This window comes from Neorhizobium sp. CSC1952 (assembly GCF_030378245.1).
Taxonomy (GTDB): domain Bacteria; phylum Pseudomonadota; class Alphaproteobacteria; order Rhizobiales; family Rhizobiaceae; genus Neorhizobium; species Neorhizobium oryzae_A.
Genome location: NZ_CP128416.1, coordinates 4,420,851 through 4,643,762, shown reverse-complemented (window position 1 = coordinate 4,643,762; position 222,912 = coordinate 4,420,851). Strand labels below are relative to the sequence as shown.

Annotated in this window: 221 protein-coding genes, 7 tRNA genes and 2 pseudogenes (2 of these 230 running past the window's edge); 144 read left to right on the top strand and 86 right to left on the bottom strand. The window is 63.3% G+C overall.

The genetic code is table 11. From position 1 onward, the window contains the following. Nucleotides 1-272, bottom strand: partial view of an SDR family NAD(P)-dependent oxidoreductase gene (locus tag QTA58_RS22495; RefSeq protein WP_289670912.1) — the beginning only. 571 nt of this gene lie to the left of the window's left edge; the window shows 272 of its 843 coding nt (coding positions 1-272); it begins with the start codon at nucleotides 270-272; its stop codon lies beyond the left edge, outside the window. A 187-nt stretch (nucleotides 273-459) separates the two neighbouring features. Continuing rightward, a complete protein-coding gene (locus QTA58_RS22490; protein ID WP_289670911.1) occupies nucleotides 460-990 on the bottom strand; it encodes a dihydrofolate reductase family protein in 531 nt (176 codons plus the stop codon). Between the two features lie 45 nt (nucleotides 991-1,035). Between QTA58_RS22490 and QTA58_RS22485 the strand changes: the two genes are divergently transcribed. Then, on the top strand, nucleotides 1,036-1,590 hold the full coding sequence (locus QTA58_RS22485; protein WP_289670910.1) for a TetR/AcrR family transcriptional regulator: 555 nt from the start codon (nucleotides 1,036-1,038) through the stop codon (nucleotides 1,588-1,590). Between the two features lie 559 nt (nucleotides 1,591-2,149). Further along, on the top strand, nucleotides 2,150-3,250 hold the full coding sequence (locus tag QTA58_RS22480) for a 2-dehydropantoate 2-reductase N-terminal domain-containing protein (protein ID WP_289670909.1): 1,101 nt from the start codon (nucleotides 2,150-2,152) through the stop codon (nucleotides 3,248-3,250). Between the two features lie 244 nt (nucleotides 3,251-3,494). Here QTA58_RS22480 and QTA58_RS22475 read toward each other — a convergent pair whose 3' ends face one another. Next, complete coding sequence (locus QTA58_RS22475; protein WP_289670908.1) at nucleotides 3,495-3,932, bottom strand: VOC family protein; 438 nt, start codon at nucleotides 3,930-3,932, stop codon at nucleotides 3,495-3,497. A 146-nt stretch (nucleotides 3,933-4,078) separates the two neighbouring features. On the opposite strand from QTA58_RS22475, the gene QTA58_RS22470 reads away from it, so the two are divergent. Then, nucleotides 4,079-4,987, top strand: a complete 909-nt coding sequence (locus tag QTA58_RS22470) for a hypothetical protein (RefSeq protein WP_289670907.1) — start codon at nucleotides 4,079-4,081, stop codon at nucleotides 4,985-4,987. Nucleotides 4,988-5,009: 22 nt separating this feature from the next. Here the strand turns inward: QTA58_RS22470 and QTA58_RS22465 are convergent, their stop codons facing one another. The 9 genes from QTA58_RS22465 to QTA58_RS22420 all read right to left on the bottom strand — a co-directional run bounded on the left by QTA58_RS22465 (nucleotide 5,010) and on the right by QTA58_RS22420 (nucleotide 9,223). Next, nucleotides 5,010-5,246: a hypothetical protein gene (locus tag QTA58_RS22465; RefSeq protein WP_289670906.1), complete on the bottom strand. Its 237-nt coding sequence runs from the start codon at nucleotides 5,244-5,246 to the stop codon at nucleotides 5,010-5,012. Between the two features lie 84 nt (nucleotides 5,247-5,330). Then, nucleotides 5,331-5,846: a hypothetical protein gene (locus QTA58_RS22460; protein ID WP_289670905.1), complete on the bottom strand. Its 516-nt coding sequence runs from the start codon at nucleotides 5,844-5,846 to the stop codon at nucleotides 5,331-5,333. A 348-nt stretch (nucleotides 5,847-6,194) separates the two neighbouring features. Continuing rightward, nucleotides 6,195-6,512: a hypothetical protein gene (locus tag QTA58_RS22455; protein WP_289670904.1), complete on the bottom strand. Its 318-nt coding sequence runs from the start codon at nucleotides 6,510-6,512 to the stop codon at nucleotides 6,195-6,197. Further along, nucleotides 6,509-6,760: a hypothetical protein gene (locus tag QTA58_RS22450; RefSeq protein ID WP_289670903.1), complete on the bottom strand. Its 252-nt coding sequence runs from the start codon at nucleotides 6,758-6,760 to the stop codon at nucleotides 6,509-6,511. The genes QTA58_RS22455 and QTA58_RS22450 overlap by 4 nt, the downstream gene beginning before the upstream one ends. Next, the gene (locus QTA58_RS22445; protein WP_289670902.1) at nucleotides 6,757-6,951 is read right to left on the bottom strand and encodes a hypothetical protein; all 195 of its coding nucleotides are present in this window, start codon (nucleotides 6,949-6,951) and stop codon (nucleotides 6,757-6,759) included. Before QTA58_RS22445 ends, QTA58_RS22450 begins: the two co-directional genes overlap by 4 nt. Before the next feature lie 187 nt (nucleotides 6,952-7,138). Continuing rightward, nucleotides 7,139-7,819 carry an SOS response-associated peptidase gene (locus QTA58_RS22435; RefSeq protein WP_289670900.1) on the bottom strand — a complete coding sequence of 227 codons (681 nt, stop codon included), beginning with the start codon at nucleotides 7,817-7,819 and terminating at the stop codon, nucleotides 7,139-7,141. 9 nt (nucleotides 7,820-7,828) lie between these two features. Continuing rightward, complete coding sequence (locus QTA58_RS22430; RefSeq protein WP_289670899.1) at nucleotides 7,829-8,524, bottom strand: hypothetical protein; 696 nt, start codon at nucleotides 8,522-8,524, stop codon at nucleotides 7,829-7,831. An 8-nt stretch (nucleotides 8,525-8,532) separates the two neighbouring features. Then, nucleotides 8,533-8,751, bottom strand: coding sequence for a hypothetical protein (locus QTA58_RS22425; protein ID WP_289670898.1), 219 nt, complete (start codon nucleotides 8,749-8,751; stop codon nucleotides 8,533-8,535). A 10-nt stretch (nucleotides 8,752-8,761) separates the two neighbouring features. Further along, a complete protein-coding gene (locus QTA58_RS22420; RefSeq protein ID WP_289670897.1) occupies nucleotides 8,762-9,223 on the bottom strand; it encodes a hypothetical protein in 462 nt (153 codons plus the stop codon). A 171-nt stretch (nucleotides 9,224-9,394) separates the two neighbouring features. Here QTA58_RS22420 and ligD point away from each other — a divergent pair, with 171 nt between their 5' ends. Beyond that, on the top strand, nucleotides 9,395-10,441 hold the full coding sequence (ligD, locus tag QTA58_RS22415) for a non-homologous end-joining DNA ligase (protein WP_289670896.1): 1,047 nt from the start codon (nucleotides 9,395-9,397) through the stop codon (nucleotides 10,439-10,441). Nucleotides 10,442-10,480: 39 nt separating this feature from the next. Here ligD and QTA58_RS22410 read toward each other — a convergent pair whose 3' ends face one another. Further along, nucleotides 10,481-10,687 (bottom strand): CsbD family protein, encoded by a 207-nt coding sequence (locus tag QTA58_RS22410; RefSeq protein WP_289670895.1) that lies wholly within the window; start codon nucleotides 10,685-10,687, stop codon nucleotides 10,481-10,483. Nucleotides 10,688-10,758: 71 nt separating this feature from the next. After that, the gene (locus QTA58_RS22405; RefSeq protein ID WP_289670894.1) at nucleotides 10,759-10,914 is read right to left on the bottom strand and encodes a hypothetical protein; all 156 of its coding nucleotides are present in this window, start codon (nucleotides 10,912-10,914) and stop codon (nucleotides 10,759-10,761) included. Between the two features lie 242 nt (nucleotides 10,915-11,156). Here QTA58_RS22405 and QTA58_RS22400 point away from each other — a divergent pair. Beyond that, a tRNA-Cys gene (locus QTA58_RS22400) sits at nucleotides 11,157-11,230 on the top strand. A gap of 21 nt (nucleotides 11,231-11,251) precedes the next feature. Here the strand turns inward: QTA58_RS22400 and QTA58_RS22395 are convergent. Beyond that, nucleotides 11,252-12,178, bottom strand: a complete 927-nt coding sequence (locus QTA58_RS22395; RefSeq protein ID WP_289670893.1) for a lytic transglycosylase domain-containing protein — start codon at nucleotides 12,176-12,178, stop codon at nucleotides 11,252-11,254. A gap of 398 nt (nucleotides 12,179-12,576) precedes the next feature. Between QTA58_RS22395 and QTA58_RS22390 the strand changes: the two genes are divergently transcribed. From QTA58_RS22390 to exoR, 7 genes are all read left to right on the top strand, one after another. Beyond that, complete coding sequence (locus QTA58_RS22390) at nucleotides 12,577-12,870, top strand: hypothetical protein (protein ID WP_085424142.1); 294 nt, start codon at nucleotides 12,577-12,579, stop codon at nucleotides 12,868-12,870. A 238-nt stretch (nucleotides 12,871-13,108) separates the two neighbouring features. Next, nucleotides 13,109-13,306 carry a hypothetical protein gene (locus tag QTA58_RS22385; RefSeq protein WP_143531753.1) on the top strand — a complete coding sequence of 66 codons (198 nt, stop codon included), beginning with the start codon at nucleotides 13,109-13,111 and terminating at the stop codon, nucleotides 13,304-13,306. Between the two features lie 154 nt (nucleotides 13,307-13,460). Continuing rightward, nucleotides 13,461-14,114 carry a protein-L-isoaspartate O-methyltransferase gene (locus QTA58_RS22380; RefSeq protein WP_143531754.1) on the top strand — a complete coding sequence of 218 codons (654 nt, stop codon included), beginning with the start codon at nucleotides 13,461-13,463 and terminating at the stop codon, nucleotides 14,112-14,114. A gap of 248 nt (nucleotides 14,115-14,362) precedes the next feature. Further along, nucleotides 14,363-15,244: a DUF2497 domain-containing protein gene (locus QTA58_RS22375; protein ID WP_289673279.1), complete on the top strand. Its 882-nt coding sequence runs from the start codon at nucleotides 14,363-14,365 to the stop codon at nucleotides 15,242-15,244. Between the two features lie 246 nt (nucleotides 15,245-15,490). Continuing rightward, entirely contained in the window at nucleotides 15,491-18,322 is a 2,832-nt protein-coding gene (locus QTA58_RS22370) for a valine--tRNA ligase (RefSeq protein WP_289670892.1), read from the top strand. Between the two features lie 508 nt (nucleotides 18,323-18,830). Further along, nucleotides 18,831-19,823 (top strand): outer membrane protein transport protein, encoded by a 993-nt coding sequence (locus tag QTA58_RS22365; RefSeq protein ID WP_289670891.1) that lies wholly within the window; start codon nucleotides 18,831-18,833, stop codon nucleotides 19,821-19,823. Between the two features lie 543 nt (nucleotides 19,824-20,366). Continuing rightward, on the top strand, nucleotides 20,367-21,137 hold the full coding sequence (gene exoR, locus QTA58_RS22360; RefSeq protein WP_272937861.1) for an exopolysaccharide production regulator ExoR: 771 nt from the start codon (nucleotides 20,367-20,369) through the stop codon (nucleotides 21,135-21,137). A 9-nt stretch (nucleotides 21,138-21,146) separates the two neighbouring features. Here exoR and xth read toward each other — a convergent pair whose 3' ends face one another. Next, on the bottom strand, nucleotides 21,147-21,950 hold the full coding sequence (xth, locus tag QTA58_RS22355) for an exodeoxyribonuclease III (protein WP_085424148.1): 804 nt from the start codon (nucleotides 21,948-21,950) through the stop codon (nucleotides 21,147-21,149). 148 nt (nucleotides 21,951-22,098) lie between these two features. Further along, entirely contained in the window at nucleotides 22,099-22,428 is a 330-nt protein-coding gene (erpA, locus tag QTA58_RS22350) for an iron-sulfur cluster insertion protein ErpA (protein ID WP_289670890.1), read from the bottom strand. Nucleotides 22,429-22,602: 174 nt separating this feature from the next. Between erpA and QTA58_RS22345 the strand changes: the two genes are divergently transcribed. The 14 genes from QTA58_RS22345 to QTA58_RS22280 all read left to right on the top strand — a co-directional run bounded on the left by QTA58_RS22345 (nucleotide 22,603) and on the right by QTA58_RS22280 (nucleotide 38,935). After that, nucleotides 22,603-23,820, top strand: a complete 1,218-nt coding sequence (locus tag QTA58_RS22345) for a deoxyguanosinetriphosphate triphosphohydrolase (protein WP_289670889.1) — start codon at nucleotides 22,603-22,605, stop codon at nucleotides 23,818-23,820. A gap of 62 nt (nucleotides 23,821-23,882) precedes the next feature. Further along, nucleotides 23,883-25,640, top strand: coding sequence for an arginine--tRNA ligase (gene argS / locus QTA58_RS22340; protein ID WP_289670888.1), 1,758 nt, complete (start codon nucleotides 23,883-23,885; stop codon nucleotides 25,638-25,640). 65 nt (nucleotides 25,641-25,705) lie between these two features. After that, a complete protein-coding gene (locus QTA58_RS22335) occupies nucleotides 25,706-28,741 on the top strand; it encodes an SPOR domain-containing protein (protein ID WP_289670887.1) in 3,036 nt (1,011 codons plus the stop codon). An 80-nt stretch (nucleotides 28,742-28,821) separates the two neighbouring features. Further along, the gene (gene nagZ, locus QTA58_RS22330; RefSeq protein WP_289670886.1) at nucleotides 28,822-29,838 is read left to right on the top strand and encodes a beta-N-acetylhexosaminidase; all 1,017 of its coding nucleotides are present in this window, start codon (nucleotides 28,822-28,824) and stop codon (nucleotides 29,836-29,838) included. 26 nt (nucleotides 29,839-29,864) lie between these two features. Continuing rightward, nucleotides 29,865-30,728 (top strand): ScpA family protein, encoded by an 864-nt coding sequence (locus tag QTA58_RS22325; RefSeq protein ID WP_289670885.1) that lies wholly within the window; start codon nucleotides 29,865-29,867, stop codon nucleotides 30,726-30,728. Between the two features lie 20 nt (nucleotides 30,729-30,748). Further along, on the top strand, nucleotides 30,749-31,441 hold the full coding sequence (gene scpB, locus QTA58_RS22320) for an SMC-Scp complex subunit ScpB (RefSeq protein ID WP_234811336.1): 693 nt from the start codon (nucleotides 30,749-30,751) through the stop codon (nucleotides 31,439-31,441). Nucleotides 31,442-31,491: 50 nt separating this feature from the next. Continuing rightward, on the top strand, nucleotides 31,492-32,592 hold the full coding sequence (locus QTA58_RS22315) for an ABC transporter ATP-binding protein (RefSeq protein WP_289670884.1): 1,101 nt from the start codon (nucleotides 31,492-31,494) through the stop codon (nucleotides 32,590-32,592). Between the two features lie 39 nt (nucleotides 32,593-32,631). Continuing rightward, nucleotides 32,632-32,844: a twin-arginine translocase TatA/TatE family subunit gene (locus QTA58_RS22310; protein ID WP_085424155.1), complete on the top strand. Its 213-nt coding sequence runs from the start codon at nucleotides 32,632-32,634 to the stop codon at nucleotides 32,842-32,844. 32 nt (nucleotides 32,845-32,876) lie between these two features. Further along, nucleotides 32,877-33,581 carry a Sec-independent protein translocase protein TatB gene (gene tatB, locus QTA58_RS22305; protein WP_289670883.1) on the top strand — a complete coding sequence of 235 codons (705 nt, stop codon included), beginning with the start codon at nucleotides 32,877-32,879 and terminating at the stop codon, nucleotides 33,579-33,581. After that, nucleotides 33,578-34,402: a twin-arginine translocase subunit TatC gene (gene tatC / locus QTA58_RS22300; RefSeq protein ID WP_085424157.1), complete on the top strand. Its 825-nt coding sequence runs from the start codon at nucleotides 33,578-33,580 to the stop codon at nucleotides 34,400-34,402. Before tatB ends, tatC begins: the two co-directional genes overlap by 4 nt. Before the next feature lie 51 nt (nucleotides 34,403-34,453). Next, nucleotides 34,454-35,737 (top strand): serine--tRNA ligase, encoded by a 1,284-nt coding sequence (gene serS / locus QTA58_RS22295; protein ID WP_085424158.1) that lies wholly within the window; start codon nucleotides 34,454-34,456, stop codon nucleotides 35,735-35,737. After that, nucleotides 35,737-36,510 (top strand): 5'/3'-nucleotidase SurE, encoded by a 774-nt coding sequence (gene surE / locus QTA58_RS22290; protein WP_289670882.1) that lies wholly within the window; start codon nucleotides 35,737-35,739, stop codon nucleotides 36,508-36,510. The genes serS and surE overlap by 1 nt, the downstream gene beginning before the upstream one ends. Further along, nucleotides 36,507-37,160 carry a protein-L-isoaspartate(D-aspartate) O-methyltransferase gene (locus tag QTA58_RS22285; protein WP_289670880.1) on the top strand — a complete coding sequence of 218 codons (654 nt, stop codon included), beginning with the start codon at nucleotides 36,507-36,509 and terminating at the stop codon, nucleotides 37,158-37,160. Before surE ends, QTA58_RS22285 begins: the two co-directional genes overlap by 4 nt. Before the next feature lie 149 nt (nucleotides 37,161-37,309). Next, nucleotides 37,310-38,935, top strand: a complete 1,626-nt coding sequence (locus QTA58_RS22280; RefSeq protein ID WP_289670878.1) for a peptidoglycan DD-metalloendopeptidase family protein — start codon at nucleotides 37,310-37,312, stop codon at nucleotides 38,933-38,935. Between the two features lie 74 nt (nucleotides 38,936-39,009). Here QTA58_RS22280 and QTA58_RS22275 read toward each other — a convergent pair whose 3' ends face one another. After that, nucleotides 39,010-39,894 carry an ATP-binding protein gene (locus QTA58_RS22275; RefSeq protein WP_085424162.1) on the bottom strand — a complete coding sequence of 295 codons (885 nt, stop codon included), beginning with the start codon at nucleotides 39,892-39,894 and terminating at the stop codon, nucleotides 39,010-39,012. Between the two features lie 197 nt (nucleotides 39,895-40,091). Here QTA58_RS22275 and yajC point away from each other — a divergent pair, with 197 nt between their 5' ends. The 4 genes from yajC (at nucleotide 40,092) to QTA58_RS22255 (ending at nucleotide 42,342) form a co-directional block, all read left to right on the top strand. Then, on the top strand, nucleotides 40,092-40,439 hold the full coding sequence (gene yajC / locus QTA58_RS22270; protein ID WP_085424163.1) for a preprotein translocase subunit YajC: 348 nt from the start codon (nucleotides 40,092-40,094) through the stop codon (nucleotides 40,437-40,439). Between the two features lie 92 nt (nucleotides 40,440-40,531). Continuing rightward, nucleotides 40,532-40,918: an Mth938-like domain-containing protein gene (locus QTA58_RS22265; RefSeq protein WP_289670876.1), complete on the top strand. Its 387-nt coding sequence runs from the start codon at nucleotides 40,532-40,534 to the stop codon at nucleotides 40,916-40,918. A gap of 1 nt (nucleotide 40,919) precedes the next feature. Next, nucleotides 40,920-41,774, top strand: a complete 855-nt coding sequence (locus QTA58_RS22260; protein WP_289670874.1) for a phytoene/squalene synthase family protein — start codon at nucleotides 40,920-40,922, stop codon at nucleotides 41,772-41,774. Nucleotides 41,775-41,850: 76 nt separating this feature from the next. Continuing rightward, entirely contained in the window at nucleotides 41,851-42,342 is a 492-nt protein-coding gene (locus QTA58_RS22255; protein WP_085424166.1) for a hypothetical protein, read from the top strand. On the opposite strand, the gene trmFO is transcribed toward QTA58_RS22255, so the two are convergent. The 3 genes from trmFO to QTA58_RS22240 all read right to left on the bottom strand — a co-directional run bounded on the left by trmFO (nucleotide 42,320) and on the right by QTA58_RS22240 (nucleotide 44,459). Continuing rightward, nucleotides 42,320-43,729 carry a methylenetetrahydrofolate--tRNA-(uracil(54)-C(5))-methyltransferase (FADH(2)-oxidizing) TrmFO gene (trmFO, locus tag QTA58_RS22250; protein WP_289670872.1) on the bottom strand — a complete coding sequence of 470 codons (1,410 nt, stop codon included), beginning with the start codon at nucleotides 43,727-43,729 and terminating at the stop codon, nucleotides 42,320-42,322. The genes QTA58_RS22255 and trmFO overlap by 23 nt on opposite strands. A gap of 189 nt (nucleotides 43,730-43,918) precedes the next feature. Then, a complete protein-coding gene (locus QTA58_RS22245) occupies nucleotides 43,919-44,062 on the bottom strand; it encodes a DUF1127 domain-containing protein (RefSeq protein ID WP_085424168.1) in 144 nt (47 codons plus the stop codon). 250 nt (nucleotides 44,063-44,312) lie between these two features. Next, on the bottom strand, nucleotides 44,313-44,459 hold the full coding sequence (locus QTA58_RS22240; RefSeq protein WP_085424169.1) for a DUF1127 domain-containing protein: 147 nt from the start codon (nucleotides 44,457-44,459) through the stop codon (nucleotides 44,313-44,315). Between the two features lie 726 nt (nucleotides 44,460-45,185). Here QTA58_RS22240 and QTA58_RS22235 point away from each other — a divergent pair. From QTA58_RS22235 to QTA58_RS22215, 5 genes are all read left to right on the top strand, one after another. Then, nucleotides 45,186-45,270, top strand: a tRNA-Leu gene (locus QTA58_RS22235). Between the two features lie 148 nt (nucleotides 45,271-45,418). Further along, entirely contained in the window at nucleotides 45,419-46,912 is a 1,494-nt protein-coding gene (tig, locus tag QTA58_RS22230; RefSeq protein WP_289670870.1) for a trigger factor, read from the top strand. Between the two features lie 81 nt (nucleotides 46,913-46,993). Then, nucleotides 46,994-48,616, top strand: coding sequence for an ABC-F family ATP-binding cassette domain-containing protein (locus QTA58_RS22225; RefSeq protein WP_085424171.1), 1,623 nt, complete (start codon nucleotides 46,994-46,996; stop codon nucleotides 48,614-48,616). A 1,018-nt stretch (nucleotides 48,617-49,634) separates the two neighbouring features. Further along, on the top strand, nucleotides 49,635-51,113 hold the full coding sequence (locus tag QTA58_RS22220) for an FAD-dependent oxidoreductase (RefSeq protein ID WP_289670869.1): 1,479 nt from the start codon (nucleotides 49,635-49,637) through the stop codon (nucleotides 51,111-51,113). A gap of 217 nt (nucleotides 51,114-51,330) precedes the next feature. Beyond that, nucleotides 51,331-51,519, top strand: coding sequence for a hypothetical protein (locus QTA58_RS22215; RefSeq protein WP_085424172.1), 189 nt, complete (start codon nucleotides 51,331-51,333; stop codon nucleotides 51,517-51,519). A 127-nt stretch (nucleotides 51,520-51,646) separates the two neighbouring features. On the opposite strand, the gene QTA58_RS22210 is transcribed toward QTA58_RS22215, so the two are convergent. The 3 genes from QTA58_RS22210 to QTA58_RS22200 form a co-directional block, all read right to left on the bottom strand. Further along, complete coding sequence (locus QTA58_RS22210) at nucleotides 51,647-52,276, bottom strand: glutathione S-transferase family protein (RefSeq protein ID WP_289670868.1); 630 nt, start codon at nucleotides 52,274-52,276, stop codon at nucleotides 51,647-51,649. A 79-nt stretch (nucleotides 52,277-52,355) separates the two neighbouring features. Continuing rightward, nucleotides 52,356-52,802 (bottom strand): GNAT family N-acetyltransferase, encoded by a 447-nt coding sequence (locus QTA58_RS22205; RefSeq protein WP_289670867.1) that lies wholly within the window; start codon nucleotides 52,800-52,802, stop codon nucleotides 52,356-52,358. A gap of 69 nt (nucleotides 52,803-52,871) precedes the next feature. Continuing rightward, on the bottom strand, nucleotides 52,872-54,086 hold the full coding sequence (locus QTA58_RS22200; RefSeq protein WP_289670866.1) for an NADP-dependent isocitrate dehydrogenase: 1,215 nt from the start codon (nucleotides 54,084-54,086) through the stop codon (nucleotides 52,872-52,874). A gap of 248 nt (nucleotides 54,087-54,334) precedes the next feature. Between QTA58_RS22200 and QTA58_RS22195 the strand changes: the two genes are divergently transcribed. The 9 genes from QTA58_RS22195 (at nucleotide 54,335) to QTA58_RS22155 (ending at nucleotide 62,477) form a co-directional block, all read left to right on the top strand. Further along, nucleotides 54,335-54,865 carry a hypothetical protein gene (locus tag QTA58_RS22195; RefSeq protein WP_289670865.1) on the top strand — a complete coding sequence of 177 codons (531 nt, stop codon included), beginning with the start codon at nucleotides 54,335-54,337 and terminating at the stop codon, nucleotides 54,863-54,865. Between the two features lie 97 nt (nucleotides 54,866-54,962). Further along, nucleotides 54,963-56,951 carry an FUSC family protein gene (locus QTA58_RS22190; protein WP_289670864.1) on the top strand — a complete coding sequence of 663 codons (1,989 nt, stop codon included), beginning with the start codon at nucleotides 54,963-54,965 and terminating at the stop codon, nucleotides 56,949-56,951. A gap of 61 nt (nucleotides 56,952-57,012) precedes the next feature. Further along, entirely contained in the window at nucleotides 57,013-57,849 is an 837-nt protein-coding gene (locus QTA58_RS22185; RefSeq protein ID WP_289670863.1) for an RNA methyltransferase, read from the top strand. Continuing rightward, complete coding sequence (gene murI / locus QTA58_RS22180) at nucleotides 57,833-58,630, top strand: glutamate racemase (RefSeq protein ID WP_289670862.1); 798 nt, start codon at nucleotides 57,833-57,835, stop codon at nucleotides 58,628-58,630. Before QTA58_RS22185 ends, murI begins: the two co-directional genes overlap by 17 nt. 104 nt (nucleotides 58,631-58,734) lie before the next feature. Continuing rightward, complete coding sequence (locus QTA58_RS22175) at nucleotides 58,735-59,373, top strand: LysE family translocator (protein WP_289670861.1); 639 nt, start codon at nucleotides 58,735-58,737, stop codon at nucleotides 59,371-59,373. Nucleotides 59,374-59,397: 24 nt separating this feature from the next. Then, nucleotides 59,398-59,769, top strand: coding sequence for a GFA family protein (locus QTA58_RS22170; protein WP_085424180.1), 372 nt, complete (start codon nucleotides 59,398-59,400; stop codon nucleotides 59,767-59,769). 10 nt (nucleotides 59,770-59,779) lie between these two features. Next, entirely contained in the window at nucleotides 59,780-60,412 is a 633-nt protein-coding gene (locus QTA58_RS22165; protein WP_289670860.1) for a LysE family translocator, read from the top strand. 24 nt (nucleotides 60,413-60,436) lie between these two features. Next, on the top strand, nucleotides 60,437-60,844 hold the full coding sequence (locus QTA58_RS22160; RefSeq protein WP_289670859.1) for a VOC family protein: 408 nt from the start codon (nucleotides 60,437-60,439) through the stop codon (nucleotides 60,842-60,844). Nucleotides 60,845-60,962: 118 nt separating this feature from the next. Next, the gene (locus QTA58_RS22155) at nucleotides 60,963-62,477 is read left to right on the top strand and encodes an ATP-binding protein (protein ID WP_289673277.1); all 1,515 of its coding nucleotides are present in this window, start codon (nucleotides 60,963-60,965) and stop codon (nucleotides 62,475-62,477) included. Between the two features lie 38 nt (nucleotides 62,478-62,515). On the opposite strand, the gene QTA58_RS22150 is transcribed toward QTA58_RS22155, so the two are convergent. Beyond that, entirely contained in the window at nucleotides 62,516-63,493 is a 978-nt protein-coding gene (locus QTA58_RS22150) for a TerC family protein (protein ID WP_289670858.1), read from the bottom strand. Nucleotides 63,494-63,824: 331 nt separating this feature from the next. Here QTA58_RS22150 and rpsD point away from each other — a divergent pair, with 331 nt between their 5' ends. Continuing rightward, nucleotides 63,825-64,442 (top strand): 30S ribosomal protein S4, encoded by a 618-nt coding sequence (gene rpsD / locus QTA58_RS22145; RefSeq protein WP_085424184.1) that lies wholly within the window; start codon nucleotides 63,825-63,827, stop codon nucleotides 64,440-64,442. Nucleotides 64,443-64,500: 58 nt separating this feature from the next. Here the strand turns inward: rpsD and sthA are convergent, their stop codons facing one another. Continuing rightward, complete coding sequence (gene sthA / locus QTA58_RS22140; protein WP_289670857.1) at nucleotides 64,501-65,985, bottom strand: Si-specific NAD(P)(+) transhydrogenase; 1,485 nt, start codon at nucleotides 65,983-65,985, stop codon at nucleotides 64,501-64,503. 216 nt (nucleotides 65,986-66,201) lie between these two features. Between sthA and QTA58_RS22135 the strand changes: the two genes are divergently transcribed. From QTA58_RS22135 to QTA58_RS22105, 7 genes are all read left to right on the top strand, one after another. After that, nucleotides 66,202-66,981 (top strand): FadR/GntR family transcriptional regulator, encoded by a 780-nt coding sequence (locus QTA58_RS22135; protein WP_289670856.1) that lies wholly within the window; start codon nucleotides 66,202-66,204, stop codon nucleotides 66,979-66,981. Between the two features lie 59 nt (nucleotides 66,982-67,040). Continuing rightward, nucleotides 67,041-68,549 carry an ABC transporter substrate-binding protein gene (locus QTA58_RS22130; protein ID WP_289670855.1) on the top strand — a complete coding sequence of 503 codons (1,509 nt, stop codon included), beginning with the start codon at nucleotides 67,041-67,043 and terminating at the stop codon, nucleotides 68,547-68,549. Between the two features lie 83 nt (nucleotides 68,550-68,632). Beyond that, nucleotides 68,633-69,580: an ABC transporter permease gene (locus QTA58_RS22125; protein ID WP_085424187.1), complete on the top strand. Its 948-nt coding sequence runs from the start codon at nucleotides 68,633-68,635 to the stop codon at nucleotides 69,578-69,580. Further along, nucleotides 69,577-70,452: an ABC transporter permease gene (locus QTA58_RS22120; protein WP_289670854.1), complete on the top strand. Its 876-nt coding sequence runs from the start codon at nucleotides 69,577-69,579 to the stop codon at nucleotides 70,450-70,452. Before QTA58_RS22125 ends, QTA58_RS22120 begins: the two co-directional genes overlap by 4 nt. Nucleotides 70,453-70,492: 40 nt before the next feature. Then, nucleotides 70,493-72,277 (top strand): gamma-glutamyltransferase family protein, encoded by a 1,785-nt coding sequence (locus QTA58_RS22115; RefSeq protein WP_289670853.1) that lies wholly within the window; start codon nucleotides 70,493-70,495, stop codon nucleotides 72,275-72,277. A gap of 2 nt (nucleotides 72,278-72,279) precedes the next feature. Next, nucleotides 72,280-73,041 carry a DUF1028 domain-containing protein gene (locus tag QTA58_RS22110; RefSeq protein WP_289670852.1) on the top strand — a complete coding sequence of 254 codons (762 nt, stop codon included), beginning with the start codon at nucleotides 72,280-72,282 and terminating at the stop codon, nucleotides 73,039-73,041. 15 nt (nucleotides 73,042-73,056) lie between these two features. Further along, nucleotides 73,057-74,868 (top strand): ABC transporter ATP-binding protein, encoded by a 1,812-nt coding sequence (locus tag QTA58_RS22105; RefSeq protein WP_289670850.1) that lies wholly within the window; start codon nucleotides 73,057-73,059, stop codon nucleotides 74,866-74,868. Between the two features lie 179 nt (nucleotides 74,869-75,047). Here the strand turns inward: QTA58_RS22105 and radC are convergent, their stop codons facing one another. After that, complete coding sequence (gene radC, locus QTA58_RS22100; RefSeq protein ID WP_289670849.1) at nucleotides 75,048-75,851, bottom strand: DNA repair protein RadC; 804 nt, start codon at nucleotides 75,849-75,851, stop codon at nucleotides 75,048-75,050. Between the two features lies 1 nt (nucleotide 75,852). Then, a complete protein-coding gene (gene map, locus QTA58_RS22095; RefSeq protein ID WP_085424192.1) occupies nucleotides 75,853-76,689 on the bottom strand; it encodes a type I methionyl aminopeptidase in 837 nt (278 codons plus the stop codon). Between the two features lie 178 nt (nucleotides 76,690-76,867). Here map and QTA58_RS22090 point away from each other — a divergent pair, with 178 nt between their 5' ends. Together QTA58_RS22090 and QTA58_RS22085 are read left to right on the top strand one after the other, a co-directional pair. Further along, complete coding sequence (locus QTA58_RS22090) at nucleotides 76,868-77,116, top strand: type II toxin-antitoxin system Phd/YefM family antitoxin (protein ID WP_289670848.1); 249 nt, start codon at nucleotides 76,868-76,870, stop codon at nucleotides 77,114-77,116. Next, nucleotides 77,106-77,387: a type II toxin-antitoxin system RelE/ParE family toxin gene (locus QTA58_RS22085; protein ID WP_289670847.1), complete on the top strand. Its 282-nt coding sequence runs from the start codon at nucleotides 77,106-77,108 to the stop codon at nucleotides 77,385-77,387. The genes QTA58_RS22090 and QTA58_RS22085 overlap by 11 nt, the downstream gene beginning before the upstream one ends. Before the next feature lie 267 nt (nucleotides 77,388-77,654). Here QTA58_RS22085 and sfsA read toward each other — a convergent pair whose 3' ends face one another. Further along, on the bottom strand, nucleotides 77,655-78,362 hold the full coding sequence (gene sfsA / locus QTA58_RS22080) for a DNA/RNA nuclease SfsA (protein WP_289670846.1): 708 nt from the start codon (nucleotides 78,360-78,362) through the stop codon (nucleotides 77,655-77,657). 10 nt (nucleotides 78,363-78,372) lie between these two features. Next, on the bottom strand, nucleotides 78,373-80,220 hold the full coding sequence (phaC, locus tag QTA58_RS22075) for a class I poly(R)-hydroxyalkanoic acid synthase (RefSeq protein ID WP_289670845.1): 1,848 nt from the start codon (nucleotides 80,218-80,220) through the stop codon (nucleotides 78,373-78,375). Nucleotides 80,221-80,382: 162 nt separating this feature from the next. On the opposite strand from phaC, the gene QTA58_RS22070 reads away from it, so the two are divergent. The 5 genes from QTA58_RS22070 to recJ all read left to right on the top strand — a co-directional run bounded on the left by QTA58_RS22070 (nucleotide 80,383) and on the right by recJ (nucleotide 85,881). Next, nucleotides 80,383-80,754: a hypothetical protein gene (locus tag QTA58_RS22070; RefSeq protein ID WP_143531756.1), complete on the top strand. Its 372-nt coding sequence runs from the start codon at nucleotides 80,383-80,385 to the stop codon at nucleotides 80,752-80,754. Between the two features lie 115 nt (nucleotides 80,755-80,869). Continuing rightward, nucleotides 80,870-82,087 carry an LL-diaminopimelate aminotransferase gene (locus tag QTA58_RS22065; protein ID WP_085424196.1) on the top strand — a complete coding sequence of 406 codons (1,218 nt, stop codon included), beginning with the start codon at nucleotides 80,870-80,872 and terminating at the stop codon, nucleotides 82,085-82,087. Between the two features lie 62 nt (nucleotides 82,088-82,149). Then, complete coding sequence (locus tag QTA58_RS22060) at nucleotides 82,150-83,469, top strand: homoserine dehydrogenase (protein WP_289670842.1); 1,320 nt, start codon at nucleotides 82,150-82,152, stop codon at nucleotides 83,467-83,469. A gap of 272 nt (nucleotides 83,470-83,741) precedes the next feature. Next, nucleotides 83,742-83,960 carry a hypothetical protein gene (locus tag QTA58_RS22055; RefSeq protein WP_085424198.1) on the top strand — a complete coding sequence of 73 codons (219 nt, stop codon included), beginning with the start codon at nucleotides 83,742-83,744 and terminating at the stop codon, nucleotides 83,958-83,960. A gap of 100 nt (nucleotides 83,961-84,060) precedes the next feature. Further along, nucleotides 84,061-85,881, top strand: a complete 1,821-nt coding sequence (gene recJ / locus QTA58_RS22050; RefSeq protein ID WP_289673275.1) for a single-stranded-DNA-specific exonuclease RecJ — start codon at nucleotides 84,061-84,063, stop codon at nucleotides 85,879-85,881. Nucleotides 85,882-85,909: 28 nt separating this feature from the next. Here the strand turns inward: recJ and QTA58_RS22045 are convergent. From QTA58_RS22045 to gloA, 5 genes are all read right to left on the bottom strand, one after another. After that, a tRNA-Glu gene (locus QTA58_RS22045) sits at nucleotides 85,910-85,984 on the bottom strand. Nucleotides 85,985-86,041: 57 nt separating this feature from the next. Next, nucleotides 86,042-86,116: transfer RNA gene (locus QTA58_RS22040), tRNA-Glu, on the bottom strand. Nucleotides 86,117-86,267: 151 nt separating this feature from the next. Further along, nucleotides 86,268-86,342: transfer RNA gene (locus QTA58_RS22035), tRNA-Glu, on the bottom strand. 118 nt (nucleotides 86,343-86,460) lie between these two features. Further along, a complete protein-coding gene (locus QTA58_RS22030) occupies nucleotides 86,461-86,997 on the bottom strand; it encodes a hypothetical protein (RefSeq protein WP_289670841.1) in 537 nt (178 codons plus the stop codon). A 174-nt stretch (nucleotides 86,998-87,171) separates the two neighbouring features. Continuing rightward, nucleotides 87,172-87,612: a lactoylglutathione lyase gene (gene gloA, locus QTA58_RS22025; protein WP_085424201.1), complete on the bottom strand. Its 441-nt coding sequence runs from the start codon at nucleotides 87,610-87,612 to the stop codon at nucleotides 87,172-87,174. Between the two features lie 197 nt (nucleotides 87,613-87,809). Here gloA and QTA58_RS22020 point away from each other — a divergent pair, with 197 nt between their 5' ends. From QTA58_RS22020 to QTA58_RS21995, 6 genes are all read left to right on the top strand, one after another. Beyond that, nucleotides 87,810-88,388, top strand: a complete 579-nt coding sequence (locus QTA58_RS22020) for a cold-shock protein (protein ID WP_085424202.1) — start codon at nucleotides 87,810-87,812, stop codon at nucleotides 88,386-88,388. Next, nucleotides 88,388-88,867: a DUF192 domain-containing protein gene (locus tag QTA58_RS22015; protein ID WP_289670840.1), complete on the top strand. Its 480-nt coding sequence runs from the start codon at nucleotides 88,388-88,390 to the stop codon at nucleotides 88,865-88,867. The genes QTA58_RS22020 and QTA58_RS22015 overlap by 1 nt, the downstream gene beginning before the upstream one ends. A 95-nt stretch (nucleotides 88,868-88,962) precedes the next feature. Beyond that, nucleotides 88,963-89,039 (top strand) — tRNA-Pro (locus QTA58_RS22010). A gap of 52 nt (nucleotides 89,040-89,091) precedes the next feature. Then, nucleotides 89,092-89,397: an ETC complex I subunit gene (locus tag QTA58_RS22005; RefSeq protein ID WP_085424204.1), complete on the top strand. Its 306-nt coding sequence runs from the start codon at nucleotides 89,092-89,094 to the stop codon at nucleotides 89,395-89,397. A 49-nt stretch (nucleotides 89,398-89,446) separates the two neighbouring features. Continuing rightward, nucleotides 89,447-89,523 (top strand) — tRNA-Arg (locus QTA58_RS22000). 300 nt (nucleotides 89,524-89,823) lie between these two features. Continuing rightward, nucleotides 89,824-90,486, top strand: a complete 663-nt coding sequence (locus QTA58_RS21995) for a hypothetical protein (RefSeq protein WP_289670839.1) — start codon at nucleotides 89,824-89,826, stop codon at nucleotides 90,484-90,486. On the opposite strand, the pseudogene QTA58_RS21990 reads toward QTA58_RS21995, so the two are convergent. The 4 genes and pseudogenes from QTA58_RS21990 to QTA58_RS21975 form a co-directional block, all read right to left on the bottom strand. Further along, a pseudogene (locus tag QTA58_RS21990) lies at nucleotides 90,470-91,146 on the bottom strand (amino acid ABC transporter ATP-binding protein); the annotation flags it as partial. The gene QTA58_RS21995 and the pseudogene QTA58_RS21990 sit on opposite strands and share 17 nt — an antisense overlap. A 24-nt stretch (nucleotides 91,147-91,170) precedes the next feature. Continuing rightward, nucleotides 91,171-92,193, bottom strand: a pseudogene (locus tag QTA58_RS21985) (amino acid ABC transporter permease); the annotation flags it as partial. 6 nt (nucleotides 92,194-92,199) lie between these two features. After that, nucleotides 92,200-93,393, bottom strand: a complete 1,194-nt coding sequence (locus QTA58_RS21980; protein WP_289670838.1) for an amino acid ABC transporter permease — start codon at nucleotides 93,391-93,393, stop codon at nucleotides 92,200-92,202. A gap of 111 nt (nucleotides 93,394-93,504) precedes the next feature. Further along, nucleotides 93,505-94,527, bottom strand: a complete 1,023-nt coding sequence (locus QTA58_RS21975; RefSeq protein WP_289670837.1) for an amino acid ABC transporter substrate-binding protein — start codon at nucleotides 94,525-94,527, stop codon at nucleotides 93,505-93,507. Nucleotides 94,528-94,895: 368 nt separating this feature from the next. Here QTA58_RS21975 and QTA58_RS21970 point away from each other — a divergent pair, with 368 nt between their 5' ends. Next, nucleotides 94,896-96,086: a cystathionine beta-lyase gene (locus QTA58_RS21970; protein WP_289670835.1), complete on the top strand. Its 1,191-nt coding sequence runs from the start codon at nucleotides 94,896-94,898 to the stop codon at nucleotides 96,084-96,086. 13 nt (nucleotides 96,087-96,099) lie between these two features. Here QTA58_RS21970 and QTA58_RS21965 read toward each other — a convergent pair whose 3' ends face one another. Continuing rightward, nucleotides 96,100-97,263, bottom strand: coding sequence for an FAD-dependent monooxygenase (locus tag QTA58_RS21965; protein WP_289670833.1), 1,164 nt, complete (start codon nucleotides 97,261-97,263; stop codon nucleotides 96,100-96,102). A gap of 25 nt (nucleotides 97,264-97,288) precedes the next feature. Then, entirely contained in the window at nucleotides 97,289-97,534 is a 246-nt protein-coding gene (locus QTA58_RS21960) for a zinc-finger domain-containing protein (protein WP_289670832.1), read from the bottom strand. Between the two features lie 174 nt (nucleotides 97,535-97,708). Between QTA58_RS21960 and QTA58_RS21955 the strand changes: the two genes are divergently transcribed. From QTA58_RS21955 to QTA58_RS21920, 8 genes are all read left to right on the top strand, one after another. Then, on the top strand, nucleotides 97,709-98,497 hold the full coding sequence (locus QTA58_RS21955; RefSeq protein WP_289670830.1) for an alpha/beta hydrolase: 789 nt from the start codon (nucleotides 97,709-97,711) through the stop codon (nucleotides 98,495-98,497). Between the two features lie 100 nt (nucleotides 98,498-98,597). Continuing rightward, nucleotides 98,598-99,419 carry a serine O-acetyltransferase gene (cysE, locus tag QTA58_RS21950; protein WP_085424212.1) on the top strand — a complete coding sequence of 274 codons (822 nt, stop codon included), beginning with the start codon at nucleotides 98,598-98,600 and terminating at the stop codon, nucleotides 99,417-99,419. A gap of 117 nt (nucleotides 99,420-99,536) precedes the next feature. After that, nucleotides 99,537-99,740, top strand: a complete 204-nt coding sequence (locus tag QTA58_RS21945) for a DUF3126 family protein (RefSeq protein ID WP_085424213.1) — start codon at nucleotides 99,537-99,539, stop codon at nucleotides 99,738-99,740. A gap of 304 nt (nucleotides 99,741-100,044) precedes the next feature. Continuing rightward, a complete protein-coding gene (locus tag QTA58_RS21940; RefSeq protein WP_085424214.1) occupies nucleotides 100,045-100,395 on the top strand; it encodes a phasin family protein in 351 nt (116 codons plus the stop codon). Between the two features lie 257 nt (nucleotides 100,396-100,652). After that, nucleotides 100,653-101,006, top strand: coding sequence for an ATP-dependent Clp protease adapter ClpS (gene clpS / locus QTA58_RS21935; protein ID WP_085425081.1), 354 nt, complete (start codon nucleotides 100,653-100,655; stop codon nucleotides 101,004-101,006). 10 nt (nucleotides 101,007-101,016) lie between these two features. Continuing rightward, nucleotides 101,017-103,548 carry an ATP-dependent Clp protease ATP-binding subunit ClpA gene (gene clpA / locus QTA58_RS21930; RefSeq protein WP_289670828.1) on the top strand — a complete coding sequence of 844 codons (2,532 nt, stop codon included), beginning with the start codon at nucleotides 101,017-101,019 and terminating at the stop codon, nucleotides 103,546-103,548. 91 nt (nucleotides 103,549-103,639) lie between these two features. Beyond that, nucleotides 103,640-104,389 carry an AzlC family ABC transporter permease gene (locus QTA58_RS21925; RefSeq protein ID WP_289670827.1) on the top strand — a complete coding sequence of 250 codons (750 nt, stop codon included), beginning with the start codon at nucleotides 103,640-103,642 and terminating at the stop codon, nucleotides 104,387-104,389. Beyond that, nucleotides 104,386-104,724 (top strand): AzlD domain-containing protein, encoded by a 339-nt coding sequence (locus QTA58_RS21920; RefSeq protein WP_085424217.1) that lies wholly within the window; start codon nucleotides 104,386-104,388, stop codon nucleotides 104,722-104,724. The genes QTA58_RS21925 and QTA58_RS21920 overlap by 4 nt, the downstream gene beginning before the upstream one ends. Here QTA58_RS21920 and QTA58_RS21915 read toward each other — a convergent pair. Genes QTA58_RS21915 through QTA58_RS21900 form a run of 4 tightly spaced genes read right to left on the bottom strand, consistent with a single transcriptional unit; the run spans nucleotide 104,721 to nucleotide 107,591 of the window. Then, nucleotides 104,721-105,152, bottom strand: coding sequence for an HIT family protein (locus QTA58_RS21915; protein ID WP_289670824.1), 432 nt, complete (start codon nucleotides 105,150-105,152; stop codon nucleotides 104,721-104,723). The two genes, QTA58_RS21920 and QTA58_RS21915, sit on opposite strands and share 4 nt — an antisense overlap. 29 nt (nucleotides 105,153-105,181) lie before the next feature. Next, on the bottom strand, nucleotides 105,182-106,378 hold the full coding sequence (locus QTA58_RS21910; RefSeq protein WP_289670822.1) for a GNAT family N-acetyltransferase: 1,197 nt from the start codon (nucleotides 106,376-106,378) through the stop codon (nucleotides 105,182-105,184). A gap of 8 nt (nucleotides 106,379-106,386) precedes the next feature. Further along, nucleotides 106,387-107,124 carry a glycerophosphodiester phosphodiesterase gene (locus QTA58_RS21905; protein ID WP_289670821.1) on the bottom strand — a complete coding sequence of 246 codons (738 nt, stop codon included), beginning with the start codon at nucleotides 107,122-107,124 and terminating at the stop codon, nucleotides 106,387-106,389. Next, nucleotides 107,121-107,591 carry a RidA family protein gene (locus QTA58_RS21900; protein WP_085424221.1) on the bottom strand — a complete coding sequence of 157 codons (471 nt, stop codon included), beginning with the start codon at nucleotides 107,589-107,591 and terminating at the stop codon, nucleotides 107,121-107,123. The genes QTA58_RS21905 and QTA58_RS21900 overlap by 4 nt, the downstream gene beginning before the upstream one ends. Before the next feature lie 158 nt (nucleotides 107,592-107,749). On the opposite strand from QTA58_RS21900, the gene QTA58_RS21895 reads away from it, so the two are divergent. The 15 genes from QTA58_RS21895 (at nucleotide 107,750) to lpxB (ending at nucleotide 122,996) form a co-directional block, all read left to right on the top strand. Next, complete coding sequence (locus QTA58_RS21895; RefSeq protein ID WP_289673273.1) at nucleotides 107,750-108,547, top strand: cell envelope integrity EipB family protein; 798 nt, start codon at nucleotides 107,750-107,752, stop codon at nucleotides 108,545-108,547. 92 nt (nucleotides 108,548-108,639) lie between these two features. Then, nucleotides 108,640-109,572, top strand: coding sequence for a hypothetical protein (locus QTA58_RS21890; protein WP_289670819.1), 933 nt, complete (start codon nucleotides 108,640-108,642; stop codon nucleotides 109,570-109,572). 223 nt (nucleotides 109,573-109,795) lie between these two features. Continuing rightward, nucleotides 109,796-110,563, top strand: coding sequence for a 30S ribosomal protein S2 (gene rpsB / locus QTA58_RS21885; protein WP_085424224.1), 768 nt, complete (start codon nucleotides 109,796-109,798; stop codon nucleotides 110,561-110,563). A gap of 231 nt (nucleotides 110,564-110,794) precedes the next feature. Then, entirely contained in the window at nucleotides 110,795-111,721 is a 927-nt protein-coding gene (gene tsf / locus QTA58_RS21880; RefSeq protein WP_085424225.1) for a translation elongation factor Ts, read from the top strand. Between the two features lie 119 nt (nucleotides 111,722-111,840). Next, the gene (gene pyrH / locus QTA58_RS21875; protein WP_085424226.1) at nucleotides 111,841-112,563 is read left to right on the top strand and encodes a UMP kinase; all 723 of its coding nucleotides are present in this window, start codon (nucleotides 111,841-111,843) and stop codon (nucleotides 112,561-112,563) included. A gap of 46 nt (nucleotides 112,564-112,609) precedes the next feature. After that, nucleotides 112,610-113,170 carry a ribosome recycling factor gene (frr, locus tag QTA58_RS21870; RefSeq protein ID WP_085424227.1) on the top strand — a complete coding sequence of 187 codons (561 nt, stop codon included), beginning with the start codon at nucleotides 112,610-112,612 and terminating at the stop codon, nucleotides 113,168-113,170. 24 nt (nucleotides 113,171-113,194) lie between these two features. Beyond that, nucleotides 113,195-113,965, top strand: coding sequence for an isoprenyl transferase (locus tag QTA58_RS21865; protein WP_289673271.1), 771 nt, complete (start codon nucleotides 113,195-113,197; stop codon nucleotides 113,963-113,965). Continuing rightward, complete coding sequence (locus tag QTA58_RS21860) at nucleotides 113,965-114,798, top strand: phosphatidate cytidylyltransferase (RefSeq protein ID WP_085424228.1); 834 nt, start codon at nucleotides 113,965-113,967, stop codon at nucleotides 114,796-114,798. The genes QTA58_RS21865 and QTA58_RS21860 overlap by 1 nt, the downstream gene beginning before the upstream one ends. Nucleotides 114,799-114,837: 39 nt before the next feature. Continuing rightward, the gene (gene rseP / locus QTA58_RS21855) at nucleotides 114,838-115,959 is read left to right on the top strand and encodes an RIP metalloprotease RseP (protein WP_289670814.1); all 1,122 of its coding nucleotides are present in this window, start codon (nucleotides 114,838-114,840) and stop codon (nucleotides 115,957-115,959) included. 198 nt (nucleotides 115,960-116,157) lie between these two features. Beyond that, nucleotides 116,158-118,524, top strand: coding sequence for an outer membrane protein assembly factor BamA (gene bamA, locus QTA58_RS21850; protein WP_289673269.1), 2,367 nt, complete (start codon nucleotides 116,158-116,160; stop codon nucleotides 118,522-118,524). A 51-nt stretch (nucleotides 118,525-118,575) separates the two neighbouring features. Continuing rightward, on the top strand, nucleotides 118,576-119,643 hold the full coding sequence (gene lpxD, locus QTA58_RS21845) for a UDP-3-O-(3-hydroxymyristoyl)glucosamine N-acyltransferase (protein WP_289670813.1): 1,068 nt from the start codon (nucleotides 118,576-118,578) through the stop codon (nucleotides 119,641-119,643). Then, a complete protein-coding gene (gene fabZ, locus QTA58_RS21840) occupies nucleotides 119,636-120,100 on the top strand; it encodes a 3-hydroxyacyl-ACP dehydratase FabZ (protein WP_085424232.1) in 465 nt (154 codons plus the stop codon). Before lpxD ends, fabZ begins: the two co-directional genes overlap by 8 nt. Next, the gene (gene lpxA, locus QTA58_RS21835) at nucleotides 120,097-120,912 is read left to right on the top strand and encodes an acyl-ACP--UDP-N-acetylglucosamine O-acyltransferase (protein WP_289670812.1); all 816 of its coding nucleotides are present in this window, start codon (nucleotides 120,097-120,099) and stop codon (nucleotides 120,910-120,912) included. Before fabZ ends, lpxA begins: the two co-directional genes overlap by 4 nt. A 6-nt stretch (nucleotides 120,913-120,918) precedes the next feature. Then, on the top strand, nucleotides 120,919-121,821 hold the full coding sequence (locus QTA58_RS21830; RefSeq protein WP_289670811.1) for an LpxI family protein: 903 nt from the start codon (nucleotides 120,919-120,921) through the stop codon (nucleotides 121,819-121,821). Beyond that, complete coding sequence (gene lpxB / locus QTA58_RS21825; RefSeq protein ID WP_289670809.1) at nucleotides 121,818-122,996, top strand: lipid-A-disaccharide synthase; 1,179 nt, start codon at nucleotides 121,818-121,820, stop codon at nucleotides 122,994-122,996. The genes QTA58_RS21830 and lpxB overlap by 4 nt, the downstream gene beginning before the upstream one ends. A 230-nt stretch (nucleotides 122,997-123,226) precedes the next feature. Here the strand turns inward: lpxB and gltA are convergent, their stop codons facing one another. Continuing rightward, on the bottom strand, nucleotides 123,227-124,516 hold the full coding sequence (gltA, locus tag QTA58_RS21820; protein WP_085424236.1) for a citrate synthase: 1,290 nt from the start codon (nucleotides 124,514-124,516) through the stop codon (nucleotides 123,227-123,229). Between the two features lie 456 nt (nucleotides 124,517-124,972). On the opposite strand from gltA, the gene QTA58_RS21815 reads away from it, so the two are divergent. Further along, nucleotides 124,973-127,324, top strand: a complete 2,352-nt coding sequence (locus QTA58_RS21815) for a ComEC/Rec2 family competence protein (protein ID WP_289670807.1) — start codon at nucleotides 124,973-124,975, stop codon at nucleotides 127,322-127,324. Here QTA58_RS21815 and lexA read toward each other — a convergent pair. Further along, complete coding sequence (lexA, locus tag QTA58_RS21810; RefSeq protein WP_289670806.1) at nucleotides 127,305-128,027, bottom strand: transcriptional repressor LexA; 723 nt, start codon at nucleotides 128,025-128,027, stop codon at nucleotides 127,305-127,307. The genes QTA58_RS21815 and lexA overlap by 20 nt on opposite strands. Before the next feature lie 201 nt (nucleotides 128,028-128,228). On the opposite strand from lexA, the gene QTA58_RS21805 reads away from it, so the two are divergent. The 11 genes from QTA58_RS21805 to lipA all read left to right on the top strand — a co-directional run bounded on the left by QTA58_RS21805 (nucleotide 128,229) and on the right by lipA (nucleotide 139,706). Continuing rightward, a complete protein-coding gene (locus QTA58_RS21805; protein ID WP_289670805.1) occupies nucleotides 128,229-129,101 on the top strand; it encodes a VOC family protein in 873 nt (290 codons plus the stop codon). Nucleotides 129,102-129,105: 4 nt separating this feature from the next. Next, nucleotides 129,106-129,954 (top strand): 3-deoxy-8-phosphooctulonate synthase, encoded by an 849-nt coding sequence (kdsA, locus tag QTA58_RS21800; protein WP_289670804.1) that lies wholly within the window; start codon nucleotides 129,106-129,108, stop codon nucleotides 129,952-129,954. 118 nt (nucleotides 129,955-130,072) lie between these two features. Next, nucleotides 130,073-131,347 carry a phosphopyruvate hydratase gene (eno, locus tag QTA58_RS21795; protein ID WP_085424240.1) on the top strand — a complete coding sequence of 425 codons (1,275 nt, stop codon included), beginning with the start codon at nucleotides 130,073-130,075 and terminating at the stop codon, nucleotides 131,345-131,347. A 347-nt stretch (nucleotides 131,348-131,694) separates the two neighbouring features. Next, entirely contained in the window at nucleotides 131,695-132,012 is a 318-nt protein-coding gene (locus QTA58_RS21790; RefSeq protein WP_085424241.1) for a septum formation initiator family protein, read from the top strand. Nucleotides 132,013-132,206: 194 nt separating this feature from the next. After that, a complete protein-coding gene (pdhA, locus tag QTA58_RS21785) occupies nucleotides 132,207-133,277 on the top strand; it encodes a pyruvate dehydrogenase (acetyl-transferring) E1 component subunit alpha (protein ID WP_085424242.1) in 1,071 nt (356 codons plus the stop codon). A 17-nt stretch (nucleotides 133,278-133,294) separates the two neighbouring features. Continuing rightward, entirely contained in the window at nucleotides 133,295-134,716 is a 1,422-nt protein-coding gene (locus tag QTA58_RS21780) for a pyruvate dehydrogenase complex E1 component subunit beta (protein WP_289670801.1), read from the top strand. Between the two features lie 15 nt (nucleotides 134,717-134,731). After that, nucleotides 134,732-136,081 carry a pyruvate dehydrogenase complex dihydrolipoamide acetyltransferase gene (locus QTA58_RS21775; RefSeq protein WP_289670799.1) on the top strand — a complete coding sequence of 450 codons (1,350 nt, stop codon included), beginning with the start codon at nucleotides 134,732-134,734 and terminating at the stop codon, nucleotides 136,079-136,081. Between the two features lie 16 nt (nucleotides 136,082-136,097). Beyond that, nucleotides 136,098-136,736, top strand: coding sequence for an SGNH/GDSL hydrolase family protein (locus QTA58_RS21770; protein ID WP_289670797.1), 639 nt, complete (start codon nucleotides 136,098-136,100; stop codon nucleotides 136,734-136,736). 60 nt (nucleotides 136,737-136,796) lie between these two features. Next, complete coding sequence (gene lpdA / locus QTA58_RS21765) at nucleotides 136,797-138,242, top strand: dihydrolipoyl dehydrogenase (RefSeq protein WP_289670796.1); 1,446 nt, start codon at nucleotides 136,797-136,799, stop codon at nucleotides 138,240-138,242. Nucleotides 138,243-138,436: 194 nt separating this feature from the next. Then, nucleotides 138,437-138,682 carry a GlsB/YeaQ/YmgE family stress response membrane protein gene (locus tag QTA58_RS21760; RefSeq protein WP_085424247.1) on the top strand — a complete coding sequence of 82 codons (246 nt, stop codon included), beginning with the start codon at nucleotides 138,437-138,439 and terminating at the stop codon, nucleotides 138,680-138,682. A 49-nt stretch (nucleotides 138,683-138,731) separates the two neighbouring features. Beyond that, entirely contained in the window at nucleotides 138,732-139,706 is a 975-nt protein-coding gene (gene lipA, locus QTA58_RS21755; protein WP_085424248.1) for a lipoyl synthase, read from the top strand. A 21-nt stretch (nucleotides 139,707-139,727) separates the two neighbouring features. Here lipA and QTA58_RS21750 read toward each other — a convergent pair whose 3' ends face one another. Next, complete coding sequence (locus QTA58_RS21750; protein WP_085424249.1) at nucleotides 139,728-139,913, bottom strand: hypothetical protein; 186 nt, start codon at nucleotides 139,911-139,913, stop codon at nucleotides 139,728-139,730. Between the two features lie 293 nt (nucleotides 139,914-140,206). On the opposite strand from QTA58_RS21750, the gene QTA58_RS21745 reads away from it, so the two are divergent. Further along, nucleotides 140,207-140,797, top strand: a complete 591-nt coding sequence (locus QTA58_RS21745) for an AAA family ATPase (protein WP_289670795.1) — start codon at nucleotides 140,207-140,209, stop codon at nucleotides 140,795-140,797. Between the two features lie 9 nt (nucleotides 140,798-140,806). After that, nucleotides 140,807-141,262, top strand: a complete 456-nt coding sequence (locus tag QTA58_RS21740; RefSeq protein WP_289670794.1) for a type II toxin-antitoxin system RatA family toxin — start codon at nucleotides 140,807-140,809, stop codon at nucleotides 141,260-141,262. Here the strand turns inward: QTA58_RS21740 and QTA58_RS21735 are convergent. Both QTA58_RS21735 and QTA58_RS21730 read right to left on the bottom strand, forming a co-directional pair. Next, a complete protein-coding gene (locus QTA58_RS21735) occupies nucleotides 141,253-141,753 on the bottom strand; it encodes a CinA family protein (protein ID WP_289670792.1) in 501 nt (166 codons plus the stop codon). The genes QTA58_RS21740 and QTA58_RS21735 overlap by 10 nt on opposite strands. Continuing rightward, nucleotides 141,750-142,943: a bifunctional 2-C-methyl-D-erythritol 4-phosphate cytidylyltransferase/2-C-methyl-D-erythritol 2,4-cyclodiphosphate synthase gene (locus QTA58_RS21730; RefSeq protein WP_289670791.1), complete on the bottom strand. Its 1,194-nt coding sequence runs from the start codon at nucleotides 142,941-142,943 to the stop codon at nucleotides 141,750-141,752. Before QTA58_RS21730 ends, QTA58_RS21735 begins: the two co-directional genes overlap by 4 nt. A gap of 171 nt (nucleotides 142,944-143,114) precedes the next feature. Here QTA58_RS21730 and dusB point away from each other — a divergent pair, with 171 nt between their 5' ends. From dusB to QTA58_RS21680, 10 genes are all read left to right on the top strand, one after another. Then, nucleotides 143,115-144,134, top strand: coding sequence for a tRNA dihydrouridine synthase DusB (gene dusB, locus QTA58_RS21725; protein WP_085424254.1), 1,020 nt, complete (start codon nucleotides 143,115-143,117; stop codon nucleotides 144,132-144,134). Nucleotides 144,135-144,190: 56 nt separating this feature from the next. Continuing rightward, the gene (locus QTA58_RS21720) at nucleotides 144,191-145,291 is read left to right on the top strand and encodes a nitrogen regulation protein NR(II) (RefSeq protein WP_200814162.1); all 1,101 of its coding nucleotides are present in this window, start codon (nucleotides 144,191-144,193) and stop codon (nucleotides 145,289-145,291) included. Continuing rightward, complete coding sequence (gene ntrC / locus QTA58_RS21715) at nucleotides 145,288-146,739, top strand: nitrogen regulation protein NR(I) (protein WP_085424256.1); 1,452 nt, start codon at nucleotides 145,288-145,290, stop codon at nucleotides 146,737-146,739. Before QTA58_RS21720 ends, ntrC begins: the two co-directional genes overlap by 4 nt. A gap of 236 nt (nucleotides 146,740-146,975) precedes the next feature. Beyond that, the gene (locus QTA58_RS21710) at nucleotides 146,976-149,264 is read left to right on the top strand and encodes a PAS domain-containing sensor histidine kinase (RefSeq protein WP_085424257.1); all 2,289 of its coding nucleotides are present in this window, start codon (nucleotides 146,976-146,978) and stop codon (nucleotides 149,262-149,264) included. Further along, nucleotides 149,254-150,618 carry a sigma-54 dependent transcriptional regulator gene (locus QTA58_RS21705; protein WP_085424258.1) on the top strand — a complete coding sequence of 455 codons (1,365 nt, stop codon included), beginning with the start codon at nucleotides 149,254-149,256 and terminating at the stop codon, nucleotides 150,616-150,618. The genes QTA58_RS21710 and QTA58_RS21705 overlap by 11 nt, the downstream gene beginning before the upstream one ends. Before the next feature lie 35 nt (nucleotides 150,619-150,653). Next, nucleotides 150,654-152,030 carry a Trk system potassium transporter TrkA gene (gene trkA / locus QTA58_RS21700; protein ID WP_085424259.1) on the top strand — a complete coding sequence of 459 codons (1,377 nt, stop codon included), beginning with the start codon at nucleotides 150,654-150,656 and terminating at the stop codon, nucleotides 152,028-152,030. Between the two features lie 16 nt (nucleotides 152,031-152,046). Beyond that, nucleotides 152,047-152,910, top strand: a complete 864-nt coding sequence (locus QTA58_RS21695; protein ID WP_289670789.1) for a D-amino-acid transaminase — start codon at nucleotides 152,047-152,049, stop codon at nucleotides 152,908-152,910. A gap of 107 nt (nucleotides 152,911-153,017) precedes the next feature. Next, on the top strand, nucleotides 153,018-153,260 hold the full coding sequence (hfq, locus tag QTA58_RS21690; RefSeq protein WP_037155370.1) for an RNA chaperone Hfq: 243 nt from the start codon (nucleotides 153,018-153,020) through the stop codon (nucleotides 153,258-153,260). Between the two features lie 75 nt (nucleotides 153,261-153,335). Further along, entirely contained in the window at nucleotides 153,336-154,688 is a 1,353-nt protein-coding gene (gene hflX / locus QTA58_RS21685) for a GTPase HflX (RefSeq protein ID WP_289670788.1), read from the top strand. Nucleotides 154,689-155,059: 371 nt separating this feature from the next. After that, a complete protein-coding gene (locus tag QTA58_RS21680; protein WP_289670787.1) occupies nucleotides 155,060-156,079 on the top strand; it encodes an acyltransferase in 1,020 nt (339 codons plus the stop codon). 33 nt (nucleotides 156,080-156,112) lie between these two features. Here the strand turns inward: QTA58_RS21680 and mazG are convergent, their stop codons facing one another. Both mazG and QTA58_RS21670 read right to left on the bottom strand, forming a co-directional pair. Further along, nucleotides 156,113-156,952 carry a nucleoside triphosphate pyrophosphohydrolase gene (gene mazG, locus QTA58_RS21675; protein WP_085424263.1) on the bottom strand — a complete coding sequence of 280 codons (840 nt, stop codon included), beginning with the start codon at nucleotides 156,950-156,952 and terminating at the stop codon, nucleotides 156,113-156,115. An 18-nt stretch (nucleotides 156,953-156,970) separates the two neighbouring features. After that, nucleotides 156,971-157,558, bottom strand: a complete 588-nt coding sequence (locus QTA58_RS21670) for a nucleoside deaminase (RefSeq protein WP_289670786.1) — start codon at nucleotides 157,556-157,558, stop codon at nucleotides 156,971-156,973. A gap of 238 nt (nucleotides 157,559-157,796) precedes the next feature. Here QTA58_RS21670 and cysG point away from each other — a divergent pair, with 238 nt between their 5' ends. The 5 genes from cysG to QTA58_RS21645 all read left to right on the top strand — a co-directional run bounded on the left by cysG (nucleotide 157,797) and on the right by QTA58_RS21645 (nucleotide 162,722). Continuing rightward, nucleotides 157,797-159,239: a siroheme synthase CysG gene (gene cysG / locus QTA58_RS21665; protein ID WP_289670784.1), complete on the top strand. Its 1,443-nt coding sequence runs from the start codon at nucleotides 157,797-157,799 to the stop codon at nucleotides 159,237-159,239. Continuing rightward, a complete protein-coding gene (locus QTA58_RS21660) occupies nucleotides 159,236-159,550 on the top strand; it encodes a DUF2849 domain-containing protein (protein WP_085424265.1) in 315 nt (104 codons plus the stop codon). Before cysG ends, QTA58_RS21660 begins: the two co-directional genes overlap by 4 nt. 7 nt (nucleotides 159,551-159,557) lie before the next feature. Further along, on the top strand, nucleotides 159,558-161,231 hold the full coding sequence (locus tag QTA58_RS21655; RefSeq protein ID WP_289670782.1) for a nitrite/sulfite reductase: 1,674 nt from the start codon (nucleotides 159,558-159,560) through the stop codon (nucleotides 161,229-161,231). A 15-nt stretch (nucleotides 161,232-161,246) separates the two neighbouring features. Continuing rightward, entirely contained in the window at nucleotides 161,247-161,756 is a 510-nt protein-coding gene (locus QTA58_RS21650; RefSeq protein ID WP_289670781.1) for a DUF934 domain-containing protein, read from the top strand. Nucleotides 161,757-161,897: 141 nt separating this feature from the next. Continuing rightward, complete coding sequence (locus QTA58_RS21645) at nucleotides 161,898-162,722, top strand: ferredoxin--NADP reductase (RefSeq protein WP_085425085.1); 825 nt, start codon at nucleotides 161,898-161,900, stop codon at nucleotides 162,720-162,722. On the opposite strand, the gene QTA58_RS21640 is transcribed toward QTA58_RS21645, so the two are convergent. Together QTA58_RS21640 and QTA58_RS21635 are read right to left on the bottom strand one after the other, a co-directional pair. Further along, a complete protein-coding gene (locus QTA58_RS21640) occupies nucleotides 162,719-163,105 on the bottom strand; it encodes a hypothetical protein (protein WP_289670780.1) in 387 nt (128 codons plus the stop codon). The genes QTA58_RS21645 and QTA58_RS21640 overlap by 4 nt on opposite strands. A gap of 1,294 nt (nucleotides 163,106-164,399) precedes the next feature. Beyond that, on the bottom strand, nucleotides 164,400-164,603 hold the full coding sequence (locus tag QTA58_RS21635) for a hypothetical protein (RefSeq protein ID WP_085424269.1): 204 nt from the start codon (nucleotides 164,601-164,603) through the stop codon (nucleotides 164,400-164,402). Nucleotides 164,604-164,877: 274 nt separating this feature from the next. Between QTA58_RS21635 and QTA58_RS21630 the strand changes: the two genes are divergently transcribed. Further along, a complete protein-coding gene (locus QTA58_RS21630) occupies nucleotides 164,878-165,189 on the top strand; it encodes an antibiotic biosynthesis monooxygenase family protein (RefSeq protein WP_289670779.1) in 312 nt (103 codons plus the stop codon). 61 nt (nucleotides 165,190-165,250) lie between these two features. Here QTA58_RS21630 and uvrB read toward each other — a convergent pair whose 3' ends face one another. From uvrB to QTA58_RS21615, 3 genes are all read right to left on the bottom strand, one after another. Then, nucleotides 165,251-168,310, bottom strand: coding sequence for an excinuclease ABC subunit UvrB (uvrB, locus tag QTA58_RS21625; protein WP_289670778.1), 3,060 nt, complete (start codon nucleotides 168,308-168,310; stop codon nucleotides 165,251-165,253). A 138-nt stretch (nucleotides 168,311-168,448) separates the two neighbouring features. Further along, nucleotides 168,449-169,699, bottom strand: a complete 1,251-nt coding sequence (locus QTA58_RS21620) for a conjugal transfer protein (protein ID WP_289670777.1) — start codon at nucleotides 169,697-169,699, stop codon at nucleotides 168,449-168,451. A 55-nt stretch (nucleotides 169,700-169,754) separates the two neighbouring features. Then, on the bottom strand, nucleotides 169,755-170,582 hold the full coding sequence (locus QTA58_RS21615; RefSeq protein WP_289670776.1) for a hypothetical protein: 828 nt from the start codon (nucleotides 170,580-170,582) through the stop codon (nucleotides 169,755-169,757). Nucleotides 170,583-170,847: 265 nt separating this feature from the next. Between QTA58_RS21615 and QTA58_RS21610 the strand changes: the two genes are divergently transcribed. Both QTA58_RS21610 and QTA58_RS21605 read left to right on the top strand, forming a co-directional pair. Beyond that, nucleotides 170,848-172,317 carry a DUF1800 domain-containing protein gene (locus QTA58_RS21610; protein ID WP_289670774.1) on the top strand — a complete coding sequence of 490 codons (1,470 nt, stop codon included), beginning with the start codon at nucleotides 170,848-170,850 and terminating at the stop codon, nucleotides 172,315-172,317. 4 nt (nucleotides 172,318-172,321) lie between these two features. Further along, on the top strand, nucleotides 172,322-173,500 hold the full coding sequence (locus QTA58_RS21605) for a DUF1501 domain-containing protein (RefSeq protein WP_289670772.1): 1,179 nt from the start codon (nucleotides 172,322-172,324) through the stop codon (nucleotides 173,498-173,500). A gap of 26 nt (nucleotides 173,501-173,526) precedes the next feature. On the opposite strand, the gene QTA58_RS21600 is transcribed toward QTA58_RS21605, so the two are convergent. Continuing rightward, nucleotides 173,527-174,114: a hypothetical protein gene (locus QTA58_RS21600; protein WP_289670770.1), complete on the bottom strand. Its 588-nt coding sequence runs from the start codon at nucleotides 174,112-174,114 to the stop codon at nucleotides 173,527-173,529. Between the two features lie 4 nt (nucleotides 174,115-174,118). Further along, nucleotides 174,119-174,508 carry an acyl-CoA thioesterase gene (locus tag QTA58_RS21595; RefSeq protein ID WP_085424276.1) on the bottom strand — a complete coding sequence of 130 codons (390 nt, stop codon included), beginning with the start codon at nucleotides 174,506-174,508 and terminating at the stop codon, nucleotides 174,119-174,121. 485 nt (nucleotides 174,509-174,993) lie between these two features. On the opposite strand from QTA58_RS21595, the gene QTA58_RS21590 reads away from it, so the two are divergent. From QTA58_RS21590 to QTA58_RS21570, 5 genes are all read left to right on the top strand, one after another. After that, complete coding sequence (locus QTA58_RS21590; RefSeq protein WP_289670767.1) at nucleotides 174,994-176,832, top strand: methyl-accepting chemotaxis protein; 1,839 nt, start codon at nucleotides 174,994-174,996, stop codon at nucleotides 176,830-176,832. Nucleotides 176,833-177,041: 209 nt separating this feature from the next. Next, nucleotides 177,042-178,526 (top strand): extensin family protein, encoded by a 1,485-nt coding sequence (locus tag QTA58_RS21585; RefSeq protein WP_289670766.1) that lies wholly within the window; start codon nucleotides 177,042-177,044, stop codon nucleotides 178,524-178,526. Nucleotides 178,527-178,535: 9 nt separating this feature from the next. Next, on the top strand, nucleotides 178,536-178,871 hold the full coding sequence (locus QTA58_RS21580; protein ID WP_289670764.1) for an MmcQ/YjbR family DNA-binding protein: 336 nt from the start codon (nucleotides 178,536-178,538) through the stop codon (nucleotides 178,869-178,871). 458 nt (nucleotides 178,872-179,329) lie between these two features. After that, on the top strand, nucleotides 179,330-180,268 hold the full coding sequence (locus QTA58_RS21575; protein WP_289670763.1) for an ABC transporter ATP-binding protein: 939 nt from the start codon (nucleotides 179,330-179,332) through the stop codon (nucleotides 180,266-180,268). Beyond that, nucleotides 180,265-181,026, top strand: coding sequence for an ABC transporter permease (locus tag QTA58_RS21570; protein WP_085424280.1), 762 nt, complete (start codon nucleotides 180,265-180,267; stop codon nucleotides 181,024-181,026). Before QTA58_RS21575 ends, QTA58_RS21570 begins: the two co-directional genes overlap by 4 nt. A 21-nt stretch (nucleotides 181,027-181,047) precedes the next feature. Here the strand turns inward: QTA58_RS21570 and QTA58_RS21565 are convergent, their stop codons facing one another. Then, nucleotides 181,048-182,256 carry an MFS transporter gene (locus tag QTA58_RS21565; RefSeq protein WP_289670760.1) on the bottom strand — a complete coding sequence of 403 codons (1,209 nt, stop codon included), beginning with the start codon at nucleotides 182,254-182,256 and terminating at the stop codon, nucleotides 181,048-181,050. Nucleotides 182,257-182,330: 74 nt separating this feature from the next. Here QTA58_RS21565 and QTA58_RS21560 point away from each other — a divergent pair, with 74 nt between their 5' ends. Further along, nucleotides 182,331-183,314 (top strand): AraC family transcriptional regulator, encoded by a 984-nt coding sequence (locus QTA58_RS21560; protein ID WP_085424282.1) that lies wholly within the window; start codon nucleotides 182,331-182,333, stop codon nucleotides 183,312-183,314. Between the two features lie 3 nt (nucleotides 183,315-183,317). Here QTA58_RS21560 and QTA58_RS21555 read toward each other — a convergent pair whose 3' ends face one another. The 3 genes from QTA58_RS21555 to QTA58_RS21545 are packed head-to-tail and all read right to left on the bottom strand — an operon-like array spanning nucleotide 183,318 to nucleotide 185,048. Beyond that, nucleotides 183,318-184,022 (bottom strand): TIGR02281 family clan AA aspartic protease, encoded by a 705-nt coding sequence (locus QTA58_RS21555; RefSeq protein WP_085424283.1) that lies wholly within the window; start codon nucleotides 184,020-184,022, stop codon nucleotides 183,318-183,320. Continuing rightward, nucleotides 184,019-184,252 carry a DUF1289 domain-containing protein gene (locus QTA58_RS21550; RefSeq protein ID WP_289670759.1) on the bottom strand — a complete coding sequence of 78 codons (234 nt, stop codon included), beginning with the start codon at nucleotides 184,250-184,252 and terminating at the stop codon, nucleotides 184,019-184,021. Before QTA58_RS21550 ends, QTA58_RS21555 begins: the two co-directional genes overlap by 4 nt. 19 nt (nucleotides 184,253-184,271) lie before the next feature. After that, nucleotides 184,272-185,048, bottom strand: coding sequence for an adenosylcobinamide-GDP ribazoletransferase (locus QTA58_RS21545; RefSeq protein WP_289673267.1), 777 nt, complete (start codon nucleotides 185,046-185,048; stop codon nucleotides 184,272-184,274). 95 nt (nucleotides 185,049-185,143) lie between these two features. On the opposite strand from QTA58_RS21545, the gene cobT reads away from it, so the two are divergent. Further along, entirely contained in the window at nucleotides 185,144-186,175 is a 1,032-nt protein-coding gene (gene cobT, locus QTA58_RS21540) for a nicotinate-nucleotide--dimethylbenzimidazole phosphoribosyltransferase (protein WP_289670758.1), read from the top strand. Nucleotides 186,176-186,179: 4 nt separating this feature from the next. Beyond that, entirely contained in the window at nucleotides 186,180-186,572 is a 393-nt protein-coding gene (locus QTA58_RS21535) for a diacylglycerol kinase (RefSeq protein WP_289670756.1), read from the top strand. A 283-nt stretch (nucleotides 186,573-186,855) separates the two neighbouring features. Here QTA58_RS21535 and QTA58_RS21530 read toward each other — a convergent pair whose 3' ends face one another. Together QTA58_RS21530 and QTA58_RS21525 are read right to left on the bottom strand one after the other, a co-directional pair. Next, entirely contained in the window at nucleotides 186,856-187,086 is a 231-nt protein-coding gene (locus tag QTA58_RS21530; protein WP_085425088.1) for a hypothetical protein, read from the bottom strand. 58 nt (nucleotides 187,087-187,144) lie between these two features. Beyond that, entirely contained in the window at nucleotides 187,145-188,680 is a 1,536-nt protein-coding gene (locus tag QTA58_RS21525) for a HAMP domain-containing sensor histidine kinase (RefSeq protein ID WP_085424289.1), read from the bottom strand. Between the two features lie 120 nt (nucleotides 188,681-188,800). Here QTA58_RS21525 and QTA58_RS21520 point away from each other — a divergent pair, with 120 nt between their 5' ends. Genes QTA58_RS21520 through QTA58_RS21510 form a run of 3 tightly spaced genes read left to right on the top strand, consistent with a single transcriptional unit; the run spans nucleotide 188,801 to nucleotide 190,567 of the window. Further along, the gene (locus QTA58_RS21520; RefSeq protein ID WP_289670755.1) at nucleotides 188,801-189,367 is read left to right on the top strand and encodes a thermonuclease family protein; all 567 of its coding nucleotides are present in this window, start codon (nucleotides 188,801-188,803) and stop codon (nucleotides 189,365-189,367) included. Further along, nucleotides 189,364-190,029, top strand: coding sequence for a uracil-DNA glycosylase family protein (locus tag QTA58_RS21515; RefSeq protein WP_289670753.1), 666 nt, complete (start codon nucleotides 189,364-189,366; stop codon nucleotides 190,027-190,029). Before QTA58_RS21520 ends, QTA58_RS21515 begins: the two co-directional genes overlap by 4 nt. Nucleotides 190,030-190,078: 49 nt before the next feature. Then, on the top strand, nucleotides 190,079-190,567 hold the full coding sequence (locus QTA58_RS21510) for an Lrp/AsnC family transcriptional regulator (RefSeq protein ID WP_085424292.1): 489 nt from the start codon (nucleotides 190,079-190,081) through the stop codon (nucleotides 190,565-190,567). A gap of 223 nt (nucleotides 190,568-190,790) precedes the next feature. On the opposite strand, the gene QTA58_RS21505 is transcribed toward QTA58_RS21510, so the two are convergent. The 9 genes from QTA58_RS21505 to QTA58_RS21465 all read right to left on the bottom strand — a co-directional run bounded on the left by QTA58_RS21505 (nucleotide 190,791) and on the right by QTA58_RS21465 (nucleotide 197,447). Next, nucleotides 190,791-191,480 (bottom strand): DNA alkylation repair protein, encoded by a 690-nt coding sequence (locus QTA58_RS21505; protein ID WP_289670751.1) that lies wholly within the window; start codon nucleotides 191,478-191,480, stop codon nucleotides 190,791-190,793. Continuing rightward, the gene (locus QTA58_RS21500) at nucleotides 191,477-192,544 is read right to left on the bottom strand and encodes an NAD(P)-dependent oxidoreductase (protein WP_289673266.1); all 1,068 of its coding nucleotides are present in this window, start codon (nucleotides 192,542-192,544) and stop codon (nucleotides 191,477-191,479) included. The genes QTA58_RS21505 and QTA58_RS21500 overlap by 4 nt, the downstream gene beginning before the upstream one ends. 77 nt (nucleotides 192,545-192,621) lie before the next feature. Then, nucleotides 192,622-193,032, bottom strand: a complete 411-nt coding sequence (locus QTA58_RS21495) for a CopD family protein (protein WP_289670750.1) — start codon at nucleotides 193,030-193,032, stop codon at nucleotides 192,622-192,624. Nucleotides 193,033-193,035: 3 nt separating this feature from the next. Then, nucleotides 193,036-193,596, bottom strand: a complete 561-nt coding sequence (locus QTA58_RS21490; RefSeq protein WP_289670749.1) for a DinB family protein — start codon at nucleotides 193,594-193,596, stop codon at nucleotides 193,036-193,038. A 23-nt stretch (nucleotides 193,597-193,619) separates the two neighbouring features. Beyond that, the gene (locus QTA58_RS21485) at nucleotides 193,620-194,438 is read right to left on the bottom strand and encodes a class I SAM-dependent methyltransferase (RefSeq protein ID WP_289670747.1); all 819 of its coding nucleotides are present in this window, start codon (nucleotides 194,436-194,438) and stop codon (nucleotides 193,620-193,622) included. Between the two features lie 90 nt (nucleotides 194,439-194,528). Further along, entirely contained in the window at nucleotides 194,529-194,795 is a 267-nt protein-coding gene (locus QTA58_RS21480; RefSeq protein WP_143531760.1) for an usg protein, read from the bottom strand. A gap of 146 nt (nucleotides 194,796-194,941) precedes the next feature. Then, nucleotides 194,942-195,772 (bottom strand): ABC transporter permease, encoded by an 831-nt coding sequence (locus QTA58_RS21475; RefSeq protein WP_289670746.1) that lies wholly within the window; start codon nucleotides 195,770-195,772, stop codon nucleotides 194,942-194,944. Beyond that, complete coding sequence (locus QTA58_RS21470; RefSeq protein ID WP_289670744.1) at nucleotides 195,769-196,551, bottom strand: ABC transporter permease; 783 nt, start codon at nucleotides 196,549-196,551, stop codon at nucleotides 195,769-195,771. The genes QTA58_RS21475 and QTA58_RS21470 overlap by 4 nt, the downstream gene beginning before the upstream one ends. A gap of 116 nt (nucleotides 196,552-196,667) precedes the next feature. Beyond that, nucleotides 196,668-197,447 carry an ABC transporter substrate-binding protein gene (locus QTA58_RS21465; RefSeq protein WP_085424302.1) on the bottom strand — a complete coding sequence of 260 codons (780 nt, stop codon included), beginning with the start codon at nucleotides 197,445-197,447 and terminating at the stop codon, nucleotides 196,668-196,670. A 328-nt stretch (nucleotides 197,448-197,775) separates the two neighbouring features. Here QTA58_RS21465 and QTA58_RS21460 point away from each other — a divergent pair, with 328 nt between their 5' ends. Continuing rightward, nucleotides 197,776-200,073, top strand: coding sequence for an OmpA family protein (locus QTA58_RS21460; protein WP_289670742.1), 2,298 nt, complete (start codon nucleotides 197,776-197,778; stop codon nucleotides 200,071-200,073). A gap of 50 nt (nucleotides 200,074-200,123) precedes the next feature. Here the strand turns inward: QTA58_RS21460 and mobB are convergent, their stop codons facing one another. The 4 genes from mobB to QTA58_RS21440 are packed head-to-tail and all read right to left on the bottom strand — an operon-like array spanning nucleotide 200,124 to nucleotide 203,442. Then, nucleotides 200,124-200,639, bottom strand: coding sequence for a molybdopterin-guanine dinucleotide biosynthesis protein B (gene mobB, locus QTA58_RS21455; protein ID WP_289670741.1), 516 nt, complete (start codon nucleotides 200,637-200,639; stop codon nucleotides 200,124-200,126). After that, nucleotides 200,636-201,274: a molybdenum cofactor guanylyltransferase MobA gene (mobA, locus tag QTA58_RS21450; protein ID WP_289670739.1), complete on the bottom strand. Its 639-nt coding sequence runs from the start codon at nucleotides 201,272-201,274 to the stop codon at nucleotides 200,636-200,638. Before mobA ends, mobB begins: the two co-directional genes overlap by 4 nt. Further along, nucleotides 201,271-202,500, bottom strand: coding sequence for a multidrug effflux MFS transporter (locus tag QTA58_RS21445; RefSeq protein WP_289670737.1), 1,230 nt, complete (start codon nucleotides 202,498-202,500; stop codon nucleotides 201,271-201,273). The genes mobA and QTA58_RS21445 overlap by 4 nt, the downstream gene beginning before the upstream one ends. A gap of 36 nt (nucleotides 202,501-202,536) precedes the next feature. Then, nucleotides 202,537-203,442, bottom strand: a complete 906-nt coding sequence (locus tag QTA58_RS21440; RefSeq protein WP_085424306.1) for a DMT family transporter — start codon at nucleotides 203,440-203,442, stop codon at nucleotides 202,537-202,539. Nucleotides 203,443-203,719: 277 nt separating this feature from the next. Between QTA58_RS21440 and QTA58_RS21435 the strand changes: the two genes are divergently transcribed. Beyond that, nucleotides 203,720-206,281 (top strand): HAMP domain-containing methyl-accepting chemotaxis protein, encoded by a 2,562-nt coding sequence (locus QTA58_RS21435; protein ID WP_289670736.1) that lies wholly within the window; start codon nucleotides 203,720-203,722, stop codon nucleotides 206,279-206,281. 4 nt (nucleotides 206,282-206,285) lie between these two features. On the opposite strand, the gene QTA58_RS21430 is transcribed toward QTA58_RS21435, so the two are convergent. Then, entirely contained in the window at nucleotides 206,286-207,167 is an 882-nt protein-coding gene (locus tag QTA58_RS21430; protein WP_289670734.1) for a LysR family transcriptional regulator, read from the bottom strand. Between the two features lie 165 nt (nucleotides 207,168-207,332). Between QTA58_RS21430 and QTA58_RS21425 the strand changes: the two genes are divergently transcribed. Next, on the top strand, nucleotides 207,333-207,815 hold the full coding sequence (locus QTA58_RS21425) for a hypothetical protein (protein WP_289670732.1): 483 nt from the start codon (nucleotides 207,333-207,335) through the stop codon (nucleotides 207,813-207,815). A gap of 90 nt (nucleotides 207,816-207,905) precedes the next feature. Beyond that, complete coding sequence (locus QTA58_RS21420) at nucleotides 207,906-208,676, top strand: SDR family oxidoreductase (RefSeq protein ID WP_289670730.1); 771 nt, start codon at nucleotides 207,906-207,908, stop codon at nucleotides 208,674-208,676. 41 nt (nucleotides 208,677-208,717) lie between these two features. On the opposite strand, the gene QTA58_RS21415 is transcribed toward QTA58_RS21420, so the two are convergent. The 3 genes from QTA58_RS21415 to moaA form a co-directional block, all read right to left on the bottom strand. Further along, a complete protein-coding gene (locus QTA58_RS21415) occupies nucleotides 208,718-208,972 on the bottom strand; it encodes a type II toxin-antitoxin system RelE/ParE family toxin (RefSeq protein WP_343233863.1) in 255 nt (84 codons plus the stop codon). Nucleotides 208,973-208,998: 26 nt separating this feature from the next. Further along, a complete protein-coding gene (locus QTA58_RS21410) occupies nucleotides 208,999-209,271 on the bottom strand; it encodes a ribbon-helix-helix protein, CopG family (RefSeq protein ID WP_289670727.1) in 273 nt (90 codons plus the stop codon). A gap of 67 nt (nucleotides 209,272-209,338) precedes the next feature. Continuing rightward, entirely contained in the window at nucleotides 209,339-210,328 is a 990-nt protein-coding gene (gene moaA / locus QTA58_RS21405) for a GTP 3',8-cyclase MoaA (protein ID WP_289673264.1), read from the bottom strand. Between the two features lie 219 nt (nucleotides 210,329-210,547). On the opposite strand from moaA, the gene QTA58_RS21400 reads away from it, so the two are divergent. Continuing rightward, nucleotides 210,548-210,907 carry a DUF971 domain-containing protein gene (locus QTA58_RS21400; RefSeq protein ID WP_085424312.1) on the top strand — a complete coding sequence of 120 codons (360 nt, stop codon included), beginning with the start codon at nucleotides 210,548-210,550 and terminating at the stop codon, nucleotides 210,905-210,907. Nucleotides 210,908-210,936: 29 nt separating this feature from the next. Further along, nucleotides 210,937-212,760 carry a monovalent cation:proton antiporter-2 (CPA2) family protein gene (locus tag QTA58_RS21395; RefSeq protein ID WP_289670725.1) on the top strand — a complete coding sequence of 608 codons (1,824 nt, stop codon included), beginning with the start codon at nucleotides 210,937-210,939 and terminating at the stop codon, nucleotides 212,758-212,760. 7 nt (nucleotides 212,761-212,767) lie between these two features. Here QTA58_RS21395 and QTA58_RS21390 read toward each other — a convergent pair whose 3' ends face one another. Further along, on the bottom strand, nucleotides 212,768-213,244 hold the full coding sequence (locus tag QTA58_RS21390; RefSeq protein ID WP_289670723.1) for a MarR family transcriptional regulator: 477 nt from the start codon (nucleotides 213,242-213,244) through the stop codon (nucleotides 212,768-212,770). A gap of 48 nt (nucleotides 213,245-213,292) precedes the next feature. Here QTA58_RS21390 and QTA58_RS21385 point away from each other — a divergent pair, with 48 nt between their 5' ends. Together QTA58_RS21385 and QTA58_RS21380 are read left to right on the top strand one after the other, a co-directional pair. Beyond that, on the top strand, nucleotides 213,293-214,219 hold the full coding sequence (locus tag QTA58_RS21385) for an alpha/beta hydrolase (protein ID WP_289670722.1): 927 nt from the start codon (nucleotides 213,293-213,295) through the stop codon (nucleotides 214,217-214,219). A gap of 67 nt (nucleotides 214,220-214,286) precedes the next feature. After that, entirely contained in the window at nucleotides 214,287-214,895 is a 609-nt protein-coding gene (locus QTA58_RS21380; RefSeq protein ID WP_289670721.1) for a pyridoxamine 5'-phosphate oxidase family protein, read from the top strand. Nucleotides 214,896-214,937: 42 nt separating this feature from the next. Here the strand turns inward: QTA58_RS21380 and QTA58_RS21375 are convergent, their stop codons facing one another. Together QTA58_RS21375 and fumC are read right to left on the bottom strand one after the other, a co-directional pair. Then, entirely contained in the window at nucleotides 214,938-216,008 is a 1,071-nt protein-coding gene (locus tag QTA58_RS21375; protein WP_289670720.1) for a GGDEF domain-containing protein, read from the bottom strand. Between the two features lie 269 nt (nucleotides 216,009-216,277). Then, nucleotides 216,278-217,669, bottom strand: a complete 1,392-nt coding sequence (fumC, locus tag QTA58_RS21370; protein ID WP_289670719.1) for a class II fumarate hydratase — start codon at nucleotides 217,667-217,669, stop codon at nucleotides 216,278-216,280. A 381-nt stretch (nucleotides 217,670-218,050) separates the two neighbouring features. On the opposite strand from fumC, the gene QTA58_RS21365 reads away from it, so the two are divergent. Next, nucleotides 218,051-220,006, top strand: coding sequence for a murein L,D-transpeptidase (locus tag QTA58_RS21365; RefSeq protein WP_289673262.1), 1,956 nt, complete (start codon nucleotides 218,051-218,053; stop codon nucleotides 220,004-220,006). 45 nt (nucleotides 220,007-220,051) lie between these two features. Here the strand turns inward: QTA58_RS21365 and QTA58_RS21360 are convergent, their stop codons facing one another. Then, a complete protein-coding gene (locus tag QTA58_RS21360; RefSeq protein WP_289670717.1) occupies nucleotides 220,052-220,753 on the bottom strand; it encodes an HAD family hydrolase in 702 nt (233 codons plus the stop codon). Nucleotides 220,754-220,945: 192 nt separating this feature from the next. Here QTA58_RS21360 and rpiA point away from each other — a divergent pair, with 192 nt between their 5' ends. The 3 genes from rpiA to gor form a co-directional block, all read left to right on the top strand. Further along, a complete protein-coding gene (rpiA, locus tag QTA58_RS21355) occupies nucleotides 220,946-221,641 on the top strand; it encodes a ribose-5-phosphate isomerase RpiA (protein WP_289670716.1) in 696 nt (231 codons plus the stop codon). Nucleotides 221,642-221,659: 18 nt separating this feature from the next. Next, complete coding sequence (locus QTA58_RS21350) at nucleotides 221,660-222,259, top strand: DUF2059 domain-containing protein (RefSeq protein WP_085424320.1); 600 nt, start codon at nucleotides 221,660-221,662, stop codon at nucleotides 222,257-222,259. Nucleotides 222,260-222,375: 116 nt separating this feature from the next. After that, on the top strand, nucleotides 222,376-222,912 hold the beginning of the coding sequence (gene gor, locus QTA58_RS21345; protein ID WP_085424321.1) for a glutathione-disulfide reductase. Its footprint extends 852 nt past the window's final position; 537 of the gene's 1,389 nt are visible here — the first part of the coding sequence; its start codon is at nucleotides 222,376-222,378; the stop codon falls past the right edge of the window.

The following is a 222,912-nucleotide window of genomic DNA, read 5'->3' as shown; positions in this document are numbered from 1 at the left end:
CTGTTGGCGGCCCTGATCTCTTCGGCCACGCGCTCGGTTTCGGCGTCATTGCTGTGGTCGCAATGATGAACGACCAGTCGTCCGGGTAAAGCCACAGCCTCAAGCGCAAGCCCCTCCAGCGATCCCGCGCGTTTACCGCCCAGGATTGCTTCCGCCTCGGAACGGGTCCTGCCGGTAACGTGGACCGTGGCTCCCTCGGCGAGCAGCGACAGCGCGATCCCGCGGCCGACACCACGGCTTGCGCCCGTAATCAACGCGACGACATCTTTCATACTGGCTAGCCTCCCATACGATGGCTGTTGCAGGCAGGGGACATCGGAATTTTGCTGCAGGCAGAAAACGGATGCTTGCCGCATGAAATCCTAAGGAGCAGTCAAATACAACTTCGCTTAGTCTGCGCGATTAGGTCCGACTGCCGTCATGGCACAAATGCGCCAGAAGGCGACAGAGGTCCTTGGACTAGGAGGAAAGCCGGTAATGCAGCCGGACGCATCCCTTGTCGAGCGTCTTGGCACTGACCAAATCCGGGCTCGACCTGAAGCCGGTCGACGGGAAAAGAGGGCGACCACCGCCAAGCAGCTCGGGGATGATGTAGATCTCGATTTCATCAAGCGCGCCGCGTTCCATGAACGCCATCTGCAGCATCCCTCCGCCCAGCATCCAGACATCACCATCATCGAGTCCTCGAAGCTCGGCGATGAGGTCATCCACATTGTCTCTGGTCTCAAGTGCGCCTTTGGGATTTTCGATGGGTCGGGATGTGACGACGATTACCCGTTGCTCGCCATAGGCCCAAGGTGCAGGATCTTTCGCGATGAAGTCGTAGGTGCCGCGGCCCATGACGATCGTGCGAATGCCCTTCACGAAGATGCGGTAATCGTGCTCACCCAGATCCATTCCGTCGTACTTAAACAGCCAGTCCAGCTTGTCGCTCTCATCTGCAATGAAGCCATCCAGACTAGCCGCTATGTAGCCAACGATCTTTGCCATCGACGTCTCCTTGCTTCATAACCGAATGTCCGTTTATATATCTCGATGGCCAGACGCAAGACAATCCCCGATGAACAGGTTCTCGACACCTTGTTCGAGCTGATGATGAAGACAGGACCTGATGATTTGACCTTTGCGCGCGCTGCAAAGACCTCAGGCTTGGCGGCGGCGACACTGGTGCAGCGCTACGGCAACCGTGAGCGCATGGTCGAGGCGATCCTCATGCAGGCCTGGGACCGCCTTGATGCGAAGACAAAGGCGGCAGACGACGAGGAGGATCTATCGCCTGAGGGAGCCATCAAGCTTCTACTGCGCCTCATGTCTCCCGATACGGCCGAGCGTGATGCCACTGACGGGCTTCTTCTACTTCGGGAAGACATTCGAAACCCAAGACTTCGCGAAAGGGGCGCAGCGTGGGGTCGCGCATTGGTCTCGGCCTTGGGACGGCGCTTGTCGGCGGACCCCCAGGAGGCGGATATGCTGGGCTGGCAGATGGCCGCCCTCTGGCAAGGTGCACACACCTGGTGGGCATTCGATCAGACAGTGCCCGCAGATCGTGCGATCCGGCAAGCTCTGGAGGCTTGGCTGCAACGGCGTTAGCAGCCGGTAGCCGATGGACTTTCAACGTAATAGGTGTTTTGCTGACAAGTTCCCAGAGCGGCAGGCCCTTCGGAAAGCGGCCGCGGCAACATCAACGGCAACAAAGCGCGAACACCGGACATTGCGGCTGCCGCAAAACTCCCTATTCTGCGACGTTGCAAACGTCAGGAAAACAAGTGCCGCTCTAATTGGGAGATTTGCGACAAACGCGATGGCCCAAGTACCATGTACTTCCTACAAAGGCGTCGTAGGTCTCCCAGGCTCTACGTCACATATGAAAGGAGAGCCAAATCAAAACCGATTGGAGTCTGATCGGGGAAATGATCGGCGCGGCGTTTGATGCTTATGAACGGATGGAGGTGGCCGGCTCGGCGTGTCTTCTGGAGAGGGGAATGCGTAGCGAAAGGCGATGCAGAACCTGCGGCCAAGATGCGGTAAGGCCCGAGTCGCCAGGCTATCGACTTGGCGTCATCGACCACGGCTTATATCCCCGTCCTTAGCTGGTCCGGGAACAATATCGTGTGGGGTTATGTGCTATGGCGGATCGGAGAACTCGGCTATGAACGCTGGGTTGGGCGTGAATAACCTCCGCTATATTATCTGGACGTTCGTTGCCTTCGGCCCAAGTCTTTTAAAATTTCAAGATGGAACCGGGCCTGTCCGGATCGCTTGCACAAGGTCTTTGAAAATGCGTTTCATAATTCATGGTGTGGGTGCCATCGGCGGCACGATTGCGGTCTCGCTTGCTTCGGCCAGTCAGAAGGTCATCGGGATCGCGCGCGGCGAGCAGCTAAAGGCGATCAAAGCGAAGGGGCTGACATTGCGGACTCCCAGGGGAACCGAGACATGTCACTTCGAATGCGTGGAATCGCCGAGCGCGATCGCGCTTCTTCCTGACGATGTGGTGCTGGTCTGTACGAAGACCCAACACATGGGTGCAGTGATCGAGCAACTCGCGGCGGCTGGCCTTCAGAACCAGTCGATCTTCTGCTTCCAGAACGGTGTCGAGAACGAACGCACCGCTTTGCGGCGTTTTGCCAATGTACATGGCGTGAGCGTCATACTGCCGGCGGACTATGTCACGCCCGGCGAGATCCTCGCCTTCGGATCACCTCACTCCGGCTATTTCTATCTTGGCCGGTATCCGCAAGGTTTCGACAGTGTCGATGAAGCCGTCGCGCAGGCGCTCACGGCGTCAGACCTGCCAGCCTTTGTGGTTCCGGACGTGATGAAGAACAAATATGGAAAGCTGCTCTTAAACCTTCACAACATCGTCGAGGCCGCATGCGCCGACCAGGGCGATATCGCGCCAATCGTCGACCTTCTCCGCCAAGAGGCAGAGGTGGTTTTCGCCGCTTCGGGCGTGCAATGGCAGAGCGTCGGTGAAACCGATCCCAACCGTGGAAGGTTGATGAAGATGACATCGATCGCAGGTTTCAGCCGTGCGGGGAGCTCCTCCATGCAAAGCCTTGCCCGCTCCACGGGATCTATCGAGACCGATTATCTCAACGGTGAAGTCGTTCTACTGGGGCGGCTGCATGGTGTCCCCACACCTGCCAATACCTGGTTCTGCGAACTCGCTGCCCGCATGGTACGAGAAAAACTGCGGCCCGGAACGATTCCGCTGGACGAGGTCAAGCGGGCGCTGTCTCTCGCTTAGAGTATCGGGTTTGATCAACATCTGTGTGCAGCCGGTGGTCTAAGGCACCCAATGACAGAAGGTGCAAGAGCGGCTTCATTATGTGATCGAACGGACCCGTTCCGCCGGCTGCTCCTAACGCAACATGCGTCGCAAATATCCTAACATGTCAAACAAACCCTCCAGCCCTGAAAAGTAAAGGGAATTTTCGTCACGAAACTCGCTCTCAAAAGTCGAAGTTTCGCGACAGACATTTGCGACAGATTTAAGCTGCGAGTGACATGCCCTCGGCCTTACGCTCCACGAGCACCCAAATGTGGCCGAACGGATCGAAGATCGAGGCCACGCGGCGGCCTATCACGTCAGTCTGGATTTCGTCTCGGATCACAGCTCCGGCTGAAAGGGCGCGCTGCATTACACCTTCAATGTTGCCAACCTTGAGCTGGAAAATCGTGCTGACCGCCCCTGGTTCTTTCGGAAAGAAAGGGCCACCGTAGGATGGAGACTTTTCGCGATTGGGATTAGAGCCGGCGACCCACACAGGCAGGTTCCCGAACCGCATTTCGACAGCCGCCAGAGCGCCATCGATGTCATTAGTGTTCTCTTCCTGCGCACCAAAGGCGGCGGCATAGAAATTAGCGGCCTCTCTCTCCCGCCCATGTTCAACAAACAAAGAAAGTTCGACAATGATATCTGCGGACATCTTGGCTCCTCGCTCTATCTGAATCACCTCTCCATCATACCGCAGACTTTGCCGAACCACTGGCATCGGACGAGAGGCCGCCAAATTCAGGATTCAAAACCATTTCGCCGAGGGCAGATGACCGGTTTGGGCCGGAAGCGGACGCTATGGCGACGAGCACCACATGTTCCCTTTATTCGGCCATGGCTGAGCCAACCCTCGCGAAGCAACACCTTCCCGGCATCTCTTCCATTAGGAAGAACAATGCGCACCAGCTCACGCGCTCGGAAGTCAGATCCTTCCCGCCGCTGTCGACAAGGCGGTACCCGCCCGACATGAGCGCCTGCAGCCGCAGCTTCGCTCTCTCCCCCACTTCCTTCTCCCGATCGCACTCGGCCTCAAAGGTCTCCGGCGCGTCGGTGTCCAGCAGTCGCCATTTCACGCCTCGCCATCCGTCGTTGTTCCGACATACATTGCATCCATTTGATAAACTGAACGGGGTATTTTGTAAGATGCGGCACATTTTGGTGTATGGAGCGATCCTTGGTTGTTTGGTGGCGTCAAATAATCCGGCAAGCGCGTGTGTTACTAGGGCCAGACTTGATCTGGCAGATGTCAAATTTGCAGATGTCGTCGTGATTGGGCGCATTTCGGATTACGAGCACGTCCTCGACCCCGATGCACGAAAGCGGCGCGAAGACATGATGGGAACTGCTCCCGAACCGCTGAGAGCCATCCTTGGCAAGCAATCCCGCTTTCTTTCAGACTACGTTCGTTTCCAAGTGAATGTGGATGAGGTTCTCGCTGGTGATGCACCGAATGTTTTTCCAGTGACGTGGGATAACTCGACCTTCGGCGAGCCTGAGATAATCGAGCCCGGCAGCTACCTGATTGCAGTTAGAAAGTCGGGGGCGCAACGCCCGCCACTTCGGGGGGCGAGCGCGACAATCGTGCCAACGCCGGAACCGGATAAAATGACTGTATTGCAAGCGCCTTGTGCGGCGGCCTTTTTCTTTGATGCGGAAAGTGAGGAAGCTCAAGGCATTCGTCGCATACTAAGTACGGATCGGAAATGATCAGCGCCATCAACTACTTCCCTCAGAAGTCGGCAACCTCCTGCCGCGAAACTCGTCCGGGCAGATGCGCCTGTATGTTCACCAGCGGGAGAGGTTCGGCGCTGTAGGTCGCGTGGGCCGTCAGTGGTACAATTGAGATTTCGAAGCCGCATTTCGCCGCCGCTCGAATTGCGTGATTGACGTTCCTCATGGCTTCGACCAGCCGCCGCTCAGCCTCCCGTTGGCTTTTCGTTTTGGGAAACTCATGGATTTCCGCCATCTTGTAATCCTCGCCCGCATGCAAGGGGCTTATGCGGTTGGTATGAATTTGCTGGGCCTCGCTCCGGCTTCCCCCTTCGGGCGCTTATTCGTCGTTGGGGTGCTCCGCGCATTTGTCGGAGAAGTAATTCGTGGATATCGCAAGCCTGCCCGCCGTGCTGCTGAACTGTACAACGACACCTACGCCATCCACCTCCGCGAAACGGGCATCAATAGTCGAGATTTGGGTCGATCCGGCCATGAATGACCCGACCTGAAGTTTTGGCTCTCCCCGTTTCACCCGCAGGTTAGAGACAAGCTGAGCGAAGTCGTCCAGATTGCCCGCCACATTTTCGGTTACACTCGTCACAGTATCATTGCAGACATGAATGCCTATGTTCTGTTCCTTTACGATCCACGAGCGTGGTAGCTCCGGTGAAATGGTGACGAGCTGCCAGCCCCGTGAAGCAGCATAACGCTTGGCTTCTTCAAGGGAGCTGCCGAGGCCAAACCCTCCAGGGAGGGTGATCCAGTCCGCTGCCGCCAAATGGACGTTACAAAGCAGCACGGCAACAACGATTGTGAAGAGCCTAGGTCGAATTTGGATGTACCGTCGCATCATGCGGCGAGCATATTCAATTCGGACGCTTAATCCAATGTCCGCTTTTGGCGGCCAAAGGAGACGCTATCACCCCAGCTTCCGATTCAACTGGCAGAGCATGTGCCGGTTCTCATCGTCGGGTCTCACGCTCTGATGAACAGGCACCCAGCCAACAGAAAAAGCGCGCTCGCCTGCATGATCCACATCGGCCATTCTTGAGCCATTGCTTCCTCCCTTTCGGGAGAAAGGCTCGGGGAAAAGGATCGTTCCAAATGTGCCGCGAAACAAACCCGCTGATGCAGGTTGGGGGCGTATTGGACCACGGGATCAATCGTTTCCCACACGCGATGGAGGCAGCGGCCGGATGGCTTAAGGCATTGCTCCTCCGCTCGTAACGTCACTTCTCGCATCTAGTATGATCTTGAGGTTTCGGATCACGCCGGCCGCCTCCAGCAATGCTGATTTGATCTCGTCATCCGAGAACATCGGGACGGATCGAGACATGGTGAGGAAGTCGATTGCCGGATCGCGATCGAGGCTGTCTTGCTCCACTCCGATTTCGTCGCGAGCATCGCGAACAGTTCGATAGGCGCGGTCAAGCAGACTACCGCGTTCGGCCGCAGACAGTTTTTCCACCTCATTCGCTGCGCGCACAAGTTCCGCAACGAAGTCCGAGATGGAGCTCATGCACTCCCCTCGGGCTCGTCGCGACTGAGCTGATCGGCGAAGTCCAGCATCACCTCTGCCATCGGCCCCGACTTTTCTCGTGCCGTCCTCTCGGCAAGCATCCGCACATTCGCTTCGAAGTGCTTCGCGTTCATCGCGCCAGCCTCCTCGAGGGTCTTGGTCAGAGCCAGGAGGATCGATGTCGTCGCCGCGTGGATGATTGCCGTGGTTTCAAGCACCTCTTGCGGAGTGGTCTTGTGTTTACTCATTGCACCGTCTCCTCATCCGGCTCCTGATCGCCCGAGTTTAGCATATCCACCAGCACATCGGCTTCATCGAGCTTCAGACCCGCGCGCGGCTTGCCGCCGACGCTCACCGTCCGCCCGGTGCGGACATCGAATATCTCGTAGGTGTCGTAGCCGTCCTTGCGGATGTCGAAGCGGTCCGGTTCGGACGTCATGACCAAGCTCATCCCTCACGGTAGAATGGCTTATGCGGGTAATGTTCGCTGCAATGCCACGTCGGCTTTTCGGCCTTCGACCGCGCGAAGCCATAGCAGCCCCATTTGTCGCAGCCCGGATGCTCGCACCAATGGCTTTCATGAATACCGGCGCCTGGCTGATCGGTACGGGTCTCGGGGCTTATGCTCATAGCAGGCTCGGTTCCTCATCATCTTTCGGTTGCGACGGTGGCGGATCGACGATCACCAGCATGTTGCCGGGGAGGGGGCGTTGCAGGTGCTTTACTTCTTCCCATGGTGCCGTGAGCCATAGATCGACTTCCTCCGGAGTCGTCAATATCGCCGGCATTGCCTTCTGATGGACCGGAAAAACGATCTCGTTCGGTGATGTCGTCAGGAAGCCGAAGAGTTCGAACTCCTGCTCTCCGTCCCGAACCTTGCGAACGCCTCTCCACGGCGTCCAGAAACCGGCGAAGAACATCAGCGGGCGCTCTTCGCTAGCGGCGAACCATGCATTTGGAACGCGACCTCCCGGCACCTGCCTTGCCGGGTCCGGTTCGGCAAATGACGTGAACGGCACCACACAGCGACTTGTCGGCCCAAGCCAGCGCCGCCAGTGCGGCGAGTTCACGTTGCGGATGTTGGTCACGCCCGGGTCGTAGTTGCGGGTGAGGAAGGCGGGAGAGGGCATTCCCCACGTCAGGCTGGCGATTTCCCGCTCTCCATCTTCTCCAACGCGCACGACTGGCGCCTTATAGCCCGGATAGACGTCCATCGACGGCTGGTTCCATCCCGCTTTGTCCCGGAAGGCCTTGGTGAACTGCATCACCGCTTCTTTCGTCGTGGTCATGTTGTAGAGATTGCACATTTCCCCTCCTTAGGCCTCCCGCCTGTTTTTCGCTTCCTGCCTCTCTTCCTGAAGCATTTTTTTATAACACCATTCCACCCGGCACGCCGCCATGAGGCGGGATGCCTCCCAGCCGAAACCTTGCCCCGGGCGTTTCCGCCTTCGTTCCTCCACGCCGTAGAGCACCCAGAACCATACGTCCTTGTTGGTCACGTGCGGTTCAAACCGGAAAACGCGGCCAATCGGACGGGTGCCATCGAAGCCGATGATATCCTCCGGATACTCATCTTCCCAGCTTTGCTGCCAGCGGTATTTGGGCTTCGTCCCTGCCGGGATCGCATCGAACATCTTCCACCCGTTTCGCTCAGCCACCTGGATTTCGGCATTCCGTGCCCGCTCTTCACGCTGCCGCGCCGTCTCCTCCCGCTCCAGGGCGGCTCTGCTGGCCTCCTCATTCGCCTTCGCCTGCCGCGCGTGAATTGCCGCCATCGCGGATTTTCCCTGCTCCGTGTAAGCACCGCAAGGGACTGCACCGGAATAGGGCTCCCGATTGCGACAGGAGCTGGTGAGCGTCGTGACCATGTGCCAGATGTAGGTTTCGGGATCGAATTTCTTGCGCAGATCGGCGGTAGGGAAAATCTCGCTCCTGGGGCAGACCGTGCATGCGATCTGAACGGCCTCGTCCGGGACATCCCGCAAGGTTGCCCAACATCCCTCGAATGACATCGCGATGCCTATTTACGCTCGTAGCTCGGCCGCCAGCCGCGCGTGAAGCCTTTGCTGCCGGCGGCTTCCATCAGCGCGAGTTGGACCCGCAGATGGCGGTTGTCTTCCAGAAGGGTGGCAATCGTCGCCTTCGCATCGCCCTCGTGCCAGGCGAGCTCTGCCTCGACGGCCCAGCGGAGGTCGTCGTGGTCCGGTCCGGGTTGATCATTCTTCTTGTCGGCTTGCATTACTCGAACTCTATTGGAGGGTGATCCCGGCCGGCCGCTGATCAATCGGCGAGGACGGTCCCGTGGGCATGTTCTGCGGTGCTTCCGGATCATGCGACTGATCGCGGAATTCGCTCATCCAGTACATGGCCGTTTCCGTTGGATGTTCGCTGTAGAACCATGCCGGAAAGGCCGGTACGGACGAGCTGACATAGACGGCTACAGACAGTCCGACGGCGGGATTGAGCGCGATGTGAAGCGCATTCCCGTTCGGCTCTTCCGGCGCACGGTCGAGATAATCCCAGACGAATTCTTCCGCGATGCTGCCTTCGAAGTCGTTTGGATTCATCCCGGCCGCTTCGATTGCGGCAACAAGAGTGGGCGACAGCTCTCGCAGCGGGCATCTCACTGGAATAGAGAGATGGCCGCTGAACGCATCGCGTTTAGGCGGCTCCACGTCCAGAGCCTTGAGCTTTTCCTCTTTCAGAAACATCGGATGCCTCCTGTTGCAGGCATGACTTGCCGTTCGCGCCGAAGCGCGGTCGAGCTTGTGGATAACATGTGGATTAGCCGCTTCCTCGCGGCCCCGATGTTCTAATTATGTTCTCATTTATTGGTGAGAGTCAACAGGACTCTCTTAAGTCGATGCTGATATAGTGCGGGGATGACAAAGCGCCCCCGCAAACCATCGAAGCCGCTCCTGATCGATGAAAACCTGCCGCTGCAAAGCCGGCCGATCATGAAGCGCGATCCGAAACAGCCACAGCTCCTCTTCGATCCGATGCCCGAGAGGGTGGAGCCCTGCCTTGCGCTCCTCAAGAACAAGCCGCCCGAGGGGCGGGAATGGTCCTACGAGATCAAATGGGATGGATATCGCCTGGCAGTCCATATCGAGCCCAGGCAGGTCCGGATCATCACCCGTGGCGGCCATGACTGGACGCACCGCTTCCCGTCGATCGCTGACGCGGCGAAAGCCCTAATGCCGAGCACGATGATCCTCGATGGCGAGGCGGTCGTGTTCAATGAGCAGGGCATTCCGGATTTCGGGCTGCTGCAGAACTCGCTCGGCGGGCGAGGGGGCAAGCTCCCGTCGCGCAATTCCGTCCTGATGGCCTTCGATCTTCTCTATCTCGACGGCCACGATCTGCGCGACATGGAATACCGGTCCCGCCGGCATCTGCTCGAAGACACCATTTCGGGAATGGAAGGCGCGATCCGGCTCTCCGAAGAGTTCGAGGAGGATCCGGATGATCTGCTCCGTCACGCCTGCACCAGCGGCCTCGAGGGGATCATCGCCAAGAACCTTGACCAGCCATACCGTTCCGGCCGGACAGGGGATTGGCTGAAGATCAAATGCATCCAGAGCGACAGTTTCGCCATCGTCGGCTATGAGCCATCCACGAAAGTGCCGGGGGCTTTCGCGAGCCTGCTGCTCGCCGGCCGGTATCGTGATGGGTGGAAATACGTCGGCAGTGTCGGTACCGGTTTCAAACACGACGAAGCGCGGCGCCTGAAGAAGCTGCTCGACAAGATCAAGACGAGGGTTCCGGTCGTGGCCGTGCCAGGCAAGAACCTCGTCATGACCGGGCCGGCCTATATCGCTGAGGTCGAATATCGCGGCTGGACGCATACCGGCACACTACGGCATGCTTCGTTCAAGGGGTTGAGAGAGGCGGAGGACGCTGCCGAGGTCTATCGGCTGCCGGATTAATGGCATAGCAAAAAGCCCCGCCGGAGCGGGGCTGGCATTTCAGTGGAAGTTCTGGCGACCGTACCAGTCGTCGACATCCTTGCGGGTACGATCCTTCTCATAGCCGTACCGTTCCTGGATTTTGCCTTCAAGCTGATCTCGCTTGCCGGCGATCCTATCGAGGTCGTCGTCGGTGAGTTTGCCCCACTGTTCTTTGACCTTGCCCTTTATCTGCTTCCAGTTACCCTCGACGTGATTCCAGTCCATGGTTAGTGTCTCCTCCTACTATTCAAGGAATAAGCTCCTAACCGTCAACTCGCGGAAATGTTCTCGCGAGGCTATTCCAGCTTCCGCTTCATCGCCCTCAGCAGCGCGTCGAGTTCGGCATTATTGACGTTCGCCAGCATGAGGTTGTCCGCAACCTCGATGATCGCGGTGAGCACTTCCGTTTCGTCCCAGCCGGCCTGTACTGCTTCTTCGATCAGATCCTGCAACGGTAACTCCACCGCCATCTGGCAGAGCAGGTGGCGGTTTTCGTCGTCGGGCGGAGGCGGGGGAGGGATATCGCTCATCCCGAAGAGGATAGGGCGGCTTCGTCGTCGGGGAAGGCGCGGGCGAACGTTGTGGAAACAGCTTTTCAGAAATCGCAGAGGATCGATTTTCAGAAATCCTCTCTTGCATCATTCTAAGTTTACGTCTAATCCGCTGCCACCACTCAGGAAATGACTATTGCGACGGCCTCGTGGCGGAGTGGTGACGCAGAGGACTGCAAATCCTTGCACCCGAGTTCGATTCTCGGCGAGGCCTCCAATCTCACTCCATGCTACGCCATCAGTTCCTGAACACGGTGCAGGCCCCACCCGCGGCCTTGATCTCGTTGCAGAGCTGCGTCGCCTCCGCTCGTGTTTCCCGCCCGATCCTTGCCGCATAACGCGGCCGAGAACCGAAATTTCCGCCTCGCTGGCGAACCATGAGGGCCCTTTCGGAATTGAGCGGCTCCGGAAGCCGGCTGACGGTATTTGTGAAGAGCCGGCCGGCCACGGTCGGATCATAATGGGCGGCGAGTTGCACGCCCCAGGGAGCCCAATCGGCGGAGCCGACCAGGACCGGTTCCCTGAGGCGGCGCGTGCTCGCGAGCTCCACGCAGCCATCCATGAAAGGTTTGGATGCATTGAGGGGAGGGGCCGCGGTCTCCGGCGGCTTGTCCTTCCAGATCTCGACCGGATATCCCGTGATGGCGAACACGTAGTCGCGCGTCTCGATCGGCAACCGCCCCGCCTTGAGAAAGGTTGCCAGGCCCGTTTCGCCGGCATTGTAGGCGGCTGCGGCAAGGCCGAGATTTCCATAGCGGCCGCGCAGGTCGCTCAGGTATCGCGAAGACGCGGCGAGCGCCTCTATCACGTCGAAACTGTTCGAAAGCCCGCGAAGCCGCGCTGTTCCCGGCATGAATTGCGCGATGCCCTCTGCGCCTTTGGGGCTCACCGCCTCCGCTTGGAACAGGCTCTCCCGCCAGATCAGGCGCGCGAAGAATTCAGGCGGCAGCGCATTGGCGGCAGCGACATGCTCCATCACATGGCAGAGGTCGCGATTGTAGCTTTCGCGCCGGATGCATAGGGCCTCGGCCTCATCCTTTCCGGCGCGCTCATAGAGACAGCCGCCGGCCTTGGCCTCCCCGTCTGCGGAATAGGCTCCGTCCGGGCAGGCCGCTGCGGCGGACAGGGCCAGACTTGCGGCGATGAGACCACGGACCCTCGTCAATCGCGCGATCCTCATAGGCTCCTGATCCAGTTTCTGCCTCGGCGCCTTCATCGATGCGCCGGCTCCTGCATTGATCCCGGCTCTGCCGGATTGTTCGAAACCTCGGTCATCCCGGCATCACCGCCCTGTTTTTATCCGCTTCTGCCGCGGCTTCGATCGCGGCCAAAGTGAGATAGGAGTGGTTCTTCAAAGCGGCAACCCCGCCGTGAAAAGGGCGTGTTGCTTTTGGTCTCCGGGCGTTTTCGAGGTCTGGTGCGACAGGTGGGATCGCTCCTGCGATCAAGAGCAATCGGCCGCGGATAATTTAACCATGTTTATTCTTATGATGTGGTATTTGGGTATTGACAAAGCCCCGCTCCGTCGGCTGATGTATTGAGGTGCTCGGGGGAAGATGCCACATGTGCAAGCTTACAGCATTTGCAAAGATGCGTGCATTTATAGATACGCTGGGCGACGATCCGGAAGATATATCCGAAGCCTTCCTCCACGCAATGATTGACGGCCAGGCAATCAATATTTCCGACGATACCGTGAGCGTCATCCTGTCGCAATATGCGATGAGAGTATCGGAGATTGCCGGGATTTCCCCAGACACGACGTTGATGAATATCTTGTTTCATGCGAAGGTCATGGTGGATTTGTCGGCCGGAGATGCGCTGGGCGCGCAATATTACCCTTCCAACGTGCAGTAAGCCGACGGGATAAGCCTAGATATTCCGGTCATCGCGTCGAGAGTTGCTCCAAATTATGGCGCGGTTGCTCGCTGGCTGGGCTGACACGTGAGACTTCTCCTCGAAACCCTTTGCTCTCCGTCGAATGGGCCTGCGCCCGGGCATGCGCCGTAATATGGTTAATTTTTAACTTTCTCATCCTAGCCTGGGAACGGAAAGGCCTGTTCATGGCTTTATGGGCGGAACGGAGGGAAGCGGCATGATCACCAGGACAATCACCGTACAGCGCCAGCCGGCCAACGAGGTCGAGGGGACCGGCACTTTCGCCGACGGAATTTTCCCGCTGACCTCCGCAGAGCAACTGGCCTTCGACAGGGATCACGGCCTGCGCACCTCCTACGGACGGGACTATCTCGCTGTCCGCAAGCTCGACGTGGCGCCCCCGGCCTACGCCTGATCCGCCGGATTCCTCGGAACCGCGACGAACGTTTCCGCTATCTTCTCCGCTTTTTTGCCTGGAAGTGGAGCAGCGTCTTGAAAGCGTGCCGCAGCGTCAGTAAGACGGAACGCATTGGACCGGCTCTTTGCCGGGTGTTTTTAGGACGACTGAGATGATGGATTTCGAAGCAGCACGGACAAAGATGGTCGAAAATCAGATACGCACTACCGATGTCACGTCGCATTCGGTTCTGCGGGCCTTCTACACCGTCCCGCGCGAAGCCTTCGTGCCGGCCAAGGCCAAATCGCTCGCCTATATCGACACGGATATCGAGGTGGCGCCGGGCCGCTATCTGATGGAGGCTTCGCCGCTGGCCAAGCTCCTGCAGCTTGCCGCCATCACCAAGGACGATGTCGTGCTCGAAGTGGGGACCGGCAGCGGTTATGCGTCCGCCATCCTGTCGCTGCTTGCGGGCTCGGTGGTCTCGCTGGAAGTGGATGAGGCCCTGGCGGCCCAGGCTGCGGAAGCGCTTTCCTCGCTCGGCTGCGACAATGTGGCGGTGGTGACCGGTGCGCTGGAACAAGGATATGCGGACGAGGCGCCCTACGACCTGATCTTCGTCAACGGTGCCGTCGAGGAAGTGCCTGCCGCTTTGCTGGAGCAGCTCCGTGAAGGCGGTCGTCTCGTGGCTGTCGTGGGCTATGGCAATGCCGCCCAGGCGAAGGTGCTCGTGCGCGAGCAGGGTGTGATTTCCGAAGGCGCGCATTTCAATGCCTCGGTGAAGCCTCTGCCGGGGTTCCGCAAGGCCAAGGAATTCGTCTTCTGATTGCTGCAGGCGATCCTGATGCATCGAAAAAGGGCCTGCGACGAGGCCCTTTTTCGTTCCGGACGGATATGATTCTCCGTTCCGTCGAAGTGTGACATCCGGGATTCACCTCGCCAACAAAACTGTGCATCGGCTCGCCGCATGAGGCACTTGTCATTGTTTCCGGCTCCCCCGACACCTTAAACTGACGGCGATTCGAAAGCGCCTTTTCAGGGGCCGAATCGGGGTGCCGGTAACAGGGGATGAAAATGGCTCAGCCAAATGTAGCGCGTGAACCCTCCATGGAAGAAATCTTGGCGTCCATTCGCCGGATCATTGAAAGCAATGAGCCGAACGCCGAGAACGCGTCCCTCCGTCCGCTGCCTCCGGCCTATGAGGATGAAATCGATGAAGCCGAAGAAGCGGATTTTGGTCCGGATGCGGCTGCCAACGATCCCGGCCTGCCCACGCGCAACGAAGCGATGAACCAGGCGCCCGCACCGGTACCGGCGGACCAGCCGGCTCAACCGGAGCGTTCCCTTTCTCTGGCCGACGTCGCCGCGCGGGTGCGCGCGGCTTCCGCGCGCCAGCAGGAAGCCGGCAACGTGCGGCCCGCTGTGACCGCGACCGCTCCGGCTGCCGCTGTTCCGGCCCCAGCGGCTCCGGCAGCCCTCCCGGAGGAGCAGGTTCCGTTGCGTTCTCAGAGCCAGCGCATGCCCGAAGTGCCGCGCCTGTCTGAATTCCGCGGGCCGTCGGCTGCTCCAGCCGTTCAGCCGGTCTTGCCGCAGTCCGAACCCGTTGATCGCGCGGTGCCGCCGGCTTTCGAGCCGCCGCAGCCGGCAGCCGCAAGGGCGGAAGCGCCCGCTTTGCATGAGCCGAAGCTTGCCGCCGCTCCTGAACCGCAGAGCCTGCCGGCCAAGATCGAAGAGGCGGCAAGTCTTCTGTCCGCCGAAGCGGGCGCGCAGGTCGCGAAATCCTTCAGCGATCTCGCCGCCGTGTTCAACGGCATCGAGCGCCGTTCTCTGGAGGAGATGGCGCAGGACATGCTGCGCCCGATGCTGCAGGAATGGTTGGACGACAATCTGCCGACGTTGGTCGAGCGCCTGGTGCGCGAGGAGATCGAGCGCGTGGCCCGCGGTCCACGCCGCTGATCCAGTGGTCGGCGCAACCGATCCAAGGGCCAGCACAGCTGGTCCCCCCGGCAGCATAGCTGCTCCAAGGGCCAGCACAGCTGGTCCCCGGGCTGGCATAGCTGGTTCCGGGCCGTCGTAGCCGATCCGCCGGCTACGATCGACGGTCAAATCGCCGCTCCGGTGTCGGGGCGGCTTTTTTATTGACTTGGAACACCCCATCCTATTTACACGCCGATATCTTCAAAGACCAAAACGGGTCAGGAAATGCTCGAAAAGACCTATGATTCCGCAGCCGTAGAACCGAAGATCGCAAAAGCCTGGGACGAGGCGGACGCTTTCCGCGCCGGCGTCAATGCGAAGCCCGGAGCGGAAACCTTCACGATCGTGATCCCGCCGCCGAACGTCACCGGTTCGCTGCACATGGGTCATGCGCTCAACAACACGCTGCAGGACGTCATGGTCCGCTTCGAGCGCATGCGCGGCAAGGACGTGTTGTGGCAGCCGGGCATGGACCATGCGGGCATCGCCACGCAGATGGTCGTCGAGCGCCAGTTGATGGAGCGCCAGCTTCCGGGCCGCCGCGAGATGGGCCGCGAGGCCTTCGTCGAGAAGGTCTGGGAATGGAAGGCGGAATCGGGCGGCCTGATCTTCAATCAGTTGAAGCGCCTCGGCGCTTCCTGCGACTGGTCGCGCGAACGCTTCACCATGGACGAGGGGCTGTCGAAGGCCGTCCTCGAAGTCTTCGTCACGCTCTACAAGCAGGGCCTGATCTATAAGGACAAGCGTCTGGTCAACTGGGACCCGAAGCTGCTCACCGCCATTTCCGACCTTGAAGTCGAGCAGCACGAGATCAACGGCAATCTCTGGCATCTGCGTTATCCGCTGGAGCCGGGCGTCACCTACCAGCATCCGGTCGCTTTCGACGAAGACGGCAAACCGACCGAGTTCGAAACGAGGGACTATCTCGTCGTCGCCACCACCCGCCCGGAAACGATGCTCGGCGATACCGGCGTTGCGGTAAACCCGGACGACGACCGTTACAAGCCGCTCATCGGCAAGCATGTGATCCTGCCGATCGTCGGCCGCCGCATCCCGATCGTCGCTGACAGCTACGCCGATCCGACCGCCGGAACCGGTGCCGTCAAGATCACGCCGGCGCACGACTTCAACGACTTCGAGGTCGGCAGGCGTGCGGGCCTGCGCGCCATCAACATCATGAATGTCGACGGCACGATCACCATCAAGGACAACGAGGATTTCCTCGAAGGTCTCGATCATCCAGCAGCACTTCATGGCGCCTGGGACCGGCTGGAGGGGCAGGACCGCTTCTATGCCCGCAAGGTCATCGTCGAGATATTCGAGGAAGCCGGTCTGCTCGACAGGATCGAGCCGCACAAGCACATGGTTCCGCATGGCGACCGCGGCGGCGTGCCGATCGAGCCGCGCCTGACGGAGCAGTGGTATGTCGATGCCCATACGCTCGCTCAGCCGGCGATTGCTTCGGTCCGTGAAGGCCGAACCAAATTCGTGCCGAAGAATTGGGAAAAAACCTATTTCGAGTGGATGGAGAACATCCAGCCTTGGTGCATTTCGCGTCAGCTCTGGTGGGGCCATCAGATTCCGGCCTGGTACGGTCCCGATGGACAGGTCTTCGTCGAAAAGACGGAGGAAGAGGCGCTTCAGGCCGCGATCCAGCATTATCTGTCCCATGAAGGGCCGATGAAGGCCTATGTCGAGGACCTGCTGGAGAACTTCAAGCCGGGCGAAATCCTGACCCGCGACGAGGACGTGCTCGATACCTGGTTCTCCTCGGCCCTTTGGCCCTTCTCGACGCTCGGCTGGCCGGACAAGACGAAAGAGCTGGAAAAATATTACCCGACCAGCGTTCTGGTCACGGGCTTCGACATCATCTTCTTCTGGGTCGCCCGCATGATGATGATGGGCCTTCACTTCATGAAGGACGAGGAGGGCAATCCGGTCGAGCCCTTCCACACCGTCTATGTCCATGCGCTGGTCCGCGACAAGAACGGTCAGAAGATGTCGAAGTCGAAAGGCAACGTCATCGATCCGCTGAACCTCATCGACGAATACGGCGCCGACGCGCTGCGTTTCACGCTGGCGATCATGGCGGCGCAGGGCCGCGACGTGAAGCTCGATCCGGCCCGCATCGCCGGTTACCGCAATTTCGGCACGAAACTCTGGAACGCCACCCGTTTCGCCGAGATGAACGGCGTCAAGGCCGATCCGAAATTCATTCCGGAAACCGCCACGCTCACCATCAACCGCTGGATCCTGACGGAGCTTTCCGCGACGATCCGCGACGTCACCGAGGCGATCGAAACCCAGCGCTTCAACGAGGCGGCGGGCTCGCTCTACCGTTTCGTCTGGAACCAGGTCTGCGACTGGTATCTGGAATTCCTGAAGCCCGTCTTCGCCAGCGAAGACGAGAAGGCCAAGGCGGAGGCGCAGGCCTGTGCGGCTTATGTGCTGCAGCAGACCTATAAGCTGCTCCACCCCTTCATGCCGTTCATGACGGAGGAGCTCTGGGCCCATACCGATACGCGCGACGGCCTGCTCTGCCATGCGGAATGGCCGGCGCCGGAATTTTCCGATCCGGCGGCAGCCGAAGAGATCAACTGGCTGGTCGATCTCGTCTCCGGCCTGCGCTCGGCGCGCGCCGAGATGAACGTGCCGCCGTCGGCCGTCGCGCCGCTGATCGTGGTCGGCGCCAATGAAACCAGCCAGGCGCGCCTCAAGCGTCACGAGGCGGCGATCAAGCGCCTCTCCCGTGTCGACGCCATCGAACTTGCCGATGTTGCTCCGAAGGGAGCGGCTCAGATCGTGGTCGGCGAGGCGACCGCCTGCCTGCCGCTCGGCAATCTGATCGACCTTTCGGCAGAAAAGGCACGTATCGAGAAGGCGGTCGCCAAGACGGAGAGCGAAATGGACCGGACGGCCAAGAAGCTGGCGAACGAGAAGTTCGTCGCCAATGCCGATCCGGAAGTGGTCGCGGCCGAGCGCGAGCGCCTCGCGGAACTCGAAGTGCAGCTTGCGAATCTCAAAACCGCATTGCTGAGAATCAGCGAAGCCGGCTGATCCGTTCCCGACAGATGGTCGAAGGATGCCGCGCCGGAAACGGCCGCGGCATTTTTCTTTTTGCGCGCCGCGATCGCGGGCCGTGTCCCGGAGTGTGCGCCTGCTCACAGGCAGAAAGCCGAACTGTTGCGGTATGAACACAGTCCGCCGGCGTTAAACGATAAAATTCTAACAATCCCGCGGCGCGGCGCGTAGCAGTAGTAAAATTGTGCGTGAATCGCGCTCGGGGACTGTGTTCCCGATTTTTTTACGTAAATCAGGCAAGCTTTTGCAGAGCTGCAATAGCAACACCGGAAAGTTGTCATTCGGAACGAACCATCTACAAGTGATTCCGGTCACTTATCTGGGAGTGGGAGCAATTATGATAAGCAGACACATTACCAGGGGATTTTTGGTTCTCGGGGCAGTCGGACTTTGGCAGCCTCAGGCCCACGCCGGCGGTTTTTCGTGGGGGGAGGCCAGCACGGATATTCTCTACGAACGGGGCAACGCGGCGGCGGAAGCCGGCGTGATCTATGTGAGTCCGCACCGGAAATTCGATACGATCAGCGGCGTAAGCTCTTCCGACAGCCGTTTCTCGCAGGACTATTTCATCCCGGATGTCGCCATCATGGGGCGCCTCTCGGACATGTTCGCCTGTGCGTTCACCTACACGCGGCCGTTTGGCGGTGATTCGGAATACGGCCCTCAGGCGCAGACGGCGGATTTGATTTCGAGCCCTCCGACATCCTACAGCAGCAAGAAGTTCCACACCAACGAGTACGGTGCGACCTGCGACGTCAGCTTCGAACTCGGCAAGGGCCGGCTGCACTTCATCGGCGGCGGCTTCATGCAGGACTTCGATTACGAGGCGGTCGCAAACATCGGAACCCTGAGGCTCGAGGACGATTCGGCCTTCGGTTACCGCCTGGGCGTGGGCTACGATATTCCCGAATATGCGCTTCGCGCGCAGCTCATGTATCGATCGGAAGTCAAGCATGAGGCGGACGGCGATTTCACGACCAATCCGCTGCTCGGCCTGCCGGCGGTTCTCGATGCAAGCGGCCACGGTTCTTTGCCCCAGTCGCTGAAGCTCAGCCTGCAGAGCGGCGTCGCGCCGGGCTGGCTGGTCTACGGTTCGGTGGAATGGACGGACTGGAGCGTTCTGCAGACGCTGAATTATAACATCGACATCCTCGGTGACCGCCAGGACGTCTATAACTGGCGCGACGGCTGGACGATCATGGCCGGGGTCGGTCACCAGTTCACCGACAAGATCGCCGGTACGGTCAACATCCGCTGGGATAGAGGCGTCGGAACCGGTGCCGACATCATGACCGATACCTGGACCGTCGGCGCGGGCGCCGCCATCGATTGCGGGCCGGGTCAGCTTCGGCTCGGCGGCGCCGTCAGCTATCTGACCTCCGGCAGCCAGTCTCTTGGCGACGGCGCTACCTTCGACGCCACGGCGGACGGCGACTGGGCCTATGCCCTGACGGCCAACTATACCATCAAGTTCTGAATGCGGCCGGAAGCCGGCGTCGGATGAGGCGGCTCAGCCGTCTTCAACCGGTGCCGGTTTTGCCGGCGGAGGATCTCCGGAGCTTCCATTCGCTCCGGAGATTTTTTTGGCGTGCTGCGGCAATATTCTTGTGACGATTTGGCAACACTTTTGAGGGACTATTGTCAGGTGCCTTGAGAGGGATTGTCTCTGTCCATTTCCCGCCACAAACAGGGCGCAGCGGTAGAGGGGTAACGGTAGCGGACCGCGGGGGCGGGGCGCGTCTTTTGGAGTATCATGGGCGGGTTTCTTTATGAAAAGCCGGGTCTTTCACGCGCCGGCGGACGGATTTTGATGCCGTCCTCTCATGCGGCTGATGCTGCCGCAATGGGTCCTAGTCTTGCCGAAAACGGCAGTTACAGTTTCATCCCTCTCTCGGGAGGAGCAGGCACCGGATACACCCGGATGAACCTTTTTCCGGCAGCCCGAGAAGCTCGGGCTGCGGCAGGAAGCTGCGTGCGGAGTGAAAGAAACTGAACCATGCCGAAGTCTGACATAGGATCCATGAGAGTATTGCTTCTTGGAATGTCGCTCGCCTCGGTTCTGGCGGGATCGGCGGCGGCCTTCGACATCAAATCGGGGGTCACCAAGGAATCGGGACCGTTCGATCTCTTCAAGTTCGGCTTCAAGGCCTACAAGAACGGCCAGAAGGAAGATGCGGTCGAGGCTTATCGTTATGCCGCCGAGAAAGGCCATACGGGCTCGCGCTGGGCGCTTGCCAACATGTATGCCTATGGCGACGGCGTGGCGAAGGACGATTTCGAGGCCTTCAAGATCTACAACGAGATCGCCGCCCAGGGCGTCGAGCCCGGTTCGGAAGATACGGGCTTCTTCATCAACGCGCTCCTGTCGCTCGCCAACTATTACCGCCGCGGCATTCCGGGCAGCCCGATCAAGCCCGATCTTTCGCAGGCGCGGCAGATCTATTTCCAGGTCGCTTCCACCTTCGGCGTCGCCGAAGCGCAGTTCCAACTCGCGAAGATGATGCTGGCGGGCGAGGGCGGCGGCGCCAGTATTCAGCAGGCGAAGAAATGGCTGAACCAGGCCCGCAGGAACGGGCATGCGGGCGCCATGGCCGTGTTCGGCAACGTACTCTTCCAGGAAGGGCAGACGGTGCGGGGGCTTGCCTTCATGACGGCAGCGCTCGACCGCTGCACCCAGAAGGATTGCATCTGGATGCAGCAATTGCAGGAACAGGCGTTTTCCGTGGCCGGCGAAGAGGATCGCCGCGGCGCGATTGCGCTGTCGCAGCAATTCGCCAACGGCGCCGATTGACGTCTCCGCTTAATTGAAATCGAAAATCCCGACGACCGGCACGTGGTCGGACGGCTTTTCCCATGCCCGCACATGCTTCTCAATCGCGGTCGATTTCAGGCGATCGGCTGCCTCCGCCGAGAGGAGCAGATGGTCGATGCGGATGCCGTTGTTCTTCTGCCAGGCGCCGGCCTGATAATCCCAGAAGGAATAGAGCTTGGTCGCGTCGGTCGTCGCACGCACCGCATCGACGAGCCCGATGTTTTCGAGGCGGCGGAAGGCGGCGCGCGTCTCGGGCAGGAAAAGCGCGTCCGTTGCCCAGACGGCCGGATCGAAGCAGTCATGCGGCTCGGGAATGACATTGTAGTCGCCGGCGAGAATGAGCGGTTCTTCGAGGAGGAGGCAATTTTGCGCGTGCTGGCGCAGCCGCTCCATCCAGGAGAGCTTATAGGGATATTTCACGGGATCGTCGGCCGGATTGCCGTTCGGCAGGTAGATGGAGGCGACGCGAATCGCGCCGCCCGGCACGGAGAAGACGCCCTCGATATAGCGGGACTGCTCGTCCACCTGACCATCCGGGCCTTCGCCGCCCGGCAGCCCGCGCAGCACCTCGTCCGGCCTGGTCTTCGAGAGAAGCGCCACGCCGTTGAAACCTTTCTGGCCGTGGGTTTCGACGTGATAGCCGAGCGCCTCGATCTCCAGCCGCGGGAAAGTCTCGTCGACGGATTTGATTTCCTGCAGGCAGACGATGTCGGGCTGGGAATCGGTCAGCCACTGGCGCAAGTTGTCGATGCGCGCCTTGACGCCGTTGATGTTCCAGGTGGCGATCTTCATGCCGGTCCCTCCGTCTGTTCGCTTCCTCTTTTAGCGAAAGAGGAAGCGTTGGGAAGGGCGAAGTGAAGCGGAGCGGCCGATATCAGCCCAAGACGGCATCAGGCCAAGACGGCATCAGCCCGAGACTGGCATCGGCCCAAGACCGTCGTCAGATGGAGAAGCTGGTGCCGCAGCCGCAGCTCGCGACGGCGTTGGGATTCTTGATCTGGAAGGACTGGCCGAGCAGGTTGTCGACGAAATCGATCTCCGAACCCGCCATGTAGACGAGCGAGAGGCTGTCGATCAGCACCTTGGCGTCGCCGTTGGCGACGACGACATCGTCGGCTTCGGGCGCCTCGGCAAGGTCGAACTTGTAGGAAAAGCCGGAACAGCCGCCGCCTTCGACCGAGACGCGAAGCGCCTGCTTGCCGGCCTCGTTTCCGACGATTTCGGCGATACGCTTTGCCGCCGCATCCGAGAGGGTTACATTTGCATTCATTTCCGTCTCCTGCCGGGTTCAAGGCCCGGTGGTCCTGACACGTGGGTACCGGGCAAGGCCCGGAGGATACGCTCGAATAACTGTCACCGGCATTGCGCACGGTTTCACTATAGGTATGAAGACGGGAACCGCGCGTCAATGGGTGGGTTTGCGTATGAGAAAACAGGTGAAGGCATGACGATCGATACCGGGGTGCTTGGTTTCGGCAGCGGCGAGCGCGCGGTCTATGCGGCCAATCCGTGGGCGTCGCGTGGCCGGATGTTTCCGGAGACGGGCAGCCTTACGCGTTCCGAATTCCAGCGTGATCGTGACCGCATCGTCCATACGACGGCCTTCCGGCGGCTGAAGCACAAGACGCAGGTCTTCATCAGCCCTGACGGCGATCATTATCGCACGCGGCTCACCCATACGATCGAGGTGGCGCAGATCGCCCGTGCCCTGGCGCGTGCCCTGAAGCTCGACGAGGATCTCTCCGAGGGCGTGGCGCTGGTGCACGATTTCGGCCATACGCCTTTCGGCCATACCGGCGAGGACGCGCTGGACGAGATGCTGAAGCCCTATGGCGGCTTCGACCACAATGCCCAGTCGCTGCGCGTCGTCACCAAGCTGGAACGGCGTTATGCGGAGTTCGACGGACTGAACCTCACCTGGGAAAGCCTGGAAGGGCTGGTCAAGCACAACGGACCGCTTCTGACGAAAACGGGCGAGGGCACGCGCGGCCCCGTTCCGCAGCCGATCCTCGACTATTGCCAGCTTCACGACCTGGAACTCGCAAGCTATGCCAGTCTCGAGGCGCAGGTCGCGGCGATCGCCGACGACATCGCCTACAATACCCACGATATCGACGACGGCCTGCGCTCCGGGCTGCTGACCTTCGAGATGCTGGAGGACGTGCCGTTCCTGGCGGGCCTGATGGCGGATGTGAGGGCACGCTATCCGCATCTCGAAGCAAGCCGCTTTGCCTATGAGGTCACGCGCCGGCAGATCACCCGCATGGTCGAAGACGTGATCGGCGTGTCGCAGGACAATCTCAGGAAGCTGAAGCCCGAAAGCGCCGGCGACATCCGCGCCGCCGACCACGTGATCTCAACGTTTTCGGCCGACATGGCAGAGACCGACCGCTGCATCAAGAAGCTTCTGTTCTCGCGCATCTACCGCCATCCGGACATCATGCGCATCCGCGCCGGCGCGACGCAGATCGTCCAGGATCTCTTCAGGGCCTATATGGATGACCCGTCCTTGATGCGCAGCCATTACTGGGTCAACCACATCTCCGGTCTCGGCGAGGCGGCGAGGGCCCGCCACGTGGGGGATTATCTCGCGGGGATGACGGACACCTATGCGATCAGGGCGCATGGCGAGCTGTTTGACCAGACTCCCGATTTGCGCTAGGCACCCCGCAAATATTAACGGCTTCAAGCCCCACGTGGGGCCGGCACGCCCGGATGAGTGACATGAACCTATTCGCCGACTTCGAAACAAGAATTAAGAACGCTTTGGAAAGCCTTGATATCATCAAGGAAAAGCGAAGCGAAGTCGATTTCGGACGTGTCGCCGTCGAACCGCCGCGCGATCCGAGCCATGGCGATGTCGCCACCAATGCCGCCATGGTTCTGGCAAAGCCGCTCGGCACCAATCCGCGTGTGCTTGCCGATATCATCGCCGAGGCATTGCGTTCGGATGCGGATATCGACGAAGTTTCGGTGGCCGGCCCCGGCTTCATCAACATCCGGCTTTCGACCGGCTACTGGCAGAACCTGTTGTCGTCGATGATCGGCGCTGGCCTCGGCTACGGCCGCTCGACCCTCGGCAAGGGCAGGAAGGCCAATGTCGAATATGTCTCGGCCAATCCGACCGGCCCGATGCATGTCGGCCATTGCCGCGGCGCGGTCGTCGGTGATGCGCTGGCGAATCTCCTGGAATTCGCCGGTTACGACGTCACCAAGGAATATTACATCAACGACGCCGGCAGCCAGATCGACGTGCTCGCCCGGTCCGTCTTCCTGCGCTATCGCGAGGCGCTCGGGGAAAATATCGGCGAAATTCCGTCGGGCCTTTATCCGGGCGATTATCTCGTGCCGGTTGGCCGGGAACTTGCGGCCGAATACGGCCCGCGGCTGCATAACATGCCGGAAGAGGACTGGCTGCCGATCGTCAAGGACAAGGCGATCGATGCCATGATGGCGATGATCCGCGACGACCTCGACGCGCTGAACGTCCATCACGACATCTTTTTCTCCGAACGCACGCTGCACGCCAACGGGGCGCAGCGCATCCGGCAGGCGATCAACGACCTGACCTTCAAGGGGCATGTCTACAAGGGCACTCTGCCGCCGCCGAAGGGCCAACTGCCGGAAGATTGGGAGGATCGCGAGCAGACCCTGTTCCGGTCGACGGAAGTGGGCGACGACATGGACCGGCCGCTGATCAAGTCGGACGGCAGTTATACCTATTTCGCGGCCGACGTTGCTTACTTCAAGGACAAGTACGACCGCGGCTACGACGAGATGATCTATGTGCTCGGCGCCGACCACGGCGGCTACGTGAAGCGTCTGGAAGCGCTGGCGCGTGCCGTATCGGGTGGAAAGGCGAAGCTCACCGTGCTTCTCTGCCAGCTCGTCAAGCTGTTCCGGAATGGAGAGCCGGTGAAGATGTCGAAGCGCGCCGGCAACTTCGTCACGCTGCGCGATGTGGTCGATGAAGTCGGGCGCGATGCGGTGCGTTTCATGATGCTCTATCGCAAGAGCTCCGAACCGCTCGACTTCGATTTCGCCAAGGTAACGGAGCAGTCGAAGGACAATCCGGTCTTTTACGTGCAGTATGCGCATGCGCGCTGCGCTTCGGTCTTCCGCCAGGCGCAGAAGGCATTTCCGGATATGGATGTCGAATCGCTCGACCTTCAAGCCCATGTCGGCCTGATCTCGGACGAGCACGAACTGAGGCTGGTCGCGAAGCTTGCGGAATATCCACGGGTTATTGAGGCTGCGGCCCAGGCGCAGGAGCCGCATCGGCTTGCTTTTTACCTCTATGATCTGGCAAGTTCATTCCATGGTCTTTGGAGTAAAGGCTCCGAAAATGCCGACTTACGCTTTGTTAACGATAAAAACCGACAATTAAGCGTTGCCAGGCTTGGGCTGGTGCATGCTGTCGCCTCCGTTTTGAAGTCAGGACTTGCAATTACAGGCACAGCGGCACCGGAAGAAATGCGGTAGAAAAGCCACCATTTCCCCACATTGCACTGGCATATGCGTTGTAATGTAGGTGAGTGGACGAGGTAATGGCAGATAACAACCTTGCGCGTAGCCGGAATGATTTGCCGGTTTTCTTTGCCGATGACGACCCGCTGGCAGAACTCGCCCGCATTGTAGGTTATGAGGATCGGCCCGTCGCAACCCCTGCGGCGCCGTTGGGCGCCGCCGCACCCGAGCCCGGGCGTGAGCCGGCGCTCAATCTCGAAGACGAATTGCTTCGCGAGTTCGAGCGCTATGACGCGCCCCGTCTCGATCCCGTTCATGACATAACGCTCGACGAAGCGCCGCAGGCGCCTGTCGAAGCCTCGCCTTCCGCTCCCGCACAGCCGATCGAGCCGGAAGAGCTGGACTTCATTCCAGCCGAAGCGAGCGCCGTGGAACTGCCGGCCTTTTTACCGTCCGATCGCGAAGCTTTCGTTCACGGCGATCTGGATTTCGGCGACGAGGAAGCGCCGGCCGCGTTCGATGCCGCCGTCGAGAGCGTCAGGATCGAGGCGCAACCCGCGCAAGCGCAAGCTGAGCCTATCCACGCTGAGCCGGTGGTCGAGCTGGCGCAGGAAGCCGGTCATGTCGAGCCGATCGTCGATCTGCCGGCTCTTCCAGTCATGGGCGAGATTTCGGCCGTTCCGCAGGCCTCGTTCTCGCAGCCGAGTGAGCAATCCGCCGAGGAATTCGATCTTGCCGCCGAGCTGGAAAGCTCGATCGGCGCGGAGCCTGCGATCGAAGGTCAGCCGGAGGTGAAGCCGGAGCCGAAGGGCAAGGGTTACGTTCCGGGTTTCCGGATGCCGCTCGCCAATTTTGCCCCCGCGTCGTCATCCGTTCCGCGGCAGGAGCCGATTGTGCCGGAACCGGCCGGACAGGTCTTCGATCTGCCGGCCCTGGACGACCTTCCGGCCCTGACGTCGAAGCCGGATTTCATTGCCGAAGTGCCGGCATCCGTCCCGGCTGCGCCTGCGGATCTGCAGGCAGCTGCTTCTGCGGCGCCTGTCGCTCCTCCGGCTGCCGTTGAGCCGGTGACGGCAGAGAATCGGTTCTCCGCGCTGGACGAACTGATCTACGATGTCCAGCGTTACGCGATGCCTGCCGACAAGGCGGGCTCGCCGGCAGCCGCTTTCTCCAAGACGCCCGAACCGGCTCCGTCAGAACCTCTCGCGACACCAGCTGTCGAGCCGGTGGCGCCGGTCGCTCCGGCTCCCGAAGCTCCGGTGGTGAATGCTCAAGCGGTCGAGGAAAAGGATCCGTTCTCCGACGAGGAATTCGAGCTTGCGCTGGGCGATCTCGAACTGGACCTTGCCGACCTTGTCGCGGAGGAAGCTCCGAAGCAACCGGAAGAGGCCGCGCCGGCTGCAAAAATCGAAACCGCCCCTGCCAAGCCCGCGATACCGGTCGTTCCCCCGGCGCCCGTTGTGGCTGCCGCGCCGGCGGTAACGGCGGCAGCCGAGGCGAAGGATGACGTTGAAGCCGTCGCCGAGCTGCCTTTCGATCCGGCTCAGATCGCCGATTCCGAAGACCAGGTGGAGGCCATCGCCGAGCTCGACGTGCCTGCGCTGCCGGCGGAAGAACCGGAACAGCCGCCGGTCTATCGTCCCGATTACGATCTCGACATCGACGCCGAACTCGCGACGCTCCTGATGACGCCGGAAAAGGCCGCCGATTCGGCTCCGGCACGCAAGCCCGAGATCGCCATCGCTTCCGCGGCGCAGGGTGCCGCCGATCGCCCCGTTCAGGCCGGCCGCACGCCGAACTACACCGATCTCGACGATTTCGAACGTGCGCTGGAGGAGGATTTCCGGCGCAGTCTCGCCGCTCCCCTGCCGCCGTCGGAAAACGAAGATCTGCATTATGCCGAGGCCGATTATCTCGCGACCGTGGAAAAGGCGCGCAGTTCCGCTCGAAGCTGGGCCGTGCCGGTTGTTCTGGCCGGCGTCGTCATCCTGGGTGGCGTCGGCGCCTATGCCTGGCTTGGCAATGGCGTGCCGGGCGTCGGAAGCGGCGAGCCGGTGATCATCGCCGCCGATACCGAGCCTGTGAAGGTCGCGCCCGAAAATCCGGGCGGCAAGACCGTCCCGAACCAGGACAAGGCGGTTTACGATCGCGTGGCCGGCCTCTCGTCGCAGGACCCCAAGCAGGAGACGCTGATTTCCTCCAACGAGGAGCCGGTCGACGTCGTCCAGAAGACCCTGATGCCCGATACGCTGCCGCTGGAGGGCGAGAACGATATCGAGCCGACCGATGTGGGCGAGACCGAGGACGCGCGCCTTCTGCCGCAGGATCAGCCCGAGCAGGCGGCCGCGTCTGCCGAGCAGCAGCCGGTCACCGTCATGCCGCGCAAGGTCAAGACGATGATCGTCCGTCCGGATGGAACGCTGGTGGAGCAGGAGGTTTCCGCTCCCGCGCTTGCCGCACCGGAACCCGCCAAGGTGCCCGCATCCGGCGCGAAGCTGGCGGAAGTCGCTGCCGCTTCGCCGCAGGCGCCGGTTTCGGCTCCCGCTGCCCCGGCTCAGACCCAGCCGGTTCAGCCCGCTCCGAGCGCCGGCGCTGCTCCTGTCTCCGCCCCGGCAAGCGGATCCGAGCCGTTCGATCCGGTCGCGCCGGAGATCGCGCTGCCTCCGGTCGAGACCGCCGCCGCACCCGCGGCTCCGGCCGAGGCGGCCGCTCCCGCGCCCGCGGTGAGGGCTCCGGTTCCGATCGCCCGGCCTTCCGAACAGCCGGTCAACGTCGTCGCGGCCGTCACGGATCAGGGCAATGTCCGTGCCTCGAACCAGCCGGCTGCTCCGAGCCCGCAGCCTGCCGCGACACAGACCGCCTCGCTCGGCGAGGGTGGTTACGTGATCCAGATCGCCTCGCTGCCGTCCGAGGCCGATGCCCGGAAGTCCTACCAGAACCTGTCCACCAAGTTCGGCAGCGTGATCGGTGGCCGCGGCGTGGACATCAAGGCCGCGGAGATTGCCGGCAAGGGCACGTTCTATCGCGTCCGCATCCCGGCCGGCAGCAAGAACGACGCCGTGGCGCTCTGCGAACGTTATCGCGCCGCCGGCGGAAGCTGCCTGGTCGCCCGGTAAGAGCCTGCAACGGAAGAGATGAAAACGGGGCCTTTGTCGCCCCGTTTTTTATTGCGCGTTCAATCGACTAAGATGATCTCATGAGCGAATCAAAAGCAATGATCCTGGGCTCGAGCGGCCCGACCCTCACTCCGGATGAAATCGCGCTGTACGGGGACGAGCGGCCCTGGGGCTTCATCCTCTTTGCCCGCAATTGCGTCGAGCCGGCGCAGATCGCCGATCTCGTGGCGGCGATGCGCGACGCGATCGGCCGGCCGGATGCGCCCGTGCTGATCGACCAGGAGGGCGGCCGCGTGCAGCGCATCCGCCCGCCGATGATCGAGCGCTATCCCTCCGCCGCGGTGCTCGGCGAACTCTACCGGCAGGACCGACGGAAGGGCCTGCGGGCGGCCTGGCTGATGTCGCGCCTGCACGCCTTCGACCTCATGAAGTTCGGCATCAACGTCGATTGCCTCCCGGTCCTCGACGTGCCGGTCGAAGGCGCCAGCAATGTCATCGGCGACCGCGCCTACGGCTTCGATCCGAAGGCGGTGGCCGACATGGGCAGGGCGGCGGCGGAAGGGCTGAAGGCCGGCGGCATGCTGCCGGTGATGAAGCACATGCCGGGCCACGGCCGCGGCATGGCCGATTCCCATCATGAACTGCCGGTCGTCACCGCCTCGCGCGCCGAGCTCGAAGCGCATGATTTCCTGCCGTTCGTCGCCATGAGGGACGAGCTGATGGCGATGAGCGCCCACATCGTCTTCACCGCGATCGATCCCGAAGAGCCGGCGACCATCTCAGCCAAGGTGATCGACGAGATCATCCGCGGCCATATCGGCTTCGACGGCCTGCTGATGTCCGACGACACCTCGATGAACGCGCTGAAGGGCACGGTCGGCGAGCGCGCGGCGAGGATAGTTGGGGGCGGATGCGATATCATCTTGCATTGCAACGGCGTCATGGACGAAATGAAGGCCGTGGTAAAGGAGGCGATCCCGCTTGCAGGCGAAGCGCTGAGGCGCGCAAAGGCGGTGGAAGCAGCCTTCGGACCGGGCGACGGCGCCGATGAGGAGGCGATCCGCGCCGAATTTCACGGATTGCTCGCCGTCTCCTGACGGCCGGCGGCAGGACGAGGTTGGGAATGGCCATGAACATATCGCAGGATGCCATTCCGATGGACAAGCTTTGGCAGGACGCCGCCGATCGGGCGACAGACGATCCGGCGCTGGTGATCGATGTCGGCGGCTTCGAAGGTCCGCTCGACCTGCTTCTTCATCTCGCCCGCAATCAGAAGGTCGATCTTTCCCGCATCTCCGTCCTGGCGCTGGCCGAACAGTATCTGAAGTTCATCGAGAGCGCCCGCAGGGTGCGCATCGAGCTCGCGGCCGACTATCTCGTGATGGCGGCCTGGCTCGCCTACCTGAAATCGAAGCTCCTCATCCCGCAGCAGGCCAAGGGTGACGATGGCCCGAGCGGCGAGGAAATGGCCGCGACGCTCGCCTTCCGCCTGAAGCGCCTGGAGGCGATGCGCGAGGCCGCGACCCGGCTCGTCAACCGCAACCGCCTCGGCCGCGACGTTTTCGCCCGCGGTGCGCCGGAACATATCCCGCACCGGGTCCAGTCTGCCTACGACGCGTCGCTTTACGATCTTCTCTCGGCTTACGCGAACCTGCGCCAGCGCAACGCGGTGACGCAGGTGACGATCGAGAAGCGCAAGGTCTGGTCGCTGGTCGACGCCCGCGATCTCCTGACCCGGATGCTGGGCGAGATCGCCGACTGGACGGCGCTGCAGCACTATCTGCTGCCCTATCTCCCGCCGGAGGATCGGGTGACGGCGACCGCCAGCGCCTTCGCCGCCTCGCTGGAGCTGGTGCGGGAGGGGAAGCTCGAAATCCGCCAGGAAGGCGCCTTCCAGCCGATCTATCTGCGCAAGGGCCAGGCGCCCCGTATGCCGGCCGTACCGCAGCCCGCCAAGGAAGACGTGGCCACGGGAGGCGTGGATTGACCCGGCAGGAAGACGACGAGCTGCCGGTCGCGGCGGAGGAGGGGGCCGAGCGCCAATCCTTCTCGCTGGCCGAAGTCGAGCGGATCGCCGAAGCGCTGGTTTTCGCCTCTGCGGAACCGGTTTCGGAAGCCTTTCTGGCCGAACGCCTGCCGCGCGGCACCGATATCGGCGCCGTCATGCAGCGGCTGATGGAGATTTATGCCCCGCGCGGCGTCAATCTCATCAGGACCGGCGACCGATGGGCCTTCCGTACCGCGGCCGATCTGTCCTTCGTCATCCGCAAGGACGACACCGAGGCGAAGAAACTGTCGCGCGCCGCACTCGAAGTGCTGGCTATCATTGCCTATCACCAGCCTGTGACCCGTGCCGAGATCGAGGAGATCCGCGGCGTCCAGACCTCCAAGGGTACGCTCGATGTGCTGATGGAGTCGGGCTGGGTGCGCTTCCGTGGCCGCCGCCGCACGCCGGGCCGGCCGGTGACGCTCGGCACGACGCCGGATTTCCTCGACCATTTCGGCCTCGAAGAGCTGCGCGACCTGCCCGGTCTCGAAGAATTGAAGGGCGCGGGATTGCTTTCCGGCCGCATTCCGCCGGGCTTCGCAATCCCTATTCCGCAGAATGTTGACGAGCTTTCCGAGGACGAGGACCCGATCACCCAGCTCGACCTCGAGGAACTCGGCCTCTTGACACCTGGCGGCGATGCGGAGGAATAGCGGGATATTCCTCTGAAAAGCCCGGCTTTGCGGGTGCGAGCGGGCAGGACATGATGAGACCGGCACAGTCGGCCACCGATGACACGGGATATGCGCACGCCGGCGCCTTTTCCTCGCGGCTGGCCTTCGAAGATATCCACCATTCCTATCACGGCAGGGAGACGATCCGCGGCATTTCGCTGACGGCCGAGCCCGGTGAGGTTCTCTGCCTGCTCGGCCCGTCGGGTTCGGGCAAGACGACGCTGCTTCGGATCGCCGCCGGACTGGAGGCGCAGAGCCACGGCCGCGTCGTCATCGACGGGCGTGAAGTGGCTGGCCCGAAAGGGTATCTTCCGCCGGAGAAGCGCGGCGTCGGGCTGATGTTCCAGGATTTCGCGCTCTTTCCGCATATGACGGTGATGGAGAACGTGCGTTTCGGACTGGCCGCACTCCCGGCGAAAGGAACGGTCGCCGAAGCCGTCGCGGCGCTGGAGCGCGTCGGCTTGTCGCACCACGCGGGAAAATACCCGCACGCGCTCTCGGGCGGCGAGCAGCAGCGCGTCGCGCTTGCCCGTGCGCTCGCCCCGCGGCCGGGCGTGCTTTTGATGGACGAGCCCTTTTCCGGCCTCGATTCCCGGCTAAAGGATACGGTTCGCGCCGATACGCTGGCGATCCTGAAGGAGAGCCGGGCGACCGCGATCATCGTCACGCACGATGCCGAGGAGGCGATGCGGATGGCCGATCGGATCGCACTTCTGAAAGACGGCCGTCTGGTGCAGATGGGCACGCCGGATGATCTCTATCGACGGCCCTCCAGCCTGTTCGCCGCCGGTTTCTTCTCGGAAATCAACGAATTCGGCGGCGTGGTGAAAGACGGCATGGTGGCGACGCCGCTCGGAAATGCGCCGGCGGGTGGCATCGGCGAGGGGCGTGCGGTCTCCGTCGCGGTCCGGCTGTCGGATGTCGGCGTGGCGCCGGCAGGCGGGGCGATCGCGGCGCGCATCCTGTCGCGGCGGTTCCTGGGCGAGGCGGAATTCCTGACGCTTGCGGTTCCGGGAGCCCGCGAGCCGGTGCGGTCGCGCGTTCGTGCCGACCGCCTGCCGCCGGGGGTTAACGACGTCTCTATAACGGTAATCCCTGAGGATATTTTGGTGTTTGAAAAAGCATCCTAAAGGGCTTACATCGGTAAAACGGTTTAATGGAGTTGGACTATGGGTTCTTTCAGTGTGTGGCATTGGCTGATCGTTCTGGTCATCGTGCTCGTTCTCTTCGGACGCGGCAAGATTCCGGAATTGATGGGCGACGTCGCAAAGGGCATCAAGAGCTTCAAGAAGGGCATGACCGACGACGAAGCCCAGGAAGCGAACACGGCCAAGACCGTCGATCACAAGCCTGAAGAGGTCAAGGAAACCGGCCGGTCCTAAGATCGGCCCCAGGGTTTCGGGAGCCTCCTTGAATGTTTGATATCGGCTGGACCGAGCTGCTCGTCATCGCGATCGTGCTTATCGTCGTCGTTGGCCCGAAGGACCTGCCGCCTATGCTCAGGGCGTTCGGCAAGATGACGGCCAATCTGCGCAAGATGGCCGGCGATTTCCGCACGCAGTTCGACGAGGCGTTGCGGGAATCCGAGTTGGATGACGTGCGCAAGACGATCTCGGATGCGCAGCGGTTGAATCCGACCAACGCGCTGCGCGATGCGATCAATCCGCTGCGGCAGATGGGGCAGGAGATCAAGGCGGACCTGCAGAAGGCCACGCAGGTTCCGACGCCGGCGGTGGCCCAGGCCGATGCGGAGGCGCAGCAGGCTGTCGAGGGCACGCAGTCCGAGGAGCCCGTGCCGGAGGTTCCTGCGAACTTCCCGTCGCCGTCCGTCACGCTGCCTTCGACCCCGCCACAGGTATCGGCCCCGGCTCCTGCTGCGGCGCAACCCGTGGCCGCCGCCGCGCCGGTTGCAGTCGCTGAAAAACCGAAGCCTGTTCGCAAGGCGCCCGCCAGGGCGAAACCCGCTGCAGAGGCAGCGGTCGAACCCGCGGAAAAGCCGAAGCGCAGCCGCGCGGCGAAGCCCGCACCCGCTGCGAAAACCGTGGCCGAGGCGGCCGCGAAGGCGCCGGCCCGCAAGCGCGCGCCGAAAAAGACCGATACGCCGAAGGATGACGCATGAGCGGTGATTACGAAGACAAGCCGCAGCCGCTCATCGAACATCTGATGGAGCTGCGCACGAGGCTGATCTGGTCGATCGGGGCGTTTTTCGTCGCCTTCGTCGTCTGCTTCTTCTTCGCCAAGCAGCTCTTCAACCTGCTGGTCATTCCTTACAAATGGGCCGTCATCTGGGCCGGGCTCGATCTGACGAAGTCCGAGCTGATCTACACCGCGCCGCAGGAATTCTTCTTCACGCAGGTGAAGGTGGCGATGTTCGGCGCGCTGGTGATCGCTTTTCCGGTGATCGCCTCGCAGCTCTACAAGTTCGTCGCGCCCGGTCTCTACAAGAACGAGCGGGCGGCCTTCCTGCCCTTCCTGATCGCCTCGCCGATCCTGTTCCTGATGGGCGGCGCGCTCGTCTATTTCTTCTTCACGCCCATGGTCATGTGGTTCTTCCTGGCCATGCAGCAGGCGCCGACCGAAGGCGAACTCGGCATTTCGCTTCTGCCGCGAGTCTCGGAATATCTGAGCCTGATCATGACGCTCGTCCTGTCCTTCGGCCTGGTCTTCCAGCTCCCGGTGGTCACCACGCTGCTCGCCCGTGTCGGGCTGCTCACCAGCGACTGGCTGAGGCAGAAGCGCAAGTTCGCGATCGTCATCGCCTTCGTGGTCGCCGCGGTGCTGACGCCGCCCGATCCCATGTCCCAGATCGGCCTTGCGCTGCCGACCATCCTTCTCTACGAGATTTCCATCTACGCCGCACGACTCGTCGAGCGCAGACGTGCTGAAGATGCTCTCCAGGAGCAGGCCTCTTCGAGCGTTGCAGAGACGGAGAAGGCTTGAGCTTCCGTCTCTCGCCGGGTATGCGGTATTCCGCTCAAAGGCGAGGAAACAATGCTCGATATCAAGTGGATACGTGAAAACGAAGGGGCTCTCGACGAAGCGCTGAAGAAGCGTGGCGCCGAGCCCATGGCGGCAACCCTTGTGGCGCTGGACGACAAGCGCCGCTCCGTCATCCAGAAGCTCCAGGACATGCAGTCCCGCCGCAACGCCGCCTCCAAGGAGATCGGCGCGGCCATGGCCCAGAAGAACAGCGAGCTCGCCGAGAAGCTGAAGGCCGAGGTCGCCCGGATCAAGGACACGCTGCCCGCTGCCGAGCAGGAGGAGCGCGAGGCCGTCGCCGCGCTCGATGATGCCCTGTCGCGCATCCCGAACATTCCGTTGGATGACGTGCCGGTCGGCAAGGACGAGCACGACAACGTTGTGAAACACGTCGTCGGCGAAAAGCCGCGCTGGAATCATGCCGCGAAGGAGCATTTCGAGATCGGCGAAGCGCTCGGGCTTATGGATTTCGAGCGCGCCGCAAAGCTTTCCGGCGCTCGCTTCACGGTCCTGACCGGTCAGCTCGCCAGGCTCGAACGCGCGCTCGGCCAGTTCATGCTCGACATGCACACGACCGAGCACGGCTATACGGAGGTCTCGTCACCGCTGATGGTACGCGACGAGGCCATGTACGGCACCGGCCAGCTGCCGAAATTCGCCGAGGACCTGTTCCGCACGACGGATGGCCGCTGGCTGATCCCGACGGCCGAAGTGACGCTTACCAATCTCGTTGCCGGAGAGGTGCTTGAGCAGGAAAAGCTGCCTCTGCGCTTCACCGCGCTTACGCCGTCTTTCCGCTCGGAAGCGGGTTCGGCCGGCCGCGATACGCGCGGCATGTTGCGCCAGCATCAGTTCTGGAAATGCGAACTCGTGTCGATCACCGATCAGGAGACGTCGATCGCCGAGCACGAGCGGATGACCGAATGCGCCGAGAACGTTTTGAAACGCCTCGGCCTGCATTTCCGCACCATGACACTCTCGACCGGCGACATGGGTTTTGGCGCGCGCAAGACTTACGACATCGAGGTCTGGCTGCCGGGTCAGGATACCTATCGCGAAATCTCGTCCTGCTCCGTCTGCGGCGATTTCCAGGCGCGCCGCATGAATGCGCGCTATCGCGTCAAGGACGACAAGAACCTGAAATTCGTCCACACGCTGAACGGTTCGGGCGTCGCGGTCGGCCGCTGCCTCATCGCGATCATGGAAAACTACCTGAACGAAGACGGTTCGGTCACAATTCCGGACGCGCTCCTGCCGTATATGGGCGGTCTCACGAAAATTGAGCGGGCCGCCTGATGAGAATATTGCTGACCAATGACGACGGCATCCACGCCGAAGGCCTCGCAGTGCTGGAACGCATCGCGAGGGCGCTTTCGGACGATGTCTGGATCGTCGCGCCGGAGACCGACCAGAGCGGCCTTGCCCATTCGCTGACGCTTTCCGAGCCGCTTCGGCTCCGCCAGGTCGGCGACAAGCATTTCGCGCTGCGCGGCACGCCGACCGACTGCGTCATCATGGGCATCCGGGAAATCCTGCCGGAAAAGCCGGATCTCGTGCTTTCGGGCGTCAACGACGGCGCCAACATGGCCGACGACGTCACCTATTCCGGCACGATTGCCGGCGCGATCGAAGGCACTATCCAGGGTGTCCGGTCCTTTGCGCTGAGCCAGGCCGTCCGTCGTGAAAACGGCGCCCGCTACGCGCCCTGGGAAGTCGCCGAGACTTACGCGCCGGATCTGATTCGCAAGCTGAGCGACGTGGAATTGCCGGACGGCACGTTCCTCAACCTCAATTTCCCGAGTTGCGAGCCGAAAGACGTGCAGGGCGTGGAAGTGACCTCGCAAGGCAAGCTCGATTTCGGCCTGACGATCGACGCCCGCGAGGACGGCCGCGGCCGTCCCTACTACTGGCTCCGCTTCGGTGACCGCAAAGGGCACTTCCGCGATGGCACGGACATCCGGGCGCTGAAGGAAAACAAGATCTCGGTGACTCCGTTGAAGCTGGACCTGACCGACTATTCGGTTCAGGATCGGGTAGCGAAGGCACTGGGATTCGGAGCGGCCGATTGAAATCGGGCATGGTCGAAAAGGAAGGTTTTGCGGCGCTGGTGTTGCGGCTCCGGTCGGAAGGCATTTCCGACCTCGACCTTTTGACGGCCGTCGAGCAGACCCCGCGCTCGCAATTCGTGCCCGCACCGCTCGCCGAGGAGGCCTATTCCAGCCGCACCGTCCCGATCGATTGCGGGTCCTTCATGGAGGGGGCCGATCTAGCGGTGCGGCTCCTTCATCGCCTTCAGGTGAAGCCCGGTCACCGGGTGCTGGAAATCGGCACGGGCAGCGGCTTTACCGGCGCCGTCATTGCCCGAATCGCAGAGCGGGTATTGACCGTCGAGCGCTACCGCACGCTCGCCGCCGCCGCCCAGAACCGCGTCGATGCCCTCGGGCTTCGCAATGTCGTCGTGCGTCAGGCGGACGGCAGCAACGGCATGCCGGGTGAGGGAACGTTCGACCGCATTTTCGTGACGGCGGCCTTTCCGTCCCTGCCGCGCTTCTATGCCGAGCAGCTGACCCATGGCGGCTCGATGGTGGCGCCGCTGATGATCGAGGAAGAGACCTGCATGATGGTGCGGCTGACGAAGACCGGCAGCCGATTCGAGCGCGAAGACCTCTTCACCGTTCCCTATCTGCCGATCGTCCCGCATATCGCTGCGGCGTTATAGGGCCTTTGTTCCCTATCTCCCGGGCTTTCCCGCGAGTCATGGTTATCAATTTGCCAAAAAATTCGGAGCAATGCAGCCGCTTTAACCGGGCGGTAAGACTAACGCGTTTTAATGACTCACACGATGGTTGCGTATCTGTAGGTCGAGTCATGCGTATGAAGAGTCTCCCCAAGTCTGGAAAATCTGTTGCCAAGCTCGCTGTGGCGGCACTTCTCGCAAGCGTTGCGACGGGGTGCAGCTCGGATGCGACGCGCTTTTCGGGCCTCTTCTCCAGCTCCGACAATATCACGACGGCCTCGATCCCGCAGCGCCAGGGAAGTGGTGCTTACGGCCAGGCGCCGACGCCGCAAGCCGACCTCGGCAACGGTCAGGCCCTGCCTCCGATCCCGCAGAACGACTACGGCTCGCGCGGCGCCGCGATGGCTCAGCCTTATCCCGCCGCCAATTCCGGCGGTTACGCATCGCCCGCCCGCGCCGCTTCCGCACCCGTCTCCGTCCAGCGTTCGGAACTCGCAGCGCCGTCCGGCATGAGCGCCTCGCGCAGCGCGCCGTCGATGGGTGACGACCCGGCGACCCGGCGTGAAGCGATTGCCCAGCCGTTCCCGGGCCGCCAGGGCGGATCCACGCTTTCGGCTCCGTCCGCCCCACGGACCGCGGGCGACGACGTCGTCACCGGCACGGTCAGGTCCCAGGCCCCCCAGGCGGCGCCGATGTCCGGCTGGTCGACGGTCAACGCGCCGAGGGTGACGCTGAGGCCGGGTGAGACGGCTTCGACGCTTTCGAAGCGTTATGGCGTTCCGGAAAAGGAAATCCTCAAGGCAAACGGCGGCGCGATCGCGGCCGGCCAGTCCGTCGTGATCCCGACTTTCGGTCCTGCCCGCAACTCCGCAAAGACCGCGGCCGGCGACATCGATCTGCAGAACAAGGTTCCGGCGCCCGCCCGCGAGCCCGAGCAGAAGGTCGCAGTCCTGCCGACGCCTGCGCGTGACAAGGCGCTTGCCGAACCCGCCAGGATCACGCCGCCTGCGGGCGGCAAGCCGCTCGGCGACACCTATACGGTCAAGCCCGGCGACACGCTCACCAAGATCGCCCGCGAAACCGGCACGTCGGTCGACCAGCTCAAGGCGGCCAACAACCTGACGAGCGGCGGCATTCGTGTGGGCCAGACGCTGAAGGTCGCGAAGGGTGGTGCCGCCCCCGCCGATACGGTCAAGACCGCCTCCATTCCGCAGCAGCCGGTCGAGAAGCCGGCCGCGACGCCGAAGCCCGCTGCATCTGCCGCGGCCCCGGTCGTTCAGGCCTCCGCTCCCGCCGCAGCCAAGGTCGCCGCCGAAACGGCCTCCATCTCGGAAGTCGAGAAGAAGGCGGACGTTGCCGCCGTGGCGCCGCAGTCCACCGGCATCGGCAAATACCGCTGGCCCGTCAACGGTGCGGTCATCGCGGGCTACGGTCAGAACGTCGACGGCAACCGCAACGACGGCATCGACATCTCGGTTCCGGAAGGAACGCCGATCAAGGCCGCCGAGAACGGCGTGGTCATCTATGCCGGCAACGGCCTGAAGCAGCTCGGCAATACGGTTCTGGTCCGTCACGACGACGGCAAGGTCACCGTCTACGGGCACGCGGGCAGCATCAACGTCACCCGCGGCCAGAAGGTCACGCGCGGTCAGACGCTCGCCTCGTCCGGCATGAGCGGCGACGCCAAGCGCCCACAGGTCCATTTCGAAGTCCGCAAGGACGCGACCCCGGTCAACCCGATCACCTTCCTTGAATAGAGTAGTGCGTTTTCAAGGGGACGACGAAAAAGCCCGGCATTGCCGGGCTTTTTTGCATCCTGCTTCTTTTGGTTCTAGTCCTTGTCGAGCGGCTTCCTGAGCCGGCCGGCGAGGTCCTGGATATACTGCCAGGCGACGCGGCCCGAACGCCCCCCGCGCGTTGTCGCCCATTCGAGCGCTTCGCGGTGCAACGTCTCCCGATCTATCCCGCTGGCGAGGCCGAGATCGAAGTGATCGGCATAACCGTCGATCATCGTCAGGTAGTCCTCCTGGCCGCATTTGTGGAAGCCGAGCCAGAGCCCGAATCGGTCGGACAGCGACACCTTCTCCTCGACTGCCTCCGACGGATTGATCGCCGTCGACTGCTCGTTCTCGATCATGTTGCGCGGCAGGAGGTGGCGCCGGTTGGACGTCGCATAGAAGAGCACGTTGTCCGGCCGGCCCTCGATGCCGCCGTCGAGTGCGGCCTTCAGCGATTTGTAGGCGGTGTCGTCATGGTCGAAGGAGAGGTCGTCGCAGAAGACGATGACCCGGTGGCCGGACGCCTTCAGGATGTCGAGGAGGTCGGGCAGCGAGGAGATGTCCTCGCGATGCACCTCGACGAGTTTCAGCAAGACGCCGGTTGCGGCACGCACGTCCTCATGCACCGCCTTGACGAGCGAGGACTTGCCCATGCCGCGGGCACCCCACAGAAGCACGTTGTTGGCAGGGAAGCCTTCCGCGAAGCGTTGCGTGTTCTCCTGCAGGATGTCGCGCACGTGGTCGACGCCGCGGATCAGTTTGAGCGCGACGCGGTTCGGGCGCGGCACGGGCGCAAGATGCCGGTTTGCCGGCACCCACACGAAACAGTCCGCCGCACCCCAGTCGTTGACCGCAGGCGGCGGGCCGGCGAGGCGTTCGAGCGCGTCCGCGAGCCTGCGGACTTCTGCCAGGATCTGGGTGTTGAAATCGTCGCTCATGGTGTTTCTCCGGTCCTTTCGGCCCGTCTGGAGCCGTTTTCCGGTGCGGTAACATGCTCGTTTGTGTATCAAAAGCCTGAGAACCGTGGATTTGGTACGGGAGGCACGTGTTTCTGTTGCATTCCGGCCTATCACAACTATATTCCGGCGGCTTGAAACGGGGGCTTCGACGTCTCCGCTAATCTTAGGAGTTGTCGATGTTCATTACTGAAGCATTCGCCCAGGCCGAAGGCGCCGCACCCGGAGCCTCCGCATTCGGCTCCGGCCTCGAGATGCTTTTCCTCTTCGCACCCCTCATGGTGGTCTGGTACTTCTTCCTGATCCGGCCGCAGCGCGCCCAGCAGAAGAAGCGTGCCGAGACGCTTGCCAATATCCGCCGCGGCGACCAGGTCGTGCTCGGCGGCGGCATCACCGGCAAGGTCACGAAGGTGGTCGACGACGCCGAACTGGAGGTCGAGATCGCCGAAGGCGTGAAGATCCGCGCCATGCGCGCCTATATCGCGGAAGTCCGTGTCAAGGGCGAACCGGTCAAGACCGAAGCCTGATCGACACGCGGGAACACGCCAGGCGTGGCCCCGTTAGATCTTTGGAGGGCCGGATCGTCCGGCCCGAAACTTTTTCAAGAGAGCGAGCGATCATGGCGAAAGGCATCGAAATCCGCGAAGCCCATTTTCCCGGTCGCGCGCCGATCGATGCCTATGGCAATGGCGGCTTCCGTTTCGCCGACATGTCGCATCGCGGCTCGCTGCTCTGCCTGCCCTCCGGCATCCATGGCTGGGACATGCAGGAAGGCGATCCGCTGACGGTCGCGGCCTTTTCCAAGATACTCGCCGAGGCGGGAGAGATCGAGGTGCTGCTGGTCGGCACCGGCGCCAATCTGAAGCCGATCCCGGCCGATCTGAAAGCGGCGCTGAAGGCGAGGGGCATCGCTTCCGACCCGATGGGCACGGGAGCTGCGGTGCGCACCTTCAACATCATGCTTGCCGAATCGCGCGCCGTCGCGGCCGCCCTCATCGCGGTTTGACATGTCCGATACCCTGCAGGACACCGGCGATATCTGCCTCGCGACGCTGAGGGAGACCGACCGCGACCGCTATCTCGCCTGCCTGCTGTCGCCGGCCGACAAGCGCGGCGCACTCGCCGCCCTCTACGCGTTCAATGCCGAGATCGCCCGGGTGCGCGACGTGGTGCGCGAGCCGCTGCCCGGCGAAATCCGCCTGCAGTGGTGGCGCGATCTCCTGGAAGGCAACGCCCGTGGCGACGGTTCGGGCAACCCGATCGCCGCCGGCCTGCTGAACGCGGTCGAGACCTACCGGCTTCCCCGCCAGACGCTCGTCGACATGACCGAAGCACGGATCTTTGATCTTTATGACGATCCGCTTGCCGACCGCAACGCGCTGGAGGGCTATGCCGGCGAAACCGCATCGGCGCTGATCCAGCTCGCGAGCCTGATCCTCGATGCCGGGGATGCCGCTCGTTCAGCGGAGGCAGCCGGCCATGCCGGCGTGGCACAGGCGATCGCCGGTTTCCTGCTTTTGATGCCGATCCACCGCCGCCGCCACCAGCTCTACCTGCCGCTCGATATCCTCTCCGCAACCGGCCTCGACCGCGACGCATTTCTCAAGGGAGAGGATACGCTCCGCATTTCCGCGGCGATCGAGGCCTTTGCCGGGCTTGGGCTCGAACATCTCGCCAAGGCGCGCAGGACGGGCTCCGTCCCGGCGGCCGTCTTCCCGGCCTTCCTGCCGGTGGCGCTTGCCGAACCGGTGCTGCGCCGTGCCGCGCGAGCGGGCGCCGCGGTACTCGACACGGCCCTTCAACCGCCGCAATGGCGGCGTCAACTGAGGCTCCTGAAGGCCGCCGTCACCCGCCGTTTTTGACGGGACGCCAAATTCGCGCAAGGCTCGTCGGCTAGAACGCCATAGGCAGAGGCAGGCGCATCAAAGGAGAAGCGGTGTGAGCCCCGTCATCGTCTGGTCGATCATCCTAGGGCTCCTCGTGGTGCTCGCCTATTACGTCACACGGCTGGCCGGCAAGGACCAGGGAGGCAACCGTCACGATACGGGACTTGCCATCCTGGAATTCGGCCGCGCCTTTCCGGAGGAGGCGATCCGCAGCCTGCATACGACGGCCGACGGCGAGGCGATCTTTGTTCGCCTGCACGATAACAAGGCCGGCTTCATGCGCAGCCATCGCAACCATTACGCCTGCCATCTGATCGAACCGGGCCGCGTGCGCGTCATGCCTCTGCCGAATGCCAGGGGTTTTTCCGTCGAGTTTCTGGATGCCCCCAGCCAGAACGGCACCTTCGTCTTCGCGACCGAGAAGGAGGCCGCCGAGGTTTCCCTCTGGCTGCTCGACAACTACGTCAACGTCGCCGATCGCGAAGTTGACGAGCACAAGGCGGAGACCTTCTCCGACGGGATCACTCCCGACCGAGCCACCTAGCGCAATCATCGAGCGCCCGGGCGGCGAGCAGCTGCCGCTTCATCACCGACTTGTCCTTGCCGCGGAAGCGCTTGACGCCCTCCGGTTTGACGATCGAGCCCGGCTCCAGTTCGGGAAACAGTCCGAAATTGACGTTCATCGGCTGAAAGGAGCGCTTGCCCGGCTCGTCTTCAGAAACGAGATGCCCGCCGGTGATATGCCCGAGCAGCGAGCCGAAAGCGGTCGTGGCGGGCGGGGCGATGAGCGGCTCGCCCTTGCGCTCTGCGGCGGCGAAGCGGCCGGCAAGCAGCCCGATCGCGGCACTTTCCACATAACCTTCGCAGCCGGTGATCTGGCCGGCGAAACGCAGGCCCGGCCGGCTTTTGAGCGTCAGCGTCCTGTCGAGCAGGACCGGTGAATGGATATAGGTGTTGCGGTGCAGGCCGCCGAGCCGGGCGAATTCCGCATTCTGCAGGCCCGGGATCATCCGGAAGATTTCCGCTTGCGTGCCGTATTTCAGCTTCGTCTGGAAACCGACCATGTTGTAGAGCGTGCCGAGCGCGTTGTCCTGGCGCAGCTGCACGACCGCATAGGGCTTGACCGTCGGGTTATGGGCGTTGGTGAGGCCCATCGGCTTCATGGGCCCGTGCCTCAGCGTCTCGCGACCCCGCTCCGCCATCACCTCGATCGGCAGGCAGCCGTCGAAATAGGGCGTGCCTTCCCATTCCTTGAAGCCGACCGTGTCGCCGGCGATCAGCGCATCGACGAAGGCATTGTACTGCGCTTCGTCCATCGGGCAGTTGATATAGTCCTTGCCGGTGCCGCCGGGACCGACCTTGTCGTAGCGCGACTGGTACCAGCAGATGCCCATGTCGATCGAATCGCGATGCACGATCGGCGCGATCGCGTCGAAGAAGGCGAGTGAATCCTCGCCGGTCTCTGCCTGGATCGCGGCTGCGAGCGACGGCGAGGTGAGGGGGCCGGTGGCGATGATCGCCAGATCCCAATCCTTCGGCGGCAGGCCCTGGATCTCCTCGCGCACCACGGTGATCAGCGGATGCTTCTCGATCGCTTCGGTGACGGCGTCGGAAAAGCCGTCGCGGTCGACCGCAAGCGCGCCGCCGGCCGGCACCTGGTTGCGGTCCGCGGAAGCCATGATCAGCGAACCGGCAAGCCGCATCTCGGCATGGATGACGCCGACCGCATTCGCCGTCGCATCGTCGGACCGGAAGGAATTGGAGCAGACGAGTTCGGCAAGCCCGTCGGTCTTGTGGGCGTCGGTGCCGCGCACGCCGCGCATTTCATGCAGGATCACCGGGACGCTGGCCGAAGCGATCTGCCAGGCGGCTTCCGAACCGGCGAGTCCGCCGCCGACGATATGGATGGGAGAAAGGGAGTTGTTGCTCATGGCCGGCTCATTATCACGCTGCTCGCGGAACCGGAATCAAAAATGGGCCGGAAGCAAAAATGGCTAGGAATCAAAAAAATGGCCTGGAATCAAAAAGGCACCTGAAAAGGTGCCTTTGATACGTCCTTGGATGTCCTCATCCTGCCGGCTGCAGCGGTTTTATGCCGCGCGGTCCGCTGCGAGAGCGGATTAGCGGAAGGAACGGGCCGCGATGTTGCGGATGTCGTAGCGGGTCAGACCGATGTCGTTGAGGGCCTGGTTGGAAAGGTTGCCAAGCTCGTTCATCGTGCGGCGGTAGCTGATCCAGTTCTTAGCGATACGGATCGGGTTCATGGTTGTTTCCTCAAGAATTGTCCTGATGCTCTGTCGTCATCAGCGATGGCCGTCTTATACAACCGCATAATAAAGAAGTGCAGTGCAAAAAATATGCGACTGCCATGCAAATGTGCAGGAGGTTGATGAATTTTGTGGCTGAGCCTGAAAAATCGGCAGACTTGAATAGGAAGCTTTATGCAAACAAAAAGAAAAACGCCTCCCCGAGGGGAGGCGTTTCTGGAGGTCATTGCGTCTGTATTTGAATGGCTTAGTAGCCGACGGCCGTGCGGGCGACGCGGCGGATATCGGCGCGGCCGATGCCGAGGTCGCTGAGTTCACGGTCGGTCATGCGGCCGAGTTCGCTGACGGTTTCGCGGTACTTGCGCCAGGTGTTGAGCTTCTGTGCGATGTTCATGATCTTGTCCCTTTAGGTCCTTGCCAGCAGCCCCTGCGGCGCTGACTTCAATCTCATGACCGTGAATATATGCTGCGCTGCGAAAAGAAAAAGCGCCCTTTCGGTATGCCACCTATGCGTTTGCTGCATTACGAGATTGTTTACTACGCGAGGGGTGGCCAAATGCTAGGCAGATTTGCGGGCATCGGCAGACGCTCGGATCAAAAAATAACGCCCACCGGGGGAGGAGGTCCGGTGGGCGTCATTTGTAATGACCGGCGATTTGGGAGGAGGAGGATCGCCAGTCCCATCGGGCCTTCGCTGGGAGGAGGAGTGCGCGGCCCGAATTCCTGTTCTCGAGAAGCTCCCGAGGGCATTTCATTTCCGTGCGGCTTGCCACCCCGCCCGAACCGGAGAGATCGAAAACGGTTCCAATCAATCTCCGTGACTGCATACTATGAAACTGGAGGGTTATTGTGCAGTGCAATATATGAATGGATGGCATGCGGTCCGCGCATGGCTCCATCGCCCAGCCGAATACAGTTTATGCATTAGTATTTAATAAAACGCTAAGCGGGTTCGGGAGGCCGATGCGCGGTCAATCCTGCTGGATAATCGGTATTTCCCGCGGTTTCTGTGAAGTGCCGAAAAAGCGTCATTTTCCCTTTGCGTGCGCTGAAACGGGTGATATAGAGACGCGCGCTCCGGAAGGCCTCTGGCCACGAGGATTTTCGACGCGGTTGGGGCGCGGGTATGGTGAAATTGGTAGACACGCCAGATTTAGGTTCTGGTGCCGCAAGGCGTGGGAGTTCAAGTCTCTCTACCCGCACCAGAACCGCCGGGAGTGCGGTCCGAGCCGGTTTCGGTTTGAGGGATCGGCGCTCTTAGAAGCCGCGGCCGGTCTCTGAAAAGTTCCGGCGATGTGCTCATTGAAACCAACGGCTGTCTGAGCACCGCCGCCACGATATGAAGGTATGAAAATGCAGGTTACCGAAACGCTCGCTGAAGGGCTGAAGCGCGAAATCAAGGTCGTTATCCCGAAGCAGGATATGGAAGCGCAGCTCAACGTGCGCCTCGCCGACGCCAAGGACAAGGTCCGCATCAACGGTTTCCGTCCGGGTAAGGTACCGGTCGCGCATCTGAGGAAGATGTACGGCAAGTCGATCATGGCCGACCTCGTCAACGAGATCGTCCGCGAGCGTCCTGGCCAGATCCTTTCCGAACGCGGCGAGAAGTCGGCGACCCAGCCGTCGATCGCGATGACCGAGGATGAGGCCGAAGCCGAGAAGATCCTGAACGCCCAGGCCGATTTCGAATTCACGCTCTCCTATGAAGTGATCCCGCAGATCGACCTGAAGTCGACCGACAGCATCTCCGTCGTGCGCGAAGTCGTCGAAGTCTCGGAAGACGAGGTCAACGAGCAGATCGAGAAGATCGCCGAAAGCGCCCGCACCTTCGAGACCAAGAAGGGCAAGGCCGCCGAAGGCGACCGCGTCACCATGAACTATCTCGGCAAGGTCGACGGCGAAGCCTTCGACGGCGGCGCTGCCGAGGATGCCGAACTGGTTCTCGGTTCCGGCCGTTTCATCCCCGGCTTCGAAGACCAGCTCGTCGGCGTCAAGGCCGGTGACGAAAAGCAGATCACGGTGACCTTCCCGGCCGATTATCCGGCTGCCAACCTCGCCGGCAAGGAAGCCACCTTCGACATCACCGTCAAGGACGTTGCAGCTCCCGCCGCTCTCGAGATCAACGACGAGCTTGCCACCAAGCTCGGCATCGAATCCGTCGATCGCCTGAAGGAGATCGTCCGCGGCCAGATCGAAAGCCAGTACGGCAACGTCACCCGCCAGAAGGTCAAGCGTCAGATCCTCGACCAGCTCGACGAAATGTACCAGTTCGAGAGCCCGCAGGGCCTGGTCGACGCGGAATTCGAGAACATCTGGCGCCAGATCAACACCGATCTCCAGCAGTCCGGCAAGACCTTCGAGGATGAAGGCACGACCGAGGAAGACGCCCGCGCCGACTACCGCAAGCTCGCCGAGCGCCGCGTCCGTCTCGGCCTCGTCCTTTCCGAGATCGGCGAGAAGGCCGGCGTCGAAGTGACCGAAGAGGAAATGCAGCGCGCGCTTTACGCGCAGCTCCAGCAGTTCCCGGGCCAGCAGAAGGAAATCCTCGATTTCTTCCGCAACACGCCGGGCGCTTCCGCTTCGCTGCGCGCGCCGATCTTCGAGGAGAAGGTCGTCGACAAGCTGCTCTCCGAGATCAAGGTCACCGACAAGACCGTGACGAAGGAAGAGCTGATGGCCGAAGACGAAGACGGCGCGGAAGCCGCCGAGAAGCCGGCCAAGAAGAAGGCCGCTCCGAAGAAGGCTGCCGCCAAGGCCGAAGCTGCCGACGCCGGTGAAGGCGAGGAAGCCGCACCGAAGAAGAAGGCTGCTCCGAAGAAAAAGGCCGCTGAAGACAGCGCCGAATAAGCTTCACGCTCAAGAGATAGAAAAGCCGGGTCGGCGACGATCCGGCTTTTTTGTTGCCATCGCCCTCGAAGATTTCCGCCCATGATCCGCATCGAAAACATCAGCAAGTCGAACAGCCACCGCATTCTTTACATCGAGGCCTCGGCGGCGCTGAACCGCGGCGAGAAGATCGGCCTCGTCGGCCCGAACGGCGCCGGCAAGACGACGCTCTTCCGGATGATCACCGGCGCTGAAGTGCCGGACGAGGGGCAGGTCGCCACGGAAAAGAATGTCACGATCGGTTATTTCAACCAGGACGTCGGCGAGATGGCGGGCCGCAGCGCCGTCGCCGAGGTGATGGATGGGGCGGGGCCTGTAAGCGAGGTGGCGGCGGAACTGCGCGAACTCGAAGCGGCGATGGTCGATCCCGACCGGATGGACGAGATGGATCAGATCATCGAGCGTTACGGCGAGGTGCAGGCCCGTTACGAGGAGCTCGACGGCTACGGCCTGGAGGGCAGGGCGCGCGAGGTGCTGGCGGGCTTGAGCTTCACGCAGGAGATGATGGACGGCGATGTCGGCAAGCTTTCCGGCGGCTGGAAGATGCGCGTGGCGCTCGCCCGCATCCTTTTGATGCGCCCGGACGTGATGCTGCTCGACGAGCCGTCGAACCATCTCGACCTCGAAAGCCTGATCTGGCTGGAGCAATTCCTCAAGGGTTATGACGGCGCGCTGCTGATGACCTCGCACGACCGCGAGTTCATGAACCGCATCGTCAACAAGATCATCGAGATCGATGCCGGATCGCTCACCACCTATTCCGGCGATTACGGCTTCTACGAACAGCAGCGGGCACAGAACGAGAAGCAGCAGCAGGCGCAGTTCGAGCGCCAGCAGGCCATGCTCGCCAAGGAGATCAAGTTCATCGAGCGCTTCAAGGCGCGCGCCAGCCATGCCGCGCAGGTGCAGAGCCGGGTGAAGAAGCTCGACAAGATCGAACGCGTCGAGCCGCCGCGCCGCCGCCAGTCGGTGGCCTTCGAATTCCAGCCGGCGCCGCGTTCCGGCGAGGACGTCGTGAACCTGAGGGGCGTTCACAAGAAATACGGCAGCCGTTCGATCTACGAGGGGCTGGATTTCATGATCCGCCGCAAGGAGCGCTGGTGCATCATGGGCATCAACGGCGCCGGCAAGTCGACGCTCCTGAAGCTTGTGGCGGGGGCGACCGAGCCGGACGCGGGCAGCGTGACGCTCGGCGCCAGCGTCAGGATGGGCTATTTCGCCCAGCACGCCATGGACCTGCTCGACGGCGACCTCACCGTCTTCGGATGGCTGGAGGCGGAGTTTCCGCGGGCGGGCCAGGGGGCGCTGCGCACGCTCGCCGGCTGCTTCGGCTTTTCCGGCGACGATGTCGAGAAGAAGTGCCGGGTTCTGTCGGGCGGCGAAAAGGCCCGCCTCGTCATGGCGGCGATGCTCTTCGATCCGCCGAATTTCCTGGTCCTCGACGAGCCGACCAACCACCTCGACCTCGACACCAAGGAAATGCTGATCGGAGCGCTTTCGGAATACGAGGGCACCATGCTCTTCGTCAGCCACGACCGGCATTTCCTGGCCGAGCTTTCCAACCGCGTGCTCGAACTGACGCCCGACGGCATCCACCGCTATGACGGCGGCTATACCGAATATGTCGAGCGCACGGGATACGAGGCGCCGGGGTTGCGGAGTTGATCGGAGGTTGGGTTGCGTGAGGGCGTGCCGTTTCCGCCCCCCTCTGCCCTGCCGGGCATCTCCCCCACAGGTGGGGAGATCGGCTGGGCGCACCGGCTTCCCCAAATAACTAAGCTTTCTACCCGGCAAGTCCTCAGTGAGATGGGAAGGCCATGCCGTTTGTGATCTCCCCACCTGTGGGGGAGATGCCCGGCAGGGCAGAGGGGGGCGGCCGAACGCAAGGGGCAGATAGGGGCTTCCTGGCTGAGGGTTTCAACGACACTGTCCCCGCGCAGTGTCCTGCCGTGGTTTCAAAGATCGGAGAGCCCACGCGAATGCGGAACCTCGGTAGATTTTAGTATGTGGCTCCGCATTCGCGTGGCCTTCGGCGTTCTCTCGGGGCTTCCGGCCCCTACAGGTGATCATCTCGCCTCGCTGCGTGGCTTCGTTCGCGCCCGTCCTTTCGGGACAGGCCTGCCACTTGCACGGCTCAACCGAACCTGGCCTGGCGACCAGGGGGAGGCTTGATAGGAAAGCCCGTCTTTCGACACGCTCTCCATGGCTTTCACCTCTTCCACCGTCCCCGCACGTTACGGTTCCGATGGAAGCGCCGGCCCCCGCCTGCCCGCGAACGTCTCGCGAAACACTCCGGCGACGGAAGCGGGAGGATTGTAGGCATGGGTCGAGAGGGCGGGGATGAGAAAGAGCGATTTTTGCTGCCGATTTCCGACAAGGCCTTGATTTGCCTTGCCACACCCCCCTCTGCCCTGCCGGGCATCTCCCCCTCAAGGGGGAGATCGGCTGGGCGCGCCGGCTTCCCAAACGGAGAAGGGTTTACGGCGGATGCGGAATGGGGGGCGCGCCGCTGCGATCCGCCGCCTGCCGGGAAGATGTCCAGAACCTGTGCCGAGGGCTCCGCTTCGTCATCTATCGTGATTCGAGAAAGCTCTATCGGCTTATTGATGTCTTTTCCGGACTTCGTTTCCTTGGCTTAATCCCGCCTGGCCCCGTCGGGCTGGGAGAGATGAGGGAGGATGCCATGAATGAACGGAACGTGTCGGTGAAGGAGATACGTCAGACCGAGAACCGCTTTCTGAGTTCCGACATTTTCGAATCGGGGCAGCATGTTTTCCCGCGTCGCAACGGCGAGGGTGTCCTGAGAGAAGAGGCCCGCGACATCCCCGTCTATCATCGCTGCGATGTCCTGGTCGTCGGCGGCGGGCCATCGGGAACCGCCGCGGCGCTCGCCGCGGCGCGGACCGGGGCGGAGGTCGTGGTCCTGGAGCGCTACAATCATCTCGGCGGGCTTTCCACGGGGGGCGTGGTGATCTGGATCGACCGGATGACCGACTGGGACGGACGCCAGGTCATCCGCGGTTTTGCCGAGGAGGTGATCGGCCGCCTTCCGACGGATGCCATAGCCGGGCCGGACAGGACGCTTTGGGGCGTGCGCGACCCGGAACTTGCGAAATACTGGCGGCTGCGCACATCCGCCTTCCACGGCATCGTCACCTGGGCGCCGACGATCGACCCCGAGAGGCTGAAACTGACCTCGCAGGAAATGCTGATCGAGGCAGGCGTCAGGATCGTTTTCCACTCCTGGGCGGCGACCCCGGTGGTTGAGGACGGCGCCGTCCAGGGGATCATCTTCGAAAGCAAGGAGGGACGCCAGGGTATCCTCGCCAAGGTCGTCGTGGATTGTACCGGCGATGGCGACATCTTTGCCCGCGCCGGCGCAGGCTTCGAGGCCGATATCGAGGAAGGCGACGTCCATCACTCCATGAATACCGGGTTCATGCTGGGCGGCGTGGACATGGAGACGTGGCTGACCTTCCGGGCGACGGAAGAACAGGCTTTCGCGGACTTCAACGCGATGGGGCGAGAGCAGCTCGGTTTCTTCCAGACGCCCTACGTCTCCTGGCGCAACGACATCGCGCTCTTCCTGGGGCCCCGGCAATCGGGCCTCTCGGCGCTCAATGTGGACGACATCACGGAAGTCGAGATCCGCTCCCATCGGTTCATGCAGGCGCATTGCGAGTTCTTCCGCAAATATGCGCCGGGCTTCAAGGAGGCTTACATGCTCCTGAGCGCGCCGCAGCTCGGCGTTCGGCATACGAGACGTCTGGCGGGCGCCGGCCGGATCGACCGCGGCCAGTGGTCAAGCGGTGCGATCCAGCCCGACGAGGTCGGCGTCAGTCCTTCGGTGTCGCCGAAGTTTCCGGTGCTTTCCGTGCCCTACGGGGCGCTCGTGCCGGCCAGGCTGAACGGATTGCTGGCCGCCGGGCGTCACATCTCCTGCGATGCGAACAGCCACGGCTTCATGCGGGAAATTCCGCAGTGCTGGCTGACGGGGCAGGCTGCGGGAGCCGCGGCCGGCATCGCGGCAAACCGCGGCGTGGCGCCGCGCAATGTCGACATCGCGGAGTTGCAGTCGACCCTGCGCGCTCAAGGTGCTTTCGTGCGTGACGCAGTTGAAGGCCAATCCAGGGAAAAAGCCGAGCAGGTATCGAGCGGCTAGGCTTTTCGCGACGGATGGACCGCCGCGGGGATCCCGCCACGGGGTGAAAATCGACGTTGCATATGACCCGAATTGCCAGGGGGACCCGTCGTCGGGCGTCGCTAATCGAGTTCCCAACCCCTTCCCAAACGCGATTTGCGTTCCATACTATTGCAACAGCGGTCGATCGCGATTGTTCCATCGGCCGCCTGTCGTCTCGAGAGGGAGGGAGTACCCCATGAGCAGAAACGCCGTCATCGGCATCATCGTGGTCATAGTCATTATCCTGATTGCGATCTTCCTGTGGCCCGGATCGACCACCAACACGCCTGGCGGCACGGGGACCGCGCCGACCACGCCCGCGCCGACCACGCCTGCGCCGACGACACCCGCGCCGGCACCCACGACGCCCGCTCCTTCAAACTAATCGCCGATCACAAGATGGCAGGCCCGCCGCTTCCGGTGGGCCTGCTATCCTTTGGCCGTACCCGGAAAGACCGGCGTCGCGGGCTGCTGCAGATATGCTTTCCGCCGATCGCGGATGAGGGTGGGTTTTATCCTGCGCTCTGCAGTTCCGCGGCGGCGGCATTGTCCTTCTCGTTGGCCCGGATGGCGGCCGCGCGGGAGGCGAGCCGCCCGAAATACCGCTCGAAAGCGGGACGCTTCTCGATCGTGCCGAACTGCATGCCCCAGCCGAGCTGGGCGCCGACATAGACGTCGGCCGCCGTGAACCTGTCCCCGGCGATATAGGGGTTCGCCTCCACCGCCTTTTCAAGCGTGTTGATCACGTCGGCATAGGTGCCGTAGCCGATCATCCGCTCGCGATCCTTCGGGACCTCGAAACCGAGCGCCCTGTTGCTGACGGATGCGTCGACCGGCCCGGCCGCGAAGAAGAGCCAGCGGTAATAATTCGCGCGTTCGGCGGGCGGCGGGGCGAGGCCGGCTTCGGGGAAGGCATCCGCCAGATAGGCGCAGATCGCGGCGCATTCCGTCACGACGTTGTTGCCGTGCACGATCGTCGGCACCTTGCCCATCGGATTGACCGCCTTGTAGCCGTCGGCCTTCATCGTCGTGCCGAAGCCGAGAATTTCGGTCCGGTAGGGCACGCCCACTTCCTCCAGCATCCAGCGGGCGATGCGGCCGCGCGATAGGGGGTTCGTATAGAGCACCAATTCTTCGGTCATCATCCTCTCCTCCATTGTTCTCTTTATGTTCTAGGGCGCGGATGTTACGGAATCAAGACCGGCCGGAAATCTCCGGCGGTCAGAGCGGCTTGCGGTACTGAATGAAGCCGGCGTTCTGCGCGACGCGGTCGTAGAGCCGCCGCGCGGTGGCGTTGCTTTCATGCGTCAGCCAGTAGAGCCGGCCGGCCTTGTTCTTTCGGGCGAGTTCGGCGACGGCATCGATCAGCGCCTCGCCGGTGCCCTTGCCGCGCTGGGAAAGCTCCACATAGAGATCCTGCAGGTAGCAGGTCCAGTCCGGCAGCCAACAGGAGCGGTGGAAGATCGCATGCGCGATGCCGACGAGCCGGCCGTTTTCATCGAAGGCGCCGAGGCCGTGCATCGGTTCGGCATCATCGAGAAGCCGGTTCCAGGTGAGGTCGTATTGCTCCTTCGGCAGCACCGTTTCGTAGAAGCGAAGATAGGCTTCGAAGAGCGGACCCCAGGCGGGTCGGTCGGACGGTTCGAGCGGGCGGACGGTGACGGGCATAGGCGGGCTCCTCAAAAGAAAACGGCGGAGATTTCTCTCCGCCGCATGTTCTTAGCCGATTTTTCGGGCTCAGGCAGCCATGGCCTTCTGGAGGTTCTCGTCGATCTTGTCGAGGAAGGCCGTCGTCGAGAGCCACGGCTGATCGGGACCGATGAGAAGCGCGAGGTCCTTGGTCATGAAGCCGGATTCGACGGTCGCGACGCAGACGGTTTCGAGCGTGGAGGCGAATTTCGCGAGCTCGGCATTGTCGTCGAGCTTGGCGCGGTGCGCGAGGCCGCGGGTCCAGGCGAAGATCGACGCGATCGAGTTGGTCGAGGTTTCCTGGCCCTTCTGGTGCTGGCGGTAGTGGCGGGTGACCGTGCCGTGCGCGGCTTCCGCTTCGACCGTCTTGCCGTCCGGGGTGAGGAGGACCGAGGTCATCAGGCCGAGCGAGCCGAAGCCCTGCGCGACCGTGTCGGACTGCACGTCGCCGTCGTAGTTCTTGCAGGCCCAGACGTAGCCGCCGGACCACTTCAGGGCAGCCGCGACCATGTCGTCGATCAGGCGGTGTTCGTAGGTGATGCCGGCTTCGTCGAACTTCGCCTTGAACTCGGTCTGGTAGACCTCTTCGAAGATGTCCTTGAAGCGGCCGTCATAGGCCTTGAGGATGGTGTTCTTGGTGGAGAGGTAGACCGGCCACTTGCGCATCAGTCCGTACATCATCGAGGCGCGCGCGAATTCGCGGATCGAATCGTCGAGGTTGTACATGGCCATGGTGACGCCGGCGCCCGGAGCGTTGAAGACGTCCTTCTCGATCACCGTGCCGTCTTCGCCGACGAACTTGATGGTCAGCTTGCCCTTGCCCGGGAACTTGAAGTCGGTGGCGCGGTACTGGTCGCCGAAGGCGTGGCGGCCGACGACGATCGGCTGCGTCCAGCCCGGAACGAGGCGGGGAACGTTCTTGCAGATGATCGGCTCGCGGAAGATGACGCCGCCCAGGATGTTGCGGATCGTGCCGTTCGGGCTCTTCCACATTTCCTTGAGGCCGAATTCCTTCACGCGGGCCTCGTCCGGGGTGATCGTCGCGCACTTGATGCCGACGCCGTGCCTCTTGATGGCGTTGGCGGCGTCGATCGTCACCTGATCGTTGGTCGCGTCGCGGTTCTCGACCGAGAGGTCGTAATATTCGATGTCCAGATCGAGATAGGGAAGGATCAGCTTGTCCTTGATGAGCTGCCAGATGATGCGGGTCATCTCGTCGCCGTCGAGATCGACGACCGGGTTTGCTACCTTGATCTTTTGCATGGAATTCCTCTTGGACGTGAGTGGACCTTTTGCGCCCCGACGGGTGGACGCCAGTGGGTGCGCTATAGCACCGCCGGGCCGGAACGCAAAGGCATTCGGCCGTCCTATGCGGCTTTTCGGGAGAGAAATCGCGGCGCATCCGCAGGACCTCGGCGATTGCCCGGAGGATTGCCCGAGGATTGCCCTTGTCAAACCGCAAACCGGGTTTAATGTCCGGGGCATCTCATTCGAACAACCGGATTCTCCCCATGCGGACCCTGCCGCTCGCCATCGCCTTTTCGCTGCTCTCCACCTTCGCCGCGGCGGCCGACGCCACCGATCCCGTCAGGCAGGTGATGAAGATCACCGAGGACAACTGGAACACCGTCGACAGCGAATGGAAGTACATCTTCGATCCCGACCCGCTGGCCCGCCTTTTCAGCAAGAGGTTCCAGGCCGCCTATGCGGAAGCCGCGAAACATCCGGCATACGAGACCGAGAACAACCAGCCCGGCGACCCCTTCGGCTACGACGTCATCACCAGCTCGCAGGACGGCTGTCCGCTGCAGGAGGTCAAGATGAACTCGGGCGCGGGCGCCAGCGGCATGACGGACGTGACCGTCACCTTCAAGATGTGGACCTGCGTCGACGAGGCGGATGTCAAGGACAGCGTCAGCGAAGTGCATTTCGACGTGATCGACGAGGACGGCAAGCCGGTGATCGACGATATCCACCGCGTCGCCGACGGTGAGCGGGATTCGGTGATCGAGGAGATGCAGTCGATCGCCAAGGGCGAATGACCGTCCTTCCGGAACGCATGAGCAGGCTCGCCGAATCCATCCACAGGGATATATTCCATTCCGGTGAGCGGGCACCGTCGCCCGCCTGGGGTGGTTGATGAGGTTTGCCGCCAAGATCAGGGACTGGCTGCTGGCCAACGATCCGGCGCTGTCGCGCTTCCGCATGGCCGGACGCGTGACGCTGACGGTCGTGGCGACCGTCGCCTGCCTGGCGGCGATCCATCTGGCCGGCCTGGCGCTGCCTTCGATCGCCTACGGGCTTGCCATCATCCTCTCGATCGAAGGCGGCGTGGCGGTGCGCGACCGGCTGCCGGCCGAGCAGTTGAAGACGCGGCTGATCGGCGGCGTGGTGAGCCTCTTGTGCGTCGGGCTCGCCGCGGCGCTGGAGGACTGGCGCTATATTTCCGATCCGATGTTCCTGGTGGTCATCCTCTGCGCCACCGTCGGCCGCGTCTACGGGCCGCGCGGCTTCGCGGTCGGCATGTTCGCCTTCACCTCCTATTTCATGGGCGCTTATCTGAGGCCGGGCCTCGCCGACCTGCCGCTCGGCGCGATCGGCCCGGCGCTCGCGGTCGTCACCGGCCATCTGGTGCGCACCTACGTGCTGCCGGACGACTGGCGGCGCGACCTGCTCCAGTCCCTCGTGGCGATCCAGGGCAGGGTGGGCGACATCCTGATGCGGCTTGCCGTCCTTTCGGGCGCCGGGTCCTCGACCGACGCGGACCGGCGGGAACTGCGCCAGTTGGAGGAACGGCTGAAGGACGTGGTGCTGATGGCGGAAGGATTCCTGCCGCGGCCGCCGGAGGGCTCGATCGAGCCGGAAAACGAGCCGGTCACGGGGCTCGCCATGACGATCTTCGACGTGCATCTCGCCGCCGAAAGCGCGATCGTGCTCTCGCTCGAAGCCCCGCCGCCCTTCGTGCTCGTCCACGCGCTGATCGAAGAAGACCTGGATATGGCGGAGAAGATCGCCGCAAGCCCGGCGGTCGCCGGCGACGAGCGGGTATCGGAAAGCGCCCGCGCGCTCGTCTGGCTGCAGAAGGCGAGGATGGCGCTCGCGGACGTGATAGAGGAGGGGCGCCGAAACCGGTTCGAGACGATCGACGGTGCCGTGCCGCCGCCTGCGGCCAAGCCGGATTTTTCCCTCGGGAACCCGCAGATCCGCGCCGCGATCCAGATCACGGTGGCCTCGGCCGTCGCGATGGGCTTCGGCCTCATGCTGTCTCGCGACCGCTGGTTCTGGGCGGTGCTGACCGCCTTCCTGATCTTCACCAACACGAAGTCGCGCGGCGACGCGGCGATCCGGGCGCTGCAGCGGTCGATCGGCACGCTCGCCGGCATCGCCAGCGGCCTGGTGCTGGCGACGCTGATCGGTCCCCAGCCGGCCCTTTCGGTGCCTCTCGTGGCGCTCTGCATCTTCCTGGGCTTCTATTTCCTGCAGGTCTCCTATGCGGCGATGACCTTCTTCATCTCGATCGTGCTCTGCCTGATCTACGGGCTGATCGGCTCGCTGACCCTCGATCTCCTGTGGCTGAGGATCGAGGAGACGCTGATCGGCGCGATAGCCGGCACGGTGGTCGCCTTTCTCGTTTTTCCGGCGCCGACCCGCTCGACGCTCGATCAGGCGCTCGGGCGCTGGTTCGACGGGCTGCGGCAGCTTCTGGCGGCGGTCGAGGAGGGGAAGGGTGGTTTCGAGGTGATCGAGCTGTCGCGAAAGCTCGACGCCGCCTATCGCGAGGTGACGGTCGCCGCGCGTCCGCTCGGCACCTCCTGGTCGGTGGTGACGCGGCCCGGCCAGGTGCGTCAGACGCTGGCGATTTTCCTCGGCGCCACCTATTGGGCGCGCATCTTCGCCCATAACGCGGTGCAGGCGGGGCGCAAGCCGGAGGGAGAGGTGCTGGCCTCGCTCGAAGAAGCGCTCCGGACCGTCGATGCGCTCGCCCCGCGCGGCTCGGAATGTTTTTCGGTCAAACGCGATCTCGGCAGCGCCGCCGGCCGGCATCTGCCGATCTTCAAGCACGGCACCCGTATAGGCGTCGAAATGATCGGGTCGATGCTGAGCAGGCTTTATCCCGCAGCCGCGTGAGACTTGCCGATTGCCGCCTGCACCGCTATTGCGGGCGCGAATTTTGAGACGGAAGCAAAAGATGTCAGGGACGAACAGCGAGCGCGAACTGATTGCGGAAGGGCCGGCGATCGTGCTGGTGGAGCCTCAGCTTGGCGAGAATATCGGCATGGTGGCGCGCGCCATGGCCAATTTCGGCCTTGCCGAACTGAGGCTCGTCAATCCGCGCGACGGCTGGCCGAGCGAGAAGGCGCGCGCTGCCGCCTCCAAGGCCGACCACGTGATCGACGCGACCAAGGTCTACGAAACGCTGGAAGAGGCGATCAGGGACCTGAACTTCGTCTATGCCACCACGGCGCGCGAGCGCTACGGCTTCAAGCCGGTGCGGTCGCCGGTGATAGCGGCCACGACGTTGCAGACGAAATTCCGGGCAGGCGAAAAGACCGGCATTCTCTTCGGCCGCGAGCGCTGGGGCCTCACCAACGAGGAGGTGGCGCTCGCCGACGAGATCGTCACGTTTCCCGTCAATCCCGCCTTCGCTTCGCTCAACATCGCCCAGGCCGTGCTTCTGATGTCCTACGAATGGATGAAATCGGGAATGGAGGACCTCGGCGAGACGCCTTTCCAGGCCGTCGGACAGCGGCCCTCCACCAAGGAACAGCTGTTCGGCCTGTTCGAGCATCTGGAAGAGGCGCTCGACGCACGCAACTATTTTCATCCGCCCGCGAAAAAGCCAAAAATGATCGACAACCTGCGCGCCGTCATCTCGCGGCGGGGTTTTACGGAACAGGAGATCAGCGTGTTCCGGGGCGTCATCAGTTCGCTCGACCGTTTCCCGCGGCGATGGCCGAAGCAGGAGAAGGCGGGCGATCCCCAAGGGGATATCGGGGAGAATACGGGGAATGACGCAGACGAGTGAACTGAAGCCGGTGCTGATGTTCGATTCCGGCATCGGCGGACTGACGGTGCTGCGCGAGGCGCGCGTCCTGATGCCGGAACGCGGCTTCATCTATATCGCCGATGATGCGGGTTTTCCTTATGGCGGCTGGGAAGAGCCGGCGCTCAAGGAGCGCATTCTCTCCCTCTTCGAAAAGCTGCTGAAGGAATACGATCCGGAAGTCTGCGTGATCGCCTGCAACACGGCATTCACGCTGGCCGGCGCGGATCTGCGGGAAAAATTCCCCGGGATGACCTTTGTCGGCACGGTGCCGGCGATCAAGCCGGCCGCCGAGCGCACCCGCTCCGGTCTCGTTTCCGTGCTCGCGACGCCGGGGACGGTGAAGCGCGCCTATACCCGCGATCTCATCCAGTCCTTCGCGACCCAATGCCATGTGCGGCTCGTCGGCTCGGAAAATCTCGCGCGCATGGCCGAAGCCTATATCCGCGGCGAGGCGATCTCCGACGAGGCCGTCATGGCGGAGATCGAGCCGTGCTTCATCGACAAGGACGGGAAAAAGACCGACATCGTCGTGCTCGCCTGCACGCATTATCCCTTCATGGCGAATGTCTTCCGGCGGCTCGCTCCCTGGCCGGTCGACTGGCTCGATCCGGCCGAGGCGATCGCGAGGCAGGCGCGCCGCAAGGTGCCGCTCGTCGACGGCGCTGAGCATCCCGACAATTACGATTTCGCCGTCTTCACCTCCGGCAGCCCGGATTTCGCGACCCGGCGGCTGATGCAGGGTTTCGGGTTGAGGGCATAGCAGGCGGTCGGGATCAGGGAAGGGGCGGCGGCTCCTCAAAACACCCCTTGCCAAGCTTGAAATTCGGTGGCTTGCTCGCCTCCTTCTCTGGAGGAATTTCGAAAATGTCGCTTGAACACTGGCTTGCCTTCGTCGCCGCGTCGTCCGTCCTGCTCGCGATACCCGGACCGACGATCCTGCTGGTCATCTCCTATGCGCTGAGCCACGGCCGCAGGGTCGCCACCGCGACCGTCGCCGGCGTCGCGCTCGGCGACTTCACCGCGATGACCGCTTCGATGCTCGGTCTCGGCGCGCTGCTTGCGACCTCCGCGGCGCTCTTCACGGTGCTGAAATGGGTGGGTGCTGCCTATCTCATCTATCTCGGCATCAAGCTCTGGCGCGCTCCGGTGTCCGAAAGGACGGCTGATGTCGACGAGGCGGAGACGCAGTCGGCCAAGCCCTTCCGCGTCTTCCTGCATGCCTATGCGGTGACGGCGCTCAATCCGAAGAGCATCGTCTTCTTCGTCGCCTTCCTGCCGCAGTTCCTCGATCTTTCGAAGCCGCTCTTCCTGCAGATGGCGATCTTCGAGATCACCTTCCTGACGCTCGCGACGTTGAACGCGACGCTCTATGGTCTCTTGGCAGCGCTGGCGCGCAACCAGATCCGCAAGCCGAAGGTCCAGAGGATCGTCAACCGCACCGGCGGTTCGCTGATGATCGGGGCCGGCCTGCTTTCGATCGGTTTCAAGCGCGCCGCCGCATAAGCTTTCATCTGGGAGGAGGAGCAGATGCTGACGGGACGTTGCCATTGCGGCGAAACGATTTTCGAGATCGACGGCGAGCTGCCGCAGGCGCTCACCCGCTGCACCTGTACCTTCTGCTCGAGGCGGGGCACACTTTACGCCTATTACGAACCGAAGCGGGTGCATGTGAAGGCGGACCCCGCCAGCGACCGGGTCTACCGCTGGAACTCCAAACTGGTGGCGCATCATTTCTGCGGCACCTGCGGCTGCACGACCTATAGCGACAGCCCGGATTTCCAGCTGGACGGGACATGGGACGGCAAGACGCGCCGCTTCGGCGTGAATGCAAGGCTGTTCGACGATTTCGATGCCGAGGAATGGCCGCATACGGTCATCGACGGCAGAAACCTCTGGTAGGAGAAGGCTTATGAACGAGGTGACCCTGCTTGCCTTTGCGATCGTCGCTTTCATCGGCATTGCGACGCCGGGGCCGACCGTGCTTCTGGCGCTGACCAACGGTTCGCGTTACGGGCTCAAACGGGCGCTGCCGGGCATGGCAGGTGCCATGCTCTCCGATTTCGTGCTGATCGGTGCCGTGGCGTTGGGCCTCGGCGCGCTGCTTGCGGCTTCCGAATTCTGGTTCTCTGTCGTCAAATGGCTGGGTGCCGGCTATCTCGCCTTCCTCGGCATCATGCTTATCCGCTCCAAAGGATCGCTTGACGTTACGGAAGGTTCCGTAACGTCAGGCTCGGGCTCTGCGAGATCGGTCTTCCTGAAAAGCTTTCTGGTGGCGGTGACCAATCCCAAAGGCTACCTGTTCTTCTCGGCCTTCCTGCCCCAGTTCATCACGGCCGATGCGCCGCAGGCGCCGCAATACGCGATCCTCGCGATCGTCTTCGCGCTGGTCGATTTCGCGGTCATGTTCGCCTATGCGCTGCTCGGCTCGCGGGCCGTGCATCTTTTGAAGAAGAAGGGTGCGCTCTGGCTCGACCGGCTCTGCGGCGGGGCGCTTCTGGCGCTCGCGGGGTCGCTGGCCTTCTATCGAAAGGCCGCCGGTTAAGAGCCGATCAAAAAGGAGGACGTCATGCCGAATCCGGTGAAATCGGTGAGGCCGTTCCTGATGTTCCAGGGCGGCCGTTGCGAGGAGGCGATCACCTTCTATACCTCCGTGCTGCCGGAAAGCCGGATCGTCGATATCAAGCGCTACGGACCGGGCGAGATGGGAGCGGAAGGCAGCGTGTTCCGCGCGACCTTCGAGCTTGCGGGCCAGCAGGTGGATTGCATCGACAGTCCGGTCAGGCACGCCTTCGACTTCACGCCGTCCTTTTCCTTCTTCGTGGAATGCGGCACGGAGGAAGAGCTCGCGCGGCTGGCCGGCGCTCTCGGAGAAGGCGGGGCGTTCCTTATGCCGATCGACAATTACGGGTTCAGCCGGAAGTTCTGCTGGCTGAACGACCGCTTCGGCATCTCCTGGCAGCTCAATTTCGAGTAGCTCCAAAGCCTGTGCATTTTCGCTCTTGCCCGGCGAAACGAATCCCGGTCTCTGTTATGGCAGCAGAGTCGCGGGGCCGGTGAGTCACGGCGAAGAGACGGCAGACGAGGGAATTGCATTGCAGGTCGGCATCGATATGGGAACTGTGGCCGGGGGCGATCCCGCCAAGCTCGATATCGAGGAGCTTCTGGCCACCCGCCTGCTCGTGCAGGGCAATTCCGGTTCGGGAAAGTCGCACCTTCTGCGGCGCCTGCTCGAACAGTCCGCTCCCTGGGTGCAGCAGGTCGTCATCGATCCGGAAGGCGATTTCGTCACCCTTTCGGACAAGTATGGCCATGTGGTCGTCGACGGAGAGCGCACCGAAGCCGAGCTTGCCGGCATCGCCAACCGCATTCGGAAGAACCGCGTATCCTGCGTTCTGACGCTCGAAGGTCTCGATATCGAGGAACAGATGCGGGCTGCCGGCGCCTTCCTCAACGGCCTCTTCGATGCCGACCGCGAATTCTGGTATCCGGTGCTGGTGGTGGTGGACGAGGCGCAGATGTTCGCGCCCTCCGTCGGCGGCGATGTTTCCGAGGATGCCCGGAAGATGTCGCTCGGTGCCATGACCAATCTGATGTGCCGCGGCCGCAAGCGCGGTCTTGCCGGCGTCATCGCCACCCAGCGGCTGGCGAAGCTCGCCAAGAACGTCGCGGCGGAGGCTTCGAACTTCCTGATGGGCCGCACCTTCCTCGATATCGACATGGCCCGCGCCGCCGACCTGCTCGGCATGGACCGCCGCCAGGCGGAAATGTTCCGCGACCTGAAGCGCGGCAATTTCGTCGCTCTCGGCCCGGCCCTGTCGCGCCGTCCGCTGCCGATCGTCATCGGCTCGGTCGAAACCTCCGCGCGCTCGTCGAGCCCCAAGCTGATGCCGCTGCCGGATGCGCCGCAGGATGTCGAGGACCTGATCTTCACGCCCGATCCGGAGGAATTCACCCGGCCGATCGTCCGCCGCGCGCCGCCGCAGCCGCGCCCCACCACCGATATCCTCGCGGAACTCTCGCGCTCGACGCCGGCGGCTGCGCCCGCACCGCAGGAAGCGCGCGCCCCGCAGCCGGAACTTTCGCCGGAGGAGCGGGAGGAGCGGCTTTCCGCCGTGCTGTCGGAAATTCTCGACGACCCGCAATCGGCTTACCGGACGGATTCCGTTCTCTATCAGGATTTTCTGGTCCGCGCCCGCATGCGTCGCCTGCCCGGGCCGCCGCTCTCGCTTTCCGAGTTCCGCCGCCGCGTGGCGATCGCCCGGTCCGGCGTGGATGCGGAGACCGCAGCCGGGGATGCGTGGCAGACGGCGCTTTCGCTTTCGTCCGGCGTTTCGGACGACCTCCAGGGCGTGTTCCTGATGATGGCGAAGGCCGCGATTGCCGGCGAGGAGTGCCCTTCGGACGCCCGCATAGCGCGCGCCTACGGCACGCATTCGGCACGGCGCGCGCGGCGTCTGCTCGGCTATTTCGAGGAGCAGGGCCTGATCGTCGTGCATGCGGATTTTGCCGGCAAGCGTATCGTCGCCTTCCCGGATTTGCAGGCCGAGACCGCGCCCGGCAATGCGGATGCGCCGGACGAGGGCGAGGCGAGGGCGGCTGCCGAATAGCTCCCCCGCCAGGTAGGGGCGGGAGAGCCGGCTTCATGTCAGGTCACTTCGTTTTCCTTGCGGGTCGCCCAGAGCGAGCCGAGAATGCCGGCCGCCAGGATCGAAACCGTGACGCCGAGGGAGATGGACGGCGGGATTTTCGCGATCCCCAGCATGTCGGCCACGAAAATCTTGGAACCGACGAAGATCAGCACCGCCGCCAGCGAGTATTTGAGATAGGCGAAGCGGTGCATCAGGGCTGCAAGCGCGAAATAGAGCGCGCGCAGACCGAGGATCGCGAAGATGTTCGAGGTGTAGACCAGGAACGGGTCCGTGGTGATCGCGAAGATCGCCGGGATGGAGTCGACCGCGAAGACGAGGTCCGCCAGCTCCACCATGACGAGCGCCAGGAAGAGTGGCGTCACGAAGGTCTTCAGCCTGCCGGTCTTGTCCTTTTCGCGTACGAAGAAGCTCTCTCCGCGCAGGCCCTGCGTGACAGGCAGGCGCCTGCGCAGGAATTTCAGCACCGCGTTGTTGCCGATATCCTCCTCGCTGTGGTCGGAGGAGATCAGCATCTTGATGCCGGTGAAGAGCAGGAAGGCGGCGAAGAGGTAGAGAACCCAGTGGAAGTTCTCCACGATCGCGGCACCGCCGGCGATCATGATGCCGCGAAGCACGATCACGCCGAGGATGCCGTAGAGCAGCACGCGGTGCTGGTACTGTCGCGGTATGGCGAAATAGGAGAAGATCATGGCGATGATGAAGATGTTGTCCATCGCCAGGCTTTTCTCAACGACGAAGCCGGTGAGATATTCGACCGCGGGCTGCTGGCCGGACTGGAACCATATCCAGCCGCCGAAGGCGAGACCTATCGCGATGTAGAAAGCAGACATCCACATGCTTTCCCTGACGCCGATTTCCTTCGATTCCTTGTGAAGGACGCCGAGGTCGAGAGCGAGCAATGCGAGGACGAGCGAGAGGAAGAGCGCCCACATCCATGCGGGCGTACCGAGAAAATCCAAAAACAGGAAGTCCATCAGTCAACCTTATCCGGACGAGGTTGGCTTTATAGAGGGTCCGACATCACGTATGTCCGGAATACGCCAGAGGGGCCCGGAACCCAGTCCGCTAGATCGTTGTTCCAGCCGGCCGGTTCAAGAGCCGGTTGACATTTTTTCATCCGCGGCCTAAAGACCCCGCCAACGCCGGGCTTCAACGCCCGGTGTTTCATTTGACATGTCCCGTGGTTCTCTCCGATCGCTTTCGTGAGAAACCTGTCAGAGCCTCTAAATCGGGGTTCAGAGGAGGGCGTGTTTCCTTGATCCGGTTTGGCAGCAAACCGGTGCAACCGTTTGAGAAGGAAATGCGATGAGCAAGCGCGAATCGTCCAAGTACAAAATTGACCGCCGTATGGGCGAAAACATCTGGGGCCGTCCGAAGTCCCCGGTCAACCGTCGTGAATACGGCCCGGGCCAGCACGGCCAGCGCCGCAAGGGCAAGCTCTCCGACTTCGGCGTGCAGCTGCGCGCCAAGCAGAAGCTGAAGGGCTATTACGGCGATCTGCGCGAAAAGCAGTTCCGCGCGATCTATGACGAAGCCAACCGCCGCAAGGGCGACACGTCGGAGAACCTGATCGGCCTCCTGGAATCGCGCCTCGACGCGATCGTCTATCGCGCCAAGTTCGTGCCGACGGTCTTTGCCGCCCGCCAGTTCGTCAACCACGGCCACGTGACCGTCAACGGCGTTCGGGTCAACATCGGTTCCTACCGTTGCAAGGCCGGCGACGTGATCGAAGTCCGCCAGAAGTCGAAGCAGCTCGTTTCGGTACTGGAAGCCGTCCAGCTCGCAGAGCGCGACGTTCCGGACTATATCGAAGTCGACCACAACAAGATGGTTGCCACCTTTGCTCGCGTTCCGAGCCTGTCCGACGTGCCTTACGCCGTCGTCATGGAACCGCAGCTGGTCGTCGAATTCTATTCGCGTTAACCGCAGGAAAATGGCCCCGGAAGGGGCCATTGTCATATGGAAAGACCGGAAAGCCGCCTCACTTCGAGGCGGCTTTTTTCTTGTCCGCCGTGACGGTCGTGGTCGCGGTGGTGTCGAGCGGCTGGGCGGTCGCGACCGGGGCTTCCTTCGGCAGCTCGCCCATGCGGTTCCAGGCGTCGAGACCGGCGATCTTGTAGGCTTCGGCAAGCGTGGGATAGTTGAACGTATTCTCGACGAAATATTCGACCGTGCCCTTGAGGTTGAGGACGGCCTGGCCGATGTGGACGAGTTCGGTCGCCCCTTCGCCGACGATATGCACCCCGAGCAGGCGGCGGGTCTTCAGCGAGAAGATCAGTTTCAGGAGGCCGGTGTCGAGGCCCATGATATGGCCGCGCGAAGTCTCGCGGAAGCGGGCGATGCCGCATTCGTAGGGAATGCCGCGCTCCTTCATCTCCTCCTCCGTCAGGCCGCAGGTGGAGATTTCCGGCACGGCATAGATGCCGTAGGGGAAATATTTCTGCGGCTCCTTGGCGATTGCGCCCACGGCGACGCGGGCGGCGATGCGGCCCTGTTCCATGGAGGTCGAAGCAAGGCTCGGGAAGCCGACGACGTCGCCGGCGGCGTAGATGCCGGGAACCGAGGTCTCGAAGGTTTCCGGATTGACCTTGAGACGGCCGCGGCTGTCGGCTTCGAGCCCGGCTGCGGCGAGATTCAGCGTGTCGGTGGCGCCCATGCGACCGGCGGCGAAGAGCACCATGTCGGTGACGATACGGCGGCCGCTGTCGACCTGAACCGAAACCTTGCCGTCGGGAAGCCGCTCGACCTTCTCGGCCTTCTGGCCGAGCAGCAGCTTCATGTTCCGGTCGCGCAGCTGATAGGTGAAATCCTCGACGATCTCCTTGTCGATGAAGTCGAGCATGGTCGGCTTCGGATCGATGACGGTGACCGCGGTGTCGAGCGCCGAGAAGATGGTCGCATATTCGATGCCGATGACGCCGGCGCCGATGACGACCATGGAACGGGGAAGTTCCTCGATTTCCAGCAGTTCGTCGCTGTCGACGACCGTCTTGCCGTCGAAGGGCATGTAGTCCGGGCGAAAGGGCTTGGTGCCGACGGCAAGCAGGATCGATTTGCTCGTGGCGTGCAGGATCTCCCCGTCGTCCTTGGCGATCGCCAGCGTATCGGGCGTGACGAAAGTGGCCTTGCCGCGAATGCTTTGAACCCGATTGCGGGCGAACTGGTGCTCGAGCACCTCGACCTCGTGATCGAGGGTGATGATGAGGCGGCGGCGCAGGTCTTCCGCGCTGATCTCCTGCTTGACGCGATAGGCCCGGCCGTAGAAGCCGCGCTCGCGCCAGCCGGAAAGGTTGAGAGCGGTCTCGCGCAGCGTCTTCGACGGGATCGTGCCGGTATGCACGGAGACGCCGCCGACCCTTTTGCCCTGTTCGACGACCAGGACCTTCTTGCCGAGTTTGGCCGCCTGAATGGCTGCCCGGCGACCGGCCGGTCCGCTGCCGACGACGATGAGGTCGTATTGGTTCATGAAATGCTCCGCTTCGAAAATGCCCGCCGCCGCAATGCGGCCGCGCTCTCGCTTCTCTTGTAGCCGCCTATTCTAAAGTTTTGATTGCGGTGCATTCAAGCCTCGATTCCGGTCGTTCTGCATAGATTTTGTGCATCGCGGAAATTGCCGAAAAATTGCCTTGACGCAGGGCCGGAAATGCCATCCATTGGAACCAATTAAAAATTGGTCCAGAAAATGGTACAGGGGAAAACAGGCGAGGCTCACGACAACTCGAACTATGCGCTCGACCGCCTGAGGGAGCTCCTTGGGGCGGGAGAGCTTGGTTCGGAAGGGCGCCTGCCGACGGAACGGGCATTGGCCGAGATGCTCGGGATAAGCCGTCGGGTGGTGCGCCGCGCATTGGAAGTGCTTGAGGCGGAAGGCCTGATCTGGCGCCGCCAGGGGTCGGGGACGTTTGTCGGCGAACGTCCCCACCGTTTCAGCGAGCATCTTGGCGATATCGTCGCCGGCACCGATTTCATGGAGCTGATGGAGGTTCGCCTCAGGATCGAGCCGCAGCTCGCCCAGCTTGCCGCCATGCGCGCCAGGCCGCGTGATGTGGAAAAGATGCGGGAGCTTGCCCGGAAGATCATCGAAAGCAGCGATGCGGACGCCCGCGAACTCTGGGACGGCGCATTGCACCGGCTGATCGCCCAGAGCGCCGGCAACCGGCTGTTCCTGTCCATTTTCGACGTGATCAACCGCGTGCGGCAGGACGAGGCATGGCGGGCGGTCCGCGAGCGTGCCCGCTCCGGGAAGAATGCGTTCGAGGTCTCCTACGCGCAGCACAAGAACATCATCGAGGCGATTGCCGCACGCGATCCGGCGCGAGCCGGCGAGGCGATGCGCGAACACATGCTGACCCTGCAGGAACGGCTCATCCGGGCGACCTCCATGGAGCACGATCACACCATTCCAAATTCCGACACCGAGGATGATCCGGAAGGATTCCGGGCGCAGAACGCGACCGCGTGAGAAGCCGGCAAACCGGCCGAGACAGAAGACAGTCTGAAACCAAGAGAGGAATGATCACAATGAAGCGACTTACCAAGTTGACGACCGCGCTGCTTGCCGGCGCGCTGTTCGCCTTTCCGGCCATGTCCGCGGAACTTCGCATCGGCCTCCAGGACGATGCCGACGTTCTCGATCCGGCCCAGTCCCGCACGTTCGTGGGCCGCATCGTCTATACGGCGTTGTGCGACAAGCTGGTCGACGTTTCGCCGGACCTGAAGATCGTTCCGCAGCTTGCGACCGAGTGGAATTGGTCCGCCGACGCCAAGGAACTCACCATGAAGATCCGCGACGGCGTCAAGTTCCACGACGGCACGGCGCTGGATGCGGCAGCCGTGGTCGCGACGATCGAGCGCAACATCAACCTGCCGGAATCCCGCCGCAAGAGCGAGCTCGCCTCCGTCGCCAAGGTCGAGGCGACCGGTCCGCTGGAAGTCAAGTTCACGCTGAAGGCACCTGACGTCACGCTGCTGGCGCAGCTTTCGGACCGCGCCGGCATGATCGTCTCGCCGGCGGCCGCCAAGGAGCTCGGCGCCAATTTCGGCTCCAAGCCCGTCTGCGCCGGCCCGTTCAAGTTCGTCGAGCGGGTCCAGCAGGACCGTATCGTGCTCGAAAAGTTCGCCGACTACTGGGACAAGGACAAGATCTTCATCGACAAGGTCACCTACCTGCCGATCCCGGATACCACCGTCCGTCTCGCCAACCTTCGGTCCGGCGATCTCGACTTCATGGAGCGCCTGGCGCCGACCGACGTGGCCGCCGTCAAGTCCGACGCGAACCTCGGTTTCGATTCCGTCGTCAACATCGGCTACATGGCGCTCTATGCGAATATCGGCAACGGCCCGCGCGCCGACAACCCGTTCGGCAAGGACAAGCGCCTGCGCCAGGCCTTCTCGCTGGCGATCGAGCGCGATGCGCTGAACCAGATCGTCTACGAAGGCACCGCCGTCGGCGGCAACCAGCCGTTCCCGCCGAACAGCCCGTGGTTCAACAAGGCGCTGCCCGTGCCGGCCCGCGACATGGAGAAGGCCAAGGCGCTGATCAAGGAAGCCGGTTTCGACCGAGTTCCGATCGAAATGCAGATACCGAACAACCCGGTCGCGCAGCAGATGATGCAGATCGTCCAGTCGATGGTCGCCGAAGCCGGTTTCGACGTCAGCCTGAAATCGACGGAATTCGCCACGCTTCTCGACGAGCAGACCCGCGGCAACTATCAGCTCAGCCGCTCCGACTGGTCCGGCCGTGTCGATCCGGATGGCAATATCCACCAGTTCATCACCTGCAAGGGCGGCATCAACGATACCAAATATTGCAACCCCGAAGTCGACAAGCTGCTGAACGAAGCACGCGCCTCGACCGACGATGCGGTCCGCAAGCAGAAATACGATGCCGCTTCGGCGATCCTCAACGACGAGCTGCCGGTCATCTATCTCGGCCACCAGTCGTGGATCTGGGCTTACAAGAAGAGCGTCACAGGTTTCGTGCCTTCTCCTGACGGCATGATCCGCCTGCAGGGCGTCAAGAAAGGCTGACCGCTTGTGCCGCGTGGGTTTTTTCCCATGCGGCACCTTTCCCAGGCACTTTGAAACGCGTTTGCAAATACGGGGGCGGCACCATGCCCGTTTACATCGGAAAGCGTCTCCTGGTCGCGATCCCGACCCTGCTGATCATCTCCGTCTTCGTCTTTTCGCTGCAGAAGCTGCTGCCGGGCGATCCGATCCTGGCCATGGCCGGCGAGGAGCGCGATCCGGCGGTCATCGAATTCCTGCGCGACAAGTACCGGCTGAACGATCCCGTCGTCGTGCAATATTTCTACTGGCTGGGCGGCGTGCTCACCGGCGATTTCGGCATCTCGCTGCGCACCAACCAGCCGGTCCTGGAGCTGATCCTGCAGAAGCTGCCGGTGACGATCCAGCTCGCCGTCATGGCGATGTTCTTCGCCATGCTGATCGGCATTCCGATCGGCATCCTGGCGGCGGTCAAGAAGAACACGGCGATCGATTACATCGCCAATATCGTCGCGCTGTCGGGCCTCTCGATCCCGAATTTCTGGCTCGGCATCATGCTGATCCTGCTGATTTCCGTGCAGCTCGGCTGGCTGCCGGCCTCGGGCTACGAATCGATCTTCGTCGATCCCGTCCGCTCGCTTCAGACCATGATCATGCCGGCCTTCGTGCTCGGCAACGCGCTCGCCGCGACCTTGATGCGCCACACCCGCTCGGCCATGGTCGGCGTGCTCAGCGCCGACTATATCCGCACCGCCCGCGCCAAGGGGCTTTCGCCGCGCGAGGTGGTGCTGAGCCACAGCTTCCGCAACGCGCTGCTGCCGGTCGTCACGCTGTCGGCGCTGCTCTTCGGCGAGCTGCTCGCCGGCGCCGTGCTGACGGAGCAGATCTTCACCATTCCGGGCTTCGGCAAGCTGATCGTCGATGCGGTCTTCAACCGCGATTATGCGGTGGTGCAGGGCGTGGTGCTCTGCACGGCGGTCGGTTTCATCCTCATGAATCTGATAGCGGACGTGCTCTATGTCCTGCTCAATCCGCGTCTGAGGGCGACCCTATGACCACGATGGACCAAGCCGTGCCCTCCGTGGCGGCGAAGCGGGAGCAGAGCCGCGCCTGGCGCAAGATGAAGCGCAACAAGTCGGCGCTCGTCGGCGCCGCGATCGTCCTGTTCTTCACCGTCCTGGCGGCCGCGGCACCCGTCCTGCCGATCATCGATCCCGTCGCCACGAGCTGGTCGGCGATCCGCAAGGCGCCGTCCGCCGTGCACTGGCTCGGCACCGACGATCTCGGCCGCGACATTCTCTCCCGCATGATCTGGGGAGCGCAGGCCTCGCTGATGGCGGGCGTCTTCTCCGTCGCCATCGCGGTCTGCATCGGCGTGCCCTTCGGCCTCGTCTCCGGCTATTTCGGCGGCTGGGTGGACATGGTGATCTCGCGCATCACCGAGGCGCTGCTCGCCATGCCTTTTCTCATCATGGCGATCGCGCTGGCGGCTTTCCTCGGGCCGAGCCTGATGAACGCAATGATCGCGATCGGGCTCTCCGCCATGCCGATCTTCGTGCGGCTGACGCGCGGCCAGGTGCTGGCGGTCAAGACGGAAGATTACGTCGAGGGCGCGCGTGCCGTCGGCCTGAACCATGTGGAGATCATGGTCCGCTACATCCTGCCGAATGTCGTGGCGCCGATCATCGTGCAGGCGACGCTGACGATCGCCACCGCCATCATCGCCGAGGCGAGCCTTTCCTTCCTCGGCCTCGGCCAGCAGCCGCCGGCGCCGTCCTGGGGATCGATGCTCAACGTCGCCAAGAATTTCCTGAGCCAGGCGCCGTGGATGGCGCTGTGGCCGGGTATCGCAATCTTCCTCGTCGTCATAGGCTTCAATCTTCTGGGCGACGGCCTGCGCGACGCGCTGGATCCCCGCGAGGCGTAGTGACCGGGCGAAGCATGGGTTTCAAAAAGGATTTCCGAGAATGACTGAATTCACCACAAGGCCCGAAATCCTCGGCACGTTCGGGGTCGTGACGTCGACCCACTGGATCGCGTCGGCGGTCGGCATGTCGATCCTCGAAAAGGGCGGCAATGCCTTCGATGCGGCGGTCGCGACCGGCTTCGTGCTGCAGATCGTCGAGCCGCATCTTTGCGGTCCGGGCGGCGACATGCCGGCGATCTTCTATTCGAAGAAGAAGGACAAGGTCGAGGTCATCTGCGCGCAAGGGCCGGCGCCGGCGGGCGCGACCATCGAGCACTACACCTCCGAAGGCTTGGCGATGATCCCCGGCGACGGCCTGCTCGCGACCGTCATTCCCGGCGCCTTCGACGGCTGGATGCTGATGCTGCGCGACTACGGCACGATGAGCGTCCGCGACGTGCTGGAGCCGGCGATCTATTACGCCGAGAACGGCCATCCGGTGCTGGCCCGCGTCTCGGCCACCATCAAGGGGCTCGCGGGCTTCTTCGAGAAGGAATGGCCGACCTCCTACGCGACCTGGCTTCCGGGCGGAGCCGCTCCGGAGCCGCTCTCCAACTTCAAGAACCCGGTTCTGGCCGAAACCTGGAAGCGCGTCGTCGCGGAGGCCGAGGCGAAGAGCGGCCGCGAAAACCAGATCGAGGCCGCCCGCGATGCCTTCTACCGCGGCTTCGTCGCCGAGGCGATCGACGCCTATGTCCGCACCGCCGAGGTCATGGACGCCAGCGGCTCCCGCCACAGGGGCGTGCTGACGGCGCAGGACATGGCGAGCTGGCAAGCGACGGTCGAGGCGCCGCAGACCTACGACTATCACGACTGGACCGTCGCCAAGACGCCGGCCTGGGGGCAGGGGCCGGTGCTCCTGCAGTCTCTGGCGCTGCTGAAAGGCTTCGATCTTTCGTCCATGGACCCGTCCGGCGCCGACTTCGTGCATGTCGTCGTGGAAGCCATGAAGCTCGCCTATGCCGACCGGGAGGTCTATTACGGCGACCCGGATTTCGCGCAGATCCCGGCCGAATACCTGCTGTCGGAAGGTTACAATGCCGAGCGCCGCAAGCTGATCGGCGGGCAAGCCTCGCTGGATCTTCGCCCCGGCCGCGTGCCGGGTTACGACCATCAGCTCGATCTAACCATGGCGATGCTGGGCGAGGTGAGCGGCAAGGGCGCGGTCTACGAGCCGACCATGTCGCATCTTACCGAAAAGCGCGGCGACACCGTCCATATCGACGTCATCGACCGCTGGGGCAACATGGTCTCGACCACGCCGTCGGGCGGCTGGCTGCAGTCTTCGCCGATCGTGCCGGGTCTCGGCTTCGCGCTGAACTCGCGTGCCCAGATGTTCTGGCTGAAGCCGGGCCTGCCGACCTCGCTGGAACCGGGAAAGCGTCCGCGCACGACGCTGACGCCGTCGCTCGCGCTGCACCAGGGCCGCCCGACGCTGGTTTTCGGCACGCCCGGCGGCGACCAGCAGGACCAGTGGCAGCTTCCCTTCTTCCTGCGCTACGTGCACCACAAAAAGAACCTGCAGGCGGCGATCGACATGCCGCTCTTCCACACGACCCATTTCCCGGGCTCGTTCTACCCGCGCACCCGCGAGCCGGGCAATATCATGGTGGAAAGCAATGTCGGGCCGGAGGTTCTGGCCGAGCTTCGCCGCCGCGGCCATCAGGTGACTGTGGCCGATCCGTGGAGCGTCGGCCGTCTGACGGCCGCACGCCGCGATGCCGACGGACTGATGCGGGCGGCGGCGACGCCGCGCCTCATGCAGGCCTATGCGGTGGGGAGATAGCCATGACCTGGTCGATCGTCGCACGCGATCCCGAGACCGGCCATTTCGGGGTTGCCGTCGCCAGCCGCTTCTTCGCGGTCGGCGCCGCCGTGCCGCATGTCAAGGGCAGGGTGGGGGCCGTCGCCACGCAGGCCTTCGTCAGCCCGCTCTACGGCACGGACGGTCTGAAGCTGCTCGAAGAAGGCAGGTCGCCGGAAGAGATCATCGAAACGCTGACGGCCCGCGACGACGGGCGCAGGCAGCGCCAGTTCCACCTGATCGATGCTGAGGGCCGCAATGCCGCCTATACCGGCGAAATCTGCGTCGATTGGGCCGGGCATCTGGTGGACGACAACGTCTCGGTCGCCGGCAATATGCTGGCTGGTCCGCAGGTGATCGCCGAAACCCTGCGTGTCTATAAGGAGAGGGCTTCGGCCGGCGCGCCGCTTGCCGAACGCCTGCTCGACGCCATGGATGCGGGAGAAGCCGCCGGCGGCGACAAGCGCGGCAAGCAGTCCGCGGCACTCGTCCTTTATCGCGACCAGGACTATCCCTGGCTGCGCATCAATGCCGACGACCATGCCGATCCGTTGAAGGAGCTGCGCCGGCTTTATGCGGTGGCGCAGGAGCGGTACCTGCATGTCGCCGAGACCATGCCGACACGCGAAAACCCGCACGGCATGATCGACCGCCGCGTCATCGACGGGAAGATCGCCGCGCTGGAAGCCGCCCGCGAAGCGGAAGGCCGTCCCTCGGCCTCCTTCGCAACCCCGTGGAAGCCTTAAATGAGGGAAGCCGTCATGAGCGAAGCCCCCGTCCTTTCCGTCAGAGACCTCACGACCTCCTTCCTGGTCGACGGCGAATGGAAGAGCGTCGTGTGCGATGTCTCCTTCGACGTGCGCCCCGGCGAAACGGTCGCGATCGTCGGCGAGAGCGGTTCGGGCAAGAGCGTCACGTCGCTGTCGATCATGAGGCTCCTGGCGCCGGGCTCCAGCCGTATCGAGGGAAAGATCCTTCTCAACGGCAAGGAGCTTCTGGCGCTGTCCGAAAAGGAGATGCGGGGCGTGCGCGGCAACGACGCCTCGATGATCTTTCAGGAGCCGATGACCTCGCTGAACCCGATCTTCACCATCGGCAGGCAGATTTCCGAGGTGCTGACGCGCCACAGAGGGCTCTCGAAGCAGGATGCACGCGCCGAGACGGTGCGGCTTCTGGAAAAGGTGCGCATCCCGAACGCCTCTTCTCGCTTCGACGACTACCCGCACCAGTTCTCGGGCGGCATGCGCCAGCGCGTCATGATCGCGATGGCTCTGGCTTCCAAGCCGAAGCTTCTCATCGCCGACGAGCCCACCACCGCGCTCGATGTCACCATTCAGGGACAGATCCTCGATCTCATCAAGGTGCTGCAGGAAGAGGAGGGCATGTCGGTGCTCTTCATCACCCATGACATGGGCGTAGTCGCCGAAATCGCCGACCGCACCATCGTGATGTATCGCGGCGAGGCGGTCGAAAGCGGCCCGACCGAGGAGATTTTCCATCGCGGCAAGCATCCCTATACGCGGGCGCTTCTTTCCGCAGTGCCGAAGCTCGGCTCGATGCAAAATCGCAGATGGCCGACCCGTTTCGCGGTCGTCGACATGAAGACCGGCGAGGCGGCGGAGCCGCAGGAAGTCGCCGGCACGGTGGCGAGCGGCAGGACGCCGGTCCTGGCGGTGAAGAACCTCGTCACCCGCTTTCCGGTCCGCTCCGGCCTCTTCGCCCGGCAGACCGGCGCGGTGCATGCGGTGGAGGACATTTCCTTCGACCTCTTCCAGGGTGAGACCCTGTCACTGGTCGGTGAATCCGGCTGCGGCAAGTCGACCACCGGTCGTTCGATCATGCGGCTGATCGAACCGAGCGGCGGCGAGGTCGCGCTTGACGGCTACGACGTGCTGCGTCTCGATCAGGTCGGGTTGCGCAACATGCGCAAGACCATCCAGATGATTTTCCAGGACCCGTTTTCTTCGCTCAACCCGCGCATGACGGTAGGTGCGGCAATCGCCGAACCCTTCATCAAGCACAAGCTCGGCACCGCGAAGGAAGCAAAGGAAAAGACCGCCGATCTCTTGCGCAAGGTGGGCCTCTCGCCGGACATGGCGAGCCGTTATCCGCATGAATTCTCCGGCGGCCAGCGTCAGCGCATCGCGATCGCCCGGGCGCTCTCGCTCGATCCCAAAGTCATTGTCGCCGACGAAAGCGTCTCGGCGCTCGACGTGTCGATCAAGGCGCAGGTCTGCAACCTGCTTCTCGACCTGCAGCAGAGCCTCAATCTCGCCTTCCTGTTCATCAGCCATGACATGGCCGTGGTGGAGCGTGTGAGCCACCGCGTCGCGGTCATGTATCTCGGCGAAATCGTCGAGATCGGCCCGCGGGCGGCGGTCTTCGACAATCCGCAGCATCCCTACACGAAGAAGCTGATGGCCGCCGTTCCCGTGCCGGATCCTGCGCGCCGCGGCATCCGCCGGGGCATCTCGAACGACGAGCTGAAGAGCCCGGTCCGCCCGATGGATTACCGGCCGCCGAAGCGGGAATATCGCGAGGTTTCGGAAGGACACCTGGTGCAGGTGGCCTGATCTTCCGGAAGAACAATCTCATGTGGAATTGTCCCTTACCCTCTCCCCGTAAACGGGGAGAGGGAAGGTGCCCCGCTTGACGGGATGGGAACGGAGGCAGTGCGGCGTACCCTTCTCCCCGCTTGCGGGGAGAAGGTCCCGCAGGGGGATGAGGGGCAGCTCGATGATGCTGCTCGAAATCAGATCAGCCTGAGGCCCTTCATGCTGACATGTCCGTCCTTGCCGATGATGATGTGGTCGTGCACCGTGATGCCGAGCGGCTTGGCGGTGTCGATGATCGTTTTCGTCATGTCGATATCGGCGCGCGACGGTGTCGGATCACCACTTGGGTGGTTATGCACTAAGATAATCGCCGTGGCGGAAAGCTCCAGCGCCCGGCGCACCACCTCGCGCGGATAGACCGGCGTGTGATCGACGGTGCCGTGGCCCTGCACCTCGTCGGCGATCAGCGCGTTGCGCTTGTCCAGAAAGAGAATGCGGAACTGCTCGCGGGATTCGTAGGCCATGGCCGCGTGGCAGTAGTCGATCACGGACGACCAGGAAGAGAGCACCTGCTTGCCGCGCAGCTCGCTTTTGAGCATCCGCTGGCCGACGGTGGCGACGAGCTTCAGATCGAGCGCGACGGTCTCGCCGACGCCCTTCACCTCCTGCAGCAGCCCAGCCGGCGCGCCGAACACGCCTGCAAGCGTCCCGAAGCGATCGAGCAGAGCCTTGGCGATCGGCTTCGTGTCGCGGCGCGGGATCAGCCGGAAGAGCAGCAGTTCAAGGATCTCGTAGTCGGCAAGCCCGGTGTCGCCGTGATCGCGGTATTTGGTCCTGAGCCGCTCGCGATGGCCGTGATAATGGGCCGCCTGATCCTCCTTTGCGGGAGGTGCGGATTTCTGGATGGCTTTCGGCTTGGAGAGTTGTTCGGCGAAAAAGCCGCGCTCGTCCTCCAGAAGGGAGGCTTGTTCGTCCGGCGGCGGGGCTGGACGCTTGGTCATGTTACCTCGAAAGCGGCGGCAGGCCGGGCCGGTCGAGGCCGCCGGGCGAAAGGGTGAAAACCTCGCAGCCCGTCGCCGTGACGCCGACGGCATGCTCGTATTGCGCCGAAAGCGAGCGGTCGCGGGTGACCGCGGTCCAGCCGTCGGAGAGAACCTTCACATGCGGCTTGCCGAGATTGATCATCGGCTCGATCGTGAAGATCATGCCTTCCTTCATCTCCGGGCCTTCGTCGGCGCGGCCGTAATGCAGGATGTTCGGGGAATCGTGGAAGAGCCGGCCGACCCCATGGCCGCAGAAATCGCGCACCACCGAGCAGCGCTCGGCTTCCGCATAGGTCTGGATCGCTTCGCCGATGGCGCCGGTGCGGGCGCCCGGCTTCACGGCGGCGATGCCGCGCAGCAGGCATTCATAGGTCACTTCGAGCAGACGTTCGGCAGCGCGCTTGATCTGGCCGACGGGGTACATGCGGCTCGAATCCCCATGCCAGCCGTCGAGGATGTAGGTCACGTCGATATTGACGATATCGCCTTCGCGAAGCGGCTTGTCGTCCGGAATGCCGTGGCAGACGACGTGGTTGATCGAGGTGCAGGTGGATTTCGTATAGCCGCGATAGTTGAGCGTCGCAGGCAGCGCGCCGTGATCCATGCCGAATTCGAAGACGAAGCGGTCGATGGCATTGGTCGTAATGCCGGGCTTCACGATCGCCGCCAGTTCGTCGAGGCAGCGTGCCGTGAGCAGGCTGGCCTTGCGCATGCCCGCAAAGTCTTCCTGAGTGTAGAGCCGGATCGCGCCCGTATTCTTCGCAGGGGCGGAAACCGCCTCGATATAGTTGACCATGGTTCTTCTCTCGCAATTCCTCCGTTCATAAAGCAGGCGGCCCCGGTTCGTCCATCGGCATCAGCGATTTGTGAGCGGTTTGTGGAAATTCCTTCACTTCATGCAGCCGGATGAGACCTTTTAAGGAGCTCTTTAGAATGCTATATAAGGTTCTATTCAGAATGCGAAAGAGAGATCCATGGTCAGCGTCGTACTTGCGGAAGTTACCGCTAGCGTATCCGAACTGAAGCGCAACCCGATGGGAACCGTTGCCGCGGGTGACGGAGCCCCCGTCGCCATTCTCAACCGCAATGAGCCGGCCTTCTATTGCATTCCGGCGAAGGCCTACGAAGTCATGATGGACCGGCTGGAGGATATGGAACTCAATGCGCTGGCCGATAGCCGGGCAGGGGAAGCCATCGTCAAGGTGACGCTGGATGAGCTATGAGCTCGCCTTTCTCGATGCCGCTTTGAAGGAATGGCGGAAGCTCGACCCCAATATCCGCGACCAGTTCAGGAAGAAGCTTGCCGAGCGTCTTGAAAATCCGCGCGTACCCTCCGCACAGCTTTACGGGGCCAAGGACCGCTACAAGATCAAGTTGAGGACCGCCGGTTACCGTCTCGTCTACGAGGTTCGCGATGCTCAGTTGATCGTGCTGGTGATTGCGGTTGGCCGCAGGGACAGGAACGCAGTCTACAAGGCCGCGGGGAAGCGTTAGAGCGTTTCCTTGTTAGATTGAGGCATTCTGTTGGCTCAAACGGAGTCGGATGGTCGACCGGCTGGCGCAGGTCGTAGCCCCGCCCTACGGCCGAGCCAGCCGGTCGATCAGGCGGCCCGTTTCAGCCAACCCGCAGGGCCGGGCATCTTTCCGCCGGGATCAAAGGCGATCGGCTCGGACGTACCAAGGGGTATGCCCTTCGCCAATCGCCTTTGCCCCAATGAAAACCTGCTCCGGCAGAATGCTTCAATCTAACAAGGAAACGCTCTAGCCGAGGTCGTCGACCGGAATGAGCCCCGAAGGGGTGATTTCCTCCGGCGAAACGCGGCAGCGGACGGCATAGGCCTCGACGCCGCGGGTTTTCGCGCGCTCGAAGGCGAGCGCATAGAGCGGATCGAGATCGGAGCAGATCCTGAAATGCGAGCAGTCGTGCCGCTGGATGAGATAGATCATCACCGCCCGGTGACCGGCCTCCACCATGTCTCCGAGTTCTTCCAGATGCTTGGCGCCGCGCTTCGTGACCGTATCGGGAAACTCGGCCAATCCGGCTTCGCGCATGAAATGCACGTTCTTCACTTCCACATAGGCATCAGGCAGACCTTCGCCCGAAAGCAGAAAGTCGATGCGGGAATTGCGGCCGTAGCGCTGCTCGCGCAGGATGGTGTCGTAGCCGGTGAGGCTCGGGATCAATCCGGCGCGGATCGCTTCCTCCGCAAGCCGGTTCGGCAGGCCGGTATTGATCCCGACCATCTCGCCGTCCACCTCGACCATCTCGAACATGTGCCGGTATTTGCGGGTCGGGCTGTCGTGCAGAGACACCCATATCCTCGATCCGGGGGCGGTCAGCCCGCGCATCGAGCCGGTATTGGGGCACGAGCCGGTGAAGGGCGTGCCGTCAGCCGCGACCGCGTCGAACAGGAAGCGCTTGTAGCGCTGCAAAAGGGTTGCGGGAACGAGCGGCGGATCGAAACGCATCGATTGAAGTTCAAACGCGGGTAAGCACGTAAGTGCCGGGCGCGTCGGCAATCGCATTCAGCGCCGAGCCGCCGGGCTTGCGGGCCGGTACGCGTTCGTCGCCCTTCGCCTCGATCCAGGCATGCCAATGCGGCCACCAGGAGCCTTTGGCCTCCTCGGCTTTCTCCATCCAGTCCTCGAACTGGCCCTTGGCCTTGCCGCCGGTCCAGTACTGGTATTTCTGCTTGTCGGGCGGGTTGACGACGCCGGCGATATGGCCGGATCCGGTCAGCACGAAATCCACCGGCCCGCCGAACAGCGAAGAGCCGAGGAAAACGGATTTCGGCGGCGCGATATGGTCCTCGCGGGTGGCGAGATTGTAGACGGGGATCTTGATGTCTTTCAGCGAGATCGTCTTGCCGCCGAGCTGCATCTCGCCCTTGCTGAGATTGTTGTTGAGATAGCAGTTGCGCAGGTAATAGGCGTGATTGGCCGCCGCCATGCGCGTCGAGTCGGAGTTCCAGTAGAGCAGGTCGAAGGGCGGCGGCTCCTGACCCCTGAGGTAATTATTGACCACATAGGGCCAGATGAGCTCCGAGGCGCGCAGCATGTTGAAGGCCATCGCCATCTTCGAGCCTTCGAGATAGCCGGCCGCGTTCATCTGCTTTTCGATCGCCGCGATCTGCTCCTCGTCGACGAAGACCTTGAGGTCTCCGGCATGGGTGAAATCTACCTGGGTGGTGAGGAAGGTGGCGGACGCGATGCGGCGGTTCTTTTCCTTGGCGTGATAGGCGAGGGTGGCCGCAAGCAGCGTGCCGCCGACGCAGTATCCGATCGCGTTGACCTGGTTCTCGCCCGTCGCTTTTTCGATCGTCGTCAGCGCGAAGTCTATCCCCTCGCGCATGTAGGATTCCCAATCCTTTTTTGCATGCCGCTCGTCGGGATTGACCCAGGAGATGACGAAGACCGTATGGCCCTGGTCGACACACCACTTGATGAAGCTTTTCTGCGGGTTGAGGTCGAGGATGTAGAACTTGTTGATCCACGGCGGGACGATCATCAGCGGCCGCTTGAGCACCGTCTCGGTAGAGGGCTCGTATTGGATGACCTCGCAGACCTCGCTCTGGGCGATCACCTTGCCGGGCGTCAGCGCAAGATTGCGGCCGATCGCGAACTTGGTCGCGTCGGTGTGGCGCAGCCGCAGTTCGCCGCCGCCGGCGACGATGTCCTCGGCGAGCATCTTCATGCCCGCGACCAGGTTGGCGCCGTGAGTGGCGACCGTCTCGCGATAGACTTCCGGGTTGGTGATCGCGAAATTGACCGGCGAAAGGGCCGCCGTGATCTGCCTTACGTAGAAGGCCGCCTTGTGCCTGGTGTGTTCGTCGAGCCCCTCGGCGTCGTTGACGAGCCTCTCGGCCCAGGAGGCGGTGACGAAATAGACCTGTTTCAGAAAAGCGAAGAACGGGTTCTTCACCCAGTCCTCGTCTGAAAAACGCTTGTCCTTCGGCGCGGTTTCCTGCTCCGGCTCCATCGGTTGGCCGGAGAACCGGCTCAGGCTGCGGGCCCAGATGCCCATATAGCTGGAGAAGAGCAGCGTCTGCGCTTCCAGCGTCCGCTTCGGATCGGAAATCCAGTATTCGGTGACCTTCGAGAGCGTCTTCACGAGATCGACCATCGGATCTGCGACCGAATCGGCGATCTCGCCGCGCTCGCGGCGACCGAGCCATTCGGAAGCCGCCTTGCCGAGATTCTCGAGCGCGCGGGCGAAGTTCATGGCGAGCGCCTGCGGGTCCCTGACCATGTAGGCCTCGACCGATGTGGGGTCGAAGCCCGGAAAACCTTCCCCGGTCTGCCCCTTGTCTTCGGTCTTGTCCGCCACGCGCGGTCTCCCAATGAGTTGTCGGTGAACTGTCGTCTGTTTTCGTTTGTACATTGTGCCCGAAAGCGAATACAAGTGCCAGCGACCGGCGCTTTAAGGTGAATGCGCCGGCGCGGAAACTGGGTTACGGAAATGGAAAAACTGAGGCATCGGATCGGCAGCTTGGCGTTTTTCACCGCTTTCGGCGCGTTGCCTCTGTTGACCGGCTGCAACAGCAGCAGTTTCGCGCTGGACGACGGCATCCCGAGCACGCCTCCGCCGGCCGTCGTCGTGCAGTCCAGGGCCGCGCCGCCGCCAGGCCCGCTGGCGATCCGCAAGACAGGCGCCTACCCGACCTTCGACCCGACGCTGACGGCCGCCGCCGAGCAGATCGAGGACCAGGATTATCAGAAGACGGAGCCGCGGCTTGCGGCACTCGCCCGCGCCAGGCAGACGGGCTCGATCTCGGAAGCCGAGTATCAGCGCCGTGTCGCCGAATACCGCAGGCTTGCCGCCGAGCACGGCAACGACGCTTTGGCCGATATCGCCAGATAAAGACGTCAAATAGCGCTTGCGTTTCGGCCCGTTTGGTCGCAAAGCACAAATCGCCTAAGATGCGCCACGAAGCAGCGCAATCACGTGTGCTTCGCATCTATTTTTCGAGGGAGCCATGGAAGAGTTTCATAAAGTCCGGCGTCTGCCGCCCTACGTTTTCGAACAGGTCAACCGTTTGAAGGCGAGCGCGCGAGCGGGTGGCGCCGACATTATCGATCTCGGCATGGGCAATCCCGACCTACCGACGCCGAAGGCGATCGTCGACAAGCTGTGCGAAGTGGTGCAGGACCCGCGCACCCACCGCTATTCGTCCTCTAAGGGCATACCGGGGCTGCGCCGCGCGCAGGCCGCCTATTATGCCCGCCGGTTCGGCGTGAAGCTCAATCCCGAGACGCAGGTCGTCGCGACCCTCGGCTCCAAGGAAGGCTTCGCCAACATGGCGCAGGCGATCACCGCGCCGGGCGACGTTATTCTCTGCCCGAACCCGACCTATCCGATTCACGCCTTCGGCTTCCTGATGGCGGGCGGCGTGATCCGCTCCATGTCCGTCGAGCCCGACGAGAGCTTCTTTCCGCCGCTCGAGCGCGCGGTGAAGCACTCGATCCCGAAGCCGCTGGCGCTGATCCTCAACTACCCGTCCAATCCGACGGCGCATGTCGCCTCTCTGGATTTCTACAAGGACGTCGTGAACTTCGCCCGCAAGCACGACATCATCGTGCTGTCGGACCTCGCCTATTCGGAAATCTATTTCGAAGGCGATCCGCCGCCGTCCGTGCTGCAGGTGCCGGGTGCGATCGACGTCGCCGTCGAATTCACCTCCATGTCGAAGACCTTCTCCATGCCCGGCTGGCGCATGGGCTTTGCGGTCGGCAACGAACGGCTGATCTCGGCTTTGACGCGTGTGAAATCCTATCTGGATTACGGCGCCTTCACGCCGATCCAGGTGGCCGCCACCCATGCGTTGAACGGCGACGGTTCCGATATCGCGGAGGTCCGCAATATTTATAAGCGCCGCCGCGACGTCATGGTCGAGAGCTTCGGCAAGGCCGGTTTCGAAGTGCCGCCGCCGGCCGCGACCATGTTCGCCTGGGCGAAGATCCCGGAAAAGTTCCGCCATCTCGGCTCGCTCGAATTTTCCAAGCTGCTCGTCGAGAAGGCCGATGTCGCCGTGGCGCCGGGTATCGGCTTCGGGGAAATGGGCGATGACTACGTCCGTCTGGCGCTCGTCGAAAACGAGCACCGCATCCGCCAGGCGGCCCGCAGCATCAAGAAGTTCCTTTCGACGGCCGACGACACGATGCACAACGTGATCTCGCTCAACGCGCACCGCTGACCGGATCATATTTCGGGCGGCCCGGCCGGGCCGCCGCTTTTCAGAAGACCAGGAAGAATAGCATGGCAGACGCCCTCAAAGTCGGCATTGCGGGTCTCGGCACCGTGGGTGCCTCGCTCGTCCGGATCATCCAGACCCGCGCGAACGAACTGACCGTAACCTGCGGCCGGGCGATCGAGATCACGGCGGTCACGGCACGCGACAGGAACCGCGATCGCGGCATCGACATTTCCCGCGCGACCTGGTTCGACTCGCCGGAGAAGCTGGCGGCGGAAGCCGATATCGACGTCTTCGTGGAGCTGATGGGCGGCGCCGAGGGTGCCGCCGCCGATTCCGTGCGTGCTGCGCTCACCCGCGGTCTCCATGTGGTGACCGCCAACAAGGCGCTGCTGGCCGCTTCCGGCGTCGAGCTTGCTAGGATCGCCGAGGAAAAGGGCGCGCTCCTCAATTTCGAAGCCGCGGTCGCCGGCGGCATTCCGGTCATCAAGGCGCTCCGCGAGTCCCTGACCGGCAACACGGTGTCGCGCGTCTACGGCATCATGAACGGCACCTGCAACTACATCCTCACCCGGATGGAGAAGGAAGGCCTGTCCTTCGCCGATTGCCTGAAGGAGGCGCAGCGCCTCGGTTACGCCGAAGCCGATCCGGCCTTCGACATCGAGGGCAACGACACGGCCCACAAGCTTGCCATCCTGACGACGCTCGCCTTCGGCACGGAGATCGCCGCCGACGAGATCTATCTCGAAGGCATCACCAATATCTCGATCGAGGACATCCATGCGGCGGCCGATCTCGGCTATCGCATCAAGCTTCTGGGCGTCGCCCAGCAGACCGACAGCGGCATCGAGCAGCGCGTGCATCCGACCATGGTGCCGCATGATTCCGTGATCGCCCAGGTCGACGGCGTCACCAATGCGGTGGCGATCGAATCCGATATCCTCGGCGAGTTGCTGATGGTCGGACCCGGCGCCGGCGGCGATGCGACCGCCTCCGCCGTGCTTGGCGACATCGCCGACATCGCCAAGAGCCGTCCGGGCGCCCAGCGCGTACCCGTTCTCGGAACGCCGGCTGCAGCGCTTGCGCCCTACAAGCGCGCCCGCATGCAGAGCCACGAAGGCGGTTATTTCATCCGCCTGACGGTGGCCGACCGTACCGGCGTCTTCGCCAGCATCGCCGCGCGGATGGCGGAAAACGCGATCTCGCTCGAATCGATCGTGCAGCGCGCCAAGCCGGATGCGGGGGACACGGCAAAGACGATCATTCTCGTCACCCATGCGACGACCGAGGATTCCGTCCGCAAGGCGGTCGATGCGATCAAGCAGGAAAGCTATCTCGTCGGCGAACCGCAGGTGATCCGCATCGAGCGGCCCAAGGCTTTCTAGGTTCATCGAGAAAACGGCCGGCTCCCCGCCGGCCTCAGCTTGTTGACGAAGCTCCGCCACCTTTCCTTCGTCATGCTCGGGACAGGGCCGAGGATGACGCGAGAACTTGATGGCGGTTTGCCGGCAGCCTCCGGCCGGCTCTCCGCCGGCCTCTGGCCAGCCGGAATGGCGCATTCTGGAAAAAGCCATCATGAAGATTTCGTGACTAGCCGCGCGGGATCGTCCGGCATAGACTGACCGGTGTAATCACCACAGCGAGGGGAGGCGCTTTCGTGATCACCATGAATACGGGGAAAAAGGCCTATCGGCTGGAACTCGGCGGAACCGCCGGCAAGTCATTGGGGCCGCGGACCTTGCATCTGGTTCATGCGAACGATCAGGAAAACGGCGACGATTTCGAAGGACGGCGGAACTGGACGTTCATGCTCGTCCTGTTCGCATTGGCGGTGGCGGGGCTGAGCAGCTCGGCAGCCGTCTGGTCTCTTTTCTAACCGAACGCAAAAGCCCTGAGGATGCGGAATTTCCGGTGGGTATCCCGCCGGATGGATTCCGGTTTCGCTTCGAATCCGCTAAAAGCGGTCGATGACCAGAATGATCTCCGCGCTTTCGGCGGCGGAGGCGGTTGATCCCGTCCCGCGCGCATTCCTGAATGTTGAGCGCTCCGCAGGCGATCAACGCTGGGTCTCGCGTCTCGATCAGGCGGCGCAGAACCGTGCGCTGGCGATCGCCCAGGTGCATGGCATCCCCGATCTCGTCGCCCGCGTGCTGGCCGGCCGCGGCGTTTCGCTGGACGACGCGCCGGCCTTCCTCGATCCGATGATCCGCTCGCTGATGCCGGAGCCCTTCACGCTGACCGATTGCGAGAAGGCGGTGAGCCGGCTGGCCGATGCCATCGCGAGGCGCGAGAAGGTGGCGATCTTCGGCGATTACGACGTAGACGGGGCGGCGTCCTCGGCCTTGCTTTATCGCTTCCTCCGGCATTTCGGCGTCGAAGCGGAAATCTACATTCCCGACCGCATTTTCGAGGGATACGGCCCCAATCCGGCGGCCATCCGCCAGTTGATCGCCAACGGCGCCGGTCTGATCGTCACGGTCGATTGCGGTTCGACCAGCTTTGATGCGCTCGCGGCCGCCCGCGATGAAGGCCGCGACGTGGTCGTCATCGACCATCACCAGCTCGGGCACGAATTGCCGCCATGCCTGGCGCTCGTCAATCCCAATCGCGAGGACGACCTGTCCGGACAGGGTCATCTCTGTGCGGCCGGCGTAGTTTTCATGGTGCTCGTCGCGGCCACGCGTCATCTGCGCCAGACGGGCGACCCGCGCGCCAAATCGCTCGACCTGCTGGCCTGGCTCGACCTCGTGGCGCTCGCGACCGTCTGCGATGTCGTCCCGCTCAAGGGGCTCAATCGGGCCTATGTGGTGAAGGGCTTGCTTGCCGCACGCCACATGGGCAATGCCGGCCTTGCGGCGCTCTTCCGGAAGGCGGGGCTGGGCGGGCCGGTGACGCCTTATCATTTCGGTTTCCTCATCGGCCCGCGCATCAATGCGGGCGGGCGCATCGGCGATGCGGCGCTGGGCAGCCGGCTGCTGACGCTGGATGACCCGGTCGAAGCGGAGGAGATAGCCGGCCGGCTCGACGAGCTCAATCGCGAGCGGCAGGCGATGGAAGCCGCCATGCTCGCCGAAGCGGAAGCAGAGGTGCTGGCGGAGTACGGCACGGGCGAGGGGGCTTCGGTGATCGTCACGGCCCGCGACAACTGGCATCCCGGCATCGTCGGGCTGATCGCCGCCCGGATCAAGGAGAAGTTCAAGCGGCCGGCTTTCGCGATCGCCTTCGATCCTTCCGGCAAGGGCACCGGATCCGGCCGCTCGATCAACGGTTTCGACATGGGCCGCATGGTGCGGGCCGCCGTCGAGGCCGGCCTGCTCGTCAAGGGCGGCGGCCATGCCATGGCGGCCGGTCTGACGGTGGAGCGCGCCAATCTCGGCCGCCTGCGGGCTTTCTTCGAGGAAACGGCCGGTGAAACCGTACCGGACCTGGTCGCCAATCACGTGCTGAAGATCGACGGCGCGCTCTCCGCCTCCGGCGCGACGCTGGAGCTCTTCGATCAGCTCGAACAGGCGGGGCCCTACGGTTCCGGCCATGCCCAGCCGGTCTTCGCCATCCCCGCCCACCGGCTGAAGGATGCCCGGCTTGTCGGCACCGCGCATATCAAGGTGACGCTGGAAGCGGCCGACGGTTCGCGGCTGGACGGGATCGCCTTCCGTGCGGCGGAAACCCCGCTTGGAAACATGCTGCTGAATTCGAGGGGCGCGCAGATCCACGCCGCCGGTTGCCTCAGCGCCGACCATTGGCAGGGAAGCAGGCGAATCCAGCTCCGCCTTCTCGATGCGGCAAAAGCGGCCTGAGGCCGTCGATTCCTGTTCGAGAGGGAAGTGGTACGCCCAACGGGACTCGAACCCGTGTTACCGCCGTGAGAGGGCGGCGTCCTGACCGCTAGACGATGGGCGCCTGCTGCCGACGATCAGCACCATACTATGAAAAACATGGAATGCCAAAAGGGATGAATGGCACGCCCTAGGGGAATCGAACCCCTCTTTCCAGAATGAAAATCTGGCGTCCTAACCGATAGACGAAGGGCGCGTGCGGTGAGCGCCCTTATAGTGAGGGCGATGATTTCCCGCAAGCGCAAAACGCACTTTTTTCTCTTCGCGAACGCAAAAAATTCGCGTCCGCGAATAAAGTCCTGCGGGAGCGGATAGAGCAGCAAAAACAAAAGCTTGGAGAGGGAGGGTGGCACGCCCTAGGGGAATCGAACCCCTCTTTCCAGAATGAAAATCTGGCGTCCTAACCGATAGACGAAGGGCGCGTGCGGTGAGCGATCTTATAGAGAGGTGATTTCTTTCCCGCAAGCGTCAAAACCATCTTTTTTGCAAAAAAATGACAGGCGTTCCGCAGCCGGGTTTCGAAAGGAAAATCGCGCCGAATCAGCAGCTTATCGGAGTGCCTTGCTGGCTGTTGCCGCAAGCGGCGGCCGGCATTGCCTGCCGCGTGCTGAAGACGCTGGCGGCCGTGGCGTTGAAATTCCGCCTGGGCAGCTCGGCGGAGGCCGGAGCGATCCCGGAAGGTTCGGCGGCCGCCGGCGGGGCGGCCGAAAAGATGCTGCCGCTGCCGGCGCGGACATTGGTCGGCTGGGTCGCCAGCCCGGCGATGGAAGCCGGCTGCTCGGGCGCGGGCGGAAAAGCGTCCGCGGGCGGCGGAGCGTTGGCAGCCGGCGCCTGCGCCAGCCGCGGTTCGGAAGCTTTCGAGATGACCGGATCGATATAGCGATTGGAGGCGGTCGTCCCGCCTTTGGCGAGAATGCCCCTGGCGCTTGCCGGCTTCGCAGGCTGTGATGGTGCCGCTTCGGCCGCGGCGTCCGCGGTTTTCCTGGTGGTGCTGCAACCGCAGAGCATCACGGCGGAAAGGCAGGCAATCGCCAGCGTCAGGCGGATGTTGGACGGATGAGAAAGCGTTTTCGGCAAGGGATGCCCCGTCAGCTCGTATCGCCGGCGTCATGCCGCGAATCATGCCGAAAGCATCTCGCGGGAGAACGGTGGGGACAAGCTGCCGATGCCCGCGGATCCTGGGTGACGCCAGCCTGGGGCAAGCTTGCGCCGAGGCGGGTGCGGCGACCTCGGGCCGCCGCACGGATGATTTTACCAGGAGCCGGTATTCGGCATGGAAGCCCAGGGTTCGGCGACCGGCAGGTTCTCGCCCTTCTGGAGGAGTTCGATCGAAATGCCGTCGGGAGATTTGATGAAGGCCATGCGGCCCTCGCGCGGCGGACGGTTGATGGTGATGCCGTTGTCCTGGAGATGCTGACAAAAGTCGTAGATGTTGTCGACCTCATAGGCAAGGTGACCGAAATTGCGTCCGCCCGTATAATCCTCCGTGTCCCAGTTGTAGGTGAGCTCGACGCAGGGAGCGAGGTTTTCGCGTGCGGCCTTGAGGTCGTCGCGGGCGGCGAGGAAGACCAGCGTGAAGCGGCCCTTCTCGTTTTCGCTGCGGCGGATTTCCTCGAGCCCGAAAACGGTGGTGTAGAAATGAAGCGACGCGTCCAGGTCTTTCACCCGGACCATGGTATGAAGATAACGCATTGTGATGTCTCCCTCCGGTGGATACCGGTTCGGATATGGCGCAGACGCCAGCTTGGAGCAAGCTACCTCAGATAGAGATGAAGGTGGATAAAGCCAAAGCGGGGACTTGCGCTGGACGGTTAGCGGGATGTTAATCTATCCTCTGGGAATCAGTTGAACCGTCACGTCGTAACGCGTAATCGAGGGGCCGGCAGGATATGGCAGACAGGATGTCATCGAAGGGCGTTGCCAGTTTCGAGGAGCTCTCGGGCGAACCGGTTGAGCTGATTGAGATTACCGGCGTCGTTAAGTGGTTCGATGTGGCGAAAGGTTTCGGCTTCATCGTGCCCGACAACGGTATGCAGGACGTTCTTCTGCATGTGACCTGCCTGCGCCGCGACGGCTACCAGACTATTCTCGAAGGCACGCGGATCGTGGCCGTGGTGCAGAAGCGGGATCGCGGTTACCAGGCTTTCCGTATCCTTTCCATGGATCAGTCGACCGCCGTCCATCCGTCGCAGCTTCCGCCGGTGCGCACTCACGTACAAGTGACCGCCACCAGCGGCCTGGAACGGGCCCTGGTGAAATGGTTCAACCGCACCAAGGGCTTCGGTTTCCTGACGCGGGGTGAGGGGACCGAGGACATCTTCGTGCATATGGAGACGCTGCGGCGTTTCGGCCTCACCGAACTGCGCCCCGGCCAGGTCGTGCTGGTCCGTTACGGACCCGGCGAGAAGGGGCTGATGGCCGCGGAGATCCATCCCGACAGCCCCAATCCCGTAAGCCGGTCGCACTGATGCGCATCTCGTTCTCGATGATTGTCAAAAGCGCCCTTGCGGCGCTTTTTCTGCTTCTGGCCGGTGCCGCGGGGGCGCAGCAGCAGGTGATCTTCCCGCGCGACGAGCTTTCGATCAGGACCGCCGGCGGCGAGACCCACAGGTTCTCGATCGAGCTGGCGCTGACCGACGCCCAGCGGCAGCAGGGTCTGATGTACCGCAAGGAGATGGCGCCGGATCACGGCATGCTGTTCGATTTCGGGGACGTGCGCCGGGTTTCCATGTGGATGGAAAACACCGTCCTGCCCCTCGACATGCTGTTCATCCAGGCCGACGGCACGATTTCCCATATCAGGGAGAACGCGGTGCCTTTCTCGCGGGACATCATCGATTCGCAAGGGCCGGTGAAATTCGTGCTGGAGATCAATGCCGGCAGGGCGAAGGCGCTCGGCATCGGGGTGGGCGACAGGGTGATCGGCAAACGGATCGGCAATCGGTAGCTGTCCCGGATTTCTTTTGGGTGCGAGGCCGAAAGGTCGCCATTTTGGAGTTGCGGCACAAAAAGGAACCGTGTATCTCGCAACCGACGTAGGAACGGAGTGTAGCGCAGTCTGGTAGCGCATCTGGTTTGGGACCAGAGGGTCGGGAGTTCGAATCTCTCCACTCCGACCACGCTTTCCAGGCAAAGCTATACGGACGTTCCATTCCATGGAGCGTTACAGAAATGCCCGCGAAGATCTATCGTCCCGCAAAGACCGCCATGCAGTCCGGCAAGGCCAAGACCCATCTCTGGGTGCTGGAGTTCGACCAGGAACAGCCGCGCCGCATCGACCCGATCCTCGGCTATACCTCTTCCGGCGACATGAAGCAGCAGCTTCGGTTGACCTTCGAGACCCGGGAGCAGGCGGAGGCCTATGCCAAGCGCGAGGGCATCGAGTACCGGGTGATCGAGCCGAAGGAATCGGCGCGCCAGGTCGTCTCCTATACGGACAATTTCCGCTTCAACCGCATCCAGCCCTGGACGCATTGAAGACATCGATTTTCCGCGGCCCGGCGCAAGTATGCCGGGCGCTGCATCCGGCCCCTTAGCTCAACTGGATAGAGCAGCTGCCTTCTAAGCAGCAGGTCGTAGGTTCGAGTCCTACAGGGGTCGCCACTCTCACTTTTGTCCGACCCTTATCATCGTACCGCTTCGCTCCTGCGTTCGGCCGGCACGGGCAACTGTTGCTGCATTGCGTCAGAAAGCGAGCAAGCAAAGGCGATATCCGCAAATTTTTCGTATTGTGGCTTTGGATGTGCCGCATTCGTTCATATACTATTCATGTTCGCTTCGGAACGCATTCGAGGCGGCGATTCATGCAGCCGGAGCTGCTTCCATATATTTTAAGTGACAGGCAGCCATATGCCTGCATCCCGAGCGTACCAAAATGCTTATTGGCCTGAGCGGGGATTATCCATGAACATCAAGACTTTTGCCGCAGGTTTCGCGGCGTTGACCGTCACGGTTCTGCTGAACGCCCAGCCCGTGCTCGCGGACGACAAGCCGCTGATCTGGCAGCCTTCCAAAGGCTCCGACACCAGCTATTCCGTCAAGCTCGGCCTGAAGCTGCCGACACGGCTCGAGCCGGAGGCGGGCGTCTCCATGGGCGTGAACACGACGAAAAGCGGTACGCCGGTCGACACGCCCATCAAATTCTGGAGCAGCTTCACCGCCACGAAGATACAGACGCCGGCCTATGAGGCGAACCGCGATATCGGTTTCGATCTCGACGGCAACAACGGCAATGCCGCCATTACGATGAACTATTACGAAAAGCACGTCGCCACGCCGACGATCGATATCGAGAGGCGGAGCAGTTACGTGATGCGCTACGATGGTACGGCCGGTGACTGGTGTGGCGTCGACACCACCCAATCGATCCGCCTGTCGCATTCGCCGAGCCGCACGGCCGTGATCGCACGCGCCTCCGGCGGCAACGGGTTCAAGGTGGTCGGCGCCGGGCTGGGGGTCGAGAAGAATTTCGGCAGGAACCTGACCATCAGCGGCGCGCTCGACAAGACATCGGGCTCGCCCGATCCGATAGCGGGCGTGAAGGCGCGTTATTCCGGATCTGGCTGAGGAAGAGTTTCGTGCGCTCGTGCTGCGGATTGTCGAAGAATTCCGCCGGCGAATTCTGCTCGACGATCTCTCCGCGGTCCATGAAGATGACGCGATCGGCTACCTGCCGGGCGAAGCCCATTTCGTGGGTCACGCAGAGCATGGTCATGCCTTCTTCCGCGAGGTCGATCATCGTATCGAGCACTTCCTTGACCATTTCCGGGTCGAGCGCCGAGGTCGGCTCGTCGAACAGCATGATCTTCGGCCGCATGCAGAGCGCGCGGGCGATCGCCACGCGCTGCTGCTGACCGCCGGAGAGCTGGCCCGGATATTTGTCCGCCTGCTCGGGATCTTGACGCGGGCGAGATAATGCATGGCGATCTCTTCCGCCTGCTTCTTCGGCATCTTGCGGACCCAGATCGGCGCCAGCGTGCAGTTTTCCAGGATGGTCAGGTGCGGGAAGAGGTTGAACTGCTGGAACACCATGCCGACTTCGCGGCGCACTTCGTCGATCTTCTTCAGGTCGTTGGTGAGCTCGATGCCGTCGACGATGATCGAGCCGGACTGATGCTCTTCCAGACGGTTGATGCAGCGGATCATCGTCGACTTGCCGGAGCCGGACGGGCCGGCGATGACGATGCGCTCGCCGCGCATGACCTTGAGATTGATGTCGCGCAGCACGTGGAAATCGCCGTACCACTTGTTGTCGGTGAAATTGAGCCGCACGATGCCGAGCAGGTCGAACATGCCGATGATCGAAACGAGCGACGTGTCCTTGAAGAGGCCGATGAAGGTGTTGACGATGCCCGGAATGACGAGCTTGATCGCCTGCGGCAGTATGATCAGCCGCATTTTCTGCCAGTAGCTCAGGCCGAGGGAATCGGCGCCCTCGGACTGGCCTTTCGGGATTGCCTGCAGGCCGCCGCGGATGACTTCCGCCATATAGGCGGACGCGAAGATCGCCACCCCGACCAGCGCGCGCAGGAAGTTGTCGATCGTCCAGCCGGTCGGCAGGAAGAGCGGCAGCATCACGTTCGCCATGAAGAGGACGCTGATCAGCGGCACGCCGCGGATGATCTCGATGAAGCCGACGCAGAGCGTGCGGATCACCGGCATGTGCGATCGGCGTCCGAGCGCGAGCAGGATGCCGACGGGAAGCGACACGGCGATGCCGACGAAGGAGAGGACGAGGGTCACCATCAGTCCGCCCCAGAGCGGCGTTTCCACTTCGTCGAGGCCGAAGGCGCCGCCATGCAGCAGGAAGAAAGCGACGACCGGGAAAACGACGAAGAAGAGCAGGGCGTTGAGGCCCTTGCGCGGCACTTTCGGGATCAGCAGCGGTGCGAGCAATGCCACGAACAGGATCGCGACGAGGATCGGCCGCCAGCGTTCGTCCAGCGGATAGCGGCCGAACATGAACTGCTGGAAGCGGTCGCCGATAAAGGCCCAGCAGGCGCCTTTCCAGCCGTCGGGCTGCACGCCGCCCTGCGCGATGGTCGTGCAGGCGGAGCGGTCGGCACCGGACCAGACGGCGTCGAAGAACAGCCATTGCAGCATGCCCGGCACCGTCCAGAGAAGGAGGGCGATGGCGATGATCGTCAGGGCCGTGTCCTTCGGCGTCGCGAGCAGATTGGCGCGAACCCAGCCGGAGACGGTGCTGGTGCTGAGCGGGGCGGGCGCCGGCGCCAGCATCTCGGTGCGGACATAGGCGAGGTTTTTCGTATCCATGGGACCTTACCTTTCCACCAGCGCCATCTTGGCGTTGAACCAGTTCATGAACAGCGATGTCGCGATGCTGATCGCCAGATAGACGGTCAGCATGATGGAGATCGCCTCCACCGCCTGGCCGGTCTGGTTCAGCGTCGTGCTGGTCGTGGAAAAGAGCTCGGGAAAACCGATCGCAACGCCGAGCGAGGAGTTCTTCGTCAGGTTGAGATACTGGCTGGTGAGCGGCGGAATGATGATGCGCATCGCCTGCGGCACCACCACGAGCCGGGTCGTCTGGGCAGGCTGCATGCCGAGAGCGAAGGAGGCCTCCGACTGGCCCTTCGGAACGCCGCGTATGCCGGCGCGGATGACTTCGGCGATGAAGGAGGCCGTGTAAAGCGAAAGCGCGAGATAGAGCGCCACGAATTCGGGAAGGATGCGCGCGCCGCCCGTCAGGTTGAAGCGTCCCGCGATCGGATAATCGAAGGTGAGAGGCGAGCCCGCCACGAAGAAGGCGAGGATGGGAAGGCCGACGATGAGGCCTATGCCGGTCCAGATCGTGTGGAACTGCTTGCCTGTCGCCGCCTGTCGCTGTTTCGCCCACCGGGCCACACCGATGGTGACGATGATGCCGACGAGGAAGGCCGCCGGAATCAGCCAGGCGCCTTCGCCCCAGATCGGTTTCGGAAAGGCGAGGCCGCGATTGTTCAAGAAGACGTTGAACGGAAGCGCAAGCGAATCCCGGACCTGGGGAAGGGAGTCGAGCACGCCCTTGTACCAGAAGAAGATGATGAGCAGCACCGGAATGTTGCGGAAGATCTCCACATAGAGGGTGCAGAGCTTGGCGATCAGCCAGTTCTTCGAAAGGCGGCCGATGCCGACGACGAACCCGACGATGGTGGCCGTGATGATGCCAAGAACGGCGACCAGGACCGTATTGATGAAGCCGACGACGATGGCGCGGCCATAGGTGGAGTCGCTGGTATAGGAAATGAGCGACTGGCCGATATCGAAACCGGCGCGTCCCCTCAAGAAACCGTAGCCGGAGGCGGTGCCGGAACGGGCGAGGTTTGCAGCGGTATTGTCGAAGATCCACCAGCCGAGGACGACGACGATGAGGAGCGTGAGAACCTGGAAAAAAATACCCCGGTATCTGGGGTCGTAAACGTAGGACCTGAGGGTCCGTGCCTCGGAAGGCGCCATTGCAGCGTGATCTGTCATGCTGGCCTTTCCCCGTGACCTTGTTTTTAAGGTCTTCTTCTTTTTATGGGTTTTTGTTTTTATGGGAGATAAGGCGGCTTATGCCGCCTTATCTGGTCTCGGCCGTGCCGATCAGCGGACCGGCGGTGCGTATTGCAGGCCGCCCTTGGACCACAGGGCGTTCAGGCCGCGCTGGATCTTGAGGGGCGTGTTGGCGCCGATATTGCGCTCGAACACTTCGCCGTAATTGCCGACGCCCTTGACGATGTTGTAGGCCCAGTCATTGGTGAGGCCGAGGTCCGTGCCGATCTTGGTGTCGGCTTCGACGCCCAGGAAGCGGCGGATGTCCGGGTTGGTCGAGTTCTTCATCTCGTCGACATTGGCCTGGGTGATGCCGAATTCTTCGGCCTGGACGAGGGCATAGCCCGCCCACGTGACGATGTCGAACCACTGGTCGTCGCCCTGGCGGACGGCCGGGCCGAGCGGCTCCTTGGAGATGATTTCCGGAAGGATGATGTGTTCGTCCGGGTTGGAAAGCGACAGGCGCAGCGAATAGAGGCCCGACTGGTCGGTCGTGTAGACGTCGCAGCGGCCGGCCTGGTAGGCGGCGTTCACCTCTTCGAGCTTTTCGAAGACGACCGGGTTGTACTGCAGGTTGTTCGCCTTGAAGTAGTCGGCGAGGTTGAGTTCGGTCGTGGTGCCGGACTGGACGCAGACGGCGGCGCCCGAGAGTTCGAGAGCCGAATTGACGTTGAGGCTCTTCGGAACCATGAAGCCCTGGCCGTCGTAATAGTTGACGTAACGGAAGTTCAGGCCGAGAGCCGTGTCGCGGCTGATCGTCCAGGTCGTGTTGCGGGCGAGCAGGTCGATTTCACCCGACTGCAGCGCCGTGAAGCGGACCTGCGCGGTGGTCGGCGTGTACTTCACCTTGCTCGGATCGCCGAAGATGGCGGCAGCGACCGCGCGGCAATAATCGACGTCGAAGCCGGTCCAGTTGCCGCCCGAATCCGGTGCGGCAAAGCCGGCAAGACCCGTGTTGACGCCGCACTGGATGAAACCTTTGGACTTCACGTTGTCCAGAGTGGCAGCCGATGCAGCCGATGCAAACCCCAGAACCGCTGCGCCAATCGCGGCTGACAGAAGCGTCTTTTTCATTTTCCCAACCTTATCTCTTGGTTTTGTGTGATTTGATGACACCGGGCCGCTCCCCTGTTTTCTCTGAATACGGCCGGTCGCCCGCCAACCCTCCCGTTGCGGGTACGTGCTATCTCATTCGCAAAACAACGCAGGGTCAAGTGTCGCCTTTTCGAATTGCGTCAAAAATGAGGTAAATTCCTCGTCACAGCCCGGAAATTCATCAGGCACCTAAAGTTTGGGCAGGTTGTGATCAAAACATCAGCTTTTTCCGCAGGATAGAAGGTCGCCTGATGTCTTTGCCATAGCGGCGCGCCGCCGGGGTTGACCGGGAGGCATCGGGACGGCAAAACTCCTGTCCACCACTGCCAATGAAAGCTTTCCCCGATATGAAGAAGAAGAACGAATCCCTGTTCGCCGGCGCCGGTCCGAACACGCGCCTTGCCCATATGGGCCATGACCCTTCCGGTTACCACGGCTTCGTCAATCCGCCGGTCGTGCACGCTTCGACGGTGCTGTTCCCCGATTCCGAAACGATGGAGAAGCGGGCCCAGAAATATACCTACGGCACGCGCGCGACGCCGACCACGGAGGCGCTCTGCAATGCCTTCGACGAACTGGAAGGCTCCGCGGGCACCATTCTCGTTCCGTCGGGGCTTGCGGCGATCACGGTGCCGTTTCTCGCCTATCTTTCGGCCGGCGACCATGCGCTGATCGTCGATTCCGTCTACACGCCGTGCCGCAATTTCTGCAACACGATGCTGACGCGGCTGGGCGTGGAGGTGGACTATTACGATCCGGAGATCGGCGCCGGCATCGAGGCGCTGATCAAGCCGAACACCAGGCTCGTCCATACCGAGGCGCCGGGCTCCAACACCTTCGAGATGCAGGATATAAGGGCGATCGCCGACGTGGCGCACAGGCACGACTGCGTCGTCACCATGGACAATACCTGGGCGACGCCGCTCTATTTCCGGCCGCTCGATTTCGGCGTCGACGTGTCGATCCATGCGACGACCAAATATCCGTCCGGTCATTCCGACATCATCATGGGGTCCGTCTCGGCGAACGCCAAGCACTGGCCCCGGCTTGAAGAATCCCGCATCACGCTCGGCATTTGCGGCGCGCCGGACGATTCCTATCTCATCCTGCGCGGCCTGCGCACCATGGGCGTGCGGCTCGAACATCACCAGAAGAGCGCGCTCGAGATCGCCAGGTGGCTGGAGACCCGCGACGATGTCGCCCGCGTCCTGCATCCGGCGCTGCCGAGCTTCCCAGGCCATGAGATCTGGAAGCGCGACTTCAAGGGCGCGAGCGGCATCTTCTCCTTCGTGCTGAAGGCGGAAGACGGCAAGGCAAGGGCGAAGGCGCATGCCTTCCTGGATGCGCTGTCTTTCTTCGGCCTCGGTTATTCCTGGGGCGGCTATGAAAGCCTCGCGGTGAACGTCAACCTGTCGGACCGCACAATCCGCAAGGCGCCGCCGGAAGGGCCGGTCATCCGCCTGCAGATCGGCCTCGAAGACGCTGCCGATCTCAGGAAGGACCTGGAAGCCGGCTTCGCGGCCGCGGCCGAGGTGTGATCGAAGCGCGCGATCACTCGGGCCTGAAGCCGTAGAGCCAGTCGAGGTCCGCCGCGAGCGATTGCGGCGGACGCAGTGACAGCACGATGTCGCGCCCGAACCTGAGCGGGCCGCGGGCGTGATAGGCGAAGCGATTGAAGAGGCCCCGGGCGCGGACCCTGGCGATCCGCCCCGTCCGTTCGCTTTCGAAGGCGGAAAGCGCCTGGGCGAGGGGCAGGGAACCTGCGACGCGGTTGGCGAGCATGAAGGCGTCCTCGATCGCCATCGACGCGCCCTGGGCCGCGAACGGCATCATCGCATGCGCCGCATCGCCGATCAGCACCCGGTCCCGGCCGTTGTGCCAGCGGCCCGTGCTCACCTCGTAGAGCGGCCAGAAGGTCGGCCGCTCGGCCTTGGCCAGCAGATCGGCGATGCGCCGGTCCCAGCGATGGAACTGGGAAAGCAGCATGGCCCGCTGCGCCTCGCTGGCCTCGGCGTCCCATGTTTCGCCCGGGCTGATGCCGGAGGCGATCGCCACGATGTTGAAGCCGCCGATCTCTTTCAGGGGATAGGCGACCACATGGGTGGAGGGGCCGAGAAAGGCCGTCACCTGGTTGGCGGCGAGCCAGGACGGAGCGGCGCTCTGGTCGATCGTGAAGCGCCATGCGACGTTGCGCGAAAAATCCGGCTTCGGACTGTGCGGTATGCTGGCGCGCAGACTGGACCAGACGCCGTCGGCGCCGACGATCAGCGGATAGGTCTTGCCGGTGATCCGGGCGAGGCTGCCCTGGGCGTCCTCCCGGACCGGCGTGTCGAGATGCAGTGTGCAGAGAGGGTCTTGCTCGACCGCCGAAAGCAGCGCCTTCTGCAGCGTCGCGCGGTGCAGAACGCCGTAAGGCGCGCGCCAGCGCTCGCGGGCAAAGCGGCCGGCCGGGACATGGGCAAGCGGCCTCAGCGACATGCCGGAGACGAGCGCGATGCGTTCGGGCTCCGTCCAGAGGGCTTCGAGCCGGCCGAGGACGCCGAGCGTGGAGAGCACGCGCGAGGCATTCGGCGAGACCTGCAGGCCGGCGCCGACTTCGACCAGGGCGTCCGCTTCCTCGAAAATGTCGCAGGCGATCCCGTGCCGGGCGAAGGAGAGCGCAGCCGTCAGCCCCGCCATGCCGGCGCCGATGATCGCTACTCTTTCGATAGGCATCTTATTGGCCGTTCGGGGGAAATCGTCACGCGGCCTGGACGTGGAAGACGCAGCCCGGCGGATCGGTCTGCTCGGGCTTCAGCGACGGGTTGTAGCGGTAGAGCGTCGAGCAATAGGAACAGACCTTTTCCACGTCGTCGCCGAGGTCGATGAAGATATGCGGATGGTCGAACGGCACGGATGCGCCGGTGCACATGAATTCCCTCACGCCGATCTGGATCACCGGATATCCGCCGTCGTTCTGGAAATGAGGAATGCTGTGCCCGGCCATGATGGTCTCCATGCTTCTGATTTGCGGCGGACATTATCGTCCCTCTCCCTGATTGTGTAGTGGGAAAACCGTCGCAGGCCGGCCGATTTCGTGTTCCCTGCGGGTTCAAACGGAACAGCGGATCGCCTATGGTCCGCCGAAAGATGCCCGCAGGACGACCCCACAGGACGATCGATGAACCTCAATGCCCCCGCCTTCTCGTCTTTTTCCCACGACGGCCTGAACCTTGCCTATTTCGACGAAGGCGATCCGTCCGGCGATCCGGTGCTGCTCATCCACGGCTTCGCATCGAGCGCGCTCGTCAACTGGGTGCATCCCGGCTGGCTGAAGACCCTGGGCGATGCCGGTTACCGGGTGATCGCCATGGACAACCGCGGCCATGGCGCGAGCGACAAGCCGCTCGATCCGGAAGCTTACAGGCCTTGGGTGATGGCGGAGGACGCGATCGCTCTTCTCGATCATCTGAGGATACCGGAAGCGCATCTCTTCGGTTATTCCATGGGGGCCCGCATCTCGGTCTTCGCCGCTCTCGCCCATCCCGATCGCGTGCGCTCGCTGGTGCTGGGCGGCTTGGGCATCGGCATGACCGACGGGGTAGGGGATTGGGACCCGATCGCCGACGCATTGCTTGCCCCCTCGGTCGAGGAGATCATTCATGCGCGCGGAAAGATGTTCCGCGCCTTCGCGGATCAGACGAAGAGCGACAAGCCGGCGCTTGCCGCCTGTATCCGCGGCTCCCGAGACCTCGTCTCCCGGGCGGACATGGGCCGCATCGACGCGCCGACGCTGATCGGGGTCGGAACGAAGGACGACATAGCGGGCTCGCCGCAGGAACTCGCCGCCCTTATGCCGCATGCGATCGCTCTCGACATTCCGGGCCGGGACCATATGCTGGCCGTCGGCGACAGGGTCTTCAAAAAGGCGGTTCTCGATTTCTACGGGGAACTGGCGGCAAGGCCGTAAGTTTCTTCATCTTAACGATCAACGGAATGCGATTTTGCGACCGTTGGCCTTGTCGTAAACTTATTCTATATATCCTGCCGTACGGCAAAAGGAGACGGCTATGGCCGCAAGAACTGAAATCCGCCAGGAGCCCGTGGCAACGGTCGATCCCATCTGGGACACGCTGCGCCAGGAAGCCCGCGCGGCAGCCGAGCAGGATCCGCTGCTCGCCGCATTCCTTTATTCCACGGTGCTGAACCATCGTTCGCTCGAGGAATGCGTCGTGCATCGTATCTGCGAGCGTCTCGACCATGCGGATTTGCAGGCAGTGCTTCTGCGCCAGACTTTTATGGAAATGCTGGCTGACTGGCCGGAATGGGGCGCGGTCCTGCGCGTCGACATCCAGGCCGTCTACGATCGCGATCCCGCCTGCCTGCGGTTCCTGGAGCCGGTGCTCTATTTCAAGGGGTTCCACGCGATCCAGACGCATCGCCTGGCGCATTGGCTCCTGAACCGGGGCCGCCGCGATCTCGCGCTCTATCTGCAGAGCCGCTCGTCCAGCGTCTTCCAGACGGACATCAACCCGGCCGCCCGCATCGGCAAGGGCATTTTCCTGGATCACGCCACCGGTCTCGTGGTCGGCGAGACGGCGGTCATCGGCGACAATGTCTCGATCCTGCACGGGGTCACCCTCGGCGGAACCGGCAAGGAGGGAGCCGACCGTCACCCGAAGATCGGCAACGGCGTGCTGATCGGCGCGGGCGCCAAGATCCTCGGCAATATCGAAGTCGGCTCCTGCTCGCGCGTGGCCGCAGGCTCCGTGGTGCTGAAGCCGGTTCCGCCCAAATCGACCGTCGCCGGCGTGCCGGCCAAGGTGGTGGGGAGCGCCGGGTGTTCGGAACCCGCACGCCTGATGGACCAGCTTCTGAACGCCGAGGATTGAACTCGCCGCCTGCTTTTCGGTGGAGGTAAAGAGCGGCGGGCGGTGTCTGGCGGCTTTACTTTCGCCTTTGTCCCGTGCCAAAAGCGCCGCAACTCGGAACCGCTGACGGAGAGAATTGTGAAACCGGACGAAATCAAGAAGCTCGACGCCTATTTCAAACGCCTGCTCAACCCGCAGGTCGTCGTCAAGGCGCGTCCGCGCAAGGACGACTCCGCGGAAGTTTATCTGGGCGACGAGTTCCTCGGCGTCATCTATGTCGATGACGAGGACGGCGACCGCTCCTACAACTTCTCCATGGCGATCCTGGACGTCGATCTCTGATCGATCGCCTGGACATCGGTCCCCTCGATCTCTGATTGGCCGATCTGATCCGGAAAAATTCCAAGCGGGCCTTTTCGGCCCGCTTTTCGGTTGTAGTCTCCTCGCGACAAAAAACAGGCGCCGATTTCCGCTTTGGTTGTGGCCGCCTGAGATATCTCTGCAAAATCAGGAAGCTCATTCTATCTATGCATCTGCATATGTGGAGCCGCAACTGATGGTGGTTTTGCGGCGCACAAATCAGCCTTGACTTTTGCCGGATGCCCCCGTTCTATCAGTGCATCCGAATAGAACAGGGGACCGCGCTATGTTCAATTTCGATGATGCCAGCAAGAAGAGCAAGGAAGCGATGGACGGAATGCTGAAGAGCTATTCCGAGGTTGCCAAGGGTTTCCAGGCTATCGCTACGGAAACCGGCGATTACTCGAAGAAGTCCTTCCAGGAGATGACCTCCTTCATGGAGGCGCTGGCTGCGACGCGCAGCGTCGAGGCCGCCTACGAGCTGCAGACCAGTTACATCAAGTCCGCCTATGAAGGTTTCGTCGCCGAGGCGATGAAGATGAGCGACATGTATGCCGACCTCGCCAGATCGGTCTACAAGCCCTACGAGGTGCCGGTTGCCAAGTCGACAGCCGTGGCGACCGCAAACGCCGCGTAACGGCGCGAGCGGGTTCTTCGAACGGCGCCTTCATCACAGAAGGCCGGCGGCGCTCGGTGCTGCCGGCCTTTTTGATTCCGGCCGGTGCGGAAAACTCCGATTTTCCGCAGGTTCGGTCGTCTCTCTAGCGGAATAGTGATTGCGCGGGCCGAAAGGGGGCTTAAAATCCGCCTCCAATGAACTAAGTTAGGAAGACTGAAGTCCGGCCGATCGGCCATTCGGTGTACGGTCGTCGGACGACTGGGGAATGAATGAAGATGATCGCACTGCCGATCTTGATGCAACGCGAAAAGAGTGGCGACGGAGACAACGCGGGCCGCGGAACCTCGGTCATCACCCGAACGAAACCGAAGACCAAACGGCCCAATCTCTATCGCGTACTCCTGTTGAATGACGACTATACCCCGATGGAATTCGTCATCCACATTCTGGAGCGTTTCTTCCAGAAGGACCGGGAGGCCGCGACGCGCATCATGCTCCACGTGCACAATCATGGCGTGGGGGAGTGCGGAATATATACCTACGAGGTAGCGGAAACCAAGGTGTCCCAGGTCATGGACTTCGCCCGGCAGCACCAGCATCCGCTGCAATGTGTTATGGAAAAGAAGTGAGGAACCCGACGTGCCAACATTTTCGCCTAGTCTTGAAAAGGCGCTGCATCAGGCACTGACCTTCGCGAACGAGCGGCATCACGAATATGCCACGCTCGAACACCTGCTTCTGGCGTTGATCGACGACGCCGATGCGGCGGCGGTCATGGGCGCTTGTAACGTCAATTTGGAATCTCTGCGCAAGACCGTCACGGATTATGTCGACAACGAGCTTGCCAACCTGATCACCGGTTACGACGAGGATTCGAAGCCGACCTCCGGCTTCCAGCGCGTCATCCAGCGCGCGGTCATCCACGTCCAGTCCTCGGGCCGCGAGGAAGTCACCGGCGCCAACGTTCTCGTCGCGATCTTCGCGGAACGGGAAAGCCATGCGGCCTTCTTCCTGCAGGAGCAGGAAATGACCCGCTACGATGCGGTCAACTACATTTCTCACGGCATCGGCAAGCGTCCGGGTTCCTCCCAGACCCGCACGCCGCGCGGCGCCGAAGAGGCGGATTCCGACGCCAAGCCCTCGTCCCGCGATCAGGAAGAGGGTTCGGCGAAGAAGCCGCAGGACGCGCTGAAAGCCTATTGCGTCAACCTGAACGAAAAGGCCCGCGAAGGCCGCATCGACCCGCTGATCGGCCGCAACGCCGAGGTCAACCGGACGATCCAGGTCCTGTGCCGCCGCTCCAAGAACAACCCGCTCTATGTGGGTGATCCCGGCGTCGGCAAGACGGCGATCGCCGAGGGGCTCGCCAAGCGGATCATCGAAGGCAAGGTGCCGGAGGCTCTCGCCGACGCCACCATCTTCTCGCTCGACATGGGCACGCTGCTGGCCGGCACCCGTTATCGGGGCGATTTCGAGGAGCGCCTGAAGCAGGTCGTCAAGGAACTGGAAGAATATCCGGGTGCGGTTCTCTTCATCGACGAGATCCACACGGTGATCGGCGCCGGCGCCACCTCCGGCGGCGCGATGGATGCCTCGAATCTCCTGAAGCCGGCGCTCTCCTCGGGCGCGATCCGCTGCATCGGTTCGACCACCTACAAGGAATACCGCCAGTTCTTCGAAAAGGACCGGGCGCTCGTTCGCCGCTTCCAGAAGATCGACGTCAACGAGCCGTCGATCGACGATGCGATCGAGATCATGAAGGGCCTGAAGCCCTATTTCGAAGAGTACCACAAGCTGCGTTACACCAACGAGGCGATCAAGTCGGCTGTCGAGCTCTCGGCCCGCTACATCTCCGACCGCAAGCTGCCGGACAAGGCGATCGACGTGATCGACGAGACCGGTGCGGCGCAGATGCTGCTGCCGGCGTCCAAGCGCCGCAAGCTGATCACCGAGAAGGAGATCGAGGCGACGATCGCCACCATGGCCCGCATCCCGCCGAAAACCGTTTCCAAGGACGACGAGATGGTTCTCGCCAACCTGGAAAAGGAACTGCGTTCGGTGGTCTATGGCCAGGACAAGGCGATCGATGCCCTGGCAACCTCGATCAAGCTCGCCCGCGCGGGCCTGCGCGAGCCGAACAAGCCGATCGGCGCTTACGTCTTCTCCGGTCCGACCGGCGTCGGCAAGACGGAAGTCGCCAAGCAGCTTGCCTCCTCGCTCGGCGTCGAGCTGCTGCGGTTCGACATGTCGGAATATATGGAACGCCACACGGTCTCCAGGCTGCTCGGCGCACCTCCCGGCTATGTCGGCTTCGATCAGGGCGGTCTCCTGACCGACAGCGTCGATCAGCATCCGCACAGCGTGGTCCTGCTCGATGAGATCGAGAAGGCGCATCCGGATATCTACAATATCCTGCTGCAGGTCATGGACCACGGTTCGCTGACCGACCACAACGGCAAGAAGATCGACTTCCGCAACGTCATCCTGATCATGACGACCAATGCGGGCGCTTCGGAAATGGCCAAGGCCGCCATCGGCTTCGGTTCGTCCAAGCGTACCGGCGAGGACGAGGAGGCGCTGAACCGCCTGTTCACGCCGGAATTCCGCAACCGCCTCGATGCGGTGATCCCGTTCGCGCCTCTGCCGACGGAAGTCATCCATCAGGTCGTGCAGAAGTTCGTCATGCAGCTCGAGACGCAGCTCTCGGAACGCAACGTCACCTTCGACCTGCACGAGGATGCCGTCGCCTGGCTGGCCGACAAGGGTTACGACGAGAGAATGGGCGCCCGCCCGCTCTCCCGCGTCATCCAGGAGCACATCAAGAAGCCGCTGGCGAACGAGATCCTCTTTGGAAAGCTTCGCAAGGGCGGCGTGGTGCGCGTCACCGTCGGCAAGGACGAGGACGGCAAGGACAAGCTGATCCTCGACGCCATCCCCGAGGCGACGCCTGTGAAGCCGAAGCCGGAGGCCGAGGTGGAAGAAGCTGCCGAGGAGACCGTGGCCAAGACATCGAAGCCGAAGGCCTCGAGGAAGTCTTCGCCGAAGGACAAGGACAATGGTCCCGCGCGCTCCCGCGCCATGGTCGATGCGGACGTGATCGCCTCGGACGAGGCGCCCAGGACCGCGCCCCGCAAGGGCACGACCGTGCCGCGCGTACCGAAGAGCAAGTAGGGCTGTTCCAAAAAGCCGTTGCGATGCCGGGCTCGTCCCGGCATCGTCGTTTTTAAAACATGATTCCCGCCGATGACCCGCCGAATGACCCATGTCTCCAGACAGTGACGACCGCAGCGCCTTATCCTGGTTCTTCACCGGCATGCGGGGCCTCGTTTCGCTGCCGGCCCTTATCCTGCTGACGTCGATCGTCGGTTTCAGCGCCTTCGCGCTGGAATCCGGGCTGACGCGGGCCGAAGCCGTTTTCATGTCGCTGGCGGTCTGGGCGCTGCCGGCTCAGGTCATCCTGATCGGCAGCATGGCGAGCGGCGTCAATATTGCCGCCTGTTTTCTGGCGGTTACGCTTTCCTCGATCCGCATGACGCCGATGGTGGCCTCGATCATCCCGGAAATGCGGACGAAGCGGACACCGATCTGGGCCTTGCTGATCCTGTCGCATTTCATCGCGATTACCTCCTGGGTCTTTGCCATCACCACGATGCGCAACGTGCCGCGCCAGCATCGGGCAATCTATTTCGCCGGGTTCGGGGTGACGCTGACGCTCACCGGCACGCTGGTGGTGGCGGTCTTCTACGGCATCGCGTCGAGTTTTCCGCCGGTCGTCGCGGGCGTCCTCTTCTTCCTGACGCCCGTTTATTTCATCGCGTCGATCTGGGCGAGCGCGCGTCAGCCGGTGGTGAAGCTCGCCTTCGTCATGGGTGTCGCGCTCGGCCCGCTCCTGGCGCTGGTCACGCCGGAATTCGACGTGCTTTACGCCGGCATCGGCGGCGGCACGATCGCCTATCTGGTCGATCGGTCGCGGCGGAAGAAGAAGCGCATGGTCAAGGGAGCCGCACGATGATTGCGGAATATTGGACCTTCATCGTGATTGCCGTCGCCGGCTTCCTGGCCACCGATATCTGGCGCTGGCTGGGCGTGGTGGCGGGCAACCGGCTGAACGAGGAGTCCGAGGCGCTCTACTGGGTGAGGGCGGTGGCGACCGCGCTCGTCATGGCGGTCACCGCGAAGCTGATCGTTTTCCCGAACGGCACGCTGGCCGACACGCCGCTCTGGCTGCGGCTGGGTGCTGCCGGCATCGGCTTTGCCGTTTTTCTGGCGACCGGCCGCAAGGTTGCGGTCGGTGTCGCCGTCCCGATGGCCATCCTCGTGGCCGGCCTCTGGTGGATTGGCTTTTAATTCCCCAGAACACCGATCAGCTTTTCGGCATGGGCGGCGAGTACGTTGTTGTCTTCCATTTGGCCGGAATGGGGTTTCAGCGCCAGGCCCTCATAGCGCGGGATGACGTGGAAATGTAGGTGATAGACGGTCTGGCCGGACGCCGGTTCGTTGAACTGGACGATCGTGACGCCGTCAGCCTCGAAGGCTTCCTTGGCGGCCTTGGCGAGTTTCTGCACCACCGGGATGAGCTTCGAGAGCACCGCCGGATCGGCGTCGAGGATGTTGCGCGACGGCACTTTCGGGATCACCAGCAGATGGCCCGGCGACTGCGGCATGACATCCATGAAGGCCAGCGTATCGGCATCCTCGTAGACCCGGTGGCAGGGGATCTCGCCGCGCAGGATTTTTCCGAAGATATTGTTGGGGTCGTAGGCCTGGCCGCTCATGGATATGTCCTCTCCTTGGATATTCTCGATCAGTCTTCCTGCTGGCGCTCGCCCTTGCGGAAAGGGCTGTGCTCGGAAAGATACTCGTTCATATATTCGACTTCCTGCCGCTCGCGTTCCAGATAATCGGCGACCGCGCGGCGAAGCCCCGGATGGGCGATATAGTGCATGGAATGCGTCGTGACAGGCAGGTAGCCGCGCGCCAGCTTGTGTTCTCCCTGCGCGCCCGCCTCGACCCGCTTCAGGCCCTTTGCCAGCGCGAAATCGATCGCCTGGTGGTAGCAGACCTCGAAATGTAGGAAGGGGTGATCCTCGATGCAGCCCCAGTGCCGGCCGAAGAGCGCATCCCCGCCGATGAAGTTGATCGCCCCGGCGATGTATTTGCCGTCGCGCTTCGCCATGACGAGCAGGATATCCTCGGACATCCGCTCGCCGATCAGCGAATAGAATGTCCGGGTGAGATAGGGGCGGCCCCATTTGCGGCTGCCGGTGTCCATGTAGAATTCGAAGAACTGGTCCCAGATATTCTCGGTCAGATCGCTGCCCGTGAGCCAGTCGATGGTGATGCCGTGCTCGACTGCCGTACGCCGCTCCTTCTTCAGCGCCTTGCGCTTGCGCGAGGCGAGCGTTTCGAGGAAGGCGTCGTGGTTTGCATAGCCCTCGTTGATGAAATGGAACTGCTTGTCGGTGCGATGCAGGTAATCGGCCTCTTCGAAGGCCGCGAGCTGATCCTCGGCGACGAAGGTCACATGCGCGGAGGAAACGCCGAGCTGGCGTGTCACCTCCTGGAGACCTGCGGCAAGCGTCAGCTCGGTCGCCTCCTTGTCATAGCCTGAGGAGACGAGCAGGCGAGGCCCGGTTGCCGGCGTGAAGGGCACGGAGCACTGCAGCTTCGGATAGTAGCGTCCGCCGGCGCGCTCGAAAGCGTCCGCCCAGCCGTGGTCGAACACATATTCGCCCTGGCTGTGGCTCTTCAGATAGCCCGGGACGGCGCCGATCAGCGCGCCCCGGTCGTCTTCGAGAAGCAGATGGTGCCCCAGCCAGCCGGTTTTCGCGGTCGCCGAGCCGGACTCCTCCAGCGCCGAAAGGAAGGCATGCGAGAGGAAGGGATTGTAGGGGACCTCTACGGACGACGAGGCTTTTGAGGTGCCCGAAAGACGCGACCAGCTTTCAGGGCTGATCGCGCAGAAGGACTTTTCGATGCGGATCGTAAGATTGCCGGTCATACTCTGCTTTACTGGGAGGAGGAGGGAGCCTCCCGTGGGTCGAAACCTTCGAAGGTCATCTGGTCTGCATATTTATAGGTATGTTCGCGCCCGTTTGCATCCCTCACGGTCCAGGTAATGACCGGAATTCCGGCTGCTCTCTGAGCCGTGATGAAGCTGTTCGGCAGGTGGGGGTAGTGGTAGGAAATGAAATCGAGGCCAAGTTGCATGGCTTCGTCGTGGGCGAAGAATTCCTCCGGCTTGTCGCCCATGGCGGTCAGGCCCAGAGGATAGGGGGAACCGGCCCTTTTCAGGTCGCGCAGGATATGGTGGTCGAAGCTCATCAGCGCCACCTTGCCCTGGTAGCCTTCGAGGGTTTCGAGCATTGTTTCGGCAAAGCCGTCGTCCTCGCCTTCGCCTGTCCGCCCCTTGAGCTCGATGACGAGCGGCACCCTGCCGGCGACGAGGCCGAGCATCTGCTTCAGCGTCGGCACCTTGTCCTTTGTGCCGCCGACGGCGAGCAGGCCTAGCTCGGCGGAGGTCTTTTCCCGGATGTCGCCCTTGATGCCGCAAAGCCTTTCGAGGTCGTCGTCGTGAAAGATCACCGGAACGCTGTCGGCGGCGAGCTGCACGTCGCATTCGATCGCAAAGCCCGCTTCCGCCGCGCGGGCGAAAGCCGAAAGCGTGTTCTCCCAGACCTGATGGTTCATGTCGTGATAGCCGCGGTGTGCGACCGGGAGATCCTTGATCCAGGATGCGGAGGTCATGCGTCGATCTCGATGATGGCGTCGACTTCGACGGCGGCGTTGAGCGGGAGGGAGGCCATGCCGACGGCCGCGCGGGCATGCTTGCCGGCATCGCCGAGCACATTGGCGATGAGGTTGGAGGCGCCGTTCATGACCAGGTGCTGTTCGGTGAAATCGGGCGTGGACGCGATGAAGCCGTTAAGCTTCAGGATGCGGCGGATCCTGCCGAGATCGCCGCCGAGTGCGGCCTTCGCCTGGGCGAGAATGTTGATGGCGCAGAGTTCGGCGGCCCGCTGTGCGGTGGGTACGTCCACATCCCGGCCGACGAGGCCGGTCACCGCGACCTTGCCGTCTTCGATCGGAAGCTGGCCGGAAAGATAGAGCGTCGTGCCGCTGATCGTGTACGGCACGTAATTGGCGGCAGGCGCTGCGGCGACGGGGAGGACGATCCCCAGTTCCTTCAGGCGGCCATCGATGGCTTCGGTCATTTTCGACTCCCGTTTTGTTGTAAATTCTTCAAAAATCCTGCATCAAGGCCTTAGCTTGGTCAGATGGCGTTCTTATAACACCGCCTACTGAGTCCAACAGGAGAATGTGAATGTTGCGCATGAGTCTCGGGGTGATCCTTGCCGGTAGCGCGAGCCTCATGGCCGCCACCTGCGCCAGCGCGAACACCGACAGCGCCGCTCGGGCCCTCGTGCCGCATCGCGCCATTTACGACCTGAAGCTCAAGGATGCGTCCGAACGTTCCGGCATCGAGGGCATGTTCGGCCGCATGGTCTACGAGTTCACGGGTTCGGCCTGTACCGGGTTTTCGACGAATTTCCGTCTGGTCACCAAGATCGACACCGGCGAGGAGACGCGGCTCAGCGATCAGCAGACCACGACTTTCGAGGACATGTCCGCCCGCCAGTTCCATTTCGAGACGAAGTCCTTCACCGACGAGCAGCTCGACAGGCAGGTGAGCGGCGATGCGAGCAAGGCGGAGAGCGGCGTCAAGGTGGAGATCACCCAGCCGGACGGCCGCGAGATCGACCTGCCGGCCAGCGAATTCCCGACCGGCCATATGCTGGACGTGATCAACAACGCCAAGGAAGGCAAGCATTTCTTCGAGGCGCGCGTCTTCGACGGCTCCGAGAACGGCGACCAGGCGCTCCTGACGACGACTGTCATCGGCAAGCAGCAGGAACCGCAGAAGGACGATGCGGATGCCGACAAGGCCGGCGAGTTTTCCAGGACGCCCTTCTGGCCGGTGACGATCGCCTATTTCAACGAGGCCGCGCAGGGCGATCCCATGCCGGTCTACAACATGTCCTTCAAGCTCTACGAGAACGGCATCACCCGCGATCTGACCATGGATTACGGGGATTTCACGTTGACGGGCACCCTCTCGAAACTCGAAATGCTGGACAAGGGGCCGGAAAACTGCTCCGAGCCGCGATAGGTCCGAAGTCCCGGAGAATTCTTTTAACCGGTTGACATTTCGATTGAATTTTCCCTCTTTGTCATATCTCCAACCACTCAAGGAGATATGATATGCGCCACCATTTCCCCTATACCGGCTCCGGACCCTATTGCTACGCGAATTCCTTCGCGATGATGTTCGGCGAGCACGCGCCTTCGACGGCGGTAATCGAGTTTGCAACCGGCAGCCCCTTCGGCATGCAGCTGGTCGGCGGGAATCAGCCCTTCTTCGATCCCTATGGCTGGGACCCGGAAAAGGGCTTCGATGACGCCTTGCGGGCGCTCGGCTGGACGTCCAAGGCCACCAAGGGCCGTTCCTCCGAGGAGGCGCTTCGCAATCTCGATCTGGCCCTGCGGGATGGCCCGGTCTGGGTCGGGCCCGTGGAAATGGGGCATTTGCGCCATCAGCCGGGCATGACCGGGCCGATCGGCGCCGATCATTACGTGGTGGTGCTGGAAGTTGCCGAGGGCAGGGTGCTGATGCACGATCCGCAGGGCTATCCCTATGCATCGCTTCCGGTCGCCGATTTCATGGAGGCATGGAAGGCCGAAACCCTGGAGTACGGCGAGCCTTTTACAATGCGCACCGGCTTCAAGCGGCTCAGGGAATTTTCCGAGGAAGAGACGATACGTGCCTCGATCCCGGCGGGGATCCGCTGGCTTTCGATGGATGGCGATTATGAACTGCCCCCAGGCAGCCTCGGCAACGGTGAGGCCGCGGAAGCGCTGGCGCGGCTGATAGAGACCGGCTGCGAAGAGGAACTGCGGGGACATCTCATCCATTTCGCCATTCGGGTGGGGGCTCGCCGTGCCGCCGATGCGGCGACCTGCCTCAGACGAGTGGGCCACGACGCAGCGGCGGAAATTGCCGGTAAACAGGCGCAGCTTATCGGCACGCTCCAGCATTCCTTGACCATGCGCGAGGATGCAGCGGGAGCCGCCGCGTTGCGACGTCTTGCGCCGACCTACGAAGGGCTGCTGTCGGCGTTGAGGAGGGCCGGCTGATTCTGGTATCGGCGGCAAGGGTCACCATGGAAACGGAGACCGCCAGGTCATCTTTTTCCTTGCGGCCCTTGCTTTTCAGGCAAATCGACTGTATGGGCAGCCGCATTCCACACGTAAGGCATGGGATCGTCCGGGAGAAATCCGGGCTGTTCCGCCGGTGGCATTCCTCGAAGAGGATTGCTGTTCGCCTTGCGGAGGTTCAACCGGAAAAGGAGAAAAAGGCATGGCATTGCCTGATTTCAGCATGCGCCAGCTTCTGGAAGCTGGTGTTCACTTCGGCCACCAGACCCATCGCTGGAACCCGAAGATGAAGCCGTATATCTTCGGCGACCGCAACAACATCCACATCATCGACCTCGCGCAGACCGTTCCGATGCTGTCGCGCGCCCTGCAGGTCGTGTCCGACACCGTCTCGCGCGGCGGCCGCGTTCTCTTCGTCGGCACCAAGCGCCAGGCTTCGGAACTCATCGCTGATTCCGCCAAGCGTTCGGCCCAGTATTACGTCAACTCCCGCTGGCTCGGCGGCATGATGACGAACTGGAAGACGATCTCGAACTCGATCCAGCGCCTGCGCAAGCTCGACGAGATCCTTGCCTCGGAAGCTTCGGGCTATTCGAAGAAGGAACGCCTGAACCTCGAGCGCGAGCGCGAGAAGCTGGAAAAGGCTCTCGGCGGTATCCGCGACATGGGTGGCGTGCCGGACCTGATGTTCATCATCGACACCAACAAGGAAAAGATCGCCATCGATGAAGCCAAGCGCCTGGGCATCCCGGTCGTCGCCATCATCGACTCGAACTGCGATCCGGACCTGATCGATTACCCGATCCCGGGCAATGACGACGCATCGCGCGCCATCGCTCTTTATTGCGATCTGATCGCCCGCGCCGCCATCGACGGCATCGCCCGCCAGCAGGGCGCTTCCGGCCGCGACATCGGCGCGTCCGCCGAAGCTCCGATCGAGCCGGCGCTCGAAGGCGAAGCAGAAGCCTAAGGTGCGGTTGGAGCGGCCTGCCGCTCCTCTTTGCCGAAAATCCGATCGAGGCCAGAGATACCGCTATCCCTGGCCTTGGTCGTTTAAGGCGATCGGGCCGGAGGTCGAGGCGGTCGCTTCGGTGATGTCTTCATCACGCTGTCATACTTCCGGGTACATTCGTCCCCAAACTTCCGAGTCCGCCGATGTTTTTTCCGGCGGCACGCAACTGAACCGACAAGAGGCACGAAAATGGCTGAAATCACCGCTGCAATGGTGAAGGAACTGCGCGAAAAGACCGGCGCAGGCATGATGGACTGCAAGAAGGCGCTTGCTGAAACCAATGGCGACATGGAAGCGGCGATCGACTGGCTGCGCGCCAAGGGCATTGCCAAGGCCGACAAGAAGTCCGGCCGCACCGCCGCCGAGGGCCTGATCGGTATCGCGAGCGCCGGCACGAAGGCCGTTGCCGTCGAAATCAATTCCGAAACCGACTTCGTCGCCCGCAACGATGCCTTCCAGGGCCTCGTCCGCGGCGTGGCCGAGGTCGCCCTTTCGACCGACGGTTCCGTCGATGCGATCGGCGCCGCCACCTATCCGGCGTCCGGCAAGTCCGTGACCGACACGATCAAGGACGCGGTCGCGACGATCGGCGAGAACATGAACCTGCGCCGCGCAGCCCTTCTCTCGGTCGAGGACGGCGTCGTTGCGACCTACATCCACAATGCGGTTGCCGACAGCCTCGGCAAGCTCGGCGTTCTCGTCGCGCTGAAGTCGACCGGCAACAAGGACGCGCTCGCCGCGATCGGCAAGCAGGTCGCCATGCATATCGCCGCGACCGCCCCGCTCGCGATCCGTGCCGAAGAGGTCGACGCAGCCGTTGCCGAGCGTGAGCGCAACGTCTTCATCGAACAGTCCCGCGCCTCCGGCAAGCCGGACGCCATCATCGAGAAGATGGTCGAAGGCCGCATGCGCAAGTTCTTCGAGGAAGTCGCACTTCTCTCGCAGGCTTTCGTCATCAATCCCGACCTGACCGTCGGTGCCGCCATCAAGGCTGCCGAAAAGGAAGTCGGCGCGCCGATCGAAGTGACCGGTATGGCGCGTCTTCTCCTCGGCGAAGGCATCGAGAAGGAAGAGACGGATTTCGCGGCGGAAGTCGCGGCTGCCGTCAAGGGCTGATACGGCTTATTAGCAAAAGCCTACAAAACCGAAGGGCACCGGGTGACAAGCCGGTGCCCTTCGTGTATCCGCAAGCCGTTTGACTTGTCCGTTGGCAGTTTTGATTTCAAGGAGCCCTCATGTCGCCTCAGCCCCTCTACAAGCGTGTCTTGCTCAAGGCCTCCGGCGAAGCCCTGATGGGCAGCCAGGGCTTCGGCATCGATGTTGCCGTTGCCGACCGGATCGCCTCCGATATCGCCGAAGCACGCGCCATGGGCGTCGAGGTGGGCGTGGTCGTCGGCGGCGGCAATATCTTCCGGGGTGTGGCGGTGGCCTCCAAGGGCGGCGACCGGGTGACCGGCGATCACATGGGCATGCTGGGCACCGTGATCAACGCGCTGGCGCTCGCCACATCGCTGCGCAAGCTCAATGTCGATACGGTGGTGCTTTCGGCGATCTCCATGCCGGAAATCTGCGAGAGCTTCACGCAGCTGCGCACGCTGCATCACCTGGGACAGGGCAGGGTGGTGATCTTCGCCGGCGGCACGGGCAACCCGTTCTTCACGACCGATTCGGCTGCGGCTCTGCGCGCCGCCGAGATCGGCGCCGAGGCGATCTTCAAGGGCACGCAGGTCGACGGCATCTATTCGGCCGACCCGAAGAAGGATCCGGCGGCGACCCGTTTCGAGACGCTGACTCACGGCGAAGTGCTGGAAAAGGGCCTGGCGGTGATGGACGTGGCGGCGGTCGCGCTCGCCCGCGAGAACGCGATCCCGATCATCGTATTCTCGATCCACGAAAAGGGCGGCTTCGCGCAAATCTTGACCGGCGGCGGTCGCAAGACCATCGTAGCCGACAATTGACGGGCGCCCTTCGGCAGCCCGGATAACGATAAGGGAGTATATGGAGATGAGTGGAGCTATCGATCTCAACGACCTCAAGCGCCGTATGGACGGCGCCATCAACGCTTTCAAGAGCGATATCGCATCGCTGCGCACCGGCCGCGCCTCGGCCAACATTCTCGATCCGGTGACGGTGGAAGCCTACGGTTCGCGCATGCCGCTGAACCAGGTCGCCAACATCACCGTGCCGGAGCCGCGCATGCTGTCCGTCTCGGTCTGGGACAAGTCGATGGTCGGCGCGGTGGATCGCGCGATCCGCGAATCGCATCTCGGCCTGAACCCGATCGTCGACGGCCAGAACCTCCGCATCCCGCTTCCCGAGCTGAACGAAGAGCGCCGCAAGTCGCTGGTCAAGGTCGCCCACGACTATGCCGAAAAAGCCAAGGTCGCGATTCGCCATGTGCGGCGCGATGGCATGGACGGCCTGAAAAAAGCCGAAAAGGACGGGGTTATCGGCCAGGACGACAGCCGCTCGCAATCGGAGAAGGTGCAGAAGATGACGGATGATACGATTTCCGAAGTCGACCGCTTGCTTGCGGACAAAGAAAAGGAAATCATGCAGGTCTAAGAGGCGTTTATATTGCGTCTTGTCTTGGCCGCCAAAGGAACCGCGCAGAATATGGCGAATCCCGAACTTGCGATCATTCCTCAGCACGTTGCTATTATCATGGATGGCAACGGACGCTGGGCCAACAAGCGCGGGCTTCCCCGCACGGTCGGACACAACAAGGGCGTCGAAGCGGTCCGGGAAACAGTCCGAGCGGCGGGGGAAGCGGGTGTCAGGTATCTGACGCTCTTCGCCTTTTCCTCGGAAAACTGGAGCCGTCCCGAATCGGAGGTGAACGATCTGCTCGGCCTCCTGCGCCGCTTCATCCGCCGCGACCTTGCCGAACTCCACCGCGAGAACGTCCGCATCCGGGTGATCGGCGAGCGCGAAAACCTGCGCAGCGACATTCTGCCGCTCCTGGTGGAGGCGGAGGAGACGACGCGGCACAACACCGCCCTCACGCTCGTGATCGCCTTCAACTACGGCGCCAGAAACGAGATCGCCCGCGCGGTGGCGAAGCTCGCCCGCGATGTCGAGGCGGGCCTTCTGAAGGCGTCGGATATCGATGCCGAGAAGATCAGCCGGAGCCTCGATACCGCCGACATTCCCGACCCCGACCTCATCATCCGCACCAGCGGCGAGGAGCGGCTCTCCAACTTCCTTCTGTGGCAGGCGGCCTATTCGGAGCTTGTCTTCCTGCCGGACTACTGGCCGGATTTCGACCGCAATCTCTTCTTCGGTGCCCTGAAGATCTTCGCCTCGCGCGACCGGCGTTTCGGCGGCCTGTCGGCCAAGACCGCCGCGGTGGGCGGTTGATGAGCCCGGAGCTCAAGCGCCGGATCATATCGGGCCTCGTTCTGGCGGTGGCCGTGCTCGCCGCCACCTGGTATGGCGGCTTTTCGTTCCGCATCGTCGCCGCGGCCATTGCCGTCCTGATATATTACGAATGGTCGACGGTGACCCGGCTCGCCGAGCGCGACTTCCGGGCAAATGCCTTCGGCTGGGTCGCAATCCTGCTGATCGCCTACAATATCGTCTTCGGCGAAAGCGATCTGGCGGTTCCGCTTCTCGGCGGCTCGGCCATCACGGCCGTTCTCCTCGTGCTCTGGCGCAGGGGAAGCTGGTGGCTGCCGGGCGGCATCGTCTACGCGGGGCTGAGCGGGATTTCGCTTGCGGCGATCCGTGGTGAGGATCAGGCGGGCTTCGTCGCCACGCTCTTCATCTTCGCGGTCGTCTGGGCGACCGACATTCTCGCCTATTTCGTCGGCCGGGCGTTGCAGGGGCCGAAACTGGCGCCGAGGATATCGCCCGGCAAGACCTGGTCGGGCGCGATCGGCGGCGCCGTTTCGGGGGTGATCGCGAGTTCGGCGCTGACGCTCGCCGTCTTTTCGCGGCTGTCCTTCTGGACGGTGGCGATCGCCTTCCTGCTGTCCGTCGCGAGCCAGGTCGGCGATCTTTTCGAGTCCTTCATCAAGCGCCGTTTCGGGGTGAAGGATTCGAGCCACCTCATTCCGGGACACGGCGGCGTCATGGATCGGGTCGACGGCCTCGTTTTTGCCTGTTTCGCGGCGTTCCTGCTAACTCTTGTTTACTCGGCCTCGACGGGCCATCTTGATACGTCTGTTGCAGGCTTCCTCTTCGGATTTTGAAGTTGCCGCGACCGATGTCTTGTTGAAACGGAAAATTTGATGGCCATCCTCAGCTTCGTCACCGGCTACATAATTCCCTTCATCCTCGTGCTCTCGCTGCTCGTCTTCGTGCACGAGATGGGACATTATCTCGTCGGGCGCTGGTGCGGCATCCGGGTCACCGCCTTCTCGGTGGGTTTCGGTCCGGAGCTCTTCGGCTTCACCGATCGCCACGGCACGCGCTGGAAGCTTTCCGCAATCCCGCTCGGCGGCTACGTGAAGTTCTTCGGCGACGAGGACGCGGCCAGCCTGCCGGATGCGAGCGGGCTTCAAGGCATGAGCGAGGAAGAGAAGGCGCAGACGCTTGCCGGCGCCAGATTGTGGAAGCGCGCCGCGACCGTGGCGGCCGGGCCGATCGCCAATTTCATTCTCGCGATCGCGATCTTCGCGGTACTCTTCAGCGTCTATGGCAAGGTCGTCGCCGATCCGGTCGTCGCCGAGGTGCAGCCGGACAGCGCCGCGCTGGCCGCCGGCGTGCAGCCGGGCGACCGGCTCGTGGCGCTCGACGGTTCGCGCATCTCGACCTTCGACGACGTGCGGCGCTACGTCAGCATCCGTCCGGAAACGCCGATCGTCGTGACGGTCGAGCGCGACGGCCGGAACATCGATCTGCCGATGGTTCCGAAGCGGAGCGAGATCACCGACCAGTTCGGCAACAAGGTCGAGCTCGGCCTGATCGGCATCGTCACCAACGAGCAGAGGGGCAATTTCCGGGTCGAGAGCTTCACGCCGCTGCAGGCGGTGGGCGAAGGCGTCCGCGAAACGGGCCACATCATCACCGGCACGTTCCGCTATATCGGCAATCTCGTGACCGGCCGCATGAAGGCCGACCAGCTCGGCGGACCGGTGCGCGTCGCGCAAGCTTCGGGCCAGATGGCGACGCTAGGTTTTGCCGCGGTGGTGCAGCTTGCCGCCGTTCTGTCGGTCTCGATCGGGCTTTTGAACCTGATGCCGGTGCCGGTTCTCGACGGCGGGCATCTCGTGTTCTATGCGATCGAGGCGGTGCGGGGCAGGCCGCTCGGAGCGGGTGCGCAGGAGATCGCCTTCCGCATCGGCCTTGCGATGGTTTTGAGCCTGATGGTCTTCGCGACCTTCAACGACATCAGCAACCTGATCGGTTGATGTCCTTCAAATTATGAAGGAAACTGTTTATTCACCATATTCATAACAGTTGCGTGGCCATTGGGTCACGCATGAGAAGGAAGTAAACAGAAATTAACACGATAGCTTGCTTGTAGGGCAAAAGAAGGTAAAACGACACACGTGGCCGGAGTCGGGCTCCACCCGCCGAGGGACAACGGGAAAAGGTAAGAATTGAAAATGAAGGCTGGTTCAAAGTTTTTGAACGCAGTGTCGGCGTTTGCGCTGTCTGCTAGTGTTGTTGCATCGGGCGCAGGTGTACTGGTACTTGCTTCTGCACCTTCTGCCGAAGCGGCGGTGATCCGGAATGTACAGGTTCGCGGCGCTCAGAGGGCAGGCGAAGAAGCCGTTCGTTCCAATCTGACCATCCGCCCGGGTGTCAGCTTTTCGAACAACGATATCGATGAATCCGTACGCCGGCTCTATTCGACCGGCTACTTTTCCGATGTCCGCATCAGCGTTTCCGGCAGCACGCTGGTCGTGACGGTGAGTGAAAACGAGCTCGTCAACCAGGTCGTGTTCAACGGCAACCGCAAGATCACCGACGAGAAGCTGCAGGCTGCGGTGCAGACCCAGCCGCTCGGCCCCTACAGCCAGACCATGATCAACGCGGATATCGAGCGTCTGCGCGAAGCCTATCGTGCGATCGGCCGCAGCGACGTGGAGATCACCACCCAGACCGCTCCGGTCGGCCAGGGCCGCGTCAACCTCGCCTTCGTCATCAACGAAGGCGATCGCACGAAGATCGCCGACATCAATTTCGTCGGCAACCAGGCCTATGGCGACGGCCGCCTGAAATCCGTGATCATCACCAAGGAATCCGGCCCGCTGTCCTTCCTGACCCGCAAGGACGTCTACAGCGAGGACAAGCTGCGCGCCGACGAGGATGCGCTGCGCCAGTTCTACTATAATCACGGTTATCCGGACTTCCGGGTGATCTCGTCGGAAGCCGTTCTCGACGAGGCCGACAACAAGTACAACATCACCTTCACGGTCGAGGAAGGCCAGCGTTACGAGTATGGCGCCATCGGTGTCGAATCGACGGTGGATGGCATCAGCGGCGAGGACCTTCAGGGTCTCGTCCAGACCCGCGCCGGCAATACCTATGACGCCCGCGAGATCCAGAAGACGATGGAGGCGATCTCCAAGCGCGTCGCCGCAGCCGGCTATCCGTTCGCCCGCGTCACGCCGCGCGGCGACCGCAACATGGAAAACCATACGATCGGCGTCTCCTATCTCGTCGATCAGGGCGAGCGCGCCTATGTCGAGCGCATCGAGATCCGCGGCAATACCCGCACGCGCGATTATGTCGTCCGCCGCGAATTCGACTTCAGCGAAGGCGATGCGTTCAATCAGGAAATGATTTCGCGCGCCAAGCGCCGCCTGGAAGCGCTCGGCTATTTCACGACGGTCAACATCTCGACCGCCCAGGGCAGCGCGCCGGATCGCGTCGTCGTCGTGGTGGATGTGGAAGATCAGCCGACCGGTTCGTTCGGTATCGGTGCCGGTTACTCGGCCGGCGGCGACGGCTTCATTCTGGAAGCGTCGATCGAAGAGAAGAACTTCTTGGGTCGCGGCCAGTTCATTCGCGTCGCGGTCGGCGGCGGTCTCGACGATGCCCGCAGCTACAACATTTCGTTCACCGAGCCTTATTTCCTCGGTTACCGCCTGGCGGCCGGCTTCGATCTCTTCAAGAGTTCGACGTCTTCGAACGACTATTACGACTATGAGGAACAGGGCGTCACGTTGCGCGTGACGGCGCCGATCACCGAGGATCTGGCGACGACGTTCCGCTATACCTATAAGGAAATCAAGTACGAGAACGACGGCGCTTTCGGCGCCGACGGCGATCCGGCGACCACTGCGGACAACCGGGTGTCCGACCCCTACATCGATCTGATCGACGGATCGCCGTGGGTCCAGTCCTCAGTCTCGCAGACCCTCACCTACAACACGCTCGACAGCCAGACGCTGCCGCGTGAAGGCATCTACGCGACGTTCACGCATGAATATGCCGGCCTCGGCGGGGACTCCGAATTCTACAAGATTTCGGCTCGTGCACGTTATTTCCAGACGCTTTCGACCGAAGCTGACCTCATCGGCTCCATCGCTGTGGGTGCCGGTCACGTCTTCTCCACCGGCGGTGATCTGAACGTCTTCGACCAGTTCACCATCGGCGGCCGCCAGATTCGCGGCTTCGAGAACGACGGTATCGGCCCGCGGACGACCGAGCACGGCGATTCCCTGGGCGGCACCACCTACTTCACGGCCTCCGCCGAAGTATCCATGCCGATGCCGGCTTTCCCGGAAGATTTCGGCCTGCGTGCTGCTTTCTTCGCCGATGCCGGTACGCTTTACGGCAACGACGTCAACCCGGGCACCACCGGGGTCGAGGGTACGGGCATGTCGTGGCGCGCTTCGGTGGGCGCCGGCATCATGTGGGCATCGCCGTTCGGCAACATCCGGTTCGACTACGCCCAGCCGATCGTCAAGGAAGACTTCGACGAGACCCAGGAATTCCGGTTCAGCATGGCGAACCAGTTCTGATCGTTTCCGCTCGCGACGGCGAGCGGAAATCTGTTCTGGAGTTCGGGCTTTATGGACCCCAATGAATTCTTTCCGCCCCATGAAGGCGTGAGCCTGCGCGAGTTGGCCACCCGTCTTGGGGCAGAACTGCTTGACGCAGACGCCGGCGACCGGTTGATCCGGTCCGTGGCGCCGGTGACGCGTGCCGGCGAGGGGCAGATCTGTTACATTCTTTCCCGCAAGAACCGGCAGGAGCTCGAAAGCTGCAAGGCGTCCGCCATTCTGTGTGACGCCTCGATCCGGCCGATCGTTCCGGAGCATATTCCGGTCCTGCTGACGAAGACGCCGCATACGGCCTTTGCCCAGGCCGGAGCGATCCTGCATCCGGTCGCCTTGCGGCCTGCACCGGTCACGTCCTCGCCCGCAGGCATCTCGCCGGCGGCTTTCGTCGATCCGACCGCCAAGCTCGAGCCGGGCGTGGAGGTCGAGCCCATGGCCGTGATCGGCGCGCGGGCGGAAATCGGCAGCGGCACCCGCATCGGCGCCGGCGCCGTCATCGGCGCCGATGTCAGGATAGGCCGCGATTGCACGATAGCCGCAGGCGCGAGCATTCTGGCCTCGCTTATCGGCAACGGTGTCATCGTCCACAACGGCGCCCGCATCGGCCAGGACGGTTTCGGTTATGCGCCCGGTCCGAAGGGCATGCTGAAGATCGTGCAGGTCGGCCGCGTCATCATCCAGGACAATGTCGAGATCGGCGCCAACACGACGATCGACCGCGGCACGATGGACGATACGGTGATCGGCGAGGGCACGAAAATCGACAATCAGGTCCAGGTCGGGCATAACGTCCGCATCGGCCGCCATTGCGGCATCGTCGCCGGGGTGGGGATTGCCGGTTCGGCGAAGATCGGCAACGGCGTGATGATCGGCGGCGCCACCGGTATCAATGGACATATCTCCATTGGCGACGGCGTGCAGATTGCGGCCATGAGCGGCGTGGTGGCAGATATTCCGGCCGGAGCCCGGTACGGTGGGATTCCGGCCCGTCCGCTGCAGGATTTCCTGCGCGACATGGCTGAAATCATGGCGCGGTCGGACGAGCGGGCGAAGCGTAAAGGAGAGAAGAAAAATGACTGATGAGACCAAGCCGGAGCTCGGTGCGGCCGATATTCAGGAAATCATGAAGCTGCTGCCTCACCGTTACCCCTTTTTGCTGGTCGACAAGATCGTCGAGATCGACGGCGACAATTCCGCGATCGGCATCAAGAACGTAACGGCCAGCGAACCGCATTTCTCGGGCCACTTTCCGGACCGTCCGATCATGCCGGGCGTTCTTCTGATCGAAGGCATGGCCCAGACGGCAGGCGCCATCTGCGCGCGCAAGGAAGGCGAGGGCGGATACCTGGTCTATTTCATGACCATCGACAACGCCCGTTTCCGCAAGCCGGTCGTTCCGGGCGACCGGGTCGAATACCACGTCACCAAGCAGAAGCAGCGCGGCAATATCTGGAAGTTCCATTGCGACGCCAAGGTGGATGGCGTACTGGTTGCGGAAGCGGATATCGGCGCGATGATGCGCAAGGGAAGTGAATGAATAGGATTGCAGCCAGCGCACGCATCCATCCGCTTGCGGTTGTCGAAGACGGTGCCGTTATCGGCGAGAATGTCGTCGTCGGTCCCTTTTCGCATGTCGGTCCGCGTGTCGTGCTGAAGGACGGCGTCGAGCTGATGTCGCATGCGGTGGTGACGGGCAATACGCAGATCGGCCGCAATTGCCGCATCTTTCCGATGGCGGTGATCGGCGGCGTCTCCCAGAGCCTTCACGAGGCCGGCGAGGATTCATCGCTGGTGGTCGGCGACAACTGCACCATCCGCGAAGGCGTCACGATGAACAGCGGCACGGTGGGCGGCGGCGGCAAGACCGTCGTCGGCAGCAACTGCCTGTTCCTGGCGAATTCCCATGTGGCGCACGATTGCCGGCTCGGCGACGGCATCATCATGTCGAACAATGTCATGCTGGCCGGCCATGTGCATGTCGCGGACCGGGCGATTTTGGGCGGCGGCTGCGCGGTGCACCAGTTTACCCGCATCGGCCGCCAGGCCTTCATCGGCGGGCTTTCGGCCGTCAATTACGACGTCATTCCCTATGGCATGCTGAACGGCAACCCGGGAATCCTGGGCGGGCTCAACGTGGTCGGCATGACGCGCGCCGGCATCGAACGCTCGACGATCCATACCGTGCGGCGCGCCTTCAAGCAGATTTTCGAAGGCGAGGGGAATATCCGCAACAATGCGGCGGCCATCCGTGACGATTACGCCGACTGCAAGGAAGTGATGGAAATTCTCGATTTCATCGCCGCCGACAGCGACCGGGCGCTTTCTTCGCCGTTCCGCGGCAAGGGCTGATCCCTCGTGACCGGCGGCCTCTCAAGCCTTGAGCCGAAGGGCCGGCTGGCGATCATCGCCGGAAACGGATCTTTGCCGGTCCATCTGGCGGAGGCCGCGCGCGCGGCCGGCGAGGACCCTTTCATCATCCCGCTGCGCAACGAATCCGATCAGCGGTTCGAAGGCTTCGAGACCGCAAGCGCGAACATTGCCGACATTGCCGGGTTCGACCGGCTTTTCCGGGAGAAGCGCATCGATCGGGTCGTGCTTTCCGGCGGCGTCACCCGAAGGCCCGACTGGCGGGACATCCGTCCGAACTGGAAGGCGCTGCGCAAACTGCCCTTGCTGGTTCGCACGCTCGTTTCCGGCGGCGACGACGCGCTGCTGCAGGTGGCGATCGGCATCATCGAGGCCCAGGGCTGCCGCGTGATCGGCGCGCATGAAATCGCACCCGGACTGCTGGCGAGGACGGGTCCGCTCGGCGCCCATTCCCCCTCGGACGAAGACCGCCGCGATATCGAAAAGGCATCCGAAGCCGCAAGACGTCTGGGGGAGCTCGATATCGGTCAGGGGGCGGTGAGCGTCGGTGGACGGATCGTGGCTCTGGAGGGCGTGGAAGGGACCGATCGCATGCTGGAACGCGTCGCCGCCCTGCGCGCCGAGGGGCGCATCTCGGCCCGCCGCAAGGGCGTGCTGGTCAAGCTCTGCAAACCGCAGCAGGATATGCGCGCCGACCTCCCGGCCGTCGGCCCGTCGACCGTCGCGAACGCCGTGAAGGCTGGGCTCGCCGGTGTCGCCATCGAGGCCGGACGCGCTTTGGTGCTGGAAGAGGAGAAGATGATCGCCGCGGCGGATGCCGCCGGCATCTTCGTCTGCGGTATCGATCCCGGTTTGCCGAACGGAGGATTGCCTGACGGAGGATTGTCATGAGCAGGACCTTGAAGGTCGGCGTCATCGCCGGCGAAGTCTCGGGCGACCTCCTGGGCGGCGATTTGATTGCGGCGCTGAAGGCTGCCCATGACGGACCGGTCGAACTGATCGGCGTCGGCGGCGAAGCCCTGGAAGCACAGGGTCTCGCATCGCTCTTCGACTTTTCCGAACTGTCGATCATGGGATTGACGCAGGTGCTCGCCCGTCTGCCGAACCTGATCCGGCGGATCAACCAGACGGCGGCGGCGATCGTTGCCGCAAGGCCGGACGTGCTCGTCATCATCGACAGTCCGGATTTCACCCATCGCGTCGCGAAGAAGGTGCGGGCGGCTCTGCCCGACCTGCCGATCGTAGACTATGTCTGCCCGAGCGTCTGGGCCTGGAAGGAATATCGCGCGACGGCGATGCTCGCCTATGTCGATCACGTGCTTGCCGTTCTGCCCTTCGAGCCGGAGGCGATGAAGCGGCTCGGCGGGCCGGAGACCACGTTCGTCGGCCACCGGCTGACCGACGATCCGGCACTCCTCAAGGTTCGCGGCATCCGCGCCGAACGGCCGGTGAGGGTGCAAGGCGACGAGAAGACCATCCTGCTTCTGCCGGGCTCGCGATCGGCCGAGATCAGGGCGCTCCTGCCGATCTTCGGCGAGGCGGCGCGCGAATTCGTCTCGCGCAACGGGCCGACCCGCTTCCTGCTGCCGACCGTGCCGCGCCAGGAAAGGCTGGTGCGCGAAATGGCGGCAGGCCTGCCGGTCCAGCCGGAGATCACCGTCGGCGCAGAGAGCAAATGGGCAGCCTTCGCGGAAGCCGATGCGGCGATCGCAGCCTCCGGAACCGTCATCCTCGAACTGGCCTTGTCGAACGTGCCGGTCGTCTCGGCCTATAAGGCGGACTGGTTGATCACGCTCATGTCGAAGCGGATCAAGATCTGGTCGGGCGCGCTCCCGAACCTGATCGCGGACTATCCCGTGGTCCCGGAATATATCAATGAAGTGGTGCGGGCGGGCAGCCTGTGCCGCTGGGCCGAGCGCCTTTCATCGGATACGCCGCAGCGGCGCGCCATGATCGAAGGCTTCGATCTCACCTGGCAGCGGCTGCAAGTGCCGGTGCCGCCGGGCGAGGCCGCCGCAGGGACGGTTCTCGAAATTCTGGACAAGAAAAAACCCGGTCATCGCTGACCGGGTTCATCTTGCTGAAGGGCGACAACTTCTCTTTCGTCATGCTCGGGCTTGTCCCGAGCATCTGACCGCGTCAAGCCTTGGAAGTTATCCCCATGAAGCCAATCCCTTGGCAAGGCGAGCAGATCCTCGGCACAAGGCCGAGGATGACGCCGGATATGCCGAAAGGTTTGTCAGCAGTCTGAACCCGGTCATCGCTGACCGGGTTTTCCATGTCGATCAAGCGTCGATCAGCGCTTGGAGATCGGCAGGTAGTCGCGCTTCGGCTCGCCGGTATAGAGCTGGCGCGGACGGCCGATGCGCTGTTCCGGATCCTCGATCATCTCGGCCCACTGGGCGATCCAGCCGACGGTGCGGGCGAGCGCGAAGAGCACGGTGAACATGGTGGTGGGGAAGCCCATCGCCTTCAGCGTGATGCCCGAATAGAAGTCGATGTTCGGGTAGAGCTTCTTCTCGATGAAATACTCGTCGGTGAGCGCGATGCGCTCCAGCTCCATGGCGACCTGCAGCAGCGGATCGTCCTTGTGGCCGAGCTCGCCGAGAACCTCATGCGTGGTCTTCTGCATGATCTTGGCGCGCGGGTCGTAGTTCTTGTAGACGCGGTGGCCGAAGCCCATGAGGCGGAACGGGTCGTTCTTGTCCTTGGCGCGGGCGATATATTCCGGAATGCGGTCGACCGAGCCGATTTCCTGCAGCATGTTGAGTGCCGCTTCGTTGGCGCCGCCATGTGCCGGGCCCCAGAGGCAGGCGATGCCGGCCGCGATGCAGGCGAACGGATTGGCGCCGGAGGAGCCGGCGAGGCGGACGGTCGAGGTGGACGCGTTCTGCTCGTGGTCGGCATGCAGGATGAAGATGCGGTCCATGGCACGCGCGAGAACCGGATTGACCACGTATTCCTCGCACGGAACGGCAAAGCACATGCGCAGGAAGTTGGACGCGTAGTCGAGGTTGTTCTGCGGATAAACGAACGGCTGGCCGATGTGGTACTTGTAGGCCATCGCGGCGATGGTCGGCATCTTGGCGATCATGCGCAGCGAAGCGACCATGCGCTGATGCGGGTCGGTGATGTCGGTCGAGTCGTGGTAGAAGGCCGAGAGCGCACCGACCGTTCCGACCATGACGGCCATCGGATGGGCGTCGCGGCGGAAGCCGGTGAAGAAGCGGCTCATCTGCTCGTGCACCATGGTATGGTGCGTGACGCGGTAGTCGAAGTCCTTCTTCTGTGCGGCCGTCGGCAGTTCACCGTAGAGGAGCAGATAGCAGGTTTCCAGGAAGTCGCCATGCTCGGCGAGCTGTTCGATCGGGTAGCCGCGATGCAGCAGGATGCCTTCGTCGCCGTCGATATAGGTGATCTTGGATTCGCAGGAGGCCGTCGAGGTGAAGCCCGGGTCGTAGGTGAAGGCACCGGTCTGCTTGTAGAGCGAGCCGATATCGATCACGTCCGGACCGATGGAACCCGACCTTACCTGAAGCTCGACTTTCTTGTCGCCCAGTACCACGTTTGCGCTTTTATCCGTCATGCTGATCCTCCAACCTTTTGGCGGCGTGGCGCCTAAAAAGCGCCACAAGAATTAAGCGTCCCATGCCTTGCTATATGATCCTAAAGCTGATGCCAAGCTGTCCTGGCGGCATTTTGTGCAGCGCGAAAATATCTCGGCCAACCACTTTTGCTTGGATATCCAACTTGCTGTTGCAGGGCGATTGGACCTGCCCGGATTGCCGAGATTTCCCGGACAGTTGACGGCATGCCGGGAAGCGCGCAGGTTGCACCGTCGCAAGTTTTTGGCGACTGGGCGGCTGGGCGTTTCATGTCGGAAGACACTGCGTTCCCGAAACTGATCAGGGTGCGGCGGCCGGCTTCCGCGCCGCCCGATCGGCTGCGGAACGGAGGCGCCTCCGACTCGGACGCGCTTCGTGATCCCGCGCCTGTTCCGTTCGAGAAGAGGCCGGCTGTGGTCCACACGCAGGGAAGTGCCTTGCGTCGGGGGCTCGGCCGTTTGCGCCGCGTCTGGCGTGATAGCCCGGCCATGCTTGCGGAAGAGGCCGCGCACGGGCACGCTTTTCTCTTCCTCCCTGTCGTTGTCGGGGCCGGCGCCGCGTGCTGGTTCGCTTTGCCGCAAAGCCCGCCCTTCTGGCCGTTCTTTCTGGCGTTCTGCACGTTTGCCGCGCTTGCGGCCGTCACGCGGCACCGTGCCGGCGGGGTGCGCATCCTTCCGCTCGGCATGGCCCTTTTTCTCGGCGGCATGATGCTGGCCGAGCTTGAGGCCTGGCGGCGGGGCACGGTCGTTCTCGATTCACCAGTGACGACCGAGCTGGCGGGCGTGGTCGAAAGGCGCGAGGTCGATGCGGACGGACGCTGGCGGTACGTGGTCCGCGTCGAGCGGACGACCGGTCCCGAGGTCAGGCGTCCGCCGGAGCGGGTGTCGCTGCTGGCGAGGGCGCGCCACGCGCCGGTCGAAACCGGCGAGACGATCAGCGGCCGGGTACGCATCTCGCCGCCTTCCGGCCCGGCGCTGCCGGGGCTCAACGATTTCGCCTTCTCCTCCTATTTCGACGGCATAGGCGCCATTGGGTTCTTCTACGGCACGCCGAAACAGGAGTCGGACCCGGCAGCGCCGCACGCCTGGCATGCGGAGCTCGAAAGGCGGCTTTTCGACCTGCGCAGCGCGATCGCGAGCCATATCCGCGAAAGAGTGCCGGGCGATGCCGGCGCGTTCGCCGCCGCGATCGTGACCGACAAGCGCCGGGCGATCTCGGAAGAGACGATCGAGGCGCTGCGGCTTTCCGGGCTTGCCCATATCGTCGCGATCTCGGGGCTCAACATGGCGCTCGCGGCCGGCATCTTCTTCGTCGGGGTCCGCACGGCGCTTTCGTTCTTCACCGGCTTTGCGCAAGCCTATCCGGTCAAGAAGATCGCCGCACTCGGCGCGCTTCTCATGGCGACCGCCTATTACCTGATCTCCGGTTTCGGGGTGTCGGCGGAGCGCGCCTATATCATGATGGCGGTGATGCTCGTCGCGGTCTTCTTCGACCGGCCGTCGATCAGCCTGCGCAATGTGGCGCTCTCCGCCCTCATCATCATCGCCATCTCGCCTTCGGAAATCCTGGGCCCCAGCTTCCAGATGTCTTTTGCCGCGACCGCAGCCCTGGTGGCAGGCTACGCGCTCTGGAAGCACCGGGCGGAAAAGCGCGATCCCGAACCGCTGCCGTTCCGTTACCCCGTGGTGACCCCCGTCCTGGCCTCATGGAATTTCGTCGCCGGAATCTTCGTGACCTCGCTGATCGGCGGCATCTCCACGGCGATCTTTTCCGTCGAGCACTTTCATCGCCTGACGACCTACGGGCTGGCGGCCAATCTTGCCGCCATGCCGGTCATCTCCTTCGTGGTCATGCCGGCGGGTCTGATCGGCATGCTGCTGATGCCCTTCGGGCTCGATGCACCCTTCCTGAAACTCATGGGGCTCGGTCTGGAGGCGGTGATCGCCATCGCCAGGCACGTGGCGGCCTGGGGCGGCGATGTCGGTATCGGCCGCCAGCATGCCTGGTTCCTGACCGTGGCGACCGCGGGCTTCCTGCTGCTGACACTCTTGCGAACCAGGCTCCGGCTTCTCGGTATTCCGTTCCTTGCCGCGGCCTTGCTGCTCTCCTGGCAAGAGCGCTCGAAACCCTTGGCCGATCTGCTGGTCTCGGAGGATGGAACAATGGTCGCTTTGCCGGGCGGGGAGGGCGTTGCGACGAACCGCAGCCGCCCGCCGGATTTCGTCTACGGTCAGTGGAAGCGCGCGCTGCTCATCGGCGATCCCGTGAAACCGGAAATGTCGCCGCCGAGGGACAGGCCCCCCGATACGAAATCGCCCGGACCGAAATCCGCAGGTGCCGGCGCAAATGAACGCCGTGATCTGACCGCGGAGGAGACCGAAGCTGCCCGAGCCGGCATCAGGCAGGCCCCCGCCGGCCGTTTCATCTGCACGCCCCGCGCCTGGTGCGCCGCGAGGACCGCCGAAGGCGTCATCGTCGCTGCCGTGGAGGACGGCCGTTATGCGGGTGCGGCCTGCGACGCCGCCAATTTCGTCATCGCGCCGCGTGCCCGTTTCGACCGCTGCCGCTCCGGCGCGCTGATGATCAACGGCGATACGCTGCGCAAGACCGGCGCCATTGAAATATTTCTCAACGGCGCCACAGACATCCGCCAATGGCGGATCCACACTGCCATGGCCGGCCAGGACCGCCCGTGGACCCGACACCGCAATTACGACTGGCGGAACAGGACATTCAACCCGATGCTGCCGGAAGCGCTCCGGCCGCTGATCAGTGATAGCGGCGGATGAGGCCGACGAGCTTGCCCTGGATCTTCACCCGGTCGGGGCCGAAAATGCGGGTTTCGTAAGCCGGGTTTGCGGCTTCGAGCGCGATCGAGGCGCCGCGGCGGCGGAAGCGCTTCAGCGTCGCTTCCTCGTCGTCCACGAGAGCCACGACGATATCGCCGGGATTGGCCGTATTGCTGTTGCGGATGATCACGGTGTCGCCGTCGAGAATGCCGGCCTCGATCATCGAATCGCCCTTGACCTCAAGCGCGTAATGTTCGCCGGAACCGAGCATTTCGACCGGCACGGCGATGTCGTGCGTGTTGTTCTGGATCGCCGAGATCGGCACGCCCGCCGCGATGCGGCCCATGACGGGAACCGTGGTGGCATTGGACGCATCGTCGTTCGCCGCGGGCTTCGCAGGGAGTGCGGCGACAGGCTGCGGCTTGCCGAGGCTGCCTTCGATGACGCTCGGCGAGAAGCCGCGCCGCGGCTGCAGGCTCGGCTGATAGGCTTCCGGCAGCTTGATGACTTCCAGCGCCCGCGCCCGGTTCGGCAGGCGGCGGATGAAGCCGCGCTCCTCGAGTGCCGTGATCAGCCGGTGGATGCCGGACTTCGATGCGAGGTCGAGCGCATCCTTCATCTCGTCGAAGGAAGGCGGCACGCCGGATTCCTTCATGCGTTCGTGAATGAACAGAAGCAATTCCTGCTGTTTGCGCGTGAGCATGTTTTGGCACCCTGAGAGTCGGAAACAAATCCAGAACGGACACTATATGTTCCATATGTGTTCCGCAAGTCCCTAAATTTTAGTGAAGTATGGTGATTTTTTCTTCATGGAAGCGCGCCACATATCTCTCTCATCTCCACTTGCGCGGAACCCGTCCGCTGCCAATGTAATTTTGCGGTACTGGATCCTGGGGGCCATCGCGTGAATGCAAGACCGATCGATCATCTCGTTCTGCCGGCCGCGGAGCTTGCGCTCGCGCGCTCGCGGCTGTCCGAACTTGGGTTTACCGTGGCGCCCGACGCGTTCCACCCGTTCGGCACGGCCAATGCCTGCGTGTTCCTCCCGGACGGCACCTATCTGGAGCCGCTGGCGATCGCCAACCGGCGTCATGCGTCTGCGGCGGCCAAGCGCGGCAATGTCTTCACCGCGCGCGACCTTGCCTTCCGCAAGGCGAAGATGAGCCAGGGCCTTTCCGCGCTCGTGGTCGCCACGGTCGATGCCGCTGCCGATCATGAGCGCTTCAAGCTCAGGGGCGTTTCGGCGGGCGATATCCTGGAGTTTTCCCGCGGCGTGAAGATGCCGGACGGTTCTAAGACCGAGGCAAGCTTCCGGCTGGCCTTTGCGGGCGATGAGCGGGCGCCGGATTTCTTCCTCTTCTCCTGTCAGCGCGTCAATCCGCTGCCGGCCGATCGCGGCGAACTGGAGCGCCACGCCAATGTGGTCACGGGTTTGAGCGAGATCGTTCTTTCCGCCCCGGCGCCCGGCGAGTTCGCTCCGCTGATGGAGCAGGTGCTGATGACGGAAGCGGAGATCGAGCCGCACTTCGTCAGGCTTGCCGCCGCCAATGCCCGCATCCGGATCGCGCGGGATCAGGATATCGAAGCGGAATTCGCGCTCGCGCCGATCCCGGATGCCGGGGGGCTCCGGGGCCGCGCGGTCATCTTCAAGACGGCCGATCTTGCCGTGACAGAGATCATCCTTGCTGCTAATGACGTGGCATTCGTCCGCCGGGAAGGCCGTGTCCTGGTGCAGGCGGCGCCCGGCCAGGGCGCCATGTTCGGTTTCGAGGAATAGTGTCATGGAAGTGTCCCCCAATCCGCGTGTTTCCCTCGGCGAAGGGGAGGGCAGGGTGCTGTTTGCGCAGGATGCGCGCCTGTCGCTGATCGCCGGTCCCTGCCAGATGGAAAGCCGCGACCATGCCTTCATGATGGCGGGCGCGCTGAAGGAACTCTGCGGCAGGCTCGGCATCAGGCTCGTCTACAAATCGTCCTTCGACAAGGCGAACCGCACCTCGATTTCCGGCAAGCGCGGCATCGGGCTCGAAAGCGCCATGGAGATTTTCGCCGACCTGAAGAAGGAGTTCGGCTTTCCGGTTCTGACCGACATCCATACTGAAGAGCAATGCGCGATCGTCGCGAAGACGGTCGATATCCTGCAGATTCCGGCCTTCCTCTCCCGCCAGACGGACCTGCTGGTCGCCGCCGCCAAGACCGGCCGTGTCATCAACGTCAAGAAGGGCCAGTTCCTGGCGCCGTGGGACATGAAGAACGTGCTCGCCAAGTTCACCCAGAGCGGCAACCCGAACGTGCTGCTGTGCGAGCGCGGCGCTTCCTTCGGCTACAATACGCTGGTCTCCGACATGCGCTCGCTGCCGATCATGGCGGCGCTGGGCGCGCCGGTCATCTTCGATGCCACCCATTCCGTGCAGCAGCCGGGCGGGCAGGGCGCTTCGTCCGGCGGGCAGCGGGAGTTCGTCGAGACCCTGGCGCGGGCAGCCGTCGCAGTCGGCGTCGCGGGCGTCTTCATCGAGACGCATGAGGACCCGGACAACGCGCCGTCCGACGGTCCGAACATGGTGCATCTGAAGGACATGCCGCGGCTGCTCGAAAAGCTGCTCGCGCTGGATGCTGTCGCCAAGGCGCCCTGACACGCCGCCTGAAAAAGCGCGAAAAGCGGCCGCATTGTAATTTTCGTGTCATTGACTATGAGACATTTTCAGTGACCCCGAACCACATAGACCCGACGTTCAAGCCAGGGAGAGTCTTTTGACCGCCATCACCGATATCATCGCCCGCGAAATCCTCGACAGCCGCGGTAACCCCACCGTCGAAGTGGATGTCTACCTCGAAGACGGTTCCATGGGCCGCGCGGCCGTTCCGTCGGGCGCGTCGACCGGCGCGCATGAGGCGGTCGAATTGCGCGACGGCGGCAAGCGCTATCTCGGCAAGGGCGTCGAAAAGGCCGTCGAGGCCGTCAACACGGAAATCTTCGATGCGATCGGCGGCTTCGATGCCGAAAGCCAGATCCATGTCGACCGGACGATGATCGCGCTCGACGGCACGCCGAACAAGTCGCGCCTCGGCGCCAACGCCATCCTCGGCGTCTCGCTCGCCGTCGCCAAGGCTGCCGCCGAATCCGCCGGCCTGCCGCTTTACCGTTATGTCGGCGGCGCGGGCGCTCATCTCCTGCCGGTCCCGATGATGAACATCATCAACGGCGGCGCCCATGCCGACAACCCGATCGACTTCCAGGAATTCATGATCATGCCGGTCGGCGCCGAGACGCTGCGCGATGCGGTGCGCATGGGTTCGGAAATCTTCCACACGCTGAAGAAGGAGCTGCATGCCGGCGGCCACAACACCAATGTCGGCGACGAAGGCGGTTTCGCACCCAACCTGAAGAGCGCGCCCGAAGCGCTCGATTTCATCATGAAGTCCATCGAGAAGGCCGGTTACCGTCCGGGCGAGGACATCTATCTCGGCCTCGATTGCGCCTCCACCGAGTTCTTCAAGAACGGCAAGTACGAGATGGAAGGCGAAGGCCGTACGCTGGAATCGGGCGCCATGGCCGAATACCTGGCCGAGCTCGTCGCCAAATATCCGATCATCTCGATCGAAGACGGCATGGCGGAAGACGACTGGGACGGCTGGAAGCTCCTGACCGACAAGATCGGCTCCAAGGTTCAGCTCGTCGGCGACGATCTCTTCGTCACCAATTCGGCCCGCCTGCGCGACGGCATCAGGATGGGCGTCGCCAACTCCATCCTGGTGAAGGTCAACCAGATCGGCTCGCTGACCGAAACGCTCGACGCCGTCGAGACCGCCCACAAGGCGGCCTACACGGCCGTCATGTCGCACCGCTCGGGCGAGACGGAAGATTCGACGATCGCCGACCTCGCGGTCGCCACCAATTGCGGTCAGATCAAGACCGGCTCGCTGTCGCGCTCCGACCGTACGGCCAAGTACAACCAGCTCATCCGCATCGAGGAAATGCTGGGCCCGCAGGCAGCTTACGCCGGCCGCTCGATCCTGAAGGCTTGAGTTTTACATCAGGAGCCGGGAGCAGGCCGCTTGCTCCCACCTTCTCCCCGACGGGGAGAAGGTGGTCCGAAGGACCGGATGAAGGGGGCGAAGCCAAACCGGTGGGCGAAAAGTTTGCCGTGTGCGAACCCCCTCATCGCCTCGCTTTGCTCGGCACTTCTCCCCCGCTGGGGAGAAGAGGAGGCGTGCTCCGCAATTGGCGCTTTGTCCATGAAGCCGCCGCGCCATGAAGTCCGCATGGACTCGATTCTAGTTAGCGATTGCTTAATCAAGTTCTGCGAACTTGAAATTCTTCCGGATCGATTTGTGCGATCTCCGTAAAAAGCGTGGCTAGGCGTAGATTTGGCATGTGGACCAAGCATCACAAGAAAAGAAAATTCGGCCGTTTCGTCCTTCCTGCCATCACCGTCGCCTTTCTTTCATACTTTGGCTATCATTCCGTGCATGGTGATCTCGGCCTGATCGCCACGGAGGAATTCGAGCGCCAGCGGCAGGCGCGGGCGGAGGATCTCGCCCGGTTGACCGCCAGGCGGGAGGCCTTGGAGCGGCAGGTGCAGCTGATGAGCGACGGTTCGCTGGAAAGGGACATGCTCGACGAGATCGCCCGTTACCAGCTCAACGTGTCGCGCCCGGACGAAATCGTCATCTTCAATAACTATTTCTGAATTAACCGAAATCCGGTTAACTTCACATTTCGCATGTATTTTCAGTATGTTGCGCGGAATGTGAGCCATGCATTTATGGCATTGCTGGGGCATGGTTTCTTCCCTATGGTACGCCCCGAACCAGAGCGGGTTTCCGGCAGGATGATGCGCCGGGACATCCGACCGCTTTCAACGCAGCATACAGGGAGGGATGAATGGCGCCGACCAAGACCGCGTCTGTATCCGGCCGCAAATCCGCGGCAAAGTCTGCTACCCGGACGGCATCCAAGCCGGCCAAGAAGGATTTCAACGGCGGCACCTTCGCCGAGTTCAGCAAGGAAGAGGAACTCAAGGCCTTCCGCGACATGCTGCTGATCCGCCGCTTCGAGGAAAAGGCAGGCCAGCTTTACGGCATGGGCTTCATCGGCGGCTTCTGTCACCTCTATATCGGCCAGGAAGCTGTCGTTATCGGCATGCAGATGGCGCTGAAGGAAGGCGACCAGGTCATCACCGGCTATCGCGACCACGGCCACATGCTGGCGACCGGCATGAGCGCGCGCGGCGTCATGGCCGAGCTCACGGGGCGCCGGGGCGGCTATTCCAAGGGGAAGGGCGGCTCCATGCACATGTTCTCCAAGGAAAAGAATTTCTACGGCGGCCACGGCATCGTCGGCGCGCAGGTGTCCCTCGGCACCGGTCTGGCCTTCGCCAACAGGTATCGCGGCAACAATGCCGTCAGCACCGCCTATTTCGGTGACGGCGCCGCCAACCAGGGCCAGGTCTACGAAAGCTTCAACATGGCCAACCTGTGGAAGCTGCCGGTCGTCTACGTGATCGAGAACAACCGCTACGCCATGGGAACCTCCACCGCCCGCGCCACCGCGCAGGCCGATTTCTCGCAGCGCGGCGCCTCCTTCGGCATCCCGGGCTACCAGGTCGACGGCATGGACGTGCGCGCCGTGAAGGCTGCCGCCGACGAGGCGATCGAATGGTGCCGCTCCGGCAAGGGGCCGATCATCCTCGAAATGCTGACCTACCGCTATCGCGGCCACTCCATGTCCGACCCGGCGAAGTATCGCTCCAAGGACGAAGTGCAGAAGATGCGCTCCGAGCACGACCCGATCGAGCAGGTACGCGCCCGTCTTCTCGAAAAGGGCTGGGCGAGCGAGGACGAGCTGAAGGCGATCGACAAGGACGTCCGCGACATCGTCGCCGACTCGGCCGATTTCGCCCAGGCCGATCCGGAGCCGGATGCGTCCGAGCTCTACACCGATATCCTGCTTTGATCGAGGGGAGGGAACTCATGCCTATCGATATCCTTATGCCCGCCCTTTCCCCGACCATGGAGGAAGGCACGCTCAGCAAATGGCTGAAAAATGAAGGTGACAAGGTTACCTCCGGCGACGTGATCGCCGAGATCGAAACCGACAAGGCGACCATGGAAGTGGAAGCCGTCGACGAAGGCGTCATCGGCAAGCTGCTCGTTCCGGCCGGCACCGAAAACGTCAAGGTCAACACCAAGATCGCCGTACTGCTCGCCGAAGGCGAAAGCGCCGATTCCATCGGTTCTTCCGCGCAGGCCGCCCCGAAGGCCGATGCCGATACTCCGGCCGCCGCCTCCGATGCTGCCGGCGGCAAGGCCCGCCAGTCGGCGGAGGAGCCGACGGCTGCCGCAGATACCAAGGTCCCGGCTCAGCCGAAGGTGGACGTCGCTTCCGATCCGGATATCCCGGCCGGCACCGAAATGGTGACCATGACGGTGCGCGAAGCGCTCCGCGACGCGATGGCCGAAGAGATGCGCCGCGACGAGGACGTTTTCGTCATGGGCGAGGAGGTTGCCGAATACCAGGGCGCCTACAAGATCACGCAAGGCCTTCTGCAGGAATTCGGTCCGCGCCGTGTGGTCGACACGCCGATCACCGAACACGGTTTTGCCGGCGTCGGCGTCGGCGCCGCCATGGCGGGCCTGAAGCCGATCGTCGAGTTCATGACCTTCAACTTCGCCATGCAGGCGATCGACCAGATCATCAACTCCGCCGCCAAGACGCTCTACATGTCCGGCGGCCAGATGGGTGCACCGATGGTGTTCCGCGGCCCGAACGGTGCCGCTGCCCGCGTTGCCGCCCAGCACAGCCAGGATTATTCCGCCTGGTATTCGAGCATTCCGGGCCTCAAGGTCGTCGTCCCCTATACGGCAGCCGACGCCAAGGGGCTGCTCAAGGCTGCGATCCGCGATCCGAATCCGGTCATCTTCCTGGAAAACGAAATCCTCTACGGCCACTCCTTCGAAGTGCCGAAGCTCGATGATTTCGTGCTCCCGATCGGCAAGGCGCGCATCCACAAGACCGGAAAGGACGCCACGATCGTCTCCTTCGGCATCGGCATGACCTATGCGACGAAGGCGGTCGAGGAGCTTTCCAAGGAAGGCATCGACGTCGAGCTGATCGACCTGCGCACCCTTCGCCCGATGGACCTGCCGACCGTCATCGAATCGGTCAAGAAGACCGGCCGCCTCGTCACCGTCGAGGAAGGTTATCCGCAGAACTCGGTCGGCACGGAAATCGCCACCCGCGTCATGCAGCAGGCCTTCGACTATCTCGATGCGCCGGTCCTGACGATCGCCGGCAAGGACGTTCCGATGCCTTACGCGGCGAACCTTGAAAAGCTGGCTCTGCCGAATGTCGGCGAAGTCGTCCAGGCGGTCAAAACCGTCTGCTACAAATAAGGGGAGGTTGTTTCGATGCCGATCAACATCACCATGCCTGCCCTTTCGCCGACCATGGAAGAGGGCAACCTTTCGAAGTGGCTCGTCAAGGAAGGCGACCAGGTCAAGTCCGGCGATGTGATCGCCGAGATCGAAACCGACAAGGCGACCATGGAAGTGGAAGCCGTCGATGAAGGCACGGTCGCGAAGATCGTCGTGCCGGCCGGCACCGAAGCGGTCAAGGTCAATGCCCTGATCGCGATCCTCGCCGCCGATGGCGAGGATGTTTCGGCCGCTGCCTCCGGCGGTGGCGCTCCGGCTCCCAAGGCCGAGGCGCCCCCTGCTCCGAAGGCTTCCGAGCCCGCACCGGCGCCCGCACCGGCACAGGCACCCGTTGCCGCCCCAGCCTCGGCTCAAAGCGGCACTGGCGTTGGAAACGGTCTCTTCTCGTCACCGCTCGCCCGCCGCCTCGCGAAGGAAGCCGGTATCGATATCTCCGCCGTCACCGGTTCCGGTCCGCACGGCCGCGTCGTGAAGGCCGACATCGAGAAGGCCGTCGCCTCCGGCACGGGCAAGGCTGCTCCGGCGGCAGCCCCGCAGCCTGCCGGCGCTCCGGCTCCGGTGCTCGCCAAGGGCCTGTCGGACGATGCCGTCCTGAAACTCTTCGAGGAAGGCTCCTACGAGCTTCTGCCGCATGACGGCATGCGCCGCACGATCGCCGCGCGTCTCACCGAGTCGCACCAGACGGTGCCCGCCTATTTCGTCTCGATGGATTGCGAGATCGACGCGCTGATGAAGCTGCGCGCCGAGATCAACAAGTCCGCGCCGGTGACGAAGACGGAAAAGGGCGAGGTTCCGGCCTTCAAGCTGTCGGTCAACGACTTCGTCATCAAGGCGATGGCCTTGGCCCTGCGCGACGTGCCGATGGCGAACGCCTCCTGGACCTCGACCGCCCGCGTCAAGCACAAGCATTCGGATGTCGGCGTCGCGGTGGCGATCCCCGACGGCCTGATCACGCCGATCATCCGCAAGGCCGAGGAAAAGACGCTGTCCGTCATTTCCAACGAGATGAAGGACCTGGCCAGGCGCGCCCGTGACAAGAAGCTGAAGCCGGACGAGTACCAGGGCGGCACGACGGCCGTTTCGAACCTCGGCATGTTCGGCGTCTCCAACTTCACGTCGATCATCAACCCGCCGCACGCCTCGATCGTCTCGATCGGCGCGGGCATCGAGAAGCCGGTCGTTAAGAACGGCGAGATCAAGGTGGGTACGGTGATGACGGCGACGTTTGCCTTCGACCACCGCGTCATCGACGGTGCGCTCGGTGCCGAGCTTGCTTCGGCCTTCAAGCGCTACATCGAAAACCCCATGGCGATGCTCGTCTGAGCTGGAGGGCGGCCGCATGAAGACCGTTCTCTGCTATGGCGATTCTCTGACCTGGGGCACGGATGCCGCGACCGGCGGCCGCCATGCTTTCGAGGATCGCTGGCCGAGCGTGCTGCAGGCCGCTCTTGGCCCTTCTGTCAATGTCGTGGCCGAGGGGCTCGGTGGCCGCACCACCGCCTATGACGACGTGCTCGGGGATTGCGACCGCAACGGCGCGCGGTTGCTGCCGACGATCCTGCATACCCACGGGCCGCTGGAACTTGTGATCATCATGCTCGGCACCAACGACATGAAGCCGATCATCCACGGCACGGCGATCGGTGCGCGGCAGGGGATCAGGAAACTCGTCAGCCTTGTCCGCTTCCATGATTGGGCACAGGAATGCGAGCCGCCGGAAATCCTCGTCGTGTCGCCGCCGAGACTCTGCGAAACGGCCAATCCGCTGACCGGCGCCTTGTACAGGGGGAGCATGGAGGAGTCGGCTATGCTTGCCTCGCTCTACCGTGATCTCGCCGATGAAATGGGCTGCGGCTTCTTCGATGCGGGTTCTGTTGCCAAAACGACGCCGGTCGACGGCATCCATCTCGATGCGGAAAATACCCGCGCCATCGGCCGGGGCGTCGAGCCCATCGTCCGCATGATGCTCGGACTCTAGTTCAGGAATTCCCGAGGCAGCCGCCTGATGCCGGTTGCCCGTTGAAAAGGCAGGAAAGCAATGGCTCAATCCTACGACGTCATCGTTATCGGTTCCGGTCCGGGCGGTTATATCGCCGCCATCCGCGCCGCCCAGCTTGGAATGAAGGTCGCGGTCGTCGAACGCGAGCATCTTGCCGGCATCTGCTCCAACTGGGGCTGCATTCCGACCAAGGCGCTGCTGCGTTCCGCCGACGTGCTGCACACTGCCCAGCACGGCAAGGATTACGGCCTGACGCTGGAAGGCTCGATCAAGCCGGACATCAAGGCGATCGTCGCCCGCTCGCGCGGCATCGCGCACCGCATGAACAACGGCGTCGGCTTCCTGTTCAAGAAGAACAAGGTCGACATCATCTGGGGCGAGGCGAAGATCACCAAGCCCGGCGAGATCGTCGTCGGCAAGACGGCGAAGAAGCCGGTCGAGCCGGTCGGCCCGGTCCCGAAGAACACGCTGGGCGAGGGCACCTATACCGCCAAGCACATCATCGTCGCGACCGGCGCCCGTCCCCGCGCCCTGCCGGGCATCGAGCCGGACGGCAAGCTGATCTGGACCTATTTCGAGGCGATGAAGCCGGAGGAAATGCCCAAATCGCTGCTCGTCATGGGGTCGGGCGCGATCGGCATCGAGTTCGCGAGCTTCTACCGCACCATGGGCGTCGACGTGACGGTCGTGGAGATCATGAGCCAGGTCATGCCGGTCGAGGATGCGGAAATCTCCGCGCTCGCCAAAAAGCAGTTCGAGCGCCAGGGCATGAAGATCCATCTGGAGGCGAAGGTCGCCAGGGTGGAGAAGGGCGCCAATTCGATCACCGCCACGATCGAGAAGAAGGACGGCTCGACCGAGAAGATCACCGCCGACCGGATGATCTCCGCCGTCGGCGTGCAGGCCAATATCGAAGGCATCGGCCTTGAGGCCGCCGGCGTGAAGACCGACCGCGGCTTCATCGTCATCGACGGTTACAGCAAGACCAACGTGCCGGGCATCTATGCGATCGGCGATGTCGCCGGCCCGCCGCTGCTCGCCCACAAGGCCGAACACGAGGCGGTCATCTGCGTCGAGAAGATCGCCGGCCTGCCGAACGTCCATCCGATGGACAAGCTGAAGATCCCGGGCTGCACCTACTGCAACCCGCAGGTGGCTTCGGTCGGCCTCACGGAAGCCAAGGCGAAAGAGCAGGGCCGCGACATCCGCGTCGGCCGCTTCCCCTTCGTCGCCAACGGCAAGGCGATCGCGCTCGGCGAGGACCAGGGCCTCGTCAAGACGATCTTCGACAGGAAGACCGGCGAGCTCCTGGGCGCCCACATGGTCGGCGCCGAGGTCACCGAGCTCATCCAGGGCTTCGTCGTCGCCATGAACCTGGAGACGACGGAAGAGGAGCTGATGCACACGATCTTCCCGCATCCGACCATTTCGGAAACGATGAAGGAAAGCGTGCTCGACGCTTACGGCCGGGCGCTGAACGCTTGATTTGGGATTCGCCCCTCACCTTAACCCTCTCCCCGTTCTGACGGGGAGAGGGACTGGAGTTCGCAGCTTGCGTCCTTCTCCCCGTCGAAACGGGGAGAAGGTGGCGGCAGCCGGATGAGGGGCATTCTCGATGTATTGCAGACGGGCGGCCCACCGCCCATATCTTTCAGACTGGTTTTGGACGGGAGCATGACATGGGTGTGGGTTGGATTGCAGCGATCATCATCGGCGGTCTGGCGGGTTGGCTCGCCGGCATCCTGATGGGCCTCCGCTTCGGCGTTTTGATGAACATCGTGATCGGCATTGTCGGCGCGGTTCTTGCCAATGCCATCTTCGAAAGTGCCGATATCCATGTCGCCAGCGGATGGCTGGGTTACCTGGTGCAGGGTTTCGTGGGCTCCTGCATTTTGCTATTCGTTGCCAAACTCGTCAGGAACTGACGAAACCCGCTGCAGAACTTGAAAAGCAGGCGGTTGAAAGCAGGTTTTTATGGTCACCATTCTCGACAGGACGACGCTCGGCGACGAAAAGCGCGTCCGCCATCCGGAAAAGGCGCATCGCCCGGATACGGAGGTGCTGCGCAAGCCCGAATGGATCCGCGTGCGCGCGCCGGTCTCCAAGGGCTATATGGAAACCCGCTCGATCGTGAAGGAAAACAAGCTGGTGACGGTCTGCGAGGAAGCGGGCTGCCCCAACATCGGCGAGTGCTGGGACAAGAAGCACGCCACCTTCATGATCATGGGCGAGATCTGCACTCGCGCCTGTGCCTTCTGCAACGTCGCGACCGGCCGGCCGAACGCGCTCGACATGGATGAGCCGGAAAACGTCGCCAAGGCCGTGAAGCAGATGGGACTTTCCCATGTCGTCATCACCTCCGTCGATCGTGACGATCTGGAGGATGGCGGCGCCGAGCATTTCGAGAAGGTGATCTGGGCGATCCGCGCGGCGTCTCCGATGACGACGATCGAGATCCTGACGCCCGACTTCCTGAAGAAGCCCGGAGCCTTGGAGCGCGTCGTGGCCGCAAAGCCCGACGTCTTCAACCACAACATGGAAACGGTGGCCGGCAATTACCTCACGGTCCGCCCCGGCGCCCGCTATTTCCATTCCATCCGCCTGCTGCAGCGGGTGAAGGAGCTCGACCCGACCATGTTCACCAAGTCGGGCATCATGGTGGGGCTCGGCGAGGAGCGCAACGAGGTGCTGCAGCTGATGGACGACCTCAGAACCGCCGACGTCGATTTCCTGACGATCGGCCAATATCTCCAGCCGACCCGCAAGCACCACAAGGTCGAGCGCTTCGTCACGCCGGAGGAATTCAAGTCCTACGAGACGGTTGCCTATACCAAGGGTTTCCTGATGGTGTCGTCGAGCCCGCTGACCCGGTCGTCGCATCATGCCGGCGACGATTTCGCGCGCCTCAAGGCTGCGCGGGAGAAGAAGCTTCTGGCTGCCGCCGAATAAGGCGGCAGCATTCCCGGCCGCTTATTCGGCGGCCTCGACCTTCTCGTTTTTGTTCTGGCCGCGCCGTCTCTCCCGCAGCGTGAAGCGGTGTCCGCGCGCTTCCCCCTTTGCCATCTCGATGAGATAGGCGAGCATCGGCAGTTGGTTCATGTCGGCGAGCTGCTTTGCGGATTCGAGCAGCTTTATCATCTGCGAAAAATCGTCCATGGATGCTTCTTTCCGGTGCGCCGGTTCTGCTGGTGGTTGAACGTGCCATTCTATGCCCGTTTGCGGCAATGGATCATTACAACCGGATGAATCCTACATTAAATCCTGTTAATCCGAATGCCGCCCGGCACCGGCAAATGGCCGGCGATGACGGCAGCCATTCGAACCTTCCTGTCGCGACGCATTCGGCGGACCTCTATAATACCCTCTTCGCAAGATTGAAATCCTCCTGTCATCAAGAGTGGTTACGGCCATCGGCGGCGGATCGGAGCCTGATTCTCGGGGGAACCACGATGGACACGAAATCTGGCTCGAATGCGATCCGGTACGTAGGAATTCGGGAGGCGGCCGACAAGCTCCGGCAGGCGGATAGAATTCTGGTGATCGGCTGTTCGGGCGGCGGAAAATCGACGCTGTCGCAGAAGATCGCCCGCCGTTTCGGTCTCGGCTACATCTCGATCGACCGGGACATTCTGTGGCTGCCGGGCTGGGTGCAGCGGGAAAAGGGCGAACAGCTCCGCCTCATCAGGGAACTGATAGCTCAAGATCGCTGGATCATGGACGGCACCAATACCTCGACCTTCGATATCCGCGTGCCGCGCAGCGATCTCGTCATCTGGGTGCGCATGCCGCGCTTACTCTGCGTCTGGGGCATTTTGAGCCGCTGGGCAAGGAACCGGGGCGGAACCCGCCCGGAGATGGCGCCCGGTTGCCCCGAGAAGATAGATTTCGATTTCTTCCGGTTCGTCTGGACCTGGGAGAGGGTCTATGGACCACGTGTCCTTGCGGGGCTTGAGAAATATGCCGGCGACAAGCCGGTTCTGGTGTTGAAATCGCGCCGCCAGGTGCGCGATCTCCTTGATCTTGTCGGAGCGGGCGCTTAACTCCGCATTATGCCGAAGTTCGAAATCCGCCGTCCCGTGAAGCACAGCGCCGAAGAGATGTACGCGCTCGTCGCCGATATCGAGAAATATCCGCAATTCCTGCCGCTCTGCGAAGCGCTGGCGATCCGTTCCCGAAAGGAACGCGACGGCAAGACGCTCCTCGTGGCGGACATGACGGTGGGCTACAAGGCGATCCGAGAGACCTTCACCACCCAGGTCCTGCTCAACCCGGCCGAACAGGCGATCGACGTGAAATATATCGAGGGGCCGTTCAAGTATCTGGAAAACCGCTGGCGCTTCGAGCCGTCCGCGAGCGGCTCCCCGGATGCCTGCGCCGTGCATTTCTTCATCGACTACGAGTTCAAGAGCATGATTTTGGGCGCTCTGATGGGCTCGATGTTCGACCGCGCCTTCCGCATGTTCGCCGAGGCCTTCGAGGCGCGGGCCGACAAGATCTACGCCTGAGCGGCTTCCACCAGCATCTGGAGCGCCGTCCGGACGGTCGCAAGCCGCACTTCGGTCCGGCCGATATCGCCGTAGCGCATCTCCCGGTGCAGGATCGTGCCCGACCGGTTCCGGGCGGCGAGATGCACGAGGCCGACCGGCTTGTCCGCCGAGCCTCCGCCGGGACCGGCAATGCCCGTCACCGCGACCGCCGCCCACGCCCGCGACCGGAACAGCGCGCCATGCACCATCTGCAGCGCCGTTTCCTTCGAGACGGCGCCATGCGTGGCGAGCGTCGCTTCCGTGACGCCGAGCAGGTCCGTCTTCGCCTGGTTCGTATAGGTGACGAAGCCGCGGTCGACGACCGCCGACGAGCCGGAAATCTCCGTGAGCGCCCCGGCGATCAGTCCGCCGGTGCAGGATTCGGCCGTGGCGACCATCAGTCCACGGGCGGAGAAGTCCGAAACGATCCGCCGGGCCTGCTCTTCGATATCGGCGGGAAACAGGCTCATGCCGCATCTCCGCGGTAGACGACCGTCGCGGTCGCGATCGCTGCGATCCCTTCGCGTCGCCCGACGAAGCCGATCTTCTCGTTGGTGGTCGCCTTGACGGAGCAGCGGTCGACGGAAATGCCGAGGATGTCCGCCAGGTTCTCGCGCATCGCCTGCCGGTGCGGCGCGATCTTCGGCGCCTCGGCGATCAGCGAGATATCCGCATTCATGATCGTGCCGCCGCGCTCGCGCACCACCTTTGCCGCGTGGTCGAGGAAGATCTTCGAAGGCGCACCCCGCCACTGCATGTCGGACGGGGGAAAGTGATCGCCGATATCGCCGGCGCCGCAGGTGGCGAGCAGCGCGTCGGTCAGCGCATGCAGGGCAACGTCGGCATCCGAATGGCCGCTGAGCTTCTGGTCGTGCGGAATGAACACGCCGCAGAGCGTCACCCCGTCGCCGGCTTCGAGCTGGTGCACGTCGTAGCCGTTGCCGGTCCTGACGTCGGGCAACGTGTTAAGCGAAAGTTTTTCGTCGGCCATGGCGATGTCCCGCTTCACGGTGAGCTTGATATTGTCGACCGAGCCTTCGACCAGCGTCACGGCCAGGCCGGCCCATTCGGCGATCGAGGCATCGTCGGTGAAATCCTCGCGGCGCAGCGCCGCCGCCTTTTCATGCGCCGTGCGGATCGCCGAAAGAACGAAGCTTTGCGGCGTCTGGGCCGCATAGAGCCCGGCGCGCGGTACCGTCTCGTGCACCAGTCCGTCGGCGCCGCCGCGCTTCAGCGTATCGGTGACGGGCATGGCCGGCAGCACGCCCTCCTGTCCCTGATCGAGAGCCGTGGCGATGCGGTCGAGGATCCCGTGATCGACGAAGGGCCGCGCCGCGTCGTGGATCATCACGTGGGTCGCCTCGGCGGCGGAAAGCGCCTTGAGGCCCTCGTAGACCGAGCGCTGCCGCGTTTCGCCGCCGAATGTGGTGACGACCCTTTCGATACCCGGAAGCGCGCCGGTCGCTGCCGCAAACAGAGCCTCGTCGTCGGGGTGGATGACCACCACGATCGGTCCGCTGCGGGGCCAGGTGAGGAATTGCCGGAGCGTATGGGCGATGACCGGCCGCCCGCCGATCCGCCTGTATTGCTTCGGGCCGTCGTCCGGCGATCCGGCGCGTTCGCCGCGGCCGGCGGCGACGATGACGATACCGATTGTCATGGTTCTGTCGTCCATAGGCCTTAACCGCTGCTGCGACCGCTGAAAGGATTGACAGGCGGAGAACTATAGAATGAAAAGCCTGATTTCCAGCAGGCCGCTCAAAAATAACGCAGTTCCGGAATTGCTCTTGGCAAATGCCCGAGACCTGAATAAAAATAGTGCAATTACCTCATATGCCCGAAAGATCACCATTTGCGTTTCCAGGATCTTGCCACGCCCTTCCAGATCGGACCGGTCGCCATAAGAAATCGCGTCGTCCTGGCCCCGATGTCCGGCGTCACCGATCTGCCGTTCAGACGGCTTGCCTGGCGTTTCGGTGCCGGGCTCGTTGTGACGGAGATGGTCGCAAGCCGGGAACTCGTCCTGAACCGCGGCGAATCATGGGCGCGGCTGAAGGGCGCGGGTATCTCGCCGCATATGGTCCAGCTTGCCGGCCGCGAGGCCCACTGGATGGCGGAGGCCGCGAAGATCGCCGCCGATAACGGCGCCGACATCATCGACATCAACATGGGCTGCCCGGCCAAGAAGGTGACGGGCGGTTATTCCGGCTCGGCGCTGATGCGCGATCCCGATCACGCGCTGTCGCTGATCGAGGCGACCGTGAATGCCGTTTCCGTCCCCGTGACGCTCAAGATGCGGCTCGGCTGGGACGGGAATTCCATCAACGCGCCGGAGATCGCCCGCCGGGCGGAAAATGCCGGCATCCGGCTCGTCACCATCCATGGCCGCACCCGCATGCAGTTCTACGAGGGCAGAGCGGATTGGGATGCGATCCGCCTGGTGCGCGATGCCGTCTCCATCCCGCTGGTCGCCAATGGCGACGTCGAATCGCCGGAGGACGCCGCGGAAATCCTGAAGCGCTCGGGCGCCGATGCGGTCATGGTCGGCCGCGGCGCGCAAGGCCGTCCCTGGCATATCGGTTGGCTTGCCGGCCATGCCGCGCCGTCCCGGGCAAAGATCGCCGGCCTCGTCGTCGAACATTACGAGGCGATGCTGGAGCTTTACGGCCGCGAGCCGGGGCTGCGCCACGCCAGAAAGCATCTCGGCTGGTATCTTGACCGCTTCGCGCCGGACCTGCCCGTGGAAGAAAAGGCTGCCATCATGATCTCGAAGGACCCGGCCGAGGTTTCGCGCCGGATGACGGACGCGCTGACCGGAGAAGCAGCGGCCACGCGCAAGGAGGCCGCATGACGAAGGCGCCGGGATCAAATGGCGGGCAGGAGGCCGCGAGCGGCAATGCGCTCGCCATGGCCGTTCTCAATTCGGTGCAGAACCCGGTGATCCTGGTCGATGCGGCCGGCAGGGTCGCCTTCGCCAATTGGGAGGCGGAGGCCTTTTTCGGCGCCAGCGCCGCCCATCTCGCGAAGAACAGGATTTCCACCTTCATCCCCTTCGGCAGCCCGCTTCTGGCGCTGATCGACCAGGTGCGCGAGCGCAAGGCGCCCGTCAACGAATACCGCGTCGATCTCTCTTCGCCGCGTCTCGGCCAGGACAAGCTGGTCGACCTCTATGTCGCGCCGGTCGTCAGCGAGCCGGGTTCGGTCGTGGTCGTCTTTCAGGAGCGCTCCATGGCGGACAAGATCGACCGCCAGCTCACCCACCGCGCCGCCGCCCGCTCGGTCACCGGCCTTGCCTCCATGCTGGCGCATGAGATCAAGAACCCGCTTTCGGGCATCCGCGGCGCCGCCCAGCTTCTCGAAACTTCCGTGCCGGACGAGGACCGCGCCCTGACGCGGCTCATCTGCGACGAGACCGACCGCATCGTCTCCCTGGTCGACCGTATGGAAGTCTTCTCCGACGAGCGCCCGGTGGATCGCATCGCCCTCAACATCCATTCCGTGCTGGATCATGTGAAGGCGATCGCCAAGGCGGGTTTCGCCCGCAACATCAAGATTTCGGAATTGTACGACCCTTCGCTGCCGCCGGTTTATGCCAACCGCGACCAGCTCGTGCAGGTCTTCCTGAACCTCATCAAGAACGCCGCCGAGGCGATCGGCGACCAGCCGGACGGCGAGATCATGCTGACGACCGCCTATCGTCCCGGCATCAGGCTCTCGGTCGCCGGCACGCGCGAGAAGATTTCGCTGCCGCTCGAATTCTGCGTCATCGACAACGGTCCAGGCGTGCCGGCCGATCTCGTGCCGCACCTCTTCGATCCCTTCATCACCACCAAGACCAACGGCTCCGGTTTGGGCCTTGCCCTGGTGGCCAAGATCATCGGCGCCCATGGCGGCATCGTCGAATGCGACAGCCAGTCCCGCCGCACCACGTTCCGTGTTCTGATGCCCATGCACAAGGAAGAGACCGGCGACGGCCGCGCCTTGAACTCCACAGGAAGTGAAAAATGACTGCCACGATCCTTGTCGCCGACGACGACGCGGCCATCCGCACCGTATTGAACCAGGCTTTGACCAGGGCGGGCTATGAGGTACGCATCACCTCCAATGCGGCCACCCTCTGGCGCTGGATTTCGGCCGGGGACGGGGATCTCGTCGTCACCGACGTGGTGATGCCGGACGAGAACGCCTTCGATCTTTTGCCGCGCATCAAGAAGGCGCGGCCGGAGCTTCCTGTCCTCGTCATGAGCGCTCAGAACACCTTCATGACGGCGATCAAGGCGTCGGAAAAGGGCGCCTACGACTACCTGCCGAAGCCGTTCGATCTGACCGAGCTCATCGCCATTATCGGCCGGGCGCTTGCCGAGCCGAAGCGCAAGCCGGCCCGCCTCGACGACGACATGCAGGACGGCATGCCGCTCGTCGGCCGCTCCGCCGCCATGCAGGAAATCTACCGCGTGCTCGCCCGCCTCATGCAGACGGACCTGACGCTGATGATCACCGGCGAATCGGGCACGGGCAAGGAGCTCGTCGCCCGCGCGCTGCACGATTACGGCAAGCGCCGCAACGGCCCGTTCGTGGCGATCAACATGGCCGCGATCCCGCGCGATCTCATCGAATCGGAACTCTTCGGTCACGAGAAGGGCGCCTTCACGGGGGCGCAGAGCCGTTCCACCGGCCGTTTCGAGCAGGCCGAAGGCGGCACGCTCTTCCTCGACGAGATCGGCGACATGCCGATGGACGCCCAGACGCGCCTCCTGCGCGTCCTGCAGCAGGGCGAATACACGACCGTCGGCGGCCGCACGCCCATCCGTACGGACGTGCGCATCGTCGCCGCGACCAACAAGGACCTGAAACAGCTCATCAACCAGGGCCTCTTCCGCGAGGACCTCTATTACCGCCTGAACGTCGTGCCGCTGCGCCTGCCGCCGCTGCGCGACCGGGCCGAGGACATTCCCGATCTCGTCCGCCATTTCATGCAGATGGCCGAGAAGGAAGGCCTCGATTCCAAGCGCTTCGACAACGAGGCGCTGGACCTCATGAAGGCCTATGCCTGGCCCGGCAACGTCCGCGAGCTGGAAAACCTCGTTCGACGCCTGATGGCGCTCTATCCGCAGGACGTCATCACCCGCGAGATCATCGAGGCGGAGCTCCGCTCCGATGTCCCGGACAGTCCGATCGACAAGATGGGTGCGCGTCCGGGTTCGCTCACCATCGCGCAGGCCGTCGAGGAGAACATGCGGACCTATTTCGCGAGCTTCGGCGACAACCTGCCGCCGCCCGGCCTCTATGACCGGGTGCTCACCGAAATGGAATATCCGCTGATTCTCGCGGCACTCACCGCCACCCGCGGCAACCAGATCAAGGCGGCCGATCTGCTGGGCCTCAACCGCAACACGCTACGCAAGAAGATCCGCGAACTGGGCGTCTCGGTCTATCGCAGCTCCCGCAGTGCGTGATTCCTGATCGCCGGTCGGGAACTTTGTTCCAGACTTCTTGACACCCTCGATACATCGTTGCATTTTCGCCACAATGCGTTGCTTAAAGGTCACGCAGAGCTTGGCGAATGCTCGACGGAGTGGCGGCCGTTGAGGGGATTTAGCCAGGTCTTTTCCGGGAAGTTGATGTCGCTTCGCTTGGGTTTCACCGGGTTGAAACGATCTCCCGCGGGGAATTTGGGGATCGGAGTGGATCGATGACGGAAGGCGACACAGCGCCGGTGGCCGAGGGTGAGCCGCCCGTAAGCGAGCCCGCCGTGTCCGTGCAGGACCGGCGCGCGTCCTTTGCGCTCCCCGGCCTTCTGCTCGCGGGCGGCGCCTTGATCTGCGCGGGCCTCACGCTTTTCGTCCTGCTCGGCCTCACGCCGATTGCGCCGACGACGAACGTCGTGATCGCCTCTGCGGTCGTCAATTCTCTTTTCATCATCGGCCTGATGTATCTGATCGGGCGGGAGGTCGTGCGGCTCCTGAGGGCGCGCAACCGCGGCCGCGCGGCGGCCCGCCTGCATGTGCGCATCGTCGTGCTTTTCTCGATCGTCGCGATCACGCCTGCGGTCCTGGTGGCGATCTTCGCCAGCCTCACGCTGAATGTCGGCCTGGATCGCTGGTTCTCGCTGCGCACCCAGTCGATCGTGCAGTCCTCGCAGGATGTCGCGCGCGCCTACATGCTTGAAAACGCGAGCTATCTCCAGGGCCAGACGGTGTCGATGGCGAACGACCTGGAACGGAACCGGCCGATGTTCTATCTCGACCGAACCGGTTTCGTGGAGCTGATGACCCGCCAGGCGAGGGGCCGCGGCATGCTGGGCGCCTTCCTTGTGCGCGAGGACGGCCAGGCGATGGCGCAGGCTGACATCAAGACCGAGAAACCGCTGCCGGCCATTCCGGAGGATGCGTTGAAGACGGCGGCTGCCGGCCAGCCGACGCTCATCCCGCCGGGTGTCACCAATCTCGTCGGCGCCGTCATCAAGCTCGACGGGCTTCCGGGTTCCTTCCTCTACACGATCCGCGCCGTCGATCCGAAGGTCATCGCGGCCATGCATCTCATGGAGGAGAACACCGCCGAGTACCAGGCGATGGAGGCCGGCCGCACATCCCTGCAGATCGCCTTCGCGGTGCTCTATCTCGGCTTCGCCCTGATCGTCCTGCTCGCGGCGATCTGGACGGCGATCGCCGTCGCCGACCGCATCGTCCGGCCGATCCGCCTCCTGATCAGCGCGGCAGACAGCGTCGCGACCGGCAATCTCGCCGTCGTGGTGCCTGTGCGGGCGGCCGATGGCGACGTGGGCAACCTGTCGCGCACCTTCAACAAGATGATTTCGGAAATCCGCAGCCAGCGCGACGAGATTCTCGAGGCGAAGGACGAGGTGGACGACCGCCGCCGTTTCATCGAGGCCGTGCTTTCGGGCGTCACCGCGGCGGTGATCGGCGTCGAGGAGGACCGCCGCATCACCATCGTCAATCCGTCCGCCGAGGAGTTCCTCGGCGTCCCCGCCGAAAAGCTGATCGGCGAGAAACTCCAGGATGTCGCGCCCGAGGTCGACCAGGTGCTGACGGAGGCGCGCACGCGCGCCCGCGGCGATTTCCGCAAGCAGGTGAACCTGATGCGCGGCGGCAAGGAGCGGACGCTGTCGGTCCAGGTCACCCGCGAGGAGCAGCGGGCGGCGCAGGAATCCTACGTCGTCACGCTCGACGACATCACCGATCTCGTCATCGCCCAGCGCTCGACCGCCTGGGCGGATGTGGCGCGCCGCATCGCCCATGAGATCAAGAACCCGCTGACGCCGATCCAGCTTTCCGCCGAACGCCTGAAGCGCCGCTACGGCAAGCAGATCGCCGAGGACGACCGTGCCGTCTTCGACCAGTGCACCGATACGATCGTGCGGCAGGTGGGCGATATCGGCCGCATGGTCGATGAGTTCTCGTCCTTCGCCCGCATGCCGAAACCCACCAAGGAGGAGGCGGATCTGCGCGACATCCTGCGCGACGCGATCTTCCTGCGCGAGATGGGGACGCCGCATGTGGAATTCATCCGCGAGCTCGGCGAGGAGCCTCTCAGGGGCATGTTCGATGCGCGCATGCTCGGTCAGGCCTTCGGCAATCTCATCAAGAACGCGGTCGAGGCGATCGAGGCGGTGCCGAGCGATCAGGAGCGCGACGGCCGTAAGATCAAGGTGCGCTCGGTCTTCGACGCGGCCCACGATGTCTATGTCGTCGATGTCGTCGACAACGGCAGCGGTCTGCCGACGGAAAACCGCCACCGCATTCTCGAGCCCTACATGACCATGCGCGAGAAAGGCACGGGGCTCGGGCTGGCGATCGTCAAGAAGATCATCGAAGAACACGGCGGGCAGCTCGAACTGCACGATGCGCCGGCGGATTTCGATCATGGCAGGGGCGCCATGATCAGGGTTCTGCTGCCGCATGTGCAGAAGGTGGTGGTGCCCGGAACCGGCAATAACAAGGAACTGGCTTATGGCGTCTGATATTCTGGTCGTGGATGACGAGGCGGATATCCGCGAGATCGTTTCGGGTATTCTGTCCGATGAAGGGCACGAGACCCGCACCGCGCATGACAGCGACAGCGCGCTTGCGGCGATTTCCGACCGCGTGCCGCGGCTCGTCTTTCTGGATATCTGGATGCAGGGTTCGAAGCTCGACGGCCTGGCGCTGCTCGATGAGATCAAGAGCCGGCATCCCGATCTGCCGGTGGTGATGATCTCCGGCCACGGCAATATCGAGACGGCCGTTTCTGCCATCAAGCGCGGCGCCTTCGATTTCATCGAAAAGCCCTTCAAGGCCGACCGGCTGATCCTGATCGCCGAGCGGGCGCTCGAAAACTCCAAGCTGAAGCGCGAGGTGACCGAGCTCAAGAAGCGCGCCGGCGATGCCGCCGAGCTGGTCGGCACCTCCGTCGCGGTCTCGCAGCTCCGCCAGAACATCGAGAAGGTGGCGCCGACCAACAGCCGCATCATGATCCTCGGCCCTTCCGGTTCCGGCAAGGAGCTCGTGGCGCGCATGATCCACAAGAAGTCGGCCCGTTCCGGCGGGCCCTTCGTGGCGCTCAATGCCGCGACGATCACCCCGGATCGCATGGAGGTTGCGCTGTTCGGCACCGAAGGCGGTCCCGGCCAGCAGCGCAAGATCGGCGCGCTGGAAGAGGCCCATCGCGGCATTCTCTATCTGGACGAAGTCGGCGAGATGCCGCGAGAGACGCAGAACAAGATCCTGCGGGTGCTGGTCGACCAGCAGTTCGAGCGCGTCGGCGGCTCGAAGCGCGTCAAGGTGGACGTCCGCATCATCTCGTCCACCGCCTACAACCTGGAAAGCCTGATTTCCGAAGGTTCGTTCCGCGAGGATCTCTATCATCGCCTGGCGGTAGTGCCGGTCAAGGTGCCGGCGCTCGCGGAGCGCCGCGAGGATATTCCCTTCCTCATCGACATGTTCATGCGGCAGATTTCCGAACAGGCCGGCATCCGTCCGCGCAGGATCGGCGAGGATGCCATGGCGGTCCTGCAGGCGCATGACTGGCCGGGCAACATCCGCCAGCTCCGCAACAATATCGAGCGGCTGATGATCCTTGCCCGTTCCGACGGCCCGGAAGCGCCGATCTCCGCCGACATGCTGCCGACCGATCTCGGCGACATGCTGCCGAAGGTCTCCTCCAAGGGCGACTACCACATCATGACGCTGCCGCTGCGTGAGGCGCGCGAAATGTTCGAGCGCGATTACCTGATCGCCCAGATCAACCGTTTCGGCGGGAACATCTCCCGCACGGCGGAATTCGTCGGCATGGAGCGTTCGGCGCTGCACCGCAAGCTCAAATCGCTCGGCGTCTGATCGGAAGTCTCCTTGAAATCCATGAAAGCTGATCGATGAAAGTCATCATTTGCGGGGCGGGGCAGGTAGGCTACGGCATCGCCGAACGGCTGTCGCAGGAGGACAACGACGTCTCCGTCATCGACACCTCCGCCACGTTGATCGCTGCGATCACCGAGACCCTCGACGTGAAGGGCTATGTCGGCCACGGCGCCCATCCCGACGTGCTGGAAAAGGCCGGCGCCGAAGACGCCGACATGATCATCGCCGTGACGCTCTACGACGAGGTCAATATCGTCGCCTGCGAAGTGGCGCATGCGCTCTTCTCGGTGCCGACCAAGATCGCCCGCATCCGCGCCCAGAGCTATCTGAAGCCGGAATATGCCGATCTCTTCAGCCGCCAGAACATGTCGATCGACGTGACCATCTCTCCCGAGGTGGAGGTCGGCAAGATGGTGCTTCGGCGCATCTCCTTTCCCGGCGCCATGGACGTCGTGCGTTTCGCGGACGACAACATCGCCATGGTGGCGATCGAATGCATGGAGGATTGCCCGGTCGTCGCAACCCCGCTGCATCAGCTCTCCGATCTCTTCCCGGATCTCCGGGCGACGGTGGTGGGTATCGTCAGGGGCGGCCGGCTCACCGTCGCCCGTTCCGCCGATCAGCTCGAAGTCGGCGATCTCGCCTATGTCATCTGCCAATGCGACCATATCCGCCGCACACTCGGCCTGTTCGGGCATGAGGAGGAGGAGGCGCGCCGCATCATCATCGCCGGCGGCGGCAATATCGGTTACTACGTCGCCCGCACGATTGAGGAGCATCAGCCGAGGATGCGGCTGAAGATCATCGAGAGCGACCGTGAAAAGGCCCTGGCGATATCGGAAAAGCTCCGCAACACCATCGTGCTGCACGGTTCGGCGCTCGACCAGCATATCCTCAACCAGGCGGATATCCAGGATACCGACCTGATGGTGACGCTGACCAACAGCGACCAGATCAACATCCTGGGCGCGGTGCTTGGAAAATCCCTCGGCTGCAAGTCGAACCTCGTGCTGATCAATTCCACCTCGCTTCATCAGATCACCGATTCGGTCGGCATCGACGCGCAGATCAATCCGCGGGCGGTCACCATTTCCCGCGTGCTGCAGCACGTCCGCAAGGGCCGCATCCGCTCCGTCTATGCCGTCCAGCACGGCGCGGCGGAGGTGATCGAGGCGGAAGCGCTCGAAACCTCGCCGCTGGTCGGCCGGCCGTTCCGCGAACTCGAGCTTCCGGACGGCATCCGCATCGGCGCCATCTATCGCGGCGACACGGTCATCCGCCCGAGCGGCGATACGAAGATCAAGGCGCGCGACCGGGTCGTGCTCTTCGCCACCGCCGAGGCGGTCCGCGACGTGGAGCAGCTCTTCCGCGTATCCATCCAGTATTTCTGAGGTCAGGGGACATTCGATGTCGAGAATCGCCTATGTGAACGGACAATATGTCCGCCATTCCGAAGCCGCCGTGCATGTGGAAGACCGCGGCTTCCAGTTCGCCGACGGCGTCTACGAGGTCTGCGAGGTGCGCCACGGTTTCATCGTCGACCTGACGCGGCATCTCGACCGTCTCGACCGCTCGCTTCGCGAATTGAAGATGGCGTCTCCCATGGGCCGCGCGGCGCTCACCTTCGTCATCCGCGAAGTGCTCCGCCGCAACCGGGTGCGGAACGGCATCTTCTATCTGCAGGTGACGCGCGGTGCGGCCCGCCGCGACCATTACTTCCCCTCGGACGACACGCCGCCGACGCTGACGATCACCGCGAAGAGCACCGACCCGTCCGTCGCCGCCAGGAAATATGCCAACGGCATCAAGGTCATCACCGTGCCGGAGAATCGCTGGGACCGGGTCGACATCAAGACCGTCGGCCTCCTGCCGAACGTGCTCGCCAAGCAGCAGGCGAAGGAGGCGGGCGCCCAGGATGCGATCTTCGTCGACCGGAACGGCATCGTCATGGAAGGCGCTTCCTCCAACGTCTGGATCGTCACGCCGGAAGGCGAGCTGGTCACCCGGCCGGCCGAGCATGGAATTCTCCGGGGAATCACCCGCACGACGCTGATCGACGTGGCGGAAAAGCTCGGCCTGAAGGTCGTCGAGCGCGAATTCGGGACGGAAGAGATGATGGCGGCCCGCGAGGTCTTTTTCACCTCGGCCACCGGCATATGCGTGCCGATCGTCGAAATCGACGGAAAACCCGTCGCCAACGGCCATCCGGGCACCACCTCGGCGGGCATTCGTGACACCTTTTTCGACATTGCGGAAAAGACGGCGATTTGATAACCAGACGTAAGGGGAAGGGAAGCACGAGGGCGTTTCCCGGTCGTCTCATGAAAGCTTGATCATCTCCCGGCACGTTGGCCGGCAAAAAAGAAAGAAGCGGCGCTATGGCGGAACGTTCTCAGAACCTGCAGGATTTATTTCTCAACACCGTTCGCAAGCAGAAGATTTCCCTGACGATATTCCTCATCAACGGGGTCAAGCTGACGGGCGTCGTCACCTCTTTCGACAACTTCTGCGTCCTTCTTCGTCGTGACGGCCACTCCCAGCTCGTGTATAAGCACGCGATCTCGACCATCATGCCGGGCCAGCCCATGCAGATGTTCGAAAGCGAAGAGAACGCCGCTTAAGGACGAGAGCAGATTTCAAACCGCGACACCTCGAACGAATCCCTTGTCCCGGAAGCCGACAAGCGCCGGGACGATATGCGCGCGGCCGTCGTCGTGCCGGTCCTGAAGCAGGCCAGGCCCAAAGGGGGGCATAGGGCGGGGCAGGGCGAATCGCCCGCTTTGCCTGCGCCGCAACGCTCCAACGAAGCGCGCCTCGAAGAGGCGGTGGGCCTTGCCAAGGCGATCGACCTGACGATCGTCGAGGGCCTCATCGTGCCCGTCGGCCAGCCGCGCCCCGCGACCCTCATCGGCACGGGCAAGATCGAGGAGATCAAGGCGCTGCTCGACGAGAAGGATGCCGGCCTCGTCATCGTTGATCATCCTTTGACCCCGGTGCAGCAGCGCAATCTCGAAAAGGAATGGAACGCCAAGGTCATCGACCGGACGGGCCTCATCCTCGAAATCTTCGGCCGCCGCGCCTCCACCAAGGAGGGCACGCTGCAGGTCGATCTCGCGCACCTGAACTACCAGAAGGGCCGGCTGGTCCGAAGCTGGACCCACCTCGAGCGCCAGCGCGGCGGCGCGGGCTTCATGGGCGGCCCCGGCGAAACCCAGATCGAAGCCGACCGCCGGCTTCTACAGGAGCGCATCGTCCGGCTGGAGCGCGAGCTCGAACAGGTGGTGCGCACCCGCCAGCTTCACCGCGCCAAGCGCCGCAAGGTGCCGCATCCGATCGTCGCGCTGGTCGGCTATACCAACGCCGGCAAGTCGACGCTCTTCAACCGCATCACCGGGGCGGGGGTGCTGGCCGAGGACATGCTCTTCGCGACGCTGGACCCGACGCTGCGCCGCATGAAGCTGCCGCATGGCCGCACGGTCATCCTGTCGGATACGGTCGGCTTCATCTCCGACCTGCCGACCCATCTGGTCGCCGCCTTCCGCGCCACGCTGGAAGAGGTGCTGGAGGCGGACCTGATCCTGCATGTGCGCGATATGTCCGATCCGGACAACGCGGCGCAGGCCAACGACGTTTTGCGCATCCTCGCCGATCTCGGCATCGGCGAGAAGGAAGGTGCCGAGCGCATCATCGAGGTCTGGAACAAGATCGACCGGCTCGATGCAGAAGCCCATGACGCCATGGCCGAACGCGCCGCCGGCCGCGAGAACGTCATGGCTGTCTCGGCGATGACCGGCGAGGGCATCGATGCCCTCATGGACGAGATCGCGAAACGCCTTTCCGGCGTTCTCACTGAAACCACGATCACCATTCCGCCGGACAAGCTGGCGCTGGTTTCCTGGGTCTACGGCAATGCCGTGGTGGACGAGCGGAAGGACAACGAGGACGGCTCGGTGACGCTCGACGTGCGCCTGACCGAGCGCCAGGCCGCCGAACTGGAACGCCGGCTCGGCAACGGCCCGAAGCCGGTCAAGGAAGACTGGGAGCGGTAGGATTCTGCCCCCTCACCAGCAAAATCTACGACTTGGCTTTGCTAAGATCGTGATTTTGTAACCTCTCCCACAAGGGGAGAGGCAGAACGCCGAGAGTGCGGCGCCGGTATCTCTCCCTTTATGGGAGAGAAAGCGATTTCAACATCTTAGCTTCAGCTAAGCGTTGGAAATCGCAAGTGAGGGGATTATCCGTTCCTATTTCGCAACCTCCCCATTGAGCAGAGAAAATAGCCCCGGGAGGGAACGCGCAACGGCAGCCTTGTCGTGTGCAGCGCCATCATGTTGCCGGTTTTTGCAGTGCAAAATGATCCGTTGACGACGGCCGGGAATTTTGCAGTATCGTTGCGGGGCCGGCAGGAATGGTTTTCGTAATGATGCAAAATCAGCCGCGCGAAGAAACCGGAACGCATCTGGCCTATCTGGATGGTTGGCGCGGCATCGCCGTTATCTTCGTAATTCTCGGCCATTTCTGGCTGGACGACATAAAGCCCGGCGTCAGCACGTTTGGCGTCGATCTGTTTTTCGTCCTGTCGGGCCGGTTGATGTCGGAAATCCTGTTCGTCAAGCGGGCGGAATTGCCCACCTTCTTCTTCAGGCGCTTTTCGCGAATATACCCCGCTCTCCTCGCATTCGTTGTCATCACCACGCTTTTCTTCCAGGGGACGGAGCTGTCGCACGGCCCCGTGGCGGCGTTGCTTGCTTTGACGTTCACGATCAACTACGCCATGGTCTATACCCATCCCGTGGCTTTGTTCGATCACCTCTGGTCGCTCTGCGTCGAGGAGCACGCCTATATTCTCCTGGCGGGCATCGCGTTCCTGTCCCGCCGCAGGCTGTTTCCGGTGGGCGCCGTGATAATCGCGCTTGGCCTTGCCGCGATGCTGAACGGCATCGTTCGCACCGAGCTCGGCGCAAGCGTCCTGTATACCCATTGGCGCAGCGACGTCTCCGTCGCAGGGATATTCCTCGCCGGCGGTCTCTGGCTGTTCCTCCGCCGGCGCCGGGCCCCGTGGTGGCTTTCCCCGGCGGCGCTGCTGGTCGCGGTCGTGGCGAAGGGGCTGCCCGATCACACCCTCTCCTTCGGCCTGTCGACGACCATGCTCGCGCTTTCCATCACCACGATCGACCACGCGACGCCCGTGTTCCGGAAGATCCTGTCGACCCGGATACTGACCTATGCGGGATTGTGGTCCTATTCGCTCTATCTGTGGCAGCAGCCCTTCTACAAGCTTTACCGGGCCGAAACGGCTCCGACCGCTCTGTTGATCCTCGCTGCCCTGCTGGCCGCGTTGGCGAGCTTCTATCTCGTCGAGAAACCCGCCAGAAGGACGCTCAATCGTTTCTTCCAGAACCATCTGGCGAAACGCGTCACCAGAGAGCGGACCGTATAGGCCTTTCCGTCCCCACGGCCCGGGCGTTGCGGCTCACGAGGTTGCGACCTGCCGCTCGATCGCCTTGGCCGCCTGCCAGAGCTCTTCCATGCGTTCCAGCGTGGCGGCTTCCAAATTCTCGTTCGATTGTTGAAGGGATGTTTCTATATAGTTGAAGCGGCGCCGGAATTTGGTGTTCGTACCCCGCAGGGCATCTTCCGGGTCGGCCTTCACATGCCGGCCGATATTGACGAGCGCGAAGATGAGGTCGCCGAGTTCGTCCGCCACCTTGTCCTGCCGTCCGCCGCGCAGTGCGTCGCGCAATTCGCCGATCTCCTCCTCGATCTTGTCGAGGATCGGTTCGGCCTCCGACCAGTCGAATCCCACCTTGGCGGCACGCTGTTGCAGCTTCAGAGCCTCCGTCAGGGCCGGCTGGGCGCGATGCACCGCGCCGAGATAACCCTGTTTGAAATCCTCGGTTATTCCGCGTCTGGCGCGTCGCTCGGCGCGCTCGCGCTTTTCCGCCCCCTTGATCTCGTCCCATTGCAGCTTCACCGCATCGGGCGTATCGGCGTCCGAGCGCGCGAAAACATGCGGATGCCGGCGGATCATCTTTTTGGTGATCGCCTCGACCACGTCGCCGAAGGCGAATTCGCCGGCTTCCTCCGCCATGCGCGCATGGAAAACCACCTGCAGCAGGAGGTCCCCCAGTTCCTCGCAGAGATCGTCCATGTCGTTGCGTTCGATCGCGTCGGCCACTTCGTAGGCCTCCTCGATCGTGTAGGGCTTGATGGTCGAAAAATTCTGCTCGAGATCCCAGGGGCAGCCGGTGCCGGGCGTGCGCAATGCAGCCATGATCTCGATCAGCCGCGAAATATCCTTCGATGGTTCCATGGGAGTTTTCCTTGCCGCTCAGGCGAGCGGTATGTTGTTCTCGGCTTTGCCGGATTGATAGCTGTTCGAGAGCCGCTGATAGGCTGCCTTGACGCGGGCGGTCTGTGCACGGAGTTCGGCGCGCAGCGGCTCGTCCTCGCTTTCCACGAGATCGGCGATGAAATAGGAATTCCAGAAGGCGTTGCTGCGCCGGTAGCCGCCGGGCTCCAGCCCGAACACCTCTTTCAGGATCTTGAGGTCGTGCGGTATGGCGAAGGCGTCGCGCGAATCCTCGTGGCTGAAAAACGAATAGAAATTGTCGAAACCCGCCCATGTGATCGCCGACATGCACATCGTGCACGGTTCGTGAGTCGAGAGAAAAATCAGGTCCTTGGTGGAGATCCCTGAAGCTCTTTCATAAAAGCGCTTGAGCGTGTGGACCTCCCCATGCCAGAGCGGATTTTCGAGCTCGTTGTTGGTCTCGGCGATCACCAGCGAGAGGTCGGATTTTCTGAGGATCGCCGCGCCGAACACCTTGTTGCCGGCAGCGACGCCCTTTTCCGTCAGCGGCAGGATGTCGTGTTCGATGACGTCGAGGAGGCGGGCTGCGATGGTCATGGTTGTCACTATCCGGATTTTCGTGCCGCAGTCTATCGGCGGGCGGCGGTATTGTGGATGGTCAAGGGCTGGAATTTGCTAGTAAATTAGTGGAAAATTGCATTCTTTTCGCAGTGCGGTGGCTTTTACTCCAGATCGGCATATTGCGAGAAGGAAAATACCGCAGGCGCAGTCTCTTAGCATATCCATTCCTTCAATTTTATCCGGCTATTGCGGATATTGCCCTGATATGATTCAGGATACCCGCATGTCCAAGGATACAGAGCGCCTGTCGGTCTTTCCGGCCTTCTTCCGCGTGAGCGGAAGGAGCGTTCTCGTATTCGGCAATGGCGACGAGGCCTTTGCCAAGGTCCGGCTGCTCGGCAATACCGATGCCCGCATCGTCGCCTATGCGCCGTCGCCGGAAGAGGATTACGCCGCCTATCTCGTCGCGCAAGGCATCGAGATCGTCCGCGCGGAATTTTCGCCCGCGCAGGTCAGGGGTGCCGCGCTGGTTTTCGCCGCGACCGGCAATGCCGCTCGGGACCGGGAAATCGTGACGGCTGCCAGGGCGGAGAAGATTCCGGCCAATGCCGTCGACCAGCCGGAATTCTGCGATTTCTACACGCCGGCTATCGTCAACCGCGCCCCCGTCGCCGTCGCGATCGGTACGGAAGGGGCGGGTCCCGTTCTCGCCCAGATGATCCGCGCCCGCATCGACCAGATGCTGTCGCCGTCGCTCGGCCGGCTGGCGCGGCTTGCCGCCGAATACCGGGATGCTGCCGAACGGCTCGTGCCGCGCGGCGTCTCGCGCCGCATTTTCTGGCGCCGTTTCTTCTCGGGCGATGTCGCCGACGCGATCGATGCAAACGACGCGGCCGCCGCCCGCCGTTCGGCCAATGCGCTGCTTTCGACCACGGGGCGTGCCGAGGGGCATGTCTGGCTGGTCGGCGCCGGCCCGGGCGCCGAGGACCTGCTGACCCTGCGTGCCCAGCGCGTGCTGATGGAGGCCGATGCGATCGTCTACGACGCGCTCGTGCCGCAGTCGATCGTCGACATGGGGCGCCGCGACGCCGAGCGTCTGCCGGTCGGCAAGCGCAAGAATTGCCATTCCAAATCTCAGGACGAGATCAACCGCCTGCTGGTCGAGCTCGGCCGCCAGGGCAAGCGCGTGGTGCGTCTGAAATCCGGCGACCCGCTCGTCTACGGCCGCGCCGGCGAGGAGATGGCCGCACTTCGCGAGGCCGGCATCTCCTACGAGATCGTGCCGGGCATCACCTCGGCCTTTGCCGCCGCCGCCGATTTCGACCTGCCGCTGACGCTGCGCGGCGTCGCCTCGTCGCTGATCTTCACGACCGGCCACGACCTCACGGGCGACGTGCTGCCGGACTGGGCGAGCCTTGCCGTTTCAGGCGCGACGATCGCCGTCTACATGGGCCGCACGGTCGCGGCTTCCGTCGCCGAACGGCTGATGGGCGCCGGCCTGGCTGCGGATACGACCGTCGCCGTGATCGAGAACGCAAGCCGCGCCGACCGCCGGCTCTTCCACGGCGTCTTGAAGGAACTGCCGGATCTGGAAGCCCGCGACGATCTCGCAGGCCCGGTCATGGTGATCATCGGCGAGGCCGTCGCCGGTGCGAATTTCGAAAAGTCCGAGCCGCTTTCTGCCCGCAGGGCCGCGGTTCGCCAGGAAATGGAACAGACAAGATGACCGACAAGGTTCTGACCGCCAACCGCCTGGTGGACGGTATCGCCGTATGGCTCGATGCGAACGGCCAGTGGGTGGAAAACCTGCAGGATGCGCTTGTGGCGCGCCACGCCGAAGCCGTGGCTTCGCTGGAGGCGATCGGCAAGCGCGATTTCGCGCAGAACCTGGTCGTTGACGTGGACGTCATCGACGTGCAGGAAACGGACGGCAAGCTCTGGCCGATCCGTCTTCGCGAACGCATTCGCGCCCAGGGGCCAACCATGGAATATGCCGCCGGCTATCGCCCCGCCGACCCGAAGTTTATCGCAGTCTGAGGAAGTCATGTACCGTTACGACGAATTCGACCACGCATTTGTCACGAGCCGCGTGGAGCAGTTCCGCGATCAGGTCGCGCGCCGCCTTTCCGGCGAGCTGGCGGATGACGTCTTCAAGCCGCTGCGGTTGATGAACGGCGTCTATCTGCAGCTGCATGCCTACATGCTGCGCATCGCGATCCCCTACGGCACGCTGAATTCCAGGCAGATGCGGATGCTGGCGCATATCGCGCGCAAGTACGACCGCGGCTACGGCCATTTCACCACGCGCCAGAACATCCAGTTCAACTGGCCGAAACTCGCGGACATTCCGGATATCCTGGCGGAGCTCGCGACCGTCGAGATGCATGCGCTGCAGACTTCCGGCAACTGCATCCGCAACGTGACCGCCGACCATTTTGCCGGTGCCGCCGCCGACGAAGTGGCCGATCCGCGTCCCTATGCGGAAATCCTCCGCCAGTGGTCTTCCGTCCACCCGGAATTCTCCTATCTGCCGCGCAAGTTCAAGATTGCCGTGACGGGCGCCGAGCGCGACCGCGCCGCGATCCAGGTGCATGACATCGGCCTGCATCTGAAGAGGAACGATCGGGGCGAACTTGGCTTTGCCGTCTATGTGGGCGGCGGGCAGGGGCGTACGCCCCTGATCGCCAAGAAGATCCGCGACTTCCTGCCGGAAGAGGACCTGCTTTCCTACACGACCGCTATCGTGCGCGTGTACAATCTCTTCGGCCGCCGCGACAACAAGTTCAAGGCGCGCATCAAGATCCTCGTCCATGAAACCGGCGTCGAGGAAATCACCCGCCGGGTGGAAGAGGAGTTCGCGCATCTCCAGGGCAGCGAACTGAAACTGCCGGAGGCGGACCTCCAGGCGATCGGCGCTTATTTCGCCCCGCCGGCGCTCGCCGACCGGGCGGAAGGCTGGGCGCAGCTTGCCGGCTGGAAGAAGCAGGACGAGGGCTTTTCCCGCTGGGTGAGCCAGAACGTGCAGCCCCACAAGCATCCCGATTACGGCATGGTGACGATCTCCCTGAAGCCGATCGGCGGCATTCCGGGCGACGCCTCGCACGAGCAGATGGACCTGATCGCCGATCTGGCGGAGGAATTCGCCTCCGGCGAGATCCGCATCAGCCACGAGCAGAACGTCATCTTCCCGCATGTGGCGCTGGCCGACCTGGAACCGCTCTATCGCGCGCTCCTCGCCCAGAACCTCGCAACCGCCAATGCCGGCCTGATCACCGACATCATCGCCTGTCCGGGGCTGGACTATTGCGCGCTGGCGAATGCCCGCTCGATCCCGGTGGCGCAGGAAATCTCCACCCGTTTCGGTTCGCCGGAGCGGCAGGCGGAGATCGGCGAGCTGAAGATCAAGATCTCCGGCTGCATCAATGCCTGCGGCCATCATCATGTCGGCCATATCGGTCTTCTGGGGGTCGAGAAGAAGGGCGCCGAGCTCTACCAGATCACGCTGGGCGGCTCGGCCGACGAAAACACCTCGATCGGCGAGATCATCGGCCGCGGCTTCGAGCCGAGCAAGGTGACGGACGCCGTCGAGACGATCGTCGACACCTATCTGGCCCTGCGGCTCTCGAAGGAGGAGACCTTCCTCGAAGCCTATCGCCGCGTCGGACCGCAGCCGTTCAAGGATGCGCTCTATGGCGGCGCGACGGCGGAAGCGGCCTGAGGGAGAGCGGGAAATATGACCAGAATCTGGAGAGAGACCGGCTTCGTCGAGAACGACCCCTGGGTGGTCGAGACCGAAGAGGTGAAGGCAACCGAAAGCCAGAAGGCGCTTCTGCCGCTCGACGAGCTGATCGAGAAGGCGGAGGCGAGCAACGACGTCGGCCTCGGCGTGGTGATCCGGCCGGCGGACGACGTGCGCAGGCTGGAGCCCTATCTCTACCGCCTCGAGATCGTCGCGGTGGACTTCCCGGCCTTCAACGACGGGCGGGCCTTTTCGCATGCCTCGCTGCTGCGCGAGCGGCTCGCCTACAAGAACGAGCTGCGCGCCGTCGGCGACGTGCTGATCGACCAGATCCCGCTGATGCTGCGGGTCGGCATCGACAGTTTTTCCGTGAAGAACGCCACGGCGCTGAAGCGGCTGGAGGAGGGCAGGCTGCCCGGCATCGCCGTCCACTACCAGCCGACGGCGCGGCACGCGGAAAAGTCCGGCGGCTACAGCTGGCGCCGCCGCACCGTGCCGGCCTGAGCTCGGGCCGATGCGCATCAAAAGGTGACTTCCCGGCACATATTTTCTTGAACACCCGCGACAAAGGTTCGCGGATGCCTTCAAAACGGCGGCTGTTTGGTATATTTCGCTTCTGCGAAGAACGACGAGACTGAGACGAAGATGAACGCTCCAGCGAAGACAGAAGAATTTGCGGTCCAGAACCCGGCGAAAATCCCCGACGGCGTCTATGCCGAGACGGTGCTCGACGTCGAGCATTATACGGACCGCCTGTTCCGCTTCCGCATGACGCGGCCGGCCGCCTTCCGCTTCCGCTCGGGCGAATTCGCCATGATCGGCCTGATGGTCGGCGAAAAGCCGGTCTACCGCGCCTATTCGGTCGCGAGCCCCGCCTGGGACGAGGAGCTGGAATTCTTCTCGATCAAGGTGCCGGACGGGCCGCTCACCTCGCATCTGCAGAAGATCAAGCCGGGCGACACGGTGCTGATGCGCAAGAAGCCGACCGGCACGCTGGTGCTCGACGCGCTCACCCCGGGCAAGCGGCTCTACATGTTCTCGACCGGCACCGGCATCGCCCCCTTCGCCAGCCTCATCCGCGACCCGGAGACCTACGAGAAGTTCGACGAGGTCATCCTGACGCATACCTGCCGCGAGGTGGCGGAGCTGAAATACGGCTTCGACCTGATCGAGGAGATCAGGAACCACGAATTCCTGGCGGAGATCGTCGGGGAGAAGCTGAAGCATTACCCGACCGTCACCCGCGAGGATTTTTCGCACAAGGGCCGCATCACCGACCTGATCGAGAGCGGCAAGCTCTTTGCCGATCTCGGCGTGCCGCCGCTCGATCCGGCCGTCGACCGCGGCATGATCTGCGGCTCGGCGGACATGCTGAAGGACACCAAGGCGCTGCTCGAAAAGGCGGGCCTCGAAGAGGGCGCCAACAACAAGCCGGGCGAATTCGTCATCGAAAGAGCATTCGTCGGCTAATCCATAGAAGAGAGCAGCTCTTCCCGCTTGCGGCGGGCGGCATCCCAGATCTCGGGTCTCCATCGGCTGGGTGACGTGCGGGCGATCTCGATCGCGACGTCGTCGAGCATCCGCCGCTCGCCGTCGCGTGCCTCGAAAAAATGGCTGCTGGAGCCGAGAAAGCCTTCCGCGAACCGCGCCTCCTCGTAAACCGCATCGAAGGCCTGGCGCTGCTCGGCGGTCAGGTTCCGCAGGCAGCAGGGTTCGCGGTTGGACTTGAAATGCCAGCGGCAGGCATTCCGGCGGCGGCAGTCGCGCCGGCGGCAGACCATGTGGGGCACGGCGAGAATCTCGGCTGTGCGGGCGGCGAGCCCGGTATCTATGGGCCGTTTTTCGTAAGGCATTGTTTTCTCCTTTGATATGGGATCGGCAAACCCGATCCGTCCAATCGGTCATCGGGCGGACTGCCCTTCATCCGCCTTCGGGCACTTTTCCGCGGGGGCGGAGGGCATAGGTCATCGTTCACGCGATCCTTCTGATCCGTGGTTTGCCATGGTTTCGGACGGGGCGCTGAAAGCTGCCTCTTAGGTTAGTTTAACAGGTGACACCTCTCAGCGCCCCGTTCGGCGGTTTTCATCCGCGACTTCGGTCCCTCTGCCTTGGCCTTCCCGGACGGTGTTCGTCTGGCTGCATGGACCCCGGGCGAACCGAGTTATCGCCAACGATCCATGACGCCGCCGCCGGACTCTCCGCTTTACGCGGACGGACAGAAAAGTCCGGCGAAACCATCCGTTCGGCCACCCTGTGTGCCGCACAGGCACGCCCGGCGCGCTCTTTCGGGCATCAAGAGACGATGGGCCGGTCCGTTGCCCGTCACCTCTCCCCGTGTCGCCGGAGGGAGACCATTTTCCGCGAACCCGGACGGTGAGGCTTTGCGTCTTCCCCTCAACACCCGCGCCGGCCCCGCCTCGCCGGAACGCCTTCCGGTGTATCCGATGCGGGACGGGGGGATTGTAGGCATGAGGCGGGAGGACGGGGAAAATCGGAGGCGGTTTTTCCTGTCGATTTTTCCCAAGGCTTTGATTTGCCTCAATGCACCCCCCTCTGCCCTGCCGGGCATCTCCCCCACAAGGGGGGAGATCGGATGGGGGCGGCGGCTTCCCCAAACGACGAGCGCGCTATTCGGCATACCGCATACGCATATGAGGAACCGAGCGGGTTCGGCTTGCGCCTTCTTCTCCCCAGCGGGGAGAAGTGCCGAGCAAAGCGAGGCGATGAGGGGGTGCACATGCGGCAGGCGCGGCGCTGGATGGTGGCTTCGCCCCCCTCATCCGGTCCTTCGGACCACCTTCTCCCCGCTGGGGAGAAGGGAAGAGCGCGCTGCTTGGGATCTCCTTCATGGGCGGGGGCAATCGCATATGAGAACCGAGCCAGTTCGGCTTGCGCCCTCTTCTCCCCAGCGGGGAGAAGTGCCGAGCAAAGCGAGGCGATGAGGGGGTGCACACGCGGCAGGCGCGGCATCACCCGATGGTGGCTTCGCCCCCTCATCCGGTCCTGCGGACCACCTTCTCCCCGCTGGGGAGAAGGGGAGAGCGCGCTGCTGCCTTGTCAGTCCACAGAAGCACCAGCAGATTTTGCTCACAGGCAATTGGCCTCGCCCTGGAGTGGAGAAGGGCGGTGATGGGAGCGGTTTGCCGTCTAGCGCGGGACGGTGCCGCCGAGTTTCTGCTGGACGGCATCGACATGGCCGCGGACATAAAGCGCGACGGGCTTGCCGCCCGTGCCGGTGAGGGCGAGCGCGATGATCGTCACGTCCTCTTCGAAGGTCGTGACATAGGCCACCTGCGCGGGGTTGACGTAGACGGGCTGATTGTGGGTGTTCTTGAAGCCGATCAGCGCCATACGTCTCTCCTTCTGTTGCGTGGCCGATATGCCAATGCCATGCGGAGGTTGAGGGAGGCTTAATAGCGGGGCCGAGGCCGCGAACGGGTGGAGGCGAACAGGGCCGGCTTTTGCGGAGGCGAGATTTCGCGTTCTCCCTTCACGATCGCACCGGCCCGCCCTCCGGATCGCCGGAACGCCTTGGCAAATATGCGACCATGGTCGTCCGAGACACGCTTGTCCGCACGTCAAATCCGCTCCACTTTCTTCCAGGCTTCGAACCAGGGAGTGCGGAATGAAGGTCATCGTCGGGTTCTTTACGACCAAGCCCGGAAAGCGGGCGGAATATCTGGAGGCGGCGCGGGATCATCTTGAGAAGAGCCGGCTCGATCCGGACTGTTTCTACATCGAGCTCGTGCCCATGCCGGACGATCCGGACAGGATCCTGCTGGCGGAAGCCTTCACCGGCGAGGAGGCGCATCGCCGCCACGAGGATACCGACCATATGCGCGCGCTCTGGGCGGTCGGCCCGAAACTGCTCTCGCATGTGGTGATCGACAACGTGATCTCCGGCCAGGTGCAGCATATCGACGAGAGGTTCGGGTAAGGGCGGGCGTTGCCCTCATCTGCCTGCCGGCATCTTTCCCCGAGGGAGAAAAGACTCGTGACTACTGTCCCGGCCGGCCTGTCTTGCCCTTGGTGCGCCCCTTCCGCTTCTGTTCGCCGCCGTCCTCGTAGGAGCCGGTGCCGATCTTGCCGCGGACGATGGGGCGCACGCCGTCGTCGCGCTCCGGCTGCCCCTCCAGAAGCGGCGAGAAGCGCTTGCCGGGTTCGGTTTCCGACGGCTTCGGCGGGACCTTGCCTTCCTCTGCTCCCTGCCGCGCCTCCGGCGCTTCACGCCTCTTGTCGACCGGCTTTTCCGTCCGGCCGACGGTCATTTCGTCCAGCGTGTTCTTGCGGAAGAGGCTGCCCTTGGCGGGCTCGGCGATGTCGCGGCCCATTTCGTCGAGCGAGGGTTTGGCAAAGAGGGAGCCGCGAGCTCCAGAACCCTCCCCCTTGTGGGGAGGGTGGCCCGCAGGGCCGGGAGGGGTTTCTTCGGAGCCATGCCCCTCCCCAACCCTCCCCACAAGGGGGAGGGAGCCTAGCGTGCTTGCCGCATCGTTTTTCTTCCTGCCGCCGCCTTCCTGTGACCGCGCCTCTTCCTTGGCCATCGGGTCATCCATGACCGCGAGCTCGGCGGCCTTGAGGCGTTTGATCTCGTCGCGGAGACGGGCGGCCTTTTCGAAGTCGAGGTCGGCGGCGGCGTCGCGCATCTGCTTTTCGAGCGCGTTGAGATGGGCCTGCAGATTGTTGCCGACGAGGTGGCCGCCGTCGGCGAAACCCTTGCCGGAGACGCCGGAAATGTCGGCGCGGACGTGATCGCGCTCGTAGACCGAGTCGAGGATGTCGGAAATCTTCGCCTTCACCGATTCCGGCGTGATGCCGTTCTCGATATTGTAGGCCATCTGCTTTTCGCGGCGGCGCGCGGTCTCGTCCATGGCGCGCTGCATCGAGCCGGTGATATTGTCGGCATAGAGGATGACCTTGCCGTCGACGTTACGCGCGGCGCGGCCGATCGTCTGGATGAGCGAGGTTTCGGAGCGCAGGAAACCTTCCTTGTCGGCGTCGAGGATGGCGACGAAACCGCATTCGGGAATGTCGAGGCCCTCGCGCAGCAGGTTGATGCCGACCAGCACGTCGAAGGCGCCGAGGCGGAGGTCGCGGATGATCTCGATGCGCTCCAGCGTGTCGATGTCCGAATGCATGTACCGCACGCGAATACCCTGTTCGTGCAGGTATTCGGTGAGGTCTTCCGCCATGCGCTTGGTGAGCACGGTGACGAGGGTGCGGTAGCCCTTGGCGGCGGTCTCGCGGATCTCGCCGAGCACGTCGTCCACCTGGCTGCGGGCGGGGCGGACCTCGACGGGCGGGTCGATGAGGCCGGTCGGGCGGATGACCTGTTCGGCAAAAACGCCGCCGGACTGTTCCATCTCCCAGCCGCCGGGTGTGGCCGAGACGGAGACGGTCTGTGGCCGCATGGCGTCCCATTCCTCGAAGCGCAGCGGCCGGTTGTCCATGCAGGACGGCAGGCGGAAGCCGTATTCGGCGAGGGTGGCCTTGCGTCGGAAGTCGCCGCGATACATGCCGCCGATCTGCGGCACGGTGACGTGGCTCTCGTCGATGAAGATCAGCGCGTTGTCAGGGATATATTCGAACAGCGTCGGCGGCGGCTCGCCGGGCTTGCGGCCGGTGAGATAGCGCGAATAGTTCTCGATGCCGGCGCAGGAGCCTGTCGCCTCCATCATTTCGAGGTCGTAGCGGGTGCGCTGTTCCAGCCGCTGGGCTTCGAGCAGGCGGCCGGCCTTTTCGAGCTCCGCGAGACGGAACTTCAGCTCCTCCTTGATCGCCTTGATGGCGGCGTTGAGGGTGGGGCGCGGCGTCACGTAGTGCGAGTTGGCATAGATCTTGACGGATTTCAGGTCGCCGGTCTTCTGGCCGGTGAGGGGATCGAACTCGGTGATCGCGTCGATCTCGTCGCCGAACATCGAGATGCGCCAGGCGGCATCCTCAAGGTGGGCCGGGAAGATCTCGATCGTGTCGCCGCGGACGCGGAACGAGCCGCGCACGAAATTGATGTCCTGGCGCTTGTACTGCTGGGCGACGAGGTCGGCCAGGAGCTGGCGCTGGTCGAGCCGGTCGCCGACCGTCATCTGGAAGGTCATCGCCGTATAGGTCTCGACCGAGCCGATACCGTAGATGCAGGAGACCGAGGCGACGATGATGCAGTCGTCGCGCTCCAGGATGGCGCGGGTGGCGGCGTGGCGCATCCGGTCGATCTGCTCGTTGATCGAGGATTCCTTCTCGATATAGGTGTCGGAACGCGGCACGTAGGCTTCCGGCTGGTAGTAGTCGTAATAGGAGACGAAATATTCGACCGCGTTGTTCGGGAAGAAGTTCTTGAACTCCGAATAGAGCTGCGCGGCGAGCGTCTTGTTGGGGGCGAGGATGACGGCGGGGCGCTGCGTTTCCTCGATCACCTTGGCCATGGTGAAGGTCTTGCCCGAGCCGGTGACGCCGAGCAGGACCTGGGAGCGGTCGCCGGAATTGATGCCTTCGACGAGGTCGCGGATGGCGGTCGGCTGGTCGCCGGAGGGCTTGTATTCGGTGACCATCTCGATCGGAATGCCGCCCTCGGATTTCTGCGGGCGTTCCGGCCGGTGCGGCGTCCACAGCTTGCCGTCCTTGAACAGCGGATTGCCGCTCTCGATGAGTTTCGAAAGCGCCTCCACCGTGGCGGTGACGGCGCCGGGGGCAAGATTCTTGGCGTCTTCAAGCGACACGTCGAGGCCTGCGACCGGGTTGAGGCCGGCGCGGGCGCGCGTTTTCGGGTCCGAGGAGCCGCCCATGGAGACGCCGCGGGCGGTCTTGCCGGCGACCGCCTTCCTGTCGATCTTGCCCGATGTCTTCGAGGCCTCGATCTCCACCCTCTTGCGGTGCTTTCCGGCCTTGGAGGCGATCTCGCGCTGCGTCTCGACGGAGGAGGCTTCCGCTTCCGCCTCGAGCTGCTTCACCCAGTCGGCGACGGAGCCGGCCAAGGGGCTGGAAAGCGGTGCGCCTTCGAAGGACGATTGCGGGGCTTCCTCAAAACCGGGGGTCGAGGTGGAGGATTTTTTCGGTGATCTGGCCATGCGCCGAATATGGCGAGAGTCATCGCGAAAGGAAAGGGGGCGAGGTCACAAAACAAGTACAAAAGGGAAACGGATTTTCGCCGGACCGACGAGGCGGCGAGGACGACATCGCAGGCCGCGGGCCTGTCCGGACGCCGGTCAGACGATGACGGGCATCATCCAGGCGACGAATTCCGAGACCACGGCGCCGGAGGAATCCTTCTCCACCAGCGGAAAGGTCATCTCCCTCACGGTGTTGGATTGATTGCCGCCGAGCAGGGTCACGCTGTTCGGCGTCCACCCCGTCACGAAGCCGACATGTCCCGACCCGGCGGACCAGGAGGCATCGTCGAACGGCGCATAGCGGCGAACCCCGATCGCGCCGAAAGCGGGAGCGGACAGCAGCTTGAACTGGTTGTTCTTGTTCCAGAAGAAGGAGCGGGCGCCGGGATGGTTGGTCCCCATCTGGCCGCCGGTGACGAGGCAAAAGTTGACGAAGGCCGCGCACCAGTCCACCTCGTCGCCGCCGACCGGGTCGAACCAGGGTGCGGCGACCTCGAAATAAAGAAGGATGCGGGGATTTTCGCCCGGGTCGCTCCACTCGCTCCTTTCCTGCGCGGGCAGGGTCGCCTCCCTCCGCGCGATCGCCATCCAGCCGTTCGAGGCGGAGGCGGCGGAGGAAAGAACGTCCGGTGTCCGGCCGATCAGCGGGGCCGGCGGCGCGTTCGGCCGCACCGTGCCTTTCGTCCAGCCTTCGATCTTCTGGATCGTCTGCGCCACCTTCCTGCGATTCCGTTCGCTCAAGGTCGACAGCACCGTTGCGAGCGCGATGCCCGTCTCACGATGAATGAAATCGGCATATTCCTGCGAATTGTTCCCGTTGCCGGGCGGCGCGTAGCGGAAGATGGCGTCCTTGAGCGTCAGCCGGGAATAGGCCGCGGTCTTGAGAAGCGAGACGATCGCGGCCATGCCGGTCGCCTCGTCGGGAAATACCGCGAAGCTGCCGTCATTGCCGATCGCGCCGCAATTGATCGAGAAGTCTCCCTTCCTGATATTGCCCGGATTGCAGTTGCGCCACGATCTCGATCCGCCTTCGCGGACCTGTTCGCGACCCTGCGCATCGACGTAAAGGATCGTCCTCGGCGCGATGGGGCGGGCATGCACGAATTCGCCCGCCGATCCCGCGGGCGGCGGTGTCGGGTCGTCCATATTGAGGACGGGCGGCTCGGTCGGCGGCCTGGGCACTTCCGGATTGAGCTGGCGGGTCGAAGCCGCGCCGGTGCCCGGGCCGTACACGACGGTATAGGTGCCGTCGCCGGCCTTCTCGATCGACGTCACCGTCATGCCGCTGATGCGGATGGTGAAGAGCACGTCGGCCAGGCCTGCTTCGGTTACCCCGGTGATCGTCATGGATCCCTCCTCGGTGACGGTCTTGGTCGAGAGTTCGGCATCGGGCGCATCGGCCTCAGCCCGGTTTCTTCAGCCCGCGAGCCTCCACGAACCGGCGTCGCGCGGTCGCGAACTGCGGGGCATGCACAAACTGCGTGAGGTCGGTGTCGATGTCGTTCCGGCGGAGCCATTCGAGCACCGCCTGCCGGGCTGCGTCGCCGCTCCGGAGATAGTCGAGGATGAGGCCGGACGCCTCGTCGGCCGCATAGGTGTAGATGGCCTCGGTTCTGGTTTCCTCGGTCCGGGCGAGCAATTGCGAGGTCTGCTCGTCGATGCCGATCAGGCCGGCGGTGATCGTGCCCGCCGACGCATAGTCGTTGACGTCCATCAGGGCGAGTTCGAGCGGATATGCGGCCGTGTCCAGCGCCAGCTTGTCGAGGATCGACGAACGCACGCCGTTCCTGTTCGCGCGCATCTGCTTCTGCAGGAACTGGATCGTCTTTTCCGAAAGAATGCTTTTGTCGTAGGCCGCATGCGCGCCCTTGATGCCGGTATCGACCGTGGCGAGCACGGTCTTGGCGGTCTTGGTGGCGGCAAGCGTTCCCGCGCCGCTGAGCGACAGGCTCGTCAGCGTGGCGATGAAGGGGACGCCCTGACTTTCCTGCGTCAACTCCGCGGAAAACTTCGCATACTGGATGTCGATCGAGCCCATGGCGCTGAGCACGATCGAATTCCGCAGCGCCCTTCTGTCGATCTCGCTGGTGGCGGTATGATAGGCCTCCATCCGGGAAGGCACATATCCGCCGGCAAAGTAAGCCGTCGTGACGCTATCGTATTGGGCGAGATTCGGCCCTCCGGCGATCGACGGAGTACAGCCGGCCAGAGCTGCCGTTACTGCAGCCATGCTTATGACTACATGAAGAATTCCGGGCATGTTTCTTGTCCCCTCACGCAATACATAAAGGCACAAGTGTTTCTGATTGAAAACTTATCGCATGCAACCTTAAGGAGATTTCGCAGTTGTAAGCAGGGACATGCGCACACGGTCCGCAACGGGATTACAAAATGTCCATGTCGCGAAATGGCCGCAATTTTCGACCGTTTCCACCACAATTGTCGCGGACCTTGAAGATGCTCCCGGACAGGGATGCCAGACGAGGAATGACTGCATGGCTCTTTCACACCCGACCTTGGCCGCAATCCGCTTCGGCTACGGTCTTCGCCCCGGCGAAGAACCGCCCGCCGATGCCGAAGCGCTGCTGGCACAGATCGAGGAGGGCGTGTCGGAAAAGCCCGGTTTTCCCCGCGAGGGAGCGGCCGGCCGGCTGGAGAATGCGACGCGCGTTCTTTCGGTGCTCGCCGCCGAGGCGAAAGCCCGCAGGGCCGGCAATCCCAACGAGGGCATCCGCCGGGAAACGCAGCGGGAGGTGCAACGCACCTACCGCCTGGACGCCATGGCGCGGATGGCCAATGCGATACACTCGCCGCTCGGATTTTACGAACGCCTTGCAGGTTTCTGGGTCGATCACTTCTCGACCAGCGTCCTGAAGGCCCTGCCGATGCGCATGATCGTGCCGCTTTACGAGGCGCAGGCGATCCGGCCGAATATCGGCGGCTCCTTCTCGAAACTTCTTTCGGCGGCGATCCTGCATCCGGCCATGCTGATCTATCTCGACCAGAACCAGAGCGTCGGGCCGGATTCGCCCGCGGGGCGCAGGAACCGCCGCGGCCTCAACGAGAATCTCGGCCGCGAGCTCCTGGAACTCCACACGCTCGGCGCCGGCAGCGGCTATACGCAGGACGACGTGCGCGCCGCCGCACTCGTCCTGACCGGGCTTACGGTCGACAACCGCACGCTCGAAGTGGTCTATCAGCCGCAGCTCGCGGAGGGCGGGCCGATCACGCTGCTCGGACGCACCTACGAGGACGACGAAGGCGACGGCCAGGATCATGTCCTGATGCTGGAGGATCTGGCCGGCAGCCCGAAGACCGCCCGGCACGTCTCCCGCAAGCTGGTCCGGCATTTCATCGCCGACGATCCTCCGGACGACATGGTGGAGCCGATGGTGGAAGCCTGGATGAGAAGCCAGGGCAATCTCACGGAGATCTACCGGACCATGCTTTCCCATCCGCGCGCCTGGGCGGAGCCGGGCCGGAAGATCAAGCAGCCCTTCGAATTCGTCGTTTCCGGCTTCAGGGCTCTCGGCCTGCCGGAAAAGAATTTCGCAAATCTGGTGAGCGACCTGGACGACGAGGACGAGGGGCCGGTGGGCAAGGCCATGGAAATGGCCGGCGCCGCCGCGACGCGGGAAGAGGCGCGGCGAAAGGCGAGGCGGGCGAACGCCCTGACGCTTGGCGCCCTGCAGCGGATGGGGCAGCCGGTCTGGCAGCCGCCGAGCCCGGCGGGTTTCGCCGACGAGGTGAGCGTCTGGCTGTCGGCAAGCCAGCTCAGCGAACGGATCGCCTGGTCGCGCATGATCGCCCGAACCTTCGGGCAGAAGACGGAGCCCTCCGCATTTCTGGAGGCGGCGCTCGGCGATGCCGCCCGGCCGGAGACCCGCCAGATCGTCGCGCAGGCACCCAGCAAGGTGCACGGCATCACCATGGTTCTTGCGTCCCCCGAATTCAACAGGAGATGACCCGATGACCTTTCGAGAGAGCTTCCTGTTGTCCCGCCGCGGCTTCCTGGCGGGCGCCTGCTGCGCGGCCGCCGCGCCCGTTCTCACGCCGGTGACCTTCGCCGCCATGCCGGGCGACAACCGTTTCGTCACGATCATCCTGCGCGGCGCCATGGACGGGCTCGACCTGGTGCAGCCCTATGGCGATCCGGCCTATGCGGCGCTTCGGCCCAGGCTGGGGCTGACGCCCGACGCGGGTCTCCTCGATCTCGACGGATTCTTCGGCCTCAATCCGGCGGCGTCGGCGCTGATGCCGCTGTGGCGGGCGGGCGAGCTCTCCTTCGTGCACGCGGTCTCCACGCCCTATCGCGACCAGCGCAGCCATTTCGACGGGCAGGACATGCTGGAGACCGGCGGTAACGACAAGAGCGAACGCACGGGCTGGCTCAACCGGACGCTCGCGGTCATCCCCCGCTCCGACGCCCGCAAGGCGATCGACATCAACACCTCGATGGAACTGATCCTCAGCGGCCCGAACGAGGCGGATTCCTGGTCGAGCCAGAGCAATTTCGCGCTCGCCGACGACGAGATCGCCTTCCTCGACCGGCTTTATGCCGGCGACGAGGCTTTTGCCCGGGCCATGGCCGAAGCGAAGAAGACGGATATGTCCGCCGATTCCCTCTATGGCGACGAAAAGCGCGGGGCGGGCATTGCCGACATGGCGCGGCTCGCCGGCGGCATGCTGCGCGAGGACTACCGGATCGCCAGCTTCTCGATCAACGGCTGGGACACGCATGTGGGCCAGAAGGTGCAGTTCGCAAAGGCGGTGAATGGACTGGCGGCCGCCATCACCACGCTGAAGGACGCGATGGGCGAGGACGTCTGGAGAAAGACCGTGGTACTGGCGATGACGGAGTTCGGCCGGACAGCCCGCGAGAACGGCACCAACGGCACCGACCACGGGACCGGCGGGCTTGCGGTTCTGGCCGGCGGCGCCGTCCCGGGCGGCAAGGTTCTGGGGACGTGGCCCGGCCTTTCCGACGACAGGCTGCTCGACCGGCGCGACCTGATGCCGACCGGCGACGTGCGCGAGGTCGCCGCCGCCATGCTCTACCGGCAGTTCGGCATCGATCCCGACGATCTCACCGCCAAGGTCTTTCCGGGCCTCACCTTCGACAAGTCGTCGATCTATCTGAGAGGGTGAGCCTGATACGGGTCGTGGCGACGGCCTCAGGTCATGATGTCGTAGACCCTGAAAATCCAGTAGAACTGGTAGGCGAGTGCGAAGATCACGAAGACCGCATGATAGCGCCGGTTGGCCGTCATCACGGCGATCAGGCTGAGAACGATATAGAGCGCGGTGCGCGCCGGATATTCGGGGCCGAGCGACAGGAAATAGTCGCGGCCCTTCAGCGCGGTATCGACGAAGTCGGTGACGAGCATTCCCGCAAGGAAGCCGAAGAACCATTTCCGGCGCGACATGAAATAATGCTCGTAGCCGTCGTAATCCTGCATGGAGGTGGGAAAGATGAGGGCGCAGAGGAAGAAGAACAGCGCGCAGAAGAGGATCAGGAACAGATAGGTGGTGAACTCGATGATCGGCAGGCCGTGCAGCCGGTATTCCCACCACCAGAAATGCACCAGGAAGAGAAACATGAACGCCACCCAGCCGAGATGGACGGCGTAGATGCGGGCGGCGTTGGGGTGCTGCACGATGCCGGCAAGCCCGTTCAGGAGCCGCGCGAGGCTGAGGCTGACCACCATGCCCATCACGATGCGGATATGGGTGAAGGTTTCCGCGGCGGTCGGAGCGTCCATTCCCTTATTCCTCCGCGGGGACCGGCATCGGCTTGCCGTCCTCGTCGAGCGCCACCATGATGAAGGTCGCGGCGGTGACCTTTTCCAGGATCCGGTAGCGGGCGCGGTGCGCCCAGGCCTCGACGGAAAGCGTGATCGACGTGCGCCCGACGCGGGTGATCTCCGTATAGACGTTGAGCGTGTCGCCGATCTTCACCGGCAGCTCGAAGGCCATTTCCTTGACCGCCGCCGTCACCACGCGGCCGCGGGCGCGCTCGGCGGCGCGGATGCCGCTCGCGAGGTCCATCTGGGCCATGACCCAGCCGCCGAAGATGTCTCCGGCCGCGTTGGCATCCGCCGGCATGGCAAGCGTGCGGAGCGTCAGCTCGCCGGTCGGCTTCTTGGTTTCGGTCATGGCTATCCCTCTTGCTTCGGCGGTTTTCAGGGCGATTCCTCCCGCCAAGAGACTAGAGTGTTTCCTTGTTAGATTGAAGCATTCTGCCGGAGCAGGTTTTCGTTGGGGCAAAGGCGATTGGCGAAGGGCATACCCGTTGGTACGTCCGAGCCGATCGCCTTTGATCCCGGCGGAAAGATGCCCGGCCCTGCGGGTTGGCTGAAACGGGCCGCCTGATCGACCGGCTGGCTCGGCTGTAGGGCTGGGCTACGACCTGCGCCAGCCGGTCGACCATCCGACTCCGTTTGAGCCAACAGAATGCTTCAATCTAACAAGGAAACGCTCTAGCGGTGCCGGGAAGAGAAGAAAACTCTCCTGGAGAAAGTGTTTTCCGTCAAAAGTTTAGGCAGGACTAATGCGCGTTATGCGCGACCGGTGCGGTACTTCACTACCTGGTAACCTTCGATCGCTAGAATTTGAGGCGAATACGAACAAGGGGGGTAACCATGCAACGCTTCACCATTTCCTGGCGTCTTTATTGCCTTGTGCTTCTGTCGCTCGTCATCCTGGGCGGCGCGATGATCTTCAGCCTGATCCAGAGCTATGCCTCGTCGGAGCGGGAACGCAAGGCGGGCCTTGCGCAGATGAACGATGCCGCGCTGACGGTGCTGAAGAAATACCAGGCGATGGAGGCCTCCGGCGCCATGACCCGCGACGCGGCGCAGGCCGAAGCCAAGGCGGTCATCTCCGTGATGCGCTACGGCGACGGCACGGGCTATTTCTGGATCAACGACATGCTGCCGCGCATGGTCATGCATCCGATCAAGCCGGAGATGAACGGCAAGGATCTTTCCGGCGACAAGGACCCGAACGGCAAGTTCCTGTTCGTGGAATTCGTCAACACAGTCAAGGCGAGCGCGAGCGGCAAGGGCTTCGTCGATTACTACTGGCCGAAGCCGGGCGCCGAACAGCCGGTCGAGAAATATTCGCACGTGGCGGGCTTCGCGCCCTGGGGCTGGATCGTCGGCACCGGCGTCTATGTGGACGACCTGCATGCCATGTTCCGCCGCGACGCGATCAACTTCGCCTCGATCTTCGGCGTCGGCGCCCTGGTGCTGATCGGCGGCGCGGCCTTCGTGGTGAGAAGCGTCACGGGTCCGATCGGCAAGATCAGGCAGGTGCTGCAGTCGATCGCCTCGGGCGAGGCGGGCGTTGCCGTGCCCTGCACGGATCAGAAGAACGAGATGGGCGAGATGGCGCGGGCGCTCGTCGTGCTGCGCGACAGCGTCGAGGAACGCGCCGAACTGCAGACCCGCGAGGCCGAGCAGGCCCGCGCGCTGGCGGACGAGCGTTCCGGCAACGAACGGACGATGGCGGCCGCGGCCGAACGCCAGGCCCGGGCGATGGGCGAACTCGGCCGGGCGCTGGAGGCCCTGGCGGACGGCGACCTTTCCGTCACGCTTGCCGATATCGGCGAGGATTACGCGAAGCTTCGCCACGACTTCAACGCGGCCGTCGGTTCGCTGCACCGGGCGATCGGTGCGATCGCCGAAACGAGCCTGGTGGTGCGCGACAGCGCCTCCGACATTTCCGGCGCGACGGGCAATCTTTCGAGGCGCACCGAACAGCAGGCGGCTTCGCTCGAGGAGACCGCCGCAGCGCTCGACGAGATCACCGCCACCGTCCGCACCGCGTCGGAGCGGGCGCATGAGGCGCGCACCATGGTCAACGAGACGAAGGAGAGCGCCGGCCGTTCGGGCCAGATCGTCCGCAACGCGATCGACGCCATGGGCCGCATCGAGGAGAGTTCGAACCGGATCAACCAGATCATCTCGGTGATCGACGAGATCGCCTTCCAGACGAACCTTCTGGCGCTGAATGCCGGCGTCGAGGCGGCGCGCGCCGGCGAGGCGGGCCGGGGTTTCGCGGTCGTGGCGCAGGAGGTGCGGGAGCTCGCGCAGCGCTCCGCCAACGCCGCCAAGGAGATTAAGGAACTGATCGGCAATTCCGCCCGCGAGGTGGAAGGTGGCGTCGCGCTGGTACGCTCCACGGGCGACGCGCTGGTCGAGATCGCCACGCTGGTCGAGCGGGTCAACGCGCATGTCGAGACGATCGCCACCGCCGCCCGCGAACAGGCGACGGGCCTGCAGGAGATCAACTCCTCCGTCAACCACATGGACCAGATGACCCAGCAGAACGCCGCGATGGTGGAGGAAACCACGGCGGCGAGCCAGACGCTCGCCGAGCAGAGCCTGCAGCTGCAGGGCCTGCTTTCGGCCTTCCGGCTCGCCAACGACGGCAACGGGGCCGCCTACGGTACCGCGTCCCGCCCCCGCGCCGCCTGACGGCCGAGGCTAAAGACAAGACCCGCCTGAGCCATGGGTTCCGGCGGGTTTTTCTTTGCCGGGACGCGAGGCGACAGCCATGCCGTTTTGGAGCAATCATGCCCCTCGAAAAGGCCCAGAAAAGGCCTTGTTTGCGCAAGCTTTCGTTTACCGGCTTTCCCTAAAATCCTGGATTGTGTCATTTCGGCACCGGAAGAGTGGCAACTGGTATGGCGTATGCTTCCCTTTCTCGGCGGGCCGTGGCCTGGCTGATGGTCTCGACGATGCTGGTTGCCTGTTCCGCGGGGGATCTCGTGCCGCCCGCGCCGATCGACAACGGCATGCGCGTCGGGGCGATCGAGCCCATGCGCGACGTTCCGCCCGAGCCGGTTTCGCAGCAGGCCTACCGGATGAGCTCCGCGCCCGTTTCGCAGGCGAGCGGCGTCGATTACAGGAACGCGCCGAACCCCGCCGGCTCCGGCTATCCCGATGACGGCGGCCATTATCTGAGGGCGCCGGAGGCCGTGCAGTCCGCGCCGCTCGATGCGCCGTCTTCGCAACAGGCGTCGGTTCCGCAGACGGGTGAGGGCGCGCGCCAGGGCCGCCTGCCGATGATCGACAGCGACGAGGCGATGCGGCTGTCGGCGCGGCAGGGCTCCGCCAACCAGGCGGGGGCAGGTGCCGGGCCGATGACGATCCCGGAAGAGGGCGTCAACATGGACGCCGAATTCGGTTTCGGTCCCGACGAGAGCGATGTCACCGGGCTTGCCGAGGAAGAGGATTCCGATATCGCCGAGGGCGTCGGCGACCAGCCGGTGGTCGACGGCATCGGCACGGACAATCCGGTCGCCCTCCAGCCGCGCCGCCAGCCGATCTCCGAACCCATGACCGATGACGGCCGCGTCGTCGTGCCGCCGAAGCGGCAGGGCGCCGGCCTGCAGGGCGGCATCAGGAATGGCGGCATGGCAGCTCAGGGCGTGATCCCTCCGGGCATGACCTGGGGCGACGGCTCGCGCGTCGTTCCGCCAAGCCGTACGCCCGCCGGCACGCAGCAGGTGGCGATGCTGCGGCCCGACAATCCCGTCAACGACCGCGGCCCCATCGACGACAGCGGCCCGATGAGCCAGCGCGAACAGCCCTGGCTCCGGGGCGCCATGCCCAGATCCGAAGTGAGCTGCCGCGCCGAACTGCGCCGCCTCGGTGTCGAGTTCGAGGACCGGCCGCGCATTTCCCAGGGTCCGAGCTGCGGCATCGACTATCCCGTCAAGCTTTCCGGCCTTTCGGGCAATATCGACGTCAAGCCGGCCGTGACGCTCAACTGCCAGACGACGCTCGCCTTCGCCAGATGGGTGAAGAACGAACTCGCGCCGTCGGCCCGCCTGCGTTATCTTACCGGCGTGAAGAGGATCGTCCCCATGGGCGGCTATTCCTGCCGGCGCATGAACAACAGCCGCCAGCGCTACAATCCGATGTCCGAGCACGCCAAGGGCAATGCGATCGACATCGGGCAGATCGTGCTGAAGGACGGCCACGCGATCTCCGTGCGCAAGAAAGGCCTCTTCTCCTTCCGCGAGGGCGGGCTCCTGAAGGCGGTGCGCAGCGACAGCTGCAAATATTTCAATACCGTGCTTGGCCCGGGCAGCAATGCGGAGCACTGGAACCACTTCCACTTCGACCTGCGCTCGCGCAAATCCGGCCGGCGCTACTGCAGCTGAGGTTCGACCATGGCCACCGCCGACATGCTGCGCCGCTTGGCCCTTTCCCTCGAAGGAACCGCAGAGGCACCGCATTTCGACCGGGCGGCCTTCAAGGTGAAGCGCATCTACGTGACGCTTGCCGCCGACGGCCTGACGGCGAATTTCAAGTTCGCGCCCGACGAGCAGCAGTTCAAATGCATGATGCTGCCGGACGCCTTCTTTCCGGTCCCCAACGCCTGGGGCCGGCAGGGGTGGACGACGGCCATCCTTTCCCGACTGGAAGAAGCCGATCTCAGGGATGCGCTGGAGACGGCATGGCGGCATGCGGTGCCGAATTCGGGAAAGAGCAAGCGGCCTAGATAAAAAAGAAAAGCCGGCGCGGAGGCCGGCAAGGGCGGAGACGGGTTCGCGGGGAGAAGCCGTGCCTCCGAAAACGAGAACTCATACTCAAAATCGATGCATACGCGGCAAGCGGAAATGAGAGGATCTGAAACGCTCTGGTCATGGACGGTCGCGCGAAGGTTGCGTGCGGCGTAGGGGCGTGACCGTTGCTTGCCTGGCGGGAACAATGCTGCATGAACGTCACGGAAAGATGACAGGCGCGGCGACGCTCCCGCTTTCTTTTCCGACGGCTCCCAAGGAGAGACCGATGGCTCCGGCCGGGCCCGGCCGGTCTGAGCGCCCCATCCGGTTCCTCTCCGAAACGGATTGGTCAGGAAAAGCGAACGCAATATTCTTCCTGCGGGGATGGTCTGGCGGGTTGCGACACCTATATTGGCGGCGAATTCGGCAAATCGATTCCACGAAAAGACCCGCTCAGCATGGCTCCCATCGTTTCCATCAAAAACCTCACCAAGACCTACGAGAACGGGTTCCAGGCGCTGAAGGGCGTCGACCTCGACATCGAGGAAGGCGAGATCCTGGCGCTGCTCGGGCCGAACGGCGCCGGCAAGACGACGCTGATCTCGATCGTCTGCGGACTGGTGAATCCGACGGGCGGCAAGGTGCTCGTGGCGGACCATGACGTGGTCAAGGATTTCCGCAAGACGCGCGAGATGATCGGTCTCGTGCCGCAGGAACTGACCACCGACATGTTCGAGACCGTCTGGAATACGGTGGGCTTTTCCCGCGGCGTCCACGGCAAGAAGCCCAACCCGGCGCTTATCGAAGGCATTTTGAAGGATCTCTCGCTCTGGTCGAAGAAGGACAACATGCTGCGCGAGCTTTCCGGCGGCATGAAGCGGCGCGTGCTGATCGCCAAGGCGCTGGCGCATGAGCCGAAGATCCTCTTCCTGGACGAACCGACCGCCGGCGTCGACGTGAATCTGCGCCGCGAGATGTGGCAGGTGGTCGAGAAGCTGCGCGCAAACGGCGTCACCATCATCCTCACTACCCATTACATCGAGGAGGCGGAGGAGATCGCCGACCGGGTGGGCGTCATCAACGGCGGCAAGCTGCTGCTGCTCGAAGAGAAGACGGCGCTGATGCAGAAGCTCGGACGCAAGCAGCTTCGGCTCGAACTCTCCGAACCGCTGAAGGCGCTGCCGGAAAATCTGGCGCTCTACAATCTGACGCTTTCCGACGAGGGCACGGCGCTCGTCCACGAATATCAGGGCGAGGAAGGGCAGGGCAGCATCGCCTCGCTTCTTGCAGCGCTTGCCGCCGAGGACATCCATTTCCGCGACCTCTCCACGCGGCAGAGCTCGCTCGAGGATATTTTCGTCGCGCTCGTCGGGGAAAAAGCGGGAGAAAAGGCATGAATTTCGAGGCGATCAAGTCGATCTATTTCTTCGAGATGGCCCGCATGCGGCGCACGCTCCTGCAGAGCGTCATCTCGCCGGTCATCACCACCTCGCTCTATTTCATCGTCTTCGGCACGGCGATCGGCTCGCGTATCGACACGATCGAGGGCGTCTCCTACGGCTCCTTCATCACGCCCGGGCTGATCATGCTGACGCTCCTGACGCAATGCATCGCCAACGGTTCGATCGGCATCTATTTCCCGAAATTCACCGGCACGATCTACGAGATCCTTTCGGCGCCGGTCGCCATGACGGAAATCCTGATCGGTTATGTGGGAGCGGCGGCGAGCAAGGGGCTGATCATCGGCCTCATCATTCTCGCGACCGCCTCCTTCTTCGTCGATATATCGATCGCCCATCCGTTCATGATGATCGTCTTCCTGGTGCTGACGGCGGTGACCTTCAGCCTGTTCGGCTTCATCATCGGCATCTGGGCGAAGAATTTCGAGCAGCTCAACATCGTGCCGATGCTGGTCGTGCCGCCGCTGACTTTCCTCGGCGGCAGCTTCTATTCGATCGACATGCTGCCGCCCTTCTGGCAGGCGGTCAGCCATTTCAATCCGGTGCTCTACCTCGTCAGCGGCTTCCGCTGGAGCTTTTACGAGATCGCCGACGTCAATCCGCTGATCAGCCTCGGCATGATCGGACTGTTCCTGGCGATCTGCCTGTCGATCCTCGGCTGGATCTTCAAGACCGGCTACCGGCTGCGGAACTGACCGCAGCCGGTATTGCGTCCGTCAGCCCTGGCTGAGCTGCACCTGGCGGCCGCCGCGGGCGACCATGACCGAGGCGCCAAGAAGGCTTGCGACGCCGAGGAAGGACATCACGCCGATCGGTCCCTGCAGATCGATCAGGACGCCGCCGAGCACGGCGCCGCTGGAAATGGCGATCTGGAACGTCGTGAGCAGCAGGGCACCGGCGCTTTCCGCCTCGTCCGGGGCCGCGCGGGTGATGTAGCTCTGGATGCTGACCGGCAATGCGCCGAAGGCGAAGCCCCATAGCGCGACCGCCGCTGCCGAAGCCATGCCGGATGCCCCGAGCGTGGCGAGGATGACGGCGGCGACCGCAATCAGGCTCGAGGCGAACACGACGCCGAGGGTGGCGCTGCGCTCCGTGATCATGCCGCCGACGATGTTGCCGAAGAAGCCGCCGATGCCGAAGGCGAGCAGGACGAGAGAGACCATCTCGACATCGAGCCGCGGGATTCCCTCCAGATAGGGACGGATATAGGTGAAGCCCGCGAAATGGCCTGCGACGATGAACAGGGTGGCGAAGAGGCCGATGCGGATCTTCGGGCGCTTCAGGACGGCGGCCAGCGTGCCGAGGCCCGCATGTCCGGCAGGCGGCAGCGAGGGTACGGTGACGGCCTGCGCCAGCAGCGCCAGCACGCCGACCGCGGCCGCCAGCGCGAAGGCGGCCCTCCAGCCGAGGGTGGAGCCGATATAGGCGCCGAGCGGGGCGGCGGTGACGGTTGCGACCGACACGCCGGTGAAGATGATCGCCATCGCCCGCGGCAGCAGGTCCATGGGCACCAGCCGCATGGCAAGCGCACCCGACATGGCCCAGAAGCCGCCGAGCCCGATGCCGAGCAGGACGCGCGACAGGAGAAGCAGGGGGAGGCCGTTGGCGATCGCCGCCAATGCGCTGGAGATGATGAGCAGCGCCGTCAGCCCGAAGAGCGTCCAGCGCCGGTTGAGGCTGCGTGTGCCAATGACGATGCCGGGACCGGCGAAGGCCGCCACGACGGCAGTCACCGTGACGGTTTGCCCCGCCGTGCCCGAACTGATGCCGAGATCGGCGGAGATGGGGGTGAGCAGGCTCGCGGGCAGGAATTCCGCGGTGACGAGGCCGAAGACGCCGAGCGTCAGAGAGACGACCGCATCCCATGCGGCCTTGCCCTTGGCGTCGGACGACGGACTTTCCTGTTCCAGGGTGTAATCTGTCATGGTCGTTTCCTATGTTGGGAGGAGGCATAGAGTTAGGCGTGACAGCCTGTAGTTTCTATGCTAGAAAATCCGACATGCTTGACAGATCGTCCAAAAAAGAACCGGAAGATTTTTCCGATCCGCTCAGCGAGATGCTGCGGGGCCTGAGGCTCGACGGCGTCGAATACGGCCGCTGCCGGCTTGCCGAACCCTGGGCGACATCCTTTCCGGCGCAGGAGGCGGCGCGTTTCCACTTCATCGGCTGCGGCAGCTGCTGGGTTCAGATGCCGTCGGGCGAATGGCTGCCGCTGCAGGCCGGCGACGCCGTGCTTCTGCCGCGCGGCGACGCCCATGTGCTTGCGAGCACGCCGGGCGTGACCCCGACGCCGTTCGCGCGGTTCGGGCGCAAGGAAGTGTGCCAGGACGTTTTCGACGTGCAGTGCGCCGATGTCGTGGGCGGGGCGCTCGCCTTCACTGCGTCCATGCGGTTCAACATGGACAAGCTGCATCCGCTCCTGCAGATGATGCCGGAGGCGATGCTGACCAGCGCGCTTTCCAAGAACGAGCCGGCCATTCCGCATCTGCTGGACGCGATGGCGCGCGAGGTGGAGCTGGACCGGGTCGGAGCGGGCGGCATCCTGGCCCGTCTGGCGGATGTGCTGACGGCGACGCTCATCCGCACCTGGGTCGAACACGGCTGCGGCGACACGACGGGCTGGATCGCCGCGGTGCGCAACCCGGATGTCGGCCGCGTGCTGGCTGCGATCCACCTCGAGCCGGACCGGGACTGGAGCGTCGCGGCGCTGGCGCGGATCATGGGCGTTTCCCGCTCGGGCTTTGCCGAACGGTTTCTCCGGGTGGTGGGCGAGACGCCGGCGCGCTATGTGGCGCGGGTGCGCATGCACCAGGCGCGGCAATGGCTGAAGGACGGAATGCGGGTTTCCGTCGTCGCCGAGCGGCTGGGCTACGATGCCGAGGCTTCCTTCAGCCGCGCCTTCAAGCGCATCATCGGCGCGCCGCCCAGCCAATTCCGGAAGAAGAGCGAGAGCCCGGCCGAAGCGGTCATGGATTTCGGCTGAACGTCAGTCGCGAAGCCTCAACTCGTCCGTCTGCATCTGCAGCGAGCCGAGCGTGGAGAGAAAGCTCATGCCGAGCAGGCTTTCTTCCAACTGGCCTTCCTGCGCCACCATGGCGCGGATGCCCCGCCGCACGATCGGGCCGATGGCGACCTCTTCGAGGCGGACCGGCGCGGCCATGGCCCGGCCGTTGGCGGTCATGACGCTGACGGTATAGTTCAGGTCCTGCGGATCGATGCCGACGGCGCGGGCGTCGTCATAGGAGAGCACGACGGTGCTGGCGCCGGTATCGACCAGCATCGGCAGTACCTTGCCGTCGATGCGGACATTGGTCTGGAAATGGCTGCCGCGCGTCTTGTGGATGATCACCTCGTCGCGGCCTTCGCTCGTCGTCACGACGACTGCGGTGCCGGGCAGCAGGCCCGCCACCATGCGGGCGCCGACATTGCGGGCGTCGTCGCGGTAGAGATAGGCGGCGACGAGGCCGAGCGCGATCAGCAGCCATATGGCGACGTTGCGCAGCACCTGTCCGGCATTGCCGCGGCGGCCGGCGAGAATGCCGGCCGAAAGCAGGCCGGCGATCGGCAGGAGATAGATGATCCGGCCGAAATCGTCGTTGGCGATGCCGAAGGTCTGGCCGGTGTCGTGGTTGAAGATGAGGAGCAGGAGCCCGATGCCGAGAACGGCGAGGATGATGGTGAGCGCGTTCATGCGTCGTTCTGCTCCCGAGCCCGCTCCCGAGCCATGCGCGACCTGCGCGTTTCGCGCCGGGGCCGGCGTTCCACCGTTTCGAGACGGGCCGGCAGGATGTCCATGAGTTCGCGGCGCTCCATGTCGGAATAATCCATCCAGGCGGCGATTTCTTCGCGCGTGCGTCCGCAGCCGAAACAGTAGCCGGTCTTCATGTCGATGGAGCAGACGAGGATGCAGGGCGAGATCATGCAGGAATATATCGAGATTCTAGGCGACGAGAGCAAGACTGGCGAGCATCACGATCTCGCTTATCTGTTGTGTGGCGCCGATCGTATCGCCCGTATGGCCGCCGAGCTTTCTCCGGACGAGGCGGGTGAAGCCGAAACCGGCGGCAGCCGCGGCGATGAGCGACAGCAGCAACTTGGGCACGCCAAGGACCGGCACGGCGAGGACGGCGGCCGCGGCAACGCCGATGAGGAGTGCCAGGTTGCGGGCGCTTTCCTCCGGCAGGCCGGCGCCGGCCGCCACGCCGCTTTCCCGGGCGGAGGGAAGCGCATGCCAATGGGCGACCATGACGGCGCGGCTGAAGGCTGCCGCGGCAAGCAGGGCAAGGGCGGCGGCTGCCGGCTCGTGGCGGGCGAGGGCGGCAAGGGAGCCGGCCCGAAGCCCGAAGGAGAGGATGAGCGCCACGACTCCATAGCTGCCGATCCGGCTGTCCTTCATGATCGCCAGCGCGTGCTCGCTGTCGCGCCCGCCGCCGAGCCCGTCGGCCGCATCCGCCAGTCCGTCCTCGTGCAGCCCGCCGGTAAGCAGCGTCATGAGCGAGAGCGTGATCAGGCTCGCGACCAGGGGATCGCCGGATTGCAGCAGGAGCATGAGGAGGGCGGGGACGATCGCGATGATCAGCCCGGCGACCGGAAAGGCGCGCACGGCGCGCGAGATCGTGCCGTCATGGCCGCGGAAGAACCGGTCCGGCACCGGCAGGCGGCTCAGGAAACCGACCGAGCGGGCGAGGTCCGCAATGAATTCCGTCGCGTTTGGCAGTTGTCCCTCCGTGCTGACCCGACTATGAGAAGCGCACAGAAGCGCGATTTGCCGGGAAACACAAGTTTTCCGATCGAGACATAGAGAGACTTCAGATGAGCGTGAGCGGCCTGCCTTTCGACGATTTCCGTGTTCTGCTGCAAAATCTCCCGGGACCGGATGCGCGGGCGCTGGTGGCGGCGCGCGAGCGCGACGCACAGCTCACCAAGCCGCCGGGCGCGCTGGGACGGCTGGAGGAGATCGCCTTCTGGCTCGCCGCCTGGACGGGAAGGGCGCCGGCCGTCAACCGGCCGCTCGTGGCGATCTTCGCCGGCAATCATGGCGTGACGCGGCACGGCATCACGCCTTATCCCTCCTCGGTGACACAGCAGATGGTGGAGAATTTCGCAGCCGGCGGGGCGGCGATCAACCAGATCTGCGTGACCCACGACCTGGGCTTGAAGATCTTCGACCTGGCGCTCGACTATCCGACCGGGGATATCGCGACGGAGGCGGCGCTTTCCGAGCGCGACTGCGCCGCGACCATGGCCTTCGGCATGGAGGCGATCGCCGGCGGCACCGACCTTCTGTGCATCGGCGAGATGGGGATCGGCAACACGACGGTCGCCGCGGCGATCAACCTTGCGCTCTATGGCGGCGAGGCGGAGGATTGGGTCGGCCCCGGTACCGGCTCGCATGGGCAGCTTCTGGAGCGCAAGATCGCAGTCGTCAAACAGGCGGTCGAATTCCACAAGGACCATCTGTCCGATCCCCTGGAAGTGCTTCGCCGCCTCGGCGGCCGCGAGGTCGCGGCGATCGCCGGCGCCATCCTTGCCGCCCGCGTGGAGAAGATTCCGGTATTGCTCGACGGCTACGTGGTGACGGCCGCCGCCTCGATCCTGAAAGCCGCCAATCCGGCAGCGCTCGACCATTGCCTGATCGGCCATGTCTCCGGCGAGCCGGGGCATCTGCGCGCCATCGAGAAGCTCGGCAAGACGCCGCTTCTGGCGCTCGGCATGCGGCTCGGCGAGGGAACGGGCGCGGCGCTCGCGGCCGGCATCGTCAAGGCGGCGGCGGCCTGCCATTCCGGCATGGCGACTTTCGAGCAGGCGGGCGTCAGCAACAAGAGCTCCGGCGAGAGCCATTGACGCCATGGAAAAGACCCCGCTCGACAGCGATATCGAAAGGGCGAGCGGCATCCGCCGGATCATCGCCGCGACACGCTATTCGATGCAGGGGCTGGCGAGGCTGTGGCGGGAGGAGGCCTTCCGGCACGAGGTGATCGCCTTTGCGGCCGGGCTCGTCCTCTTCGTGATCGTCGGCGCCGGACCGGCCGACTACCTCGTCTATGTCATCCTGATGCTGGTGCTGTTCGGTGTGGAATCGCTGAATACGGCGATCGAGGAGCTTGTCGACCGCATCTCGCCGGAAATCTCCACCGTCGGCCGGCATGCGAAGGACCTGGGTTCTTTCGCGGTCTTCTGCCTGCTTTGCGCCAACGGGTTTTTCGCGCTTTATGTGGTGGCGAGAAGCGTTTGGCTGTAACTGGCTGAGACTCACCGGCCTTTGCGGGACGTATGACGGAACCGCTGGATTATGACTTCATCCGTGTGAATGCGATAATAGACAATGTAGGGATAAGGCTTGAGAAAGAAACGCCGCGTGTTCTTTTTCCCGGTGGCGACTCCGGCATACGGCCGTTCTTCCAGGAATGTCAGTATCTCCCGAAAGCGTTTAGCCACATTTCGGGCGCCATCCGGGGATCTCTCACCAATGTAGGAGATCGCGCTGTCGATTTCACGAAGTGCTTGAGCCGTATAACGGAGTTTCACAGGCCATACCTGGCCCACATTGCCCGAACTTCTTCTTCTGTGGCAATTTCTCCGCGTTCGATCTCCCGGTCGGCCTCATCGAGATCGGCCTCTTCCTCCGGTGTAAGCTGATAGACTTCGCCCCCATCGTCGCCGATCAATCTCAGAAGAATACCGGCAATCTCATCCTGCATTTCGGCAGGAAGTTCCTTAGCGGCTTCGATGGCGCGGTCGAGAAGTTTTGTCATGCGGGCATTATGCACGAATAAGTGCATCCGCAAAAGGTCCCGGCCGCGGTCGAGTCCCTCAGGCAAAACTCCGGCGGCGGCGCTCGACCGCCGGCGCGTCGGCGACGGCCGGAACGCTCTGCAGTACCCGGGTCGCCGGCAGGATGGCGATCGCTTCCGTGCCTTCGCGCAGCTTCGAGCGGAGGATGAACTGGCCGTCGTGCTTGGCGAGGATCGCCTGAACGATCGGAAGGCCAAGGCCGGTGCCCTGTTCGGCGCTCTTGATGGCGATCGAACCCTGGCCGAAGGCCGAAAGCACGACGGGGATTTCCTCCTCCGGAATGCCGGGACCATTGTCCTTGATCGCCACATACTGTCCGCCGCCGGCCGTCCAGCCGACCTTGACGGTGACTTCGCCGCCCTGCGGCGTGAACTTGACCGCATTGGAGAGCAGGTTCAGCAAGACCTGGCGGAGGGACTTCTCGTCCGCCCAGACCTGCGGCAGATGCTGTTCGAACTGTTCGCGGATGGCGATGTTCTTGCCGCTCGCGCGAAGCTGCACCATGCCGATGCAATCTTCCGCGACTTCCAGGAGCGACAGCGCCTCTTCGCTGAGGTCGTAGCGGCCGGCCTCGATGCGCGACAGGTCGAGGATCTCGTTGATCAGGTTGAGGAGATGCTGGCCGGATCGATGGATGTCGCCGGCATATTCCTTGTAGGTCGGGTTCGAAAGCGGTCCGAGCACTTCGGAATTCATCACCTCGGAAAAGCCGAGGATGGCGTTGAGCGGCGTGCGAAGCTCGTGCGACATGGAGGCGAGGAAGCGGGATTTGGCGAGGTTCGCTTCCTCGGCGCGGCGGCGCGCCTCGTCCGACATGGACTTTGCTACTTCCAGCTCGGCGATCAGGTCGTCCTTTTCCGACTGATAGGACATCAGCGTCAGGTTGGAGCGGTAGAGCCGGTCGGCGATATAGTGGAAGAAGACCACGGCGGTCGCGCACATGCCCGTCATGCCGATGTCGAGCGCATGCCGCGAAAGGACGGCGGTGGCAAGCAGCGCCGCGATCATCGGCAGGAAGCCGAAGAGCACGCCGAGGCGCAGCATGAAGCTGCTCATCGCCGTGATCGAGATCGCGAAGAGCAGCACCGCGCCCTTGTAGAAATAGTAGCCGTCGCCGGAGCAGGTGTCGCAGCTCTGGAGCGCGAAGATCGCCCAGCCGCAGCCGACCAGGACCTGTGCGACGAGCAGCCGCCTGCGCCATTTCCGGATGTCGATCGCGGCGATTTCCTTGCGGCTTGCGCGCCGCGCCAGGAGCACGTTGACCGCATGGAGGCTGAGCATCATCAGCGCCCAGCCGAAGAGGCTGGCATCCGGGTTCAGATAGACGCCGATCGCCGTCACCAGCACGATGAAGAGCGGCATGACGGATGCGCCCTGCAGCACGGCATTGACATGCATGGTCAGCATGTCGCGGTCGAAGAGGTCGTTGCCGTTGGCGCTGGATTGAAGCCGTTCCCGAGTCGCGCGAACGGTTTTCGACACAGCCTTGTTGCGATGGCTGCGCGATTTGTCCACGATGATCTTGTCGGTCGAGGTACTGACGCCGTTACTCATGGCCGCTGGATTGCTTACCCGGGTGTTGAGAGACTAGGGCCAAAACCTTAAGAGAGTCCTGCCGGGAAAGGTTTTGTTTGCCATTTCCCTGAAGTTTCCGTTTTCCAATAAGGCCGGATTGTGGCGCGTATATTCAGGTTCGTTCGAGACGGCGTCGTTCTGGTCGCTCTTCTCATCCTTCTGGTGCTGATCGCCGCGAAACTGGATCAGTCGGCCGACCGCGTGATCCGTGGTCCCTTCTATGCGATCGACGGCGATACGCTCTCGGCGGCCGGCGAGCGGTTGCGGCTCCTGGGGATCGACGCACCGGAGCTCGACCAGACCTGCAAGGACGGGCGCGGCGGGCGCTGGGAATGCGGAAAGGAATCGCGGCGGCTGCTGGCGCGCCTCACCGCCGACGCACGGACCGAATGCCTCGGCCGCGACCGCGATCGCTATCGCCGGCTTCTGGTGCGCTGCCACGCGGGCCCGGAAAACATCAATGCCGCCCTGGTGCGGCGCGGACTGGCGATCGCCTCCGGCCGTTACGCCGAGGAGCAGGTGGCGGCCCGGCGCGAGCGGCAGGGGCTCTGGGCGGGGGATTTCGAAAGCCCGCGCGACTGGCGCGCCAGCCGCGACATGACGGACGATCCGACCCCCCTGGACGCCTTCATGGACTGGGTGAGGGGAATGGTGAACCGGGAATGAGCGCGGACAGGTTTGCGGGCTGCGACGGGGAAATCGAAACGTTGAGGCAGGCGATCAAAGGCTGCCGCCTCTGTCGCGACGCGCCGGCGAAGGGCGAGGGCGACCGTTTGCCGCACGAGCCGCGGCCGGTGGCGGTGCTTTCGACGACCGCACGGGTGCTGATCGCCGGGCAGGCGCCGGGGCTGCGCGTCCATGAAAGCGGCCTGCCCTTCAACGACGCCTCCGGCAATCGCCTGCGCGACTGGATGGCCGTCTCCCGCGAGGAATTCTACGATCCCGGCCGGTGCGCGATCGTGCCGATGGGCTTCTGTTTTCCGGGTTATGACGACAAGGGCGGCGACCTGCCGCCGAGGAAGGAATGCGCGCCGCTCTGGCGTGCCAGGGCGCTCGCCGCCATGCCGCAGATCGAGCTGATCCTGGCCGTCGGCGGTTACGCGCATGCCTGGCATCTGGGAAGCCGCCGCAAAAAGGGCATGACGGAAACCGTCGTGAACTGGCGCGAATATTTTTTCGTCAATCAGGGGCCGCGCGTTCTCGTGCTGCCGCATCCGAGCTGGCGCAATACCGGCTGGCTCAGGAAGAATCCCTGGTTCAAGGCGGATGTGCTGCCGGTGCTGCGCCAGAATGTGGATAGCTTGATCCGGGGAACAAATTTCGGTTAACTCCTATGAATTACGTGTATAACGAAAAATCATTTCGAAAGGGACGTTAATGGACCGCCTTGACCGCAAAATCCTGCGCATACTGCAGGAAGACTCCACTCTCGCCGTCGCGGATCTCGCGAAGAAGGTGGGCCTGTCCACCACGCCCTGCTGGCGGCGCATCCAGAAGATGGAAGAGGACGGCGTCATCCGCCGCCGGGTGGCGCTGCTCGATCCGGGCAAGGTCAATACCAAGGTCACGGTTTTCGTCTCGATCCGCACCGCCAGCCACTCGATCGAATGGCTGAAGCGCTTCTCGGAAGTGGTGGTGGATTTCCCGGAAGTCGTGGAGTTCTACCGCATGAGCGGCGACGTGGATTATCTCCTGCGCGTCGTCGTGCCCGATATCGGCGCCTATGACGCCTTCTACAAGCGGCTGATCGCCAAGATCGAGATCCGCGATGTTTCCTCGGCCTTTGCGATGGAGCAGATCAAATACACGACGGAACTGCCGCTCGACTACATGGTGCTCGACAACCAGAAGTCGGGAGAGGAGTAAGTTAACGTAGATTTCGTCCAATTACCCACTATATTGAGCTTAACGAAGCCATCGTCATTTATGACAACAGCAGCTCTGATGGATATCGCGAATTACTGGAAATCGAAGACGGCCGGATTGTTGCCAATGGTTTGAACAGCCATGAACGGTTCGACCGCCGCATCGCTTCCTGCGTTTCGGCCAGCCTGAACATTCCGCTTGAAAGCGTTCTGTCCGCAGGCAGCTAGCCCTTCAGCCGCGCCAGAATCTTTTCGCTCGAAAGCTCTTTCGCCGCGTCCTTGCCGATCCAGCGGGCGGTCCTGTCGACCGAGGCCGCGAGCTTTTCCGACAGGTCGAGGGCAGGGGCATGGCAGGTGCGGTTGCGCTTGCCGATATTGCGGAGCGCCCAGTTGACCGCCTTTTTCACGAAATTGCGCGGATCGGCGGAATGGGTCTCGATCAGCGGCAGACAGGCGATGAAGGTCGCATCCGGTTCCTGTTTTCGATGAACCGCCGCGCCGGCGATCATCGCGAACGCGGTGCGGCGGACGAACTCCCGCTCGTCCGCGGCGAATTCGGCGATCAGCTCCTTCCAGAAGGGTGCCGCCGTGAAGAGGTCGGCGGCTGTATCGACGATTTCCCAGGAGGCGAAATCCTCCGCCCAGCCGCGCGCTTCGGCCGGCGTCAGAGCGCCAGGATCGGCGGTATAGATGGCGAGCATGCGCGCCTCGCGGACGCCGCTGCGCCAGAGATCGAGTGCCCGGCCATGATCGCGCTTCACGAGACGCGCGATCTTCTGCATATCCGGATTGGAAATGCCGAGCGCCGTTTCGGTGGCGATGCCGAAGCGGGCCATGCCGGCAACATTTTCCTCCGAGCGCAGCGTCTCGAGATGCGCGACGATCTCCGCGGCGCCGGAGGAAGGGCCGATCATTTTTTGTCGAGCCTTGCGAGCAGCGAGGACGTGTCCCAGCGATTGCCGCCCATTGCCTGCACGTCGCCGTAGAACTGGTCGACGAGCGCGGTGAGCGGCAGTTTTGCGCCGTTGCGGCGGGCTTCCGTGAGCACGATGTCGAGATCCTTGCGCATCCAGTCGACCGCGAAGCCGAAATCGTATTTGCCGGCATTCATGGTCTTGTAGCGGTTCTCCATCTGCCATGAGCCGGCCGCCCCCTTGGAGATGACTTCGATCACGTTCTCGATGTCGAGGCCGGACTGCTTGCCGAAATGGATCGCTTCCGCAAGCCCCTGGACGACGCCGGCGATGCAGATTTGGTTCATCATCTTGGTGAGCTGGCCGGCGCCTGCCGGACCCATGAGGCCGACCATGCGCGCATAGGCGTCGATGACGGGCCTGGCCCTTTCGAAGGTCGCCGGATCGCCGCCGCACATGACGGTGAGCACGCCGTTTTCCGCGCCGGCCTGGCCGCCGGAGACCGGAGCATCGATGAAGCCGATACCCTTCGCTTTTGCGGCGGCTTCGAGCTCGCGCGCGACTTCGGCGCTGGCGGTCGTGTTGTCGATCAGGATCGAGCCGGGTTTCATGCCGGCGAGCACGCCGGTGTCGGCGATCGTCACCGAGCGCAGGTCGTCGTCATTGCCGACGCAGGTGAAGACGAATTCGGCGTCCTTCGCGGCCTCCGCGGGCGTGGCGCCGGTCTGGCCGCTATATTTCTTCGCCCATTCCGCAGCTTTGGAGGCGGTGCGGTTGTAGACGGTGACGTCGTGGCCGCCCTTTTCCCTAAGATGTCCCGCCATCGGGAAACCCATGACCCCAAGACCGATGAATGCCACCTTCGCCATGCTGAACCTCCTGAATTTTGCAGGCGAAGGATTAGAGCAAAGCGGCCGGCGGGAAAAGTCGGATCGGGCGAAAAGCGCAGATTTCGTTCGGGTGGCCGGCGAACCGTTCCCGGATCGCTTCCCGGTCCGGGGGGAACGTGGCCATGCGCAGCATGCGCGTGCCCCCCCGGTCCGACTGGATTTCGAACGCCGGATCCGCGTCCGCGCAGGAGGTCGGGCGCAGGGCGAGGCGATCGGTTCTGATCACGGTGCGGGAAGGAGGCATGGCTTGATCAGAACGGCTTGATGACCGCAAGTGCGACAATCAGCACGACGGAGACGAGAATGATCGGCATGCCGGCGCGGACGAAAGCCGGCGGATCGAGCTTCGGATCGGCCTGCATGCGGCGCATCCAGCTTTGCTGCATGCCGTGCAGGGCCGAGAGGAGAATAACGAGCAGCAGTTTGGCGTGCAGCCAGCCGTCCGAGAAGCCGACATAGCCGAAGATGAGCCAGAGGCCGAAGATCCAGGCGCCGGCGAGTGCCGCGGTGGTGACCGTGCGGTCGTATTTCCTGAGCGCCGCGATCACGCCCACGCGGATCGCCGGCGGCACCATGCCGATGACGAAGGCGTTGATCAGCATGCCGCCGATCAACAGGAAGTCGGAAAGGACATGCAGGGCCTTGATGACGAAATAAAGCATAAATCAACTCCAGATCATGGCTTCGCCGAAACCGAGTTCGGCAAAATCCTGTTTGCGCAACGCCTGTTCGGCCGGATCGGCGGGAAAGAATTCGTCGAGCTGCGGCGGCGGGACGGACGTTCCCGACAGCATGGCATGGACCTGGCCGCGATGATGGATCTGGTGCTGGAAGAGGTGGAGAAGCACGCGGTCGGCGGTTTCCACCTGCACGTGGGTTTCGCGCGGAATGCGGACTTCCCCGGCCAGCGTTTCGGCATCCAAGCCGCGACAGTGATCGATGAGGCGCCGGTCGGCCGCACGCTGCTCGCGCTCCAGGTCGGCGAAAACGGGGAAGGGGATTTCCGGATCGAAGGCTGCAGCGCCCATGCAATCGCCTTCGAGCGCGGTGATGTAGAGCCAGTCGACGGTCAGGATATGGTTCAGCGTATGGATGATCGACGGAAAGAAGCTGACGCGCGGTGCGGCAAGCTCCGCCGGCGAAAGCCGGCCGCAGGCCTTGAGAAGCCGGTGGTTGGCCCAGGCATTGTTATAGGCCTGGGCGAGCAGATAGCGCTGCGGGGTCATCGAATCCTCCGTTGGGAGGAGGTTTAGCCTTTCAGCCGCGCGATGACCAGATGGCCGGGGCTCGGGCGGCCGTCCTGCATGCGCACGTTGATCTCGGAGATTTCGAGAATTTCGAAACCGGTATCGGCAAGCCGGCTGCGGATATAGGCTTCCGAATGGATGAAGCGCTGGTGCGGGCCGACCATATACAGCCGGCCGTCGTCGCCGGAGAGCGTCTCCGACGAAAAGACGAAGATGCCGCCGGGCACCATGTTCTCCGCCGCGCCGAAGAAAAGCGGCTCGAGCGCGCCGAGATAGGGCAGCACGTCGGTCGCGGTGACGAGGTCGAAGGGATCGTCGTCATTGTCTTCGAGAAAATCCTCGGCTTCCGCTACGTAAAGCGTCTCGTAAAGATCTTTTTCGTGAGCGATTTCAATCATGTTTTCGGAGATGTCGATTCCGGTTATATCGTCCGCCATGTCGCGCAGCGTGCCGCCGGTAAGGCCCGTGCCGCATCCGAGGTCGAGCATGCGCCTGAAGGGACCGAGCTGCAGCGCCTGCAGGCGCTGGCGCACCATGACCGGCACCGCATAGCCGAGCTGTTCGACGAGGATGTCCTCGAAACTTTCCGCATGCTGGTCGAAGAGGGTCTCGACATAGGCGTCCGGCGCCTTGGGCGGCGTTTCGCCGCGGCCGAGCGCTGCGATGCGGACGGCAGCACCGCCGTGATCCTCGGGATCGATCGCCAGCACCTCTTCATAGGCCTTCACGGCGGCGTCTATGTCGCCCGCCTTTTCCAGCGCCAGCGCGCGGTTATAGGCCTCGGCCAGCGCTTCCTCGTCGATCTTCTTCATCGCCTGCATCCTTCGTTTCGCAGGCGGCTTTAAGCCCAAGGGCCGCATTTGGCAATCGCCGCGGCGCGGAACGTCGTCCTGCGAACGAAGGCGGGCGGATCAGTGCAGGATGATCTCGCCCTTCACCGCACGCCATTCGCCGGCCGAGATCAGCTTGCGATGGACATAGCGGACGGAATGCAGCGGGCCATCGAGCTTTTCCTGCCAGAATTTCAGAAACCCCTTCATCTCGGGGAAATCCGGGGCGAGGTCGTAATCCTGCCAGACATAGCTCTGCAGCAGCAACGGGTGGTCGGGCAGGCGGTAGAAGATCTGGGCCGTGGTGAGGCCATAGCCTTTCAGCATCATTTCCATGTCAGACATCAGCAGTTCCCATTCGTTGTTCGAGTTGACGTCGTTGCGTCACCTCGATATGGGAGCATGCCATGCTTAACGGAAGCTTTACAATTGCCCTGTAGAGGCATATTCTCTAATTTTTTCAGTGTGTTAGCAGCGTAAGCAAACGAGTGCTGCTACCGCTTCAGGTGCCGGGTCAGCCGGGCTTCCAGGAAGGCCCAGACGTGCCTCAGCGTTTCGACGATGGCGAGATAGAAGATCGCCGCCCAGAGATAGGTCTGGTAATCGAAGGTGCGCGAGAAGGCGTAGCGCGTCTCGCCCATCAGGTCGTAGACCGTGACGATGGCGACGACCGCCGATCCCTTCATCATCAGCACGATCTCGTTGCCGTAGGGGCGAAGGGCGACGATCAGCGCCTGCGGCAGGATGATCTTGCGAAAGGCGACGTGTTTCGGGAGGCCGAGGGCCGCGGCGCCTTCATGCTGGCCGCGCGGCACGCTTTCGATGGCGCCGCGCAGGATCTCCGCCTGATAGGCGGCGGTGTTGAGCACGAACGAGAACAGGCCGCAATACCAGGCATCGCGGAAGAACCACCAGAGGCCGACGGCTTCGAGCTGCGGCCGGAAACTGCCGAGCCCGTAATAGATCAGGAAGAGCTGGGCCAATAGCGGCGTGCTGCGGAAGAGATAGACATACGCGTAGGCGATGCCGTTGAGGATCCGGTTGCTCGACATGCGCGCGAAAGCGATCGGCACCGACAGGAGAGCGCCGAACACGACGGCAAGGCCGACGAGCGAGATCGTGACCCAGAGGCCGGAGAGATAGCGCGGGCCGTAGCGCAGGAATTTGTCCTGGTCCCAACCGTCGATGACCATGGCGGCCAGCGCGATCGCCAGAAGAACCCACAGGGCAAGGACGGCGATGCCGGCGATCCTTGCGCCGGTGATGGTGCGTCGGGCGGCGACCGGCGCCGGGCGCGGCGGAATGAGCTCGTTCACGGCGGTCATCGGCGTGCCTCCGAGCGCCTGGCCCAGCGTTCGACGAAGCCGAGCCCGAAGGACGAGATCATCGCGAGAACCAGATAGAGCAGGCAGGCGATGCCATAGAAGAAGAACGCCTCCTTGCTGACGCGCGCCGCGATGCCGGTCTGGCGCAGGATATCGGCAAGGCCGATGACCGAGACATAGGACGTGTCCTTGAGCAGGATCAGCCAGAGGTTGGTGAGACCGGGCAGGGCGATGCGGATGAGCTGCGGCAGGATGACGAGCCGCATGGTGCGCCAGCGGTGAAGGCCGAGCGAATCCCCCGCCTCGTATTGGCCCCGGGGGATCGCCCTGAAGGCGGACAGCAGCACCTCGGACGAATAGGAGGAGAAGACGACGGCGAGCGCCGCCATGCCCGCAAGAAAGGCGTTGATCTCGATCCGCCCTTCGTAGCCGAACCAGGCCAGCACCGACTGGATGAGGATCTGCAGGCCGTAATAGACGATGAAGAGGGTGAGGAGCTCCGGCAGGCCGCGGAAGATCGTGGTGTAGATGCCGGCCGCGAGCCTCAGCAGCTTCTCCTCCGATTGCGCGGCGAGCGCGATCAGGAAACCGATGACGAGCCCGACGGGAAGCGTGGCGAGCGCCAGCGAGATGGTGACCTTGACGCCGAAGGCGATCTCGTCGCCCCAGCCGGTTTCGCCGCAGGAAACGAGCGTTCCGGAGCCGATGAGCGTAAAAAGGCCGACAGGACCGCAAAGCGGATCGAGTGCTGTGAAGAGGGCGGAAAAGAATCCGCTCATAAGGTCGTTTTCCCCTGCGGCTTATGCCGTGCCGCCGATGTTATGTCGGTCTCATTAAAAAGAAAAACGGCGGAAGGGCAAGCCTTCCGCCGGGCCGTGGCGAACATCCGGCGCAATCAGTCTCCGTAGACGTCGAAATCGAAATACTTGTCGTTGATTTCCTTGTACTTGCCGTTGGCGCGGATCGCCGCGATCGCGTCGTTGAACTTCGCGACCAGCGCCGACTCGCCTTTGCGGATGGCGATCCCGAGGCCCGGACCGTAGATATCGACATCGCCGGGCAGCGTGCCGAGGATCTTGCAGCAGGAGCCCGCATCCGACTTCACCCATTCCGACAGCACGACGACGTCGTCGATGGCGGCGTCGATGCGGCCGTTGGCGATGTCGAGCTTGTATTCGTCGGCGGTCGGGTAAAGCTTCAGCTCGGAATCCGGCATGTGCTTCTCGGCATAGTTCGCATGCGTGGTGGAGCCCTGCGCGCCGATCGTCTTGCCCTTGAGGGCCTCCGGCGTGGCTTCCGTGATGGGAGAGTCCTTCGGCACGGCGATCGCTGCCGGCGTGTTGTAGTATTTATTGGTGAAGTCGACCTGTTCCAGGCGCTCCGGCGTGATCGACATCGAGGCGACGATCGCGTCGAACTTCTTCGACTGCAGCGCCGGGATCATGCCGTCCCAATCGTTGGTGACGAAGGTGCAGGTGACCTTCATTTCTTCGCAGAGCGCCTTGGCGATATCGACGTCGAAGCCGGTGAGCTCGCCGTTGGCCTCGAGGTTGTTGAACGGCGGATAGGCGCCTTCCGTGCCGATCACGAGCTTTTCCTGGGCTGCGGCCGAACCGGCGAAGAGCGACAATGCCGCAATCGAGGCGGCGGCAAGGAGACGGGCGGAGATGTTCATGATGATCCTCTCTGTTGGCGACCCCTGCGGCGTGTTGGTTTTTTCTCGCCCATGGGGAAGAGGGGCGCTGCCGCCCCATTACGGATTTATAGATACCGGCCGGGCGAAATTGCAACGGCATTTTACGTGCACGTCTGTGCTGCCTGAACCGCCGATGGGCCGGCCATGAAACATGAACGATGCATTCACGCGCGGTTCAGGTGGGCGGCCACACCCTCCGAGGGAACCATTTCGGCCGAATAAAGTTCAGCCGGCGCGTAAGTCCGCCTCCCGTTGGGCAATAAAGGACGCGCACGAAAGGGATGACACCCGTGAAGAGGAAATATCCATGTCCAGGAATTTCAGACTGTTCGCCAGCGTCGCAGCGCCGCTCGTTTCGCTGCCGCTGATGATTCAGCCGGCCAGCGCCACCCCGCCGAAGCCCGCCCTCGAGGCGGGCGGGATGCCGGGTCTCGTTCAGGTTCAGCAACAGCTCATCCTGCCGGACGGCCAGGGAGGCGAAGGCGAGGGGCGTGAGCGTCGTCCCCGCCGCGAGCAGGGCGAAGGTCAGGAACAAGGCGGTGGCGAACGTCAACAGCGCCGCCAGCAAGCCGACCAGGATCAGGGTGGCGGCGAGCGCCAGCAGCGCCGCCAGCAGGCGGATCAGGGTGAGGGCGGTGGTGAGCGTCCGCAACGCCGTCAGCAGCAGGCAGATCAGGGTGAGGGAGGCGCCGAGCGTCTGCTTCGCCGCCAGCAGGCGGATCAGGGTGAGGGCGGTGGTGAGCGTCAGCAGCGCCGCCAGCAGCAGGCAGATCAGGATCAGGGTGGCGGCGAGCGTCAGCAGCGTCGCCAGCAGCAGGCCGATCAGGGTGAGGGAGGCGCCGAGCGTCTGCTTCGCCGCCAGCAGGCGGATCAGGATCAGGGTGGTGGCGAGCGCGAGCAGCGTCGTGAACGCCAGCGCGAGCAGGCCGCTCCCGAGGCGGAGCAGCCCGCCACCCGCGAGGCGGAGCGCCCGCGTGATGCCGCCCCGGAAGACAACGAGCGCCAGCAGCGCCGCAATGCCCAGGAACGCCGCGAGGCACCGACGGAAAACCAGGCCGAGACGCCGACACCCCGGCCGCGCGCGACCGACCGCGCCGCAACGCCGGAAACCGCTCCGGAATCGCCCGCTCGCCGCAATGCCGAAGGTGAACAGAGAAGCCGGGATACCGGCACGGCTCAGGACGACCGCAGGCGGCAGCCGCCGGCCGAAGGCCGTGCGACGCAGGAGGGCGAACGCCAGGGCGAAGAGCCCCGCAGGCGGACGACCGAGGGCCAGGAGCCGCAGCCGGTTCCGGGACAGCCGGCACGCGAGCAGGCGACCGAGGGTCGGCCTTCACGTGAGCAGCAGACCCGGGAACAGGCTCGTCCGCCGCGCACGCCCGAAGAAGTCGAACGCGCCCGCGAGATCGCCCGCGATCCGGCTTCGGCCCGGGAGGGCGAACAGGTCGTGCTGCCGGTCGAGAATGGCGCCGCCGTGCTCGACAGCGCCAAGGAGGAGCCGTCGGTCCGTCTGTCCGGCGACCGGGAGCGTCCGCGCCGCCAGCAGAGGGAGCAGGTCGAGCAGCAGCCGGCCGAGCGTCCGCGATCCGATGCGGAGGCCCAGGCGAACACCCGGCTCAGCCGCGAACAGCAGGAGCAGGTTCGCGCTATGATCGACGAACGCGGCGAACGGCTGGACGGGCGTCCGCAATTCGACCGGCCGCGCGGCTGGGAGTTCCGCGAAGAGGTCCGCCGCGACAGGGATCGCGAGCGCGACCGTGACGGCGCCCGCACCATCATCTCGATCGACAACCAGACTTTCGTGCGTCACGACGACAGCCGCCGCTTCTATGTCGACGGCCGGGAGCCGGAATATGAGCGCCTGCGCGACGGCCGGGTCCGCGAGGTCATCGTGCGCGACGACGGTACGCGGGTCGTCACCGTCCGCAACCGTTACGGCGAGATCGTCCAGCGCTCGCGCATCGTGGATGGCGGCGACGAATACGTCCTCTATTATGCGCCGGAGCTGATGGATGAGCGCCGCGACCGCGACTATGTCTGGCGCGATCCCGGCGCCGACCTGCCGCCGATGCGCCTCAGCGTGCCGGTCGAGGACTATATCATCGACACGTCGAGCGAGCCGGACCGGGATTACTACGAATTCCTGGAGCAGCCGCCGGTCGAGCGGGTCGAGCGCGTCTATTCGCTGGACGAAGTGCGGTATTCCGCCCGCATCCGTGACAAGGTGCCGCGCATCGACCTCGATACGATCACCTTCGAGACCGGCAGTGCGGAAATCCCGATGGACCAGGCAAAGTCGCTGCGCAAGGTGGCCGAGGCGATCAACAAGGTTCTGGACGACGACCCCTCCGAGACCTTCCTGATCGAAGGCCATACGGACGCGGTGGGCTCGGACGAGGACAACTTGATCCTGTCCGACGAAAGGGCGGAATCGGTCGCCCGCGTGCTGACGGACGCCTTCGACGTTCCCCCGGAAAACCTCGCGACGCAGGGCTATGGCGAACGTTACCTCAAGGTCCGCACGGACGGGCCGGAACAGGAGAACCGCCGCGTCACCGTGCGCCGCATCACGCCGCTGGTGAAGCCGGTCGCCTCGAACCAGTAACTTGTTGCGAGCCACCGAAAAGACAGCCGCCGGAGCGATCCGGCGGCTTTTTACGTCTTGGAAAGCCCCGTCACCTTCTCGATGAAATCGGCGATTGCCGCCGTGTCGTCGAGGTTGAAGACCGGGAGCGCCGTATCCGTCACCGGATGGTCGGCGGCGATGGCGACGATATGCGGATCGTTCGGTGCGAGCGGCTCGCGGCTTCTGGCGTCGAGGCGCCGGGTCTCGATCTTCGGGACGGGCTCCCGCTTGTAGCCCTCGATGAGCACGAGGTCGCAAGGGTGAAGGCGGGCGAGGATGTCGGCAAGGCGCGGTTCCTGCTCGCCGCGCAGCTCGTGCATGATGGCGAAGCGCGTGTCGGAGACGATCGCCACTTCGCTTGCGCCGGCTTGCCGGTGGCGGAAGGAATCGGCGCCCGGCTTGTCGATGTCGAAATCGTGGTGGGCGTGCTTGATGGTGGATATCCGGTAGCCGCGGCGGGTGAGCTCGGCGACGAGCTCTACCGTCAGGCCCGTCTTGCCGGAATTCTTCCAGCCTGAAATGCCGAAGACGCGGGGAAGGCTCATGCGAGTTCCTCCGCAAAGCGGCGCGCCTCTTCAAGCTCTTCCGGCGTGTTGATGTTGAAGAAGGGATCGAGCGGCCCGCGGGACGTGCCGATCGTCGGGAATTCCACCGTCACCGTGCGGTGACGCCGAAGGAAGGCGGTGATGCGCCGGTTGTCGGGATCGGCAAGCCAGGCTTCGAGATCGTCGGCGATCGAGACCGGCCAGAGGCCGAAGACGGGGTGGTTGCGCCCCTCCGACGCGGCGATGACGATCGTGTCCGGATCGGCCGTCCCGGCCCGAAGGCGGGCGACGAGATCGGCCGGCAGGAAGGGGCTGTCGGAGGGGACGGTGAGAAGGCGGCTGGCGGCGGTGCCGCGGTCCTGCATGTCGCGCAGGCCCGAGAGCACGCCGGCAAGCGGGCCGGCCTGGCCGCCGAGCCGGTCGGGCAGGAGAGGCAGGCCGAGCGGATTTGAAAAGTCTTCCGGCGCATTGAGCGTAATGGCGCAAACCTGGGGCGAGAGCCGCCGCACGATATGGCCGAGAATGGTGTCGCCGCCGATCGTGAGGAACGCCTTCGCCGTTCCCATGCGGCTCGACTTGCCGCCGGCAAGGATCAGGCCGGGAGGGAGCCCAGGAGGGAGCACGGCGCCGATCATCCGTCGATGTCCCGGGTTGCGATCGCGCCTTCGCGGCGGTCGATCTGTCGGACATATTCGGTGGCGGCGAGCGCCAGCAGCGTGGAAATGCCCATCACGACGAGCAGCGGCATGGCGCCGCCTTCCTCCTTCAGCACCGCTGCCGCCAGCGTCGACATGGCTGCGCCGCCGCCCACCGTGATCGCGCCGCCGAGGCCGGAGGCGGAGCCCGCGAGATGCGGCCGCACGCTGACGATGCCGGCATTCGAGCTCGGCAGCGTGAGGCCGTTGCCCACACCGGTCAGCGCCAGCGGCGCGAAGAAGGCGGTCGCCGACACCACGTCGCCGAGAAGGATGGCGGTGGTGACGGCGACGCCGATCAGGCTGACGATGCTGCCCGAGAGCATCATGGTCATGGTGCCGAAGCGGCGGGTATACCGGCCCGAGATGAAATTGCCGACCATATAGCCCGCGGCGATCAGGAAGAACTGCATGCCGAGCATGGTCGGTGTCAGATGATAGATGGCCGTGCCGACGAAGGGCGCGCCGCCGAGAAAGGCGAAGAAGACGCCGGAGGAAAAGGTCGAGGTGAGCGTATAGCCCCAGAAGCGGCGGGATTGGAAAAGCTCGGGCCAGCTTTTGAATTGCGCGGTAAAGCTCGCCGCCGGCGCGCGGTTCGTCTCGCCGAGATCGGCGGAGACCAGCATCAGGGCGAAAAGGCCCAGTCCCAGGATGAGGGCGAAATTCGCCTCCCAGCCGAACAGGTCGTTGAGCGTGCCGCCGACGGTCGGCGCGATCATCGGCACCAGCGACATGCCCATGGTGACATAGGCGATCATCGAGGCGGCGCCTTCCATCGGCACCGTGTCGCGGATGATGGCGCGCGGCAGCACGAAGCCCGCGACGACCGCCGTCTGCAGGAGCCGTCCGAACATGAAGACGGTGACGTTGGGTGCCGTGATGCAGATCACCGTGCCGACGAGCAGGATGAGGATGCTGCCGATCATCACCCTGCGGCGTCCGAAGATGTCCGAGAGAGGCCCCAGCACGAGCTGCAGCAGGGCCGTGCCGGCGATATAGCCGGAGACGGCGAGCTGCATCACGGCATAATCGGTGCCGAAATGGACCGCCATGGCGGACAGCGAGGGCAGGAAGACGTTGAGCGAAAGGGCTGCAAGTCCGGCACAGACCACCAGCGTCATGATATGGGGCGGGGTCCGTCTGTCGAGAAACCGGATCTGCTGCACGTCTTATTCCTTTCTGCTCTGCCTTGCGACGTTTCGTCAGGCCGGCGGAGCGGCACTTGCCTTCTCGATCGTGGCGCCCTGCCGCTTGCGTTCGCGATAGAAGGTATAGAGACCGGAACCGATGACGATGGCAGCACCTGTGAGCATATAGGCGTTGGGGCGTTCGCCGAACAGCAAGACGGCGATCGCCAGCGCCCAGAGCAGGCCGGTGTAGCGGAAGGGCGCGATGAAGGAGATTTCGCCAAGGCGCATGGATTTGATGACCGCCTGATATCCGCCGAAGACCAGGACCGCGGCGAGCGCCAGATGGCCGAGCGCTTCGGGGCTGACCGGCTGCCAGCCGCCCATCGGGACGATGAGGGCCGCCCCGACGAGGGTGTTGGTCAGCGAGGTGAACAGCGTCACGGTCAGCGTCGGGATGTCGGCGGTGATCCGCCTTGTCGTCAGATCGCGGCTTGCCGTGAAGAAACAGGTGGCAACGGCGAACAGCGCGGCAGGCGTAAAACCTTCCGGCCCCGGACGGATGATGAGCAGCACGCCGACGAAGCCGACGGCGATCGCCGCCCAGCGCCGCCAGCCGACCGGCTCGCCCAGGAAAAGTGCAGCGCCTAACGTGACGGCAAGCGGGAGCGACTGCATGATCGAGGAGGCGGCCGCGAATTCGATATGGGCGAGCGCGGAAAGGAAGGTGAGGGTGGCGCCGATCTCGAAGGCGGTGCGCAGCAGCACCAGCGGATGCATGACGGCCTTGAGAGACAGCGTCACGCCGAGATAGCGCGCGACGCCATAGATGAGGACGGTCGCCATGACGCCGCGCACCGCCATGATCTGCGCGATGCCGAGCTCGGAGGTGACGGATTTGACCAGAGCATCGTTGCAGGTGAAAGCCGCCATGGCGAGCGACATGAAGAGCGCGCCCCGCGAATTTTCCGACGATGCCATTCCCGATTCCTCCGGTACCGGAGGTCTCTTAAAGCAACGGCTTACGTACCGCCAGTGCGATTGCGACAGGGACGGTACGCTCTTGGGTAGAGGTGAACGGAAGTCTAATGCGATAGAGTGTAGGAAAGCGAATTGTCAGGGTGTCGAATTAACCCTTGTTCAACCGAAATTGGAGACTGTTGGCGCAATCATTCCCGCATGAGGCTGGAATCGTGCCGTTGCCGTTTCGCGAATGCCGCTGACGCGAAGCCGGTACCTGATTGCAGTTGGGGGAAAAATGTCTTTCATCGATCGTCTTCTTCAAAGCCGCCGGATCGTCACAAAGGTTCTGCTTTTCGTCGTGCCGCTGGTCCTGCTGATCGCCGGCGTCGGCCTTGCCGGCTACTACACGGCGAGCATGCTGAACGGTCACATGACCGTGACGCGCGCGACGATCGAGAACATCGGCGATTTCGAGAATCTCCAGTCCGTTCTCCAGGAGTTCGCCAGCAAGCCCGACGATGCCTCCCTTGCCGCCCTCAGAGAGGGGATCGACCGGCAGGAAAACGGCGTGGAGGTGCTCGAAGGCCTGCTCGTGACCGACGGCGACAGGGAGCGCATCGCCGTCGTGACCGGTCTTGCGCCGAAGCTGCGGGCCGATACGGATGCCCTCTGGGCGATCAAGCAGAGGCGGGACGATAACGCCAAGGCTCTGGATTACAACGTCGACGACATCCGCGTCATCGCGACGGGGGTGGCGGATCAGGTCGCCAATGTCCGCAAGCAGTTCGACGGGAAGGAGAAATTCGCCAAGGGCATGGTGCTGGAAGCCTATGCCTACAAGGCGATCGCCGAGCAGATCGGCGAGCTTCGCAATTCCGTCCGCGAGACGGGCACGGATGACGGCGCGATCAGCACGGCGGACATGTATCTCGGCATTCTCGCCAAGACGTTCGAAGAGGTGCAGTCCTTCCTGACGCCGAACGGTGCCAAGCAGCTGAAGCCCATCCGCGATGCGATCGACGGCATGGGCGATCTCATCAAGAGCGATCGGCCCGTTTCGGAAAAAGCGCAGGCGATCCGCCTTGCGGCGAGTGCCTTCATGAAACATCAGTCCGAGATGGAGGCCGAGGTCGCCAACAAGGCGGGCAATGCCGCCTCGCGTTTCGCCAGCATCGAAGGGGAGGTCGCGAGCCTTCGCACGCTCCTCGACCGCAGCGCCGAGTCGCTGCGTCTGATCGATGCCATGCAGCTTTATATCGAGCGCCTGCGCGCCACCCAGACGGAAGAGGCCCGCAAGATCGTCCTCGACGTCATGGCCCAGTTGAACACGGCAAGCGCCGAGGTCTCCGAGCTCGCGCGCAATCCGGCCATGCGTGAATTCGGGCCCATGCTGCAGCCGCGGCTGAAGTCGATCGAGGAGGATACGGCCAGGCTTCTGTCGATTGCCGAAGAGTGGAAGACGGCCCGCGCCACCGCGACCGGAACCCTGACGGCCGGCATGGCCGGCCTCAAGAACTTCGTCGCCCAGGCCCAGGAGGTCGGCAAGGAAGACAGCGAGCGCTCGGCCCAGCTCTCGATCGTTGCCATGGTGGTCGGCACGCTGCTCGCCGTCGTCGGTGGCCTGATGCTGGTCGAAACGCTGCGCGGCCCGCTGCGCCGTGTCACCGAAGTAATGAAGCGGCTTGCCGCCGGCGACCTCGAAGTCAAGATCGAGGGCCGCGAGCGGGGCGACGAGATCGGCGACATGGTCCGTTCCGTCACCGTCTTCCGCGATGCGGCACTGGAGAATGTCCGTCTGGAGGAAGAGGCTGCCGCAGCGCGCGAGCTTTCCAACGCGGAGTCCGAGCGCCGTGCCGCGGAACGTGCCCGCATCGCCGCCGAACAGCGCCAGGCGCTCACCGCTCTCTCCGACGTGCTCGGCAAGCTCGCCGAGGGCGATCTGGAGCGCAGCATGGACGAGAACCTTCCGGAAGACTTCGTCGAGATGGCACGCACCTACAACCAGGCCGTCGAGGCGCTCCGGGCGACGCTGGCCGACGTCCGCTCCACGGCAGACGAGATCGACGGCGGCACCGGCAATCTCGCCTCGTCCGCCGACGATCTTGCCCGCCGCACCGAACAGCAGGCCGCGGCGCTGGAAGAGAGCTCGCGGGCGCTCCGGCATCTGAGCGATATCGTCCGCTCGACCGCCGAAAGCGCCAAGCAGACTTCGGTCTCGGTCAACGAGACAGAGGAATTCGCCGTCCGTTCCGGCGAGGTCGTGTCCCGCGCGGTCGACGCCATGGGCGAGATCAGCCGCTCCTCCGACAAGATCGCGACGATCATCGGCGTGATCGACGAGATCGCCTTCCAGACCAACCTTCTGGCACTCAATGCCGGCGTCGAGGCGGCGCGTGCGGGCGAGGCGGGACGCGGTTTTGCGGTCGTCGCCCAGGAAGTGCGCGAACTGGCGCAGCGCTGCGCCGGTGCGGCCCGCGAGATCAAGGGGCTCATCTCCGCAAGCTCGACCCAGGTCAGCAACGGCGTGCAGCTTGTCGAGGAGACCGGTACGGCGCTGACCGAGATCATCGGCCACATCACCGACGTCCGCAAGCTGGTCGCCCAGATTTCGGCCGCGACCGGCGAGCAGTCGACCGGCATCAACGAGGTGACCAAGGCCGTTCAGGAAGTGGAGCTCATCACCCAGCGCAACGCCGCCATGGTCGAGGAGAACAACGCCGAAATCCACGGCCTGCGCAAGCGTGTGGAAATGCTGTCGGAGAAGATCGAGCGGTTCAAGACGCGCGATCCGGGCACGAATTTCCATGCCGGCGCCTATGAACGGCGTGCGGACATGCTGCGCAGCGACGCAGCCTGAGATTTCAAGGGATCAGAGCGGCGACCGTTTCGAGGAAACGTTGCCCGCTTGCCGGCAGCTCCGGTTTCAACCAGGACGCCGCCATCGGCAACGATGGCGGCGTCGGCGTGACGGAACGGTAGCTGACGCCGGGCCGGGGATGGTGCGACAGGCCCGCGGTGACGAAACCCATGCCGACGCCCGCTGCGACAAGCCCGACGAGCGTCGTCATCGGCGTCATTTCCTGGACGATGCGCGGGCTGATGCCCTCTTCCTGAAAGAGGGCGATGAAGCGGTCGTGGATGCTGGGTCCGACGCTGCGCGGAGCAATCAGCAATGGCTCGCCGGCAAGATCGGCAATCCGGATTTCGGCCCGGGAGGCGAGCGGATGGCTGGAGGGCAGGGCGAGCACGAACGGCTCGTCCGGTAGTTCGCGGACGGCAAGATGCGGATTGGCGAGCGGCGGATGCAGGATGGCGAGATCGATCGCGCCCATCGTCAGAGCCGTTTCGAGCGACGGTGAATTCATTTCGGAAAGCTCGACGTCCACGCCGGGATATCGCCGGCGATAGGCCTGCACGGCCTCCGGCAGGACGCCGTAGAAGGCGATCGCGGTGAAGCCGAGCCGCAGCCGGCCGGCCTCGCCCCGCATTGCCCTGAGAGCCTGTTCCTTGGCCGCATCGGCATTCTCGATCGCCCGCCGCGCCGGTTCGAGAAACGCCTTGCCGGCAGGCGTCAGGGCGACGCTGCGCCGGTCCCGGACAAAGAGGTCCGTGCCGATCTCGAATTCCAGGGCACGGATACGCTGGCTGAGCGAAGGCTGGGTGAGATGCAGCCGTTCGGCCGCCCGGCGGAAATGCAGCTCTTCCGCGACGGCGACGAAACACGCCATGGACCGGATATCCATCGGAACTCCTGATAAAGATCACCTATCACAGATCGTGAAATTCCAATTGGAACCTGATCAGGGTGATCCTTATCTTCTTTCGAAGCAAGTATTTTTGTTCTTCCAAGATCGACGAAAGGGCAGGAAACAGTGCCGAAATCCGACGGTCGTTTGGTGGAGCGGTGCATGGTCGCGTCATTGGCGATCATTGCCCTGATCTCCGGGGCGATGGCTGCTTACGCGGTCGCCGCGGACAATCACAGCGGCGGGTTCACGCGTTACGCCCGGGTCGACCGGCCGGATGGGACCTATCGCAACATGCTGGTCGACGACGTCTCGCTTGCGGCACTGCGCCAAGGCAAGCCGGCGGAGACGATGACGATCCTGATGGAGAGCTTTTCCGGCGGCAGCCTGACGTCCGTCTTCGTCAAGCGCCGCGAGGAGGGCCGCTGGACCTATGGTTCGGTCAGGCCCGGCGAAGACCTCAAGGCCTTCCGGCCCGGCCCCTCATGCGCCACCTGCCATCGGGCCGCCGGCGCCGGCGACGGCACGTTCACCCGGCCGATGCTGGAGGGGTTCGTGAAGACCGGATCGGTCCGGCAGACTTTCTGCGACCGGTCGGGCCGCTCGCCCTGCAGCCCGGATGTCTATCGGCAGACGTCGCGCTGATCCGCGAAAGGCAGGAAACGGGTGGCCGGCAGCACCCCGATCTGGAATTTGGATCCCGCACTTGATGAAAACAGCAAAGCGGAGACATCCATGAGTATCCTCGAAGGAAAGATCGCAATCGTCACCGGTGCGAGCGCCGGCATCGGCCGGGCTGCGGCGAAGCTTTTCGCCGGCGAGGGCGCAAGCCTGGTGGTCACGGCAAGACGGGCCGAACTGCTCGGCACGCTGGTCGAGGAGATCGAGGCCAGCGGAGGCAAGGCCACGGCGCTTGCGGGAGACATTCGCGGCGAGGACCTGCATCGGCGGCTGGTGGAAACGGCGGTGGAACGTTTCGGCGGTCTCGACATCGCCTTCAACAATGCCGGCGGCACTGTCGCCTACGGACCGGTGACCGAAACTTCCGCGGACGACTGGCGCGCCACGCTGGAGCTCAACCTCACCAGCGGGTTCCTTGCCGCGAAATACCAGGCGCCGGCGATGATTGACCGCGGCGGCGGATCGATCGTCTTCACGTCCACCTTCGTCGGACATAGCGCCGGCATGCCGGGCATGGGCGCCTATGCGGCCGCCAAAGCCGGGCTCACGGGCCTGGTGCAGGTGCTGGCGGCGGAACTCGGAGCGCACAGGATAAGGGTCAACGCCCTGCTGCCGGGCGGGGTCGACACGGACGCCAATCCGATCAATTTTCCGGGCGCGCTTCCCGAGACGATCGGCTTCATCCATGGGCTGCACGCGCTGAAACGTGTTGCCCAGCCCGAGGAAATCGCCAAAGCCGCGCTGTTTCTGGGTTCGGACATGGCGAGCTTCGTGACGGGTTCCTCGATGCTCGCCGACGGCGGCGTCTCGATCAGCCGGACGTGAGAAACGCGGCGCGGAGCAGGTTGCGATCGGCTCTGCGCCGCCTAATAGCGGACTTCCCTCTGATGGCGGAAGGCCAGAACATAGACGGCGTCACCGTCAGGTTCATAGCGATAGAGGGCGATATAGCCGGACGCCCCGAAGGGGATGAGCAGTTCACGCAGTTCGGCATTATGCTGAAAGGGCCGGCCGATTTCCGGCGACGTTTCCAAAAGTGCAAACTGTCGGCTTATCGCGTCCGAAGCGCGGCGAGAGACCTGCACGCCGGCCTTCTTCAGGAAAGTCCGGCAGCGTTCGATCCCGAGTATCGCGCCACGGGTGACGATTACTTGTGGCACTCAGGCGCTTCCGTTTCAGCCTCGGTGCCCCATGTCTTCATCCAGGCGCGAAGCTCATCTCCGGTGAGATGGAGCCCGGTCTCCTTGTAGTCTTCCCAGGAAGCGAGCGCCTCCTGCTTGAAGTTCTCGCGGGCTTCCTCTCGTTCGACATATTGTTCGATGGCTTCACGCATGAGGCCCTGCGTGGATTGCTGCCGCGAGACGGCGAGCTTCTGGACCCGGCCTTCGAGATCGTCGTCGATTTTGAGTGACGTCGCCATGGGCGCCTTCGCGATGGTTTTATCCTGTGAGCAAGGCTACCAAAGAGCGGCCAAGCCGTCCACAGCCTCAACCGCCGGTGACGCTCATGTGGCGGGCGACGGCCGGCTTCTTGTGTGTGCGGTCGATGATGAAGTCGTGGCCCTTCGGCTTGCGGCCGATCGCCTCGTCGATCGCAGCAGAGAGGTAGTCGTCGCTCTCCGAGGCGCGGAGCGCCGTGCGCAGGTCGGCCGCATCGTTCTGGCCGAGGCACATATAGAGGGTCCCGGTGCAGGTGAGCCGCACGCGGTTGCAGCTTTCGCAGAAATTATGGGTCATCGGCGTGATGAAGCCGAGCCGTCCGCCGGTCTCCTTCACCTCGACGTATCGGGCCGGGCCGCCGGTCTTGTAGGGAATGTCCGCGAGCGTGAACTGCTGTTCGAGATCGGCCCGGAGCTCGGAGAGCGGCAGGTATTGATCGGTGCGGTCCTCGTCGATCTCGCCCATCGGCATGGTCTCGATCACCGTCAGGTCCATGCCGCGCCCATGCGCAAAACGGATCATCTCGGGGATTTCGAACCGGTTGAAGTCCTTGAGCGCCACCGCATTGAGCTTGACCTTGAGGCCCGCCTTCCGGGCGGCCTCGACGCCTTCCATGACCTTGTGGAAATCGCCCCAGCGGGTGATCGTCTTGAACTTTTCGGGATCGAGCGTGTCGAGCGAGACGTTGATGCGCCGCACGCCGCAGTCGTAAAGCTCGTCTGCGTAACGGGCGAGCTGGGAGCCGTTGGTCGTCAGCGTCAGCTCGTCGAGCGCGCCGGACTGGACATGGCGGCCGAGTTCGCGCACCAGGAACATGATGTTCTTGCGCACCAGCGGCTCACCGCCCGTCAGGCGCAGCTTGCGGACACCCTTGGCGATGAAGGCGGAACAGAGCCGGTTCAGCTCTTCGAGCGTGAGCAGGTCCTTCTTCGGCAGAAACGTCATGTTTTCCGCCATGCAGTAGGTGCAGCGGAAATCGCAGCGGTCGGTTACCGAGACGCGCAGATAGGTGACCGCACGGCCGAACGGATCGATCATCGGCGCCTTCCCGGCGATGACTGGCGCTGCGCCTCCGATCGGTCCTGCGAAACTGTTCACGCGATAATCTCCCTTACCCCACAGGTGGGGACTTCGAGCCTCTGCTTCAAGTGTATGACAATCGGCCCCATGAGAACAGGGGCGAGCGCAAAACAGCTTGCGGCGGAGCGGACGAACTCATAATCCTCCGGCAGGTACATGACAATCGGGAGCTCCACCATGAGCGAGATCTGGCCGACCGAACTCAGGGTTTCGAAAGACCGCCGCACGCTCAGCGTCACGTTCAACGACGGCCGCACCTTTCCGGTGCCCGCCGAGACGATGCGGGTTCTTTCTCCCTCGGCGGAAGTGCAGGGCCATGGCCCGGGCCAGAAGGTGACGGTGCCGGGCAAGCGGAACGTCACGATCGCGGCGATCACGCCGACCGGGAATTACGCGGTCCGCATCGCCTTCGACGACGGCCATGACAGCGGCATCTTCACCTGGTCCTATCTGCGCGAGCTCGGGGAGGATGGGGCGGCCCTGTTTGCGGATTACGAGCGCGAGCTTGCCGAAAAGGGCCTGAGCCGCGATGCTTAGGCCGGGAAACGATCCAGGAGATGTGAACATTGGCGGCTGAAGCATATTCGAGCGATCTCGCACAGGTCGTCGTCCTGCTGGGCGCGGGCGTCGTCGCCGCGCCGCTCTTCAAGCGTGCGGGGCTCGGGTCCGTGCTGGGTTATCTCGCCGCCGGACTGGCGATAGGTCCCTTCGGCCTCGGCGTCTTCTCCGATCCGCAAGCCATCCTGCACGTGGCCGAACTCGGCGTCGTGATGTTCCTCTTCATCATCGGCCTCGAAATGCAGCCGTCCAGGCTCTGGGGCATGCGCAAGGACATCTTCGGCCTCGGCGCCTTTCAGGTGATCGCCTGCATCGCCGGGCTGACGGGGATCGGCCTCGCCTTCGGCTTTCCGTTCGGTCCTTCCTTCGTCGCCGGCACCGGTTTCGTCCTGACCTCTACGGCGATCGTCATGCAGATGCTGCAGGAGCGGAACGCGCTCTCGACGCTGAAGGGCCAGCGCATCGTCGCCATCCTGCTCTTCGAGGATCTGGCGATCGTGCCGCTTCTGGCCCTCGTGACGCTGGTATCCACGGGAGAGGCGACCGCGACGCCCATGGAACGCTGGACGTCGATCGGCATCGCGATCGCGGCGGTCGCCGCCCTGATTCTCGCTGGACGCTACCTGCTCAATCCGTTCTTCCGGCTTCTCGCGGCCTCCGGCGCGCGGGAGGTCATGACGGCGGCTGCCCTCCTGGTGGTCCTGGGTTCGGCGCTCGCCATGCAGATGAGCGGCCTTTCCATGGCGATGGGAGCGTTCCTGGCCGGCGTGCTCCTGTCGGAGTCGTCGTTCCGCCATCAGCTCGAGGCCGATATCGAACCTTTCCGCGGCATCCTGCTCGGCCTCTTCTTCCTGGGCGTCGGCATGGCGATCGATCTTGCCGTCATCGCCGCCAACTGGCAGATCGTGGTCGCCGGCGTCGTCTGCTACATGATCCTCAAGGCGCTGATCATCTATGTCGTCGCACGGCTGCTGCGAACCTGTCACAGCGAAAGCTTCGAGCGCGCCGTCCTGATGGCGCAGGGCGGGGAATTCGCCTTCGTCCTCTATGCCGCGGCGATGTCCGAGGGGGTCATCGACGCGGAGACCAATGCGATCCTGACGGCAACCGTCATCATATCGATGGTCCTGACGCCGCTGATGGTGATCCTGCACGATCGCATGACGCCGGAACAGGAGCCCGATACGGAAGGGCTCGCCCTGCCGGAAAATGTCGAAGGCTCGGTCCTGATGATCGGCTTCGGCCGCTTCGGACAGATCGTCAGCCAGCCGCTGCTGGCGCGGGGCTACACGCTTTCGATCATCGACAAGGATGTGGAATTCATACGCGACGCGGGCGATTTCGGCTTCAAGGTCTTCTATGGCGACGGGTCGAGGATCGACATCCTTCACGCTGCGGGCGCGGATACCGCCAAAGCGATCCTGCTCATGGTGGATGACAAGGAGGCCGCGATCAAAACGGCGGAAATCATCAAGGAGGAGTTTCCGCTCGTTCCGCTGCTGGCACGCGCCTATGACAGGGGCCATGCCATCGACCTCATTCACGCCGGCGTCGACTACCAGATCCGCGAGACCTATGAATCGGCCCTGACTTTCGGCAGGGAAGTCCTGCATGTCCTCGGGGAGGAACCCGAAATGGCCGACCAGCTGGTCGAGGAGTTCCGCTCCGTCGACCAGGAGCGCTTCGCGCTCGAACTGGTCGGCGGAATCTATGCGGGACGCTCGCTGATCCGGGGCAATGCAAGCCCGGCCGATCTCGTGGCCGCAAGAACCGCGCAGGAGCGCGAAAGACGCGCGGCGGAGCAGGCGGAACTGAAGGAGCAGCCCTCGTAGGCGCCGGTCAGGCCTGCTCGGTCTCCCCGGCGTTTTCCGCCTGCAGCGCCAGGATGATTCTTTCCATCGACTCGGCCATCGCATGGCACTGCTCGATCGGCGTCGAGGAAAGCGTCCGCTCGATCAGCGCCGTCTGGATCGCCATCGCCTCCTCGGCAACGGCCCGGCCTTCCTGCGTGAGATGGAGGCGCAGCACGCGCTTGTCCTTCTGGTCGCCGCGGCGTTCGACGAGGCCGCGCTTTTCCATCTGCGGCAGCGTCATGCTCATGTTGGAGCGGCCGACCAGCAGCTTGCGGGCCAGTTCCTGCTGCGAGATCCCTTCGAACCGGTAGAGGTTGACGAGGATGTCGAGATGCGGCGGCTTGATGTCGAGGCCGGAAAGCTCGCGCGTCAGCACGGTCTGCATGAGCTGGCAGGCCCGTGCCACGGCGACCCAGCTCTTAAAACGCGGATGATCCCAGGGGAGGGATTGATTTTTGTTCATGCTTGTACTTTATTGTTCAATATTGAACATTATGGGACTTCCCCCACTATGCCAAACTTTGCACTCAAGGTCATCCGTCTCGCCTTCGCCATGTTGGGAGGGTTGTTTCCTCAAACCGCGGCAAAGCTCGCCTTTGCGCTTTTCTGCCGCACGCCGTCGCGCCGCCCGAAAGGCGAGAAGGCCAGGATAATGGAGGCGGAGGGCCGGGAGAGGCTTTCAGGCGCTGAGAAGATTCCGTTTCCGGTCGGGAAGTCCACCGTCATGGCCTATCGCTTCAACGGCGACGGCACGTCCCGGCGGCCGCGCCATCTGGTCGTGCACGGCTGGGGTTCGAATGCGGCCTATATTTCCGCCCTGCCGCTGGGGCTCGCGGAAACCGGAGCCGAGGTCGTGGTGCTCGATTTTCCGGGCCACGGCCTTTCGAGCGGCCGCAGCCTCAACATGCGACAGGCGGTGGAGACCATTGTGGAGGCCGAACGGCGCTTCGGCCGTTTCGACGTGGCGGTCGGTCATTCCTTCGGCGGTGCTGCTTTGATGCTTGCGGCCGGCGGCGTGATGAAGGGGGCAGGTGCGATTTCGCCTTCGAAACTCGCCGTGATCGGATCGCCCAGCCATATCCATTGGCTGTTCGACGATTTTTCGCGGATGGTCGGGCTGGCGCCACGCGTCAAGGCATTGCTGATCCGGCATGCGGAGCAGGTGGCGGGAGCCTCCCTCGACGATTTCGACACGGTTGCCGCCGCCGCGCGGCTCGGCAAGCCCGTGCTGGTCGTGCATGCGGAGGACGACAAGGAGGTCGCATCCCACCATGCCCGCCGCTTCGGCGATCTTGCGACGGCGCAGCTCCACTGGGCGAACGGTCTCGGCCACCGGCGCATCGTCAGCGATCGCGCCGTCATCGAAACGATCGGCGCATTCCTGTCGAAGGATATGCCTCCGGTTCATGAGCCCGCCGGAAGCGGTGCGGCCGCTTGATCCCCGAAACCTGTCATCATACTGTCACCCGCGCCGGCTAAGGCCGGAGCGATTGCGGGGACGATCCATGACCATCATCACATCCGTCGAGGAACTGAAGGCCATCTACGATGGCGTATCCGAGGCTTCGCTCGCCAAGGTGACCAGGGTGCTGACGCCGGAATACCGGCAGATGATCGAGGCCTCTCCCTTCGTGGCGCTCGCGACCGTCGGGCCGGAAGGCCTCGACTGCTCACCGCGCGGTGATCTGGGCGGCGCCGTGCGGATCCAGGACGAGGCGACGCTGCTTCTTCCCGACTGGCGCGGCAACAACCGCATCGATTCGCTTCTCAACATCGTCCGCGATCCGCGCGTGGCGCTGATGTTCCTGGTGCCGGGCTCCAATACGGCCATGCGCATCAACGGCCGGGCCGTCGTCTCGGTGGAGCCCGCGCTGCTGGAAAGCTTCGAGATGGACGGCCGGCATCCGCGCAGCGTGACCGTCATCACCATCAACGAGGTCTATTTCCAATGCGCCCGGGCGCTGATGCGGGCGGATCTCTGGAACCCGGAGCATTTCGTCGATCCGAAGAGCCTGCCGACGCCAGGTACCCTGCTGAAGGCCGCCAAGGCCGATTTCGACAAGGAAACCTACGACCGCGAATGGCCGGAGCGCGCCGCTAAGACGATGTGGTAGGCGGCGATCGAAGAGCCGGTCCGCGTTCGGGTCGCCTGAAATCTACGTCCTGTAGATCAGCCAGTTCTTGCCGACATAATCCTTCTTCATGCCTTCCTCGAAGAGGACGCTGCGGTTCCGGCCGCCGTTCTTGGCATGATAGAGCGCGGTATCGGCATCGGCATAGAGCTCGCCGGGATCGCCTGCCTGCGATCCCATGGCGAAGCCGAGGGAGAGGGTGACCGGGCCGTAATCGACGCCCGAGCGGGAATTGCGGAAGGTGCGGGTCTCCAGCGCGCGGCGAACCCGCTCGCAGAGGATCATGACCTCTTCGGGCGTATTGCCTTCGACGATCATGGCGAACTCCTCGCCGCCGGAACGGGCGACGAAGACGTCCTTGCGGACGTTGGAACGGATCACGGAGGCGACGCTCGCGAGGATCTTGTCTCCGACCGGATGCCCGAAGCTGTCGTTGATCTTCTTGAAGTTGTCGATGTCCGCGAGCACGAGCGCCACGACGGGCAGGACGGCGGAATTGTTGTAGATCGATGCGAGACGTTCGTCGAAGGCGCGGCGATTGGCGATGCGGGTCAGCGAATCCGTATTGGCGATGCGCTTGTATTCGTCGAGTTCCTTGCGGACCTGGTCCATTTCCTGCGACCGCTCAGCGACACCGCCGACCGTCTTTTCCCCATGCGCGATCGTGGTGCCGGTCGCTTCGTTGAGCAGCGAGATGGCATTGCTCAGGAGTTCGGTCGAGAAATTGGTCTTGGAATTGATCCGCTGCGCGGTCTCTCCAAGCAGCCTGCTGTAGCTTTCCAGCGAGTTCTGCTCCTGACGCAGGAGCTTCAGAAGGGAATCGAGCTCCCCGAGAAGTTTGGTGTGCGCGTTCTCGACGACCTCCACCTGCCCGGTTCCGAGATAGCGATGCGAGAGAAGGTCGAGATCTTCCTGCGTTGCTCGGCTGCCGAGCGCTGCAAGCTCCCGGGTCAGGTCGGGGTTCGAGCCGATATAGGCCTCATAGAACAGTTGATAGTTGCGGGGGATGGGCGCAACGCCCATCGATCGCACCGCATAGATGATCTGACCGATCAGATCGCCAGATTGCGCCTTCGGCGCCGTTGCCGTCGTCATCGACGATCCCCACTGATTCCGCCCGTCTGTAATGACCAGATTTAATATATGAAAAATATTGGAAAAGAATTAAGGGTCCGCTCTGAAGAGCTTGTTCTTAATTTATTTCGCCATCAGGCGTTAACCAAATCCGTTTTGAAAGGAAAAGCTTGCGGGACGCCGCACGAAAGCCGTCTCACCTACAAAACGTTAAACATCGAGCGGATGTAAAAGCCCCGCAGTCCGTCGAGACGCGGGGCTTCTTTCGTTCGATACGCCGGTCAGGTCCGTTATTTTGGACCGATCATGTTTTCCGGCCGGACATACTGGTCGAATTCCTCGTTCGTCAGGTATCCGCCGCCGACCGCTTCTTCGCGCAGCGTCGTGCCGTTCTTGTGGGCGGTCTTGGCGATCTTGGCGCAGATGTCGTAGCCGAGCCTGCCGTTGAGCGCGGTGACCAGCATCAGCGAGTTCTCGACGCCGCGCTTGATATTGTCCTCGCGGGCTTCGATGCCGACGACGCAGTTGTCGGTGAAGGAGACGGCGGCGTCGCCGAGGAGCTGGACCGACTGCAGGAAGTTGTAGGCCATCATCGGATTGTAGACGTTGAGCTCGAAATGGCCCTGGCTGCCTGCGAAGGTGAGGGCCGCATGGTTGCCGAAGATATGGGCGCAGACCTGGGTGAGCGCCTCCGACTGGGTCGGATTGACCTTGCCCGGCATGATCGACGAGCCGGGCTCGTTTTCCGGCAGCGACAGTTCGCCGAGGCCGGCGCGCGGGCCGGAACCGAGGAAGCGGATGTCGTTGGCGATCTTGAAGAGGGCCGCGGCTGCCGCGTTGATCGCGCCATGCGCGAAGACCATCGAGTCGTGCGAGGCGAGCGCTTCGAACTTGTTCGGTGCCGTCACGAAGGGCAGGCCGGTGATCTTCGAGATTTCCTCGGCCACCTTTTCCGCGAAGCCGACCGGAGCGTTGAGGCCCGTGCCGACGGCCGTGCCGCCCTGGGCGAGCTTGCTGAGAGCGGGGAGCGTCAGCTCGATATTGGCGATCGCCGAGGCGACCTGCGCGGCATAGCCGGAGAATTCCTGACCGAGGGTCAGCGGCGTGGCATCCTGCGTATGGGTGCGGCCGATCTTGATGATGTGGGCGAACGCCTTGACCTTCGCTTCGAGCGCCTCATGCAGGTGCTTCAGCGACGGGACGAGGTGGTGGACGATCTGCTCGACGCAGGCGATGTGCATGGCCGTCGGATAGGTGTCGTTCGACGACTGGCTCATGTTGACGTGGTCGTTCGGGTGGACGGGCTTCTTGGAGCCCATCACGCCGCCAAGCATTTCGATCGCGCGGTTGGAGATCACCTCGTTGGCGTTCATATTCGACTGCGTGCCGGAGCCGGTCTGCCAGACGACGAGCGGGAAATGCTCGTTGAGCTTGCCGTCGATGACTTCCTGGGCCGCTTCCACGATCGCCTTGCCGAGCGCGGGATCGAGACCGCCGAGCGCCATGTTGGCGCGGGCCGCCGCCTGCTTGACGATGCCCAGCGCACGGACGACGGCGAGCGGCTGCTTCTCCCAACCGATCTTGAAGTTGCCGAGCGAGCGCTGCGCCTGAGCCCCCCAATAACGGTCGCCTGCCACTTCGATCGGGCCAAACGTATCGGTTTCGGTGCGGGTCGATGCCATCTTCGCTGCCTCTGCTTTCTCGTGGTCGCCTGCCGGCCTCGGGTCTTCAACAACGCGTTACCGCGCCGGGACGCCGGCGGCGGCATTACTATACGATTGGCATGCGTCCGCAAGACGGGAAAGCAGGCTTTTTGGGACGTTTCCGGCGTGCCTTTTATGACACGGGACGCGGAATTGTGCAGCATTTTCCTTTCTCGCTTGTTGCCGCAGCCGCCCGGCGTCAGTAAAAATTTAACGAATATTTTCTTAACCTTCTGCCCGCGCACCGGCGCTCTTTCCCGGCAGGGCGCGAGCCGGTCGGGATGCTCGTGCGTTTCTTTCCATCCCTTACGCGATCGGTTAGATGGCGTGATGATATTCGGGCCCGCGGACAAGTCGCGGATGCAGGTGACGGGGACGACATTGCAGCACAAACACAAGAAAACTTCGATCGCACTGGCGTTCGTGTCGGGAGTTTCCATCTTCACCGGAGCGGCCGCTCCCGCCCATGCGATAACCCTGATGGACCTCCTGCGCGGCGGGCCAGGCGCCGACAGGGCGCGGCAGGCGGACAATCGCCTGCCGGGCGTCGACACGGGCCGCAGGGGCATGCCGAGCGAGCGGGCGCTCGCCGATCCGGAACCGCTGCCGAAGGTCTCCGGACCACGCTACTACACCTATAAGCCGGATGCCGAGCGTCTGGTGAAGACCGCCGGCTTCGCCGCGGCCGCCGCAACCGACGGCGCACGGTTCCTCGCCGCGGCCAAGATTTCCGCGCCGGCGGAGATCGCGGCTGCCCTCGAAGCCTTCTACGGCAAGACGGCCGCGCCGCTCTGGATTTCCGAAGGCGACGTGAACGAAAAGGCGAAGGGTGTCCTGGCCCTCTTCGAGCGCGCCGGCGAATACGGCCTCGATCCGGCCGATTACCTGCTGCCCGTTCCGTCGCTGACGACGGCAAGCGTCGCTCTGCCTGCCGACACGGCCGCCGAGGTCGATGCCGATGCGCAGGTCGATCTCGCCGCGACGACCGTTTCGGCATCTCCCGCGGATTCCCACGACCGGGAGCTGATGCAGTTCGAGCTGGCACTGTCGGAAAAGGTGCTGACGTTCGCTCAGGACATGCTGCGCGGCCGCATCGATCCGAACAGGGTTTCCGGCTATCACGATTTCAAGCGCAAGGACGTGAAGCTCTCGCTGGTCCTGCCCTTCGCGAAGAACGGAGCGGATGCCGCAGCCTATCTGGAGGGCCTTGCGCCGCAAAGCGCGCATTTCCAGGCGCTGAAGGCAGAGCTCGCCAAGCTGCGTGCCGAGGCTGAGGGCGACGGTCCGGGCATCTCCCTGCCGGGCGACCTCCTGCTGAAGCCCGGCAGAAGCAGCCCCGACATGGCCAATGTCATCGCGGCGATCGAGAGGGCCGGCTCGGAAGAGCTGAAGACCAAGCATGCGGCAACGCTCGCCGCCTACCAGCAGACGCCGGAATACACGCCGGAACTCGTCGAGGTGGTGAAATCCTTCCAGGCGGAAGCCGGATTGAAGCCGGACGGCGTGATCGGTGCGGCCACCGTCCGTAAGATGGTCGGCCATACGTCGCAGGACAAGATCGCCAAGCTGGTCGTCGCCATGGAGCAGGCGCGCTGGCTGCCCGACGATCTCGGAAGCCGCTACGTCTTCATCAACCAGCCGGCCTTCATGGTCTATTACCATGATCACGGCGCCGAGCAGTTCTCCATGCGGGTGGTCGTCGGCTCCAAGTCGAACCAGACCTATTTCTTCCAGGATGAGATCGAAACCGTCGAATTCAATCCCTATTGGGGCGTGCCGCAGTCGATCATCATCAACGAGATGCTGCCGCATCTGCGCCGGGACCCGAGCTATCTCGACCGGCTGGGTTACGAGGTCTCGGTCAACGGCCGCGCCGTCTCGTCCAGCAGCGTCAACTGGTACGGCTCGACGCAGAACATCGCGGTGCGCCAGCCGCCTTCGAGCGACAATGCGCTGGGCGACCTGAAGATCCTCTTCCCGAACAGCCATGCGATCTATATGCACGACACGCCCTCGAAGAGCTTCTTCCAGCGTGACATGCGGGCGCTGAGCCATGGCTGCGTCCGGCTTGCCGAGCCGCGCAAGATGGCGGCCGCCGTGCTCGGCACGACCGTCGAGGACGTCAATGCGCGGATCGCTGCGGGCAAGAACGTCGCCGCCCGGGTGACGGCGAAGATTCCCGTCTACGTCTCCTATTTCACCGCCTGGCCGAACAAGGACGGCAAGGTGGAGTATTTCGACGACGTCTATGGCCGCGACGCGGCGATGATGAAGGCTTTCGACGCGACCACCAAGGTCCGCGCCGCCCATAGCTGAGTCCGGATTTTCGATTGAGGCAGAAGGCGGCCGCGGGCCGCCTTCCTATTTGGCCGCGGCTGCGAGCCTGGCTTCACGGGACATCAGCTTTTCCACCAGATCCGCCGTCAGTTCGCCATAGCCGCCGATGACGTGATCCGGATCGAGCTTGTCCACGGGGACGTCCGAATAGCCGAAGCTGACGGCGATCGAAGGAATGCCGGCATTGCGGGCGGCGAGAATGTCGTTGACGCTGTCGCCGACCATGACGCTTGCGGCGGGATCGCCACCCGCCCGTTCGATCGTCCCGAATATGTGGCGCGCATCAGGCTTGCGGACCGAAAACGTATCGCCGCAGGTGATCGCCGCGAAACGATCCGAAAGGCCGAGCTTTTCGATCAGCGGGAAGGCGAGCTGCTCGGCCTTGTTGGTGCAGATGGCGAACCGCATGCCGGCAGACGACAGGCCATCGAGGCATTCGACGACGCCCGTGTAGGGGCGGCTCTTGCCCGGCATATGCGCCTCGTAGTGCTCCATGAAGCGGCCGAACAGGCGCTCGGCCGTCGGCTCGTCGAGCGGCGTCTTCCTCAGCTCGAAGGCGCGGCGGATCATGACGCGCACGCCCTGGCCGACGAGATGGGTGAGGTCATCGAAGGTGACGGGGGCGAGGCTTGCGGCCTCGATCGTGTGATTGAGGCTGTCGATCAGGTCGGGTGCGGTATCGATCAGAGTGCCGTCGAGATCGAAAATGACGAGGGGAGCGGTCAATGAAACCTCGCGAAGGTCTGTCGGGATATCTCCCCGATTAAGCAATGCTGCCGTGAAATGCAAATATGCAAGATTCGCGCTCCCGGCAAAACCCGGCTCAAAACCCCGCTCCAAAACCGACCGGGGGACTTTCGTTTGCCGGAGGAGGCGTGTAAACAGCGGTTCGGCGAAACAGCGGGGAGCTTTTGGCGGATGGACGCCCGGGAAATGAAGGTCAAGGCGGCCGAGGCCGCATTGGCATATGTCGAAGACGGCATGAGGCTCGGCATCGGCACCGGTTCGACGGCGGAGGAATTCGTAAGGCTGCTGGCCGAAAAGGTTCACGAGGGCTTGCGGGTCGAGGGCGTGCCGACGTCCGAGCGTACCGCAAGGCTCTGCGTCGAACTCGGCATTCCGCTGAAGTCGCTCGAGGAGCTTCCCGAACTCGATCTGACGATCGACGGCGCCGACGAGGTCGATGCCGACCTGACCCTCATCAAGGGCGGTGGCGGCGCGCTGCTGAGGGAGAAGATCGTCGCGGCCGCGTCGAGCCGCATGATCGTGATCGCCGACGAAAGCAAGCTTGTCGCGATGCTCGGAGCCTTTCCGCTGCCGATCGAGGTCAATCCCTTCGGCCAGACGGCGACGCGGATCGCGATAGAGAAAGTTGCGGCAAGGCTGGGGTTGAGCGGCGAGCTGAAGCTGCGCAAATCCGGTGACGATGTCTTCACCACGGATGGCGGCCACCACATTTTCGACGCATCTTTTGGCCGCATTCCTGATGCAGAGGCTCTCTCGCGGGAGCTGAATTCCATTCCCGGTGTCGTCGAACACGGGCTGTTCATCCACATGGCGTCCTTTGCGATCATTGCCGGCGAGGCTGGAGCGCGGACGCTCGAGAAGAAGTAAAATTAGGAGCAACAACTCATGATCAGATTCGCGGTTCTCGGCCGTGCCGCCGCCCTGGCCATCCTCTTCTCCGGCGCCTTCACGGTATCGGCTCGCGCTCAGGAAGTCTCGGACGCCCAGCTTGCCGCCGCGCGGGAAGCGATTGCTGCGCTGAACGTCACCGATCGTTACGACAACATCCTGCCCAACCTTGCGGAACGCCTGAAGGCGCAGTTCATCCAGGCCTCTCCGAACTTCCAGGAGCAGATCTCCAGCGTGGTCGACGAGCAGGCGCTGGCGCTTGCCTCGCGCCGCGCCGACCTCGAGAAGGAAGCCGCGACCATCTACGCCAAGAGCTTCTCGGTCGACGAATTGAAGGCGATCTCCACCTTCTTCAACACCGATACCGGCAAGAAGCTGCTCACCAACCAGCCGCTCGTCAGCCGCGAGCTGGTGAAGGCGGCCGAGATCTGGGCGAACGGCATTTCCCGCGACCTCACCAACCAGAGCACCGAGAAGCTGCGCGGCGTGATCGACGCGACGCCGATCCAGGCTCCGGTGGTCGATACCGGTTCGGCAGAAGCCCCGGCTGCAGCCGCACCCGCCAAGCCTGCTCCGACCCCGGCGCCGAAGCCCTGACCGGATACCGGCCCCAGCGAATTTTGTGAAAGCCCGGATCGCTCCGGGCTTTCCCTTTTTCGCATCGGAACACTATATGAAGGCGATCCCGCTGCCTCGTCCGAAGGAGAATTTTGATGGCCGCCTATGACTACGATCTCTTTGTGATTGGCGGCGGATCGGGCGGGGTGAGGGCGGGCCGCGTCGCCGCCTCGCTCGGCAAGCGCGTCGCGATCGCCGAGGAATACCGGTTCGGCGGCACCTGCGTGATCCGCGGCTGCGTCCCGAAGAAGCTGTTCGTCTATGCCTCGCAATATGCCGAGCATTTCGAGGATGCCGTGGGTTATGGCTGGCAGGTCGGGGAAAGCACCTTCGACTGGAAGAAGCTGATCGCCGCCAAGGACAAGGAGATCGCCCGCCTCGAAGGCCTCTACCGCCGCGGACTGGAGAACAACGGTGCGGAAATCCTCGAAACCCGTGCGGAGCTGGTCGATGCCCATACGATCCGGCTGACGAAGACCGGCAAGACGGTGACGGCCGAGAAGATCGTCATCGCAACCGGCGGATCGCCCAATCCGCATGCGGCGCTGCCCGGCCACGAGCTCTGCATCTCCTCCAACGAGGCCTTCGACCTGCCGGAATTGCCGCGCTCGATCCTGATCGCCGGCGGCGGC

Bases quoted from the DNA above. Each gene is read 5' to 3' on its own strand.
- QTA58_RS22490 (WP_289670911.1), bottom strand. From the start codon at position 990: ATGGCAAAGATCGTTGGCTACATAGCGGCTAGTCTGGATGGCTTCATT.
- QTA58_RS22485 (WP_289670910.1), top strand. From the start codon at position 1,036: ATGGCCAGACGCAAGACAATCCCCGATGAACAGGTTCTCGACACCTTG.
- QTA58_RS22480 (WP_289670909.1), top strand. From the start codon at position 2,150: ATGAACGCTGGGTTGGGCGTGAATAACCTCCGCTATATTATCTGGACG.
- QTA58_RS22475 (WP_289670908.1), bottom strand. From the start codon at position 3,932: ATGTCCGCAGATATCATTGTCGAACTTTCTTTGTTTGTTGAACATGGG.
- QTA58_RS22470 (WP_289670907.1), top strand. From the start codon at position 4,079: ATGGCGACGAGCACCACATGTTCCCTTTATTCGGCCATGGCTGAGCCA.
- QTA58_RS22465 (WP_289670906.1), bottom strand. From the start codon at position 5,246: ATGGCGGAAATCCATGAGTTTCCCAAAACGAAAAGCCAACGGGAGGCT.
- QTA58_RS22460 (WP_289670905.1), bottom strand. From the start codon at position 5,846: ATGATGCGACGGTACATCCAAATTCGACCTAGGCTCTTCACAATCGTT.
- QTA58_RS22455 (WP_289670904.1), bottom strand. From the start codon at position 6,512: ATGAGCTCCATCTCGGACTTCGTTGCGGAACTTGTGCGCGCAGCGAAT.
- QTA58_RS22450 (WP_289670903.1), bottom strand. From the start codon at position 6,760: ATGAGTAAACACAAGACCACTCCGCAAGAGGTGCTTGAAACCACGGCA.
- QTA58_RS22445 (WP_289670902.1), bottom strand. From the start codon at position 6,951: ATGACGTCCGAACCGGACCGCTTCGACATCCGCAAGGACGGCTACGAC.
- QTA58_RS22435 (WP_289670900.1), bottom strand. From the start codon at position 7,819: ATGTGCAATCTCTACAACATGACCACGACGAAAGAAGCGGTGATGCAG.
- QTA58_RS22430 (WP_289670899.1), bottom strand. From the start codon at position 8,524: ATGTCATTCGAGGGATGTTGGGCAACCTTGCGGGATGTCCCGGACGAG.
- QTA58_RS22425 (WP_289670898.1), bottom strand. From the start codon at position 8,751: ATGCAAGCCGACAAGAAGAATGATCAACCCGGACCGGACCACGACGAC.
- QTA58_RS22420 (WP_289670897.1), bottom strand. From the start codon at position 9,223: ATGTTTCTGAAAGAGGAAAAGCTCAAGGCTCTGGACGTGGAGCCGCCT.
- ligD (WP_289670896.1), top strand. From the start codon at position 9,395: ATGACAAAGCGCCCCCGCAAACCATCGAAGCCGCTCCTGATCGATGAA.
- QTA58_RS22410 (WP_289670895.1), bottom strand. From the start codon at position 10,687: ATGGACTGGAATCACGTCGAGGGTAACTGGAAGCAGATAAAGGGCAAG.
- QTA58_RS22390 (WP_085424142.1), top strand. From the start codon at position 12,577: ATGTGCAAGCTTACAGCATTTGCAAAGATGCGTGCATTTATAGATACG.
- QTA58_RS22385 (WP_143531753.1), top strand. From the start codon at position 13,109: ATGATCACCAGGACAATCACCGTACAGCGCCAGCCGGCCAACGAGGTC.
- QTA58_RS22380 (WP_143531754.1), top strand. From the start codon at position 13,461: ATGATGGATTTCGAAGCAGCACGGACAAAGATGGTCGAAAATCAGATA.
- QTA58_RS22375 (WP_289673279.1), top strand. From the start codon at position 14,363: ATGGCTCAGCCAAATGTAGCGCGTGAACCCTCCATGGAAGAAATCTTG.
- QTA58_RS22370 (WP_289670892.1), top strand. From the start codon at position 15,491: ATGCTCGAAAAGACCTATGATTCCGCAGCCGTAGAACCGAAGATCGCA.
- exoR (WP_272937861.1), top strand. From the start codon at position 20,367: ATGAGAGTATTGCTTCTTGGAATGTCGCTCGCCTCGGTTCTGGCGGGA.
- xth (WP_085424148.1), bottom strand. From the start codon at position 21,950: ATGAAGATCGCCACCTGGAACATCAACGGCGTCAAGGCGCGCATCGAC.
- erpA (WP_289670890.1), bottom strand. From the start codon at position 22,428: ATGAATGCAAATGTAACCCTCTCGGATGCGGCGGCAAAGCGTATCGCC.
- QTA58_RS22345 (WP_289670889.1), top strand. From the start codon at position 22,603: ATGACGATCGATACCGGGGTGCTTGGTTTCGGCAGCGGCGAGCGCGCG.
- argS (WP_289670888.1), top strand. From the start codon at position 23,883: ATGAACCTATTCGCCGACTTCGAAACAAGAATTAAGAACGCTTTGGAA.
- QTA58_RS22335 (WP_289670887.1), top strand. From the start codon at position 25,706: ATGGCAGATAACAACCTTGCGCGTAGCCGGAATGATTTGCCGGTTTTC.
- nagZ (WP_289670886.1), top strand. From the start codon at position 28,822: ATGAGCGAATCAAAAGCAATGATCCTGGGCTCGAGCGGCCCGACCCTC.
- QTA58_RS22325 (WP_289670885.1), top strand. From the start codon at position 29,865: ATGGCCATGAACATATCGCAGGATGCCATTCCGATGGACAAGCTTTGG.
- QTA58_RS22315 (WP_289670884.1), top strand. From the start codon at position 31,492: ATGATGAGACCGGCACAGTCGGCCACCGATGACACGGGATATGCGCAC.
- QTA58_RS22310 (WP_085424155.1), top strand. From the start codon at position 32,632: ATGGGTTCTTTCAGTGTGTGGCATTGGCTGATCGTTCTGGTCATCGTG.
- tatB (WP_289670883.1), top strand. From the start codon at position 32,877: ATGTTTGATATCGGCTGGACCGAGCTGCTCGTCATCGCGATCGTGCTT.
- tatC (WP_085424157.1), top strand. From the start codon at position 33,578: ATGAGCGGTGATTACGAAGACAAGCCGCAGCCGCTCATCGAACATCTG.
- serS (WP_085424158.1), top strand. From the start codon at position 34,454: ATGCTCGATATCAAGTGGATACGTGAAAACGAAGGGGCTCTCGACGAA.
- surE (WP_289670882.1), top strand. From the start codon at position 35,737: ATGAGAATATTGCTGACCAATGACGACGGCATCCACGCCGAAGGCCTC.
- QTA58_RS22280 (WP_289670878.1), top strand. From the start codon at position 37,310: ATGCGTATGAAGAGTCTCCCCAAGTCTGGAAAATCTGTTGCCAAGCTC.
- QTA58_RS22275 (WP_085424162.1), bottom strand. From the start codon at position 39,894: ATGAGCGACGATTTCAACACCCAGATCCTGGCAGAAGTCCGCAGGCTC.
- yajC (WP_085424163.1), top strand. From the start codon at position 40,092: ATGTTCATTACTGAAGCATTCGCCCAGGCCGAAGGCGCCGCACCCGGA.
- QTA58_RS22265 (WP_289670876.1), top strand. From the start codon at position 40,532: ATGGCGAAAGGCATCGAAATCCGCGAAGCCCATTTTCCCGGTCGCGCG.
- QTA58_RS22260 (WP_289670874.1), top strand. From the start codon at position 40,920: ATGTCCGATACCCTGCAGGACACCGGCGATATCTGCCTCGCGACGCTG.
- trmFO (WP_289670872.1), bottom strand. From the start codon at position 43,729: ATGAGCAACAACTCCCTTTCTCCCATCCATATCGTCGGCGGCGGACTC.
- QTA58_RS22245 (WP_085424168.1), bottom strand. From the start codon at position 44,062: ATGAACCCGATCCGTATCGCTAAGAACTGGATCAGCTACCGCCGCACG.
- QTA58_RS22240 (WP_085424169.1), bottom strand. From the start codon at position 44,459: ATGAACATCGCACAGAAGCTCAACACCTGGCGCAAGTACCGCGAAACC.
- tig (WP_289670870.1), top strand. From the start codon at position 45,419: ATGCAGGTTACCGAAACGCTCGCTGAAGGGCTGAAGCGCGAAATCAAG.
- QTA58_RS22225 (WP_085424171.1), top strand. From the start codon at position 46,994: ATGATCCGCATCGAAAACATCAGCAAGTCGAACAGCCACCGCATTCTT.
- QTA58_RS22220 (WP_289670869.1), top strand. From the start codon at position 49,635: ATGAATGAACGGAACGTGTCGGTGAAGGAGATACGTCAGACCGAGAAC.
- QTA58_RS22215 (WP_085424172.1), top strand. From the start codon at position 51,331: ATGAGCAGAAACGCCGTCATCGGCATCATCGTGGTCATAGTCATTATC.
- QTA58_RS22210 (WP_289670868.1), bottom strand. From the start codon at position 52,276: ATGACCGAAGAATTGGTGCTCTATACGAACCCCCTATCGCGCGGCCGC.
- QTA58_RS22205 (WP_289670867.1), bottom strand. From the start codon at position 52,802: ATGCCCGTCACCGTCCGCCCGCTCGAACCGTCCGACCGACCCGCCTGG.
- QTA58_RS22200 (WP_289670866.1), bottom strand. From the start codon at position 54,086: ATGCAAAAGATCAAGGTAGCAAACCCGGTCGTCGATCTCGACGGCGAC.
- QTA58_RS22195 (WP_289670865.1), top strand. From the start codon at position 54,335: ATGCGGACCCTGCCGCTCGCCATCGCCTTTTCGCTGCTCTCCACCTTC.
- QTA58_RS22190 (WP_289670864.1), top strand. From the start codon at position 54,963: ATGAGGTTTGCCGCCAAGATCAGGGACTGGCTGCTGGCCAACGATCCG.
- QTA58_RS22185 (WP_289670863.1), top strand. From the start codon at position 57,013: ATGTCAGGGACGAACAGCGAGCGCGAACTGATTGCGGAAGGGCCGGCG.
- murI (WP_289670862.1), top strand. From the start codon at position 57,833: ATGACGCAGACGAGTGAACTGAAGCCGGTGCTGATGTTCGATTCCGGC.
- QTA58_RS22175 (WP_289670861.1), top strand. From the start codon at position 58,735: ATGTCGCTTGAACACTGGCTTGCCTTCGTCGCCGCGTCGTCCGTCCTG.
- QTA58_RS22170 (WP_085424180.1), top strand. From the start codon at position 59,398: ATGCTGACGGGACGTTGCCATTGCGGCGAAACGATTTTCGAGATCGAC.
- QTA58_RS22165 (WP_289670860.1), top strand. From the start codon at position 59,780: ATGAACGAGGTGACCCTGCTTGCCTTTGCGATCGTCGCTTTCATCGGC.
- QTA58_RS22160 (WP_289670859.1), top strand. From the start codon at position 60,437: ATGCCGAATCCGGTGAAATCGGTGAGGCCGTTCCTGATGTTCCAGGGC.
- QTA58_RS22150 (WP_289670858.1), bottom strand. From the start codon at position 63,493: ATGGACTTCCTGTTTTTGGATTTTCTCGGTACGCCCGCATGGATGTGG.
- rpsD (WP_085424184.1), top strand. From the start codon at position 63,825: ATGAGCAAGCGCGAATCGTCCAAGTACAAAATTGACCGCCGTATGGGC.
- sthA (WP_289670857.1), bottom strand. From the start codon at position 65,985: ATGAACCAATACGACCTCATCGTCGTCGGCAGCGGACCGGCCGGTCGC.
- QTA58_RS22135 (WP_289670856.1), top strand. From the start codon at position 66,202: ATGGTACAGGGGAAAACAGGCGAGGCTCACGACAACTCGAACTATGCG.
- QTA58_RS22130 (WP_289670855.1), top strand. From the start codon at position 67,041: ATGAAGCGACTTACCAAGTTGACGACCGCGCTGCTTGCCGGCGCGCTG.
- QTA58_RS22125 (WP_085424187.1), top strand. From the start codon at position 68,633: ATGCCCGTTTACATCGGAAAGCGTCTCCTGGTCGCGATCCCGACCCTG.
- QTA58_RS22120 (WP_289670854.1), top strand. From the start codon at position 69,577: ATGACCACGATGGACCAAGCCGTGCCCTCCGTGGCGGCGAAGCGGGAG.
- QTA58_RS22115 (WP_289670853.1), top strand. From the start codon at position 70,493: ATGACTGAATTCACCACAAGGCCCGAAATCCTCGGCACGTTCGGGGTC.
- QTA58_RS22110 (WP_289670852.1), top strand. From the start codon at position 72,280: ATGACCTGGTCGATCGTCGCACGCGATCCCGAGACCGGCCATTTCGGG.
- QTA58_RS22105 (WP_289670850.1), top strand. From the start codon at position 73,057: ATGAGCGAAGCCCCCGTCCTTTCCGTCAGAGACCTCACGACCTCCTTC.
- radC (WP_289670849.1), bottom strand. From the start codon at position 75,851: ATGACCAAGCGTCCAGCCCCGCCGCCGGACGAACAAGCCTCCCTTCTG.
- map (WP_085424192.1), bottom strand. From the start codon at position 76,689: ATGGTCAACTATATCGAGGCGGTTTCCGCCCCTGCGAAGAATACGGGC.
- QTA58_RS22090 (WP_289670848.1), top strand. From the start codon at position 76,868: ATGGTCAGCGTCGTACTTGCGGAAGTTACCGCTAGCGTATCCGAACTG.
- QTA58_RS22085 (WP_289670847.1), top strand. From the start codon at position 77,106: ATGAGCTATGAGCTCGCCTTTCTCGATGCCGCTTTGAAGGAATGGCGG.
- sfsA (WP_289670846.1), bottom strand. From the start codon at position 78,362: ATGCGTTTCGATCCGCCGCTCGTTCCCGCAACCCTTTTGCAGCGCTAC.
- QTA58_RS22065 (WP_085424196.1), top strand. From the start codon at position 80,870: ATGGAAGAGTTTCATAAAGTCCGGCGTCTGCCGCCCTACGTTTTCGAA.
- QTA58_RS22060 (WP_289670842.1), top strand. From the start codon at position 82,150: ATGGCAGACGCCCTCAAAGTCGGCATTGCGGGTCTCGGCACCGTGGGT.
- recJ (WP_289673275.1), top strand. From the start codon at position 84,061: ATGATCTCCGCGCTTTCGGCGGCGGAGGCGGTTGATCCCGTCCCGCGC.
- gloA (WP_085424201.1), bottom strand. From the start codon at position 87,612: ATGCGTTATCTTCATACCATGGTCCGGGTGAAAGACCTGGACGCGTCG.
- QTA58_RS22020 (WP_085424202.1), top strand. From the start codon at position 87,810: ATGGCAGACAGGATGTCATCGAAGGGCGTTGCCAGTTTCGAGGAGCTC.
- QTA58_RS22015 (WP_289670840.1), top strand. From the start codon at position 88,388: ATGCGCATCTCGTTCTCGATGATTGTCAAAAGCGCCCTTGCGGCGCTT.
- QTA58_RS22005 (WP_085424204.1), top strand. From the start codon at position 89,092: ATGCCCGCGAAGATCTATCGTCCCGCAAAGACCGCCATGCAGTCCGGC.
- QTA58_RS21995 (WP_289670839.1), top strand. From the start codon at position 89,824: ATGAACATCAAGACTTTTGCCGCAGGTTTCGCGGCGTTGACCGTCACG.
- QTA58_RS21980 (WP_289670838.1), bottom strand. From the start codon at position 93,393: ATGACAGATCACGCTGCAATGGCGCCTTCCGAGGCACGGACCCTCAGG.
- QTA58_RS21975 (WP_289670837.1), bottom strand. From the start codon at position 94,527: ATGAAAAAGACGCTTCTGTCAGCCGCGATTGGCGCAGCGGTTCTGGGG.
- QTA58_RS21970 (WP_289670835.1), top strand. From the start codon at position 94,896: ATGAAGAAGAAGAACGAATCCCTGTTCGCCGGCGCCGGTCCGAACACG.
- QTA58_RS21965 (WP_289670833.1), bottom strand. From the start codon at position 97,263: ATGCCTATCGAAAGAGTAGCGATCATCGGCGCCGGCATGGCGGGGCTG.
- QTA58_RS21960 (WP_289670832.1), bottom strand. From the start codon at position 97,534: ATGGCCGGGCACAGCATTCCTCATTTCCAGAACGACGGCGGATATCCG.
- QTA58_RS21955 (WP_289670830.1), top strand. From the start codon at position 97,709: ATGAACCTCAATGCCCCCGCCTTCTCGTCTTTTTCCCACGACGGCCTG.
- cysE (WP_085424212.1), top strand. From the start codon at position 98,598: ATGGCCGCAAGAACTGAAATCCGCCAGGAGCCCGTGGCAACGGTCGAT.
- QTA58_RS21940 (WP_085424214.1), top strand. From the start codon at position 100,045: ATGTTCAATTTCGATGATGCCAGCAAGAAGAGCAAGGAAGCGATGGAC.
- clpS (WP_085425081.1), top strand. From the start codon at position 100,653: ATGATCGCACTGCCGATCTTGATGCAACGCGAAAAGAGTGGCGACGGA.
- QTA58_RS21925 (WP_289670827.1), top strand. From the start codon at position 103,640: ATGTCTCCAGACAGTGACGACCGCAGCGCCTTATCCTGGTTCTTCACC.
- QTA58_RS21920 (WP_085424217.1), top strand. From the start codon at position 104,386: ATGATTGCGGAATATTGGACCTTCATCGTGATTGCCGTCGCCGGCTTC.
- QTA58_RS21915 (WP_289670824.1), bottom strand. From the start codon at position 105,152: ATGAGCGGCCAGGCCTACGACCCCAACAATATCTTCGGAAAAATCCTG.
- QTA58_RS21910 (WP_289670822.1), bottom strand. From the start codon at position 106,378: ATGACCGGCAATCTTACGATCCGCATCGAAAAGTCCTTCTGCGCGATC.
- QTA58_RS21905 (WP_289670821.1), bottom strand. From the start codon at position 107,124: ATGACCTCCGCATCCTGGATCAAGGATCTCCCGGTCGCACACCGCGGC.
- QTA58_RS21900 (WP_085424221.1), bottom strand. From the start codon at position 107,591: ATGACCGAAGCCATCGATGGCCGCCTGAAGGAACTGGGGATCGTCCTC.
- QTA58_RS21895 (WP_289673273.1), top strand. From the start codon at position 107,750: ATGGCCGCCACCTGCGCCAGCGCGAACACCGACAGCGCCGCTCGGGCC.
- QTA58_RS21890 (WP_289670819.1), top strand. From the start codon at position 108,640: ATGCGCCACCATTTCCCCTATACCGGCTCCGGACCCTATTGCTACGCG.
- rpsB (WP_085424224.1), top strand. From the start codon at position 109,796: ATGGCATTGCCTGATTTCAGCATGCGCCAGCTTCTGGAAGCTGGTGTT.
- tsf (WP_085424225.1), top strand. From the start codon at position 110,795: ATGGCTGAAATCACCGCTGCAATGGTGAAGGAACTGCGCGAAAAGACC.
- pyrH (WP_085424226.1), top strand. From the start codon at position 111,841: ATGTCGCCTCAGCCCCTCTACAAGCGTGTCTTGCTCAAGGCCTCCGGC.
- frr (WP_085424227.1), top strand. From the start codon at position 112,610: ATGAGTGGAGCTATCGATCTCAACGACCTCAAGCGCCGTATGGACGGC.
- QTA58_RS21860 (WP_085424228.1), top strand. From the start codon at position 113,965: ATGAGCCCGGAGCTCAAGCGCCGGATCATATCGGGCCTCGTTCTGGCG.
- rseP (WP_289670814.1), top strand. From the start codon at position 114,838: ATGGCCATCCTCAGCTTCGTCACCGGCTACATAATTCCCTTCATCCTC.
- bamA (WP_289673269.1), top strand. From the start codon at position 116,158: ATGAAGGCTGGTTCAAAGTTTTTGAACGCAGTGTCGGCGTTTGCGCTG.
- lpxD (WP_289670813.1), top strand. From the start codon at position 118,576: ATGGACCCCAATGAATTCTTTCCGCCCCATGAAGGCGTGAGCCTGCGC.
- fabZ (WP_085424232.1), top strand. From the start codon at position 119,636: ATGACTGATGAGACCAAGCCGGAGCTCGGTGCGGCCGATATTCAGGAA.
- lpxA (WP_289670812.1), top strand. From the start codon at position 120,097: ATGAATAGGATTGCAGCCAGCGCACGCATCCATCCGCTTGCGGTTGTC.
- lpxB (WP_289670809.1), top strand. From the start codon at position 121,818: ATGAGCAGGACCTTGAAGGTCGGCGTCATCGCCGGCGAAGTCTCGGGC.
- gltA (WP_085424236.1), bottom strand. From the start codon at position 124,516: ATGACGGATAAAAGCGCAAACGTGGTACTGGGCGACAAGAAAGTCGAG.
- lexA (WP_289670806.1), bottom strand. From the start codon at position 128,027: ATGCTCACGCGCAAACAGCAGGAATTGCTTCTGTTCATTCACGAACGC.
- kdsA (WP_289670804.1), top strand. From the start codon at position 129,106: ATGGAAGTGTCCCCCAATCCGCGTGTTTCCCTCGGCGAAGGGGAGGGC.
- QTA58_RS21790 (WP_085424241.1), top strand. From the start codon at position 131,695: ATGTGGACCAAGCATCACAAGAAAAGAAAATTCGGCCGTTTCGTCCTT.
- pdhA (WP_085424242.1), top strand. From the start codon at position 132,207: ATGGCGCCGACCAAGACCGCGTCTGTATCCGGCCGCAAATCCGCGGCA.
- QTA58_RS21780 (WP_289670801.1), top strand. From the start codon at position 133,295: ATGCCTATCGATATCCTTATGCCCGCCCTTTCCCCGACCATGGAGGAA.
- QTA58_RS21775 (WP_289670799.1), top strand. From the start codon at position 134,732: ATGCCGATCAACATCACCATGCCTGCCCTTTCGCCGACCATGGAAGAG.
- QTA58_RS21770 (WP_289670797.1), top strand. From the start codon at position 136,098: ATGAAGACCGTTCTCTGCTATGGCGATTCTCTGACCTGGGGCACGGAT.
- lpdA (WP_289670796.1), top strand. From the start codon at position 136,797: ATGGCTCAATCCTACGACGTCATCGTTATCGGTTCCGGTCCGGGCGGT.
- QTA58_RS21760 (WP_085424247.1), top strand. From the start codon at position 138,437: ATGGGTGTGGGTTGGATTGCAGCGATCATCATCGGCGGTCTGGCGGGT.
- lipA (WP_085424248.1), top strand. From the start codon at position 138,732: ATGGTCACCATTCTCGACAGGACGACGCTCGGCGACGAAAAGCGCGTC.
- QTA58_RS21750 (WP_085424249.1), bottom strand. From the start codon at position 139,913: ATGGACGATTTTTCGCAGATGATAAAGCTGCTCGAATCCGCAAAGCAG.
- QTA58_RS21745 (WP_289670795.1), top strand. From the start codon at position 140,207: ATGGACACGAAATCTGGCTCGAATGCGATCCGGTACGTAGGAATTCGG.
- QTA58_RS21740 (WP_289670794.1), top strand. From the start codon at position 140,807: ATGCCGAAGTTCGAAATCCGCCGTCCCGTGAAGCACAGCGCCGAAGAG.
- QTA58_RS21735 (WP_289670792.1), bottom strand. From the start codon at position 141,753: ATGAGCCTGTTTCCCGCCGATATCGAAGAGCAGGCCCGGCGGATCGTT.
- QTA58_RS21730 (WP_289670791.1), bottom strand. From the start codon at position 142,943: ATGACAATCGGTATCGTCATCGTCGCCGCCGGCCGCGGCGAACGCGCC.
- QTA58_RS21720 (WP_200814162.1), top strand. From the start codon at position 144,191: ATGGCCGTTCTCAATTCGGTGCAGAACCCGGTGATCCTGGTCGATGCG.
- ntrC (WP_085424256.1), top strand. From the start codon at position 145,288: ATGACTGCCACGATCCTTGTCGCCGACGACGACGCGGCCATCCGCACC.
- QTA58_RS21710 (WP_085424257.1), top strand. From the start codon at position 146,976: ATGACGGAAGGCGACACAGCGCCGGTGGCCGAGGGTGAGCCGCCCGTA.
- QTA58_RS21705 (WP_085424258.1), top strand. From the start codon at position 149,254: ATGGCGTCTGATATTCTGGTCGTGGATGACGAGGCGGATATCCGCGAG.
- trkA (WP_085424259.1), top strand. From the start codon at position 150,654: ATGAAAGTCATCATTTGCGGGGCGGGGCAGGTAGGCTACGGCATCGCC.
- QTA58_RS21695 (WP_289670789.1), top strand. From the start codon at position 152,047: ATGTCGAGAATCGCCTATGTGAACGGACAATATGTCCGCCATTCCGAA.
- hfq (WP_037155370.1), top strand. From the start codon at position 153,018: ATGGCGGAACGTTCTCAGAACCTGCAGGATTTATTTCTCAACACCGTT.
- hflX (WP_289670788.1), top strand. From the start codon at position 153,336: ATGCGCGCGGCCGTCGTCGTGCCGGTCCTGAAGCAGGCCAGGCCCAAA.
- QTA58_RS21680 (WP_289670787.1), top strand. From the start codon at position 155,060: ATGATGCAAAATCAGCCGCGCGAAGAAACCGGAACGCATCTGGCCTAT.
- mazG (WP_085424263.1), bottom strand. From the start codon at position 156,952: ATGGAACCATCGAAGGATATTTCGCGGCTGATCGAGATCATGGCTGCA.
- cysG (WP_289670784.1), top strand. From the start codon at position 157,797: ATGTCCAAGGATACAGAGCGCCTGTCGGTCTTTCCGGCCTTCTTCCGC.
- QTA58_RS21660 (WP_085424265.1), top strand. From the start codon at position 159,236: ATGACCGACAAGGTTCTGACCGCCAACCGCCTGGTGGACGGTATCGCC.
- QTA58_RS21655 (WP_289670782.1), top strand. From the start codon at position 159,558: ATGTACCGTTACGACGAATTCGACCACGCATTTGTCACGAGCCGCGTG.
- QTA58_RS21650 (WP_289670781.1), top strand. From the start codon at position 161,247: ATGACCAGAATCTGGAGAGAGACCGGCTTCGTCGAGAACGACCCCTGG.
- QTA58_RS21645 (WP_085425085.1), top strand. From the start codon at position 161,898: ATGAACGCTCCAGCGAAGACAGAAGAATTTGCGGTCCAGAACCCGGCG.
- QTA58_RS21640 (WP_289670780.1), bottom strand. From the start codon at position 163,105: ATGCCTTACGAAAAACGGCCCATAGATACCGGGCTCGCCGCCCGCACA.
- QTA58_RS21635 (WP_085424269.1), bottom strand. From the start codon at position 164,603: ATGGCGCTGATCGGCTTCAAGAACACCCACAATCAGCCCGTCTACGTC.
- QTA58_RS21630 (WP_289670779.1), top strand. From the start codon at position 164,878: ATGAAGGTCATCGTCGGGTTCTTTACGACCAAGCCCGGAAAGCGGGCG.
- uvrB (WP_289670778.1), bottom strand. From the start codon at position 168,310: ATGGCCAGATCACCGAAAAAATCCTCCACCTCGACCCCCGGTTTTGAG.
- QTA58_RS21620 (WP_289670777.1), bottom strand. From the start codon at position 169,699: ATGACGATCACCGGGGTAACCGAAGCAGGCCTGGCCGACGTGCTCTTC.
- QTA58_RS21615 (WP_289670776.1), bottom strand. From the start codon at position 170,582: ATGGCTGCAGTAACGGCAGCTCTGGCCGGCTGTACTCCGTCGATCGCC.
- QTA58_RS21610 (WP_289670774.1), top strand. From the start codon at position 170,848: ATGGCTCTTTCACACCCGACCTTGGCCGCAATCCGCTTCGGCTACGGT.
- QTA58_RS21605 (WP_289670772.1), top strand. From the start codon at position 172,322: ATGACCTTTCGAGAGAGCTTCCTGTTGTCCCGCCGCGGCTTCCTGGCG.
- QTA58_RS21600 (WP_289670770.1), bottom strand. From the start codon at position 174,114: ATGGACGCTCCGACCGCCGCGGAAACCTTCACCCATATCCGCATCGTG.
- QTA58_RS21595 (WP_085424276.1), bottom strand. From the start codon at position 174,508: ATGACCGAAACCAAGAAGCCGACCGGCGAGCTGACGCTCCGCACGCTT.
- QTA58_RS21590 (WP_289670767.1), top strand. From the start codon at position 174,994: ATGCAACGCTTCACCATTTCCTGGCGTCTTTATTGCCTTGTGCTTCTG.
- QTA58_RS21585 (WP_289670766.1), top strand. From the start codon at position 177,042: ATGGCGTATGCTTCCCTTTCTCGGCGGGCCGTGGCCTGGCTGATGGTC.
- QTA58_RS21580 (WP_289670764.1), top strand. From the start codon at position 178,536: ATGGCCACCGCCGACATGCTGCGCCGCTTGGCCCTTTCCCTCGAAGGA.
- QTA58_RS21575 (WP_289670763.1), top strand. From the start codon at position 179,330: ATGGCTCCCATCGTTTCCATCAAAAACCTCACCAAGACCTACGAGAAC.
- QTA58_RS21570 (WP_085424280.1), top strand. From the start codon at position 180,265: ATGAATTTCGAGGCGATCAAGTCGATCTATTTCTTCGAGATGGCCCGC.
- QTA58_RS21565 (WP_289670760.1), bottom strand. From the start codon at position 182,256: ATGACAGATTACACCCTGGAACAGGAAAGTCCGTCGTCCGACGCCAAG.
- QTA58_RS21560 (WP_085424282.1), top strand. From the start codon at position 182,331: ATGCTTGACAGATCGTCCAAAAAAGAACCGGAAGATTTTTCCGATCCG.
- QTA58_RS21555 (WP_085424283.1), bottom strand. From the start codon at position 184,022: ATGAACGCGCTCACCATCATCCTCGCCGTTCTCGGCATCGGGCTCCTG.
- QTA58_RS21550 (WP_289670759.1), bottom strand. From the start codon at position 184,252: ATGATCTCGCCCTGCATCCTCGTCTGCTCCATCGACATGAAGACCGGC.
- cobT (WP_289670758.1), top strand. From the start codon at position 185,144: ATGAGCGTGAGCGGCCTGCCTTTCGACGATTTCCGTGTTCTGCTGCAA.
- QTA58_RS21535 (WP_289670756.1), top strand. From the start codon at position 186,180: ATGGAAAAGACCCCGCTCGACAGCGATATCGAAAGGGCGAGCGGCATC.
- QTA58_RS21530 (WP_085425088.1), bottom strand. From the start codon at position 187,086: ATGACAAAACTTCTCGACCGCGCCATCGAAGCCGCTAAGGAACTTCCT.
- QTA58_RS21525 (WP_085424289.1), bottom strand. From the start codon at position 188,680: ATGAGTAACGGCGTCAGTACCTCGACCGACAAGATCATCGTGGACAAA.
- QTA58_RS21515 (WP_289670753.1), top strand. From the start codon at position 189,364: ATGAGCGCGGACAGGTTTGCGGGCTGCGACGGGGAAATCGAAACGTTG.
- QTA58_RS21510 (WP_085424292.1), top strand. From the start codon at position 190,079: ATGGACCGCCTTGACCGCAAAATCCTGCGCATACTGCAGGAAGACTCC.
- QTA58_RS21505 (WP_289670751.1), bottom strand. From the start codon at position 191,480: ATGATCGGCCCTTCCTCCGGCGCCGCGGAGATCGTCGCGCATCTCGAG.
- QTA58_RS21495 (WP_289670750.1), bottom strand. From the start codon at position 193,032: ATGCTTTATTTCGTCATCAAGGCCCTGCATGTCCTTTCCGACTTCCTG.
- QTA58_RS21490 (WP_289670749.1), bottom strand. From the start codon at position 193,596: ATGACCCCGCAGCGCTATCTGCTCGCCCAGGCCTATAACAATGCCTGG.
- QTA58_RS21485 (WP_289670747.1), bottom strand. From the start codon at position 194,438: ATGCAGGCGATGAAGAAGATCGACGAGGAAGCGCTGGCCGAGGCCTAT.
- QTA58_RS21475 (WP_289670746.1), bottom strand. From the start codon at position 195,772: ATGACCGCCGTGAACGAGCTCATTCCGCCGCGCCCGGCGCCGGTCGCC.
- QTA58_RS21470 (WP_289670744.1), bottom strand. From the start codon at position 196,551: ATGAGCGGATTCTTTTCCGCCCTCTTCACAGCACTCGATCCGCTTTGC.
- QTA58_RS21465 (WP_085424302.1), bottom strand. From the start codon at position 197,447: ATGAACATCTCCGCCCGTCTCCTTGCCGCCGCCTCGATTGCGGCATTG.
- QTA58_RS21460 (WP_289670742.1), top strand. From the start codon at position 197,776: ATGTCCAGGAATTTCAGACTGTTCGCCAGCGTCGCAGCGCCGCTCGTT.
- mobB (WP_289670741.1), bottom strand. From the start codon at position 200,639: ATGAGCCTTCCCCGCGTCTTCGGCATTTCAGGCTGGAAGAATTCCGGC.
- mobA (WP_289670739.1), bottom strand. From the start codon at position 201,274: ATGATCGGCGCCGTGCTCCCTCCTGGGCTCCCTCCCGGCCTGATCCTT.
- QTA58_RS21440 (WP_085424306.1), bottom strand. From the start codon at position 203,442: ATGGCATCGTCGGAAAATTCGCGGGGCGCGCTCTTCATGTCGCTCGCC.
- QTA58_RS21435 (WP_289670736.1), top strand. From the start codon at position 203,720: ATGTCTTTCATCGATCGTCTTCTTCAAAGCCGCCGGATCGTCACAAAG.
- QTA58_RS21430 (WP_289670734.1), bottom strand. From the start codon at position 207,167: ATGGATATCCGGTCCATGGCGTGTTTCGTCGCCGTCGCGGAAGAGCTG.
- QTA58_RS21425 (WP_289670732.1), top strand. From the start codon at position 207,333: ATGGTCGCGTCATTGGCGATCATTGCCCTGATCTCCGGGGCGATGGCT.
- QTA58_RS21420 (WP_289670730.1), top strand. From the start codon at position 207,906: ATGAGTATCCTCGAAGGAAAGATCGCAATCGTCACCGGTGCGAGCGCC.
- QTA58_RS21410 (WP_289670727.1), bottom strand. From the start codon at position 209,271: ATGGCGACGTCACTCAAAATCGACGACGATCTCGAAGGCCGGGTCCAG.
- moaA (WP_289673264.1), bottom strand. From the start codon at position 210,328: ATGATCGATCCGTTCGGCCGTGCGGTCACCTATCTGCGCGTCTCGGTA.
- QTA58_RS21400 (WP_085424312.1), top strand. From the start codon at position 210,548: ATGAGCGAGATCTGGCCGACCGAACTCAGGGTTTCGAAAGACCGCCGC.
- QTA58_RS21390 (WP_289670723.1), bottom strand. From the start codon at position 213,244: ATGAACAAAAATCAATCCCTCCCCTGGGATCATCCGCGTTTTAAGAGC.
- QTA58_RS21385 (WP_289670722.1), top strand. From the start codon at position 213,293: ATGCCAAACTTTGCACTCAAGGTCATCCGTCTCGCCTTCGCCATGTTG.
- QTA58_RS21380 (WP_289670721.1), top strand. From the start codon at position 214,287: ATGACCATCATCACATCCGTCGAGGAACTGAAGGCCATCTACGATGGC.
- QTA58_RS21375 (WP_289670720.1), bottom strand. From the start codon at position 216,008: ATGACGACGGCAACGGCGCCGAAGGCGCAATCTGGCGATCTGATCGGT.
- fumC (WP_289670719.1), bottom strand. From the start codon at position 217,669: ATGGCATCGACCCGCACCGAAACCGATACGTTTGGCCCGATCGAAGTG.
- QTA58_RS21365 (WP_289673262.1), top strand. From the start codon at position 218,051: ATGCAGGTGACGGGGACGACATTGCAGCACAAACACAAGAAAACTTCG.
- rpiA (WP_289670716.1), top strand. From the start codon at position 220,946: ATGGACGCCCGGGAAATGAAGGTCAAGGCGGCCGAGGCCGCATTGGCA.
- QTA58_RS21350 (WP_085424320.1), top strand. From the start codon at position 221,660: ATGATCAGATTCGCGGTTCTCGGCCGTGCCGCCGCCCTGGCCATCCTC.